General features: G+C 40.7%; 218 protein-coding genes, 4 tRNA genes, 1 other RNA gene, 1 pseudogene, 1 riboswitch and 1 other annotated feature (1 of these 226 cut by a window edge). Of the genes and pseudogenes, 146 read left to right on the top strand and 78 right to left on the bottom strand.

Annotated elements, in window-relative coordinates; translation table 11 throughout:
- From zipA to gltX, 5 genes are all read left to right on the top strand, one after another.
- Nucleotides 1–831, top strand: the 3' portion of a protein-coding gene (zipA, locus tag C9J46_RS04420) for a cell division protein ZipA (RefSeq protein ID WP_107287238.1). The gene continues 519 nt to the left of window position 1, outside the view; the window shows 831 of its 1,350 coding nt (coding positions 520–1,350); its start codon lies off the left edge, out of view; it ends in the stop codon at nucleotides 829–831.
- 144 nt (nucleotides 832–975) lie between these two features.
- Nucleotides 976–2,988 carry an NAD-dependent DNA ligase LigA gene (ligA, locus tag C9J46_RS04415; RefSeq protein ID WP_107290592.1) on the top strand — a complete coding sequence of 671 codons (2,013 nt, stop codon included), beginning with the start codon at nucleotides 976–978 and terminating at the stop codon, nucleotides 2,986–2,988.
- A 529-nt stretch (nucleotides 2,989–3,517) separates the two neighbouring features.
- Nucleotides 3,518–4,609, top strand: coding sequence for a porin (locus C9J46_RS04410; protein WP_107290591.1), 1,092 nt, complete (start codon nucleotides 3,518–3,520; stop codon nucleotides 4,607–4,609).
- 77 nt (nucleotides 4,610–4,686) lie between these two features.
- Nucleotides 4,687–5,316, top strand: a complete 630-nt coding sequence (locus tag C9J46_RS04405) for a DUF2057 domain-containing protein (protein WP_107245642.1) — start codon at nucleotides 4,687–4,689, stop codon at nucleotides 5,314–5,316.
- Between the two features lie 266 nt (nucleotides 5,317–5,582).
- Nucleotides 5,583–7,007, top strand: coding sequence for a glutamate--tRNA ligase (gltX, locus tag C9J46_RS04400; protein ID WP_107259314.1), 1,425 nt, complete (start codon nucleotides 5,583–5,585; stop codon nucleotides 7,005–7,007).
- A 60-nt stretch (nucleotides 7,008–7,067) separates the two neighbouring features.
- On the opposite strand, the gene C9J46_RS04395 is transcribed toward gltX, so the two are convergent.
- Nucleotides 7,068–7,604, bottom strand: a complete 537-nt coding sequence (locus tag C9J46_RS04395; RefSeq protein WP_107205470.1) for an LA_2272 family surface repeat-containing protein — start codon at nucleotides 7,602–7,604, stop codon at nucleotides 7,068–7,070.
- Between the two features lie 204 nt (nucleotides 7,605–7,808).
- Between C9J46_RS04395 and C9J46_RS04390 the strand changes: the two genes are divergently transcribed.
- Nucleotides 7,809–7,884: transfer RNA gene (locus C9J46_RS04390), tRNA-Ala, on the top strand.
- A gap of 104 nt (nucleotides 7,885–7,988) precedes the next feature.
- Here C9J46_RS04390 and C9J46_RS04385 read toward each other — a convergent pair.
- The 3 genes from C9J46_RS04385 to C9J46_RS04375 all read right to left on the bottom strand — a co-directional run bounded on the left by C9J46_RS04385 (nucleotide 7,989) and on the right by C9J46_RS04375 (nucleotide 10,144).
- Nucleotides 7,989–8,522: a hypothetical protein gene (locus C9J46_RS04385; protein WP_233217610.1), complete on the bottom strand. Its 534-nt coding sequence runs from the start codon at nucleotides 8,520–8,522 to the stop codon at nucleotides 7,989–7,991.
- Nucleotides 8,523–8,884: 362 nt separating this feature from the next.
- Nucleotides 8,885–8,961: transfer RNA gene (locus C9J46_RS04380), tRNA-Arg, on the bottom strand.
- Between the two features lie 46 nt (nucleotides 8,962–9,007).
- Nucleotides 9,008–10,144: a flagella assembly protein FlgT gene (locus C9J46_RS04375; RefSeq protein ID WP_107290590.1), complete on the bottom strand. Its 1,137-nt coding sequence runs from the start codon at nucleotides 10,142–10,144 to the stop codon at nucleotides 9,008–9,010.
- Nucleotides 10,145–10,288: 144 nt separating this feature from the next.
- Here C9J46_RS04375 and C9J46_RS04370 point away from each other — a divergent pair, with 144 nt between their 5' ends.
- Nucleotides 10,289–10,924: a FlgO family outer membrane protein gene (locus C9J46_RS04370; RefSeq protein ID WP_005370226.1), complete on the top strand. Its 636-nt coding sequence runs from the start codon at nucleotides 10,289–10,291 to the stop codon at nucleotides 10,922–10,924.
- 10 nt (nucleotides 10,925–10,934) lie between these two features.
- Nucleotides 10,935–11,396 (top strand): LPP20 family lipoprotein, encoded by a 462-nt coding sequence (locus C9J46_RS04365; RefSeq protein WP_107205473.1) that lies wholly within the window; start codon nucleotides 10,935–10,937, stop codon nucleotides 11,394–11,396.
- A 2-nt stretch (nucleotides 11,397–11,398) separates the two neighbouring features.
- Here C9J46_RS04365 and C9J46_RS04360 read toward each other — a convergent pair whose 3' ends face one another.
- The 3 genes from C9J46_RS04360 to flgA form a co-directional block, all read right to left on the bottom strand.
- A complete protein-coding gene (locus C9J46_RS04360) occupies nucleotides 11,399–11,827 on the bottom strand; it encodes a flagella synthesis protein FlgN (RefSeq protein WP_107205474.1) in 429 nt (142 codons plus the stop codon).
- A 35-nt stretch (nucleotides 11,828–11,862) separates the two neighbouring features.
- Entirely contained in the window at nucleotides 11,863–12,174 is a 312-nt protein-coding gene (gene flgM, locus C9J46_RS04355; RefSeq protein ID WP_105060722.1) for a flagellar biosynthesis anti-sigma factor FlgM, read from the bottom strand.
- A gap of 120 nt (nucleotides 12,175–12,294) precedes the next feature.
- A complete protein-coding gene (gene flgA, locus C9J46_RS04350; RefSeq protein ID WP_107205475.1) occupies nucleotides 12,295–13,002 on the bottom strand; it encodes a flagellar basal body P-ring formation chaperone FlgA in 708 nt (235 codons plus the stop codon).
- A 150-nt stretch (nucleotides 13,003–13,152) separates the two neighbouring features.
- Here flgA and C9J46_RS04345 point away from each other — a divergent pair, with 150 nt between their 5' ends.
- From C9J46_RS04345 to flgJ, 11 genes are all read left to right on the top strand, one after another.
- Nucleotides 13,153–14,088, top strand: a complete 936-nt coding sequence (locus C9J46_RS04345; RefSeq protein WP_107205476.1) for a chemotaxis protein CheV — start codon at nucleotides 13,153–13,155, stop codon at nucleotides 14,086–14,088.
- A 66-nt stretch (nucleotides 14,089–14,154) separates the two neighbouring features.
- Entirely contained in the window at nucleotides 14,155–14,982 is an 828-nt protein-coding gene (locus C9J46_RS04340; protein ID WP_045148043.1) for a protein-glutamate O-methyltransferase CheR, read from the top strand.
- Nucleotides 14,983–15,134: 152 nt separating this feature from the next.
- Nucleotides 15,135–15,530, top strand: coding sequence for a flagellar basal body rod protein FlgB (gene flgB / locus C9J46_RS04335; RefSeq protein ID WP_005370239.1), 396 nt, complete (start codon nucleotides 15,135–15,137; stop codon nucleotides 15,528–15,530).
- Between the two features lie 2 nt (nucleotides 15,531–15,532).
- Nucleotides 15,533–15,949 carry a flagellar basal body rod protein FlgC gene (gene flgC, locus C9J46_RS04330; protein ID WP_045082774.1) on the top strand — a complete coding sequence of 139 codons (417 nt, stop codon included), beginning with the start codon at nucleotides 15,533–15,535 and terminating at the stop codon, nucleotides 15,947–15,949.
- 17 nt (nucleotides 15,950–15,966) lie between these two features.
- Nucleotides 15,967–16,692 carry a flagellar hook assembly protein FlgD gene (gene flgD, locus C9J46_RS04325; protein WP_107205477.1) on the top strand — a complete coding sequence of 242 codons (726 nt, stop codon included), beginning with the start codon at nucleotides 15,967–15,969 and terminating at the stop codon, nucleotides 16,690–16,692.
- 6 nt (nucleotides 16,693–16,698) lie between these two features.
- Nucleotides 16,699–18,093, top strand: coding sequence for a flagellar hook protein FlgE (gene flgE / locus C9J46_RS04320; RefSeq protein WP_107205478.1), 1,395 nt, complete (start codon nucleotides 16,699–16,701; stop codon nucleotides 18,091–18,093).
- A 174-nt stretch (nucleotides 18,094–18,267) separates the two neighbouring features.
- Nucleotides 18,268–19,017, top strand: a complete 750-nt coding sequence (gene flgF / locus C9J46_RS04315) for a flagellar basal-body rod protein FlgF (RefSeq protein WP_107205479.1) — start codon at nucleotides 18,268–18,270, stop codon at nucleotides 19,015–19,017.
- Nucleotides 19,018–19,033: 16 nt separating this feature from the next.
- Nucleotides 19,034–19,822, top strand: a complete 789-nt coding sequence (gene flgG, locus C9J46_RS04310; RefSeq protein ID WP_107205480.1) for a flagellar basal-body rod protein FlgG — start codon at nucleotides 19,034–19,036, stop codon at nucleotides 19,820–19,822.
- Between the two features lie 55 nt (nucleotides 19,823–19,877).
- Nucleotides 19,878–20,648: a flagellar basal body L-ring protein FlgH gene (gene flgH, locus C9J46_RS04305; protein WP_199187034.1), complete on the top strand. Its 771-nt coding sequence runs from the start codon at nucleotides 19,878–19,880 to the stop codon at nucleotides 20,646–20,648.
- A gap of 45 nt (nucleotides 20,649–20,693) precedes the next feature.
- Nucleotides 20,694–21,785, top strand: a complete 1,092-nt coding sequence (locus C9J46_RS04300; RefSeq protein WP_006646763.1) for a flagellar basal body P-ring protein FlgI — start codon at nucleotides 20,694–20,696, stop codon at nucleotides 21,783–21,785.
- A gap of 42 nt (nucleotides 21,786–21,827) precedes the next feature.
- On the top strand, nucleotides 21,828–22,814 hold the full coding sequence (flgJ, locus tag C9J46_RS04295) for a flagellar assembly peptidoglycan hydrolase FlgJ (protein ID WP_107205482.1): 987 nt from the start codon (nucleotides 21,828–21,830) through the stop codon (nucleotides 22,812–22,814).
- A 95-nt stretch (nucleotides 22,815–22,909) separates the two neighbouring features.
- Here the strand turns inward: flgJ and C9J46_RS04290 are convergent, their stop codons facing one another.
- Nucleotides 22,910–23,098, bottom strand: a complete 189-nt coding sequence (locus tag C9J46_RS04290) for a flagellar hook protein (RefSeq protein WP_107205483.1) — start codon at nucleotides 23,096–23,098, stop codon at nucleotides 22,910–22,912.
- Nucleotides 23,099–23,332: 234 nt separating this feature from the next.
- Here C9J46_RS04290 and flgK point away from each other — a divergent pair, with 234 nt between their 5' ends.
- From flgK to C9J46_RS04105, 37 genes are all read left to right on the top strand, one after another.
- Nucleotides 23,333–25,666, top strand: coding sequence for a flagellar hook-associated protein FlgK (gene flgK / locus C9J46_RS04285; RefSeq protein WP_107205484.1), 2,334 nt, complete (start codon nucleotides 23,333–23,335; stop codon nucleotides 25,664–25,666).
- 12 nt (nucleotides 25,667–25,678) lie between these two features.
- Complete coding sequence (flgL, locus tag C9J46_RS04280) at nucleotides 25,679–26,914, top strand: flagellar hook-associated protein FlgL (RefSeq protein WP_107205485.1); 1,236 nt, start codon at nucleotides 25,679–25,681, stop codon at nucleotides 26,912–26,914.
- Between the two features lie 201 nt (nucleotides 26,915–27,115).
- Nucleotides 27,116–28,534 (top strand): flagellin, encoded by a 1,419-nt coding sequence (locus C9J46_RS04275; RefSeq protein ID WP_107205486.1) that lies wholly within the window; start codon nucleotides 27,116–27,118, stop codon nucleotides 28,532–28,534.
- Between the two features lie 70 nt (nucleotides 28,535–28,604).
- Nucleotides 28,605–29,030: a flagellar protein FlaG gene (locus C9J46_RS04270; protein WP_107205487.1), complete on the top strand. Its 426-nt coding sequence runs from the start codon at nucleotides 28,605–28,607 to the stop codon at nucleotides 29,028–29,030.
- Between the two features lie 11 nt (nucleotides 29,031–29,041).
- Nucleotides 29,042–30,427, top strand: a complete 1,386-nt coding sequence (gene fliD / locus C9J46_RS04265) for a flagellar filament capping protein FliD (protein WP_107205488.1) — start codon at nucleotides 29,042–29,044, stop codon at nucleotides 30,425–30,427.
- Nucleotides 30,428–30,439: 12 nt separating this feature from the next.
- On the top strand, nucleotides 30,440–30,739 hold the full coding sequence (locus C9J46_RS04260; protein ID WP_107205489.1) for a flagellar biosynthesis protein FliS: 300 nt from the start codon (nucleotides 30,440–30,442) through the stop codon (nucleotides 30,737–30,739).
- A 52-nt stretch (nucleotides 30,740–30,791) separates the two neighbouring features.
- Nucleotides 30,792–31,193, top strand: coding sequence for a flagellar export chaperone FliS (gene fliS, locus C9J46_RS04255; protein WP_107205490.1), 402 nt, complete (start codon nucleotides 30,792–30,794; stop codon nucleotides 31,191–31,193).
- 274 nt (nucleotides 31,194–31,467) lie between these two features.
- On the top strand, nucleotides 31,468–32,916 hold the full coding sequence (locus tag C9J46_RS04250) for a sigma-54 dependent transcriptional regulator (protein WP_107205491.1): 1,449 nt from the start codon (nucleotides 31,468–31,470) through the stop codon (nucleotides 32,914–32,916).
- A gap of 338 nt (nucleotides 32,917–33,254) precedes the next feature.
- Entirely contained in the window at nucleotides 33,255–34,295 is a 1,041-nt protein-coding gene (locus C9J46_RS04245; RefSeq protein ID WP_107205492.1) for a PAS domain-containing sensor histidine kinase, read from the top strand.
- 37 nt (nucleotides 34,296–34,332) lie between these two features.
- Nucleotides 34,333–35,712 carry a sigma-54 dependent transcriptional regulator gene (locus C9J46_RS04240; RefSeq protein ID WP_107205493.1) on the top strand — a complete coding sequence of 460 codons (1,380 nt, stop codon included), beginning with the start codon at nucleotides 34,333–34,335 and terminating at the stop codon, nucleotides 35,710–35,712.
- Between the two features lie 41 nt (nucleotides 35,713–35,753).
- Nucleotides 35,754–36,065, top strand: coding sequence for a flagellar hook-basal body complex protein FliE (fliE, locus tag C9J46_RS04235; protein WP_107205494.1), 312 nt, complete (start codon nucleotides 35,754–35,756; stop codon nucleotides 36,063–36,065).
- A gap of 61 nt (nucleotides 36,066–36,126) precedes the next feature.
- The gene (gene fliF, locus C9J46_RS04230; RefSeq protein ID WP_107290589.1) at nucleotides 36,127–37,875 is read left to right on the top strand and encodes a flagellar basal-body MS-ring/collar protein FliF; all 1,749 of its coding nucleotides are present in this window, start codon (nucleotides 36,127–36,129) and stop codon (nucleotides 37,873–37,875) included.
- The gene (gene fliG / locus C9J46_RS04225) at nucleotides 37,868–38,911 is read left to right on the top strand and encodes a flagellar motor switch protein FliG (RefSeq protein WP_107205920.1); all 1,044 of its coding nucleotides are present in this window, start codon (nucleotides 37,868–37,870) and stop codon (nucleotides 38,909–38,911) included. Before fliF ends, fliG begins: the two co-directional genes overlap by 8 nt.
- Before the next feature lie 35 nt (nucleotides 38,912–38,946).
- Nucleotides 38,947–39,750 (top strand): flagellar assembly protein FliH, encoded by an 804-nt coding sequence (fliH, locus tag C9J46_RS04220; protein ID WP_107290588.1) that lies wholly within the window; start codon nucleotides 38,947–38,949, stop codon nucleotides 39,748–39,750.
- The gene (gene fliI, locus C9J46_RS04215; RefSeq protein WP_005370306.1) at nucleotides 39,747–41,069 is read left to right on the top strand and encodes a flagellar protein export ATPase FliI; all 1,323 of its coding nucleotides are present in this window, start codon (nucleotides 39,747–39,749) and stop codon (nucleotides 41,067–41,069) included. The genes fliH and fliI overlap by 4 nt, the downstream gene beginning before the upstream one ends.
- Before the next feature lie 31 nt (nucleotides 41,070–41,100).
- On the top strand, nucleotides 41,101–41,541 hold the full coding sequence (fliJ, locus tag C9J46_RS04210; protein WP_045148062.1) for a flagellar export protein FliJ: 441 nt from the start codon (nucleotides 41,101–41,103) through the stop codon (nucleotides 41,539–41,541).
- Nucleotides 41,542–41,661: 120 nt separating this feature from the next.
- Nucleotides 41,662–43,113, top strand: a complete 1,452-nt coding sequence (locus C9J46_RS04205; protein ID WP_107245626.1) for a flagellar hook-length control protein FliK — start codon at nucleotides 41,662–41,664, stop codon at nucleotides 43,111–43,113.
- A 53-nt stretch (nucleotides 43,114–43,166) separates the two neighbouring features.
- Nucleotides 43,167–43,649 (top strand): flagellar basal body-associated protein FliL, encoded by a 483-nt coding sequence (gene fliL / locus C9J46_RS04200; RefSeq protein ID WP_107205498.1) that lies wholly within the window; start codon nucleotides 43,167–43,169, stop codon nucleotides 43,647–43,649.
- Between the two features lie 7 nt (nucleotides 43,650–43,656).
- Entirely contained in the window at nucleotides 43,657–44,706 is a 1,050-nt protein-coding gene (gene fliM, locus C9J46_RS04195; RefSeq protein ID WP_107205499.1) for a flagellar motor switch protein FliM, read from the top strand.
- Between the two features lie 16 nt (nucleotides 44,707–44,722).
- Nucleotides 44,723–45,112, top strand: a complete 390-nt coding sequence (fliN, locus tag C9J46_RS04190; protein WP_107205500.1) for a flagellar motor switch protein FliN — start codon at nucleotides 44,723–44,725, stop codon at nucleotides 45,110–45,112.
- An 8-nt stretch (nucleotides 45,113–45,120) separates the two neighbouring features.
- Nucleotides 45,121–45,570 carry a flagellar biosynthetic protein FliO gene (gene fliO / locus C9J46_RS04185; protein ID WP_107290587.1) on the top strand — a complete coding sequence of 150 codons (450 nt, stop codon included), beginning with the start codon at nucleotides 45,121–45,123 and terminating at the stop codon, nucleotides 45,568–45,570.
- Nucleotides 45,557–46,405, top strand: coding sequence for a flagellar type III secretion system pore protein FliP (gene fliP, locus C9J46_RS04180; protein WP_107205502.1), 849 nt, complete (start codon nucleotides 45,557–45,559; stop codon nucleotides 46,403–46,405). Before fliO ends, fliP begins: the two co-directional genes overlap by 14 nt.
- A gap of 33 nt (nucleotides 46,406–46,438) precedes the next feature.
- Nucleotides 46,439–46,708, top strand: a complete 270-nt coding sequence (fliQ, locus tag C9J46_RS04175; protein ID WP_005370314.1) for a flagellar biosynthesis protein FliQ — start codon at nucleotides 46,439–46,441, stop codon at nucleotides 46,706–46,708.
- Nucleotides 46,709–46,728: 20 nt separating this feature from the next.
- Nucleotides 46,729–47,511, top strand: a complete 783-nt coding sequence (gene fliR, locus C9J46_RS04170; protein ID WP_107205503.1) for a flagellar biosynthetic protein FliR — start codon at nucleotides 46,729–46,731, stop codon at nucleotides 47,509–47,511.
- A gap of 23 nt (nucleotides 47,512–47,534) precedes the next feature.
- Nucleotides 47,535–48,665, top strand: coding sequence for a flagellar biosynthesis protein FlhB (gene flhB / locus C9J46_RS04165; protein WP_045148070.1), 1,131 nt, complete (start codon nucleotides 47,535–47,537; stop codon nucleotides 48,663–48,665).
- Nucleotides 48,666–49,027: 362 nt separating this feature from the next.
- Nucleotides 49,028–51,124, top strand: coding sequence for a flagellar biosynthesis protein FlhA (flhA, locus tag C9J46_RS04160; RefSeq protein WP_107205504.1), 2,097 nt, complete (start codon nucleotides 49,028–49,030; stop codon nucleotides 51,122–51,124).
- A gap of 50 nt (nucleotides 51,125–51,174) precedes the next feature.
- Nucleotides 51,175–52,887 (top strand): flagellar biosynthesis protein FlhF, encoded by a 1,713-nt coding sequence (flhF, locus tag C9J46_RS04155; protein WP_107205505.1) that lies wholly within the window; start codon nucleotides 51,175–51,177, stop codon nucleotides 52,885–52,887.
- A complete protein-coding gene (locus C9J46_RS04150) occupies nucleotides 52,880–53,770 on the top strand; it encodes a MinD/ParA family protein (RefSeq protein ID WP_005370324.1) in 891 nt (296 codons plus the stop codon). The genes flhF and C9J46_RS04150 overlap by 8 nt, the downstream gene beginning before the upstream one ends.
- Complete coding sequence (locus C9J46_RS04145; protein ID WP_045082753.1) at nucleotides 53,763–54,485, top strand: RNA polymerase sigma factor FliA; 723 nt, start codon at nucleotides 53,763–53,765, stop codon at nucleotides 54,483–54,485. Before C9J46_RS04150 ends, C9J46_RS04145 begins: the two co-directional genes overlap by 8 nt.
- A gap of 64 nt (nucleotides 54,486–54,549) precedes the next feature.
- A complete protein-coding gene (gene cheY / locus C9J46_RS04140) occupies nucleotides 54,550–54,921 on the top strand; it encodes a chemotaxis response regulator CheY (protein ID WP_199187030.1) in 372 nt (123 codons plus the stop codon).
- Between the two features lie 48 nt (nucleotides 54,922–54,969).
- Nucleotides 54,970–55,689 carry a protein phosphatase CheZ gene (locus tag C9J46_RS04135; protein WP_107205507.1) on the top strand — a complete coding sequence of 240 codons (720 nt, stop codon included), beginning with the start codon at nucleotides 54,970–54,972 and terminating at the stop codon, nucleotides 55,687–55,689.
- Nucleotides 55,690–55,698: 9 nt separating this feature from the next.
- Nucleotides 55,699–57,927 (top strand): chemotaxis protein CheA, encoded by a 2,229-nt coding sequence (locus C9J46_RS04130; RefSeq protein ID WP_107290586.1) that lies wholly within the window; start codon nucleotides 55,699–55,701, stop codon nucleotides 57,925–57,927.
- Nucleotides 57,928–58,003: 76 nt separating this feature from the next.
- Nucleotides 58,004–59,170 (top strand): chemotaxis response regulator protein-glutamate methylesterase, encoded by a 1,167-nt coding sequence (locus tag C9J46_RS04125; RefSeq protein ID WP_107205509.1) that lies wholly within the window; start codon nucleotides 58,004–58,006, stop codon nucleotides 59,168–59,170.
- A gap of 10 nt (nucleotides 59,171–59,180) precedes the next feature.
- Nucleotides 59,181–59,960 (top strand): ParA family protein, encoded by a 780-nt coding sequence (locus C9J46_RS04120; protein WP_107205510.1) that lies wholly within the window; start codon nucleotides 59,181–59,183, stop codon nucleotides 59,958–59,960.
- Entirely contained in the window at nucleotides 59,950–60,900 is a 951-nt protein-coding gene (locus tag C9J46_RS04115) for a chemotaxis protein CheW (RefSeq protein ID WP_107290585.1), read from the top strand. The genes C9J46_RS04120 and C9J46_RS04115 overlap by 11 nt, the downstream gene beginning before the upstream one ends.
- 24 nt (nucleotides 60,901–60,924) lie before the next feature.
- Nucleotides 60,925–61,419 carry a chemotaxis protein CheW gene (locus C9J46_RS04110; RefSeq protein ID WP_005370336.1) on the top strand — a complete coding sequence of 165 codons (495 nt, stop codon included), beginning with the start codon at nucleotides 60,925–60,927 and terminating at the stop codon, nucleotides 61,417–61,419.
- Nucleotides 61,419–61,853, top strand: coding sequence for a DUF2802 domain-containing protein (locus C9J46_RS04105; RefSeq protein ID WP_107290584.1), 435 nt, complete (start codon nucleotides 61,419–61,421; stop codon nucleotides 61,851–61,853). Before C9J46_RS04110 ends, C9J46_RS04105 begins: the two co-directional genes overlap by 1 nt.
- A gap of 3 nt (nucleotides 61,854–61,856) precedes the next feature.
- On the opposite strand, the gene C9J46_RS04100 is transcribed toward C9J46_RS04105, so the two are convergent.
- The gene (locus C9J46_RS04100; RefSeq protein ID WP_107259347.1) at nucleotides 61,857–62,165 is read right to left on the bottom strand and encodes an EscU/YscU/HrcU family type III secretion system export apparatus switch protein; all 309 of its coding nucleotides are present in this window, start codon (nucleotides 62,163–62,165) and stop codon (nucleotides 61,857–61,859) included.
- Nucleotides 62,166–62,168: 3 nt separating this feature from the next.
- Nucleotides 62,169–63,029, bottom strand: a complete 861-nt coding sequence (locus tag C9J46_RS04095) for a hypothetical protein (RefSeq protein WP_107290583.1) — start codon at nucleotides 63,027–63,029, stop codon at nucleotides 62,169–62,171.
- Between the two features lie 115 nt (nucleotides 63,030–63,144).
- On the opposite strand from C9J46_RS04095, the gene ccmA reads away from it, so the two are divergent.
- The 10 genes from ccmA (at nucleotide 63,145) to C9J46_RS04045 (ending at nucleotide 71,246) form a co-directional block, all read left to right on the top strand.
- On the top strand, nucleotides 63,145–63,792 hold the full coding sequence (gene ccmA, locus C9J46_RS04090; RefSeq protein WP_107245620.1) for a cytochrome c biogenesis heme-transporting ATPase CcmA: 648 nt from the start codon (nucleotides 63,145–63,147) through the stop codon (nucleotides 63,790–63,792).
- 8 nt (nucleotides 63,793–63,800) lie between these two features.
- On the top strand, nucleotides 63,801–64,469 hold the full coding sequence (gene ccmB, locus C9J46_RS04085; RefSeq protein ID WP_107245708.1) for a heme exporter protein CcmB: 669 nt from the start codon (nucleotides 63,801–63,803) through the stop codon (nucleotides 64,467–64,469).
- A 153-nt stretch (nucleotides 64,470–64,622) separates the two neighbouring features.
- Complete coding sequence (locus tag C9J46_RS04080) at nucleotides 64,623–65,354, top strand: heme ABC transporter permease (RefSeq protein WP_107245619.1); 732 nt, start codon at nucleotides 64,623–64,625, stop codon at nucleotides 65,352–65,354.
- A 7-nt stretch (nucleotides 65,355–65,361) separates the two neighbouring features.
- Nucleotides 65,362–65,568, top strand: a complete 207-nt coding sequence (ccmD, locus tag C9J46_RS04075; RefSeq protein WP_045127283.1) for a heme exporter protein CcmD — start codon at nucleotides 65,362–65,364, stop codon at nucleotides 65,566–65,568.
- Nucleotides 65,565–66,050 (top strand): cytochrome c maturation protein CcmE, encoded by a 486-nt coding sequence (gene ccmE, locus C9J46_RS04070; RefSeq protein WP_107205517.1) that lies wholly within the window; start codon nucleotides 65,565–65,567, stop codon nucleotides 66,048–66,050. Before ccmD ends, ccmE begins: the two co-directional genes overlap by 4 nt.
- Complete coding sequence (locus C9J46_RS04065) at nucleotides 66,047–68,029, top strand: heme lyase CcmF/NrfE family subunit (protein ID WP_107245615.1); 1,983 nt, start codon at nucleotides 66,047–66,049, stop codon at nucleotides 68,027–68,029. The genes ccmE and C9J46_RS04065 overlap by 4 nt, the downstream gene beginning before the upstream one ends.
- Nucleotides 68,022–68,576: a DsbE family thiol:disulfide interchange protein gene (locus tag C9J46_RS04060; RefSeq protein WP_107205519.1), complete on the top strand. Its 555-nt coding sequence runs from the start codon at nucleotides 68,022–68,024 to the stop codon at nucleotides 68,574–68,576. The genes C9J46_RS04065 and C9J46_RS04060 overlap by 8 nt, the downstream gene beginning before the upstream one ends.
- The gene (locus C9J46_RS04055; protein WP_107205520.1) at nucleotides 68,576–69,091 is read left to right on the top strand and encodes a cytochrome c-type biogenesis protein; all 516 of its coding nucleotides are present in this window, start codon (nucleotides 68,576–68,578) and stop codon (nucleotides 69,089–69,091) included. The genes C9J46_RS04060 and C9J46_RS04055 overlap by 1 nt, the downstream gene beginning before the upstream one ends.
- On the top strand, nucleotides 69,088–70,377 hold the full coding sequence (gene ccmI / locus C9J46_RS04050; protein WP_107205521.1) for a c-type cytochrome biogenesis protein CcmI: 1,290 nt from the start codon (nucleotides 69,088–69,090) through the stop codon (nucleotides 70,375–70,377). The genes C9J46_RS04055 and ccmI overlap by 4 nt, the downstream gene beginning before the upstream one ends.
- 68 nt (nucleotides 70,378–70,445) lie before the next feature.
- Entirely contained in the window at nucleotides 70,446–71,246 is an 801-nt protein-coding gene (locus C9J46_RS04045; RefSeq protein WP_107290582.1) for a VacJ family lipoprotein, read from the top strand.
- Between the two features lie 95 nt (nucleotides 71,247–71,341).
- Here the strand turns inward: C9J46_RS04045 and C9J46_RS04040 are convergent, their stop codons facing one another.
- The 4 genes from C9J46_RS04040 to C9J46_RS04025 all read right to left on the bottom strand — a co-directional run bounded on the left by C9J46_RS04040 (nucleotide 71,342) and on the right by C9J46_RS04025 (nucleotide 75,811).
- On the bottom strand, nucleotides 71,342–72,685 hold the full coding sequence (locus C9J46_RS04040) for an outer membrane protein transport protein (RefSeq protein WP_199190628.1): 1,344 nt from the start codon (nucleotides 72,683–72,685) through the stop codon (nucleotides 71,342–71,344).
- A 353-nt stretch (nucleotides 72,686–73,038) separates the two neighbouring features.
- On the bottom strand, nucleotides 73,039–74,274 hold the full coding sequence (locus C9J46_RS04035; protein WP_107290580.1) for an outer membrane protein transport protein: 1,236 nt from the start codon (nucleotides 74,272–74,274) through the stop codon (nucleotides 73,039–73,041).
- Between the two features lie 264 nt (nucleotides 74,275–74,538).
- Nucleotides 74,539–75,255 carry a DUF3379 family protein gene (locus C9J46_RS04030; protein WP_107259364.1) on the bottom strand — a complete coding sequence of 239 codons (717 nt, stop codon included), beginning with the start codon at nucleotides 75,253–75,255 and terminating at the stop codon, nucleotides 74,539–74,541.
- Complete coding sequence (locus tag C9J46_RS04025) at nucleotides 75,248–75,811, bottom strand: sigma-70 family RNA polymerase sigma factor (protein ID WP_107205526.1); 564 nt, start codon at nucleotides 75,809–75,811, stop codon at nucleotides 75,248–75,250. The genes C9J46_RS04030 and C9J46_RS04025 overlap by 8 nt, the downstream gene beginning before the upstream one ends.
- Before the next feature lie 605 nt (nucleotides 75,812–76,416).
- Between C9J46_RS04025 and fadI the strand changes: the two genes are divergently transcribed.
- Complete coding sequence (gene fadI, locus C9J46_RS04015) at nucleotides 76,417–77,727, top strand: acetyl-CoA C-acyltransferase FadI (protein WP_107205528.1); 1,311 nt, start codon at nucleotides 76,417–76,419, stop codon at nucleotides 77,725–77,727.
- Entirely contained in the window at nucleotides 77,727–79,847 is a 2,121-nt protein-coding gene (gene fadJ, locus C9J46_RS04010) for a fatty acid oxidation complex subunit alpha FadJ (RefSeq protein ID WP_107205529.1), read from the top strand. Before fadI ends, fadJ begins: the two co-directional genes overlap by 1 nt.
- Nucleotides 79,848–80,039: 192 nt before the next feature.
- Here fadJ and C9J46_RS04005 read toward each other — a convergent pair whose 3' ends face one another.
- Nucleotides 80,040–82,805: an insulinase family protein gene (locus C9J46_RS04005; RefSeq protein WP_107290579.1), complete on the bottom strand. Its 2,766-nt coding sequence runs from the start codon at nucleotides 82,803–82,805 to the stop codon at nucleotides 80,040–80,042.
- A gap of 339 nt (nucleotides 82,806–83,144) precedes the next feature.
- On the opposite strand from C9J46_RS04005, the gene sixA reads away from it, so the two are divergent.
- Together sixA and C9J46_RS03995 are read left to right on the top strand one after the other, a co-directional pair.
- Nucleotides 83,145–83,615 (top strand): phosphohistidine phosphatase SixA, encoded by a 471-nt coding sequence (gene sixA / locus C9J46_RS04000; protein ID WP_107205531.1) that lies wholly within the window; start codon nucleotides 83,145–83,147, stop codon nucleotides 83,613–83,615.
- A gap of 37 nt (nucleotides 83,616–83,652) precedes the next feature.
- Entirely contained in the window at nucleotides 83,653–84,015 is a 363-nt protein-coding gene (locus C9J46_RS03995) for a hypothetical protein (RefSeq protein WP_233217609.1), read from the top strand.
- 57 nt (nucleotides 84,016–84,072) lie between these two features.
- Here C9J46_RS03995 and smrB read toward each other — a convergent pair whose 3' ends face one another.
- A complete protein-coding gene (smrB, locus tag C9J46_RS03990) occupies nucleotides 84,073–84,603 on the bottom strand; it encodes an endonuclease SmrB (RefSeq protein WP_107205533.1) in 531 nt (176 codons plus the stop codon).
- Nucleotides 84,604–84,656: 53 nt separating this feature from the next.
- Here smrB and prmB point away from each other — a divergent pair, with 53 nt between their 5' ends.
- Nucleotides 84,657–85,589: a 50S ribosomal protein L3 N(5)-glutamine methyltransferase gene (prmB, locus tag C9J46_RS03985; RefSeq protein ID WP_005370403.1), complete on the top strand. Its 933-nt coding sequence runs from the start codon at nucleotides 84,657–84,659 to the stop codon at nucleotides 85,587–85,589.
- Nucleotides 85,590–85,676: 87 nt separating this feature from the next.
- Here prmB and queC read toward each other — a convergent pair whose 3' ends face one another.
- Nucleotides 85,677–86,372, bottom strand: a complete 696-nt coding sequence (gene queC / locus C9J46_RS03980) for a 7-cyano-7-deazaguanine synthase QueC (protein ID WP_107205534.1) — start codon at nucleotides 86,370–86,372, stop codon at nucleotides 85,677–85,679.
- Nucleotides 86,373–86,661: 289 nt separating this feature from the next.
- Nucleotides 86,662–87,732: a PLP-dependent cysteine synthase family protein gene (locus C9J46_RS03975; protein ID WP_045148102.1), complete on the bottom strand. Its 1,071-nt coding sequence runs from the start codon at nucleotides 87,730–87,732 to the stop codon at nucleotides 86,662–86,664.
- 161 nt (nucleotides 87,733–87,893) lie between these two features.
- Here C9J46_RS03975 and C9J46_RS03970 point away from each other — a divergent pair, with 161 nt between their 5' ends.
- Nucleotides 87,894–88,355 carry an Lrp/AsnC family transcriptional regulator gene (locus tag C9J46_RS03970; RefSeq protein WP_107205535.1) on the top strand — a complete coding sequence of 154 codons (462 nt, stop codon included), beginning with the start codon at nucleotides 87,894–87,896 and terminating at the stop codon, nucleotides 88,353–88,355.
- 72 nt (nucleotides 88,356–88,427) lie between these two features.
- Here C9J46_RS03970 and tesB read toward each other — a convergent pair whose 3' ends face one another.
- Nucleotides 88,428–89,285, bottom strand: coding sequence for an acyl-CoA thioesterase II (gene tesB, locus C9J46_RS03965; RefSeq protein ID WP_107205536.1), 858 nt, complete (start codon nucleotides 89,283–89,285; stop codon nucleotides 88,428–88,430).
- 125 nt (nucleotides 89,286–89,410) lie between these two features.
- Here tesB and C9J46_RS03960 point away from each other — a divergent pair, with 125 nt between their 5' ends.
- Nucleotides 89,411–89,833 (top strand): YbaY family lipoprotein, encoded by a 423-nt coding sequence (locus tag C9J46_RS03960; protein ID WP_107205537.1) that lies wholly within the window; start codon nucleotides 89,411–89,413, stop codon nucleotides 89,831–89,833.
- 78 nt (nucleotides 89,834–89,911) lie between these two features.
- On the opposite strand, the gene C9J46_RS03955 is transcribed toward C9J46_RS03960, so the two are convergent.
- Nucleotides 89,912–90,223, bottom strand: coding sequence for an MGMT family protein (locus C9J46_RS03955; protein ID WP_107205538.1), 312 nt, complete (start codon nucleotides 90,221–90,223; stop codon nucleotides 89,912–89,914).
- A gap of 67 nt (nucleotides 90,224–90,290) precedes the next feature.
- On the opposite strand from C9J46_RS03955, the gene C9J46_RS03950 reads away from it, so the two are divergent.
- Together C9J46_RS03950 and ffs are read left to right on the top strand one after the other, a co-directional pair.
- Nucleotides 90,291–91,025, top strand: a complete 735-nt coding sequence (locus C9J46_RS03950; protein WP_107205539.1) for a hypothetical protein — start codon at nucleotides 90,291–90,293, stop codon at nucleotides 91,023–91,025.
- A 161-nt stretch (nucleotides 91,026–91,186) separates the two neighbouring features.
- An RNA gene (ffs, locus tag C9J46_RS03945) (signal recognition particle sRNA small type) lies at nucleotides 91,187–91,283 on the top strand.
- 342 nt (nucleotides 91,284–91,625) lie between these two features.
- Here the strand turns inward: ffs and C9J46_RS03940 are convergent.
- Complete coding sequence (locus C9J46_RS03940) at nucleotides 91,626–91,982, bottom strand: hypothetical protein (protein ID WP_107259372.1); 357 nt, start codon at nucleotides 91,980–91,982, stop codon at nucleotides 91,626–91,628.
- A 104-nt stretch (nucleotides 91,983–92,086) separates the two neighbouring features.
- On the bottom strand, nucleotides 92,087–93,469 hold the full coding sequence (locus C9J46_RS03935; protein ID WP_107290578.1) for a trypsin-like serine protease: 1,383 nt from the start codon (nucleotides 93,467–93,469) through the stop codon (nucleotides 92,087–92,089).
- A 192-nt stretch (nucleotides 93,470–93,661) separates the two neighbouring features.
- On the opposite strand from C9J46_RS03935, the gene C9J46_RS03930 reads away from it, so the two are divergent.
- From C9J46_RS03930 to C9J46_RS03920, 3 genes are all read left to right on the top strand, one after another.
- Nucleotides 93,662–94,978, top strand: a complete 1,317-nt coding sequence (locus tag C9J46_RS03930) for a sphingomyelin phosphodiesterase (RefSeq protein ID WP_107205542.1) — start codon at nucleotides 93,662–93,664, stop codon at nucleotides 94,976–94,978.
- 47 nt (nucleotides 94,979–95,025) lie between these two features.
- Nucleotides 95,026–95,940, top strand: coding sequence for a hypothetical protein (locus tag C9J46_RS03925; RefSeq protein ID WP_146144052.1), 915 nt, complete (start codon nucleotides 95,026–95,028; stop codon nucleotides 95,938–95,940).
- Nucleotides 95,941–96,302: 362 nt separating this feature from the next.
- Complete coding sequence (locus tag C9J46_RS03920) at nucleotides 96,303–96,791, top strand: hypothetical protein (RefSeq protein ID WP_005370451.1); 489 nt, start codon at nucleotides 96,303–96,305, stop codon at nucleotides 96,789–96,791.
- A gap of 82 nt (nucleotides 96,792–96,873) precedes the next feature.
- Here the strand turns inward: C9J46_RS03920 and C9J46_RS03915 are convergent, their stop codons facing one another.
- From C9J46_RS03915 to dinG, 6 genes are all read right to left on the bottom strand, one after another.
- Nucleotides 96,874–98,421, bottom strand: coding sequence for an EAL domain-containing protein (locus tag C9J46_RS03915; RefSeq protein WP_233217676.1), 1,548 nt, complete (start codon nucleotides 98,419–98,421; stop codon nucleotides 96,874–96,876).
- Nucleotides 98,422–98,589: 168 nt separating this feature from the next.
- Nucleotides 98,590–98,751, bottom strand: a complete 162-nt coding sequence (gene rsmS / locus C9J46_RS03910) for a pleiotropic regulatory protein RsmS (RefSeq protein WP_107205544.1) — start codon at nucleotides 98,749–98,751, stop codon at nucleotides 98,590–98,592.
- 15 nt (nucleotides 98,752–98,766) lie between these two features.
- Nucleotides 98,767–99,675, bottom strand: a complete 909-nt coding sequence (locus tag C9J46_RS03905) for a histone deacetylase (protein WP_107259376.1) — start codon at nucleotides 99,673–99,675, stop codon at nucleotides 98,767–98,769.
- 2 nt (nucleotides 99,676–99,677) lie between these two features.
- Nucleotides 99,678–100,229, bottom strand: coding sequence for a primosomal replication protein PriC (gene priC, locus C9J46_RS03900; RefSeq protein WP_107245602.1), 552 nt, complete (start codon nucleotides 100,227–100,229; stop codon nucleotides 99,678–99,680).
- 26 nt (nucleotides 100,230–100,255) lie between these two features.
- Nucleotides 100,256–101,029 carry a TSUP family transporter gene (locus C9J46_RS03895; protein WP_158259263.1) on the bottom strand — a complete coding sequence of 258 codons (774 nt, stop codon included), beginning with the start codon at nucleotides 101,027–101,029 and terminating at the stop codon, nucleotides 100,256–100,258.
- Nucleotides 101,030–101,050: 21 nt separating this feature from the next.
- Nucleotides 101,051–103,129 (bottom strand): ATP-dependent DNA helicase DinG, encoded by a 2,079-nt coding sequence (gene dinG, locus C9J46_RS03890; protein WP_107290577.1) that lies wholly within the window; start codon nucleotides 103,127–103,129, stop codon nucleotides 101,051–101,053.
- Nucleotides 103,130–103,828: 699 nt separating this feature from the next.
- On the opposite strand from dinG, the gene C9J46_RS03885 reads away from it, so the two are divergent.
- Nucleotides 103,829–104,815, top strand: coding sequence for a porin (locus C9J46_RS03885; protein ID WP_107290576.1), 987 nt, complete (start codon nucleotides 103,829–103,831; stop codon nucleotides 104,813–104,815).
- Nucleotides 104,816–104,941: 126 nt separating this feature from the next.
- Nucleotides 104,942–105,580, top strand: coding sequence for a DUF2057 domain-containing protein (locus C9J46_RS03880; protein WP_107205549.1), 639 nt, complete (start codon nucleotides 104,942–104,944; stop codon nucleotides 105,578–105,580).
- A 78-nt stretch (nucleotides 105,581–105,658) separates the two neighbouring features.
- Here C9J46_RS03880 and C9J46_RS03875 read toward each other — a convergent pair whose 3' ends face one another.
- On the bottom strand, nucleotides 105,659–106,006 hold the full coding sequence (locus C9J46_RS03875; RefSeq protein ID WP_107205550.1) for a conjugal transfer protein TraR: 348 nt from the start codon (nucleotides 106,004–106,006) through the stop codon (nucleotides 105,659–105,661).
- A gap of 571 nt (nucleotides 106,007–106,577) precedes the next feature.
- On the opposite strand from C9J46_RS03875, the gene C9J46_RS03870 reads away from it, so the two are divergent.
- The 5 genes from C9J46_RS03870 (at nucleotide 106,578) to recR (ending at nucleotide 111,157) form a co-directional block, all read left to right on the top strand.
- A complete protein-coding gene (locus tag C9J46_RS03870) occupies nucleotides 106,578–107,012 on the top strand; it encodes a YbaN family protein (protein WP_107205551.1) in 435 nt (144 codons plus the stop codon).
- A gap of 130 nt (nucleotides 107,013–107,142) precedes the next feature.
- Complete coding sequence (gene apt / locus C9J46_RS03865) at nucleotides 107,143–107,688, top strand: adenine phosphoribosyltransferase (protein WP_005370463.1); 546 nt, start codon at nucleotides 107,143–107,145, stop codon at nucleotides 107,686–107,688.
- 276 nt (nucleotides 107,689–107,964) lie between these two features.
- Nucleotides 107,965–110,187, top strand: a complete 2,223-nt coding sequence (gene dnaX / locus C9J46_RS03860) for a DNA polymerase III subunit gamma/tau (RefSeq protein WP_107205552.1) — start codon at nucleotides 107,965–107,967, stop codon at nucleotides 110,185–110,187.
- 37 nt (nucleotides 110,188–110,224) lie between these two features.
- Entirely contained in the window at nucleotides 110,225–110,554 is a 330-nt protein-coding gene (locus tag C9J46_RS03855) for a YbaB/EbfC family nucleoid-associated protein (protein ID WP_107205553.1), read from the top strand.
- A gap of 3 nt (nucleotides 110,555–110,557) precedes the next feature.
- A complete protein-coding gene (recR, locus tag C9J46_RS03850) occupies nucleotides 110,558–111,157 on the top strand; it encodes a recombination mediator RecR (RefSeq protein WP_107205554.1) in 600 nt (199 codons plus the stop codon).
- Nucleotides 111,158–111,229: 72 nt separating this feature from the next.
- Here the strand turns inward: recR and C9J46_RS03845 are convergent, their stop codons facing one another.
- Entirely contained in the window at nucleotides 111,230–111,775 is a 546-nt protein-coding gene (locus C9J46_RS03845; protein ID WP_107205555.1) for a regulatory protein ToxS, read from the bottom strand.
- Nucleotides 111,766–112,635 (bottom strand): transcriptional regulator, encoded by an 870-nt coding sequence (locus C9J46_RS03840; RefSeq protein WP_107205556.1) that lies wholly within the window; start codon nucleotides 112,633–112,635, stop codon nucleotides 111,766–111,768. The genes C9J46_RS03845 and C9J46_RS03840 overlap by 10 nt, the downstream gene beginning before the upstream one ends.
- Before the next feature lie 193 nt (nucleotides 112,636–112,828).
- On the opposite strand from C9J46_RS03840, the gene htpG reads away from it, so the two are divergent.
- The 4 genes from htpG to C9J46_RS03820 all read left to right on the top strand — a co-directional run bounded on the left by htpG (nucleotide 112,829) and on the right by C9J46_RS03820 (nucleotide 118,170).
- Nucleotides 112,829–114,730, top strand: a complete 1,902-nt coding sequence (gene htpG, locus C9J46_RS03835; protein WP_107205557.1) for a molecular chaperone HtpG — start codon at nucleotides 112,829–112,831, stop codon at nucleotides 114,728–114,730.
- 141 nt (nucleotides 114,731–114,871) lie between these two features.
- Nucleotides 114,872–115,516 carry an adenylate kinase gene (adk, locus tag C9J46_RS03830; protein ID WP_105060657.1) on the top strand — a complete coding sequence of 215 codons (645 nt, stop codon included), beginning with the start codon at nucleotides 114,872–114,874 and terminating at the stop codon, nucleotides 115,514–115,516.
- A gap of 224 nt (nucleotides 115,517–115,740) precedes the next feature.
- Entirely contained in the window at nucleotides 115,741–116,718 is a 978-nt protein-coding gene (hemH, locus tag C9J46_RS03825) for a ferrochelatase (RefSeq protein WP_107205558.1), read from the top strand.
- 147 nt (nucleotides 116,719–116,865) lie between these two features.
- The gene (locus C9J46_RS03820; protein ID WP_107290575.1) at nucleotides 116,866–118,170 is read left to right on the top strand and encodes an inosine/guanosine kinase; all 1,305 of its coding nucleotides are present in this window, start codon (nucleotides 116,866–116,868) and stop codon (nucleotides 118,168–118,170) included.
- 78 nt (nucleotides 118,171–118,248) lie between these two features.
- On the opposite strand, the gene asnB is transcribed toward C9J46_RS03820, so the two are convergent.
- The 5 genes from asnB to nagB form a co-directional block, all read right to left on the bottom strand.
- Nucleotides 118,249–119,919 (bottom strand): asparagine synthase B, encoded by a 1,671-nt coding sequence (asnB, locus tag C9J46_RS03815; protein ID WP_107205560.1) that lies wholly within the window; start codon nucleotides 119,917–119,919, stop codon nucleotides 118,249–118,251.
- Nucleotides 119,920–120,239: 320 nt separating this feature from the next.
- On the bottom strand, nucleotides 120,240–121,832 hold the full coding sequence (locus tag C9J46_RS03810) for a cation:proton antiporter family protein (RefSeq protein ID WP_107245596.1): 1,593 nt from the start codon (nucleotides 121,830–121,832) through the stop codon (nucleotides 120,240–120,242).
- A gap of 115 nt (nucleotides 121,833–121,947) precedes the next feature.
- Nucleotides 121,948–123,162, bottom strand: coding sequence for an ROK family protein (locus C9J46_RS03805; RefSeq protein ID WP_107205562.1), 1,215 nt, complete (start codon nucleotides 123,160–123,162; stop codon nucleotides 121,948–121,950).
- Between the two features lie 2 nt (nucleotides 123,163–123,164).
- Nucleotides 123,165–124,301 (bottom strand): N-acetylglucosamine-6-phosphate deacetylase, encoded by a 1,137-nt coding sequence (nagA, locus tag C9J46_RS03800; RefSeq protein ID WP_107290574.1) that lies wholly within the window; start codon nucleotides 124,299–124,301, stop codon nucleotides 123,165–123,167.
- Nucleotides 124,302–124,319: 18 nt separating this feature from the next.
- Nucleotides 124,320–125,120 (bottom strand): glucosamine-6-phosphate deaminase, encoded by an 801-nt coding sequence (gene nagB / locus C9J46_RS03795; protein WP_107205564.1) that lies wholly within the window; start codon nucleotides 125,118–125,120, stop codon nucleotides 124,320–124,322.
- Between the two features lie 257 nt (nucleotides 125,121–125,377).
- Between nagB and nagE the strand changes: the two genes are divergently transcribed.
- The 3 genes from nagE to glnS all read left to right on the top strand — a co-directional run bounded on the left by nagE (nucleotide 125,378) and on the right by glnS (nucleotide 131,652).
- Nucleotides 125,378–126,868, top strand: coding sequence for an N-acetylglucosamine-specific PTS transporter subunit IIBC (nagE, locus tag C9J46_RS03790; RefSeq protein WP_107205565.1), 1,491 nt, complete (start codon nucleotides 125,378–125,380; stop codon nucleotides 126,866–126,868).
- A gap of 171 nt (nucleotides 126,869–127,039) precedes the next feature.
- Nucleotides 127,040–129,703: a beta-N-acetylhexosaminidase gene (locus C9J46_RS03785; RefSeq protein ID WP_107259382.1), complete on the top strand. Its 2,664-nt coding sequence runs from the start codon at nucleotides 127,040–127,042 to the stop codon at nucleotides 129,701–129,703.
- A 284-nt stretch (nucleotides 129,704–129,987) separates the two neighbouring features.
- Complete coding sequence (gene glnS, locus C9J46_RS03780; RefSeq protein ID WP_107205567.1) at nucleotides 129,988–131,652, top strand: glutamine--tRNA ligase; 1,665 nt, start codon at nucleotides 129,988–129,990, stop codon at nucleotides 131,650–131,652.
- 93 nt (nucleotides 131,653–131,745) lie between these two features.
- Here the strand turns inward: glnS and C9J46_RS03775 are convergent, their stop codons facing one another.
- On the bottom strand, nucleotides 131,746–132,786 hold the full coding sequence (locus C9J46_RS03775) for a linear amide C-N hydrolase (RefSeq protein ID WP_107290573.1): 1,041 nt from the start codon (nucleotides 132,784–132,786) through the stop codon (nucleotides 131,746–131,748).
- 143 nt (nucleotides 132,787–132,929) lie between these two features.
- Nucleotides 132,930–133,376: a ferric iron uptake transcriptional regulator gene (gene fur, locus C9J46_RS03770; protein WP_107205569.1), complete on the bottom strand. Its 447-nt coding sequence runs from the start codon at nucleotides 133,374–133,376 to the stop codon at nucleotides 132,930–132,932.
- A gap of 192 nt (nucleotides 133,377–133,568) precedes the next feature.
- Here fur and C9J46_RS03765 point away from each other — a divergent pair, with 192 nt between their 5' ends.
- Nucleotides 133,569–134,054 (top strand): DUF4442 domain-containing protein, encoded by a 486-nt coding sequence (locus tag C9J46_RS03765; protein ID WP_107205570.1) that lies wholly within the window; start codon nucleotides 133,569–133,571, stop codon nucleotides 134,052–134,054.
- Between the two features lie 73 nt (nucleotides 134,055–134,127).
- Here the strand turns inward: C9J46_RS03765 and fldA are convergent, their stop codons facing one another.
- From fldA to C9J46_RS03750, 3 genes and pseudogenes are all read right to left on the bottom strand, one after another.
- Nucleotides 134,128–134,655, bottom strand: coding sequence for a flavodoxin FldA (fldA, locus tag C9J46_RS03760; RefSeq protein WP_107205571.1), 528 nt, complete (start codon nucleotides 134,653–134,655; stop codon nucleotides 134,128–134,130).
- A 193-nt stretch (nucleotides 134,656–134,848) separates the two neighbouring features.
- A pseudogene (locus C9J46_RS21620) lies at nucleotides 134,849–135,065 on the bottom strand (DUF2788 domain-containing protein).
- A 170-nt stretch (nucleotides 135,066–135,235) separates the two neighbouring features.
- A complete protein-coding gene (locus C9J46_RS03750) occupies nucleotides 135,236–136,000 on the bottom strand; it encodes an alpha/beta fold hydrolase (RefSeq protein WP_107290572.1) in 765 nt (254 codons plus the stop codon).
- Between the two features lie 104 nt (nucleotides 136,001–136,104).
- Between C9J46_RS03750 and seqA the strand changes: the two genes are divergently transcribed.
- Nucleotides 136,105–136,650, top strand: a complete 546-nt coding sequence (gene seqA, locus C9J46_RS03745) for a replication initiation negative regulator SeqA (RefSeq protein WP_005370523.1) — start codon at nucleotides 136,105–136,107, stop codon at nucleotides 136,648–136,650.
- A gap of 37 nt (nucleotides 136,651–136,687) precedes the next feature.
- Nucleotides 136,688–138,334: a phosphoglucomutase (alpha-D-glucose-1,6-bisphosphate-dependent) gene (gene pgm, locus C9J46_RS03740; protein WP_107290571.1), complete on the top strand. Its 1,647-nt coding sequence runs from the start codon at nucleotides 136,688–136,690 to the stop codon at nucleotides 138,332–138,334.
- 55 nt (nucleotides 138,335–138,389) lie between these two features.
- On the opposite strand, the gene C9J46_RS03735 is transcribed toward pgm, so the two are convergent.
- A complete protein-coding gene (locus C9J46_RS03735) occupies nucleotides 138,390–139,178 on the bottom strand; it encodes a DUF1853 family protein (protein ID WP_107259389.1) in 789 nt (262 codons plus the stop codon).
- A gap of 127 nt (nucleotides 139,179–139,305) precedes the next feature.
- Between C9J46_RS03735 and C9J46_RS03730 the strand changes: the two genes are divergently transcribed.
- The gene (locus C9J46_RS03730; RefSeq protein WP_107205575.1) at nucleotides 139,306–139,503 is read left to right on the top strand and encodes a DUF2517 family protein; all 198 of its coding nucleotides are present in this window, start codon (nucleotides 139,306–139,308) and stop codon (nucleotides 139,501–139,503) included.
- Between the two features lie 155 nt (nucleotides 139,504–139,658).
- On the top strand, nucleotides 139,659–140,417 hold the full coding sequence (locus tag C9J46_RS03725; RefSeq protein ID WP_107205576.1) for a Nif3-like dinuclear metal center hexameric protein: 759 nt from the start codon (nucleotides 139,659–139,661) through the stop codon (nucleotides 140,415–140,417).
- An 84-nt stretch (nucleotides 140,418–140,501) separates the two neighbouring features.
- Here the strand turns inward: C9J46_RS03725 and C9J46_RS03720 are convergent, their stop codons facing one another.
- Nucleotides 140,502–141,791, bottom strand: a complete 1,290-nt coding sequence (locus C9J46_RS03720) for a citrate synthase (RefSeq protein ID WP_107205577.1) — start codon at nucleotides 141,789–141,791, stop codon at nucleotides 140,502–140,504.
- 390 nt (nucleotides 141,792–142,181) lie between these two features.
- Between C9J46_RS03720 and sdhC the strand changes: the two genes are divergently transcribed.
- From sdhC to sucD, 8 genes are all read left to right on the top strand, one after another.
- The gene (gene sdhC, locus C9J46_RS03715; RefSeq protein ID WP_107205578.1) at nucleotides 142,182–142,583 is read left to right on the top strand and encodes a succinate dehydrogenase cytochrome b556 subunit; all 402 of its coding nucleotides are present in this window, start codon (nucleotides 142,182–142,184) and stop codon (nucleotides 142,581–142,583) included.
- A complete protein-coding gene (gene sdhD / locus C9J46_RS03710) occupies nucleotides 142,577–142,924 on the top strand; it encodes a succinate dehydrogenase, hydrophobic membrane anchor protein (RefSeq protein ID WP_045148138.1) in 348 nt (115 codons plus the stop codon). Before sdhC ends, sdhD begins: the two co-directional genes overlap by 7 nt.
- On the top strand, nucleotides 142,925–144,691 hold the full coding sequence (gene sdhA, locus C9J46_RS03705) for a succinate dehydrogenase flavoprotein subunit (RefSeq protein WP_107205579.1): 1,767 nt from the start codon (nucleotides 142,925–142,927) through the stop codon (nucleotides 144,689–144,691). It abuts the gene before it with no gap.
- Nucleotides 144,692–144,706: 15 nt separating this feature from the next.
- Nucleotides 144,707–145,420 carry a succinate dehydrogenase iron-sulfur subunit gene (locus C9J46_RS03700; RefSeq protein ID WP_005370542.1) on the top strand — a complete coding sequence of 238 codons (714 nt, stop codon included), beginning with the start codon at nucleotides 144,707–144,709 and terminating at the stop codon, nucleotides 145,418–145,420.
- Nucleotides 145,421–145,538: 118 nt separating this feature from the next.
- Entirely contained in the window at nucleotides 145,539–148,370 is a 2,832-nt protein-coding gene (gene sucA / locus C9J46_RS03695) for a 2-oxoglutarate dehydrogenase E1 component (protein ID WP_107205580.1), read from the top strand.
- 27 nt (nucleotides 148,371–148,397) lie between these two features.
- Complete coding sequence (odhB, locus tag C9J46_RS03690) at nucleotides 148,398–149,603, top strand: 2-oxoglutarate dehydrogenase complex dihydrolipoyllysine-residue succinyltransferase (RefSeq protein WP_107290570.1); 1,206 nt, start codon at nucleotides 148,398–148,400, stop codon at nucleotides 149,601–149,603.
- A gap of 147 nt (nucleotides 149,604–149,750) precedes the next feature.
- Nucleotides 149,751–150,917, top strand: a complete 1,167-nt coding sequence (gene sucC, locus C9J46_RS03685; RefSeq protein ID WP_005370549.1) for an ADP-forming succinate--CoA ligase subunit beta — start codon at nucleotides 149,751–149,753, stop codon at nucleotides 150,915–150,917.
- Entirely contained in the window at nucleotides 150,917–151,789 is an 873-nt protein-coding gene (sucD, locus tag C9J46_RS03680; protein WP_005370551.1) for a succinate--CoA ligase subunit alpha, read from the top strand. The genes sucC and sucD overlap by 1 nt, the downstream gene beginning before the upstream one ends.
- 71 nt (nucleotides 151,790–151,860) lie before the next feature.
- Here sucD and C9J46_RS03675 read toward each other — a convergent pair whose 3' ends face one another.
- From C9J46_RS03675 to znuC, 3 genes are all read right to left on the bottom strand, one after another.
- On the bottom strand, nucleotides 151,861–153,918 hold the full coding sequence (locus tag C9J46_RS03675) for a PhoX family phosphatase (RefSeq protein ID WP_107287070.1): 2,058 nt from the start codon (nucleotides 153,916–153,918) through the stop codon (nucleotides 151,861–151,863).
- 141 nt (nucleotides 153,919–154,059) lie between these two features.
- A complete protein-coding gene (gene znuB / locus C9J46_RS03670) occupies nucleotides 154,060–154,845 on the bottom strand; it encodes a zinc ABC transporter permease subunit ZnuB (protein ID WP_105060634.1) in 786 nt (261 codons plus the stop codon).
- Entirely contained in the window at nucleotides 154,842–155,606 is a 765-nt protein-coding gene (gene znuC / locus C9J46_RS03665; RefSeq protein ID WP_107205583.1) for a zinc ABC transporter ATP-binding protein ZnuC, read from the bottom strand. The genes znuB and znuC overlap by 4 nt, the downstream gene beginning before the upstream one ends.
- Before the next feature lie 168 nt (nucleotides 155,607–155,774).
- Between znuC and C9J46_RS03660 the strand changes: the two genes are divergently transcribed.
- From C9J46_RS03660 to C9J46_RS03640, 5 genes are all read left to right on the top strand, one after another.
- On the top strand, nucleotides 155,775–156,815 hold the full coding sequence (locus C9J46_RS03660; protein ID WP_107245582.1) for a zinc ABC transporter substrate-binding protein: 1,041 nt from the start codon (nucleotides 155,775–155,777) through the stop codon (nucleotides 156,813–156,815).
- Between the two features lie 3 nt (nucleotides 156,816–156,818).
- Nucleotides 156,819–158,180 carry a murein DD-endopeptidase MepM gene (gene mepM, locus C9J46_RS03655; protein ID WP_107290569.1) on the top strand — a complete coding sequence of 454 codons (1,362 nt, stop codon included), beginning with the start codon at nucleotides 156,819–156,821 and terminating at the stop codon, nucleotides 158,178–158,180.
- Nucleotides 158,181–158,470: 290 nt separating this feature from the next.
- Nucleotides 158,471–158,698 (top strand): FeoA family protein, encoded by a 228-nt coding sequence (locus tag C9J46_RS03650; protein WP_107290568.1) that lies wholly within the window; start codon nucleotides 158,471–158,473, stop codon nucleotides 158,696–158,698.
- Nucleotides 158,698–160,983, top strand: coding sequence for a Fe(2+) transporter permease subunit FeoB (feoB, locus tag C9J46_RS03645; RefSeq protein WP_107290567.1), 2,286 nt, complete (start codon nucleotides 158,698–158,700; stop codon nucleotides 160,981–160,983). Before C9J46_RS03650 ends, feoB begins: the two co-directional genes overlap by 1 nt.
- Nucleotides 160,980–161,222, top strand: a complete 243-nt coding sequence (locus tag C9J46_RS03640) for a FeoC-like transcriptional regulator (protein ID WP_107245581.1) — start codon at nucleotides 160,980–160,982, stop codon at nucleotides 161,220–161,222. Before feoB ends, C9J46_RS03640 begins: the two co-directional genes overlap by 4 nt.
- Nucleotides 161,223–161,270: 48 nt before the next feature.
- Here C9J46_RS03640 and C9J46_RS03635 read toward each other — a convergent pair whose 3' ends face one another.
- Nucleotides 161,271–161,705 carry an HIT domain-containing protein gene (locus C9J46_RS03635; RefSeq protein ID WP_107205588.1) on the bottom strand — a complete coding sequence of 145 codons (435 nt, stop codon included), beginning with the start codon at nucleotides 161,703–161,705 and terminating at the stop codon, nucleotides 161,271–161,273.
- A gap of 141 nt (nucleotides 161,706–161,846) precedes the next feature.
- Between C9J46_RS03635 and C9J46_RS03630 the strand changes: the two genes are divergently transcribed.
- Nucleotides 161,847–162,452 (top strand): DUF924 family protein, encoded by a 606-nt coding sequence (locus tag C9J46_RS03630; RefSeq protein ID WP_107205589.1) that lies wholly within the window; start codon nucleotides 161,847–161,849, stop codon nucleotides 162,450–162,452.
- A 135-nt stretch (nucleotides 162,453–162,587) separates the two neighbouring features.
- Here C9J46_RS03630 and argS read toward each other — a convergent pair whose 3' ends face one another.
- Nucleotides 162,588–164,318, bottom strand: coding sequence for an arginine--tRNA ligase (gene argS / locus C9J46_RS03625; RefSeq protein WP_105060625.1), 1,731 nt, complete (start codon nucleotides 164,316–164,318; stop codon nucleotides 162,588–162,590).
- Nucleotides 164,319–164,735: 417 nt separating this feature from the next.
- Here argS and C9J46_RS03620 point away from each other — a divergent pair, with 417 nt between their 5' ends.
- Complete coding sequence (locus C9J46_RS03620) at nucleotides 164,736–165,320, top strand: VOC family protein (RefSeq protein WP_107245579.1); 585 nt, start codon at nucleotides 164,736–164,738, stop codon at nucleotides 165,318–165,320.
- An 81-nt stretch (nucleotides 165,321–165,401) separates the two neighbouring features.
- Here C9J46_RS03620 and purU read toward each other — a convergent pair whose 3' ends face one another.
- A complete protein-coding gene (gene purU, locus C9J46_RS03615; protein ID WP_105060623.1) occupies nucleotides 165,402–166,235 on the bottom strand; it encodes a formyltetrahydrofolate deformylase in 834 nt (277 codons plus the stop codon).
- 227 nt (nucleotides 166,236–166,462) lie between these two features.
- Here purU and C9J46_RS03610 point away from each other — a divergent pair, with 227 nt between their 5' ends.
- From C9J46_RS03610 to rnd, 7 genes are all read left to right on the top strand, one after another.
- A complete protein-coding gene (locus C9J46_RS03610) occupies nucleotides 166,463–168,418 on the top strand; it encodes an ATP-dependent DNA helicase (RefSeq protein WP_006646899.1) in 1,956 nt (651 codons plus the stop codon).
- On the top strand, nucleotides 168,419–169,120 hold the full coding sequence (gene tsaB / locus C9J46_RS03605) for a tRNA (adenosine(37)-N6)-threonylcarbamoyltransferase complex dimerization subunit type 1 TsaB (RefSeq protein WP_107290566.1): 702 nt from the start codon (nucleotides 168,419–168,421) through the stop codon (nucleotides 169,118–169,120).
- Nucleotides 169,121–169,195: 75 nt separating this feature from the next.
- Complete coding sequence (locus C9J46_RS03600) at nucleotides 169,196–169,489, top strand: hypothetical protein (protein WP_107205593.1); 294 nt, start codon at nucleotides 169,196–169,198, stop codon at nucleotides 169,487–169,489.
- 117 nt (nucleotides 169,490–169,606) lie between these two features.
- Entirely contained in the window at nucleotides 169,607–170,173 is a 567-nt protein-coding gene (locus C9J46_RS03595) for a Slp family lipoprotein (protein ID WP_107259403.1), read from the top strand.
- 3 nt (nucleotides 170,174–170,176) lie between these two features.
- A complete protein-coding gene (locus C9J46_RS03590) occupies nucleotides 170,177–171,055 on the top strand; it encodes an alpha/beta fold hydrolase (RefSeq protein ID WP_107245572.1) in 879 nt (292 codons plus the stop codon).
- A gap of 174 nt (nucleotides 171,056–171,229) precedes the next feature.
- Entirely contained in the window at nucleotides 171,230–172,912 is a 1,683-nt protein-coding gene (fadD, locus tag C9J46_RS03585; protein WP_105060617.1) for a long-chain-fatty-acid--CoA ligase FadD, read from the top strand.
- 163 nt (nucleotides 172,913–173,075) lie between these two features.
- On the top strand, nucleotides 173,076–174,203 hold the full coding sequence (gene rnd, locus C9J46_RS03580; protein WP_107259405.1) for a ribonuclease D: 1,128 nt from the start codon (nucleotides 173,076–173,078) through the stop codon (nucleotides 174,201–174,203).
- Nucleotides 174,204–174,255: 52 nt separating this feature from the next.
- Here the strand turns inward: rnd and minE are convergent, their stop codons facing one another.
- From minE to minC, 3 genes are read right to left on the bottom strand one after another with little or no spacing between them, the layout of a single operon-like run.
- On the bottom strand, nucleotides 174,256–174,519 hold the full coding sequence (minE, locus tag C9J46_RS03575; RefSeq protein WP_005370595.1) for a cell division topological specificity factor MinE: 264 nt from the start codon (nucleotides 174,517–174,519) through the stop codon (nucleotides 174,256–174,258).
- Nucleotides 174,520–174,525: 6 nt separating this feature from the next.
- The gene (minD, locus tag C9J46_RS03570; protein ID WP_107205597.1) at nucleotides 174,526–175,338 is read right to left on the bottom strand and encodes a septum site-determining protein MinD; all 813 of its coding nucleotides are present in this window, start codon (nucleotides 175,336–175,338) and stop codon (nucleotides 174,526–174,528) included.
- Nucleotides 175,339–175,362: 24 nt separating this feature from the next.
- Nucleotides 175,363–176,067: a septum site-determining protein MinC gene (minC, locus tag C9J46_RS03565; protein WP_107205598.1), complete on the bottom strand. Its 705-nt coding sequence runs from the start codon at nucleotides 176,065–176,067 to the stop codon at nucleotides 175,363–175,365.
- A 221-nt stretch (nucleotides 176,068–176,288) separates the two neighbouring features.
- Between minC and C9J46_RS03560 the strand changes: the two genes are divergently transcribed.
- Together C9J46_RS03560 and C9J46_RS03555 are read left to right on the top strand one after the other, a co-directional pair.
- Complete coding sequence (locus C9J46_RS03560; RefSeq protein ID WP_005370601.1) at nucleotides 176,289–176,567, top strand: YcgL domain-containing protein; 279 nt, start codon at nucleotides 176,289–176,291, stop codon at nucleotides 176,565–176,567.
- A gap of 7 nt (nucleotides 176,568–176,574) precedes the next feature.
- A complete protein-coding gene (locus C9J46_RS03555) occupies nucleotides 176,575–177,543 on the top strand; it encodes a lytic transglycosylase domain-containing protein (protein ID WP_045082690.1) in 969 nt (322 codons plus the stop codon).
- A 234-nt stretch (nucleotides 177,544–177,777) separates the two neighbouring features.
- On the opposite strand, the gene C9J46_RS03550 is transcribed toward C9J46_RS03555, so the two are convergent.
- Nucleotides 177,778–178,173 carry an H-NS family nucleoid-associated regulatory protein gene (locus C9J46_RS03550; RefSeq protein ID WP_045183993.1) on the bottom strand — a complete coding sequence of 132 codons (396 nt, stop codon included), beginning with the start codon at nucleotides 178,171–178,173 and terminating at the stop codon, nucleotides 177,778–177,780.
- 361 nt (nucleotides 178,174–178,534) lie between these two features.
- Nucleotides 178,535–178,715, top strand: a riboswitch (Lysine riboswitch).
- An 86-nt stretch (nucleotides 178,716–178,801) separates the two neighbouring features.
- Here C9J46_RS03550 and C9J46_RS03545 point away from each other — a divergent pair.
- Together C9J46_RS03545 and C9J46_RS03540 are read left to right on the top strand one after the other, a co-directional pair.
- Nucleotides 178,802–180,400 carry a Na+/H+ antiporter NhaC family protein gene (locus tag C9J46_RS03545; RefSeq protein ID WP_107259407.1) on the top strand — a complete coding sequence of 533 codons (1,599 nt, stop codon included), beginning with the start codon at nucleotides 178,802–178,804 and terminating at the stop codon, nucleotides 180,398–180,400.
- A gap of 162 nt (nucleotides 180,401–180,562) precedes the next feature.
- Entirely contained in the window at nucleotides 180,563–181,141 is a 579-nt protein-coding gene (locus C9J46_RS03540; protein WP_005370610.1) for a thymidine kinase, read from the top strand.
- Between the two features lie 113 nt (nucleotides 181,142–181,254).
- On the opposite strand, the gene hisIE is transcribed toward C9J46_RS03540, so the two are convergent.
- The 10 genes from hisIE to C9J46_RS03490 all read right to left on the bottom strand — a co-directional run bounded on the left by hisIE (nucleotide 181,255) and on the right by C9J46_RS03490 (nucleotide 190,665).
- Nucleotides 181,255–181,878, bottom strand: a complete 624-nt coding sequence (hisIE, locus tag C9J46_RS03535) for a bifunctional phosphoribosyl-AMP cyclohydrolase/phosphoribosyl-ATP diphosphatase HisIE (protein ID WP_107205601.1) — start codon at nucleotides 181,876–181,878, stop codon at nucleotides 181,255–181,257.
- A complete protein-coding gene (gene hisF / locus C9J46_RS03530) occupies nucleotides 181,875–182,648 on the bottom strand; it encodes an imidazole glycerol phosphate synthase subunit HisF (RefSeq protein WP_005370612.1) in 774 nt (257 codons plus the stop codon). The genes hisIE and hisF overlap by 4 nt, the downstream gene beginning before the upstream one ends.
- Before the next feature lie 10 nt (nucleotides 182,649–182,658).
- The gene (gene hisA, locus C9J46_RS03525; protein ID WP_107290565.1) at nucleotides 182,659–183,393 is read right to left on the bottom strand and encodes a 1-(5-phosphoribosyl)-5-[(5-phosphoribosylamino)methylideneamino]imidazole-4-carboxamide isomerase; all 735 of its coding nucleotides are present in this window, start codon (nucleotides 183,391–183,393) and stop codon (nucleotides 182,659–182,661) included.
- 20 nt (nucleotides 183,394–183,413) lie between these two features.
- The gene (gene hisH / locus C9J46_RS03520) at nucleotides 183,414–184,061 is read right to left on the bottom strand and encodes an imidazole glycerol phosphate synthase subunit HisH (RefSeq protein ID WP_107245566.1); all 648 of its coding nucleotides are present in this window, start codon (nucleotides 184,059–184,061) and stop codon (nucleotides 183,414–183,416) included.
- Nucleotides 184,061–185,131, bottom strand: a complete 1,071-nt coding sequence (gene hisB / locus C9J46_RS03515) for a bifunctional histidinol-phosphatase/imidazoleglycerol-phosphate dehydratase HisB (protein ID WP_369917432.1) — start codon at nucleotides 185,129–185,131, stop codon at nucleotides 184,061–184,063. The genes hisH and hisB overlap by 1 nt, the downstream gene beginning before the upstream one ends.
- Nucleotides 185,132–185,142: 11 nt before the next feature.
- Entirely contained in the window at nucleotides 185,143–186,189 is a 1,047-nt protein-coding gene (hisC, locus tag C9J46_RS03510; protein WP_107259504.1) for a histidinol-phosphate transaminase, read from the bottom strand.
- A gap of 9 nt (nucleotides 186,190–186,198) precedes the next feature.
- Entirely contained in the window at nucleotides 186,199–187,500 is a 1,302-nt protein-coding gene (gene hisD, locus C9J46_RS03505) for a histidinol dehydrogenase (protein WP_107205603.1), read from the bottom strand.
- A gap of 3 nt (nucleotides 187,501–187,503) precedes the next feature.
- Complete coding sequence (gene hisG / locus C9J46_RS03500) at nucleotides 187,504–188,400, bottom strand: ATP phosphoribosyltransferase (RefSeq protein WP_107205604.1); 897 nt, start codon at nucleotides 188,398–188,400, stop codon at nucleotides 187,504–187,506.
- Nucleotides 188,401–188,441: 41 nt separating this feature from the next.
- Nucleotides 188,442–188,577 (bottom strand) — a sequence feature (His leader region).
- Between the two features lie 334 nt (nucleotides 188,578–188,911).
- Entirely contained in the window at nucleotides 188,912–189,436 is a 525-nt protein-coding gene (locus tag C9J46_RS03495) for a YchJ family metal-binding protein (protein WP_107205605.1), read from the bottom strand.
- 2 nt (nucleotides 189,437–189,438) lie between these two features.
- A complete protein-coding gene (locus C9J46_RS03490) occupies nucleotides 189,439–190,665 on the bottom strand; it encodes an EAL and HDOD domain-containing protein (RefSeq protein WP_107205606.1) in 1,227 nt (408 codons plus the stop codon).
- A 322-nt stretch (nucleotides 190,666–190,987) separates the two neighbouring features.
- Here C9J46_RS03490 and C9J46_RS03485 point away from each other — a divergent pair, with 322 nt between their 5' ends.
- Nucleotides 190,988–191,890 (top strand): sulfite exporter TauE/SafE family protein, encoded by a 903-nt coding sequence (locus C9J46_RS03485; protein ID WP_107259413.1) that lies wholly within the window; start codon nucleotides 190,988–190,990, stop codon nucleotides 191,888–191,890.
- A gap of 28 nt (nucleotides 191,891–191,918) precedes the next feature.
- Here the strand turns inward: C9J46_RS03485 and lpxH are convergent, their stop codons facing one another.
- Together lpxH and C9J46_RS03475 are read right to left on the bottom strand one after the other, a co-directional pair.
- A complete protein-coding gene (gene lpxH, locus C9J46_RS03480) occupies nucleotides 191,919–192,659 on the bottom strand; it encodes a UDP-2,3-diacylglucosamine diphosphatase (protein WP_107259415.1) in 741 nt (246 codons plus the stop codon).
- A gap of 45 nt (nucleotides 192,660–192,704) precedes the next feature.
- Nucleotides 192,705–193,199: a peptidylprolyl isomerase gene (locus tag C9J46_RS03475; protein ID WP_005370640.1), complete on the bottom strand. Its 495-nt coding sequence runs from the start codon at nucleotides 193,197–193,199 to the stop codon at nucleotides 192,705–192,707.
- A 202-nt stretch (nucleotides 193,200–193,401) separates the two neighbouring features.
- Between C9J46_RS03475 and cysS the strand changes: the two genes are divergently transcribed.
- A complete protein-coding gene (gene cysS / locus C9J46_RS03470; protein WP_105060600.1) occupies nucleotides 193,402–194,784 on the top strand; it encodes a cysteine--tRNA ligase in 1,383 nt (460 codons plus the stop codon).
- A 67-nt stretch (nucleotides 194,785–194,851) separates the two neighbouring features.
- Here cysS and C9J46_RS03465 read toward each other — a convergent pair whose 3' ends face one another.
- The 4 genes from C9J46_RS03465 to C9J46_RS03450 all read right to left on the bottom strand — a co-directional run bounded on the left by C9J46_RS03465 (nucleotide 194,852) and on the right by C9J46_RS03450 (nucleotide 199,907).
- On the bottom strand, nucleotides 194,852–195,739 hold the full coding sequence (locus C9J46_RS03465; protein WP_107259417.1) for a mechanosensitive ion channel family protein: 888 nt from the start codon (nucleotides 195,737–195,739) through the stop codon (nucleotides 194,852–194,854).
- Nucleotides 195,740–198,097 (bottom strand): AAA family ATPase, encoded by a 2,358-nt coding sequence (locus C9J46_RS03460; protein ID WP_107245556.1) that lies wholly within the window; start codon nucleotides 198,095–198,097, stop codon nucleotides 195,740–195,742. It abuts the gene before it with no gap.
- Between the two features lie 145 nt (nucleotides 198,098–198,242).
- The gene (locus tag C9J46_RS03455; RefSeq protein WP_005370644.1) at nucleotides 198,243–199,061 is read right to left on the bottom strand and encodes an ion transporter; all 819 of its coding nucleotides are present in this window, start codon (nucleotides 199,059–199,061) and stop codon (nucleotides 198,243–198,245) included.
- Between the two features lie 207 nt (nucleotides 199,062–199,268).
- Complete coding sequence (locus C9J46_RS03450; RefSeq protein ID WP_045127240.1) at nucleotides 199,269–199,907, bottom strand: YchE family NAAT transporter; 639 nt, start codon at nucleotides 199,905–199,907, stop codon at nucleotides 199,269–199,271.
- Between the two features lie 695 nt (nucleotides 199,908–200,602).
- Between C9J46_RS03450 and adhE the strand changes: the two genes are divergently transcribed.
- A complete protein-coding gene (gene adhE, locus C9J46_RS03445; RefSeq protein ID WP_107205612.1) occupies nucleotides 200,603–203,284 on the top strand; it encodes a bifunctional acetaldehyde-CoA/alcohol dehydrogenase in 2,682 nt (893 codons plus the stop codon).
- A 63-nt stretch (nucleotides 203,285–203,347) separates the two neighbouring features.
- Here adhE and C9J46_RS03440 read toward each other — a convergent pair whose 3' ends face one another.
- The 8 genes from C9J46_RS03440 to C9J46_RS03405 all read right to left on the bottom strand — a co-directional run bounded on the left by C9J46_RS03440 (nucleotide 203,348) and on the right by C9J46_RS03405 (nucleotide 211,053).
- Nucleotides 203,348–204,025: an SDR family NAD(P)-dependent oxidoreductase gene (locus C9J46_RS03440; protein WP_107290564.1), complete on the bottom strand. Its 678-nt coding sequence runs from the start codon at nucleotides 204,023–204,025 to the stop codon at nucleotides 203,348–203,350.
- A 180-nt stretch (nucleotides 204,026–204,205) separates the two neighbouring features.
- Nucleotides 204,206–204,712: a VC2046/SO_2500 family protein gene (locus tag C9J46_RS03435; protein WP_107205614.1), complete on the bottom strand. Its 507-nt coding sequence runs from the start codon at nucleotides 204,710–204,712 to the stop codon at nucleotides 204,206–204,208.
- A gap of 142 nt (nucleotides 204,713–204,854) precedes the next feature.
- The gene (locus tag C9J46_RS03430) at nucleotides 204,855–205,829 is read right to left on the bottom strand and encodes an alpha-L-glutamate ligase-like protein (RefSeq protein ID WP_105060595.1); all 975 of its coding nucleotides are present in this window, start codon (nucleotides 205,827–205,829) and stop codon (nucleotides 204,855–204,857) included.
- 3 nt (nucleotides 205,830–205,832) lie between these two features.
- Nucleotides 205,833–207,341: an inactive transglutaminase family protein gene (locus C9J46_RS03425; RefSeq protein WP_107205615.1), complete on the bottom strand. Its 1,509-nt coding sequence runs from the start codon at nucleotides 207,339–207,341 to the stop codon at nucleotides 205,833–205,835.
- Between the two features lie 14 nt (nucleotides 207,342–207,355).
- Entirely contained in the window at nucleotides 207,356–208,165 is an 810-nt protein-coding gene (locus C9J46_RS03420; protein WP_107205616.1) for an ATP-dependent zinc protease, read from the bottom strand.
- Nucleotides 208,166–208,251: 86 nt separating this feature from the next.
- On the bottom strand, nucleotides 208,252–209,226 hold the full coding sequence (gene cmoB / locus C9J46_RS03415; RefSeq protein ID WP_107205617.1) for a tRNA 5-methoxyuridine(34)/uridine 5-oxyacetic acid(34) synthase CmoB: 975 nt from the start codon (nucleotides 209,224–209,226) through the stop codon (nucleotides 208,252–208,254).
- Between the two features lie 15 nt (nucleotides 209,227–209,241).
- The gene (cmoA, locus tag C9J46_RS03410) at nucleotides 209,242–209,970 is read right to left on the bottom strand and encodes a carboxy-S-adenosyl-L-methionine synthase CmoA (RefSeq protein ID WP_005370656.1); all 729 of its coding nucleotides are present in this window, start codon (nucleotides 209,968–209,970) and stop codon (nucleotides 209,242–209,244) included.
- 171 nt (nucleotides 209,971–210,141) lie between these two features.
- A complete protein-coding gene (locus C9J46_RS03405; protein WP_107290563.1) occupies nucleotides 210,142–211,053 on the bottom strand; it encodes a DUF72 domain-containing protein in 912 nt (303 codons plus the stop codon).
- Nucleotides 211,054–211,373: 320 nt separating this feature from the next.
- Between C9J46_RS03405 and aspS the strand changes: the two genes are divergently transcribed.
- From aspS to nadA, 18 genes are all read left to right on the top strand, one after another.
- The gene (gene aspS / locus C9J46_RS03395; RefSeq protein WP_107245548.1) at nucleotides 211,374–213,164 is read left to right on the top strand and encodes an aspartate--tRNA ligase; all 1,791 of its coding nucleotides are present in this window, start codon (nucleotides 211,374–211,376) and stop codon (nucleotides 213,162–213,164) included.
- A 204-nt stretch (nucleotides 213,165–213,368) separates the two neighbouring features.
- A complete protein-coding gene (locus C9J46_RS03390; RefSeq protein WP_107245547.1) occupies nucleotides 213,369–214,115 on the top strand; it encodes a YebC/PmpR family DNA-binding transcriptional regulator in 747 nt (248 codons plus the stop codon).
- A 22-nt stretch (nucleotides 214,116–214,137) separates the two neighbouring features.
- On the top strand, nucleotides 214,138–214,659 hold the full coding sequence (gene ruvC / locus C9J46_RS03385; protein ID WP_005370662.1) for a crossover junction endodeoxyribonuclease RuvC: 522 nt from the start codon (nucleotides 214,138–214,140) through the stop codon (nucleotides 214,657–214,659).
- Nucleotides 214,660–214,779: 120 nt separating this feature from the next.
- Nucleotides 214,780–216,234 carry a methyl-accepting chemotaxis protein gene (locus C9J46_RS03380; protein ID WP_107259425.1) on the top strand — a complete coding sequence of 485 codons (1,455 nt, stop codon included), beginning with the start codon at nucleotides 214,780–214,782 and terminating at the stop codon, nucleotides 216,232–216,234.
- 77 nt (nucleotides 216,235–216,311) lie between these two features.
- Nucleotides 216,312–216,935, top strand: a complete 624-nt coding sequence (gene ruvA / locus C9J46_RS03375) for a Holliday junction branch migration protein RuvA (RefSeq protein WP_107259427.1) — start codon at nucleotides 216,312–216,314, stop codon at nucleotides 216,933–216,935.
- A gap of 29 nt (nucleotides 216,936–216,964) precedes the next feature.
- The gene (gene ruvB, locus C9J46_RS03370; protein WP_107205623.1) at nucleotides 216,965–217,984 is read left to right on the top strand and encodes a Holliday junction branch migration DNA helicase RuvB; all 1,020 of its coding nucleotides are present in this window, start codon (nucleotides 216,965–216,967) and stop codon (nucleotides 217,982–217,984) included.
- A gap of 943 nt (nucleotides 217,985–218,927) precedes the next feature.
- Nucleotides 218,928–220,514 (top strand): cytochrome ubiquinol oxidase subunit I, encoded by a 1,587-nt coding sequence (cydA, locus tag C9J46_RS03365; RefSeq protein WP_107205624.1) that lies wholly within the window; start codon nucleotides 218,928–218,930, stop codon nucleotides 220,512–220,514.
- Nucleotides 220,515–220,531: 17 nt separating this feature from the next.
- The gene (gene cydB / locus C9J46_RS03360; RefSeq protein ID WP_107245543.1) at nucleotides 220,532–221,668 is read left to right on the top strand and encodes a cytochrome d ubiquinol oxidase subunit II; all 1,137 of its coding nucleotides are present in this window, start codon (nucleotides 220,532–220,534) and stop codon (nucleotides 221,666–221,668) included.
- Nucleotides 221,669–221,682: 14 nt separating this feature from the next.
- Nucleotides 221,683–221,790, top strand: coding sequence for a cytochrome bd-I oxidase subunit CydX (cydX, locus tag C9J46_RS03355; protein ID WP_005370675.1), 108 nt, complete (start codon nucleotides 221,683–221,685; stop codon nucleotides 221,788–221,790).
- A gap of 1 nt (nucleotide 221,791) precedes the next feature.
- Nucleotides 221,792–222,085, top strand: a complete 294-nt coding sequence (gene ybgE, locus C9J46_RS03350; protein WP_107205626.1) for a cyd operon protein YbgE — start codon at nucleotides 221,792–221,794, stop codon at nucleotides 222,083–222,085.
- A 278-nt stretch (nucleotides 222,086–222,363) separates the two neighbouring features.
- On the top strand, nucleotides 222,364–222,768 hold the full coding sequence (ybgC, locus tag C9J46_RS03345; protein WP_107259429.1) for a tol-pal system-associated acyl-CoA thioesterase: 405 nt from the start codon (nucleotides 222,364–222,366) through the stop codon (nucleotides 222,766–222,768).
- Nucleotides 222,769–223,458, top strand: coding sequence for a protein TolQ (gene tolQ, locus C9J46_RS03340; protein WP_105060583.1), 690 nt, complete (start codon nucleotides 222,769–222,771; stop codon nucleotides 223,456–223,458).
- A gap of 3 nt (nucleotides 223,459–223,461) precedes the next feature.
- Complete coding sequence (gene tolR, locus C9J46_RS03335) at nucleotides 223,462–223,905, top strand: protein TolR (protein WP_105060582.1); 444 nt, start codon at nucleotides 223,462–223,464, stop codon at nucleotides 223,903–223,905.
- A 9-nt stretch (nucleotides 223,906–223,914) separates the two neighbouring features.
- On the top strand, nucleotides 223,915–225,003 hold the full coding sequence (tolA, locus tag C9J46_RS03330; protein ID WP_107259431.1) for a cell envelope integrity protein TolA: 1,089 nt from the start codon (nucleotides 223,915–223,917) through the stop codon (nucleotides 225,001–225,003).
- 35 nt (nucleotides 225,004–225,038) lie between these two features.
- The gene (gene tolB, locus C9J46_RS03325; protein ID WP_107205629.1) at nucleotides 225,039–226,367 is read left to right on the top strand and encodes a Tol-Pal system beta propeller repeat protein TolB; all 1,329 of its coding nucleotides are present in this window, start codon (nucleotides 225,039–225,041) and stop codon (nucleotides 226,365–226,367) included.
- Between the two features lie 58 nt (nucleotides 226,368–226,425).
- Nucleotides 226,426–226,968 (top strand): peptidoglycan-associated lipoprotein Pal, encoded by a 543-nt coding sequence (gene pal, locus C9J46_RS03320; RefSeq protein WP_107205630.1) that lies wholly within the window; start codon nucleotides 226,426–226,428, stop codon nucleotides 226,966–226,968.
- Nucleotides 226,969–226,989: 21 nt separating this feature from the next.
- On the top strand, nucleotides 226,990–227,712 hold the full coding sequence (gene ybgF, locus C9J46_RS03315) for a tol-pal system protein YbgF (protein WP_107205631.1): 723 nt from the start codon (nucleotides 226,990–226,992) through the stop codon (nucleotides 227,710–227,712).
- 163 nt (nucleotides 227,713–227,875) lie between these two features.
- Nucleotides 227,876–228,937 (top strand): quinolinate synthase NadA, encoded by a 1,062-nt coding sequence (gene nadA, locus C9J46_RS03310; protein WP_107205632.1) that lies wholly within the window; start codon nucleotides 227,876–227,878, stop codon nucleotides 228,935–228,937.
- A 99-nt stretch (nucleotides 228,938–229,036) separates the two neighbouring features.
- On the opposite strand, the gene C9J46_RS03305 is transcribed toward nadA, so the two are convergent.
- Nucleotides 229,037–229,609, bottom strand: coding sequence for a UPF0149 family protein (locus C9J46_RS03305; RefSeq protein WP_105060577.1), 573 nt, complete (start codon nucleotides 229,607–229,609; stop codon nucleotides 229,037–229,039).
- A 261-nt stretch (nucleotides 229,610–229,870) separates the two neighbouring features.
- On the opposite strand from C9J46_RS03305, the gene C9J46_RS03300 reads away from it, so the two are divergent.
- Together C9J46_RS03300 and C9J46_RS03295 are read left to right on the top strand one after the other, a co-directional pair.
- Nucleotides 229,871–229,958, top strand: a tRNA-Ser gene (locus C9J46_RS03300).
- A 29-nt stretch (nucleotides 229,959–229,987) separates the two neighbouring features.
- Nucleotides 229,988–230,078: transfer RNA gene (locus C9J46_RS03295), tRNA-Ser, on the top strand.
- Nucleotides 230,079–230,686: the final 608 nt, after the last annotated feature.

Here is a 230,686-nt window from a genome sequence, read left to right as displayed (position 1 = left end):
GCGGCAACTATTAACTCAGCGACTACAGCTCCTGTTGTAGAAACGCAAGCGCCAGTACAGCCTGAAATCATTCAGCAACCACAGCAGCCTACGTATACTCCAGTGCAAGAAACTGTTCAGCAACCTGTAGCGGCCGAGCCAGTGTTTCAGCAAGCACAACAGGTGGTCGTCGACATTCCTGTGGTTGAGCCTGAAATTATTGAACAACCGATTGAAAAATCTGCTGTTGAGCCTCAAGCACAATTTGTTCCTGCTGAAGAGCCTGCACAAGTTGAAGTAGCAACGCCAGTCGTTGAAGAAAACGTTGTGCAAGTTGCCGAGCCTTCGATTCAAGCCAAGCAAGAGCCAAGTGTATCTTTCATGCCAGAGCCAGAGCCAGAGCCAGAGCCAGAGCCAGAGCCAGAGCCAGAGCCATTACCACCAACTTATATATCGCTATGTGTTCATGCGCGCAATGGTAAGATTTTACGTGGGCCGTCACTGTTCGCATGTTTAGAGCGTCATGGTTTAATTTTTGGTGAGAATTCAGTGTTCCATCGTCATGCTGATTTAGCTGGCACGGAACCTGTTATTTTCTCAGTAACTAACTTGCTAAATCCAGGCTCTTTCCCTGAAACTAACTACCAACATTTTGAAACACCAGGTATCGGCTTTTTCTTAATGTTGCCTTGTTACGGTAAGGCAGCCAGTAACTTTAACTTAATGCTACAAACAGCACAGCAAATTGCTGATGAGTTAAATGCAGATGTTCTCGATCAAGATCGTGTAATGATCACGCCAAATCGTATTACGCAATATCGAGAAAAATCAGTGAAATATAATGATGCTTAATCTTTAAAAAGATGAAGTCATTAATGAGCAGGCTCCTTTAAGGGGCCTGTTTTTTTATTTAAATTTAGGCAATAGTCTTAATCGTTTTATTATCGATAGGGCGTTGTTTTGGCAGAAACTATCAAGATTTGTCAGGTAGAAAAAATGAGTATTGACCTTCAGCAACAATTATTAACGCTACGACAGCAACTCGATTACCACGGTCATCGTTATTACGTTGAAGATAACCCAGAAATTCCTGATGCTGAATATGACCGGATGATGCAGCAATTACTAAAGATCGAAGCTGAGCATCCAGAATGGATAACGGTTGATTCGCCAAGCCAACGTGTTGGTGGTGCTGCGTTAGAGGGGTTTACTCAAGTTAAACATGAGATCGCGATGCTTTCGTTAGACAATGCGTTTAATGATGATGATTTACGTGCATTTCAAAAACGTTTACAAGATCGTTTGCGTTCAGGAGCAACACTTAGTTACTGCTGTGAGCCTAAATTAGATGGTCTTGCTGTGAGCCTAATGTATGAAAAGGGGGTGTTAGTACAAGCAGCAACCCGAGGTGATGGCGCAACAGGTGAAAATATCACTCATAATGTGCGTACTATTCGCGCTATTCCCTTAAAGCTTCAAGGCGACGACTGGCCTGAGCGATTAGAAGTTCGCGGCGAAGTCTTTATGCCTAAAAAAGGCTTTGAAGCGTTAAATATCAAGGCGCTTAAAAAAGGTGATAAGGCATTTGCAAACCCTCGAAATGCAGCAGCTGGTAGCTTACGTCAGCTAGATCCTAAAATTACCGCGACGCGGCCGTTAAGTTTTTATGCCTATGCTGTCGGTGTTGTCGATGGACGTGAACTTGCCAATACGCAATATGAACGCCTGTGCCAGTTAAAAGCATGGGGGCTTCCAATGTGCCCAGAAATTCGCAAAGTTGACAGTATTGAAGAAGTTATTGCTTATCATCAGAGTATTGGTGAAAAGCGCCAATCACTAGGCTATGAAATTGATGGTGTGGTGATTAAAGTTGATGATGTTGATACACAACAACAGCTTGGCTTTGTTGCTCGAGCACCTCGTTGGGCAATTGCTTATAAATTCCCAGCCCAAGAAGAGATGACAATTCTAAACAATGTCGAGTTTCAGGTTGGGCGTACAGGTGCAATTACACCCGTTGCTAAGCTTGAACCTGTGTTTGTGGGCGGTGTAACAGTCAGTAATGCAACACTGCATAATGCTGATGAAGTGGCGCGTTTAGGCGTGATGATTGGCGATACCGTTATTATTCGTCGTGCTGGTGATGTCATTCCACAAATCGCTTCAGTGGTTGAGTCTCGTCGCCCAGAAAATGCGCAAGCGATTGTATTTCCAACAGAGTGCCCTGTTTGTCAGTCAAAGGTTGAACGTATTGAGGGCGAAGCCGTCGCACGTTGTACCGGTGGCCTCTTCTGTCAAGCCCAGCGTAAAGAAGCGTTAAAACACTTCGTATCACGTAAAGCATTAGACGTTGATGGTTGTGGCGAAAAAGTGATAGAGCAACTGGTTGATCGTGAAATGGTAACCACACCTGCTGATTTGTTTAAATTCAGTGCAGGAGAAGTCACGGTACTTGAGCGTATGGGACCTAAATCAGCTCAAAAACTGGTTGATGCGCTGAATGCTTCAAAACTGACAACATTACCTCGTTTTATTTATTCTCTAGGTATTCGTGAGGTAGGTGAAGCAACGGCTGCAAACCTAGCGAATTACTTTGAGACATTAGAAGCAATTAGCCAAGCAACGAAAGAGCAGTTAATTGAAGTGCCGGATGTGGGCGGTATTGTTGCTGCGCATATCTTTAATTTCTTTCGTGAAGAGCACAATATGGTCGTTGTGAACGAGTTAAAAGAAGTTGGGATACATTGGCCTGAAATTGAAAAAATTGATGAGGATGTCGAATTACCGCTTGATGGAAAAGTGGTTGTACTAACAGGATCTCTATCTCAATTAACTCGCTCTGATGCGAAAGCTGCATTACAAAAATTAGGTGCAAAAGTCACAGGCAGTGTTTCGAAGAAAACTGATTTATTAGTGGCAGGTGAAGCGGCTGGTTCTAAATTAACGAAAGCACAAGAGCTAGGTATTGAGATCTGGGACGAACAAAAACTCGTTGATCTGATGGCTTAATACCTTTTTATAAGGTTGATAAATTTTGTTACAAAAAAAGTCGCTCCATTTTGGGCGGCTTTTTTTTATGAATTAAATGAAACAGTGTATATAACTGTGTGATCAATACGTGTAATAGATGTTTCATTATCAACAACAAATCATTGTGTTAATAATTTGTTTTTTAAAAAAATCAGGTATGTCAATAAAAAGAAAAATACGATCAGGGTCACATATATATGCTGGTGGGTTTATAGGTTATTGTTTTAATTGTGATTTTACTTTTTGGTAAAAACATTTGAACTGGATCACTATAGGCTGGAAACTTTGCACTGAATCAAATTTTTAACACAAGAAAGTAAGTTCTTATTGATGTTTTGCGCTGCGAAAGTAGTCTTAATAGCGAAGTTACACAAAGTTCAATTTTGAACGAAAAAAATATGAATTGGTCGAAATGATTCGGCTAACATATGGGAAATTTACTTGTAGCCTTCGGCGGCCAACCTTTCAGGTTACAGGTAAACAGCTTATATCTTTTAGGAGTTATTCCATGGAAAACATGTTTAAACGTACACTACTTGGTGCTGCAATCGCAGCTGCTGCAATGACCTCAATTTCAGCTAGTGCTGAAGGTGCAGATGCAGTTGCTATTGAAAAGCTTAAAGAGTCATTTTCATATGAAGTTTACGGTGTTATTGCTATGCAAGCACTGACTCGTGATTATAACGAAGCAGGTAAAGCTCTTTGGGCAGAAGATAGTAATTGGAAATTAAATAATGAATCACGTATTGGTTTCCGTGGCAGCAAAGATTTTGCTAACGGCCCAAAATTCATTTGGCAGATTGAGTCTGGCTATGTTGGCGGTAGCGGTAACGCTGCTGGTGACAGTGGTAAATTAGGTGTACGTGATACATTTGTAGGCTTTGAAGGTGATAGCTGGGGTAAAATCCGTATTGGTCGTGTTCTTACTCCTATTTATGAAATCATCGACTGGCCAGGATCTAACCCAGGTCTAGGTGATGTTTATGACTGGGGTTATGGTATTGCAGGTGCTCCTTATCAAGACCGTCAATCTGACACTGTGCGTTGGGACTCGCCAACATGGGGTGGCTTTAGCGTTGATGTAGCATTTGGTCGTGGTGATGCTGTTGCTCAAGCTGATAGCAACTGGGGTGGTGCTGCTGCGCATTACGCAATTGGCCCTGTAACACTACAGGCTGCATATGAGCGTAATAACTCTTCAGAGTGGATTAATGATACTTACCTAGTTGGTGTACAAGGTAACTTTGAGAACGGTTTAGGCTTCTTTGCTCAGTACAAGATGATGGAAGCTAATTCACAAGTTGCTGGTACTGCGGATGAGAGTCAAAATGCTTACACTGCTGGTGTAATGTATAACATCGCTGATTACCAGTTTAAGGTAGGTTATGCGGCGAACGAAGATTTAGAGCGTGATGGTAAGAAAGTTGGTTACACTGACGACTCTGTAATTTCTGGTCAGGTAATGTACTTTATTGACCCATCAGCTGTTGTTTATACACGTGTTCGTCATGTAGAGCGTGCTGATGAAGCAGCTAAACGTGTTGATAATCAAAACCCAGAGTTCATGGAATACTCTGTAGGTGTAGAATACTACTTTTAATTAATACTTTATTAATTAAAACTTTAAAGAACGAGCGTAATGCTCGTTCTTTTCTTAAGCGTAAACAGGATACTTGTATGAAAAAAATAATTTGTAGTGTGTTGCCATTGGTATCGCTGTTCTCTAGTAACATTTATGCTGATGTGAAATTTGAATCATCAAAAGAAACAAATATTCTTGTTGTAAATGGAAAAGAGGAGGGATGGTCTTTTATAAAAGCTACAAATGAAGTGGTTTTACCTAATGGTGAAAATCAAATTTTATTTAACATCGGTACAGTTGTATTAGATGATGCTGCAAAAAAGAAATTTAATTCAACGCCATTATTAATTAAGTTTGATGCAAAAGATACTAAATTAGTTCTAGGGTATCCAAAAATTCGAACATTAGATCAAGCTGAAGCTTTTAATAAGTCGCCTGAAATAACACTAAAAAATAGTCTGGGTGATGAGGTTAAATTCGAATATATTCAATTAAATAGCTCAGGATTACAGAATTTTAGAGACTACGAAAGAGAAGTTGCTGATTATAACAAGTCTGGCGGTATTGCATCAATTGGGTATGTTGAAACAACGTTTAGTACTCCAACCATTCCAGCTTCTACTCCATCACCTGAAGCAAAAATGAAGTTTTTGAAAAATGCATTCATTGGCCTATCTGAAGAAGAAAAACAAGAATTTATGTCTTGGGGACTAAAAAATTTATAGTTTCGATTAAAAACGTAAACAATATATTTTATAAATTACTTCTATTGATAATAATTGATAGAGGTAATTTGTTTTTCAAAGTCTTATTAAAATAATCTCTGTATTGATAGTTTTATTAGAGTAATCTTTCTCAACACCTCTCCAAACTTCGAATTTCTCATTGTAGACAAAGCATTGTAGATTTACTCCACGGTGCTAAAATACTCGTTATTAGATAAGACACAGTAGCCCTTACTGTGTAGTCCTTCATTCATAAGGTAATTCCAATGACGGTTAAAACTCGTTTTGCACCAAGTCCAACTGGCTTTTTGCACGTAGGTGGTGCTCGTACTGCACTTTACTCATGGTTATACGCTAAACATATGGGCGGCGAGTTTGTACTTCGTATTGAAGATACGGATCTAGAGCGTTCAACTCAAGAAGCTATCGACGCGATTATGGAAGGGATGGAGTGGTTAGAGCTTAACTGGGATGAAGGCCCTTACTACCAAACTAAGCGTTTTGATCGTTATAACGAAGTGGTTGATCAACTTCTAGCAGAAGACAAAGCGTACAAGTGTTACTGTCCGAAAGAGCTTCTTGACGAAATCCGTGAAGAGCAAATGGCAGCTGGTATTAAACCTCGCTACGATGCAAACCACCCTAAAATTATTGCAGCTAATGCCGCAGCAACAGAAGATTCACCATTCTGTATTCGCTTCCGTAACCCTAAAGAAGGGACTGTCATTTTTGATGATAAAATCCGTGGTCACATCGAAATTGCGAACAGTGAGCTTGATGATCTTATCATTCGTCGTACAGATGGTAGCCCAACGTACAATTTCTGTGTGGTTATCGATGACTGGGATATGGGTATTACTCAAGTTGTTCGCGGTGAAGACCACATCAACAATACGCCTCGTCAAATTAATATCTATAAAGCGCTAGGTGCACCAGTACCTGAGTTTGCACACTGCGCAATGATTCTAGGTGATGATGGCGCAAAATTATCTAAGCGTCATGGCGCTGTAGGTGTAATGCAATACCGTGATGATGGTTACCTGCCACAATCATTACTGAACTACTTAGTACGCCTAGGTTGGTCTCATGGCGATCAAGAGATTTTCTCACGACAAGAGATGATTGATCTATTTAGCCTAGAATCAGTAAGTAAATCAGCATCTGCATTTAATACTGATAAGCTATTATGGCTAAATAACCATTACATCAAAACAGCTGAACCTGAGTATGTTGCGAAATACCTACAATGGCACTTAGATAAGAAAGAAATTTCTATTGAAAATGGCCCTGCTATTACAGATGTGATCACGCTAGTGGGTGAGCGTTGTAATACATTGATCGAACTTGCTGAACAATCTCGTTACTTCTACCAAGACTTTAACGAATTTGAAGCTGGCGCGGCGAAAAAGCATTTACGTCCTGTTGCAAAAGAAGCGTTAGCGCTTGCACTGGCTAAAGTTGAAGCACTTGAAGAGTGGACAACAGAAAATCTTCATGCCGTTATTGCACAAGTGTGTGAAGAACTTGAGCTAGGTATGGGTAAAGTGGGTATGCCTTTACGTGTAGCTGTTACAGGTCAAGGTCAGTCGCCTTCTGTTGATGCTGTGATGCAGCTTATTGGTAAAGAGCGTGTTGTCGCTCGTATCAAAATGGCGTTAGCATTTATTGCAGAGCGTGAAGCTAACGCATAAGCTTGTTAAATATAAAATAAAAAAACGGAGCATTAATGCTCCGTTTTTTATATTTGCTAATTAGAATCTTGCGTTCACAAGAGGGAAAACAGGAAGATCTTTGCTAACGAAAGTACCCGAACGGTCGAAGTTGATTAAACCTATTTGAATACCTTTATTAATATGATTTGTTGCGTTCATAAAGCCAAATTGGAGTCCATTTAAACTACCTGCATAATTAAAGAGTCCCAATTGCGCACCTGTGAAATTACTTGCTGTGTAGTTTACTAGGCCGACATCAGCCCCTTTTGCTGTTCCGCCATTAAAGTTTGCTAAACCTAATTCAAACCCTTTCATACTTGTACGGGTACGGTTTGCACCATAGAACAAACCAAGGTTAATTCCTGTAAAGTTATCAATATCAGAAAGACCAAGAACGGAAAAATTTAACCCTTTCACATTGTGGCTTCGACCATAAAGTGCACTTACTCGAACACCTGATACATCACCTGCAGGCAAGTTAATTGTTGGAACAGAAAGTTGTACTGGAGAATCAGCGTAAACGGATGGAGCACAAATTGCCGTTGCGAGTAAAAGAGAGGTCAGTTGAAGCTTCATGAAAATAATCCTTAAGGTTAGTCGTCACCATTAAAGATATTTAACCGCACTTTATTACTAGAGGTGTCAATGGTAAGTAAATGATATAGGCGTGATTATTTTATGTTTGTTAGGGTTATATTTTTGAGTTAATTCACAAATATGCTTATATCTTTGTAGTTATGTTGACACTGATGCAGTGAGATTTTATTGTATTCTTGTTTTGGGGCTATAGCTCAGCTGGGAGAGCGCTTCGCTGGCAGCGAAGAGGTCAGCGGTTCGATCCCGCTTAGCTCCACCAAATTCTAAACCTCGCCTTGTGCGAGGTTTTTTTTATGTCTAAATTTATCAATTTAAAACAAAGCCCCGCATAGTGGCGAGGCTCTTTATTGCTATAGCGAAATCTTAGAATCGCGCATTTACAATAGGGAATACAGGTAAGCTGTTACTGACGAAAGTACCAGACTTATCATAGTTAATCAGGCCGATCTGAATACCTTTATTAATATGATCGGTTGCGTTCACTAAGCCAAACTGTAGGCCATTTAGTGTTCCTGCGTAGTTAAATGTACCGAACTGCGCACCTGTAAAGTTGCCAGCAGTATAGTTTACGGCACCAAAATCAGCCCCTTTCGCATTACCGTCGTTCAAGTTTGCAAGACCAAATTCAAGCCCCGTCATCATCGAACGAGTACGGTTCACACCAAATGCTAGGCCAAAGTTTAGACCTTTGAATGTATCAATATCTGAAAGACCTAATAATGAGAAGTTTACACCTGTTACAGAAGCGGTATGCCCATATAAAGCATTTAAGCGAACCCCTGTAACGTTACCTGCTGGTAGGTTTACGCCGGGTACTGAAAGCTGAACTGGTGTGTTAGCCATAGCTGCTGCAGGGGCAAGAAGAGCGGCAGATACAATAAGAGATGCTAATTTCATTTTCATAATGTCCTATACAAACTCATAACATGAGAGTTATGAAGTGCTGGCAGTATAAACACTAAATAATAAAAAACAACGTTCAAATATTGTAACGTTATGTTTCAAGTAATGAGCTAAATAAATCCATTTTATTGATTTAAAACAGTAAAAATATTTTTGATAATAATAGTTGTAGCCGTTTATTAGCCACAAAAATAAGGCTAATAACACGTTATAAAGCAGATTGTTCAAAGAAGAGCAGATTAAATCATGCGACCCGAAGTGATAAAGACTGAATCTATATAGTATTGTTACGACACTACATTGTGTGGAAATAAAAAAGGCTTAGCAATAAAAAATCGCTAAGCCTTTGAAAAATATGGCGCTCCCTACTGGAGTCGAACCAGTGGCCTTCCCCTTAGGAGGGGGACGCTCTATCCATCTGAGCTAAGGAAGCATTTGAGTATTATACGGTATATTTTCAAAAATATAAGGGAATACTCTTAACGTCGCGTTTGCTTGGTTAGTAAATCACCAGGTTGGATGCTTGCTGCTAATTCTGGTTGATTAACAATAAGTTCCGCTGACTTTTCATAAACGCGATCAACGGTTAAGCTAATTTTTGTATCAACCATTCGATTCCGCGGTATACCTTTTTGATCAATAAATCCTGCGCTATGCCAAAGTTTTAATTTATCACCTTGTTTTACACCATGAATACGACCAACGTTCATTTGTGCGACATTATTATGGATGTTGATGATTTCTGGGAGGCTGGCTCGGCAAGAGAGCGCACTTTCAATATCTAGCATCATATTTTGGCTGATACGTTGAATGCTCTGTCCATAAGGTGAAACCCAAAAACGTGCTGATTTGGTATCCACATGGCTTGAGCGAGAAAACGGCCATAACCCAATTTCACGGTAGCTATTTTGGTAGATGATCTCGCCTGTTTTACCGTCCATTATTTCCAATGAAACAGCAAACTGGCGATTAACTTGATCTTTCTTAACTAATTTTTCATCAAGGGTGGCGGTCAAATCTGTTATTTCACCACCAATTAAATATTGCGCATCGTGATCTTCAGCCAGCATCGTCATTGCAGATACTTGGGTTGCACTGAAAGGGACGGTTGTTTTACCAGTAACAATAAAGCTTTGGGAACGTTTTTGAATTTGCTTTCCGAGCATTGAAGCGAAATCAGTGCCTATTTTATAAACGCTACCCATGGCTGCTTGTTGTGGCTCTGTAATTGAAAAACTGCCTAATAGAATGCCTTTTTTATATTGGGTCTTGTGGCAACTTTTTGCCGATGGGTAAATGTCGATACGGCTGGTGACATACATTTTGCCGCCTGCTTTCTTTTGTTCAAGAACCGTTACATTACGGATCTCATTACCACTAAAACGGTATTGTTGTTTAGACTCTGCGAAATAAGGTTTTAATGACGGAAGTGTCGCTATTTCACCGCCCGCATGCCTCATCGCTTGATATACCGCATCTTCTAGTGCATTAACACGTGCTGTTTCTTCACTTTCTAAAATGACAGCTTCACCTGTTACTTCAACCCATTGGGCTGAGCTATAACATGAAAAAAACAAACAAAGTGCACTTAAGCTGCGTAAAAAAAATTTATTCATAAAAGCCCATTTAGGTATGTTTTTTGCTTTTTAATAGTTCGATGAAAAAGTGAATGCAAAGAGTGTTCCCAATTGGGCGCTTGTATTAAAGAATTTAAATGTTCATACGATATAAAGAAAACAATATTTGAGGGCGGGGAAGTAATGAATAAGTGGATTGTAATTGTGTTGTCGTTAGCGATGACTGCTTGTGCCGCACCTCCGGTTTATAACGGTAAAGAGAAATACTCATCAGGCGCCTATTCTTTATCAGACACGCCAAGACATACCGTTGATTATTTTATTGAAGGATTAGCGAATCAATTGGTAACGTCAAATCAATATTTAACGGCAAGTACGCCATTAGCCGTCACCTCGTTTGTTGATTTACAAGATATGACGGAAACCAACTGGCTCGGTAATGTGGTGAGTGAAAACTTCATGTACCAAATGCAGCAGCGTGGTTTTACTGTGGTTGATTACAAGTCAACAGGGGTAATTAAAGTGACTCGTAGTGGCGATTTTAGTATTAGTCGCAACTGGAAAGAATTAGCGTCACAGCAACCTGTTGATTACGTGCTAACAGGTACAATGCTGCGTCAAAGTGGTGGGGTGCTCATCAATGCTCGAATTATCGGTATGCGCTCAAATGTCGTAATTGCAACAGCACAAGGTTTTCTTCCGGCAGAGCGTATTGGTCGAGATTTGGATTTTATGAATAAGATTCAGTTACGAAATGGGGTAATTATGCGTACAGATGTGCGTAACCGTCCTGATAATAATGTAATTTTAAAGCCGTAAGGAAGTAACAATGAAATATTATGTGGCTTTAGCTGCTGCGATGTTATTACTGTCAGGTTGTACTAATACAACATCAGGCAGTGCAACGGTTCCAGGTCCTGACTTAACCCAAAGTAAAGATGTGATCCAAGCGGTAGGGTATGCTTCAATTAGTGAGCAAAAAGGGCGAACCAAAGAAGAAAAAAGTATTCGTGCAATGCGCGCTTCTAAGTTAGATGCTTACCGCGAATTATCAGAGCAAATTTATGGATTACGCATTAGTGCAACCACATCGCTTGATGATCAGCAGTTAGGGTATGAAAGTACAGATGGTGCAGTAGATGGTGTTATTCGTGGGGCAAAAATTATTCGCAGTTATCCTGTCGGTGACAGTTATGTCACGGAAATGGAGTTAAATATTGGTTTGATGGAACGAATGAAGCAACACGGTGAAGTGTTTCATGTGCCGAATAAACAAGAAGTCATGTTTTAACTTTACGCTTTTAGGTTGGTACCTAATGAACGAACATTTTGTGCGACACCATCACAATTGTAGGTCATTTGGTGCCGACCACGACTTTGCTGGAATAAGTTATTTAGCTTATGAAAGCTGAGGTGAGCGCGCTGTAATACTTCGCCATTGATATCATTATATTGTTGGCATTCTTTAACTAGATCTTGAATCGTATTCACTTGTGTTTGGTAATCGTTGATCTGTGTTAACTGGTCGCGCTCTTCATGGGAAGACAATAAATAATCGTGCTGTTGGACTTTGTAGATCAGATCTAACTTCTCTTTGGCAATCTGTTCAATTTCTAATGCCTTGCGGCGAGTAATTGCCACTCTTTCTTGTTTGAGAAGATCGATTAAAGACAATAAGGTGGTTTGTTGAACTTCAAGCAGTTGACCAAGTGTCTGTTTCATTACGCTGATCTCAATTTTAGTATGCAAATGTTATCTTAAAGCCCATTAAGCTCGTCTTCGAACTTTAACATATTTGATGCAAGTTTATCGGCATCAATAGTATATGAGCCATTTGCAATTGCTTGTTTGATCTCTGCCACTTTTCCTGCATCAAAGCTTGGCTCTGTTGCTAATTGTTGATGAATTTGGCCCACAGCTTTACCTTGAGAGCTTAAAGATACTTCGTCATGCTGTTCTTTAGCAATGTTTGAGGTGGTAGTTTGCTCTTCCGTTGTGGTTGTTTTTTGTTGGCCAACACGTGTGGTATTTACAGGTTGTCCACCACGTAGGTGATCAATACTTGCCATAATGTTTTACCTTGATAATTAACTGTGATACCTAGCTATCGGCAAAGTGTGAACAGACTTTAGTAAATATTATGAAGATAAAATGATTTATTTATCGTCATGCGCAATCAACTTTTCTGACTAATACTTTACGGTTACTTCACCAACTGCGGTAATAATAGCATCAATCATGCGTCTTGATGTTTTATTCTGAACTCGGATCTCTTCACCGATAGCTCCATCTGACAGTGCCTTGCCTTCTGTTACTATATTTAGTCCGCCTGTTCCGGCACGGATAATGACAGTGTCGTTACGGCATACTAAACAAATATCACGGGCTTGGATCATTTCTCCTAATTTTACTGAGCGTTTAACTTTTGATCCTATGATTTCATTAGGGTCTTCAAAGCTATTGCCTCGTTGGAAGCGACTTTCAACCATTTGAACGGAAAGTTTATCTCGAGTAATAACCATGCCTCGACCAAGAGCGACGCTGGCGACAACTTTAGGCAGTGTTAATTGTACATTTACAGGGACATAAAGTTGCCAGTTTTCGGTAGGACATTTAACAAGCACAGTAACATTACCACTTAAGTTTTGTTTGCCGGGTAGGCTGGCTTCAAGTGGCGCTGAACAAGTAGAAAAACGAAGACGGTTATCAAGCTCTGCTGCTGTAACTTTTAATTTCCCTTTTTCTGGTAAGGTAACTTGCTGTTTTATTAAGTTTTCAGCGGATTTTTCCACGGAATCTAGCACGTTATAATCAGAAGCAAAGATATTTGTACTAAAGAAAAATAGCAAAAGGCCGATAAAAATTGGCAAGAGTTTTTGATCTCTGTGGCTTGTCACGGTAAATGCTCTTTGGTCATGGTTAGAATTACTATAACATTCGCAGTTATAGCTAGATATTCTAATATCTTGATTATTTATCAGATGTGATCGTGAGTGGATAAAGTGTGTTCGCGAGCGCGATTTATAACACGACAGGGAGTTTATCCAATGACAGGTATTTTAGATTCAGTTAACCAGCGGACACAATTAGTTGGGCAAAACCGATTAGAGCTGCTGACATTTCGTCTTAATCGACGTCAACGTTATGGCATTAACGTATTTAAAGTTAAAGAAGTTCTGCAGTGTCCCCAATTAACATCAATGCCGAATTTACATCCATTGATTAAAGGTGTTGCTCATATTCGAGGACAAACCATTTCTGTTATTGATATGAGTTTAGCGACCGGTGGACGCCCAATCACCGATTTAACGAATTGCTTTATTATCATTTCGGAATTTAATCGTTCTATTCAAGGTTTCCTTGTGTCTTCTGTTGAACGCATTATTAATATGAATTGGGAATCGATTCTTCCACCTCCTCAAGGGGCTGGTCGAAGTAACTATCTGACTGCTGTGACAGAAATAGACGGTGAACTGGTCGAAATTTTAGATGTTGAAAAAATTCTCGATGAGATCTCACCGGTTAATACCAACATTACAGGAACCGTGCTTGAAGAGTTGGTTGAAAATGGCCCTGCCGTGCGTCGGGTTCTTGTTGCTGATGATTCAACCGTTGCACGTAAGCAGGTACAACGAGCGATAGAAGCGATTGGTTGTGAATGCGTACTCGTAAAAGATGGTAAAGAAGCCATTATTAAATTGCGTGAAATGGCCGCTCAAGGCTCTATTTATGATCAACTAGCATTGATTATTTCAGATATTGAAATGCCTGAAATGGATGGGTACACATTAACTGCTGAGATACGAAATGATCCTAAATTAAAAGACTTACATGTTATTTTACATACATCATTAAGTGGTGTGTTTAACCAAGCCATGGTTGAACGTGTAGGAGCAAATGCTTTTATTCCTAAATTTAACCCAGACGAATTGGGTCGAGCTGTAAAAGGGGCAATGCCTGATAGTTCAATTGAATCGGCGTAACAGTTTGAAATTATTAAAAATTATTGAGCATTTAATGCCGAATGTACTGACAAAGAAGAGTTGTAAATGACAGCAGTAACTGTAAATGACCAAGAATATCGTGAATTTTGCCGATTTCTTGAGTCTCAATGTGGCATCGTATTAGGCGATAGCAAGCAATATTTAGTGCGCAGTCGTTTAAGCCCGTTAGTGAATCGTTTTTCTTTATCGTCGCTTTCAGACTTGTTGCAGAATGTATTATCAGGTCGTAATCGTGAATTACGTATTGCCGCCGTTGATGCGATGACAACCAATGAAACATTATGGTTTCGTGATGGTTATCCTTTTACCGTATTATCAGACAAAATTTTGCCTGAACTTGCAGCAAATAAAAAACCGATCAAAATTTGGTCTGCGGCGAGTTCATCAGGCCAAGAACCGTATTCTATGGCGATGACGGTTTTGGAAACCCAAGCTAAGCGTCCTGGTTTACTGCCATCTATTCAAATTACAGCCACTGACATCTCACAGACGATGCTAGAAACATGCCGAGCAGGTGTGTATGACAATCTTGCTTTAAGCCGAGGGTTATCGCCGGAGCGTCGCCGTATGTTTTTTGAAGACAATGGTGATGGCCGTATGCGGGTTAACAATAAAGTTAAACAAATGGTTAATTTTAGGCCGCAGAACCTTAAAGATAGCTATGCATTGCTGGGGAAGTTTGACATTATTTTCTGTCGAAATGTTTTGATATATTTTTCTCCAGAGATGAAATCGAAAGTTTTAAATCAATTAGCGGCCAGCTTAAATCCTGGTGGCTATTTGTTCTTAGGTGCATCTGAGTCACTAACAGGGTTAACAGAAAAATTTGAAATGATCCGTTGTAACCCTGGCATCATTTATAAACTCCGTTAATTGAAGAAGCGCTGCCGCTTGTTAATATTGCGTGTAGCGCTTTTTAGTTAATTATTCTCCTCTCTAGTTACCAACCATCTTCTTAATTTCTCAATTCTTAAAATTGGCACTGTCTTTGCTTCATTACTGCTAAGTAATTGTGGAGGCAAGATATGTCCATTTCGTTCGATAAAGCATTAGGGGTTCATCAGTATACTGTTGGCGTACGTGAAAAACGTGCCGAAACCCTAGCGAGTAATATCTCTAATGCCAACACTCCTGGCTATAAAGCAAAAGATTTAGACTTCAGTCGTGCGCTTAAAGCGGCAACATCTGGGGCAGATATTGGCCTAAGCCGAACAAATGGGCGGCACATTAATGCCTCTACACAAGTCAGTGGCGAGCAAAAATATCGTGTGCCAACACAGCCGGATACAGGGGATGGCAACACGGTGGATGCCCAACTAGAGCAAAACTTGTTTATGCAAAATAGTATTGAATATCAAGCATCGTTGGATTTTTTAGGTTCTAAATTTAAGAACCTGAGCAAGGCATTGAAAGGGGAATAATAATGAGTTTATTTAATGTTTTTAATGTAACGGGATCGGCAATGAGTGCTGAATCTGTACGTTTAAATACCACATCAAGTAACCTTGCTAACGCCAACAGTGTCAGTAGTTCAGCAGAAGAAACTTATAAAGCCCGTCATCCTATTTTTGCCGCCGCATTAAATTCTGCGTCTTATCATCAAAGCAGCAGCGTACCTGTGCAAGTTAAAGGTATTGTTGAAAGTGATAAGCCGCTATCAGCTGAATACAATCCAGAGCACCCGATGGCAAATGCTGAAGGTTTTATTTATAAGCCCAACGTTAATGTGATGGAAGAGATGGCGAATATGATTTCAGCATCTCGTTCATATCAAAATAATGTTCAGGTAGCCGATGCAAGTAAGCAGATGCTAATGAAAACCTTGCAGATGGGCAAATAAGGTAAGGAGTTGTCATTATGAGCACAGTTAATGGTGCAGGAACCAGCAATCTTTCTTACCTTGACCAGCTAAAAAGCATGCAAGATAAGAAAGTCGAACAAGAGCAAGAAGTCACAGGAAAAAATCAGCTAAAGCAAGATGATTTCTTGTCATTACTAACCAAGCAGTTAGCACAGCAAGATCCGTTTAAACCTGTGAGTAATGATCAAATGATCGCGCAAATGGCATCATTCGCTACCGTTGATGGCATTAACAAAATGAATGAGCAGTTTGGCTCATTAAATAGTGCGATGACGTCAAATCAAGCACTACAAGCTTCTTCTCTTGTTGGACAAGATGTACTTATTCCTAATTCAACCGCAATGCGCAGTAGCGAAGGCGAAATGTCTGGCATGACGCGTTTAACGCAAAGCATTGATAACGCAATGTTGCGCGTTGAAAATGAACAAGGTGAATTGGTTAAAACCATGAGTCTTGGTGCTAAATCAGCCGGTGAACATCCCTTTACATGGGATGGTAAAGATGATGATGGCAATATTATGCCGCAAGGTATGTATAAGTTTTCTGTGTCAGGCAATGTAAAAGGCGAAAGCCAGAATTTTGAAGTGCTTACACACGCAAACGTGAATAGTGTTTTATTAGGGAATAACGACGGTCAGGTGATGTTAAACCTTGCTGGTTTCGATAAGCCAGTTCAGTTGGCTGATGTTCTACAAATTGGCAAAGCAACACAAAAAGGATAATCGAATATGAGTATGAACATTGCGTTGAGCGGTCTAGGTGCAGCTCAAAAAGATCTAAATACCACCAGTAATAACATAGCCAATGCCAACACCTTTGGTTTTAAAGAATCACGTGCTGAATTTGGTGATGTCTATTCTAATTCGATTTTCTCTAATGGTAAAACGACAACGGGTGGGGGCGTACAAACCTCAACGGTTGCACAACAGTTCCATGAAGGTTCTAGTATTTATACCAATAACCCATTAGATTTACGTGTATCTGGTTCGGGTTTTTTTGCTGTGGCAGATAATAAGAATGAACCTTCGAATAATAATCTTACTCGCAATGGTGCATTTCATCTAAATAACGAAAATGAGTTAGTGAACTCTGAAGGTAAGTTTCTACTGGGTTACCCTGTCAATAAAGATTCAAATACCGTGGCTTCTTATGAAGCAAAATCGATGAAAATTGATGATGTATTTGGTCAGCCAACAAAATCAGGCACAATCAAAGTGTCTTTAAATTTACCTAATAAAGAAACAACGCCTAAAAATAGTCCATTTGACTTTAAAGATCCTGATTCTTTCAATAAATCAACGTCATCAACGATTTATGATTCATTAGGTAAACCGTATAAAATGACGACTTATTATGTCGCTAAATATGATCCTAATGCCGTTCCAACCAATGCTAATACATGGGAAGTGCATCAAACTGTTACCAATAACAGTGGTCAAGAGCGGTTATTAAAGCCAGATCCAGCAAGCATCCCTGCAGCTTATCAAGTTATTGATAATACAAACCCTGCAGCCCCTGTAGTGACAGGCTATCGGATGCGATTTGATCAAAATGGTCAGCCATATCCTGGAGACCCTGGTAATCCACCTGCAGTTCCGGCAACCCCACCAATGCCATTAAATATCCAAATGGAGACATTCGCTTCTGCTGGTATTGATGTCGGTGGTGCTGATCCTACGCAATCGTTAACCATGAACTATGATGATCCGACGCAATATGCTTCAGCGTTTGAAGTGCGCAAATTTCAAGATGTAGACGGCGCGACAACAGGCTATTTATCAAAAGTTGATATTGATCCTGAAGGCAATATTTTAGCGTCTTATTCAAATGGTAAAGATATCGTTGTAGGACGTGTTGCCTTAGCCCGTGTTTCTAATGAACAAGGGTTAGCACAGTTAGGTGGCACGCTTTGGAATACCACCCAAGAATCAGGTCAGGCGATTTGGGGCGATGCATCACAAGGTTCATTTGGCTCTGTTAAAAGCGGAACGCTTGAACAATCAAATATTGATATGACCCAAGAGCTGGTGGATTTGATCACTGCGCAACGTAACTTCCAAGCCAGCTCTCGTGCACTAGATGTGAATAACCAACTACAACAGAATATTCTACAAATTCGTTAAGCTTTATCCTTTCCAGTCCTATTGCCGTTTTACCTTTTCGTTGAAGCGGCAATTTTTTTCCCTCCCGCATTATCTTCTTGCTCTTTTTCTCTCAATGTACTGTTATTAAACAATAAATATAATTGGCGTAGTTTTTGCTTTATTGATGCTGTTAGATAATAGGAGTGTCAAAAAATGGATCGTGCTCTGTATCTTGCCATGAGTGGCGCAAAACAAGATATGTATGGTATGCAAGTTCATGCCAATAACTTGGCAAATGTCAGTACAACAGGTTTTCGTGCCGACTTACAACAGGCGCGTAGTATGCAAGCCTATGGTGAAGGTCTACCTAGCCGAGTGTTTTCAATGACTGAGCGTCCAGGTAATGATTTTGCACAAGGTTCAGTGATCAATACCGGACGTGATTTAGACGTTGCTATTGAAGGTGATGGTTGGCTTGCTGTAATGGATGTAAAAGGCCAAGAAGCTTACACCCGTGCTGGACATTTAAAAATTGATCAAACAGGCATGCTACAAAACAGTAACGGTCAATTGGTATTAGGCCAAAACGACAGTCCTATTTTTATCCCACTTCCGATCAGTAAAATTGAAATTGGTAAAGACGGTACAGTGTCGGTTTTACCACAAGGTGCGCCGCCTGATGCAATCGCAGTCGTTGATCGCATCAAATTGGTTAAACCTGATAATCAAGCGTTATTTAAAGATACTGATGGTTTATTTAAGTCCATCGGCGAGCGTATTCCGCTTGATGCAGATGCCAGTGTAACACTGGCGAAAGGTATGCTTGAAGGCAGTAACGTGAACGCGGTTTCTGAAATGACCAGCATGATAGATCTTCAGCGCCACTTTGAAATGCAAGTAAAACTGATGAAAACCGCAGAAGAAATGGATAAAGCCTCTTCTTCTCTTATGCGTATTGGCTAATTAAAAGGACAGAACAATGCATCCAGCACTATGGGTAAGTAAAACCGGTCTTGACGCGCAGCAGACAAATATCTCGACTATTTCTAACAACTTGGCTAACGCATCAACCGTTGGTTTTAAAAAAGGTCGCGCGGTTTTTGAAGATCTCTTTTATCAAAATATTAATCAACCGGGCGGTCAGTCAACTCAAGATACCACATTACCAACAGGTTTAATGTTGGGGGCGGGTTCAAAAGTGGTTGCGACACAAAAAGTCTTTACTCAAGGTAATACTCAAACCACCAATAACGCCATGGACATGATGATCGAAGGTGATGGCTTTTTCCAAGTGCTATTACCTGATGGCAACATAGGTTATACCCGTAATGGTCAGTTCACGATTAACTCTGAAGGTCAATTGGTTACCAGTGGTAGTGGCTATCCTGTCCAGCCTGAGATTGTGGTACCTGAAGATGCGGTAGGCATCACCGTCGGTACTGATGGTGAAGTTTCTGCCCGTATTCGTGGAGAGCAAGAAAACCAAGCCTTGGGGCAAATTACGACTGTCGACTTTATTAACCCAGGTGGTATGGAGCCTATCGGTCAGAACTTATTCTTACCAACCGGCGCGAGTGGTGATCCTCAAGAAGGAACGCCAGGCTTAGAAGGATATGGTTCTATTCGCCAATCTATGCTTGAAACGTCCAACGTAAACGTGACGGAAGAGCTTGTGAATATGATTGAAGCACAACGTGTTTATGAGATGAACTCGAAGGTGATTTCAACTGTTGATCAGATGTTGAGTTACGTTAACCAGCAGTTGTAATGATTGGTGGTAATGAATGAATTGCGCTCAGGTAAATAAAATGAATCGTCAGTGGATGAAAAAATCATTACTTCTATTAAGTTTGGCATTAACCGGCTGTGTATCTACACCACCTGATGTTGCTGGCAGTGATATTGAAAAAGCCACCACCAATGTTGATGCGGTAGAAGGTAAAGAGAAAGAGTCGAAAGGGCTGATTGATCGGATCCGTAAACGCGAAGATCCAGAAGCGGGCGATCCCGCTTGGAATCCTGTTCGTCCACAAGATAAACCTGAGCATTACGCAACCGCAACAGGCTCTTTATTTAATCAATCACAAGTGCAAGATCTGTATGACGACACTAAGCCCCGTGGTATTGGTGATATCGTCACAATTTTACTCGAAGAAAAAACCGCAGCGAAAAAGAGTGCAAGTTCAGATTTAGATAAATCTACCGATTTAAATATGAAGCCAATAGAGCTAGGGGGGAAACCCGTCACCATTCGTGATTACAGCTTGTCTTATGGTATGTCGAACAACAACACATTTGCAGGCTCTACTTCTGCCGATCAAAGTAACAGTATTAAAGGTTCTATTTCAGTTGAAGTGGTTGAGGTTTTAAATAACGGTAACTTGGTTGTACGTGGTGAAAAATGGCTAATGCTTAACACTGGCGAAGAATATATTCGGGTTAGCGGACATATTAGACCTGACGATATTAGCCAAGATAACACCATTGCATCAACACGTATTTCTAATGCGCGGATCCAATACTCAGGTACCGGTGATCGCCAAGATATTCAAGAGCAAAATTGGTTATCACGTTTCTTTAACGTTGCTTTCTAATCAGCCAATTTTGTCAAAACATAGCGTTAGGGACAGGAGAATCCATTGAATTTTCGCGCAATTATTATTACTGGATTAATTTTATTATCTGGCACTGTGGATGCGGCACGTATTAAAGATGTCGCTTCTGTTGCAGGCGTTCGTAGTAACCAACTCGTCGGTTATGGTTTAGTCGTTGGTTTGCCTGGTACTGGCGAGACAACGCCTTTCACCGATCAAAGCTTTAATGCCATGTTGCAAAATTTCGGCATTCAATTGCCGGTAGGTACAAAGCCAAAGATCAAAAACGTTGCCGCTGTTGCCGTTAATGCCACTTTGCCTCCTTTTACCAAACAAGGTCAAAGCATTGATGTTACCGTCTCTTCAATTGGTTCCGCCAAGAGTTTACGAGGTGGTACGTTATTGCAAACTTTCTTAAAAGGTTTAGATGGCAAGGTTTATGCAATAGCTCAAGGTACATTGGTGGTTGGTGGCTTTAGTGCAGAAGGGGCAGATGGCTCTAAAGTGATCGGTAATACGCCAACGGTAGGTCGAATCTCTAACGGTGCAATGGTTGAACAAGAAGTCCCGAACCCATTTGGACGCGGTGATTACTTAACCTTTAACCTGCATGATTCAGATTTTACCACGGCGCAGCGTATGGCGGATTCTATTAATCAGTTTTTAGGGCCTCAAATGGCATCAGCTGTCGATGCAACATCAATAAAAGTGCGAGCACCACGCGATGTTAGCCAGCGAGTTGCGTTCCTATCAACAGTTGAAAACTTAGAGTTTGATCCGGCAGAAGGCTCCGCGAAAATTATCGTAAACTCACGTACTGGTACCATTGTTATTGGCCAGCATGTGAAGTTAAAACCTGCGGCAATCACCCATGGTGGTATGACAGTTTCCATTAAAGAAAATCCACAGGTGAGTCAACCCAATGCCTTTGCTGGTGGTGAAACAACCGTGGTGGAGAACAGTAATATCAACGTACAGCAATCTGATGCACGCATGTTTAAGTTTGAGCCCGGTGTGTCGTTAGATGAGCTTGTTCGAGCGGTGAATCAAGTGGGCGCCGCACCATCAGATCTAATGGCAATTTTACAAGCGCTGAAACAAGCGGGTGCCATTGAAGGGCAGTTAATCATCATTTAACCCTGATGATTTAACTAAAAAGTAATCAACAAGGATTATAATATGAAGCAAATTGATCCCGGTTTTGTCCATGATATTAGTAACCTAGACCGTCTACGTGCGGGTATTGGTGAAGATTCAAAGGGATCATTGCGTCAGGCGGCTAATCAGTTTGAGTCTATCTTTACTCAGATGCTATTTAAGTCAATGCGCGAAGCGAACGAAGCGTTTGAATCTGATTTAATGAGTAGCAATAACAGTAAGTTTTATCAGCAAATGCATGATGAGCAGATGTCATCTCAGCTAAGCACCACTGGAAGTTTGGGCTTGGCTGATATGATTGTTAAGCAATTGGGTGGCGAAGATAACGAACAAAAGCCGCATACTCCAACGACAGATTTATTCCCGAAAAAAGACAATACGGATCCATTGCAGATTCGCCCAATCGATAATAAATCCCAGCCATTAACACTACCGCAACGAGAAGATCAAAACAGTGTTGCGGCACAACAGGTATTAGAAAAATATAAGCAGCGATTACAAACCGCTGATGTTCAGCCGCCATTACGACAACCAGAACCTGATCGTTTTGAAACGCCACAAGCATTTGTTGATCATATGGCACCGTATGCAACGAAAGCGGCACGTGCGTTGGGCACCGATCCTGCAATGTTGATAGCGCAAGCGGCGTTAGAAACCGGTTGGGGTAAAAAAGTGATCAAAAATGCGGCAGGAACGAGTAACAACTTATTTAATATTAAAGCCGATCCACGTTGGAGTGGGCAAAAGGTTGCCACGCGTACATTGGAATATCATAACGGTGTTGCTGTACAAGAAAATGCGGCGTTTCGCTCTTATGGCTCTTATCAAGATAGCTTTCAAGATTTTGTGAAGTTCTTACAACAGAACCCACGTTATTCAACTGCGTTAAAACATAGTGGTGAGCCGAATCAATTTATTCGAGAAATACATAAAGCAGGGTATGCCACCGATCCTAATTACAGTAATAAAGTATTAGCAGTAATGAAAAAGGTAAAAACATTAATGTAAAAAGAAGGGATATATAAAAAAGCGGATTAAAATAAAACATTTATATTCTATCAAATAATATTTGATGGAAGTTTTTTAGCATCTGAAATATAGGGTTATACAACAATGTCAATAATGTTCGATACCATTTTAATTAGATCGTTACTTTCAAATAAAGCATTTTCTACTTCTTTTTCAGGTACTTGCTTTTCTTCTGTTTTTTTGTCGTCAAAATGATCATTAACGAGTGGCACAACAACTTCTTTTAATGCGTAACCAATTAATCCTGATACTAATAAGTTCATAATCATTATCCTTTATGTTTTATTTTAATTTGGGTTGAGCTTTTAAATTATAAACAAATAGCGATTTATTACCATCTTTAAATACTCAAAAATAATCGTTTAATTAAAAAAACTTTTATTATTTTTAATTGGTTCGATTTTTGCAAAGAAGCTATCGTAATGCACGCCTTATATGAAGAAGCGTCATTAAGATTGATATAAAACATCACGTTGTTAATGAGTTAGGGAATTAATATGGCGTCGGATTTAATGCAGCTTGGTATCAGTGGTTTGCGTACATCGCAAAAGCAACTTGATGTAACCAGCCATAATATTAGTAACGTGCATACCGCAGGTTATAGCCGTCAGGTGGTCGATCAAAAAGCGGCCGATGCACAATGGAGCGGCGGTAACTATTACGGCAGTGGTGCGTACATTGATAGCGTTAATCGTGCTTATGATCAGTTTGCTGCCCGTGAATTAACCCTCTCTACCACCCAGCTTGAAGCTTCAAATGTTCGTCAACAGCACATGATGATGCTGGATGATTTCACCTCAAAAAGTGCTGTTAACACAGTTAATAGCATGAATAATTTTTATAACTCGGTACGTTCATTGTCAGATCACCCTAACGATCTTGGCTCTCGTCAAACCGTGTTAGAGCATGCCGAACAAGCGGCAAGAAGTTTTAATAATTCTTATGAAACGTTAACCAATATTCGTCGAGATGTGAATGAGCAACTGGATGTAACACTTGAGCGTGTGAATGCATTAGGGCAAGAACTTGCCGCTATTAATACCAGTTTACAAGGCATGCCTGATGGCGATAAAAACCATGACTTGCTGGATAAACAACGAGGCTTAATTAATGAATTAGCCAAATATACCAAAGTGACAGTATTGGCGGATAAAGGCAGCCTTGCCGATAAAGTCATTATTGGTAGCGGTGATACCTTGGTTTCTGGCGTTGAATCATCACAATTAAAAATGGTTAATGGTGATCCTGATTTGGAAGACAAACAGATGGCATTAATTAACGGGAATCAAGCCAAAGCCATTAAAAGTGATCACATTGGCGGAGGATTAGGTGCCATGTTGTCGATCCGTGATGATGTAATAGATAAAAGCCTCGATGAAATGGGGCGAATGGCGATTGGCTTTTCAAAGCAAATAAACGATTTGCAGCAATCGGGTACCGATCTCTCAGGTGCGGTTGGAGGTGCTATTTTTTATGATGTTAACAACCCTAACTTAATGAAAGAGCGAGTATTAAAGCCATTAGGTAGCCAAACTGACATTGATGTCAAAATTGATGATGTAAATGCGTTAAAAACGGGAGAATACCAGCTTACAACTGAATTTGATGGTACTGATTATAGTTTTCGCTTAATCGATCCCGCTGGCAATGAGATGAAACAGTCAAACGGCAATCCACTTATATCTCCAACGGCGACAATGCCTTTATCAGTCAGTGTCGATGGTTTAACGTTAACCATGAATACTGTGATGGGCAATCCCCCTGCGGCAGGACAAAGTGAGACCGTCATCATTCAGCCGATGCGTCGTGGTGCGGCAAACATTAGCGTGGAGATGTCAGATCCTCGTGGCCTAGCAGGGAATAAAATATCCAGTATTGAAGCTAACCCAAATAACGTTGGAACAGCAGAGCTCAATAAAGCCGGCGGGTTAGTGCCTGACCAATTAGCGGGCACCTACAGAGTCGACATTATTAACAGCGCTGATTTAACAGCGACCAATAATGCAAGTAACACTGGTACAGCGACGCTGACGGCTATTCAAGCTGCTGGTGCCACAGTGGCACAAGGCACGTATACCCTTAGCTTAAATGGTGCGGGCGATAAACTTAGCATGGTAGATGCTGCAAATAATCCGATTAATTTAGTGGATGCTACGGGTACTGTTGTTAACGAGCTAGACTATCCACTGACAACAACGGGCAATGTATTAACCATGGTTGCTAGCAATGGTGATCAAATCAGCGTAGCAAGTTTAACTTCAGGTGCAGCGATTGGTGATACGTTTACGTTAGCCATCACCGCTTCTGACAAGTTAACAGTAACGAATACTCAAACGAACACCCTAATGGATTTAAAAGATGATGCGGGTAATACCGTCCAATCACTGGCTTATCCATTAACTAACGTGAGTAAAGAAATTACCTTTGCAGGCCAAACAGCCCCGACATTGTCACTGACGGATAATGGTCAAGTTGGAGATAACTTCACGGTGACTTTAGGCCGGACTAATGCGGTAGGTGGCAACAGTAACTTCTTAGCAATGCAGCAAATTCAGCATGGCAAAACCATGAATGAGGGCAAATCGAGTGTGATTGATTTGTTTGAAGGGTTAGCAACAGACATTGGTATGTTAAAGAATAATGCGGATAAAACTGCAGAAGTCAATCAATTGGATTTTGATGCCGCGTCCGAGCGAGTATCGAACTTATCGGGTGTTAATCTTGATGAAGAAGCCGCTAATCTTATGAAGTTCCAGCAATCTTACATGGCATCATCTCGGATCATGTCAGTGGCTAAAGAAACCTTTGATACCTTAATGCGTACCGTGTAGTAGGAGTAAATCATGATTAACCGAGTTTCTACTGCTAGCCAGTATCAAAGTTTAACCTCGAATTTAATGCGTAAGCAGGGTGAACTAAATACCAGTAATGAACATTTAGCGACGGGTCGACGCGTATTAACCGCCGGTGATGATCCTGTTTCATCAGTAATGATTCAGAATTATCGTCAAGAGCAGACACTCATCACGCAATATCAAGATGCGATAACATTAGCGACCAACCGCATGAATGTGACGGAATCAACGTTAACGGGTGTAGAGAACAATCTTGATGTGACGAAACAAAAAGTCATTCACATGATCAATGGTGCTATGGCTGCAGAAGATCGCAGTGCCTTTAAAGATGAATTGCAGAGCCTTTATGATGAGTTATTGGGGCTGGCAAATACACAAGATGAATCGGGTAACTATATTTTTGCAGGTACACAATCAGCCACCAAACCGTTTATGCAAAATGGACAAACGCCACCAACCATTGTTTATCAAGGGGATGATCAAGCACGTCATAGCCAAATAGATAAAAACTTAGAGGTGAAGACCAGCTTAACGGGTAATGATGTCTTCATGGCGATACCCAACCCTTACGGTGATTACCGGCCTGACTTTTCTGGTTTACAATCAGACTCGCAGCTACATGTTTTAACGGCAACAAATAGCAATCCTAATGACAGCAACAATTACAGTGTTAAGTTTGTCGATAATGCTGGTGTAATGGAATATCAACTTTATCAAGGGGACCCAACAACGGGGGTACTATTAGATCAAAATACTTATGATCCTACAGTGGGGGTAAACTTTGATCTCGCAGCTGCTGGTGGTGCGGGGACGTTAGACTTTCAATTTGATGGTGAAATCAAAATGGGTGATAGTGTCGCGTTAACCCCGAGTAAAACCTTTAACGTTTTAGATTCTCTTAAAGATGCGATTAACAACGCAGAGCAGCCAACGTCATCAGCAGAAGGTAATGCCAATTTACAACGTGTTATTGATGATTTAAATGGCGCATTCATTCACATGAACCAGCAGCGCTCGCAGGTTGGTAGTGTGTTACAAACCCTTGATAGACAGGGCGAACAACACAAAGATTTTGAATTAACCTTGAATAAAGCACAAAGCGGCTTAGAAGATCTTGATTACAGCAAAGCGATCATTGATATGAATGAACAATCGATGGCACTGCAAGCATCACAGGCTGCGTTTAATAAGACAAAAGAACTCACATTATTTAATTATTTATAGCTATCTGTCATAGAATTAAGCGGCAATAAGTTGCCGCTTTTTTTTGTCTAACTTACTGTAAAAAAATAAAGTTAACCCTTGATAAGAAAAAAATAAAAAAAAACATTAAAGCATTTTCTCGCCGTGCCGTTAAAGAAATCACAACAGGAAATACTTAGTTAGCCCGGGAATCGCTGGGTATCAAATCAAGGAGCTACAATTATGGCTGTTACAGTTAATACTAACGTCTCTGCAATGACCGCCCAGCGTTACCTAAACGGTGCAAGCAACGGCGTTGCTAATAGCATGGAAAAACTTTCTTCTGGTCTTCGCATTAACTCTGCAAAAGATGATGCTGCAGGTCTTCAAATCTCAAACCGTTTAACCAGCCAAACAAACGGTCTAAACGTAGCAATGCGTAATGCCAACGACGGTATCTCAATGGCGCAAACCGCTGAAGGCGCGATGTCAGAAACAACAAACATGCTTCAACGTATGCGTGATTTGTCTCTTCAAGCAGCGAATGGCTCAAACTCAGCTGAAGACCGTGAAGCACTTCAAAAAGAAGTAAGTGCCTTACAAACAGAAATGACCCGTATTGCAGATACTACAACGTTTGGTGGTCAACAGTTATTAGATGGTACTTTCGGTACGAAATCCTTCCAAGTTGGCTCAAATGCGAATGAGACTATTGATGTTTCATTATCAAGTGTTGCTTCTGGCGATATTGGTCAACACCAGAAATCAGGTGCTGGTACTGTATTTGGCGCAGCAGCAGCAGCAGGCACAGCATACGGTTTAGCAACAGGCGCAAGTGATATAGTTTTATCAGGTCCAAATGGTGTTTCAGCTACTACTGATATTTCAACAATGGATGCTAAAGCAGCAGCTGATGCCTTGAGTGCATTGGGTACTGGTGTTGAAGCTAAGGCTACGGCTCGTGTTGAGTTGGATAATTTGACTGCTTCCGATACTGGTACACTGGAGATTGGTACAACAAGTTATGACTTAAGCTCTTATAATGGTGATATGTCTGAGCTTGCAAGTGATATCGGTAAAGATGGTTATAATGCTACTTATGATAAGTCTACAGGTAAATTGCAGATCGAAGCTGAAGATGTTGCAGGTATTAAAGCTGTAGGTCCTGCAGGCGGTACATTAACTATGGCGGCAGTTGATCCTTCAACGGGAGTTGCTGGTACAGCTGCTACTGTTAATGTTGGTGGTGCTGTAGTTAATTCTGAATTAACTTTTAGTTCTAGTGATAAGTTTACGGTAACTGGTACTGCTACAGCCATTACTACTGCAGCTGGTAACTCATCTTTAAGTACTGTTAAAGATATCGATATTACAAGTCAGAGTGGTGCTCAAGGCGCACTAGACGTTATTGACGCAGCTATTGCTGGGATTGACTCACAACGAGCAGATTTGGGTGCGGTACAAAACCGTTTTAACCACACGTTAAATAACCTTGCGAACATCAATGAAAACGTAAATGCATCAAACAGCCGTATTAAAGATGTCGATTTCGCAGCTGAAACCACTAACATGACGAAGAACCAAATTCTGCAACAAGCAAGTACTTCAATTCTTGCGCAAGCTAAGCAGATCCCACAAGCGGCACTTAGCCTACTGGGTTAATCATTCAAATGAAGCCCTGTATATTCAATACAGGGCTTTTTACTTACAGCGATATCGCTAAGGACTGGCTATGGCGATCAATCCGATAACTATCTTTTCATCGTCTTTAACCTCTAATCAGGATATGGAAGGCGATAAGAAAGTTCGTCACACTTCCCCTCAAGGTGTAGAGCAACAAACTGTTAGCTCTGAATCTTCCCTATCATCGATAAAGGCTGTTAATCCTATTGATTCCAGTGACATTGACGATCCCCTTAATTCATCTTTGCTAGAGCAAAAGTCGGAACAAGAGAGAATTAAGCAGATTGAAATGGCATTACAATCTGCCAATCGTTCGTTACGTTTCCATCAAGATGATGAGTCAGGTAAACCAATTGCCACCATAGTTGATAACAAAACGGGTGAAGTTATTCGCCAAGTTCCGGCACAAGAATTGCTAGATTTAAACAAAAATTTGGCCAAGTACGGTTTAGGCTCGTTAAGTCATAAAGTGTAAAAGGAAAACTCATGGGGTTAAGTGCAGGTGGTTTAGCTTCTGGCTTAGATGTGGCGGGCATGACGCAACAATTGGTTGCCGCCGAGCGTACGCCAAAAGAGCAACGCATTAAAGAGCAGCAACAAAAACTGGAAGTACAGTTAAGTGGCTACGGGCAAATTAAATCGGCGGTATCTGGTTTAGAAGATATGGTGAAAAAATTTGCTGAAGATAAAGTATTTGCAGGTCAATCAGCTAAATCATCTGAGAAAGATTTTGTCTCTGTTGAAGCATCAGATAAAGCAAAAAATGGTAGTTATACCGTTGAAGTGTTAGAAATTGCCAAATCTCATAAAGTGGTCACTAACAGTGCTTTTGATGCCGATCCTAAAGCACAACTGGGATCGGGCGATTTGGAAATTACCGTTGATGGTAAAACCATGTCTGTCACCATTGATCAAGATAAAAGCAGCTTAAAAGATGTACTGAATGCAATTAACAATTCTGCAGATAACCCTGGTGTAACGGCAACAGTTATTAATGATGCCAATGGTTCGAAAATTGTTTTTTCAAGCACTGATACCGGTGTTGCCAATGAAATTTCTATTGATGCTTCAGGGATGACGGGCGAGCTAGCCAAATTAAGCTTTGATCCTGCCAATCCAACAGCCAATGCCGATATGGTTGAGATGCAAAACGGTGTTGATGCCAAAATAAAAATTGATAACTTCACCGAGATCACTAGTAGTAGTAATAAAATCGAAGATGCCATTGAAGGTGTGACGCTTGATATTAAAAAACTCACAAATACTGACGATGTTAAGTTCGCAACGATTGATATCACCAACGACACTTCAACGGCAAAGTCTTCAATTGAAGACTTTGTTGAAAAGTACAATGAGTTTATCGATACCGCTGATAGTTTAAGTAAATACGATACAGAGTCTAAATCTAGTGGGCCATTAAACGGTGATAGTTTAACCCGTTCAATTATCAGTCAAATGCGAAATATGATGAATGCGGGTATCGAAGTTGATGGTAGAACTTATAGCTTAAGTGACTTTGGTATTACCACTGACCGTTATGGAAAAATCGAGATTGATGATGAAAAGTTAGATGAGTCTTTAAAAGATAATTTTAATGCATTTAATTCTTTCTTCCATACCGATGAAAAAGGCTTTCTTGATAAGGCTGAAGCTATTTTTAAAGGTTACACCAGTTCAACGGACGGCTCTCTAACCAATAAAGAGAAAAGTTTAAAAGAGCAGCAAGACAGATTAAACGATGATATGGATGATTTAAATGAGCGAATGAAAGCTTATGAAGAACGAACCTATCAACAGTTTACCGCGATGGATGCAGCTATTGGAAAAATGAATAATCAGCTGAATACCATGATGAGCCTAATGACATTTTAAAGTGAATGAAAAATGGAAAAATTAACTCAACTCGAACAGCAGATTGAACAGCTTTTGCAGCAGCAAGATTATCCTGATGATTTTCCTCAACAATTGGAAAATTTGGTTGCTCTGCGTCATCAAGAAGTAGAAAACATCTTAGGGCAACCTGATTTAACGCGTGTCGTGTTTGATGATGTGGTTGCACGAACGAAAGCATTAAAAAGCTTAATTCAAAAACACAAAGACATTATTGGCGAGCGATTAGTGCGTTCTAAAAAGAGCAAACAATCGTTATCACTGTATAGCAATATTCAACAAAACGGTTTATAGCCTTCTTGGTTTTGTTGATTTTGATTTCACTTATTAAATAAGGGATTACATCATGCGTGGTTCTCTTCAGGCATATAAAAAAGTTTCAGTAAACGCACAATTAGCCAGTGCTTCTCCTCACCGTATTATTCAAATGCTGTATGCAGGGGCGATTGAGCGTTTAATTCAAGGAAAAGCGGCAATGGAGCAAGGCAATGTTGCGGTTAAATGCGAGCGTTTAAGCAAAGCATTAGATATTGTACTAAGTCTGCGTGATTGCTTATCAATGGAAGACGGTGGTGATATTTCCAAGAACCTTGATGCCCTATATGAGTTTATGGCTGCAGAGATCAGCCGAGCAAATGCCGAAAACCAAACTAAGCCCATTGATGATGTGATTGGTATGCTACGTGAGATCAAATCAGCGTGGGATCAAATCCCAACTGAGTATCATCATTTAAGTGAAGCGAGTTAATTAATAAAGTTAAGTGTTAAAATGCATATAGGCAGGATAACACTATAAAAAATGGTAATAACTCTTCAAATATAGGATGAATAGCTGTAAATGCGCAATATTCGTCCTATTGTTTTATCTATCCTTGTATTGGTATCACACCTTTCCGTTATCAAATATTGCCTTCTCCTATGGTTTAATTACAATAGATACCAATAATATTGGCAGTGGTTCGCATTTCTATTAAATAGGCCAATAATTACATCATTTTATGAAGGCAGGCTATATCCATTCTATGCAAGGTTTAGCAAAGACACTCGTTATTGAGGACGATCAACAGCAACGTCATGATCTCAGTGTAATTCTGGGGTTTGTTGGTGAGCAGTGTGAAATTATCTCGTCACAGAGTATTGATGCATCATTATGGCAGCAGTCATGGGGCGCATGTTTACTGGGCAATATTGAAGTAAATAAACATTTATCTCATATCGTAGATGCATTAAAAATTCATGCCCATATTCCTGTTGTATCGCTTGGAAATCACCGTGCTCATCTTTCTGGTTTAGCGAATTATGTTGGCGATCTAGAGTTACCTTTGCATTATAACCAACTCGTTGATGCTTTCCGTCATTGCCAAGAATACATGGGTAAACGTGCTTACCAAGTTCCTCAGCTAGGGCGTAAAAATACCTTATTCCGTAGCATGGTTGGTAGTAGCTCTACAATTAGTCAGATCCGTCACCTTATGGAGCAAGTGGCTGCTTGTGATGCCAGTGTGCTGATTTTAGGTGAATCTGGTACAGGCAAAGAAGTCGTGGCACGTAACGTTCATTATCACTCTGCGCGTGGTAAAGGTCCGTTTGTTCCTGTTAACTGTGGTGCTATTCCGCCAGATTTACTGGAAAGTGAATTGTTTGGTCATGAAAAAGGGGCATTTACTGGTGCGATTTCTGCACGTAAAGGCCGTTTTGAATTAGCTGAAGGTGGTACGTTATTTCTTGATGAAATCGGTGATATGCCGATGTCGATGCAAGTTAAGCTCCTACGCGTTTTGCAAGAACGAAGCTTTGAACGTGTTGGTGGTAGTCAAACCATTAAAACCAACGTACGTATTGTTGCAGCAACACACCGCGATTTAGACAAAATGATCCATGAGAATTTATTCCGTGAAGATTTGTACTATCGCCTTAATGTTTTTCCTATTGATATGCCCGCATTGCGTGAACGTATTGAGGATTTGCCTTTATTACTTCAAGAGTTGCTTACTCGAATGGAAGCTGAAGGTGCGAAACGCATTCACTTCACACCGCGTGCGATTAATTCATTAATGGAGCATAACTGGCCGGGTAACGTACGTGAACTTGCAAACCTTGTTGAGCGTTTATGTATTCTGTACCCCGGTGAAATGGTCGATACTAATCATTTGCCGATTAAGTATCGCTACGGCCAACTTCCTGACTTTACGCCAGAAAGTTCTCAACCAAGTGTTGAGGAATTAGAGCAAGAAGCATTAGCAAGTATGTTTTCATCATATGAAGATGAGCAAACAGGTGTAAATAGCGAGCTTCCTCCTGAAGGGCTAAATTTAAAAGAAATGTTAGCTGATCTTGAAGTTGATATGATCAAGCAAGCGTTAGATGCTCAGTCAGGTGTTGTTGCAAGGGCGGCTGATATGCTTGGTATGCGACGCACTACGTTAGTAGAAAAAATGCGTAAATATGGTCTGAATAAAGAAGGCTTATAGAGCGTCATGAATTTATACAAAGCCGATGCCATTAATTTGACATCGGCTTTTTTATTCCTCATAGCAATCGAAATAGCAGGTTGTTAATACATCACTTTCAACAGAGCGGGCTAACAATCACTTTCTTTTAATTTATTTTTAGCAATAACCTCTCAAAAAACTGCTGCCAATCTGTATTTTTTTAGCCAATTCCATAAAACTCTAATATATTGTCATTTTTTTGACATTGTTTTTTTGTCATGACTATTTTGTAATTGCATGATTTAAAAGAATAATACATGGCATGTAAATTGCTTTTTTATGAATTAGATTGGATTTTTTGTTATTAGGTTTCATGCATGGATGATAAAGCGGTTGTGATTGGGGCATTAGAACAACAAGTTGAACGTTATCAACAAGTGCTGGAAGTGATGCCTGTTGGTGTCATTTTACTCGATCCTAAAGGCATTATTTGTGAAACCAATAATGAAGCATTACGTTTGCTCGGCGAGCCCCTTGAAGGTGAACGTTGGGTAGATATTATCCAGCGCTGTTTTCAGCCTCAGGAAGATGATGGACACGAAATTTCACTGCGCTCTGGCGCTAAGGTAAAATTAGCTATTTCAGCCTCTTCGGCTGGACAGTTAATTGTCATTACAGACATGACAGAAACGCGCCGATTACAATCACGATTAAGTGAAATGCAGCGACTGTCGTCCTTAGGAAAAATGGTGGCATCCTTGGCGCATCAAGTCAGAACACCATTATCGAGTGCGATGTTATACGCCGCTAATTTATCTGCCCCTAACTTGCCAGTAACAACCCGTGAACGCTTCCAAAGTAAACTTGTCGATCGTCTTCAAGATCTTGAAAAACAAGTTAATGATATGCTGCTGTTCGCCAAAGGTGGTGATAATAAAGTGGTTAATTGTTTTTCATTAGAAAGTTTACTTAATAGTATGGAAAACATGGTTGAAGCCTTGGTGATGAGCCAAAATGTTGATTTTAGTATTGACTGTGATGATGAATCACTGGCTATTTTAGGCAATGAAAATGCACTGGCGAGCGCTATCAGTAACCTAATTACAAACGCTATCCAAATGTCAGGTAAAGGCTGTACTGTTGCTGTGTCTTGTTATGCCGTAGGTGACGAAATTTTGTTATCAGTCACTGATAATGGCCCCGGTATTGCGACAGAGCTCCAAAGCAAGGTCTTAGAGCCTTTCTTTACCACTCGAAAACAAGGTACAGGGTTGGGATTAGCCGTTGTTCAAATGGTGGCACTCGCGCATCGTGGCAAGTTGTCTTTAATATCAGAGTTAGGTAAAGGGGCATGCTTTACTTTAACCCTTCCCATTGCCTCACAGCAGAATATGCAATCACAGTTAGCCGCATCGTGAGCATTAAAGTGCCAGAGCTTACTCATGGAGAGAAGAGATGAATCAAACGAGAGTCTTAGTAGTCGAAGATGATGAAGGATTACGTGAAGCATTGGTTGATACGTTAGCGTTAGCTGGCTATCAATGGATTGAAGCGGAAAGCGCAGAGCATGCTTTAGTGATCATGAAGTCGGAAGCGGTTGATATCGTTGTCTCTGATGTACAAATGGCAGGGATGGATGGATTAGCATTACTTCGCAGTATTAAATTAAATTGGCCTAAAATCCCAGTACTATTAATGACGGCTTACGCCAATATTGAAGATGCAGTCGCGGCAATGCGTGAAGGTGCGATTGATTATATGGCAAAACCCTTTGCCCCTGAAGTGCTGTTAAACATGGTCGGGCGTTATGCGCCGATAAAAAAACAAAGCAGTAAAACCGTTGTTGCTGATCCGAAAAGTATCAAGTTATTAGCACTTGCTGATAAGGTCGCAAAAACGGAGGCGAATGTGATGGTGCTAGGGCCGAGTGGCTCAGGAAAGGAAGTACTGTCTCGTTATATCCATGATAACTCCGAGCGTAAAGATGGGCCCTTTATTGCCATTAACTGCGCTGCCATTCCTGAAAATATGCTTGAAGCGACCTTATTTGGCTATGAAAAAGGTGCATTTACGGGGGCGATTCAAGCCTGTCCGGGTAAATTTGAGCAAGCGCAAGGTGGTACCTTATTGCTTGATGAAATCAGTGAAATGGATTTAGGCTTACAGGCAAAATTATTGCGTGTATTGCAAGAACGTGAAGTTGAACGTCTAGGTGGCCGCAAAAGCATTAAGTTAGATGTACGTATTCTTGCGACCAGTAACCGTGAACTTAAAACTTATGTGGCAGAAGGGCATTTTCGTGAAGATTTGTACTACCGACTTAATGTCTTCCCAATTGCTTGGCCTGCTTTAGCTGAACGTCAGGGCGATATTCTGCCTTTAGCAGCATTATTTGCAGAGCGACACAGTATCAAACAAGGAAATGTGGTACCAAGTATAAGCCAAGCTGCACAAGATAAATTAGTGCAATACCCGTGGCCTGGGAATGTGCGAGAATTAGATAACGTTATTCAACGCGCGTTAATTCTTTGCGATAACAACCACATTCAACAGCAAGATATTTTATTAGAACATTTTGATTGGCTAGATACGGAAATGCCTCAAAGTGTGCCAGAGCCTGAACCTTGCGTTGTGGCTGCTCGTCCTAAACCGGCGGCAACGGGAGAAGGGCTGGGTAGTGAGTTACGTGAACAAGAGTTTAGTATTATTTTAGATACTTTAATCGCCTGTGAAGGCAGCCGTAAAGATGTGGCAGAGCAGTTAGGGATCAGTCCTCGAACTTTGCGCTATAAATTGGCGAAAATGCGTGATGCAGGTATTGAAATTCCTGCGTAGTGAGCGGTTAAAATAAATACATTTATAGAGAGAATCACGGAATGAAAGTAAACGGATTACAAGCAGAAATGCAAGCAATGAGACTGGATGCTCAAAATACCACTTCCCCTGCAACAGCCCAACAAGTGAGCTCTGATTTTGGCAATCTTTTGAGTGATGCATTGCAATCTGTGAATCAGATACAAGGGCAATCCAGTGAGTTAGCAACGCGTTTTGATCAAGGTGATCGTAGCGTTTCATTAGCAGATGTCATGATTGCAAGAAATAAGTCTAGTGTGGCGTTTGAAGCAACCGTACAAGTTCGCAATAAAATGGTACAAGCGTACAAAGAATTAATGAATATGCCGGTATAAGCCTGACTTTTTAAAGTATGGAAAGTAACACCGTTATTCTTGCAGTTTATGGGTAAAAGTCGTGGCAGAAGAAAACATTAATCAACCTTTGGCGGTATCGGGCAATGGCGCCGCTCCTGTATTACATGATGATATGGGCGCAGATCAAGGTGCTGATATTTCAGAGAAGAAAGCCTCTTCGACTGATAGTATTTTGGGTAACTTGGATTTATTACGTCAAGTTATTCTAGTGCTATCGGTGGCAATTTGTGTCGCGCTAATCGTGTTGGTAACAATGTGGATCAAAGAGCCTGAGATGCGCCCATTAGGCACTTATGATACCGAAGAATTAATTCCAATCCTCGATCACTTTGATCAAAAGAAAATTGAATATCAATTAGATGGCAATACGATCCGCGTTCCTGCTGATGAATACAGTGCGATCAAGTTAGATTTAACCCGTACTGGACTAAATGCCCAAACGGCAGAAGGCGATGATATTTTATTGCAAGACATGGGATTTGGTGTATCACAACGAATGGAAAGTGAGCGTTTAAAGCTCAGTCGTGAACGTCAATTAGCCCGTGCCATCGAACAAATTAGCCAAGTACGTAAAGTGCAGGTTTTATTGGCGACACCAAAACAAAGTGTGTTTGTTCGTCATAATCAAGAAGCGACGGCAACAGTCTTTTTAACCTTATCTTCTGGTGGTTCATTAGGCCAACAAGAAGTAGATTCCATTGTTGATATGGTGGCAACAGCGGTACCTGGGCTTCGTCCAACACGAGTGACAGTAACCGATCAACATGGTCGTTTATTGAGCTCTGGTACTGAAGATCCTAGTACAACAGCGAAACGTAAAGAATACGAATTAGAGCGAAAACAGGAACAAGCATTACGCGAAAAAATTGATGCTATCTTAATGCCTGTTTTAGGGCTGGGTAATTATACTTCGCAAGTTGATGTTGCAATGGATTTCTCGGCATTAGAAGAAACGCGTAAGCGCTATGATCCATCAACGGCGGCAACGCGCAGTGAATTTACGCTGGAAGATATTAATGGTGGTAACCAAGTTGCAGGTATTCCTGGCGCATTAAGTAATCAGCCGCCGGTTGAATCGGCTATTCCTCAGAATGTGAAAGACATGCAGTCGGGTACAAACGGCAGTGATGGTTCGGTACATAGAGAATCTACCCGTAACTATGAATTAGATACCACGATTAGTCATAAGCGTGCACAAACGGGGGTGATTGACCGTCAAACGGTATCTGTTGCGGTGGATTATAAGACCATCACAGATCCTAAAACGGGGGATGTGACTCGCGTACCTGTTTCAGAAGCAGAAATTGCTAAAATTCGCCGCCTGCTAATGGGGGGGATTGGTTTTTCAGAAGCGCGAGGGGATTTACTTGAAGTGCTTTCCGTTCCTTTTGCGTTACCAGAATCTCAATTAGCTGCCGATCTCCCTATCTGGGAAAATCCGAACTTTAGTAGCTGGGTACGTTGGATTGCAGCGGCGCTCGTTATTATTGTGGTGATTATGGTATTAGTACGTCCAGCAATGCGTAAGCTGTTGTATCCAAACCAAGCACCAGATGGTACGCCATTAGACGAAAATGGTATGCCAGTTATGGCAAACTCAGCGGATGCTGTTGGGCTTATTGGCGCAGAATTGGATGGCGGTGAAGGGTTTGAATTGAGCTCTAGTAGCTTAGATTTACCAAATTTACATAAAGATGAAGATTTACTGAAAGCCGTTCGAGCATTGGTGGATAATGAACCTGATCTCGCAGCACAAGTGGTTAAAAGTTGGGTGAATGAAGATGGCTAATGATGTTGCTATAAGTGAAAATAAATTTGATCCAAATACGCTAAGTGGGACAGAAAAAGCCGCCATTTTACTGCTTAGCCTTAGTGAGCAAGACGCTGCCAGTATTATTCGTCACCTTGAACCTAAGCAGGTGCAACGTGTGGGTGGTGCGATGGCGAGTATGACAGATCTTAGCCAAGAGAAAGTCTCCGGTGTACACCGATTGTTTCTCGAAGATATTCAAAAATACACTAGCATTGGCATGGGTAGCGAAGATTTCGTACGTAACACATTAGTTGCTGCGCTAGGTGAAGATAAAGCGAATAACCTTGTTGATCAAATCCTGATGGGCAGTGGCTCTCGTGGCTTGGATTCGCTGAAATGGATGGATCCTCGTCAAGTAGCGAGCATTATTCTTAATGAGCACCCGCAGATCCAAACTATTGTTTTATCATACTTAGAGCCGGAACAATCTGCGGAAATCTTAGCGCAATTTCCTGAGCGTGTACGTTTAGATCTGATGATGCGTATTGCGAACTTAGAAGAAGTACAACCAGCGGCACTGCATGAATTGAACGATATCATGGAGAAACAGTTTGCAGGTCAAGCTGGTGCGCAAGCGGCTAAAATTGGCGGCTTGAAAGCTGCGGCTGAGATCATGAACTACCTCGATAATAATGTTGAAGGCTTGTTGATGGATCAGATCCGTGAAACGGATGAAGATACGGCGACCCAGATCCAAGACTTAATGTTTGTATTTGATAACCTAACAGAAGTCGATGATCGCGGTATTCAGACCTTGCTCCGTGATATACCGCAGGATCTCTTACAAAAAGCACTAAAAGGTGCGGATGATATGCTGCGTGATAAATTCTTCGCCAATATGTCCAAGCGTGCTTCTGAGATGCTACGTGAAGAATTAGAAGCGATGGGGCCGATTCGTGTTGCTGATGTAGAAGCGGCGCAAAAAGAAATTCTAACCATTGCTCGTCGTCTTTCTGATGCAGGTGAAATTATGCTGGGCGGCGGCGGTGGCGGTGCAGATGAGTACCTATAAAATTATCCCTATTGTTGAATTAGCAGGTGGTCGTCATGAGTGATGAACGTCGTCGCGGCTTTTATCGAGTTTCAGACCATCAAGCACAAGAATTAGAACGTTGGGCATACCCTGATTATTCAGAACAGCGTCAAGAACAAAGTGACAACGCTTTTAATTACCATCCTCGTCCTGTTATTGAAGAATTCGAGCCTGAAGAAGAAGCGGGGCCTCCGCCATTAACGGCTGCTGATTTAGAAGCGATGCAGCAATCGGCGTATGACGAAGGAATAGAGCAAGGACGACAAGCTGGACACAGTGAAGGGTTTAAAACCGGTCACGCTGAAGGGCTTGAATCTGGTCTTGTTGAAGGCAAAGAGCAAGGGTTACAACAGGGGTTAGAGCAAGCCCAACAACAAATAACAGAACAAGTGAATCATTTGGCGTCAGTGGCTGAAAAGTTATTAGCGCCAATTGCACAAGTTGATCGTGACGTTGAAGAGCAGGTGATGCAACTTGCTTTAGGTTTAGCGAAAGAGTTGATCCGAGTGGAAGTGAAAACGAACCCACAAGTGATTTTAAATACGATTCGTGAAGTGGTGGCGACGTTACCGGTTGCCAATCGTGATATTACGATGAATCTGCATCCTGAAGATGTAACCTTAGTAAAACAAAATTTTAGTGATGATGACTTGTTAGAGCGAAAATGGAAACTTATTGCTGAGCCAAGTTTAAATCGTGGTGATCTGCAATTAAATAGCCATGATACTTCGGTTGATTATTTTATCGAAGATCGTATTCGTCACTCTTTAAGTAGCTTTGAAGCGGTTAATAGTAGTATTCGAGATCAATCTAAATGACAGCCTCACTAGCCGAACGGTTAAGTCAGTATAAAACGGAAGGGACGGGGTGTAAGCCTGTTGCTTCTGGACGTTTAGTGCGAGTTGTTGGTTTAACACTTGAAGCAATAGGTTGCCGTGCTCCTGTTGGTAGCTTATGTAAAGTAGAAACATTAAATGGTGAACTTGAAGCTGAAGTTGTTGGCTTTTCAGGTGAAACCTTGTTTCTCATGCCGAGTGAACAGCTGCTTGGGGTGATGCCAGGCGCTAAAGTCACGCCAATTCTGCACAATAGTGGTCTACCCGTTGGTCCTGAATTATTAGGTCGGGTTATTGATGGGGTGGGTAATCCGCTCGATGGCTTAGGACCTATTTTTACCGAGCATCGAGCTTCATTTAATGCCACTCCTATCAATCCTCTCGCCCGTAAACCAATCAAAGAGCCGCTCGATGTGGGTATTAAAGCGATCAATGGCTGTTTGACGGTAGGCAAAGGCCAGCGTATTGGTCTGTTTGCAGGCTCGGGTGTTGGTAAGTCTGTGACTTTAGGCATGATGACTCGTGGCACCAGTGCCCAGATTGTTGTGGTTGGCCTTATTGGTGAGCGTGGTCGTGAAGTTAAAGAGTTTATTGAAGAAAGCTTAGGGCCTGAAGGCCGTGCGCGATCTGTGGTGGTGGCAGCACCTGCCGATGCATCACCATTAATGCGCTTAAAAGGTTGTCAAACCTCATTGACGATTGCTGAGTATTTCCGCGATCAGGGCTTTGATGTATTACTGCTGATGGATTCTCTGACCCGTTTTGCACAAGCACAACGTGAAATCGCATTGTCTGTTGGTGAGCCGCCAGCAACCAAAGGTTATCCACCTTCGGTATTTGCAAAGTTACCTGCGTTGGTGGAACGTGCGGGTAATGGTAATGAAAATCAAGGTTCTATAACGGCTTTCTTTACCGTTCTTAGTGAAGGTGATGACTTGCAAGATCCTATTGCAGATGCCTCTCGTGCGATTTTAGATGGTCACATTGTGTTATCTCGTGAGATGGCAGACGCTGGACATTATCCTGCGATCGATGTCGAACGTTCGGTGAGTCGTGTTATGCCTGCGATTGTGAGCGAAGAGCATATGTTGATGTCAAAAGCGGTACGTCAAATTCTTTCTATATGCCGTAAAAATCAAGATTTAGTCTCCATTGGTGCTTATAAACCCGGAACGGATAATACGATTGATCAAGCTTTTAGTTTTAAACCGAAATTAGACGCTTATCTGCAACAAGAAATGAAAGAGTCAGTGCCCTATGAGATGTGCGTCAATATGTTGCGCTCAACATTAGGTGGTTAATTGCAGGTGATCATGGATAAGGAAATTAAGTATGTCTAACGCGCTAGGATTAATCATCGAGCAAGCGAAAGAGCAAGAGCATCAAGCCAGTTTAGCGTTAAACCAAGCCCGTATTGAGCAACAAAATTACTTACAGCAATTAGCGCAGATTGAAAAATATCGATTGGATTATCTCAATCAGTTATCTGTTAGGGGCCAACAAGGTTTAACCGCAAGTCAATATAGTCATTTACAGAAATTCTTAACGCAACTGGATCAAACATTAGAAAAGCAAAAGCAAGCGGGAGGGTACTTTGAAGAACAAATTCAAAAGTGCTCCCAGCACTGGCAAGAAATGCAACAAAAAAGACGTTCGGTTGAATGGCTGGTGGAAAAACGCGAACGTGAGCATAAACAGTGGCTTGATAAGCAAGAGCAAAAAATGATGGATGAATTTGTTACATTGCAATTTGCGCGAAGGTTACAACAATAACCTTATTGATGAGTAACTGGTTTAGTTTTTGCATTACTCCAGCTTATCTCTTTTTGTCGTCGGAAGATCAAATGGTTACGTTTTGTTTTCTCCACGCCCAGTACTAGGTTTGAATTGGCTATGAATCTATTAAATCCCTTATCAACACCGCACGTAAAAGCCACACCTGCGGGATCTTCAAATACTAAAACGGTAGAAACAAATGAAGGTGACAAAGATGCTTCGTTTGATTCTCAGTTACAAGCAGCATCAACAGAGAAAACATCGGTAAGCGATTTAAAAATAGAACAAAAAACACAAAAATCGACAGATGTTGAAGCTGGTGAAGAAGCGAACAATAATGCTGTTATTGTCTCTGATGATTTAGTTATCGATACTGAATCTAACGCTGAGGTAGTCTCTGATGAGGTTGTTTCAGATGAGATGGTATCTGTTGTTGATAGTGGCGTTGTATCTATTGATGATAGTGAGGATATCACCAGTGTTGATAATGTTGATGATGGCGAAAGTATTGCTGATGTCGAAAAAATGATGTTTGAAGGTGCGGATTTCCTTCAACGTTTGAACCAATCAAATCAGCAGCTTAGTCAACAATCTTCAGGTGGGGGCAAAGCTTTGCCGCCACAGTCAGAGCAAATGCCATCATCAGATGCGTCTTTAGATGTGAAACCAGAGCTCTCTAGTGACAAATTTGTATTAGATAGCTCTGAAATCACTTCAATCAAGCAAAATGAGCTAACTGAAAAAGAGAAAGTACTACAAGCGGATGTCAAACCGAGTGAGTTAAAACTGGGCTGGCACGCTGCAACCGCTGCAGTGAAAGCGGAAAAAAGTGATGAAGCGACACTGCTTTCTCAACCCACAATCGATCCTGAATTAAAATCAACACTATCTGGTGTAAAAGCTGAACATGGTATCGTGAATGCGTTTCTTTCTGGTGAAAAAAATTCTGAACTGATCGCAACCAATGGAATGATGGAAGCGGTTAGAAAAACATTGGTTGATGGTCAGGAACAAGAGCAAGACACTATCTCTTCACAACCATTATCGGCACTAATGAGTAACCAGCAAACCAATGCGATGAAAATGGACTTACAACATGCAAATACACAGGTTCAGTCGCCATTACTGCTGACAAAAGAGCAGGCGGGAGAGCAAGTTTCTGAGCGGATTAATATGATGATGGCTAAGAATTTAAAGCAAATTGATATCCGATTAGATCCGCCAGAGCTTGGCAAAATTCAAATCAAATTAGCCTTGAATCAAGATCAAGCTTCAGTGCAATTTACCGTTAATAATAGCCAAACACGGGATATGGTTGAACAAGCAATGCCAAGGCTACGTGAGATGATGCAGCAACAAGGCTTGCAGTTAGCGCAAGGCTCTGTGCAGCAAGACAGTTCAAATCAATTTGCGCAGCAGTTCTCACAGCAGCATTCAGGGGAGCAATCATCAGGTACTGCCCATGATGAATCTTTTGCAGGCACTAATGAGACTAATTCAGATAAACATCTTGATGCGATTGAGATGTTTGTAACAAACAATAAAGATCGGGTTGATTACTATGCGTAATTAACAATTGCTAATAATTTAATTAATGAAAATAAAGACAAAAAGGAATAAAAATGGCGATGGGCAAGAAAAAGCTGATGTTAATAAGTGCAGTAGCCGTCATTGTAATATTGGCGGCAGGCATTGGCTTTTGGTTGCTAAATGGCGATGACGCTAAAGAGTCGCCACAAGTGGCTGCAACGGTTCAAGAAAGTACAACGTCACCAGCATCTGTAATGTCTGCTTACTATGTTGTATTACCTCAGCCTTTTACTTTCAATGTTACGGGTGATACACGAGATAGAGTGGTTCAAATTAAAGTGCAATTAATGGTACGTGGCGATAAAAATGAAGCCTTGGCGAAACAGCACATACCGTTAATTGAAAGTACTCTTCTTCAAGCATTCGGGGTCGCAACCGTTGAGCAATTACGTAGCCCTAATGGCCGTGATCAGTTACGCCAACAAGCGCTTGAAGCTGTGAAAGCGGCAATGGTTAAAGTGGCTGGAACACCTGCAGTTGAGCGGGTTCTTTTTACTGGTTTTGTAATGCAGTAGGTTTACAGTGAGTGATTTATTAACCCAAGATGAAATTGATGCGCTACTTCATGGTGTCGATGAGCCAGAAGATGAACTTCATGATCACGAGGTCGCGAGTGATGTTGCTACCTTTGATTTTTCATCACAAGACCGCATTGTTCGTGGTCGAATGCCGACACTTGAGCTTATCAATGAGCGTTTTGCGCGTCATATGCGTATCAGCCTGTTTAATATGCTGCGTAAAACGGCGGAAGTGTCTATTAATGGCGTACAGATGATTAAATTTGGTGAGTACCAAAATACACTGTATGTACCAACAAGCTTAAATATGGTGCGCTTTCGTCCATTAAAAGGTACCGCGCTTATTACGATGGAAGCGCGTCTCGTCTTTATTCTGGTTGAAAACTTTTTTGGTGGCGATGGTCGCTTTCACGCCAAAATTGAAGGTCGTGAATTTACTCCTACCGAACGCCGTATTGTTCAAATGCTACTCAAACTTGTGTTTGAAGATTACCGCGAAGCATGGTCTCCGGTGATGGGGGTTGAGTTTGAATATTTAGACTCAGAAGTGAACCCGACCATGGCAAATATTGTGAGCCCAACAGAAGTGATAGTGGTGAGCTCATTTCATATTGAAGTTGATGGTGGCGGCGGTGATTTTCATGTCGTCATGCCATATTCGATGGTTGAGCCAATCCGTGAATTACTCGATGCGGGTGTACAAAGTGACAAGATGGACACCGACGTGCGTTGGAGTAAAGCATTGCGTGATGAAATCATGGATGTACCCGTTAATCTTCGCGCCAAATTACTGGATGTGGATTTATCGTTACGTGATTTGATGGAGCTACAAGTTGGCGATGTGATCCCTATTGATATGCCTGAGCAAGCGACCATTTTTGTGGAAGATTTACCGACTTATCACGCCAAAATGGGTCGCTCTGGTGACAATGTAGCATTGAAAATTAGTGAGAAACTACAACGTCCCGATATGGTTAAAACGGATTTGGCGTTTCTCGACCGTGATGAGCTAGGCACGGCATTACTTAATATTAATCGCGATAGTAACGAATAAGAAAAGGACGATGACAATGTCAAATAATAATGACCAACAAATGGCAGATGATTGGGCTGCAGCATTAGCAGAGCAAATTGATGATGTGCAACCAGCACCACTAGAAGAGCTGACTGATGAAACGGTACCGATCACCGATGATGAACGTCGTAAGCTTGATACTATTATGGATATTCCGGTTACCATTTCGATGGAAGTCGGACGTACGCAAATCAGTATTCGTAACCTACTGCAATTAAACCAAGGTTCAGTGGTTGAGCTTGATCGTATTGCGGGTGAATCATTAGATGTGATGGTCAATGGGACCCTTATTGCACATGGTGAAGTGGTTGTGGTCAATGACAAATTTGGTATTCGTTTGACTGATGTGATCAGCCAAACTGAGCGTATTAAAAAGTTACGTTAAGGCTGGCCATGAAAAGGATTATAGGCCAGATAGTTACAGTATTATCGCTATTATTTTTCACACTGTCCTGTTTCGCACAAACAGCGGTTGAGAAAACGATTGAAAAAGCGCCGCCACCATTAAGACAAGCACCTGACTTAAATATCGCAACCACTCTGGCTTCTTTACTGCTTGTGATTGCGATTATTGTTTTCTTAGCTTGGTTATTAAAACGTATGCGGGTGGCTGGGATCAGTGGTAATGATTCGGGTTTAAAAGTAATTACACAGCTGGCAGTCGGGCAACGAGAAAGAGTCGTGCTATTGCAAGTCGGTGAAGAGCAAATGTTGGTGGGTATTACTCAACATAATATTTCTTTGCTGAGTAAATTGGATAAGCCTTTAAACATGGACGAATCGCCAAGCAGAGATTCCGCTTCTCAGCTTAGCAAGCTAATGAAAAATAATGTTAAAAAATAAATTCACCCTTATCACTTGGATGGCTTTTCTTGCTATCTCTGTGTTGTTATCGTCAATCAATATAGCGCATGCGGTTGAAGCGAACGTGGCTAATAGTACGACGGCGACAGCAATGAGTGCAGAAACAACCTCAGGTCACATGCAAGCAGCCCGTAATGGTGGGGGAATACCGGCATTATCGGTGACAGTAAACCCTGATGGTAGTGAAGATTATTCTGTCACCCTGCAAATTTTAGCGTTAATGACCGCGTTGGGCTTTTTGCCTGCGATGGTTATTTTAATGACCTCTTTCACCCGTATCGTGGTAGTAATGTCGATCCTGCGTCAAGCGATGGGTTTACAGCAAACACCTTCTAACCAAGTGATTATCGGCATAGCGCTGTTCTTAACGTTTTTTGTGATGTCTCCGGTGATTGATAAGATCAATGCAGATGCCGTTCAGCCTTATATTAATGAGCAAATCACGGCGAAAGAAGCGTTGGCAAAAGCGGAAGATCCGATGCGCCAATTTATGCTTAAACAAACCCGGGTAAAAGATTTAGAAACGTTTGTGAATATGTCTGGCTCAACGGCTGATGATCCGCAGACGGTGCCGTTAACGGTATTGATCCCTGCGTTTATTACTTCAGAGCTAAAAACGGCGTTTCAAATCGGCTTTATGCTGTTTTTACCATTTTTGATTATTGATTTGGTCGTTGCATCGATCTTAATGGCGATGGGTATGATGATGCTTTCACCTATGATTGTATCGTTACCGTTTAAATTAATGTTGTTTGTTTTAGTTGATGGTTGGAACCTGATCTTATCCACACTGGCAGGTAGTTTTGGCACCTAATGTGAATAAACATCGGATAAAAAGGATGCTTTTATGACGCCAGAAGCTTTTGTTGAGATATTTCAAGAAGCGCTATACATGGTACTTATCATGGTGTGCGCGATTGTCATTCCAGGGCTGTTAATTGGTTTAGTTGTTGCGGTATTTCAAGCGGCAACCTCAATCAATGAGCAAACATTGAGTTTCTTACCCCGTTTAGTGGTGACGTTACTCGCGTTGATGTTTTTTGGTCACATGATGACGCAAATGCTGATGGATTATTTCTATCGCATTATTGATCAAATCCCACAGTTGCTTTATTAGCAAACGAGCAGCCGTCGATTATGCATTACACCGCAAATCTTTTACTTGATTGGATAGCGAATTATTTTTGGCCTTTTACACGTATCTCATCAATGATGATGGCGATGACGTTTTTTGGGGCGCGCTTTGTTTCACCTAAGATTCGCTTATATTTAGCCTTAGCGATCACATTTGCGGTCTTGCCTGTTTTACCTAAAGTCCCACAAGATATTGAGTTACTTTCTTTAGCTGGATTTATTGTTACTACTCAGCAATTAATCATTGGTGTAGCAATGGGATTAGTGACACAGTTTATTACTCAAATATTTGTCTTACTTGGGCAAATATTAGGTATGCAATCGAGTTTAGGTTTTGCTTCAATGGTTGATCCTGCGAATGGTCAGAATACGCCCGTATTGGGACAGTTTTATATGTTTTTGGCCATTTTATTATTCTTAGCAACAGATGGGCATTTAGAGATGTTAAATGCTGTTGTTGTGAGCTTTAAAACCTTGCCGATAGGTGAGGCTATGCTACAGCAAAAAGATTACTATCAGCTTGCAGGTTGGTTTGGGCATATGTTTAAAGCGGGCGTGAATATGGCGTTAGCGGGGGTGATTGCTTTGCTAACGGTGAATTTGTCGTTTGGCGTAATGACTCGAGCAGCACCACAGCTAAATATTTTCTCGTTAGGTTTCTCATTTGCGTTATTACTCGGTCTGGCAATTAGCTGGTTTATTGTACTCGGTATCGTGCCGCAATATGAAGCGATATGGCAAGTTGGCTTAGATCAAGTGTGTAGTTTGATCCGAATTGATTGTTAAGTTAAGACTGGGAGTAAATCAGTATGTCTGATTCAGATGGTCAAGAACGTACCGAAGACGCCACGCCCAGACGGCTTGAGCAGGCGCGAGAGAAAGGTCAAGTTCCGCGCTCAAGAGAATTAGCGTCTGTTGCGGTATTAGTGTCTGGTGCTGTTGGGTTAATGTGGTTTGGAGAAGGGTTAAGTAAAGCACTGAGTCATATCATGACAGCAATGTTTAGCTTAACGCGCGACGATATATTCGATCTTGATCGTTTATTCGTTATTATTTTAGATGCGATTGTTTATATTCTCGCGCCTTTATTTTTAGTACTCATTTTTTTGTTTGTTGCCGCTTTTATTGGAGCTGCTGGTGTCGGTGGTGTTCGCTTTTCCACTCAAGCTGCAATGCCTAAGTTATCAAAAATGAATCCGCTCAGTGGAATAAAGCGGATGTTTGGTATGCAAAGTTGGGTTGAGTTAATTAAGTCTATTTTAAAAGTTGGGCTGGTGGGGAGTATTGCTTGCTACTTGATATTTTCGAGTTTAGAAGACTTTTTCCAACTCAGTAATGAGGTTTTTCCTGCCAATTACTTTCATGCTATCGATATATTACTAAACTTTGTTCTTTTAATTTGTTGCTCACTGCTTATTGTTGTTGCCATTGATGTGCCATTTCAAATTTGGAATTTTAATCAGCAATTAAAAATGACCAAACAAGAAATTAAAGATGAATACAAAGATTCGGAAGGTAAGCCTGAAGTAAAAGGGCGTATTAGAATGCTGCAACGTGAAATGGCTCAGCGACGTATGATGGCAGATGTGCCGCAAGCTGACGTGGTAATTACTAACCCTGAGCACTTCTCTGTCGCACTTCGCTACGATCCTAAGTTGGACTCTGCGCCCGTTGTTATTGCGAAAGGAGGCGATCATTTAGCGCTTAAGATCAGGGAGATAGCCAATAAACATAATATTGATATTGTACCTGCCGCGCCATTAGCTCGTGCTATTTATTATACGACTGAATTAGAACAGCAAATTCCAGATGGTTTATTTGTTGCCGTTGCTCAAATATTAGCTTATGTGTTTCAGTTAAAAGAATACCGCAAAGGTAAAGGCAAAAAACCAACACTATCTAAAGCTGCAATGGATATACCTGAAGAATTACGCCATTAATGTTTAGGTACATGATTATTGAAATGATAATTAAGTATATTGTGGCTAAAAATTTATTGTTTACATATTAATCATTAATTCTTTTTTGGAATAAAATCTATTAGGGGCGTTATTTAATTAAATGTTTATATTAGACAGGAAGTCACAAATATAGCGTTTATCTTTAGCTTTCTGTTATTAATTTGATAGTCTTTTCGCACTGTCAAAAAAATGACTAATATGTAAGGCATGATAATTGCTTTACCTTATTTTATGCATTCATGGTTCATCGTCTTTATTAAATAACGGACTATTTAATTATCTTCTTTTGTTTATAAAACGAACATTGATACCAATAATAAAAGAATAGATCACTAGACAGAATGAAGCTTTCAATTCCCTTTGCAGATAGATTGCCGTTAGCCAGTATCAAGTCTATGCCATCAATAGGTGCGCCTATAATGGTATTGGCAATGTTAGCAATGATCATTTTACCAATGCCGCCGTTGCTATTGGATATGACGTTTACCTTTAATATCGCGCTTTCACTGGTGGTGTTATTGGTGACGGTATATACCCGTCGTCCGCTTGATTTTGCTGCTTTTCCTACCGTACTACTTATTGCCACGCTATTACGTTTAGCACTAAACGTTGCATCGACTCGTGTTGTTTTATTGCACGGTCATGAAGGGCCTGATGCGGCAGGACAAGTTATTGATGCATTTGGCTCGGTTGTTATTGGTGGCAACTATGCGGTGGGTTTAGTGGTCTTCCTTATTTTGATGATCATTAACTTTATGGTAGTAACCAAAGGTGCAGGTCGTATTTCAGAAGTTAGTGCTCGCTTCACCCTTGATGCCTTACCGGGTAAGCAAATGGCTATTGATGCTGATTTAAACGCAGGGCTTATTGATCAAGAGCAAGCGCGTACTCGTCGTTTTGAAGTGACAAAAGAAGCCGACTTCTATGGTTCTATGGATGGTGCGTCTAAGTTTGTTAAAGGTGATGCCATTGCCGGTATCTTGATCCTCTTTATCAATATCATTGGTGGTTTAATCATTGGTATGGGTCAGCATGGTCTGACATTTGGTGAAGCCCTCGAAATTTACAGTTTATTGACCATTGGTGATGGTCTTGTTGCTCAAATCCCATCGCTACTGTTATCCATCGGTGCGGCAATGATGGTAACTCGTCAAAATACTGACGAGGACATGGGGCAGCAAATGTATTTTCAGATGTTTAACAATCCTCAAGCGCTGATCATCACCGGTATGATTCTATTTGTTATGGGTATTGTTCCTGGTATGCCTCATATTCCTTTCTTATTGCTTGCCGCCATTATTGGTGGTGTCGCTTATTGGCGAATAAAGAAAGAGAAAGCAGAAGCACTTGTTGAAAAGCAAGCGCCGCCGACAGAGTTAGCACCGACCCAACCGCTAAAAGAACTATCGTGGGATGATGTACAGCCTGTTGATACTATTGGTTTAGAAGTGGGTTACCGTTTAATTTCAATGGTCGATAAAGATCAAGGTGGTGAGTTGCTAGAGCGCGTGAAAGGTGTTCGTAAAAAGTTATCACAAGACTTTGGTTTTCTTATCCCACCGGTTCATATTCGCGATAACTTAGAGCTGCCACCGAATAGTTACCGCATTAGTTTGATGGGCGTCGCCTGTGGCGAAGCAAATATTCACCCCAAAATGGATCTGGCGATTAACCCTGGCCAAGTTTTCGGTTCTATTGATGGTGAAATGACAACTGATCCTGCGTTTGGTCTTGAAGCGGTCTGGGTACAAGACTCACAACGTGAACATGCGCAAGCATTAGGTTATACCGTGGTTGATTCAGCAACAGTACTGGCGACTCATTTAAGCCAATTACTGACAAATCATGCATCGCAGTTACTGGGTCATGAAGAGGTACAAAACCTATTAGAAATGTTAGGTCAAACGACACCTAAATTGGTTGATGGTTTTGTTCCTGATCAATTACCTCTAGGGGTTGTGGTGAAAGTGATGCAGAACTTATTAAATGAAGCTATTCCACTGCGTGATATTCGAACCATTGTCCAAACTTTGTCGGAGTATTCCAGTAAGAGTCAAGATCCTGACATATTAACCGCCGCTGTTCGTATCGGTCTGAAACGATTAATTTGTCAAGAAATCAATGGAATAGAAGTTGAGTTGCCAGTGATTACCCTAGTCCCTGAATTGGAACAAATATTGCATCAAACTATGCAATCTGCTGGTGGTGAATCTTCAGGTATTGAGCCTGGATTAGCGGAACGTTTACAACGTTCATTAACAGAAGCGACTCAGCAGCAAGAATTGAAAGGTGAGCCTGCGGTATTATTGACCTCAGGTGTGTTGCGTTCAACATTAGCTAAATTTGTTAAAAATACGATCCCAAGTTTACGGGTATTGTCATATCAGGAAGTGCCTGATGAAAAACAAATTCGAATTGTGAATGCGGTAGGTAATTAATGTTAGTGGTTGTAGATGCGCCTAAGCCCTTTCTGATATAGGACGATATTTTGAAAATTAAACGATTTTTTGCCAAGGATATGAGAACGGCACTTAGCGAAGTCAAAGAAGAGCTTGGGCCTGATGCCGTCATTATGTCGAATAAGAAAGTTTCTGGTGGTGTTGAGATTGTGGCAGCGGTGGATGTCGATACAACGCCTCCAGCAGCTCCAAATACTCAGCCTCGCTCTCGTGACGAAGTTACTCAAGGGTTAAATCAAGCAAGACGTAAACTTGCTGATGACAAGGTGCAGTTGAACCAATCCACGGCGCAGAAATTTGCTAGCGTATTACAAAACTATGCCTCAACCCAAGAGCAAAATGAGCAACCTAACGAGGTTGATTCACTTAGTGCATTACTTGATCGCCAATCTAAATTGCGCGAGCAAGGGGATAGTCACAGCTTATATTCAGAAGCGAATGCATTTCGACATGACCACAAGCCAGCATACAGTCCGCAAAATGAACGCGCATCGCAACAAAAGGCTAGTGGTTACTCTCGTTATTCTGACCAACATTATGCAGATACTCCTTCATCACGTGATAACCGTTCATCATCAACATCACCACTATTTCAGCGTCGTCAGCCTGAAACCAATAAGCATGATTTAGATATCGGCGATTACCGTCGTCCATCATCAAAGCAATATGAACGTGATTTATCTGTTGGTCGCGGGTTATTTGATAGCCCTCAGCATGATCATGGTATGAATGGACGTGAACAGTCACCGCAAAAGCCACGATTAGATCCTTCTCGTTACGAGTCCAAAGCACAACCGAGTAAAGATGAACTGGATCAAGTGCGATCTGAAATGATCTCGATACGTCGCTTATTAGAACATCAGCTATCTGGCTTAATGTGGCAAGAAGTTGAACGCCGCGAACCAATGCGCGCCATGATGATCAAACGTCTTGAAAAAATGGGATTATCAGAGCAATTAGCCGATCAATTAGCGTGTTATATCCCTGAAGATATTCAACCCAATGAAGCATGGCCGGCTTTACTTGATTTGTTATCGGATCAAATTATTACTACCGACGATTGTATTTTAGATACGGGCGGTGTGGTGGCTTTATTAGGCCCAACAGGTGTAGGTAAAACCACGACAATTGCCAAGTTAGCTGCTCGCGCGGCAATGGAGTTTGGTCCAGATCAAATTGCTCTAGTGACGACAGATACATATCGTATTGGTGCTCATGAGCAATTAGCGACTTATGGTCGAATTATGGGCTGTCCGGTAAGAGTTGCTAAAGATGCTGAAGAACTTGCCGATATCTTACATCAGTTGCGACATCGCCGATTGGTATTGCTTGATACCGCAGGGATGGGGCAGCGTGATATTCGGTTATCTGAACAGCTAGACACTTTAATGAAAAACAGCGGAGCGCATATTCGAAGCTACTTAGTGATGCCAGCGACATCACAGCGTCGAGTTCTGCAGGAAACGATTGAACATTTTCGTCGTATTCCACTTTCTGGTTGCGTATTAACAAAGCTTGATGAGTCATTAAGTTTAGGAGAGATCATCTGCGTGGCGATTCAAAATGCATTACCTATCGCTTATTTAGCGGATGGCCAGCGTGTACCAGAAGATATCAAAATAGCATCGGGGAACTACCTAGTGTCACGTGCTAATGAATTATTGGAGATAGAGATAAGCCAGCAATCACATTTCTGGTCTAGTGATAGTTCAGATAATAAGGCGGCAGATTATTATGATTGAGAGCAGAATGTACGATCAAGCAAGCGGTTTACGTCGAATGACTCAGTTAACCTCAACCAAAGTGATTACTGTAACCGGTGGTAAAGGTGGTGTCGGTAAAACCAATGTTACGCTAAATATGGCGATGTCGATGGCACGTCAAGGTAAGCGGGTCATGGTATTGGATGCTGATCTAGGCCTTGCGAACGTTGATGTGATGCTAGGACTTCGTGCAGGGCGTAACTTATCTCACGTTTTAGCGGGTATCTGTGAGCTGGAAGATATCATTATTGAAGGCCCATACGGGTTAAAAATTATTCCTGCTGCCTCGGGTACTCAAAATATGGCAGAGTTAACACCAGCGCAGCATGCTGGGTTAATTCGTGCTTTTGGTAATTTACAAGACGATCTTGATTTTCTACTGGTAGATACCGCTGCAGGTATTTCAGACATGGTGCTTAGTTTTGCTCGCGCTGCGCAAGATGTGCTGGTTGTTGTCTGTGATGAACCAACATCAATTACAGATGCTTATGCATTGATTAAAATCTTAAGTCGTGAATATGATGTTCAACGCTTTAAAATTGTTGCCAATATGGTGCGTAGTTATCGTGAAGGACGCGATCTGTTTACCAAATTGACGCGTGTTACGGAACGATTCTTAGATGCTAATTTAGAGCTCGTGGCATGTATTCCGCTTGATGATAATGTCCGCCAAGCCGTTAAACGTCAGAAGATAGTGGTCGAAGCTTTCCCTCGTAGCCCTGCTGCATTGGCGTTGAATTCATTATCAACCAAAGCAATGACTTGGCCTATTCCGCATAATCCAGGTGGACATCTTGAGTTTTTTGTTGAGCGTTTATTGATCAAACGTTCTCAGGCCATGGAGGTGCCATACAGTGAATAAAGCGATGGCTTATGGTCAATATCAGCAGAGTCCACAAGCATTTATCGAACGATACTCATCGTTAGTTAAACGCATTGCTCATCACTTAATGGTTCGTTTACCGCCGAGTGTCTTAGTGGAAGATTTAATTCAAGCAGGCATGATAGGTTTACTTGAAGCGCAACAAAATTATGATCCTACGAAAGGGGCAAGCTTTGAAACGTTTGCTGGAATTCGTATTCGTGGGGCAATGCTTGATGATATTCGTCGTGGTGATTGGGTCCCCCGTTCAGTATATAAAAATAGCCGAAAGATAAGTGAAGCAATATCTCACCTTGAAAATGAATTAGGACGCGATCCTAATGACCAAGAAATTGCGCAATATCTCGATATGCCGTTAGAACAGTACCATCAAGCACTAAATGATGTTAATTGTGGACGCTTAGTCGGTATTAGTGATCTTGGAGTGGCAGAAGATACCGTCGCTAATGAAGAAAGTATCGGTGAAAACACACCCTTTCAAGGTGTTGTTGATGATAACTTTCGTGCGTCATTGGCTGAAGCGATAAAAACCCTCCCAGAACGAGAGGCGTTAGTGTTATCACTTTATTACGACGAAGAGCTTAATTTAAAAGAAATTGGTGCGGTAATCGGTGTTAGTGAATCACGAATTTGTCAGATACACAGCCAAGCAATGCAGCGATTACGTGCAAAATTAACAGCATGGACTGCTTAATAATTATTTATTTTTAGAACTAGAAGAACACTGGCTCTCAGTGGAGGCAAACTTGAATAAAAACATGAAAATTCTCATTGTTGATGACTTCTCAACAATGCGCCGTATTGTTAAAAACCTGCTTCGTGATTTGGGTTTTAACAACACCTTAGAAGCAGATGATGGATTAACCGCTTTACCAATGCTTAAAAAGGGTGATTTCGACTTCGTTGTAACGGATTGGAATATGCCAGGAATGCAAGGTATTGATTTACTTCGTCATATTCGTTCTGATGAACAATTGAAGCACTTGCCAGTATTGATGATCACTGCTGAAGCAAAGCGTGAGCAGATCATTGAAGCGGCACAAGCAGGTGTTAATGGTTATATCGTTAAACCATTTACCGCAGCAACGTTGAAAGAAAAATTGGATAAAATTTTCGAACGTTTGCAGTAACGATTACTAACAATAACCATCAGTAGTGCATAAGGACGATAAAGAAGCATGATTTCACTTGAACAGGCAAAACAGCTTGTCAGCTTGCTAGAAAATGGACAACAAGCTGAAGCCAATTCGCTTGTACAAACATTAGTTGCCGATAGCCATGAACCAATGTTTGCAGAGGTGGGGAAAATTACTCGCCAGTTGCATGATTCTTTAATTAATTTTCGCCTTGACCCTCGGGTTAATGATTTAGCGAAAACTGATATTCCTGATGCTCGTGAACGATTGCTTTATGTTATCGATAAAACGGAGCAAGCCGCAAATAAAACGATGGACGCAGTTGAAAGCACGCTACCTATTGCGGATAAACTGCATAACACGTTATTGCAAGTGCATCCTCAGTGGCAGCGTTTAATGGCAGGTAAGATTGGTCTTACTGAATTTAAAACATTGTGTCACGATATTGATTTATTGCTTGTTCAAATTGAAGGTGATAGCAGCACACTGCGTACCCACCTTACCGATATCCTTATGGCTCAGGACTACCAAGATCTCACTGGACAAATCATTCGACGTGTCATTGAGTTAGTTCATGAAGTTGAAGATAGGTTAGTTGAAATTCTTAAAGCTTTTGGCATGGAACAAGACGCGAATACTGTGATTGATGATAAAAAAGACGCCTTAAAGCCTGAAGGGCCAATCATCAATCCAGAGCAACGTAATGATGTTGTTGAATCACAAGATGATGTTGATGATTTACTTTCGAGTCTTGGATTTTAGGGGAAATTTATGAGCTTTGATTTAGACGAAGATATCCTGCAGGACTTTTTAATAGAAGCAGGCGAAATTCTTGAATTGCTTTCTGAACAATTGGTAGAGCTTGAACGAAGCCCCGATGATTCTGAGTTATTGAATGCTATTTTCCGTGGTTTTCATACGGTAAAAGGTGGCGCAGGATTTCTTTCTTTAACCGAACTGGTTGATGCTTGTCACGGTGCAGAAAACGTTTTTGACTTGCTGCGAACAGGCAAGCGTAGCGTAACATCTGAGTTGATGGATGTGATTTTAGAAGCGCTTGACTGTATTAATGTGATGTTTGAACAAGTGAAAGAACATCAGCCTCTTGATCGTGCTGATCAACGTTTATTAGATGCCTTACATTATTACAGCCAGCCTGCAACAGCAGATGAACTCGCTCCTATTTCTAAGCCTGTTGAAGCGCCATCGGTTGATGTTATTGCAGAGGTAGCACCAGAACCCGCGAGTACGTCAAGTAGTGAGAATGTTACCACTGGTGACAGTGTTGATGACATGACTCAAGATGAGTTTGATCGTTTACTTGATGAACTTCATGGTACTGGACAAAGCCCATCCAAGCCAACGGCACCAGAGCCAACTGCGCAAAATAATGTAGAAGCACAATTAAATTTTGATAGCGGTGATATTACTGATGATGAATTCGAACGTTTGTTAGACGAACTGCACGGTTCTGGCAAAGGGCCGGGAAATAGTGATACGCCTGCGGCAAGTGTTACAACACCATCATCGTCAGTAACCCTATCATCTACCGTGCCAGAAGATACTGGTGCCGGTGATAGTGATGACTTGATGACAGATGATGAATTTGAACGTCTGCTTGATGAATTACATGGTGCAGGTAAAAGCCCATCTTTAGAAGAACAAGCGTCTGCTGCACAATCTACAGCGAATGATTTAACCGAAGTTGAAGCTGCTGTTAGTTCGACTCAATCAACAGCAATGGTCACTCCACCTGCTTCTGCGGCACATCAACCGCCAGTAGAGCGCTCAGCGAAACCCGTTGCGGTCAAAGAGAAGTCAAAACCACAAGCGGATGCGACAGTGCGTGTTGATACTTCAACCCTTGATACCATTATGAATATGGTTGGTGAGTTGGTTTTAGTACGAAATCGTTTAGTTAGTCTTGGTTTAAACACCAATGATGAAGAAATGTCGAAAGCGGTCTCAAATCTTGATGTTGTAACGGCAGATCTTCAAGGCGCTGTGATGAAAACTCGCATGCAACCAATCAAGAAAGTATTTGGTCGTTTTCCTCGTGTTGTACGTGATTTAGCGCGTAGCTTAAAGAAAGAAATCGTACTGGAAATGCGCGGTGAGGAAACAGATTTAGATAAAAACTTAGTGGAAGCTCTTGCTGATCCTCTGGTTCACTTAGTACGAAATTCTGTAGATCATGGTATTGAAATGCCGGATGTTCGTGAGCAGGTAGGTAAGCCTCGTACGGGAACTGTCTTATTATCAGCATCACAAGAAGGCGATCATATTCTACTTACCATCGAAGATGATGGTGGCGGTATGGATGCAGAAAAGCTCCGCAGCATTGCTGTTGAACGCGGTGTGATGGATGCAGATGCCGCTTCTCGTATCACTGACAATGAAGCGTATAATCTCATTTTTGCCCCTGGCTTCTCGACCAAAAAAGAAATCTCTGATATTTCTGGTCGTGGTGTAGGAATGGATGTTGTAAAAACAGGGATTAATCAGCTTAATGGTTCAATTCATATTGATTCAGTGCTAGGTAAAGGCACTCGAATTGACATTAAAGTACCGTTAACGTTGGCTATTTTACCGACATTAATGGTAGGTGTTGGTGAGCAACCATTTGCATTGCCATTAGCGAGTGTGAATGAAATATTCCACCTTGATTTGAATAAAACCAATACTGTTGATGGTCAGTTAACAATTATTGTTCGTGATAAAGCGATACCCCTGTTTTATCTACAAGATTGGTTGTCAAATATGACTGGCGGTACGAATAAAGATCGTGGCCATGGTCATGTCGTTATTGTTCAAATTGGCCATCAGCGAATTGGTTTTGTGGTTGATACCTTAATTGGTCAAGAAGAAGTCGTGATAAAACCACTAGATAGCTTACTTCAAGGTACGCCAGGTATGGCTGGTGCAACCATTACCAGTGATGGTCATATTGCATTAATTCTTGATGTGCCAAGCTTATTAAAACACTACGCTGGTCATTAATTAGCACGACAAATAATAATAAAAGAGGGGGGCGATGACCCCCTTTGTTTAAGCGTTTCAACGGGATGAAAGTAACATGGCAGTTAAAGTATTAGTAGTTGATGACTCAAGTTTTTTCCGTCGAAGAGTAAGTGAAATAATTAATGCTGATAGTCGGTTGGAAGTTGTTGGCAATGCCGTTAATGGCAAAGAAGCGGTAGAGTTAACCCAAAAACTGCAACCTGACGTGATCACAATGGACATCGAAATGCCCGTAATGGATGGTATTACAGCCGTTCGCGAGATCATGAAAGTGTCACCAACTCCGATCTTAATGTTTTCTTCGTTAACTCATGATGGTGCCAAGGCGACGCTTGATGCCCTTGATGCTGGTGCATTAGATTTCTTGCCAAAGAAATTTGAAGATATTGCGCGTAATCGTGATGAAGCCGTTGAACTGCTTCAAAAACGTGTTGCAGAGCTTGCACGTAAACGTATTTTTATGCGCCGAAGTGCGACGACGCGTTCAACATCTCTTCCTTCTTCGCCATTAACAAGCACTCATACATCGACGACGAAACCAACGCTAACGTCACGCTTGCAGGCTGAACCTTCATCTGTTTCATCTTCAAGAGCTGCGCGTGCATCTGTTGTCAAACCCGCATTACGTTTTAAAGCGTCAGGAAAAAAATACCAGATTGTTGCAATTGGCACATCGACTGGTGGCCCTGTCGCATTACAAAAAATATTGACTCAGCTACCTGCTAATTTTCCCTATCCGATAGTGCTTATTCAGCACATGCCTGCGACATTTACCGCCGCTTTTGCTGCACGATTAGATCAGCTGTGCAAAATTGGAGTGAAAGAAGCGGAAAATGGGGATATGTTGAAAGCGGGTATGGCGTATCTTGCTCCAGGCGGTAAACAAATGATGCTTGATGGTCGACCTGGCGCATCAAGGTTACGTATTATTGATAGCGGTGAGCGCATGAATTATAAACCATGTGTTGATGTAACATTTGGTTCTGCGGCTAAAGTCTATCAAGACAAAGTCCTATCAATGGTATTAACCGGTATGGGCGCTGATGGTCGAGATGGCGCAAGAATGCTAAAAAATAGTGGTTCAACTATTTGGGCGCAGGATGAAGACAGTTGTGTGGTATACGGTATGCCTCAAGCCGTTGCTAAAGCGGGTATATCAAGCCACGACTTACCTTTAGATCGTATTGCTGAATGTATGTTAATAGAACTAGGTTTACAGTGAGGATCAAGGGGTGATTGTTTGGAGTATTGCTAATCAAAAAGGTGGGGTGGGGAAAACCACAACCACAATTACATTAGCCGGATTGCTGAGTGAGCAAAATAAACGTGTTTTATTAGTTGATACCGACCCACACGCATCGTTAACAACGTATTTAAACTTTGATTCAGAGCAAGTACCCGCGAGTTTATTTGATTTGTTTCAATTACCCGTAGTGAATAAAGTCAGTGTAAAACCACTTATTCTTAAAACAGCATTTAATAATATTGATATTATTCCTGCCCATATGTCACTGGCAACACTTGATCGTGTAATGGGAAATCGCAGTGGTATGGGGTTAGTGTTAAAAAAAGCGCTGCATAGTTTAGTTGATGACTATGATTACGTACTGATAGATTGCCCACCGATTTTGGGGGTGATGATGGTCAATGCATTGGCGGCGAGCGATCGCATTCTTATACCAGTACAAACCGAGTTTTTAGCCATGAAAGGCTTGGAAAGAATGATGAGGACGTTACAAATTATGCAGCGTTCTAAGCCGTCTGGTTTTAATGTCACGATTGTTCCAACTATGTACGATAAACGAACACGCGCATCACTCCAAACGTTGCAAGAACTCAAGGCTCGTTTCCCTGAACAAGTTTGGGCGTCTGCGGTACCTATTGATACAAAGTTCCGTGATGCCAGTATTAAACATATGCCACCATCATTATATGCCCGAAACTGTCGTGGTGTGTTTGCTTACAAAACGTTATTAAAATATGTAGAACGGTTAGACAATCATGCAAAGTAAGCCACTTTCAAGTGATCAAGCCCTAGATGATTATTTTTTTGATTTATTAGAAGAATCAAATGAAGTTGCTGTACCTGCGGAGATTAAAGATCCCATTTTAGATGTCGATAAACCAAGTATTGAAAATGTTGAAGTCGCGTCTACGTTACTTCAACCTAAGTTAAATGTATTAAAGCCACAGCCTTATGTTGCTGTTGATTATGCAGAGCCGTCAAATCGACAAGATATAGCACGACTATTGAGTCAAGTTGATGAAAATTATGTTGATGATATTCAAGAAAATGTTATACAAACTGCAAATCCACAACAAATTTTTTCAGAAACAGAATACGTCATACCAGAGCAACTAACTTCTATTAAAGAAACTGAACCTAGGTGTGCGAGTACTGAAAATATAGCGGAAGATACCGTTGAAACTGAGGTTATCAAAACCGCTGAAATTGCTGAAGATGCAGGGTTAATTCCGCCAGAGCAGTGGACACATCATGGGATGGAACAAGCGTTTCAAGCGCTATTTTTTGAAGTTAATGGTGTGACATTTGCTGTTGCGCTCACGCAATTGGGGGGGATTCATCAACTTGGCGAGCTTAACCGTTTACTTGGGCGCCCCAATTGGTATTTGGGCCTACAGTCAACACGCGATCAAAAATTAGATGTGGTTGATACCGCAAGGTGGGTGATGCCAGAGAAGCTAATTGGTGATGAGTATCGTGATAATTATCGATATATTGTGATGCTTGGCGATAGCCAATGGGGGCTAGCTAGCGATAAACTGCATGGCACCAAAATGCTGAATGGCAATGATATTCGCTGGCGAGAGAAGGCAGGAAAACGCCCTTGGCTTGCGGGTATGGTAAAAGATAAAATGTGTGCACTTATCCATGTTGATGCGTTGATCGCAATGCTAAATAATGGATTGGATGTAAATAGTATTGAGTAATACAGGACCTTAAGAGGGAATAGCATGTCACAGGTAAATATCGCTGAGATCCAAAAAGACGGAGCGAATGATCAGGTTCTGCAATGGGTGACATTTCAGCTAGAAGATGAAACTTACGGTATAAATGTTATGCAAGTCCGTGAGGTTTTGCGCTATTCAGAAATCGCGCCAGTACCAGGTGCGCCTGATTATGTGCTTGGTATTATTAATCTTCGCGGCAATGTCGTTACTGTTATCGATACTCGCTCTCGTTTTGGCTTAGCTCCCGGTGAGATTTCTGACAATACACGTATTGTTATCATTGAAGCAGAAAAACAAGTGATTGGTATTCTTGTCGATAGTGTTGCTGAAGTGGTTTATCTGCGTAGTTCTGAAATTGATAGCACGCCAAGTGTGGGTACCGAAGAGAGTGCGAAGTTTATTCAAGGTGTAAGTAACCGCGAAGGACAATTACTTATCTTAGTTGATCTTAATAAGCTGCTATCTGATGAAGAGTGGGATGAGATGGCGTACTTGTAATGAATACTGTTCTGCTCCAGTGGATACCTACTGTTATTAGTGTATTGGCGGTTTTAATCTTTACTGTGTTATTGCTTCGCGAGCGTAAAGCGCGACGGAGTTTAGAAACAAAATTTGCCGCTATTGAAACTGTATTGAAAAATGCCCGTTTACAAAATGAACGCTTGAATAAAGAGTTCAATGAGTTGCGTGCAGGAACAATGGGTATGAGCCACAAACTGGCGGATATGTCACATCAGTTAGAAGTGGTTGAAGATCGTCAAACAGAGATCATGATGAACGATCCTGAAGGACGTTTATATAGTCGCGCCAGTAAAATGGTCGAGTTGGGCGCAGATGTACATGAATTGATGAATGAGTGTGATTTACCTAAAGCTGAAGCTGAACTTCTGCTTCGCTTACAGCAGACGATGCAAAAACACCGTCGACGTTAATCGTTATACTGATATATCAATATCTTCAAGCCCCTCCCATCCCGGAGGGGTTTTTCCGTTTAAGTACCATGAAAAGGCAATCAGTTCGGCAATAATCAAGTATAACTCTTGTGGGATTTCATCACCGACATCAAAGCTATTTAGATATTGTGCCAGAACGGGATCTTGATGTATTAAGCCACCTTGCAGTTTCACTTGTTCAATAATATGTTCAGCTAATTGCTGGTGGCCTTTGGCTGTAATATAAGGAGACTTGTCACCATCATATTTAAGTGCAACTGCATGCGAGGTTGTTTTATTATCTGTAGTCATCACTTAGACCTTAATCAATAAGCCATTAGAAGAGGCTAGAGGGTCATTAGACTCTTTATCTTGAGCTTGCAGAAATTTAGGGGATTCACAGTTAATACCTAACTGTGCCATACGAGAAAAAAGTAGCGGCGAGACCTGCTCTATTTTATGTAGTAACAATGGATTAACGGTTTCAAATACCGTTGTTAATGTGCTGTTTTTCCATTGGGCTGTAACATTAAGTATATCAATTGCACCAATAGGTAATGCCAATTTGACCGTCCAACAGGAATTGATACTCTTGTCGGCGTTTGAGTTTGAATCCTCATTTTCATTTTTTATTTTAATATCAATAGATTGGTTGTTATTCATCGGCCATTGCAGATAAATGCTACTGGTATCTTGTGTACGTTGTGTTTCTGGTCCTCGTTGCTCAGCGGCAAGCCTTAATAGAGCGGGAATATCTTGCTGTTGCTCAGGGCTTAACGTTTTTAACCATTGGTTTAACTGGCTTTGTGGTTGAGATAGTTGCTGTAATAACTGAGCTAAAGGTTTTCGTTCTCCACCTTGTTGTAACCAAGCGATTAAGCTGGTTTGATTTTGTGGTGCAAAGAGCTGCTGGAAAATAGTATTTAGGTTGTTAGAGGGCGATGTGGCTAATTTAGCTGTACCAGAGTTTAACGGGTTAGATAAAAGTGTAACTAAACGTTGCAAGCTGTTTATGGATAACAATAATTGCGGTAATTGAGAAATGAGGTTTTGCTCTTTTTCTCCTGAGCGAGTAAATAATGGCGCCTGGCTCTTTCGATTATCCGATAAAGGTTTTTCAATTTGAGCAGTGTTTGCTGCGCTAGGGGGGTGAGATGGCGTTAAATTGATGCGCATATATTTCACATTTACTTACGTTAGTTAACGATGAATATGTCCGTAGTTTAGCTAAATTATTAGCCATTGTGGTATCATGCGGACTGATTTGTGACACCTAGGATACATCATTTATATGTTGTCAGTAGCAGACTTAAGCTGCGTTCGTGATGAACGTTTATTGTTTGACGAACTCAGTTTCACTATATCAAGTGGCGAGTTAGTGCAAATTGAAGGCCATAATGGTGCGGGTAAAACCACACTGTTACGTATTATTGCTGGGTTAGGCCGCGCGGATAGTGGGCACGTTCTTTGGAATCAAGAAGATATTCAGGTTGCACGAGAAGATTACCATCAAGAGCTGTTGTTTCTTGGTCATCAAACTGGCGTAAAGCGTGAACTTACCGCCTTTGAGAACTTGGCTTTTTTTCAAGCCATGCATAAATGCAATCAAGGCTCAGATCTCAAGGGTTCACCACAAGTTATGGGTGAGGACGCATTATGGCAAGCATTGGCGCATGTTGGGTTAGCGGGGCGTGAAGATGTACCAGCAGGGCAACTATCTGCAGGTCAGCAACGCCGTGTTGCATTAGCGCGTCTATGGTTAAGTAATCATAAATTATGGGTGCTTGATGAGCCATTAACTGCGATTGATAAGCAAGGTGTCAAGGTGCTTGAAAACTTGTTTTTATCTCATGTTGAACGTGGTGGCATGGTGTTATTAACCACGCACCAAGATATGTTTACGGATAGTAATCATTTACGAAAAATTAAGTTAGGGTAGTGAGCACGGTGTTTAATTCTATTATTCAAATTATTCGTCGTGAATTGTTAATTGCTTTTCGTCGACGTGCAGATGTGATGAACCCATTGTGGTTCTTTATTATTGTGATCACCTTATTTCCATTAAGTATTGGTCCTGAGCCTAAATTGCTTGCACGTATTGCTCCTGGGATCATTTGGGTGGCGGCATTGTTAGCAGCGTTATTATCAATGGAACGCCTCTTTCGTGATGATTATGCCGATGGCTCGCTGGAGCAAATGTTATTAATGCCGACACCATTAGCGGTATCTGCCTTTGCTAAAATGCTTGCGCATTGGTTGTTGACAGGTCTACCGCTGATATTAATTAGTCCCTTATTAGCGATTTTATTATCCTTAAATTGGGATACATGGGTAGCCGTTGTACTCACATTGCTAGTAGGTACGCCAACATTAAGCTTTTTAGGGGCAATTGGTGTCGCTTTAACGGTTGGATTACGAAAAGGTGGCGTTTTATTGAGCTTGCTCATATTACCGTTATATATACCTGTGCTTATATTCGCAACCTCTGCAATAGAAGCTGCAGGCCTAGGGATGGCATATAACGGGCAATTAGCATTAATGGCGGCAATGTTGGTGGCCTCTTTAACGTTAGCACCGTTTGCGGTTGCGGCATCGCTAAGGATCAGTGTGAATTAAATCAAGAATGGGAGCGATGATGTCTTCCATTTTGTTTATTTATCCAACCGGTAGAGATTTATAAGGTTAAGGGATGACACAAAATCCTATTATTTTGTGACTGAACTTGGTTTTAATGACGTATTTATAACTATATAACGAGTAGAGAGCATTATGTGGAAGTGGTTACATCCCTACGCTAAAGCCGAGAATACCTATCGCTTGTGCGGTAAGTTACTGCCTTGGTTTTCCATGATTAGCTTAATTGCCATTGTTGTCAGTTCTATTTGGGGCTTAATGTTTGCGCCAGCGGATTATCAACAGGGTGACAGCTTTAGAATTATTTACTTGCATGTTCCCGCTGCAATCTGGTCGATGGGTGCTTATGTATCAATGGCTATTGCCGCATTCATTGGTTTAGTGTGGCAGATTCGATTATCGGATATGGCCGCTGCTGCGATGGCGCCGGTTGGTGCAGTGTTTACCTTTATTGCATTGATCACTGGTGCTATTTGGGGTAAGCCAATGTGGGGCACATGGTGGGTGTGGGATGCGCGTTTAACATCTGAACTCATTCTTCTATTTTTATATCTTGGTGTTATTGCATTGTATAATGCTTTTGATGATCAAAAGACAGCAGCCAAAGCGGCGGGTATTTTAGCGATTGTTGGTGTGATCAATATTCCTATTATTCACTTCTCTGTCGAGTGGTGGAATACCCTTCACCAAGGTGCAACCATTACTAAATTTGCCAAGCCTTCTATGTCAACAGATATGTTATGGCCGTTGCTGATTGGTATTGTGGGTTTTGCTTTTTTCTTCGGTGCGGTGACTATGATCCGTCTACGTAATGAAATTCTTATCCGCGAAAGTCACCGCCCTTGGGTGCGTGAGCTAGTGAAGTGAGGTTGGTATGCATTTTGATTCTATGAGCGACTTTTTTGCCATGGGTGGTTATGCTGCTTATGTATGGAGTGCGTTTGGCATCTCATTTTTGGCGATGCTATGGATCCTCTTTTCTAGTATGGCCACCCATCGTCGCGTATTAGGTGACATTAAAAATAAAATCGCACGTGAACAACGCATTAAAGATGCGAAAAAGATGGAGAATACGCTATGACCCCAAGACGTAAGAAGCGTCTCGCCTTAGTGTTAGCGCTCGTTTTAGGCCTTGGTGCTACCATTGGTTTAGTGCTTTATGCGTTAAATCAAAATATGGATCTATTCTACACACCAACAGAACTGGTTAATGGTAAGCCTGATGGCACCAAACCAGAAGTTGGTCAACGTTTACGTATTGGTGGCATGGTGGTGAAAGGCTCTGTGAAGCGTGATCCTCAATCTTTAGAAGTGAGTTTTAAAGTTGCTGATGTCGGCCCTTCAGTAACTGTCACTTATGATGGTATTTTGCCTGATCTCTTCCGTGAAGGGCAGGGTATTGTCGCGCAAGGTGTACTCGTTGGCCCAACAACAATAAAAGCACACGAAGTACTGGCTAAGCATGATGAAAATTACATGCCGCCTGAAGTCGCTGATGCGATGAAGAAAAATCACTCAAAACTTCAATATACTGAAGAACAACTACAAGGTAGTGCTCAATGATCCCTGAAATAGGCCATTTTGCCCTTATTACTGCCCTCGCCTTATCGGTACTGGCCAGTATTTATCCGCTATATGGTGCTGCAGTCGGTAACCAAGCAATGATGCGTATGGCACGACCATTGGCATACGGTATTTTTGCTTTTATATCGTTATCTTTTGTTATTTTATGTTGGTCATTCTATAACAATGATTTTACTGTTGCGTATGTAGCCAGTAACTCGACAAGTTTATTACCGTGGTATTACCGTATTACAGCGGTATGGGGCGCGCACGAAGGTTCATTGCTGCTTTGGGTACTTATCCAAGCCGGTTGGGCTGCTGCTGTGGCGCGTTTTAGCCGTGATATGCCACTTGAATCTGTTTCTCGTGTCTTATCGGTAATGGGGATGATTGCAGTGGGTTTCTTACTGTTTATTATCATTACTTCTAACCCATTTTTACGTACGCTACCGGTATTCCCTGTCGAAGGTCGTGATCTAAACCCATTATTGCAAGATCCGGGTCTAATTATTCACCCGCCAATGCTTTACATGGGCTACGTTGGCTTCTCTGTTGCGTTCTCTTTTGCCATTGCATCCTTGATGACTGGTCGTTTAGATACCGCTTGGGCACGTTGGTCTCGTCCATGGACAATCGCGGCATGGTCATTCCTAACGGTAGGTATCGCACTAGGGTCATGGTGGGCTTACTACGAACTTGGCTGGGGTGGCTGGTGGTTCTGGGATCCAGTAGAAAACGCATCATTTATGCCATGGCTTGCAGGTACGGCGTTAATGCACTCGCTATCAGTAACAGAAAAGCGTGGCACATTTAAAGCATGGACTGTACTGCTTGCGATCTCTGCCTTCTCATTAAGTTTATTAGGTACGTTCTTAGTGCGTTCTGGCGTATTGGTTTCTGTGCATGCATTTGCGTCAGATCCGGCTCGCGGTATGTTCATTCTTGGTTTCCTTGTGGTTGTTATCGGTGGTTCTTTACTGCTGTATGCATTACGTGGTGGTCAAATTCGTTCTCGTGGTAACTACAGCTTGTTCTCACGTGAAAACCTGTTACTAGCAAACAACATTTTACTTGTTGCAGGCTTAGTAGTTGTACTTATTGGTACATTATTACCATTGGTACATAAGCAAATTGGTTTAGGTTCTGTTTCTATCGGTGTACCTTTCTTCAACATGCTATTTACATGGTTGATGATCCCGTTTGCTTTTATTATGGGTGTTGGTCCTCTTGTTCGTTGGAAACGCGATAATTTCAAACATGTTCGCAAGCCAATGATTATCTCAGCACTGATCACGATTCCATTTTCATACCTTGTTATTTACTTTACGGCAAGTGTGGTTGAACCGCTTGCGGTGTTAGGGATGATGATGGCGGTGTGGATCATTGTGATGCATGGTTTTGAGTTATTCGAGCGTGCGACACACCGTCATACTTTTGTTGATGGCTTAGGTAAATTAGGTCGTAGCCATTGGGCGATGGTGTTAGGCCATATTGGTTTAGCGATATCTATCATTGGTATCACGCTAGTTTCTAACTACGATATCGAACGTGATTTACGTTTAGCGCCGGGTCAATCTGTTAATGTGAAAGGCTATGATTTCCACTTTGCTGGATTACGTGATGCAGATGGTCCTAACTATGATGGATATATAGCTGATTTCAATATTAGCCGTCGTGGTATTAATGTAACAACACTACATGCTGAAAAACGTTTTTACAGTGTGGCTGGCTCTATGATGACAGAAGCGGCAATTGATAGCGGGATTACTCGTGACTTATATGTTGCTATGGGTGAGAAGCTTGGTGATGGTGCATGGGCTGTTCGTATTTACTACAAACCATTCGTGAACTGGATGTGGGCGGGTGCATTTTTAATGGCGTTAGGTGGTGCATTGGCGATCAGCGATAAACGTTACCGATTCCGCACTCCTGCAAAACTGAGTAATAAATCGTCAGAGGAAAAATTAACCCATGAATAAGAAGTTCCTCTTTATTCCGTTAGTCTTGTTTATTGCACTGGTTATTATGTTTATGGTGCAGTTAACCCGCAATGCTGATGGTGATGATCCAACAAAATTAGAATCGGTATTGGTAGGTAAACCTGTACCGACCTTTAAATTAGAAGATCTATTCCAACCAGGAAAAGAGTATCAACAAACGATTTTCAAAGGTGAACCATTATTGCTTAACGTGTGGGCGACATGGTGTCCGACATGTTATGCAGAACACCAATACTTAAATACGTTAGCGAAACAAGGCGTTAAGATCATTGGTCTGAACTACAAAGATCAACGTGAGAAAGCGATTGGTTGGTTAACTGAATTGGGTAATCCTTATTTGCATACACTTTATGATGGTAACGGTATGTTAGGTATGGATTTAGGTGTGTATGGCGCACCTGAAACATTCATTATTGATGCTAACGGCATTATTCGTTATCGCCATGTGGGTGACGTTAATCCTGAAAATTGGAAAAAAACGCTTGAGCCGTTGTACAACAAGCTAAAAGCGGAGGCAAAAGGTTAATGAAACGTTTATTTGCCCTTGTTATAGCTGCAACGATTGCGCTAACCGCGGCGTTACCAGCATTTGCATCGATTGATGTCTATGACTTTAAAAATGCGGAACAAGAAAAGCAGTTTCAAGAGCTAACGGCAACATTACGTTGCCCTAAGTGTCAGAACAATAATATTGCTGATTCAAATGCAACCTTAGCGCAAGATATGCGACAGAAAACATTTGAGCTTCTTCAAGAAGGCAAAACCAGTCAGCAAATTATTGATTACATGATTGCGCGTTACGGTAACTTTGTTACGTACAATCCACCGATGACAGCTTCGACTGCAATTTTATGGGTTGGTCCTATTCTGTTTATCGTTATTGGCTTTACTGTTCTGGTTTATCGTACGCGTAAAAACGGTGAAAAAGTTGAGCAGGCTCAATTAGATGAGGAAGAAGCTAAACGATTAAAAGCACTGCTTGCAGAGATGGAACAGCAAGATGCTAAAAGTGTTGATACTCAATCAAAGGTAAACAAATGACGCTGTTTTGGATTATAACTGCTGTCTTAGTGCTTATTGCAATAGCATTTTTTGCTGTACCTATGTTGTATGGTAAAGAATACGATGATGTAGCAAGCCGAGATGAATTAAACAAAGCATTCTTTAAAGATCGTATTCATGAACTGGAGCACGAATCAGAAGAAGGCTTGGTTGAGAATCGCCAAGAATTAGTTTCTGAGCTTCAACAGTCATTGTTAGATGATATACCTGAAAGTAAAGAGAAGAAATCTACTCATGTTAGTGCTGGGATGTTGCTACCTGGCATTATCTTAATTGTTGGTGTGAGCTATGGCATGTACGCCTCTGTGGGCGGTATTCAGAAAGTAGAAGCGTGGCATGATGCGGTAAACCGTCTGCCTCAACTTTCTCAACGCTTACTGGGTGATAATGCCGCTAATGAGCCGCTGTCTGATCAAGATATGTCTGATTTGACTTTAGCATTACGTACTAAATTGCACGATGACGGTGATGATCCTATGGGATGGTTATTGTTAGGTCGTATCGCAATGGCAAACCGTGATGGTGAAACCGCTGAAATGGCAATGAAAAAAGCTTATGACTTAAACCCTGTTGATGAGGATATTCAGTTAGGTTATGCACAGTCATTAATGCTAAGTGGTAAGCCGGGCGCAAGTGACATGGCACGTAACTTATTACGCAATGTCATTAAGAAAGATCATACTAACGTGCAAGCATTATCGCTACTCGCTTTCGATGCGTTTGAGCAAAACAAGTTTGAACAAGCGATCGCTTATTGGACGATGATGAAAAAGCTTATCGGACCGGATGATTCGCGTGCACCGATGCTTGATCGAAGTATTGAACGCGCACAAGCACGTTTAAATGCTGATGACAAAGCGAAAGCATTAGTCAATGGTTCTGCTGCAGCTGCGGCAGAAACTGCGCCAAAAGTCAGTGCTGAACAAGCAAAACAGCAGATAGTGGCGACAATTTCATTAGCGCCAAACGTCGTGATGCCAAAGCAGGGCGATATTATTGTCTCTGTTCATAGCGCTGATGGCGCACCAATGCCAATTGCAGCTGTAAAGCTACCACTGACAACGTCTTTCCCATTAACCATTACGTTAACGGATAAAGACAGCATGATGCCGCAGCGCAAGCTATCGTCATTATCTGAAATGATTGTCCGTGCTCGTATTGATAGTGATGGTAACGTCATGACGAAACAAGGTGATTGGTATGGTGAAAGCCAGAAAGTGATGCTTGGTGGTGATACAAAAGTATTAATTAATAAACAATATTAATTCAATACTGGAACAAATAGAGCAGGCTGGATATTATTGTCCAGCCTGCTTTCTATTGGATATATGTTTTGAATAGAATTTTCTTACTAATAATTTGGCTTTCTCTGGGGCTAGTCGGTTGTGCGCAAACACCAGATGAACCGTCAAAACAAATTACCTCTAACAATATTACTGATCATATTGATGCTGACAGTGATAGTAATGGCGTTTATGACCCGTTTGAGGGGTTTAACCGTGCTATGTGGGATTTTAATTTTAACTATTTAGACCCGTACGTAGCCCGTCCAGTTTCAATGGCATATGTTAATTACACGCCAACCCCTGTTCGTAAAGGCATCATGAATTTTTTATCAAATTTAGATGAGCCTGCAAGTATGGTTAATAGCCTACTGTCGTTAAATGGCAAAGCTGCGGTCACCCATTTTAACCGTTTTTGGATTAATACAATTTTTGGATTGGGTGGTTTAATCGATATCGCATCTGCGGCTGACATAAATAAACCTGCGGATCGACGATTTGGTGACACGTTAGGTTATTATGGTGTACCAAATGGTCCTTATTTGATGTTACCAGTTTATGGCCCAGTGACGTTCCGAGGTTTTGGTGATGCGGCTGATGAACTCTACCCAATGTTCAGCTTATTAAATATTTGGGAAGGGCTAGGTAAATGGCTTTTTCAGGGGATGGAAGATCGTGCTGCATTAGCACAACAAGAAGCGATGCTAGAAAAATCACCCGATCCATATGTATTTACTCGTGATGCATATATTCAATATAAAGACTTTATCGCCAGTGACGGTAAAGTTGACCAAGAGCAACAAGCAGATAGTTTTGATGATAGTTATCTTGATGAAATTGATGATCAGTAATATTACTTAACTAAAAAAGACCTCCAATAAGGAGGTCTTTTTATATGTGGTATAGTTTGTAGCGAGCTTGTTTTTCTAAATAAATTTTATTTTACTTAGAAACGGTAGCTTGCTTGTACACCCGCTAACCATACATCACCAGATGTTGTACCAGCGAAAGAGAGTTTAGTTGGTTGTTGAAGTAGGCCGCTAGCTAGGCCATTAATACTCTTATCTGTTTCGTTTAGGTGCGCTTTCTTCGCATAAACGTAGGTCAGGCCTGCATCTAATGTTAAATTCTTAGACCACTGGTAACCCGCACCAAGACTTAACCAAGTACGATCAGTTTCAGGGATCGTTTGAGTTCGGTGGGCTTCATCAACTGCAGCCATGTCATAGGCAATACCAGAGCGAAGTGCTAACTTTTCTGTTGCTTGGTAAGTGGTACCAATAGCAAAACGGTAGTTGTCTTTCCAGTTTTCTTCTTTAATTAGATCGTTACTGTGTGAACCAAGAGCCGGAATATTCGCTTCTAATTTTTCAAAGCTGCTCCAATCTGTCCAGTTGATGCTGGTATGAATAGCCCATTGATCGGTTAACTGGTGGAAGGTTGCAATCTCTGCAGATGCTGGAAGCTCAAGCGGTAATGAACCGGGTAAAGTTTGGTTGTTGTATGCAAGGCCGCTAGCGTGACCGCTAAGGTTTAGGTCAACAGCTGAGCGATAGCTTACGCCAATACGGTTTGCTGGGTTAATTTGCCATGCAGCACCTGCTTGCCAACCCCATGCATTATCTTCTCCTTCCATATATTTAAGATTTTTACCCGCTAAGCCTTGATCATAAATATATTTCTGTTGTGGTGACAACATTCCAGAAACAGTGGCTGGTAGTACGCTTGGCAGTGCTGCGCCGAAGTGGCCTTTTGCCATAATATAACGCACACCGGCACCAACACTAAATTGGTCATTAATTTTGTAACCAAGATTAGGGTTGATTTCAACGGTGTGTACTTCCGCTTGATTACCGAAAAGAGAGGCAGTGAACTGGGTGCCAAGTTCGGTACGCATACCAAAGTTTGTACCAAATGCTAGGCCTAATGTTGCTTTATCGTTCAATTGACGAGAAATATAAAAATTGGGAATAACGGCACTATTAGCGATATCACGAGATTCAGTTTGATCTATGGTTTGATCATTAAGTTGTAGATTCCCTTTAACATCAATGTTTGGGTCAACGTAAATTGCACCTACTGATATTTGCGTACCTTCAAGGTATGTCAGCATTGCAGGGTTACGGAATTGGGCGCTGGCATTGTCAGCCATTGCTGCTTCACCAGCAAATGCGCGGCCTAAACCTGTTGCTGAATATTCAGCCAATTGGAATCCTGCTGCTAGGGCGTTAGAGCTCATGCCTAATGCTAATGCAGCCGTTAAAGATAATGTAATTTTATTTTTATTCATCATTTTAATATTAATCGCTAATTGTTCGCTGAAACTAAGTCGCGAATAATACCCTTAACAATTAATAACGTGACGATTTATCGCTATAAATTCCACTTATTGAAGTAATATTCCTTTAATTTGTTTATTTTGGTTTTATATCCGTTACTTTTTGTTCGTGCTGTTCTGATCTGATCTGTTTTCAGCGTACACATGTACCAGTTGTTGTATTGTTCTGATTGTTATTTATACAAATTTTGAACGTGTCGAGTGAATTAATGAAAGGAAAGTGAGGTGGAAGTGGTAGTGAAAAGATTAAAAAAGGAGCCAAATGGCTCCTTTTAATCATTTTAGCGTTCAAGTGTACGCTGAAATTAGAATGAACGGCTGTATTGTAGACCGTACAACCATGCATTTGCACGAGTAGTTGCGTCAACCGACATACCGAGCGGATTGGTTTCATCTGCTTTAACATCTTTACCAATAAGGTAAGTTAAGCCAAAGTCGATGGTAGACTTGCTGTCTAGGTGGTAGCTAAAGCCGCCAGATAACCAGTTACGATCTGAATCAGGTACAGAAATAGACGTTTTTGAATCCTGTGCGCTAGTGTCATGCATGTAACCGGCACGAAGTGTCCACTGATCGTTTAGGTAGTAAGTACCACCGATAGAGTAGTGCCATCCATCTTGCCATTGGTAATCATTTAATTTAACGCCACCAGTTGTTTCTAGAACGTCAAACTCGCTCCAGCGGATCCATTGAATGCTGTAGTGAACCGCAAATTTATCATTTAGCTTATTGAAACCAGAAAATTCTGCCATATCTGGTAATGGCATTTTTAGCTTCTGATCGCTAAGGTCGTTGCCCGCATAGTGCATATCACCTTTAGCTTCTAATGTTGGGCTATAGCGGTAAGATAAGCCAAAACGGTTGTTTTGATCGAGTTCGTAGATAGTACCTAGGTTAAAGCCAAGTGCTACACCATCGGCATCAACATCAAGTAAATCAATTTTTGGTGTATTGATCGTACCATTAGGTGTTGGAATTTTTCCTGCAGGTATATAGCGATTTAGTTTACCACTGCCGTAAATTACGTCTAAACCACCACCAATGCTTAGTTGCTGGTTAATGCGGTAAGCAGCACTTAAACCTAAGTTCACACTTTTTACATCAGTTAAACCACCAAATACATTTGCAGCGTAGTTATCACTAAACTCAGTTTTAGTACCGAAGTTTGAGTAAAGTGATGCACCTACAGCGAATTTATCGTTGATAGGCTGAATGTAGTAGATGTTTGGCGCATAACTAGTACCACCAATTTGATCATCAGGGATCTGATAACCATTGTATGTTGCATCTTTTACTTTAACGTCAGTATCAATGGCGATAATACCAAGAGACAGTGCAGGTGCATCAAATAATGTCATTGATGCAGCGTTTTTTGCCATTGTTGATGCGTTGTCAGCAATAACACCGTCACCTGAAAATGCACGGCCAAGACCGGTTGCAGATTGTGCATTCAGCTGAAAGCCCGCTGCCATAGATTGTGATGAAGCTAAGGCGATAGCAGCAGTAATCACTGAGCGTGTAAAAATTTGCTTCTTATTCATGCTTAGAATAATTCCTAATTATATATATTATTGTTTTTTATTAGCCTATGTTGGCTAATTTTCGATGATTGTAGGGGGTGTACTGACTTAATCAAATCTGACCAGTGTTATGTCTAAGTAAAAATACTTTTTAACGAAACTTATAGTGATTTTGGTATCAAATGTCGATGTTTTAGGTTGTTTTAACGACAAATATCAGATGTGAAAAACGGCAACATAGCGTGTGTTGCCGTTATTAAGAAGGACTAAAAATCAGTAGGAAAATTAGATTTCCCAGCTAAGGTCGTTTTTGATTTTACTCGCAACTGGCATTAAGTTTTGACCCTTATCGCCAACAATAATCAAACTTGCTTCTCTGATCGGTACGACTAAACTTTCATTGTTATTGTCTGTTGAGTTAGAAATAGCATGGCTTGGGGTTGGAACAACAAATACCGTGACTTTACCTTGAGGTGTATCCATCACCATATGTAATGAGCGTTTGCCATCAAAGCCACAATAGTTCACATAATAAATGTGCCCTGGTAAATCTTTCATTTCCGAACCAAAAGGTTGCAGCTTTGCATTCACTTGTTGCAACGTTGCTTTTTCATCGATGTTATCGACAAATTTTGCTTCATAAGAAACATGTTCAAGTGCGACATTGGCAAGGCTATTGATTGGTAACTGTTGGCTTGGTAGCAAATTCATTTGCCCAACAAAGAGACCAATAGCAAAAGCAACAGAGGCGGCGAGGCCATAAGACCAATAGCGATTAATGCCTTTCTTGTTGGTTTCTTCTCCAGCTTGTTGAAATAAAATTTTATCCGCCAGATCATCGGGTACATCGACTTTAAGCGCTTGCTCTAATTGGATATCAAGCTGTTGTAATTCATCGGAAAACTTTTTATTTGCGATCGATTGATGTTTACATGCCGTTACAGTGGGATCATTATCATGTGGATCAGCTAATAATCTCCGTCTAAATTCTAGTTCATCCATTCTGATTCCCCCTTTTTGACTCTTTATTTTCAAGTTGCTCTTTTAATTGGTTACGGGCTCGAAATAAGCGAGTCATCACAGTGTTTCGGTTAAGTTCAAGGATCTCTGCAATTTCATCACCATTAAAACCAGCCATGACCTGTAAAATGAGTGGTTCTCTATACTCCGGTGCCAAATTCATGATTAAACGTTGAAGCATATGTTGCTCAGTATTCATTTCAACACTGGGTGTGGAATCAGCAATTGCATGGTCATCAATATCAACCAAATCAAATCGTTTTCTTTCAAACCGACGTGCGTTTTCACGCCTAAGTATGGTGATTAACCATGCCTTAGCAGCTTTATCATCCTGTAGGCTATCAAGGGAACGCCATGCGCGTAAGCATGTTTCTTGTACCAAGTCTTCAGCAATATGCTGGTCGTGGCACAACCAATATGCGTAACGGTAGAGATCCCGATGCCAAGCCCTAACAAGGGCCTCGTATTTTCTTTGTTTGTCCATATCTAAAGAGACCGAGGGATCGTGTTTTTTCTTACCAAAAAAATTTTTGAACATGGCAATATCCGTCGTTGTCCTTACGAAAAATCTTATGAATAAAGAAAGCTATAAGGTGTTTACCTTTCTTTTTTATAATTAAGCTGATAATTCACACTAAAATTGATCTGGTTCAAAATTTGATTCCAGCAGCGCGTTATAGTGACTGCGTCATCTGATAGCGAGATGGTGGGTTGCAAAACCGGCTATTGTAATGCTATCTGTTGAGCAAGATGACAACTTCCTTTTGAAGGCTGACTTTACTTTCTCCTATCAGGTTTTCCTGATTTGCAATTAGCTTTATGTTGATTGACTTATTCATTACGCAGATTGCTTTCCGCGTGAATTATGACCATACCTTATAAGGTATGGTTTTTTTTTGCCTTTTTATCTTTGTTGACCTCTATTTTTACATCTTTTCTAATTCTCTCTCTAATTATCTGCATTTTTCCGCTTAATATCGTTTTAAAACTGAGAGGATAGATCACAATCTTTGACACTTCTTCCGTTAAATTTAAACACTTGATTGAATTTGGTAACATTTGGCTTACAATTGTGAGGTCTGACCTCTATTGCACGGTGTGCCAAACGGCTTACTGTAAGCCAAATTATCAAAAGGAGTTGCGATGACACGTCTCCAAAATCTTACTACTCGTCAAGGGGAACGTATTGCCGTTGTTAGCGGTTTACGTACTCCATTTGCTCGTCAATCTACCGCTTTCGATGGTGTTCCTGCTTTGGATCTCGGAAAGCTGGTTGTCAATGATATGCTACAAACGCTTGATTTTGATCCGATGCTTATTGATCAAGTGGTGTTTGGGCAAGTGGTACAAATGCCAGAAGCGCCAAATATCGCGCGTGAGATTGTATTGGGTACTGGTATGAACATTCATACTGATGCTTACAGTGTTACCCGTGCCTGTGCCACTAGTTTTCAAGCCGCTGCGAATGTTGCCGAAAGTATTATTTCAGGCACGATCGATATTGGTATCGCAGGTGGTGCTGATTCATCATCGGTATTACCCATTGGCGTAAGTAAAAAAATGGCTGCTACATTACTTGCACTTAGCAAGGCGAAAACCATGTCAAAACGGCTTAAGTTATTAAGTTCTCTTAACATGAAAGATTTAATGCCTGTGCCGCCTGCCGTTGCTGAATATTCAACAGGATTGAGCATGGGACAAACCGCAGAGCAGATGGCAAAAACACATGGTATTAGTCGTGAAGAGCAAGATGCATTGGCTCACCGTTCACACACATTAGCGGCACAAGCATGGCGAGATGGATTGATCCGTGATGAAGTGATGACGGCATTCCCACAACCTTATCGCCAGTGGATAGATAAAGATAACAACATTCGTGAAGAATCGACTCTTGAATCTTATGCCAAATTACGGCCAGCCTTTGATCGTAAATATGGCTCAGTCACAGCAGCAAATGCGACCCCATTAACGGATGGCGCAGCCGCAATACTGATGATGCGAGAAGGGCGAGCTAAGGAATTAGGACTAACACCATTAGGGTATATTCGTTCCTACGCGTTTTCCGCAATAGGGGTTGAAAGCGATATGCTGATGGGACCTTCTTACGCGACACCTGTTGCACTGGAACGTGCAGGTTTAAATTTATCTGACCTTACCTTGATTGACATGCATGAGGCTTTTGCTGCCCAAACATTAGCAAATTTAAAAATGTTTGCTTCTACTAAGTTTGCGCGTGAAAAGTTAGGCCGTATTGATGCGATTGGTGAAGTTGATATGGATAAATTCAATGTGTTAGGTGGCTCATTGGCTTACGGGCATCCATTTGCAGCAACAGGCGCACGTATGATCACCCAAACTTTGCGTGAGTTAAAACGTCGTGGTGGTGGCTTTGCATTGAATACGGCATGTGCAGCTGGTGGTTTAGGTGCGGCAATGATTTTGGAGGCTGAATAATGACGCAATCTGCATTTAGTTTATCGTACAAAGATAATGGTGTTGCTTGGCTAAAAATAGATGTGCCAAACGAGAAAATGAACACCTTACAAGCTGAATTTTCAGAGCAAATAACATCAGTGCTCGCAGAGCTTAAAGCACGTTCTGATATTAAAGGGCTTGTTGTCTATTCAGGTAAGCCTGATAACTTTGTCGCTGGCGCTGATATTCGCATGTTGTCAGCCTGTGAAACAGCACAAGAGGCACAAGCCTTAGCTGTAAAAGGACAGGTTTTATTTTCACAGTTAGAGCAACTGCCTTTTCATGTGGTTGCAGCGATTCACGGCCCATGTTTAGGGGGCGGCTTAGAGCTTGCTCTTGCTTGCCATAGCCGAGTTTGTAGTGATGGTGATAAAACCCGATTAGGTTTACCTGAAGTACAGTTGGGATTACTCCCGGGCTCTGGCGGTACTCAGCGTTTACCTCGTTTGATTGGCGTAGCTAATGCGCTTGACATGATTTTATCGGGTAAGCAATTACGCGCGAAAAAAGCGGTGAAATTGGGGGTGATTGATCAAGTTGTCCCTGAAAGTATTTTATTAAATGTTGCCGAGCAAATGGCTTTATCGCCAAAACCTAGCCGCAAATCATCCATGCAAAATTGGGCATTGGGCGGAAATCCATTAGGTCGCTCAGTAGTGTTTGATCAAGCGGCGAAAAAAGCACATGAGAAAACACGTGGGAATTATCCTGCTGTTGATGCCATTTTAGAAGTTGTGAAATATGGTTTACAGCATGGGATGGAAAAAGGGTTAGAACAAGAGGCTAAAGTATTTGGTGAATTGGTGATGTCACCGGAATCCGCCGCGCTTCGTAGTATCTTTTTTGCCACAACAGCAATGAAAAAAGAAACGGGTTCAGAGGCTGAGCCATTAACTGTCGAACGAGTCGCTGTATTGGGTGGCGGTTTAATGGGCGGCGGTATTAGTCATGTTACAGCAACGAAAGCAGGTTATCCGGTACGGATCAAAGATATTAGTAATGATGGTATCCAAAATGCGCTAGCGTACAATTTCAAGCTACTTGAGAAAAAACGTAAGCGTAAAATTATCTCGAAAGCCACATTACAAAAACAAATGCTAACGATAACAGGTGGGACTGATTTTACTGGCTTTAATCAGGCCGATGTCGTGATTGAAGCGGTATTTGAAGATTTAGCGCTCAAACATCAAATGGTAAAAGATGTTGAAGAGCATGCAAAACCAACCACAATTTTTGCCACGAATACATCCTCATTGCCGATCAATCAAATAGCACAAGCGGCAGAGCATCCTGAGAATGTTGTTGGTCTTCACTATTTTAGTCCTGTAGAAAAAATGCCATTGGTTGAGGTCATTCCACATCAAGGCACGGAAACAGGGAGTGCAACGTCAGAAGAGACGATTGCAACGGTTGTAGCCTTGGCGAAAAAACAAGGTAAAACCCCGATAGTGGTCGGTGATAAAGCAGGCTTCTATGTTAATCGTATACTAGCGCCTTATATGAATGAAGCGGCACGCGTACTTCTTAGTGGTGAGCCGATTGAACATATAGATACAGCTTTACTTAACTTTGGTTTCCCTGTTGGGCCAATCACATTATTGGATGAAGTTGGTGTTGATATCGGCGCGAAGATAAGTCCTATTCTGTTAGCTGAACTCGGTGAACGATTTGAAGCACCAGATGTGTTTGATTTATTGCTGAAGGATAATCGCAAGGGACGTAAAAGCGGTAAAGGTTTTTATCGTTATAATACCAAGAAAAAAGAAGTCGATAAGTCGGTTTATAAGCTTCTTGAGTTGGAACCAAAGATTAAAGAATCTGAAACTGAAATCGCGGTTCGTTGTAGTTTAATGATGCTGAATGAAGCAGCAAGGTGTTTAGATGAAGGTGTGATCCGTTCGGCAAGAGATGGCGATATTGGCGCTATTTTCGGTATCGGCTTCCCACCGTTCCTAGGCGGGCCATTCCGTTATATGGATCATATTGGGATAACGCGTGTTGTTGATATGCTAAACGAGTACACAGATAAGTATGGTGATCGTTTTAAACCGTGCGAGCGATTACTTGATATGGCCAAAGAAGAGAAAACGTTCTATTAGCCAATAGATTAATGAAAAAAACCGATGAGCTTAGGCCATCGGTTTTTTTTGCTATTCAATAAAGCCTTAATTCTCTTAATAAATGTTATACACAACGAATGACAATAGACAAAAAGCCATATTTAACACTTATTTGTAAATATGGCTCGTTATGTAGACGGTCGTCTTAATTGTTAGACGAGTCATGCCAGCTTAATAAGCATTATCTTGAAATTCTGTCACTGATTCAATTGGTTGACCTATCTCTAAAGGTGCGTAATCACTATGCGCTTTGCCTTTGTAATACATGACTAATCTATTCGCTGTTCTTGGTTTAATGGTATCAACAACAAATTTGATCATATCTACACGATCTAATTGTTTAAGCGCATCAACAACACGCTGACGTTGTTGGAACGTTTCATCTTTATTGCCGATACTTACCCAAAACCGTTGAGCACGAGATCGTAAATTAGTATCTGGCTCTGAAATTTGAGCAATTAAACCTTGCTTACTGTCTTGCCATTGCGCTTCATTCAATTCGAGCAATACGAGTGCAAAAGCATTGGTAAAATCATCAATTGCCTCTGATAAGTAACTTGGATCGGCAACAGGTGATTGAATATATAAGATCAACCCTGGATGACGATTAAGCGGTAGATTGGCCGTTCCTACCATATAACCCAGTTGTTGTTTCGTGCGTAACTCATGGAAGAACGTGGTCGACATTAAATGATTAGCTAACGTATAAATCGCAATTTGCTCAGGTGTGGTTTCCTGAGATTGGTAATACATTAAGATTGCTGAATCTTCATGATTACAATCTAACTCATACGTTAATGTACCCGCATTGTCTAAATGTACCAGCGGACGTTGTGATTCACCATAAAGTTGGTCAGTCACTCGGAATGCATCTTTTAATATTTCAGCTAATGCTAACGCATCTTTTTTAAGCCAATTGCCATATACAAAAGTATCAATATGAAGCTCTGCGAACATTTCATCAACAAAGCTTGGTAGCTCATCTAACTCGATTGATTCTAACGCTTCAATCATGACAGGGTAGGGTGGATTATTGGGTTGTAGTAATCCTGTTAGCTGATTAAACAATTGTGAAATCGGTTTATCTTCAGCTGCGTTACGCCAATTACGTAGCATTTGTGCTTTGATATTGGTGAAACGATCGTGATCAAATTTTCGCCCAGCAAAGCGCTCAAGTATCAGCGTCATAAGCAAAGGTTGTTTTTCACTAAAGCCTGATAACTGAAGCGTCACTCCCCCTTGGTGAGCATAAAGATTATACGACATACCTGCAATCTCAGCGGGATAAGCGGTCTCATTTATCGCTTCTAATAGCATTTCAACACATAGGCGAGTTTTTACGATATTACGTGGTGAACTCACCGCATGCGGGCTATCAATGGCAACATAAACTATACCTTTAGGTACGCGGAAATCATGTTCTTGTTTATGCCATAAACGAAACCCAGGTAAATCTTGAATTAACTGAGGAGGTAATTCTGAGCCAGGTTCAAGTGGTAAAGGCTCAAAATTATCACAAAGATATATATTGCGCTCGGGTAGTGTTAACTCAGGATCCAGTTCAATATCTTGCCATAACGCTTTTTGTTCCGCGGTAAATGGTGTTACTGAGTAAGGCGTGTCATACCATTGTGCTGTGCGATCATAATGGCCACCTTGAGCAACCAAGGTTAATCGCATATTGGTCGGCTCAAGGTAATCTAAGATCTGCTCGATTAAGGTATGATCGTATTGCTCCATCATATAATCACCGTAGATGATATCTTCCGGTTTATAATGCAACAGGTTTAAAACCAAATAACTGACAGTATCTAATGGACGGCTTTTTTCTTGATAGCGGAAAGCCATTTCAAGTACAGCTTTCTTCTCTTGTTGTCGCCATTGAGCTAAGCCATGTAGCTTAATGAGTTTAAGGCACTGAAAAACGCTAGTGACTATCTCGTCAATGTGATCTTGACCTTTCGGCGTTAAATTCAAACCTACGGTAAATTCTCTGAAATTACTGCCGCTAACGCCGCCACCGGCGGTTAAGGTATTAATAAAACCCCGTTTTTTGAGAACTGACATCAAACTACCTTGACCTTCATTGCCTAGTAAATGGGCAATATAAGATAAGGGTTTCGCGGTATAAAACTCATCTACACACGGCAAAGAAAATGACAGCGTTAACTTTCGTAGTTCTTTAATTGGTTCAATTTGAATAAATTGTTGTTGTTGTTTTTCGGTCACAAACGGCGTAGTAAGCGGTGTTTTTACAACATCTGTTTTTGGAATATGGCTAAAAAAGTCATTCGTGAATTGTTCTAATTCATCTAATGGTTGGGGGCCTAATAAGACGAGACCCATCGCATCCGCTGAATAATGTTGATGGTAAAAAGCTATTAAATCATCCCGTACAGATTTGCCATCACGATCGTCTAGTGTCGTAAGATCACCGACTGAAAACTTAGCAAAAGGGTGCTCTGGGTTAATGGTTTCTTTTTGTACTTGATAAAGGCGGCGGACATCATCTTTTATTTTTAATTTATATTCAGAATCAACAGCTTGTCTTTCTTTATCAACGGCTTCTTCATTAAATAATGGTGCAGTGAAAAACTGCCCAAAACGATCTAATCCTTCTTTAAAAGCATGGGGGCTGACTTCAAAGAAAAACGTCGTGTTTTCTGTTCCAGTCCATGCATTGTTACTGCCGCCACTGCGATTGATAAAGGTTTGAAATTCCCCAACACGTGGATATTTTTCAGTACCTAAAAACAGCATATGTTCGAGAAAGTGCGCCATACCTTGACGATCAAGAGGATCGTCAAAATGACCAATTTCGACGGATAAGGCAGCAGCGGAGCGAGGCGCTTCAGCATCATGAACCAGCAATACGCGTAGTTCATTCGCTAAAGTAAGATAGCGATACTGCTTGTGATCATTTGGGCTTATATGCACAGGAAGAGCCTATTTTTAAAGGAGAATTGGATCAATTATGACCTCCAATACACAGACTGGCAAACTGATAGTTAACTTTATTTACGTAGTTATGAGCGTGATATGAAAACCCAACGTCAAGGCTTAATCCTATTTTAATAAATGATTTGTTCAGGTTGGCTAACCTTGTCACGGATTCGTTATCAAATTTGCGTAAGGAGTATGCGATATGAAAGGGAGTTGCTAGCATGATAGAGAGATACGTTGAAAAAAATGCATTAGCATGTCAATTAGTAATAAAATAAGCCTCATTATCACAACTCATTGAACGACCTGTTTAACGAAGAGAAACGGAAACTTATGCGAATTTATATTATGCGTCACGGTGAAGCTGAAAATTTTGCGGCGAGTGATGCAGAGCGCCCGTTGACAGAGCGCGGTTCACGCCAATCAAAACAGATGGCGGAAATGCTAGCCCAGCAATTAAATCAACCATTAGACACTGTACTGGTGAGTACGTATTTACGCGCGCAACAAACATGGCAATGTATGGAAAGTGTATTACCGGGGGTTGCAAATGTTCAAGTGAGTGATGAGATCACCCCTTATGGTGATGCTGTAACGGTAGTCGATTATTTAAAAGCAATGATTGGGGTTGAAAAGCCACAATCGGTTCTATTAGTTTCACATCTACCTCTGGTGGGATATTTAACCTCAGAGTTGGTGGCAGGCATACAGCCCCCTATGTTTAGTACTTCGGCCATTGCTGCGATTGATTACGACCCTGACATGGATAATGCAGAATTGGTTTGGCAAAACGTACCACAATAATATGGCTTTGATGACGGACAATAGGTAAGTGCTGGTTATGGTAAGAGTATCGTTAATTTCTTTTCTCACTTCGATATTGCTAATGGGCTGCGCTTCTACCGCTGAGCCTGTTCGTATTTCAGCAAATGGTATGATCAAGTGGTCAGATGGACGAAAAGAAGGCATGCATGTATCGAGTACGGGAAGCACATTAACCTTTGCTAATTATTCCAATGCGATCGGTGAAGGGCCTATTCGTATTTTTGCGCGTATTGATAGTGCACGAAATGATGACTGTGAATACTTTTACGATGAAACCGTGATTAAACGACGTTTAAAAATATGCGCCACTGGAGAAGTGACGCTATTTAATCACGGTAAAGTAGTGAAGGTTGGACATATAGTAAAACCAAGCTATTAAAATAGGACAACCGAGTAAGTGATATTGCGATGCGCGTTTTGCTTACTCGATGTTCTTTTATCTTTCAGGTATTTCGATAAGCACGAGTAGTGCGCCATTCCCACCAAATTCAAGGGGAGCTTGGTGAAAAGCGAGTACATCTGGATGTTGTGCCAACCACATCGGCGCTTTTTGTTTCAAAATATGCTTTCCAATACCGTGCATTACACAGGCACAAGACACATTCTCTTTTATACAGGCTGCAATCATAGCGGCGAGTTCTCGCTTGGCTTCTTGTTGCGTCATGCCGTGCATATCTAAATAAATGTCAGGTACGTAAACACCCCGACGTAACTTTTTTACTTCATACTTAGAAACGCCGTCGCGTGCATATTGCACAGGGCCATTTTCATTAAGATGAGGCTCAAATTCATCTGAGAAATAAAATTCATGGTTTTGACTTTCTTTACCCATGACTTTTGCTTTATCAGCTTTTGTAGTCTGTTTGCGTGGCGTGATTATGGTATCATGCGAAAACTTTTTTACGCCTTTTATCGCATCTTTGAAGAGAGCCATCTCTTCATCAAGGTTTGGATCTTTTTTACTCATAATGAAATTCCAACAACTATATAGCGGTAATGTCGCGTTTTTCGGAGGCTATTTTGGATAAGATTTTTGTCGACGAAGCTGTCAACGAACTTCATACATTGCAAGACATGTTACGTTGGACGGTAAGTCGTTTCAATGCCGCAGGTCTATTTTATGGTCACGGTACCGATAATGCGTGGGATGAAGCGGTTCAGCTTGTTCTTCCTACATTGTATTTACCGTTAGATGTTCCACCTGAAGTTCGAGATTCTCGTTTAACTCGTAGTGAGCGTCAGAGTATTGTTGAGCGCGTTATTCGCCGTATCGACGATCGTACACCCGTATCATACCTAACAAATATTGCTTATTTCTGTGGTATGGAATTCTTCGTTGATGAGCGTGTTCTTATTCCACGTTCTCCGATTGGCGAATTGATTGAAAACCGTTTTGAGCCACTTTTAAACCAAGAGCCTACACGTATTATGGACTTATGTACGGGTAGTGGTTGTATTGGTATTGCGTGTGCACACATGTTCCCAGAAGCGGAAGTGGATATCGTTGATATTTCACCTGAAGCACTGGCTGTTGCTGAGCAGAATATCGCTGATCACGGCTTAGAGCAACAAGTGATCCCACTTCGTTCTGATTTGCTTCGTGATGTACCAAAAGATAAGTACGACTTTATCGTGTCTAATCCACCGTATGTGGATCAAGAAGATATGGATAGTCTACCAGATGAATTCCGTCACGAGCCTGAACTCGGTCTTGCGGCAGGGTTTGATGGTTTAGATTTAGTGCGTCGTATTTTAGCCAATGCACCCGATTACCTAAAAGATGATGGCTTCTTGATCTGTGAAGTGGGTAACTCCATGATCCACATGGAAGATCAATATCCGCATATTCCATTCACCTGGTTAGAGTTTGAAAATGGTGGTCATGGTGTGTTTTTGTTAACACGTGATCAGCTTGTTGATTGTGCAGATGATTTTGCGGCTTTTCGCGACTAATTAAAGCGCAGTTAAACACGATTAAGAAAAACGGCATGATGGTTACTTTCTCTGTACCATCATGCCGTTTTTGTCACTCAGTGGTTATTATGCTTGCTGCGCTTGCTTTGCTTTCAGAGCATTCATCACAGTGGTTTTATGATCTAAGTAATCAGTAAGTCCTGCACGACGTAAATCACAAGATGGGCAATCACCACAACCGTCACCAATAATACCGTTATAGCAAGTCAGTGTTTTTTCACGAACATAGTCTAGTTTTTGGTATTGATCTGCTAGCGCCCATGTTTCTGCTTTATTTAGCCACATTAATGGTGTTGCAATCGTTAATGGGCGATCCATCCCGAGTACTAATGATTGGTTTAATGATTTAACAAATTCATCACGGCAATCAGGGTAGCCAGAAAAGTCAGTTTCACATACACCGGTGATAACGGTTTCAGCACCAATTTGGTAGGCGTAAATACCAGCCAAGGTTAAAAATAGAATATTACGACCAGGAACAAAGGAGTTCGGTAATCCGTTTTCTTGTAGTTCATGAGAGACAGCAATATTGTCACGTGTTAGTGAACTAATGGCTAATTCATTTAATAGGCCGACATCCATTACTTTATGTGCTGTTACGCCAAGATCTTTGGCAATAGCTTCTGCCACTTCAATCTCTAATTTATGGCGTTGACCATAATCAAATGTAATACAGTGCACTTCATCGTAATGCGCCAGAGCTTGAATAAGGCACGTAGTCGAATCTTGACCGCCACTGAAAACAACAACTGCTTTTGACATATAGGTGTTCCTTTTTTGAAAAATTACCGAGAAACAGTCGGTAGATAGACATTCTTTAGAACGTCTATCTATGCTAACTCAGCTGTTGTCCGCTGCAAAGTTTTAGATGTAATAGACGAAAAAAAGCCGCACATAAAGTACGGCAAAATAACGTATCGCGTTTAAAGATTATCCAAGTTAAGGCAGTACTTGGTTTATCAACGTTCAACGTACACAGACACAAAGTTTAATAGAGGGGGGAGGCGCTGTGGCTAACCTCCCCAAGGGGTTGTTCATTGAAGCGTGATACTTACCATTGACCGAATTTTTCCAATTGTTCTAACTGTTCGGTATATGCTGATAAATCGCCAATATTTTCGCTGATCCATTCAGGGTTGTAGTAGGTGTCGAGGTAACGCTCGCCACTATCACACAATAGCGTAACGATAGAGCCTGTTTCGCCTCGTTGTTTCATTTCAGCCGCGATTTGCAATACACCAAATAGGTTTGTACCTGTTGACGCACCGGCTTTACGACCAATAATTTTTTCTAACCAGTGAACAGTGGCAACACTTGCCGCATCTGGGATCTTACGCATTTCATTAATCACATCAGGAATAAAGCTTGGCTCAACTCGAGGACGACCAATACCTTCAATACGGCTGCCTGTGTTGCCAGTAATCGTATTATCACGCTGCATAAAGTAGTCGTGGAATACTGAGTTCTCTGGGTCAACCACACACAGTTGTGTTGGTTGCATTTGGTAACGAATATAACGACCAATTGTTGCTGATGTCCCACCAGTACCAGGGCTCATTACAATCCAACTTGGGATAGGGAAGCGCTCTAACTTCATTTGATCAAAAATACTGTTAGCGATGTTGTTATTACCACGCCAGTCGGTGGCACGTTCAGCATAGGTAAATTGATCCATGTAATGACCATTTAACTCTTTTGCTAAACGGCGAGATTCGTCATAAATTGCAGCAGGAGAGTCAACAAAATGAGCGCTACCACCATAAAATTTAATTTGTTCTATTTTTTTACACGCTGTCTTACGTGGCACGACAGCAATAAATGGTAACCCAAGTAAACGTGCAAAATATGCTTCAGAAACGGCGGTACTACCTGATGATGATTCAATGATCGGTGTACCTTCTTTAATCCAACCGTTACATAAAGCATATAGGAATAACGAACGAGCAAGACGGTGCTTTAAGCTTCCTGTTGGATGCGTGCTTTCATCTTTAAGATAAATATCAATACCGTCTAGGCTAGGTAACTCTAATTTAATTAAGTGGGTGTCTGCTGAGCGTTGATAATCAGCATCAATTTTACGAATAGCGTTATTAACCCATTGATTGTTTAGTTGTTGTGTCATAGCGTGACTCCACTGTATTGATTTTATTATTGTTGTTGTATTTATGTTGACTGCTTAACAATTATATTACCAAGTTACAGAGAAAAGTCTTTGCTTTGTTTTGCAAAAAAACGATAAAATTTAGAAAATATTTCTACTTAATTGCTTATTGGTGGTATGGGATGTCAAGTTTAGATGCTGTAGATAGAACATTACTGCGTTTGTTGCAACAAGACGCAACGCTAGCGTTATCTGAATTAGCAGAAGCTGTTAATTTAACGACCACGCCATGCTGGAAAAGGCTAAAGCGTTTAGAAGAAGATGGCATATTACGTCAACGTGTTGCGCTATTAGATGCGGCAAAACTAGGATTATCTTTTATAGCATTTGTACAGATTAAAACCAGTAATCATTCTAAAGAGTGGTATAACGGTTTTGTTCATACGGTTGAAGAGTTCCCAGAAGTCATGGAATTTTACCGTATGGCGGGGGATTATGATTACATGATGAAAGTACAAGTAGCAGATATGCAGGCTTTTGATCTGTTTTATAAGAAATTGGTGAACAGTATTGAGGGACTAACGAATGTAACATCGACATTTGCAATGGAACCCCTTAAGTACACCACGGCATTACCTGTATAGGTTATATAATCAAGGCAGCCACTATTTATTACTAGTGGCTGCCTTGATTGCGTTAACCTTCAGCCGATAAGTTTATCGTTGACGGATCAAGCCTTCTTGTACTGCCGATGCAACAAGTTCGCCTTTTTGGTTATAAATCTCACCACGAACAATACCGCGAGAGCCACTTGCTGATGGGCTATCAATAGCATAAAGCAGCCATTCATCCATCTTAAATGGACGATGAAACCACATTGAATGGTCAATGGTTGCTACTTGCATATTCGGGCTAAATAACGTCACACCATGTGGATGCATTGATGTGACAAGAAATCCCCAATCAGATGCATACGCCAATAGGTAGTGATGGATATTAAGATCTTCAGGCATTGTGCCATTGGCTTTAATCCATAAATATTGTTTAGGCTCAGCAATGGTTGGCTTTAATGGATTAATAATAGTTACTGGACGCACTTCAACTGGGCGTTTCTTACCAAAGTTTTCCACTATTTTAGGTGGTAGATATTGCGCAATGGCATCAACAAGTTGAGTTTCAGATGCTAAACCTTCAGGCCCTACTACATTGGGCATTGTTGATTGGTGGTTAAACCCTTCTTCATTGGCTTGGTATGAAGCCGTTAAGAAAAAAATAGGCTCACCATTCTGAATTGCTTTTACACGACGAGTACTAAAGCTTTTACCATCACGTAGTTTTTCTACATCATATATAATTGGCTTTTCAGAATTACCAGGGCGTAAAAAGTAGCTATGAAAGGAGTGTAAGTAGCGTTCTTTTTCAACCGTTTGCTTAGCTGCGGATAAGGACTGCCCAATCACTTGTCCACCATATACTTGCGGTAGGCCAAGGTTTTCACTTTGACCTCTGAAAAGATCAAGCTCAAGTTGTTCTAATTGTAGAAGATTGAGAAGTTCATTCAGTTCTTTACTCATCTAAGCACCATTAATTATGTTACTATCAGTACGATTTAGGGAAATCAAGTTCAAATAGAGATTGGATTGGTTTTATTATATTTGAGCTTTATAGCAATATAGATTAGGGATTAATAGAGAAGAATATGAAAAATTCTTTTGCATGGTTTGGGGTTTTGATTGCGGCATTAGTGATCACGGCTTGTACTAACCTCATGCCGACCGATAATGATGTTGGAACATTAAGTGGAACAGTAAGTTATCGTGAGCGTGTAGTGTTACCGAATAATGCACGCATTATAGTGTCATTGGTTGAACAGTCTACTCAAGCTGATCATAGTGCGAGTAAAGTTATCAGCCAACATTCATTTTTAGCTGAAGGTGAACAGCCACCTGTTTCTTTCACGTTGAATTATGTGAAAAGTAAATTAAAGCCAGATACCTCATATCGTGTTATTGCTAAGATTGAAATCAATGATGAAGTATTGTTCAGTAATCAATCAACAGTAGATTTAAGCATTGAACCGTTAAAAACCACACACCTAGATATTCCATTGGTGAAAGTGTAATCCAATCGTTTTATACAATATTAGTAATGCCCGATTTATTCTATTTATTATGATTGAATAAGATAGTCGGGCATTTTGCTATTCAGGGTACCCATCCCAACGGTATGTTTTAAGGCTTACTCGTCCTTGTTCCGTCACAATAATCCCTTCATTACGCAATGCTGCTATTTGGCGAGCTCTACCGTTATCACATATTGAGATCTTTCCTTGGCTATTAATAACACGGTGCCAAGGCAACGCTGAACCTTGGGGAAGGTTCGAGAGTAAGCGGCCTACTTGACGTGCATAGCCAGGAAATCCTGAAAATTTTGCAATATCGCCATAAGTCGATATTTTACCAATAGGTATTTGATGCACTTGGCTGTAGATTTGCTGAGAAAAATCGTCCATATTTATAATTAGAGATAAAAAAAACCATCTTTTCTTAAACAACAGGATAACGCAAGGAGGTGTTGCCATGTTGTATAAAACATTACTAATCATTGTCACTTTATTATTGACCGTATTAGGGGTTAATGCCTTGGCGCATAGTCAGGGAGAGTTACCTATTCTTGCCCTTGCGATCCCAGCATTATGGCTGCTACCTCAGGGCGGTGTTGCGGCATGGCTATTATTGTTTGGACTAGGTGTATTTGGTTATGTATTGCCAGAACAACCTGTCGCGTTGTCTGTCAGCTTATTTATGATGTTACCGATTTTGATGATTTGCACATCGCCTAAGGGATGTTGGCAGTTAGGTTCATTGATGATCTCCATTGTATTAGCCATGAATGCAGGTTTAATGGCATTACAAGCGGAGGGTAAACTGCCGGGCTCTATTGGTGCGACTATTATTCAAATTATTGGTATTGCCATTATTTGGTTTGCTGCTAGAAGTTGGCGGCCTGTTGAAGGCAATACATGGTGGCCGCTTTTACTTGTGGTTCCCTTATGGGTTGGTGGCATGGAGCATGCTGCATTATTGGCTTTAAGTGTTACCGGTATTATTGCGGCACTTCAGTCTTTAAATAAATTACATCTTGATGAATGGATCCCTAAATTGGCTTGTGTATTACCTGCTGTTGGTTTTGCCACGCTAGTCATCATGCCGCAATTTGATGTTGCTAATCCGATATTAGTGTCTTGGCTACTGGTACTGGGTGGTGGGCTACTTGGTGAATCTTTATTAGACGATCCTGAGGAAGAAGAGTAAGTTAAATGAAGCAAGGCGATGGTTTTATTTTCAATATCTTAGTGTTTGGATAAATAACACACACTTGAACGATTGTTGCTATATAACAACTTGCAATATCGATGCGCTTAATAGATAATCTTCTCCGTTCTCGCAAGAGACAAAGAATCTATGGAGGCCCCCATTGGTCCTCCCGCAACACTAACTTGTGAACTCGGCCAGGCCCGGAAGGGAGCAACCGCAGCAGGCGATGTGTGTGCCGGGATGTGGCTGGTGGGGGCTTCCACCCATCTGCTATTCCTGTTGTTTGCACCATACCTCTGCATAATTCTACTTTCTCACTGCATAACTTGCACCATACCTCTGCATAACCTATTTTTGTTGTAGTTTAGCTACAAAAAAGAGCGTTGTTATGTACAGGCGAAATCTAAGACATTCCCGCGTTAAAAACATCTTCAAATTTGTTAGCTCTAAGATGAATAAGGTCTTAACTGTAGAATCAAGATTAGAGTTTGATACCTGTTTCCATCTTGAATGCTCGCCAGATATTTCTTTTATAGAGGCGTAGCCAGAAGGTTTATACTATCTTTACGTTTAAAAATGATGAATGAATATCAATATTTATGCTTTATACGGCTCGATGTAGTACTGCAATAGAATTTCGTTATCTGTTTCTCCTCGTTTCTTGAACATAATACAGTAAGAGTCGTCTTCAGGTATTGTAAAATTATTCAGGTTCGTCTTGATTGAAGAAATTTTTTCTAAAAAGTAAATATCGTCATTTTTATGCCAATGAATATTAAAATCAATATCTTCTAAGCTGTTGAATTCAAAATGCAGAACGTCATTAGTATGCGCTTTAAAGCACTCTTCTATAATATCACTTCTGTTTTCTTTAAAGTTAAAGGTCTTTTTTATCGTATCTTTTGAAAATGAAGCAGCAGAAAAGAGAAATAAATAAATATAAACCAATTTCATAAATATCCTTAAAAAATAGAAGTTATTTAAAGGCTAGCCTACTCATGAATATTATAAAGGTGGCTTTGAGCAATATTTATACATTGAGAGACTCATAATACCTATTAGTTATTATCGTACATATTCGCTAATTGCTCTAAAAAAACAATATTACTGAATAGTTCTTGAAGCTCAGATAAGGCAGCTAATGTTTCTTCTAACGTTGGTTCTTTGTAGACAGTATCTTTGTATGTAGAACAGTTAATTAACTGGCTATACTCTATATCCGCTTTTTTCATGTAGATCCAAGAATTGTTATCGCTACGATCTTTTGGGATGGTTTTTGTTATATTGTTAATATTGGGAGAAATGAGTTTAAATAGTTCTAGTTCACCACTTTCAGAGTTGTCGTAAAGGAAAATATCTCCCATAACTAAGTCTTGTTTATTATGTTCAAAAAATGGGCCTCTGAATTGCCAATTTGAATTGTCATTATGGGAGTCAGGCAGATTACGATAGCTATCATTCGTTATTTTAGATAGTTCATAATAGTTATAACAACCATCTTGTTTTTTCACCTGGTAATAATCTCCAACTTCTCCTGCATTATTGTCTTTTTTTATGGTCAGAAATGTTCTACTTAAAAGTTTTACATCGCTATAAACACTCTTAATCCAATCAATCTTCTTTGATAGACTGGATCCCAAGGCAAGATTATCTTTGCCTTTAGTCGTAATGGCTACCATAACATTTAAGCCTTTATGTTTATACCACCAAGCGGAACCACTATCACCTGCGGTTGGCAGGGCCCATTTGTTACTATTGTTGTTTACTAGCCATATCAGAAAGGCATGTTGAGATATGATATGCGTTACAATATTTTCACCATATAAACGACGTTGTTGTCCATATGCAGGTTTGTAATCGTTTGATATGTCATTCCCAATCCCCCATAAACCGTAACCGACAAAGCTCACTTTAGCATTCTTCTTCAGAAAATTATCGTTAAGTATTGGAGAGGGTACAGGAAAACCAAATTGATCTAATAAAATGTCAACAGTCGGTAGTTTCAATATTGCCATATCATAATAGATGTGATCATTTTTGTGTGATAATGGTTTTCTAATTAGTGGTTTAGGTACAAAAATTTTACCTTTCCCCTTTGCAATTGTTCTTTTATTCCAAGATGTAAATGTTGCATTAATATCTGATTGTTGTTTGTTTTTATTATATTTCATACAATGTGCAGCAGTGAAAATATATGAAAATCCATTATTGTCTTGTCCTAATAACGTTGCAGTACATCGACCTTTTTTAGAACTTATACTTCCTACAGTTAAATATTCAGGGTGTAAACTCATTTCTCTAAGTATTTCATTGTCTACTTTGATACTTTCTGGGATATTATGAATATTTCCACCAATTTCTTGAAACTTGCTTTCAGAGAGAATAATTGAATGAGATGTTGAAATAGTAAGAAGCATTGATAAGACAATTAAAAATTTCATTGTTTCTAACCTTTTTAGGATATCTTAAATAAGACCGTGTTATTCGATTTATAATTTCAAAAAATAAATTTATTTTTTTATTTAATAAAATTAGATGTTTATAACACTTGTTTTTTTAATATGATTAATTGTCATTTTTTTAAATGAACTATAATTAAACAACATTCCGTCTTCATCTACGAGATGTTAACAATGAACATTAAATCCTATTTATTTACCTTACTTGCAATGTTTTCAAGCTATTGCTATTCAGATACCTATATATATATTACTAATAACTCCTCTGAAACTCTTAGCATAAATGTCAGTCACAGTGGTAAAGGAGATACATTAAGAGAAGGAAGTGAATGGACTCAGGATGCACAAACATTGATGCCATGGGAAACGAAAAAAGTATTAAGCTTTAATCGAAACTGGGGCGTTAAGAATAAAAAGAAATATTATTTTACAACATCAGTCACTTCCGAAAGTGGTAAACAAGTAAATTTACAGCAATATATGCGAGGCAGTTGGTGGGGATCTTCTCTCAAATACAAACTAAGTGCTGCTGATGTAAATACTTCTTACAAATCTGGTTATTCAATTTATAGATTTACATCTCATGATTATAGTGACTTATCGGCTGAATTAGCTTTTCGTGCTAAGAGAACATCGGGTTATGACGATATTTATTACACTATAACGCCAGTTAAACACTCTGAACCTCTAATTACTGATGACTCTTCCCTCAAGTTGATGACTTATAATATATGGGCTCTACCATTTATTGCTTCTCATATTTCAGATAGATTAGACGCCTTACCAGAATTTTTATCAGATTATGATGTTATTGCTTTCCAAGAAGTTTTTTCTGGAGAAAGATATTCTTTCTTGCAAGAGTTATCATCAGAGTATCCTTATCAAACCGAAGTATTAGATGCTCCAGGATTTAATGCGATGGATGGAGGAGTGATTATTGTTAGCCGATATCCAATTGTTGCAACAGATTACCATATATTCTCGCGTTGTAGCGGAACAGATTGCTTAGCAGATAAAGGTGCTGTTTATGCTGAAGTAGTTAAAGGTAGTAAGTCATATCATGTATTTGCGACTCATGCAGCTTCAACTGATTCTATTGATGCTAGAGTTGATCGTATTTATCAATTCTCTGAAATTAATAGTTTTGCTAGAAAGCAAAATATTCCAAATAATGAAGTCGTTATCTATAGTGGTGATTTTAATGTAAATAAAAATAAATTCTTTACACAAGATTACCAGTGGATGCATATGCTATTGAGAGCAAATGAGCCTACTTATACCGGATATACATCTGCAACCTATGATCCGACAATAAATAGCTATGCGAGCTCAAGTTCTGAATATTTAGACTACGTAGTCGTAAGTACTGAATATGGTCAGGTTGAATCAAATACAAATAGGGTTGATATTCCACGTTCTACGTCCTCTGGTTTGTGGTATCACTGGGATTTATCAGATCACTTTCCTGTTGTGGCGACAATTGCACAATGAGATGGCTCGCGCTTGTTTTCGTAATTTTTCTTATCAGCGTCGTTTATATGACGCTGATCACTCCTGCAAAAGTTATAGAGCCAAAAACGGTTAAAGCAGACAGGCTTATAAAAAGCCACGTAAACGAATTGATAGAACCTGAAATAGCCTTAAATGAGCACAATAATTTTGAATTGAAGAAGGTTGAAGAGAGCACTGATGAAAAGATTATGCGCATACATGTACTCAGCGACGAATTGCAATCACTAAAGGGAAATGCGTTATTAAATAAAATGACCAATTTTTGGGTTGAATGCAAGTCGACTCATACATGCGATGGGCAATTAATAGAATTAGAAAAACAATTACCTTACTCGTTATTTAAGCTGTTGAGTGACTTTGAATCACTTAGAGATGAGTGGTTGTTAGCTTCTCTAAGTATTCCGATGGAAATTCCCTTTAACGAAAAAGTCAATCAAGTTAGACAACAATACGAGACTGTCTGGGGGGAATATACTGATCTTTTATTTGAGGAAGAGTTTAAATATTATCGTTTTAGATCCGAAAGCAGGATATTGCAACAAGTCCCGCCTTCTGAATATATAGAACAATTAAACCGGATATTTGAACAACAGGCAGCGACAAACCTTGATATGTTTTTTCAATCAAAAAGTGCCACATTTGATTATGCTCTAAGGAATATACCTAATACATACAGTGAGGAAGAGCGAGCATTGCTCGTAAGAGAGCTTTCTTTGCTTTATTTAAATGAACAAGAAACAACCGATTTTTACAGAAGGGATCTGCAAATAAAAAATCAAAGGAAAGAAGTTGAAACATACCAGAAACAGCTTTTTGAGTTAAAAAAGAGTTTGGAAAGTATGCGTAATAATGAATATAGAACGTTATCTGATAATGAGTGGCAGAGGGTATATCAGGATCGGATCGGGGAATTTAAAAAGAGATTTTTTGACTATCAATGATATATAACTTATGTGCTATATAAATTGTGCAACACACACCGACAGAGCATTTTTGAAAGTAATGTTGATAAGATCACGATTTGTATTGGTAATTTATATTTCATGGTAATTATTCATAGCAAATAACAAATAGCATGAGATAATAGTGCGAACTTTTTGTGGTGAGACAACTAGTTAACAAAATGTGGTTAAAAAGTGTGCAATTAATGCTTTATTTTTGTCAGTGAAAACGGCAGAATGGCCTCACATTTGAACTCGGTCACTCTATTTGAATTGAATTTTCATAAAACACATTGTTGTTTACCGAGTTGGTGATAATGTCTCGCCGCATTCCGAATTCCTAAAGTAAAAAGGTTACAAATATGTCTGATGTACCAGAGTCTGTTGCAAATATTGCTGCTGTCGCTCAGCCAGTTGCTGAGTCTTCAGGTTCAGTGTGGGGTTATGTAGCAGGTGGCGTGGTTTTATTAATCATTGCCGGTATTTATGGTTATAAGAAAATTAACCAACCTGCATTTGTGATTAAGCAGGTACGTAAGAAAAACCTGAAAGAAATGAAAAAGCAGGGCATTGAAAACTCTGAGTTTATGGTAGATATGGATAAGCTACTAGAATCAATGCTTGCATACACGACTGAAAATAAAATGAAAGGTGCAGACGTTGTGACGTTGTTGAAGCCTTTGAATGATAAAGATCGTGTAAAAACGCCAAAAGATATGTACAACTCTATGATTTATATTGCTAATGAAATTAAAGATGTGTCATTGGCTAAAGAGTTTAAAAATAAGTCTAAGCAAGTGAAATCAAGCTCAGCATTAATGGCTGGCTTGTTAAAGCGTGCTGGTATCTAATTGATACTTAATATATATACGAAGGGCTGATTATTATCAGCCCTTTTTTTATTGTGACGCAGTACGATAAATTTTTAACGGGTCAAATATCAATAGAAGGGCTATGATAGTTCAATGTAACGCAACGCTTTGTGCATTTATCCATTGTTTTTAGAATCAGTTCATTATGCTCTATTTTAAACGCGATAAAACCACAACGGCTAGTTGGAGCACTAAAGTAAAAGCCTTGTGTATAGTCAATCAGCAACGATTTTAGGGTATTTAACTGCGTCTCTGTCTCTACACCCTCTGCGACTAACTTACATTCTAACTCTTTTCCGAGTGAAGCGATGTTATTCAAAATTGAGCTTGTGACTGCATCTGTATCAGCAGAATTTACAAACAGTTTATCAATTTTAATAATATCAAAATTGAGCTCTTTTAAGCTTGATAGGCTGGAAAAACCCGTTCCAAAATCATCAAGAGCCCAACGAACACCTAAGCTACGAAAACGCTGCATGATGTTATCTAATTTGATAAATGCATTGGTTGTGTTTTCTCTTTCTGTCATTTCAAAGACTAGGCCTTGTTGTAATGACGGGTTCTGCTTAATTAACAATATGACATCATCAACAAATTTGGGATCGTTGAGCATAGATAGAGTAACGTTTATCGAAACGTAAAAATCTTTATTTGAATGAGCTATTAAAGGCTTATCAATTGAAAGCTGTTTTAATAATTGTAACGTTATTGGTTTTATTTGCCCATTCGATTCTACTTTTGTAATAAATTGGTTTGGGGTGATCAATTTGGCATGACGATATAGCCAGCGACAGAGTAATTCGGCTCCAATGATCTGGTGAGTTTTATTACACACAATAGGTTGATAATAAGGAATAAACTCATTATTTTTTATTGCTCTGTCTATATCCTTTTTAAATGAGAAGTTATTAGTTTGAATGTAATTAATAATAAGGATAATGAACATGCACAAAATAAAAATAAAAGCAGACAATGCAGCTATACTCAATAACACCTGAGAAGGTTTAGCACCAACAATCACTTTAAAAGGAAATTGAGTTGAATGGTATGACTTATGGAATAAATAGTTTCTCTTATGATTAATTAATATATTCCCGCTATTGGTAACGACATAACCTCGTAAATACTCATCCGCATTAGTTAACCAGTCATCCATATAAGGTGCGTTTATAAATAACTGATAAAAGCCCTTTTTACCTTTAACGACAAGATGTAATTCATCGATCTGATCAAGTGAGCTACGTTTGCGATAAAGTAGTGGTAATTTATCCTTTTTTAATCGTTCAATCAGGCTAGGTGAAATTGGAGTATGCAAAGAGGCATTACGATCTGAATAGATGTAATGATTGTTTTGAAAGTAGGCAACACTTCGTAGAGAGCGAGAAGAAAGAACCAATGTCACCAAATCATGCATACTTTTAGCGTCTGGTTGGTTCTCTGGTAGATCTAAAACGCTAGAAATACGTTTATTTAACGTTTTATTTAATGCGCTCGCAATATCTTTACTTAAATTACTACACCGAATATTTAAGTATGTAAAGGTAATAGGCGTAGCAATTAAAAGAGCTAACAAAGCTAGTTGAAACATTTTTTTTACTGTAAATGACATAATGAAGTTTGTTTCATACTGTTAAATAACGCCAATTAAAAGTATACCTCTATAGTATATTATTGCCATTTTAAATATTTGGTTGAGTCGATAAAAGATACTAATGGTGAAAAGTTGTATCTTTTATCTTTTGGTAAGAATTGAGCTAATTTTTTAAAAATATGGCGTCTATGCTTTATTTTCAAAGTCTTTGCGAACAATTTCTAAAGCGGAAAGTACGATCTCTGGGGCAATGTCATTACTCTCTAATAAATAAATTAAATCTACCGCGAGCTTTATTTCTTCCGGTGCATTTTCTAATGTATTTGTTGTTATTTGGTTATCAGGCATAATTTCTCTTTATCGCTATTTGTTGTGTACGAATAATGCTGCATAAATAAGTTGTAAGTGTAGCTCGACTAAATCTTGATGATTTGTTCTATATCCACCACCGATGACTGCGGCAACAGGAATATTCTGCGCTTTAGATTGGGTTAAAATATAATGATCTCGTAGGTATAGACCTTGTTTAGAAACATCAAAATATCCCAGTTCATCATGCTGGTGGATATCAACGCCGGCATCGTATATGACCAAATCGGGTTGGTGCTGAGCAAGCAGAAGAGGGAGAACACCTTGCAATGCCGTGAGGTAATCATCTGTTGAAGTGTTTCTTTCTAAAGCAAGATCAACATCTGAATCAGGCTTACGAGCTGGGAAATTTTTATCACAATGAACAGAAAAAGTAATGATGTTGGGATCATTAGTAAGTAGTGTTGCTGTGCCGTCACCATGATGTACATCACAATCAATAATCATGACTTTGTCGATATGAGAATAAGATAAAGCATGCTTAGCTGCGATGGCTAAGTCATTAAATAGACAAAAACCACTACCAAAATCATGATGGGCGTGATGATAACCACCACTTAAATGAATGGCTATACCGTGCTCAAGTGCTAAATCAACCGTTAATTGAGTGCCACCTGTTGAGAGTAGGGTTCGAGTGATTAATTCATTACTCCAAGGGAACCCGATACGGCGCATTTTTGCTGCTGGCAATCTATTAAAGAGTAAGTCATCAACATATTCACTATTATGAATGGCCTTAATTTTGGCAATATCAGCCCTATTAGGTTGGTGAATACTTACCTTGTTACTTAATTCTGAGTGAAAAATAGCCTCAAACAGCAGTCGGTATTTATTAATAGGGTAACGATGCTTTTCTGGCAAGGTTAGAGCCGAGTATTGAGAATGGTAAATCAGAGGAAGCATTGTTAGCCTTTTCTCTCTCTGTTACTGATGTCAGTTTCAATTTTTATCAAAGCAGCTTGGCAGCGACTTATCCTACCTTCAAGGGCTAGAATTTCTTTTTGAAGCTGTTGCTGCTCAAATTGTGAAGCACAACGACTAATTAATAACTCTTTATCACGAAGCATGGCTTTTAAACGGCGTTCCCAATCTTTATGTTGATTAAGATCTTGATATATTTCATTAATTGGTCTGCGCCAGACAGCTTGATTTTTCGGCTCTTTTTTACGAATGTTTTGTGTGGCTAGTTCACGCTGGATAGCTTGAATTTGGCTCACAATTTTTTCACAGAGATGCTGTGTTCTTGCGGGTAATAAACGTCCGGCTTGTTGCTCTTTTTGTAATAACTGGAGCTCATTATGGACTTCATTGACGCAAGGGGTAAGCAACTTACTACGTGTTTTAAATAGCGTTTCGTCAAACAGAGGCTTAAAGGATTCGCCACGTTTACGGTCAACGTCAGCTGTTTGTTGTTTTAATTGTTCAATCAGTGAAATAAGACGAGATAAGTCAATCATAGAGAAACCTTGTATTACAAGCTAAGTTAGAACCAAGCTTGCCAAGCTAATTTAATTGCTAAAATTAAAACAACAGTGACAAAAACAGGTCGAATAAACTTTGCGCCAAAGCGTATTGCAGAATGAGCACCAATGTAAGCACCTAGCATTAAACATATCCCCATTGTTAAACCTAGTGCAAAATTGACTTGCCCTAAGACAATGAAAGTAACTAATGAAGTAATGTTACTGGTGAAATTCATCGCTTTTGCAAGGCCGCAAGCACGGAGCATGTCTAACCGATATAAAATCATGCTAGAAACTGTCCAAAAAGCGCCTGTGCCAGGGCCTGCAATGCCATCATAAAAGCCGATACTTGTTCCTTGAAGCCATTGCTTAAGTTTTAGCATAGGGGTGACTGATGGTAATACGTATTGCTCTTCTTTTGGCTGGGGATGCCAAATAGTATAGATAGCCACGGCAAAGATAAGCAGAGGTAAGCCTTTTTCTAGCCACTCACTACTAACTAGATTAACAATTAAGGTACCTGTTATTGCGCCAATAAATGTAGCGATAAAGGAAGCAAGCCAAAAACGTGGTGAGAATAGGTTTTTTTTATAATAAGTCCAAGCCGCTGTTGCAGAGGCAAAGCTTGCAGCAAGTTTATTGGTACCTAAAGCAATATGTGGCGGTAACCCTAGTGATAGCAAGGCAGGGACGGTGAGCATTCCGCCACCGCCTGCAACCGCATCAATAAAGCCAGCGGCAAGGGCAATAATACCGAGTATCAGTAAGGTACTCGGTTCTATCATTTCAATCATTAATTATTCTTTTTTATTCATTTAGTTATATTCAATAACCCGTTTAAAAGGAGGCAGAGAGTCTAATAATGATTTTCCATATCGACGGGTAATAATTCGACGGTCAAGAATCACTACTCTACCAGAGTCCTGCTCTTTTCGCAGTAAGCGACCGACGGATTGAATAAGCTTTTTACTGGCTTCTGGTACTGATATTTGTAAGAAGGGATTTCCGCCTCTGCTTTCAATATATTCAGCGTGGGCTTCTTCTACTGGTGATGTGGGTACAGCAAATGGAATCTTGGTAATAATTAAATTCGTTAGTAAATCACCAGGTAAATCAAGACCTTCAGAAAAACTTCCGGTACCAAATAAGATGCTAGCTTTACCGCTTTTACAGTTTTCTTTATGTTTTTTTAGGGTTTCATTACGTGACTCTTCGCCTTGTACCAATAATTCCCATTTATTCTTTTTCGCTAGTGGGCGTAATGCATCGGCGACTTTATTCATTTGCCAATAGGAAGAGAACAACACCAAACTTGCAGTTTCACCTTCAAGGTATTCAGGTAATATTTCAATTAATAAGTCAGTAAATGCTTCGGCTTGTGGTTCCATTTTTAAAGAGGGGATCACTAATCGCGCATTATTTTGATAATCAAATGGAGATGCCAGTGCTAAAAAGCGTGTTCCATCCGTTTCTGAAACACCAGCTTGACGGCAGAAAAAGTTAAATTGGTTTAAAGCACGCAAGGTTGCTGAAACTAAAATAGATCCTGCTGCGCGACTCCAAAGTAACTGATCTAAACGATAGCCGACTTCAAGTGGTGACACTTCAATAATGTAGTCATTTTCCCGTTCAGGACTTTTTTCTATCCAACGAGCTAACGGAGCCCCTTTTTTATTGTTTGGTTGCGCCATCAGTGTCCAGACTTTTTCAAGGTTTTCCACGCGCTGAAGATAAAAACCGACTTCAGTAAGTGCTTGCTCACCTAATCGAGGAATAATTTCGTTTTCTTTCGTACGCTCGGAGATTAAATCTTGGATCTTCCCCAATGATTGCATGACTTTTTTACTGGCTTCTTTACAGCCTTTCGCTTCTTCTTCTAACCATTGTGGTAATTCACCATGTTCAAAACGATACACGCCATCTTTATTAAAAATAGCGGGATCAATATTATTGGCAATTTGACTTAATGTTGGAATTAAGTGCTGGATGTTATCTTGTATTGCATTTTGAAAGCGATTGGCTTTTTGATAGTCAGCGAGCTCTGCGTATTTACTAACATTTTGATTGAGTTTTTCTAGCCAACTTGCTGCACCTTTCAAACTCGCAGCGGCAGATGAGAAGTCACGTGCGACTTGTGGCAGATGGTGGGCCTCATCAATCACATAAATAGTTTGCTCAGGCTCAGGCAAGATAACCCCACCACCTAGTTCAATATCAGCCATTAACAAAGCATGGTTAGCCACAATAACATCCGCTTTATCTAAGTGCTCACGTGCTTTAGCAAAAGGGCATGTACGATGTTTAGGCATACCAGCATGACAGCTATGTTTATCTGCCATAATTTGCATCCAAACACGATCAGGAATTGTTGTTGGCCAACTGTCTCTGTCGCCATCCCATTTCTTTTGCTCGGTTGCCTTTAGCATTCGTTTTAGCAGATCGAGATCAGATTTTTTAGGTTTTTCTTCCCACATGGCGAGTTGAGGATCACCATCAGGTGAACAGCATGCTTCTAACTTATGGTTACAGCAATAGCGTTGACGCCCTTTGGCGAGAATAAAACTGAATTCCTTTGGGAAAATTTGATTAAACAACGGGAGATCTTTGTTGATTAGCTGTTCTTGCAGCGCAACGGTTGCTGTCGAGATCAATAGCTTTTTATTATTGAATAACGCGAAAGGGATCCCACCGAGTAAATAGGCTAAAGATTTACCGATCCCTGTACCAGCCTCAGCCACTAACATTCGATTTTTTTTGTGGTATTCCCCAGCCAGCGTTTTTGCTATTTCTGACACCAAATAGTTTTGTGCGCGACGCGGAATAAAGTTATCTAGCTGTTTTCCTAAATTCTCATAGCACTGCTTGATATCGGTTTTTACTTGGCTGTGTAACATGGCTGAAATTTCATAATGGCAGGGGACGGCATTGTAGCATGAAGTATCGGTGTTCAAAGTGAATAACGTGGAGTGAGGTGAAATTCAGAGCGTTGAACGGTGCATAATAAGTGATGTGTTTGTTTTAGTACTGACATTTAAGAAACAAAGATAACAATCTCATCAAGTATTAAAGGTGGAATGACAGGAAAGGTGTTTATAAGGAATTGATTTGAGTGATAGGAGCGATATACGGAGACAAAATAATAGTTGTATTGTGCTTTGGATCACGATTGCGAATAGAAAACTGTAATATTAAATACCATAAATGACGACTGGAAACGATCGTCCATTCAAAATGTTTTTTAAAGTTTAAATAGCTAAAATACCTATTTTTATGTTTTGTTTTTAGTTTTTTATTCTGTTTATTTACACTTTTTAATGGTTTAAATAAAAGGAAAAGCGCCATTTGATAGTGTTTGTTATTTGTATTTCTTTGCTGTAACTGATTGAAAATTATGATCGTTTTATATTTTTTTATATTTATTTTATGAAATTTGACAAAAATATTGAACTTCTGTCAGGATGCGAGCCACGAACACCAACTCCTTGTTATTTTAGTTTTTTATTTTTAGAACTGTTGCATAACAAGGAGAAAATAAACAGGAGTGCCGGGAATGGTTCTCCATAAATAAGATAAAGAAAGGCAGTGGACTTATCATGAAAAAAACGCTTTTAGCTCTTGCTGTACTAACAGCTGGTTCTGCAAATGCTGGCATCAACCTATATGACGCAAACGGTGTTAAAGTTGACCTATCTGGTGCTGTTGAAGTTCAAGTTTATGACGGTTATGCAAAAAACGAAGATACAACAATCCGTCTGGATGACGGTGATTTATCTCTAAATGCATCTGTTGCAGTTAGCGATAATCTAAATGTTGTTTCTGGTACTGCGTTTAAATACGAAAGTAAAGAAGTAAAAAATGATGAACTATGGGCTGGTTTCTCAGGTGATTTCGGTACGCTAACATTTGGTCGTCAATTACTTGTTTCAGATGATTCAGGTATTGGTAAAGACTACGAAATGGGTCTAGAGCAAGTAAGCTTTGCTCAAACTGAAGGCGACCGTGCAATTAAGTACGTTTACGACAACGGTACTTTCTACGCTGCTGCTTCTCATAACTTAGGTTCTGATAACAAAACAGAGATCACTGATGGTCGTTTAGGTTTCCGTACTGCTGGTCTTGACGTGCGTGTATACGGTTACGATGCTGAGCGTGTTGGCTACAAAGGTCTAGAAAATTTTGGTTTAGTTGACGGTAAGCCAATTGTTAAGCCTGGTAAAGCTGGCGATGATGTTCGTGGTTACAACCTAGAAGCGGAATACGCATTCGGTGCTGTAAACCTAGCTGCTTCTTTCGGTCAAATTAAATACAAACACTCTGATACTAAGAAAGTTCAGAAAGACTTAGATCTATACGAAGTTAACGGTTCTTACACATTAGACAAAACAACGTTCGCTCTAGGTTATGTTCACGCTAAAGACCGTCACAAAGATGTTTCTCATGACAACGTATACGCTAACGTAACGCAACAACTACACAGCAATGTTAAAGCATACGCTGAAGTTGGTTACGCTGATAACGACAAGATCTTCAACGAAGTTGAAGAGTTCGGTTACGTTGCTGGTCTAGAAGTTAAATTCTAATTATAGAGTTTACTACCAATAAGCCGCCATTTTGGCGGCTTTTTTATTACATTTTTTCTATAGCTGTTGATATAAATTGCTATAGAAAGAGTTTGATGATCCAACGCTGTATATAAGGGATGTAAAATGAAAAAAATCTTATTGCTAGTCGCATTATTTTCTGGTGCTGTTAATGCGGCAACCTTATCGGTAGGTAATAATCTTGAGTTGTTGGTTGTAGATGGTAAGGAAGTAAAATCAGGCCGCTTCTCTCATGCTGAAAGTATTGAATTATCTGAAGGCAAGCACCAAGTAGTGGTACGTTTTGATGGTGAAGTGAAGCGTGGCTCAAAAACAACAATTTATACAACGCGTCCATATCTATTTGATATTAATATGACTTCGCAAGATGCGGAAATCACCTTGCCACGTTTAACCACAGAATCACAAGCAAAAGCATATTTTGACCGCGATCCAAAATGGATATTAGAGACAGAAGGTGGTGAGAAATTATCGTTAGATGCGGTTGAACTTATTGGTGAAGGTTTTGGAGCGTATAGTGACATGCCGGCACTTGTGGCTGAATATAATAAAAACAACGGTATCATTATTGAAAACGGTAACCCTGTTGATTTACAAAAAACAGTGGTAGAAGTTGATGATAAAACAGGAAAAGTTCAGATCACGGGTGATGCGTTAACGCAATTAAAGTTATGGTATAGCAAGGCATCTAAAGACGATAAAAAAGCGTTTAAAATTTGGATGGCAGAGCACGATTTTAATTAAGACTTACGCTACATTGTAAAAAGCAAAAGGCAGCGACTATCGCTGCCTTTTTCTATATATGTCATTTATTAATGAAGATCAGTCGTGGTGATAACGGCTATGCTCACGACATGCTTTACAGCGAGGTTGTGCTGGATCTTGCTCTAAATCACGGTATTCAATTTCTTCTTCACAATCAGTACATAAACCATACATACCTAGTTTAAATGAACAGACTGCGGCATCTACTTTTTCAAGACGAATTGCAGTATCAAAAAGAGCAGGAATGAATGATGCTTTCGCCATCGCAATCAGGTCGTTAAGTTCTGCATCATTAATCTTTGCAGGATCAGTAACTAGGCTATTGAGCTGTATTTTATTTTTTAATTCTTCCGCTAGGGTTAAAAATTCTGTATTTAGCGGGCTCTGAAATTGTTGATAATTCATGTCTACCATTGCCGTAATGATTGATTCAATAGAGAAAATTAAACATCACTGTCATTAATTATGGGGATTGATATGAAACAAGAGAGTTGCGAGAAATTTTAAATATTAACGAATCCTCCCAAGTTCATTTTTAGTTTAGGTGATATTCATTTTTGAGTTGTGATTTGAATCAAGTCTTAGTGTAAATTTATATCAATAACCCTATTTTCTTTCGGTTTTTGATAAAAAAATTATCAGATAGAATTTTTTTTTAACAAATATAAAGAAAAAAAAACAAGTTCAGTATCTTCGTCACAGCACTGTCAATTATCTTATATAAAGAAGTAGAGATGGATCATGAATTTGAAGACCCGTTTAGCGTGAAGTATTTCTGTGGTCTGTTGTTATTAATTGCTCTACCGACTTTGCCTGCGAACCTCACTTCTCTTGGGATTATATTAAACTAGGTTAGTCATATGATTAATTTGTTTTGTTACTTATTATTTGATTTATAAGTTTTAATCATCGCTATACTAACCTTATATCTTGCTTCAATATGGAGGTAGCAATGGACACAAGGAATAGCATGATAATGCGACAGAATGCCAATTTAAAAACAAGAGTTGTCTCATCTTTATATGTGGTTACAGGAGCCACCTGTGTTGTCTTAGGGGTGATAGGGATTTTTTTACCACTGTTGCCAACAACCCCATTTTTACTGCTAGCCAGTGCGTGTTTTATGCGAGGTTCACCACGTTTAAATCATTGGCTACGTCATCATCCTACCTTTGGACCGATTTTAGATAATTGGTACCAGCATCGTGCTGTCTCTTCTACCGTAAAACGTCGTGGTAACATCATGATAGTGTGCAGTTTTGCACTGTCTATTTTTCTTGTGCCGTTATGGTGGCATAAATTGATGTTGTTGGTGATGGCGATGACATTGCTCTTTTTCTTTAATAGGTTGACAGTAATTGATAAAACTATGGCTGCAGAGCTAGTTGCTGACAAGCAGGAAAACCAATAAACTGCAGCAATAATTCATGACAGATAATTTTGATATTTATCTGCCGGAGTTGATGATATTGCCTGCGATTGAGTAGGCATTTTATTTCTCGCTTGATACTTATCAGCATTGTGAAAGCACGGAAACGATTATGAACCAAGAAACACTTAACTTGATTAAAAATAGTATTCAATCAATTCAAGATTACCCAAAACCGGGGATCTTATTCCGTGATGTGACGAGTTTGATGGAGCAGCCTGAAGCTTACCGTGCAACGATTGCTATTTTAGCTGAAAAGTATAAAGATCAAGGTATTACCAAAATTATCGGTACTGAAGCGCGCGGATTTCTGTTTGGTGCGCCATTAGCATTAGAACTTGGCGTTGGTTTTGTGCCTGTTCGTAAGCCAGGTAAATTACCGCGTGAAGTGATTGCTGAAAGTTACGAGTTAGAATACGGCAAAGACACATTAGAAATTCACAAAGATGCAATTAAACCTGGTGATCGCGTATTGCTTGTAGACGATTTATTGGCAACAGGTGGCACCATTGAAGCGACAACGAATTTAGTGCGTCGTTTAGGTGGTATTGTAGATGATGCTGCATTTGTTATTAACTTGCCAGATATCGGCGGTGAAGCACGCCTGCAAGGCTTAGGCTTAAATGTATATGCTATTTGTGACTTCCCCGGCCACTAAGTATAAATAGAATATTGAACAGTAAGTAAGCCAGATGTTTACTTACTGTTTATTTGCTTAATGATTGCTCTCTCAATTATCTCTTCTCTCGCTCCAAAATACGCAATATGCTAGCATTAGCGCAGGTTTCACCATCAATACACCATGTCTTAGTATTTCTCTTATTTTCTACGAACTATTTGTTTTATGGGTATCTAAAATAAGGTTTAGAGAATAATAGAAATAGAAGCGAGTGTATTCATAAGACGCTGTCTAGATAGAGTAAGGTAGTTATTAATGAGTTATCAGGTTCTGGCCCGTAAATGGCGTCCATCTCAGTTTTCTGATGTGGTTGGTCAGTCACATGTGTTGACAGCCTTAGGCAATGCGTTAACGCAAAATCGCCTTCATCATGCTTACTTGTTCAGTGGCACTCGTGGTGTGGGTAAAACAACCATCGCGCGCATTTTCGCCAAAGGACTAAACTGTGAAGAAGGGATCACTGCAACCCCCTGTGGTAAATGTACAACGTGTCGTGAAATTGACGAAGGACGTTTTGTTGATCTATTAGAGATAGATGCCGCGTCTCGTACCAAAGTAGAAGATACTCGTGAATTGCTCGATAATGTTCAGTATAAGCCTGCTCGTGGACGCTTTAAAGTGTACTTGATTGATGAAGTACATATGTTATCTCGCCACAGTTTTAATGCTTTACTCAAAACGTTAGAAGAGCCACCGGAGTACGTTAAATTTATTTTAGCGACAACGGATCCTCAAAAGTTGCCGGTTACGATTTTATCTCGTTGTTTGCAGTTTCATTTAAAGCACCTTGATCATCAACAAATTCAAACGCAATTAGAAACAGTACTCACAGAAGAAAAAGTAGAGTATGAAGCTAAAGCATTGAGTTTATTAGCGCGCGCTGCAGAAGGCAGTATGCGTGATGCGTTAAGTTTAACGGATCAAGCGATTGCTTTGGGAAACGGCCAAGTTGGCATTGATAATGTCGCGACAATGCTTGGCACATTAGACACAGATCAAGCGTTATTTTTACTTGAAGCTGTTGCGCAAGCAAATGCAAATATTGCGATGAACAGTTTACAAGAACTGGCGAATATTGGCGTTGAATGGGACAGCTTACTGCGTGAATTAGCCTGTCAATTGCACCGTGTAGCCATGTATCAAGCTTTACCTGCGAGTTTAGATGAAGCCTTGCCTGACGCTGAGCGTATCAGTTTGTTAAGCCAATTGATGACGCCACAAGATGTGCAGCTATGCTATCAAATTGCGGTGCAAGGTCGACAAGATTTAGGCTATGCCCCTGATGGTCGAACTGGACTTGAAATGGTGCTATTGCGTATGTTGGCATTTAGACCTGTTGTTTCATCAGGGATCCAGCCACAAGCGATCAATGTTCCTAGCACTCAGCCAGTCGCGGCAGTACCAGCGGCGAATCCAAACCCTACTGGGCAACAAGGTGTTTCACGCGTACAAGCGTTAAAAGCGCAGATGCAAGCCACGCATACGGAGCCTGTATCTCCAGTCGCACCGCATCAAATACAACAATCTAATGTTGCTATTAATCCAGAGATGAATATGGCGCCAATGCCACCTCATTCTGTGATGCCAGAACCTCAAGTGGGACCAGCTCAGTCAAGCGCTCAATCACAACCTGCTGCGCCACAACGTTCTCAGGAGCCAGTATCACAGGCATCGCAACCGATGAGTGCGCCTGAAATGCCAGCGGCACCTGCTGAAACATCACGTTCAGGCTCGCCAGCTAGTGGGTTATTGGCGGCACGTAATAGGTTACGCAGCCAGAAACAGCGTGGTCATGATGATGCACAGGTTTCATCGGTAAAAAAGACGCCAACGACGTCAGCTAAAAAAGTCGCTACTTCCGTATTAGATCGTGTTGCGAATAAGCAAAAAGCGATACCTACGAGTGTTTCACGTGCGATGCCGACGTCGAATCTCCCAGCACAACAGCTACAAGAGAAAGAAGATCAAGAATACCGCTGGAAACCGACAGCAAAACCGGATGCTGAAGAGGCTAAAAAAGTCGATGTTGCTCCACGTGTTTTAAAGAAAGCACTAGAGCACGAAAAAACACCTGAAATGACAAAAATACTTGTCAATGAAGCAGCAAATCAGGATAGTTGGGCAAACTTAGTGACGCAGTTGGATGTGGGTAAATTAATCCAACAGCTAGCCTTGAACTCTTCTTTTGAGCAGCAAGGTGATCAAATCACATTGCATTTACGCGCAGCGCAACAGCATTTAAATGGTGAGCGTGCGAAAGAACAATTATGTAGTGCATTAAGTTCCGTATTAGGACACTCAGTCATGTTGAATATCGTACTGGGTGAAGAAGGAAAAACACCGTTAGAATTACGTGAAGAGCTGTATCAACAAAAGCTGTTACAAGCAAAACAGAGCTTAGATAACGATCAAAATGTGATGTTTATTTGTCAGCGTTTTGCCGCTCAACTGGATGAAGACAGTGTTCGACCAATTTAAAGGTTTTTAACCAGACCAAGATAGAGAGAGAAAAGATATGTTTGGTAAAGGTGGCATGGGTAACATGATGAAGCAGGCGCAACAGATGCAAGAGCGTATGCAGAAGATGCAAGAAGAAGTAGCAAACATGGAAGTAACTGGTGAATCAGGTGCTGGCCTTGTTAAAGTTACTATCACTGGTAGCCACAGTGTTCGTCGTGTTGAAATTGATGAAAGTCTAATGGAAGACGACAAAGACATGCTAGAAGATCTTATCGCAGCAGCATTTAACGATGCTTCTCGTCGTATCGAAGAAGCACAAAAAGAAAAAATGGCTTCAGTTACTGGCGGTATGAACCTACCTGCTGGCTTTAAACTGCCATTCTAATTAATGCGTACCAGTCACTTACTGGAGCATTTAATGGAAGCTTTACGCTGTCTACCGGGGGTTGGTCCTAAGTCAGCACAGCGTATGGCTTTTAGTTTGCTACAGCGTAATCGCCAAGGTGGTTTACAACTTGCAGATGCACTGAGTCAGGCTATGACTGAAATTGGACATTGCCGTGATTGTCGAACATTTACTGAAGATGATGTTTGTGCCATTTGTGAAAATCCTCGCCGCCAAGAAAACGGATTAATTTGTGTTGTTGAAAGTCCTGCGGATATTGTCGCAGTAGAAGCAACAGGACAATTTTCTGGCCGTTATTTTGTATTGATGGGGCACTTGTCACCACTTGATGGTATTGGACCTTCTGATATTGGTCTTGATCGTCTTGAAAATCGATTACAGCATGAAAATATCAGTGAAGTAATTCTTGCAACTAACCCTACGGTTGAAGGGGAGGCCACAGCGCATTACATTGCTGAGTTATGTCATGAATATGATGTACCGGCGAGCCGTATTGCTCATGGTGTTCCTGTCGGTGGTGAGTTAGAGCTTGTTGATGGTACAACGCTATCGCACTCATTAGCAGGGCGTCAGCGTTTATAGTCTGGCGAGAATAAATAAAAACCGCGCTCATATAGCGCGGTTTTTTTATGTGTTATTTAAAGCCTGTATTTTTTACAGCGAGTAAAGAATATTAGAGCCGTAGGTCAAACTGGTTAATAACAGTGAATTTTTGTTTATCACATCAATCCGACGGCTTTCTTGCGCATTCATTCTGAAAATATCTTTTACAACATTAAGTTGCTTATCATCAAAATCAATATTTGTACCAGATGTTACGTCTTTAAACTCTGTGGGCTCAGTAAGCAGATAGCCACCACTGACATCCCATTGACCGGATTCAGAAATATGAATCGTTACGGGCGTTGCTTTCTCACTATACAGCTCTAACGTCGTAATACGTGAATAGGTATGGTTAGGCAAATACACCATATTACTGCTTTGTTTTACTTTACGTAGTGTGCCTAAATTATCGAGTTGTGTTGGCTCAATGCGACTAAATGTCGTACTTTGCCATTCTCGCGACATTAGTAGCTGCTCTTGTTTGTAATCTGTTGAAAAATAAACCCAACTACAAACAGTGATAGAAATAGCAAGGATCCCAAAAGGCCAATACTTACGAATAATATGCGAGAAGGTAATAGGAGAATTTACTGGCATAATTTCACATTATCCTCATGGCTAGTCAGTAAACGTAAGGTGATGTTTTCCATTGGTACACTGCTGCTATGTAAGTAATTCAAATACAGTTGATTATTTTGTCCACCAGTGACGATGACTTCGGTTGGTTTACCTTCATCCTGATGATTTTTCAAATAATCACTGACGCAACTACTGATCATATTGTTCCAATCTTTCATCACTGGATTACTAATTGGCGTATAAATTTTTACGCCCTCAACTTGAAGAAGTGGACGAAAAGCAGCCGATTTTGGGGGCATACTTAAATTAACAACAACCGGTAATATTAAAGCGATCGCCAGTGCTATCCAACCAAGCCATGTTATCTTCGGTTTGGTTTCTATCGAGGGTGGTATCGATGATTCAGCCTCTGTTATTTGTTCAACGATCTCGCTATCTGTAACATCAACACTTGGTGTATCAAGAGGGGAAATATGTTCTGGATGCGGTAAAGTTTCTTGGGCTGCAACATTAGAATCCATGCCTTCTTCATCGACATAGGGATCGACAGTGGCAATGATTTGGTAACCACGTTTGGGCACAGTTTTTACAAATGCAGGCGACTTAGTTGAGTCTTTTAGTGCTTTACGCAACGTTGAAATAGCTTGTGTTAAACTTGAGTCATCGACTTCAAAGCCTTGTTCGCGCCAAACATAATCGTGAATACGCTGGCGAGTAATAATGAGGCTTGGATCTTCGATTAGAAGACTCAAGGCGCGGCTTTCATTACTGCCTAAACGAATTAACTCATTATTTTCTAGTTTATCAATTAAACTGTTATCGTTTGGATCAAAAATGAATCGTTGTCCGATTAAAAACTTTTTTGCGTGTGTGGGCATTTTTTAACCTTAGCAATGATCTTCTAATTATTCATTGTTCTATAAGTTTGCTGAATGGTTTCTTAATCTAAAAATATAAAACGGAATCTGAAAAAATATAAAAAATAAAAATCGTGTTATTTTAGGTTGAAATTATACCGTTTGACCATATTTATCTTAAAAATAACACCTAACAATTTCCAATGGAGTAGAGATGAGCGAGCAAGTAGTTGATAAAAATAAGGAAACTCGTGGTTTTCAGTCGGAAGTAAAACAATTACTTCACCTAATGATCCATTCACTTTACTCGAATAAAGAGATTTTCTTACGTGAATTGATCTCAAATGCGTCTGATGCGGCAGATAAGCTACGTTTTAAAGCCTTATCACAGTCTGATTTGTATGGTGACGATTCTAACCTATGCGTTAAGTTATCAATCAATGAGCAAGCGGGTACATTAACTATTAGTGATAATGGTATTGGTATGACTCGTGAGCAGGCGATTGAGCATTTAGGCACAATTGCTAAATCAGGTACGAAAGAATTCTTCTCTCAGCTAAAAGAAGATGAAAGTAAAGATTCGCAATTAATTGGTCAGTTTGGTGTGGGTTTTTACTCAGCATTCATTGTGGCAGATTCGGTAACGGTTAATACACGTGCAGCTGATGTTGCGGCTGATGAAGCGGTAAGTTGGCAGTCTGCTGGTGAAGGTGATTACAGTATTGAAACTATCACTAAAGCGAATCGTGGTACTGATATTATCTTGCATCTACGTGAAGATGATAAAGAGTTTTTAAATGAGTATCGCTTACGTGAAATCGTGGGTAAGTATTCAGACCATATTGGTATTCCTGTTCTTATTCAAACCGAAGAAAAAGACGAAGAAGGTAAAGTAACAGGAACAAAGTGGGATCAGATCAATAAGGCCCAAGCATTGTGGACACGTAATAAGTCCGACATCAGTGAGGAAGAATATAAAGAATTCTACAATCACGTTGCGCATGATTACGCAGAGCCTTTGGTATGGTCACATAACCGCGTTGAAGGTAAGCAAGATTACACTAGTCTGCTTTACATCCCGTCGACGGCACCTTGGGATCTGAATAACCGTGATGGTCAGCATGGCTTAAAACTGTATGTACAACGTGTATTTATTATGGATGATGCACAGCAGTTTATGCCTACATACCTTCGCTTCGTGCGCGGCTTAATTGATTCAAACGATCTGCCACTGAACGTATCGCGCGAAATTCTACAAGATAACAAGGTAACTCAAGCGCTACGTAAAGCGTGTACCAAGCGTGTGTTGCAAATGCTTGAGCGTATGGCGAAAAATGATGCTGAGAAGTATCAGACGTTCTGGAAAGCGTTTGGTCAGGTATTAAAAGAAGGGTTAGCTGAAGATTTTGCGAATCGTGACAAAATTGCCAACTTGCTACGCTTTAGCTCAACAGAAAATGACTCACAAGAGCAAACAGTATCGCTTGCAGATTACGTGAGCCGCATGAAAGAAAACCAAGATAAGATTTATTATCTAACCGCAGATAATTTTAATGCAGCGAAGCATAGCCCACACCTAGAGCAATTCCGTGCTAAAGGGTTGGAAGTGATTTTGATGTACGATCGTATTGATGAGTACCTAATGGGCCACTTGCCAGAATTTGAAGGCAAGCAGTTCCAAGCGATTACTAAATCTGATCTTGATCTTTCAAGCTTTGACGATGAAGCAGTGAAAGAGAAGCAAAAAGAGACGGAAAAAGAGTTTGCTTCAGTGACTGAGCGAACAAAAGGTTACTTAGGCACACGTGTAAAAGATGTACGTGCAACGTTCAAACTTCATGACACACCAGCAGTTGTTGTGACAGATGAAAACGAAATGGGTACCCAAATGGCGAAACTGCTAGCAGCAGCGGGTCATGATGCGCCAGAGGTTCAATACATTTTTGAATTAAACCCTGAGCATGCATTGGTTAAGAAAATGGCAGATGAAGCAGATGAAGAAGTGTTTGGTCGTTGGGTTGAATTCTTGCTCGGTGAAGCGATGTTAGCTGAACGCGGTACGATGGAAGATCCTTCTCAGTTCCTTGCTGCAATTAACAAGTTGCTGATTAAATAACCAAATAACTTGCTTGTATCAAATACTATTCTGATAAAGCATGTAAACCAAGCCCAGTCATTGTACTGGGCTTGCGAGTCTCGCTTATTCAGTGTATTTTCACTTTTTTGCAAAAATTCCACTCTATTAAAGGGGATCACAATGCGCATCATTCTTCTGGGCGCTCCAGGTGCAGGTAAAGGTACTCAAGCTCAATTCATCATGGAAAAGTTTGGTATTCCTCAAATTTCAACTGGTGACATGCTACGTGCAGCTATCAAAGCGGGTACTGAACTAGGCAAGCAAGCGAAATCAGTGATCGATGCAGGTCAATTGGTATCTGACGATATCATCCTTGGTCTTGTAAAAGAGCGTATTGCGGCAGATGATTGCGCAAAAGGCTTCCTACTAGATGGTTTCCCACGCACAATTCCTCAAGCTGATGGTCTAAAAGAAAACGGTGTTAACGTTGATTACGTTATCGAGTTTGATGTGGCTGACGATGTGATCGTTGAGCGTATGGCGGGTCGTCGTGCTCACCTTCCTTCTGGTCGTACTTACCACGCTGTTTACAACCCACCAAAGGTTGAAGGTAAAGATGACGTAACAGGTGAAGATCTTGTTATCCGTGAAGACGACAAAGAAGAAACAGTTCGTGCACGTCTAAATGTTTACCACACACAAACTGCACCTCTTATCGAGTACTATGGTAAAGAAGCGGCAGCGGGTAACACGAAATACCTTAAGTTTGATGGTACACTTCCTGTTGCTGAAGTGAGCGCTGAGCTAGAAAAAGCATTAGCTTAATATTGATATAGGCTGTTTTAGATAGCTTGTAACAATGAAAAAAACGGGCTTACCTATTGGTATAGTCCGTTTTTTTATGGTTTAAATAGGGGTTAATAAAGGCGGGATACGTCTTTTTCTGATCAAAGTGATCTAAAAGCGATCAGCCTTCGTTTAGCTTCGGTTGCATGATTAATATTTTTTGATCAGAAAGCTTGGTTTAGGACAGATAAGAGCGAAAACCGATGAATAAAGACAATAAAAAATACGGTGTATTGTTAGTTAACTTAGGTACGCCTGATGCACCGACGGCGGCTGGGGTGAAACAATTTCTATCTCAATTTTTACACGATCACCGTGTCGTCGATATGACTCGCTGGTTATGGTGCCCCATTTTACACGGCGTAATTTTGCCGATTCGCTCACCGAAAGTTGCTAAATTATATCAATCTGTTTGGATGGAAGATGGCTCACCATTGATGGTGTATTCAAAACGCCAACAAAAAGCATTAACAGAGATACTTCAAGTCCCAGTTGAACTGGGTATGACTTATGGTAACCCGAGTACTCAGGCTGGTTTGGAGCGTCTAAAGCAGCAAGGTTGTGATAAGGTTTTAGTTTTACCGTTATATCCTCAGTATTCAGGTACTACCACCGCTGCTGTATTTGATCGTATTGCGAAAGACTTAAAGTCCATATCGTATATCCCAGAGTTGCGCTTTATTAATCATTATTACGATCACCCTGATTATATTTCAGCGTTAGCCGAGACGGCTAAAACGGTGTGGGCAGAAAAAGGCGAGCCTGATTACTTATTATGTTCATATCACGGTATTCCTAAACGTTATGCTGATAATGGCGATCCGTATCCCGATCATTGTAATGGTACAACGGAGCTATTAGCGAAGATGCTTGAGATGCCGCGTGAAAAAATGAGCATGAGCTATCAGTCTATTTTTGGACGTGAAGAATGGTTAAAACCGTATACGGAAGGCACGATAAAATCATTGGCAGAGAAAGGTGTAAAACGCCTTGATGTTATGTGTCCTGCGTTCTCTGTTGATTGTTTAGAAACCCTTGAAGAAATTGCAGAGCAGTGCAAAGAAGTGTTCATTGAAGCGGGTGGGGTAGAATTTAATTTGATCCCTTGCCTTAATGATAGCCAGGCACATATTACAATGATGGAAAACTTGGTGAAACAACATGTTCAAGGTTGGGAATAGTCAGTTTTTATTCTGTAACTTACATTGACGATAACGTTTACGCTCTCATTTGTGTTGATATATCTCAAAACCAATGAGAGCTTTTGCTTTTATGTTCTATATTCTGTGATAGAATTCGCAAAATTTACAACTTGATAGCGCATAGACATGAAATTTCCAGGCCAACGAAAATCTAAGCATTACTTTCCGGTACATGCTCGCGATCCACTTTTAAGTCAAACGAAACAAGAGAAGCGTCTAGCACGTACTCATGTTGTCGGTATTGACCAAACATTGGTAGATATTGAAGCTTATGTGGATGATGAATTCCTGGAACGCTATGAGTTAAGTAAAGGCCATTCTTTGGTTATTACTGATGAAAAAGCAGAAGCGCTATATCAAGAGCTAAAAGAGAACAACCTTGTTACTCACGAGTTTGCTGGTGGCACGATTGGTAATACGCTACACAACTATTCTGTGTTAGCGGATGATAAATCTGTTCTTCTAGGCGTGATGAGTAAAGACATTGAGATCGGTAGTTACGCGTACCGTTACCTTTGTAATACATCAAGCCGCATGGATATGAACTACCTTCAACCTGTTGACGGTCCTATTGGTCGTTGTTTTGCTCTTATTTCAAAAGACGGTGAACGTACCTTCGCTATCAACGAAGGTAAGATGAACCAACTTGAACCTGATAGCATTCCTGAACATGTGTTTGAAAATGCGTCTGCACTTGTGTTAACGGCGTATTTAGTGCGTTGTAAGCCTGGCGATCCTATGCCTGCTGCAACAATGCGCGCCATTGAATATGCGAAAAAATACGATGTACCCGTGGTATTAACATTAGGTACAAAGTTCGTTATTCAAGATGATCCACAATGGTGGCGCGACTTCCTTCGTGATAATGTAACAGTTGTTGCAATGAATGAAGATGAAGGTGAAGCGTTAACTGGTGAGTCTGATCCGCTTGTAGCAGCTGATAAAGCATTAGAATGGGTTGATCTTGTTCTTTGTACTGCAGGCCCTGTAGGTTTATATACCGCAGGTTACACTGATGATAACGCTAAGCGTGAAACAAGTTTACCGTTACTTCCCGGTGATATTGCTGAGTTTAACCGCTATGAATTTAGCCGACCAATGCTTAAAACGGCGTGTGAGAATCCAATTAAGGCGTATTCACATATTGCTCCTTATATGGGCGGTCCTGAGCGTATTAAGAATACTAACGGCGCTGGTGATGGTGCACTTTCAGCATTACTGCATGATATGTCTGCAAACCGCTACCATAAAGAAAACGTGCCGAACTCGAGTAAGCACCAACATTCTTTCCTAACTTATTCATCGTTCTCACAGGTTTGTTTATATTCAAACCGTGTAAGCTACGAAGTCTTGGCTCAGTATTCTCCACGTTTATCTCGTGGTCTGCCAGAGCGTGAAGATAGTTTGGAAGAAGCATACTGGGAACGTTAAGTTTCATATAGATATAAAAAAACCGCCAACACATTTTCGTGCTTGGCGGTTTTTTATTAGCTGCAGTTTAGAGCAAACTTATTTTTTATAAGCTTCGTTATGTACAGCTGCTACTGCACGACCTGATGGGTCTGCTGCGTTCTTAAAGCTCTCATCCCATTCAATCGCTTTTGCACTTGAACAAGCAATCGATGGACCACCCGGTACACATTTTGCCGCACTTTCTAGCGGGAACAACTCTTCAAAGATCTCACGGTATGCGTAACCTTCTTTGGTTGTTGGTGTGTTGTAAGGGAAGCGGTAAGCCGCTGTTTCAAGCTGTTGATCCGTTACTTTTTCTTCAGCTACTTCTTTTAGCGTATCAATCCAGCTGTAACCTACACCATCAGAGAACTGCTCTTTTTGACGCCATGCGATAGATTCTGGTAGGTAGTGCTCAAAACACTCACGTAAGATGTGTTTTTCCATCTTACCGTTACCACACATTTTATCTTCAGGGTTCAGACGCATTGCCACATCGATAAATTCTTTATCTAGGAATGGTACTCGGCCTTCAACACCCCATGCCGCTAACGATTTGTTTGCTCGTGCACAGTCAAACATGTTCAGAGCAAGCAATTTACGTACAGTTTCTTCATGGAACTCTTTCGCGTTCGGTGCTTTATGGAAGTATAAGTAGCCACCAAAGATTTCATCTGCACCTTCACCAGAAAGTACCATCTTGATACCCATTGCCTTGATTTTACGACCCATTAGGAACATTGGGGTAGAAGCACGAATGGTTGTCACATCGTAAGTTTCAATGTGATAAATCACATCACGGATAGCATCTAGACCTTCTTGAATCGTGTAAGTCATTTCATGGTGAACGGTACCAATTTTATCTGCAACTTCACGCGCTGCTTTTAAATCAGGGGCACCTTCAAGACCCACGGCAAAAGAGTGAAGTTGTGGCCACCATGCTTCAGATTGGTCATTATCCTCAATACGCATTGCAGCAAAGCGTTTTGCCACAGCTGATGTAATTGATGAATCTAAACCACCTGATAGTAGTACACCGTAAGGTACATCTGTCATTAACTGACGCTTAATAGCGGCTTCTAATGCTTCAGTTAATTCTTCTTTGCTGGTTGAGTTACCTTGTACGGCTGCGTATTCATTCCAATCACGGGTGTAATACCGTTGTGGCTCGGCATCAGCACTACCGTAGTAACAACCAGGAGGGAATTCACTCACTGTTTTACACACAGGTACCAGCGCTTTCATTTCTGATGCAACATAGTAGTTACCGTTTTCGTCAAAGCCTTGGTACAACGGAATAATACCAATGTGATCACGACCTACAAGGTAAGTATCTTTTTCTTCATCGTACAGTACAAAGGCGAAAATACCGTTAAGCTCTTCAAGTAACTCTTCGCCCATATCTTGGTATAGCGCAAGAATAACTTCACAATCTGAATCTGTTTGGAAATCGTATTTACCTTCATAGCGAGCACGGATTTCTTTGTGGTTGTAGATTTCACCGTTAACCGCAAGAATTAATTTTTTATCTGGGCTATATAGCGGTTGTGCACCACTGTTTAAGCCAACAATCGCTAGACGCTCATGCGCAAGAATGGCATGTTCTGATGCATAAATACCTGACCAGTCTGGGCCGCGGTGACGAAGCTTTTTCGACATTTCTAATGCGATAGGACGCAATGCTGCTGCGTCGCTTTTAATGTCTAGGATCCCAAATACAGAACACATAGTAATACCACTCCAACGTTATCTTTTTATATCCATAAATCTTAGAAACACAGATGTAACCGAAAGGTTTATATAATGAAAATAAAACTTTTTATTTATGTGCGTTTCTCTTTGATTGTTAAAATTGCGTATTCTGAAGTAAATTGCAATAAAAAATCTTCAATCCATTAAAATAAAACGCCTTAGGTGAATATCATTCATTAAAATCGCCTTTAACTGAATTAAATCTAATTTGTTTGGCTTTTTGTTTAAAAAAAATAAACAGTAGTTGTTACCACTGTTTATTTTTTGCTGCGAAATAAGGGGGCGTACTTATAGGATTATGATTTGATTGCTGTTATGTCTGGCTTTAAGTGATCACATACATTACGAGCAAAACCACTGCCAGCCTCATTGAAGATGTTGAAGACGGCATCAATACCTTGTTCATACAGTAACTCTTCATCATCATTGTACTGAGCAATTGCTGCTATTTTACCTTGGAAATGACGAGCTTTAATTTGCTCCAAGGCATAAACATTCGCCTGACTATGAGGCATTGCTAATAAAATAAGAGTTATACGTTCTTTGCTGATCACCCGCGCCCAAAAATCAGGATCAGTCGCATCGCCTTGAATAACATTACGTCCTTCTTTGCGTTGCTTCTCTGCGGATTCCTCTCGGGTTTCAACGCCTATGATTTGCTTGCCGTAACGTGCTTGTAACTCATCATATGCCCCCGTGCCTATTCGACCCATACCAAGAATTAACACTTTTGATTGTCCAAGATCGATCAGTTTGTCATCGGCGTTGAGTTTTTCTGGTTCAAATTCTTTTAGCCATTTTGATGCTTCTGTATAAAGTTTATGGCTCACGCTGTTGAGAGGGGCTGCGAGCAAAAATGAAAAAGAAACGGCAATAGCGATAGCCACTAAAAAAGTACCCGGTAATAGTCCTAGCTTATAAGCCACACCACCGACAATTAAACCAAACTCGCTGTAATTAAATAGTGTTAACGTCGCGAGCATTGAGGTACGGACACGGTAACGACACAAATGGAATATGCCGTAGTACAACATGCCTTTAAGCGGTAATAAGAGTAGTAAAACAAATGCCATCAGTAACCCATTAAGCGTCGGGGTTTCTGACAGGCCAATATTTAAGAAAAAGCAAACAAGTAACAGCTCTTTAAAGTTAAAGAGTGATTTTGCCATTTCAGAAGACTTACTGTGTCCTGCCATTAGCATCCCGATCAATAGTGCACCCAAATCAGGCTTCATACCAACCAGTTTAAATAATCCTGCACCGAGAACTAGCGCAAGAGTAATGGCATAGAGTACCAGTACTTCACCGTGACCTGCTTTGTCTAAGATCTTGTATAGGATAGGGCGAATTAACGGTAGGGCGAAAAGTCCAAGCGCATACACTTCTGGCATTTTTCCACTTGAGATAGTCAAGAATATAACGGCGAAGATATCTTGCATGACCAGAATACCGATAGAGACGGTACCGTACTTTGCATTTAACTCGCCTTTTTCTTGTAACAGCTTAATGGCAAATACTGTACTGGAAAAAGACAGCGCAAACCCGATAAGAATTAATTGGCTTAACGCCATGTCGCTGAACATGGTTAAACCAAGCTGTTTTAATACCAATAAACAGAGGGTAAATAAGGTTGTTGATAAGAGATTATGTAAGGTAGCACCACCCCAAACTTCTTTTTTAAGTAAGGACTTCACATCCAGCTTTAAACCAATGGTAAAAAGAAGCAGTGTTACCCCTAAGTTAGCTAAGGTTTCTAAAGTAGGTGTAGAAGTAAAGCCAAAACTGTTAAGACTAAAGCCTGCAACAAGAAAACCCACAAGAGGGGGGAGTTTGCAACGTAGAGCAATAAAACCAATGATAAAAGCGGTAAGTATGTAGATAAATTCCATATCTTGTACAACATCCTTGCAAGATAACAATCTGGAGAAATAGTGTGAAGCTGATGAGATTAGGGGCGTATTAAATCAATACGCCCCTTTGCTCTGAATTTATATGGTGCTGTGATTAGTCTTCTAATAGAAGCTGTAATAATACACCGTTTAACATGGCGCGTTTGATCATTGAAAATGCACCTATGGTCGGCTGGTTATAAAGCTCAGATGCAACAACCGGTAAGTCATGATGAAATCTTGAGAGTGATTGTGTTTCAACACAACGTCGAATCGCTGGAAAAACAATCTCTTGGGCATGAGTAATGTTACCCGCAAGAATGATTTTTTGAGGGTTGAACAAATTGATGGTCATCGCAAGAGCTTTGCCCAATTGATTTCCAACTTTTATCAACGCTTGGGTTGCTAACTCATCACCATCATTTGCCGCATTACAAATCGCAAGCATTGTTATATCTTCAAGCGCTTGTAATGAACTTGGATAGCCTTGGTCGAGCAAATGTTGAACATTTTTAACTATTGCGGGATCGGCTGCGACTGTTTCTAAACAACCAAAATTACCGCATTGGCATTTATCGCCTAAAGGATCGATTTGAATATGGCCGATCTCGCCCACGTTACGGTTAAAGCCCAAGAATACTTGACCATTAACAATAATACCGGCACCTGTACCGTTGTGAACACTGACTAGAATTGAGTCTTTACAATCGCGGCTTGCACCGAAGTAATGTTCAGCTAGCGCTAGGCCTCGAATATCATTACCGACAAAACAAATAACACCGAATTGTTTTTTAATAATGTCAGCTAATGGAAAGTCATCAATTTCAATATGTGGCATATATTCCACAATACCATGCTCAGGGTTCACTAAGCCGGGGAGCGTAATACCAAATGCAACCAATTCTTTCATTACATTTTGGTTATTACTGATGAAATTTTGGATATGCTCAAGTAAACCATCAATTAAGGCTTGTTGGCTGGTATAAGAAAATGGGTGAGCGGTACCTGTTATATGGTTACCACTTAAATCATAAAGGGTTATTTCAATGTAATTTCGACCAATACGCACCGCAATAGAATGAAATGCTGCTGATTCAGTTGTCAGCGATATTGCCCGTCTACCGCCGGTTGATGCTTGTTGCGCGACCTCTTTGATTAGGCCGCGCTCAAGTAGTTGGCGGGTTATTTTAGTAACACTGGCAGGAGCAAGCTGACTAACATCAGCCACCTGAATACGTGAAATAGGGCCCTGCAAGTCAATCAAGCGATAAACAGCTGCACTGTTTAGCTGTTTTACGAGATCAACATTACCAATTTGTCCGCCTGTCATAATTAGCTCTGTTTGTATTCACCATTAACAATTGTCGCCTGAACATGATAATCGCGATCAAACACAGTAAGATTTGCTACCATGCCTTTTCTTATAGCCCCAAGTTTCTTGTCTACACCAATAGCGCGAGCAGGATAAAGTGTGGCCATACGAATCGCTTCGTCCAAGGCGATACCTACATGTTCAACACTATTTTGAATTGCTTCAATCATTGTCAGTGCTGAACCACCAAGTGTGCCTTCTTCAGTTACACACATGCCGTTTCGGTAATATACCTTTGTCCCAGTAAAAAGAAAGCTATCGATGTTTGCACCTGCTGGAGCTGTGGCATCGGTCACTAAAACTAAACGCGTATTCTTCATTTTATGAGCCATGCGGATATTGGCATAGTCAACATGGAAACCGTCAGCAATAACGCCTGTATAGATTTCACTGCTATCGTAAATAGCGCCAACTAGACCTGGCGAACGACCTTCTACTGGACTCATCGCATTGAATAAATGCGTAGTAAAACTAATACCGAGATCGAAGCCTTGTTTTGCTTCTTCGTATGTCGCATTACTGTGTCCTGCCGATACGACAATACCTGAATCAATCAGTTTCTGAATATGCTCAGGTGAATTCAGTTCAGGTGCGAGAGTGACTTTAGTAATAACATCAGCATTATCACACAAGAACGCAATCATATCGTCACTCGCTGGACGAATGAAATCCGGGCGGTGAACCCCTTTCTTTACAACATTAATATAAGGGCCTTCTAGGTGTAGGCCTAATGCTTGATTGTGGTATTTTGCTTGATAGTCACGAATAGCTGAAACTGCACGTTTCATGTCTTCGTCGGGGGAGGTGATAAGCGTAGGGAGAAAGCTAGTACAACCTGATTTTAGGTTGGCTTGGTGCATAATATCAATGGCTTCGGCGGTGGTTTCATTGTTGAACATCACCCCTCCACAACCATTTAATTGTAAGTCAATAAAGCCAGGAGAGAGGTTTGCACCATGAAGATCGATAGTGTCGATGCCATCGAGTAAATGATTAATCGGGCAGATTGCATGAATGTTCACGCCGTCAATAATGACGGCGTGGTTATTCAGCACTTCGCTACCGGTAAAAATATTACAGTTGGTAAGCGCGTACATGAATATTCCTTAATAGGATTAAAGGTGGTTAATATTTTCCGCTTCTAGTTCTTGGAAGTACTTAACGGTCTTCACTTTTAGCTCTTGAGTTGATGGCTCATCACAAACAATCATTGATTTAGGATGTAGCTGCAGTGCAGATACTGTCCATAGGTGATTGACACTGCCTTCAACCGCAGCTTGTAGCGCCTGGGCTTTGTTGTGGCCAGTGATAAGGATCATGACTTCTTCAGAATCTAGTAATGTACCTACACCGATAGTTAGTGAGTATTTAGGTACTTGGTTGATGTCGCCATCAAAGAAACGAGAGTTAGCAATACGCGTTTCGTGCGTTAGTGTTTTGATTCGTGTACGAGATGCTAATGATGATGCTGGCTCATTGAAAGCAATGTGGCCGTCGTTGCCTACACCGCCCATGAATAGGTTGATTTTACCGTAAGATTTGATCTTATCTTCGTAACGTTGGCATTCAGCAACGTGATCTTCTGCGTTACCGTCAAGAAGGTTAATGTTCTCTTCTTGGATGTCAACGTGGTTGAAGAAGTTGTTGTACATGAAGTTACGGTATGATTCTGGGTGATCTGCAGGCATGCCTACGTACTCATCCATGTTGAAAGTAACAACATGTTTAAAGCTTACTTCACCAGCTTGGTATAGCTCGATAAGACGTTTGTAAGTTGCAAGTGGTGTACCACCAGTTGGTAGACCCAATACAAATGGACGCTCAGCTGATGGTTCGAATTTATTGATACGATCTGCGATGTAGCGAGCTGACCATAAACCAACATCTTTAGCGTTATTTAGCGGGATTAGTCTCACGTTGATACCTCGTTGAAGAAAGTTAAAACAGGAAAAATCTTAGCGACATAGCGCCTTTGTTTCGAATGATAAAATAAGTTTTATGATCGAGCTAGCAAAATCACTCAGTTCTAACCTCCGTCGGTGATTGAGATCACAAATGATGAGCTTTTAATTTGCGGGGCGAAATTAATTTCTTAAACTGCGAATAACTTAATACGGATAGCTTATAAACAGTTATTTAATTACATCTAAGAAAACCATAGGGGGAACTAAGGGTGAATATTCTTGGATATTTTCAAAAAGTAGGTAAGGCATTAATGGTGCCAGTTGCAGTACTTCCTGCAGCGGCAATCTTAATGGGTATCGGTTACTGGATTGATCCGAACGGCTGGGGTGCAAACTCTGCATTAGCTGCTTTCTTGATCAAGGCTGGTGCGGCAATTATTGATAACATGTCTGTACTGTTTGCAGTGGGTGTTGCATACGGCATGTCTAAAGATAAGGATGGTGCAGCAGCACTTTCTGGTTTTGTAGGTTTCCTTGTGGTAACAACGCTTCTTGCACCGGGTGCAGTCGCGCAAATCCAAGGTATTGACCCAAGCGCAGTTCCAGCTGCATTTGGTAAAATCAATAACCAATTCGTAGGTATCTTAGTCGGTATCGTATCAGCTGAGTTGTACAACCGTTTCTCAAACGTAGAACTACACAAAGCACTAGCGTTCTTTAGTGGTAAGCGTTTAGTACCAATTCTAACATCTGTTGCTGGTATCGTTATTGCAGGTATCTTGATGGTTGTTTGGCCATCAATTTACGGCGGTCTAGTACATTTTGGTGAAAGCATCCAAGGTATGGGTTCTGTAGGTGCGGGTCTATACGCATTCTTCAACCGTCTATTGATTCCTGTAGGTCTTCACCACGCACTAAACTCAGTATTCTGGTTTGACGTAGCAGGTATTAACGATATTCCTAACTTCCTTGGCGGCGCGAAATCAATCGCTGAAGGTACAGCAACTCCAGGTGTCACTGGTATGTACCAAGCTGGTTTCTTCCCTATCATGATGTTTGGTCTACCTGGTGCGGCACTTGCGATGTACCACACTGCGAAAGCGAAGAATAAAGAGCGCGTAGCATCTCTACTACTAGCTGCTGGTTTTGCATCATTCTTCACCGGTGTTACTGAGCCGCTAGAATTTGCATTCATGTTCCTAGCACCAGTACTGTACGTAATTCACGCAGCACTAGCGGGTCTATCTGTATACATCGCAGCATCTATGCAGTGGATTGCAGGTTTCGGTTTCTCTGCAGGTCTAGTTGATATGTTCTTGTCATCACGCAACCCACTAGCTGTTCAGTGGTATATGCTGATTGTTCAAGGTATTGCATTCTTCTTCATCTACTACTTTGTATTCCGCTTCGCGATTGTTAAGTTCAACCTTAAAACGCCTGGCCGTGAAGACGACGAAGAAGAGACTTCATCAGTTGCAGGTTCTGCAGAAACTAGCGAGCTAGCGAAGCAGTACTTAAAAGCACTGGGTGGTCACGGTAACCTAGAGAACATTGATGCTTGTATTACACGTCTACGCCTAACGCTAAAAGACAGCAGTCTTGCTAACGAGAAAACGTTAAAAGCACTAGGTGCGATGGGTGTAGTTAAACTAGGTTCAAATAACCTTCAGGTTATCCTTGGCCCTCTAGCTGAAATTGTTGCTGGCGAAATGAAGAAAATCCCAGCGTCAGAAGATCTATCTTCTGTAAAACTTCCATAATTACCTGAATTCTTCAGTAATTAAGTAATACCGCAAGACCTTTAATAAAACCGGCCTTATTATTTTCAAACATGGAATGATAGGGCCGGCATTTTGAGTACCCAACGTTTGGGCTCGTATTGATTTTCTCTTCACTTTTTTAGAAGAGATATCGGGAGAAAGGAATATATCATGACTATTAAACTTACGGCGTTAGCATCTTTTATTGCATTAGCGGTGACGGGTTGTGCAAGTAAAGGAAACAATGATCAAACTGTAGTAAATAACCTAGCGTCAAACCTAGATCTTAACTACGAAGTCGCTATTCAGCACGGTGCAGAAGAAGGCTTGCCATGTAAAACACTGGGTGCGGAATGGGCATCATGTGATTTGATTAATTTAACGCTGGAAAATAAAGGTCCAGCGGTGACGAATAAAGATTGGAAAATTTACTTCAGCAGTATTCGTCAAATCCTAGAAGTGCAGAATGATCAATTCAAAGTTACTCATGTAACAGGTGATCTACACACACTAGAGCCAACAGATAAGTTCGATGGTTTTGCTGAAGGTGAAAAGGTTGTTATCCCTTACATCGGTGAATATTGGACTTTATTTGAAAATGATTACATGCCTCGTGCATATGTAACAGCAGGTAATGCAGAACCAAAAACAATTGTTAGCACAGATACAGCTAACCCTGCAGATTACTTAACGCCATTAAAAGGCGATCAATTTAAGCGTGTTAAAGCGGATAATAACGTATTAGCGACACCAGAAACACGTTTTGAGAAAAACAGCGATGTAAACTTAGTGGCTTCTGAAGAAGTAGCTGGCACTATTTTACCTACACCGCTAAGTACTAAATTAACTGGCGATACTGTTTCTCTAGCTAACGGTATTAAGATCGACAACCTAACGCTACCTGCTGACATGATGGCTGCAGTAGAGGCTCGTTTAGCACAGCTTGGTGTGAACGCGCAGGGTGAATACCCAGTAAAAGTAACAATTTTACCGGGTTCGTTTAAGAAGGATCAGCAAATTGTTGGTGCTTATAAGCTAGACGTAACTAAGAAGGGCGCCACCGTTACTGGTTTTGATAACCAAGGTGCGTTCTACGGTATGCAGTCTCTGATCTCACTGATGTCTACCGGTGCAGATAACAGCATTCCAACATTAAATGTATTGGACGCACCACGTTTTGATTATCGTGGTGTAATGGTTGATGTGGGTCGTAACTTCCACTCTAAAGAAGCGATCCTACGTACGCTAGATCAAATGGCAGCGTACAAGATGAACAAATTCCACTTCCACCTATCTGATGATGAAGGTTGGCGTATCGAAATTCCGGGTCTTCCAGAATTGACAGAAATCGGTGGTAAGCGTTGTCATGATTTATCAGAAACAAGCTGTCTTCTTCCTCAACTAGGCTCAGGCCCAACATCTGAGAACGATGGTTCAGGTTTCTACAGCAAGCAAGATTACTTAGATATTCTAAAATATGCGAAAGCACGTGGTATCGAAGTGATCCCTGAAATTGATATGCCAGCTCACGCGCGTGCAGCGGTGGTAGCAATGGAAGCGCGTTACAAGCGTCTAGCTGCTGAAGGCAAGATGGATGAAGCGAATGAATATCGCTTGATGGATCCACAAGATACGTCAAACGTAACGACAGTACAGTTCTACGATAAGCGTAGTTTTATTAACCCATGTATGGATTCGTCAGCAAAGTTTGTTGATAAAGTCATTACTGAAATTCAAGCAATGCATAAAGACGCGGGCATGCCGCTAAATACATGGCATTTCGGTGGTGATGAAGCGAAGAACATCAAGTTAAATGCAGGCTTCCAAGATATTAACGCTGCAGAGCAAACAGCTTGGACGGGTTCAATTGATCAATCTAAGCAAGATAAGCCATACCAAAAATCACCAATGTGTCAGAAATTGATCGCAGAAGGTGTGGTAAGTGATTACGATCGTCTACCAAGCTACTTTGCTGAGCGTGTAAGTGCTGTGGTTAATAGCAAGGGTATTGAGAATTTCCAAGCATGGCAAGATGGCTTGAAGTACTCGAAAGATGCGAAAGCATTTGACACAGATAACGTACGTGTGAACTTCTGGGATGTTCTATACTGGGGCGGTGGTGCATCTGCATACGAGTGGGCTAACAAAGGCTATGATGTTGTAGTATCAAACCCAGATTACGTATACATGGATATGCCATATGAAGTAGATCCATCAGAGCGCGGTTACTACTGGGCAACACGTGCAACAGATACACGTAAGATGTTTGGTTTTGCACCTGCAAACTTACCTCAGAACGCAGAAACATCACTCGATCGTGATGGCAATGGCTTTGCAAGTAAAGGTACGGTTGAATCGAAAGGCTTCCACGGTCTGTCTGCTCAGCTTTGGAGTGAAACTGTAGGTAACGATGATCAATACGAGTACATGGTATTCCCTCGCGTACTAGCAGCAGCTGAGCGTGCATGGCACAAAGGTGAGTGGGAAAATGAGTACCAAGCAGGTGTTGAATACTCACAAGACTCAAACCTTGTGGACAAGAAAGCCCTTCACAACGAGTGGGAGCGTTTTGCTAACGTTCTTGGTCAACGTGAACTAGCTAAACTTGATGCGGCAGGTATTCAGTACCGTGTACCAGTACCTGGTGCAAAAATTGAAAATGGTAAACTTGCAATGAACGTAAGTATGCCTGGCTTAGCACTACAATACTCAACGGACGAAGGCAAAACGTGGAACACTTACAATGCGAAAGCACAACCAAGTGTATCGGGTAAAGTTGAAATCCGTGCAGTAAGCGCAGACGGTAAACGTTTCAGCCGTGTAACATCATTATAAGTTACGATGTAAACACGCTTTAACTGTTAAAATATCAGCCGGTGAAGGGAAACCTTCATCGGCTTTTTTTATTAAGTTAGGTAAAAATCATGGCTATCAAATTAATGGTCATGTTTTTAATGCGCCTAATTAGGGCATTAATGTATAGTGGTAGGATACAAACTCCGTTATTACGGGGCTTTTTTATCCATATCGACAAACAATGCATACTATTTGTTGAGTCATGAGCCATATTTATGGATCATATACAGTTCTCAATCCTGTAAGCACACGAGGTGTAATTGATGAGTGAATCTGAAGCTCGTCCAACTAACTTTATCCGCCAAATTATTGATGCGGATTTAGCAAGTGGCAAACATACAAGCGTACATACCCGATTCCCGCCGGAGCCGAATGGTTACCTGCATATCGGCCATGCTAAATCTATTTGTTTGAACTTCGGTATTGCTCAGGACTATCAGGGTCAATGTAATCTTCGTTTTGATGATACTAACCCTGAGAAAGAAGACATCGAATACGTTGAGTCTATTAAGAACGATGTTAACTGGTTGGGCTTTGAGTGGAGCGGTGATATTTGTTATTCATCAAACTACTTCGATAAGCTATACGGGTTCGCAATTGAATTAATTAATAAAGGCTTAGCGTACGTTGATGAGCTAAGTCCAGAGCAGATGCGTGAGTACCGTGGCACATTAACTGAGCCAGGTAAGCATAGCCCATACCGCGATCGTAGCGTTGAAGAAAACTTAGCTCTATTCGACAAAATGAAGAACGGTGAGGTTGAAGAAGGCAAAATGTGTCTTCGTGCGAAGATCGACATGGCATCACCATTTATGGTTATGCGCGATCCAGTGATCTACCGTGTACGTTTTGCGACTCACCATCAAACGGGTGATAAGTGGTGCATTTACCCAATGTACGACTTCACACACTGTATTTCTGATGCGCTAGAGGGCATTACGCACTCTATTTGTACCCTTGAGTTCATGGACAACCGTCGTCTATACGATTGGGTTCTTGAAAACATCACTATCGATTGTACACCGCATCAGTATGAGTTTAGCCGTCTAAACCTTGAATACACTGTGATGTCGAAGCGTAAGCTGAACCAACTTGTGACTGATAAATTGGTTAATGGTTGGGATGATCCACGTATGCCAACTATTTCTGGCCTGCGTCGTCGTGGTTTCACACCGGCATCTATGCGTGAGTTCTGTAAGCGTATCGGTGTGACTAAGCAAGACAACACTATCGAGATCAGCTCACTAGAATCTTGTATTCGTGACGATCTAAACGAAAACGCACCACGTGCAATGGCGGTTCTTGATCCTGTTAAAGTTGTGATTGAAAACTTTGATGGTGAGACAGAAATGCTTACTGTCGCTAATCATCCGAATCAACCTGAAATGGGTTCGCGTGAAGTGCCATTTAGCCGCGAGCTATACATTGAGCGTGAAGATTTCCGCGAAGAAGCGAATAAGAAATACAAGCGTTTAGTATTAGGTAAAGAAGTTCGCTTACGTGGCGCCTATGTGATTCAAGCGGATCGCATCGAAAAGGATGCGGAAGGTAATATCACCACAATTTTCTGTTCTTACGATAAAGATACATTAGGTAAGAACCCAGCAGATGGTCGTAAAGTAAAAGGTGTTATTCACTGGGTATCAGCAGAAGCGGGTATTCCAGCAGAAATTCGTTTATACGATCGCCTATTTACAGTACCAAACCCTGGTGCGGCAGATGATTTTGTATCAGTGATCAACCCTGACTCTCTAACAGTAGTTAATGGTTTCGTTGAACCATCATTGGTTGCTGCTGAAGCTGAAAAAGCTTACCAATTTGAGCGTATGGGTTACTTCTGTGCAGATAACAAAGACTCAAGCCCTGAGCATTTAGTCTTCAACCGCACAGTCGGCCTTCGTGATACTTGGGCGAAAATTGGCGACTAATTCAGTCTCTGATTTCAGCTAATAAAAACCGCATCGCTCTTGTGATGCGGTTTTTTATTAATAGCTATCTAAATCGATGATATAACATGGTTATTAATGTCCAGAGTTAATGACTTGCTCCGTAATATTCCCCGCAAGCTCAGCATTGCTTAATTTGAAGAAAATCATTTTGCCTGATTTTTGAATATCTTGGGTGTTGTATTTAAATTGACTAAATATATCTCCCCATTGATAGCGAACGAAAGTCTCACCTGATTGTAAATGCCTATTTACCGAATACTCTGTTGCGTAACCTGTCATTTTACCGTTAATAGGGCGGTTTGGCGCATCATGAGGAATACGAAACATCGTTGACTCGAGCTTTAAAATGCCATTGATGATGCTCGTTGGTTCTTTTAAGTGCTCTGAAAAATAGGTGGCATGAACGAAACGATCTTCAGGATTAGTATTACCGCCAGTGCCTAAATTTGTTTGACTCCATTGTTGAGCTTGTTCGCCCCATCCACGTGCAGAACGTTTAATATTCGCAAGGTGTTGGGCATAATCAGGCTGATTTGTCATGACGGTATATTGTTTTCCATGCCAAATTTGAGGTTTGCCCTCACGCCATTCAATAATAGCGCTATCGCCCGTTGGATCTTGGAAAGATAAATGCAGAGCAATGCGAACAGGAATTCCTTCAATAAATTCTTCGTTAGGGGCAAGTGCGGTGGCTGCTTTTACAACATCATTCACTGTTTTATGTTGCGACAACATATGGCGAAGGTAGGTAATTGCGCCATCGGTTTGTTTATTATTCCCTTTGCCGAGATCCATTCCACCATCATAAAGAATATTACCACTGAGCCCTTGTGAGTTAATACCATCCATTAGAATGCCGTAAGCAGTGATCCCCGTGACAGCAAATTTGGATGTAACAAGGTTCTTATTACTCAGGTGCGTTGTGTATTCTGAACCTTGAGGAAAGCTTGCTAAGTAAGGGTTTGTGGATTCAGACCAATCCATAGTACGAGAAACAAAGACACCATGATCTTCTGTTTGCCAAAGGATACGAGTACAAGCATTTGCGTTAGATATTAGGCTTGAAAGAGATAGGGTGGTGATTAATGCGAGTACTAATGGTTTTACTTTCATCTATAACATCCATATAAAATAGTTGGCATAGATATATAGTAAAAAACACCATTTTGTAATGTGGTTATTTGTAACAATGTTTGAAAGGTGAACTAAGTATCAAATAAAAAAGCCAGTGGAAATACACTGGCTCTTTTAAAGTATTACTTTGGGTCGTGAAGAGTTTCATCTTCGGCGCAATTGCCTTTCATGCAATGACCATATAGATATAGGCTATGATTTGTTAAGCGAACATTGAAGCTTTCTGCAATTTGTTTTTGACGATCTTCGATGATGTCATCTGAAAACTCGATAACTTTACCACAATCTAAACAAACTAGATGATCATGGTGGTGTTGAGTTGATAGTTCGAAAACAGATTTACCACCTTCAAAATGATGTCGTGTGACAATGCCTGCATCATCAAACTGGTTGAGTACGCGATAGACTGTAGCTAGGCCAATTTCTTCGCCAATATCGATAAGTTTTTTGTACAAGTCTTCAGCACTGATGTGTTGGCAATCAGGTTCTTGCAGTACTTCCAAAATTTTAAGGCGTGGAAGAGTAACTTTTAAGCCTGCTTGTTTTAGCGCATGATTATTATCTGACATCAAAATTTCCTATTGGCTATCCGCAAAGGTGTTGCAGTAGTCTTTTTCATTTCTAACTATTATAAGTGACGCAACGATAACAATAAACCTTAAAAGCAGAGGAAACTAGGAGATATGTATAATTTCTAGTGTTTGAATGTATGTAAAATTTATGTAAATATAAACTCATCGTACCAGATGGGGGCTTTCATATTGTTTAACGTTTATAAGCCAAGTGTTGTGAAATGTGCGCTGAATCTATGGCCACCCTTTTGGGGGGCGGGTATTAAGATTATGACGATCAGTGATGATTTTCGATATGTTCGTATAAAATTGAAGCTGCGCTGGTGGAATAAGAATGCAAACCGTACACAGTATGGTGGAAGTATTTTTTCACTTACAGATCCTGTTTATTCTTTGATGTTAATGGGCATACTTGGACGTGAGTATTTTGTCTGGGATAAACAAGCAAATATCAACTTTATTCAACCGGGCGATAGTGATTTAACCGCTGATTTTGTGATTTCTGAACAGTGTATTGAAGAGATAAAGCAAGTAACAAAATCTGGTGATAAGTATTTTCCCTCTTTTACGGTCAATGTATTAAATAGTCGAGGGGAGTTAGTTTCTCAAGTTGAGCGAACCTTATATGTAAGGAAAAAACCAGAATATCGAACGGAATCGAATGCGATATCTTGAGTGAAAATATCGCTAAAAAGATGTATAAAAAAACGCGCTTGATAAGCGCGTTTTTTTGATGATCTCAATGCGATTAATCAGCAAGTTCTGCTAAGCACATTTCATCATAAATTTGCTCAACCCATTGCTTAACACGCTGTGCTGTAAGCTCTGGTTGGCGATCTTCATCAATACATAAACCTACGAAGTGGTTGTCATCAACAAGTGCTTTTGAAGCTTCAAACTCAAAGCCTTCTGTTGAGAAGTTACCCACAACAGTTGCACCGCGACCTTCAACGATGTCACGCACAGTACCCATCGCATCACAGAAATATTCTGCGTAATCTTCTTGGTCACCACAACCGAAGATAGCCACAAGTTTAGTTGAAAAATCAACTTGCTCAAGCTCTGGGAAAAAGTCATCCCAATCACACTGTGGTTCACCGTAGTACCAAGTAGGAATACCAAGTAGCAATAGATCAAAGTTGTCGATATCTTCTTTGCTGCTTTTTGCGATATCTTTTACTTCAACTAGCTTGTCACCAAGTTGCTTTTGAATCATTTTAGCGACAGCTTCGGTATTACCTGTGTCGCTACCAAAGAAGAGTCCAACGCTTGCCATAGTAGAGATTACCCGTATATAAATAGTTAACTGCTGCATCGCAGTTTACAGAAATCAGTAGAAACGGTGCAATGATAATTACTGTTTACTGACGTTTTGTATATTTTTTCGTCTAAACGGTAGCATTACCCGCAAGAACTAAGTGTTTAGGTGTTGATATAATCATCATAAGTTACACAATTAACGCTAATAATTAAATCCCAGTACCTTCCCATCTTAGCTGAATAATGCCTTTGGTTATAAATCCAGCACAGCCAGAAATTAGACTAGCCGAACAACTTTTTGTCTAAAAGGAGGGACATTACCTTGTTTTAAGACATCTTTTATTGCCATACCGAGAAAGAAAAAATAGTGGTAAAAACAAGATCCAGCCCAATAGATTTAATTAAGTCTATGTATCCATAAAGCATAACAAATCCTTTTGATATATACCCAAGTAACCTCAAAATACTTGGTATTTAAAGTCATTCAGGTATATCCATTTGATGAGACTATAGCATAGTTAAAAAAGTATTTAACATTGTGGTTATGCAATATCTCGTTGTTAATGAGCATGCTAACAACGAGATAAGCATGTTATTTATTTATCAAGGAAGTTTGTGATGATACGGGTCACCGTTTCAGGTTTTTCGGCATGGAGCCAATGTCCAGTATTTGCCACCATATGTGCTTTGGCGTGAGGGAATTGGCGCATAATTTCATCCCGATATTCTGGCATGATATAGTCAGATTCTTGGCCTTTAATAAATAATGTCTTGCCTTTGAATGGCTCTACAGCAGGCTGCCAGCCCATAATGGTGCTGTAGTTGGCAATAATCCCATCAACATTAAATCGCCATTGGTAATGTTCACCCTGTTTGGCGAGAGATTTAAGTAAAAATTGTCTAACACTGGCGTCTTCAACATATTGAGCAAGAAACTGTTCGGCCTCACTACGCTTGGTAATGGTATGTTTATTCACTTCTTGTAAACCATTAAACACATTTTGATGCCGATGTGTTTGATAGCTAACCGGAGCCATATCCAATACAACCAAATGTTCTAAGTGATTTGGTGCTAATGCAGCCAATGCCATGGCTACTTTTCCACCCATTGAATGACCAATTACCGAAAATTGATCAATATCTAAGTGGTTGATCACATTCAGCACATCTTGTGCCATATCCTGATAGGTAAAATGATCACTGTGTGGGGACAATCCATGGTTACGAAGATCAACGCTAATTACTTTATAGTTATTTTTCAAATATCTGGCTAAAAGCCCTAGATTAGCAGCACTGCCGAATAAGCCATGGATCAAAATGATCGTTTTTCCATCGCCTTCAACTTGATAATGAAGATTCACTGACTATTTTCTCTAATTAGTTGTGGTATTTACCGTAGAGTATAACCTCGGATCAAGCTATAATCGTAGCCAGATTTTTTAACGGAACGATAATGAATAATACGATGAAGACTATTGAAGTAGACGAAGAACTATATCGTTATATTGCTAGCCAAACTCAACATATTGGTGAAAGTGCTTCTGATATTTTGCGTCGCTTGCTTATGGTGCCTGAAGAGCAACTACAACAGCAGCCTGCTGTGGTAATGCCTGTTCGTCCGAAAGGGATCGTTGTTAGTAAAGATGCTGGCAATGTACCAACGATGGATCGTGTTAAAGAAATGCGAACAGTATTGATCTCTGATGAATTTGCCGCACAAGAAAAAGCAATTGGTCGTTTTATGATGATCTTGTCTTCTTTGTATAGCATTGATGCAGAAGGCTTTGCTGAAGCTGCTGCAATTAAAGGTCGTACCCGCGTTTACTTTGCTCATGATGAAGAAACGTTACTAGCAAGTGGTAAAACGACGAAACCTAAGTCGATTCCATCAACACCATTCTGGGTGATTACAAATACAAATACTGAGCGTAAGCGTCAAATGATTGACCAGCTGATGACTAAGATGGGATTTGGTTCAGACATTATTGATAAGGTATGTGGCGAAATCTAATTGTCAGATATTGAGGTCAAATAACAAGGATAAAACTATGGCTATTCATCCTCGTGCTGGGCAACGAGCTCAGCAAGAAGATATGCATAACATTCCAGCACTTATCGCTAATTATTTTCTTATAGAGCCAAGTGCTCAAGATGTATCGCAGCAAGTAGAGTTTGGTACTTCAGGTCATCGAGGAACAGCAGATAAAGGCACATTTAATCAGCATCATATTTGGGCCATTGCACAAGCCATTGCTGAAGTGCGTGCTGAAAATGGAGTGATGGGGCCACTTTTTTTAGGAAAAGATACCCATGCATTATCAGAGCCTGCTTTTACTTCAACATTAGAAGTACTTGTTGCTAATAATGTTCAAGTTGTTATTCAACAAGGTAAGGGATATACCCCGACACCTGGCATTTCTCACTCTATCCTTTGTTACAACAAAGCACATGATGATAAAGCTGATGGTATTGTTATCACGCCATCGCATAATCCACCTCAAGATGGCGGTATTAAATATAATCCTGTCCATGGTGGACCCGCTGAAAGTGAATTAACAACAGCGATTGAACGCCGTGCTAATGAAATCATTGCAAACGGTTTGGTAGATGTTAAGCGTGTATCTATTGTCGACGCTTTAGCTTCACAACTTGTTGTTGAGCAAGATTTAGTTGCACCGTATGTCGCAGATCTTGTAAATGTTATAAATATGGACGTGATTCAAAAATCAGAGCTGAAGTTGGGTGTAGATCCTCTTGGTGGTTCTGGTATTGAATACTGGCGTCAAATTGCCGCATATTATGCGCTAGATCTAACACTTGTTAATGAATCTATTGACCCATCATTTCGTTTTATGTCATTAGATAAAGATGGCGTAGTGCGTATGGACTGTTCATCACCATATGCAATGGCTGGGTTACTGGCGTACAAAGATAATTACGATCTAGCGTTTGGTAACGACCCTGATTACGACCGTCATGGCATCGTAACACCTGCAGGTTTAATGAATCCTAACCATTATCTTGCCGTATGTATTGATTACTTATTCCGTCATCGTAACGATTGGGCTAAGCAAGTTGCAGTGGGTAAAACACTAGTATCTAGTGCGTTGATTGATCGTGTTGTTGCAGCATTAGGCCGCGAACTTGTTGAAGTTCCAGTCGGTTTTAAATGGTTTGTTGATGGCTTATTTAGCGGTAAGTTAGGTTTTGGCGGTGAAGAAAGTGCGGGTGCATCTTTCTTACGTAAAGACGGCACGCCTTGGTCAACAGATAAAGACGGTATTTTACTGTGTTTGTTAGCTGCAGAGATCACTGCTGTAACAGGTAAAACACCGCAAGAATATTACGAAGAGTTAGCAGATAAGTTTGGACGTTCAGAATATTCTCGTTTGCAAGCTGTCGCGAATAAAGAGCAGAAAGCGGTATTAAGTAAGCTTTCTCCCGAAATGGTTTCAGCTGAAACACTAGCTGGTGAACCAATCACCGCACGTCTAACTCATGCGCCAGGTAATGGTGCTGCGATTGGTGGTTTAAAAGTGACGACTGAAAATGGTTGGTTTGCTGCTCGTCCATCGGGTACAGAAGATATTTACAAAATCTATTGTGAAAGCTTTAAGGGCAAAGAACATCTAGCGCTTATTGAGCAAGAAGCACAGGAAATTGTCAGTAAAGTCTTTGCCGACGCAGGTTTATAACCTGTTATATGGATAAAGAAAACGCCCACAATGGGCGTTTTTTTATATATGAAGCTTATGTTCTCAATTCACTATTATGCTTTGGCCAGTGATTCGGAACGATAAACCATACTCTATCTTTTTTATCAACAGCCTGTGTTGGTACGGTAATTTGATTTGGGTCGAGATATTTATCAAGTTCAGCGAAAGCTGGTGGCGCGATCCACTGTTTTTTCGTCAATACTTTCAAAACTAGATGTGCAGCATCAGACTGATAACACCATAATCCTGTGTTAGCCTTTGGGTTGATAATAATAGTTGAGCCTTGCTGAGGTTCAGGCCAAGCGTGAAATAATCGCCCCTGCATGATGAGTCGACGTTTGGTTGGCTGTTCATCAAAGGTAGTTTTAAATGCATCATGCTCACTCAGTCTGAGTTGATGTTCAATCATTCGATTGGTTTTCTTATCGAGATTGTCTTTAGCATTTGGTCCTGGCCAGCTATTGTTATAGGCGAGATAAAATTTGATGGCGACTTCCCAATGTTCAATTTCATCAGTCCGTAAGTTTTTAACCAGAAAATCAATAGAGCCAACAGTCTGTTTATGCCAATGAAGTTGGACTTCTTCTTCCATCAATTCGTAATGAGGGTGAGAAATAATTAATTGCTGCCATAGCCATTGATAGTAAAACCCTAAGCGGCGATTTCCAGTATAGGGCGCTATGCAGGGAAGTTGTGCGTCGCGATTAAATACCTCAAACCAAGTGTCGTCACAGACATAGTCGTATGATGAGATTAAATTTGGCATATTGAGTGCAGCGAGATAATCCTTCGTTAATTGTTTATCTATTTCTTTTTGTAACATTCTTACATAACTCGCTTGTATATAGGCGTATGACACAATATTGACGAAAAGTTACACGAAAATCTGTAGTAATATTTCATAAACTCGATTAAAGTGGTGACAGATTTAGTCATAAAGAGATTCTGTTATGTACACTCAGTATTCAAAGTTCAATATTACTTTTCGTCGCGTTTTTGTTGTACTAGCAGGACTGCTTTCATTACCTGTTTTACTTTTATTACCTGTCAATAAACGTACGCGTATGGGTAGTTTCTTACATCGCTACTGGGTGCAAACTAGCGCTCAGCCTGTATGGCTTAAAAAAATTGAGCAAGGCTTAAAATAATTTCCATGTAATATTAAAAGCTGCCATTGGCAGCTTTTTTTATACCATTTATTTACTGTTAATACAGAGAAAACTCTTAATATAAAGATAGCTTTAGTAAACTAATATCGTAGTATTAAAAAAGATTTTAGTTATAAGATTAAGGACAACATTAGATGAATAATTTTGCTTTAGAAACCGTACTTAATGAGTTTCTTTCTCCTCACTTGATCAAAGATTATTGTCCTAATGGGTTACAAGTTGAAGGCAAACCCGACGTTAAAAAAATTATTACTGGCGTAACGGCTTGTCAGGCACTGATTGATAGAGCTATTGAAGAGAAAGCCGATGCAATTGTTGTCCACCATGGCTTTTTTTGGAAAGGTGAGCCTGCTGAAATTCGTGGTATGAAATATCGACGTATTAAAGCGTTGATTGAAAATGGGATTAATTTATATGCTTATCATTTGCCATTAGATGTACATACGCAAGTTGGCAATAATGTACAGTTAGCCCAACGTTTAGATTTAGACATCACTGGTGGTTTAGAGTTAGGCAATCCTCGTTCAGTTGCTATTTATGGTGAGTTAGATCAAGCGATCTGTGGTGAGGATTTTGCGGCAAGAATTGCGATGGCACTTCAACGTGAACCATTACATATCGCACCGAGTTCATCTCATTTAATAAAAAAAGTGGGGTGGTGTACTGGTGGCGGGCAAGATTATATTGAATTAGCCGTTCAGCAAGGCTGTGACGCCTTTATTTCGGGTGAAGTATCTGAAAGAACCACGCATATTGCACGCGAATTAGGTATTCATTATTTTGCTGCGGGTCATCACGCCACAGAGCGTTATGGTGTAAAAGCATTAGGTGAATGGTTAGCACAAGAATATAACTTTGATGTGGCGTTTATCGACATCGATAACCCAGTATAGGCTAGCTAGTCTTTTGATAGATGAAATAAAAAAGGTTGAGTATTTAAACTCAACCTTTTTATTTATCGTCACTTTCAAGAAAATTTATTCGCGCTCATGAAGAGGCTTAAATTCTCTAAATGATTCACCAGTATAAAGCTGACGAGGTCGACCAATACGATTTGTTGGATCACTGTGCATTTCGTTCCAGTGAGCAATCCAACCAATGGTACGAGACATCGCAAAGATCACCGTAAACATTGATACTGGAATACCAATCGCTTTTAAAATAATACCAGAGTAGAAATCTACGTTAGGGTATAATTTCTTACTGACAAAGTACTCATCAGAAAGCGCAATACGCTCAAGTTCCATTGCAACATCTAGTAATGGATCTTCAATCTTCAGCTCTTCAAGCACTTCATGACAAGCTTCACGCATCACGGTTGCACGAGGGTCGTAGTTTTTGTAAACACGGTGACCAAAGCCCATTAGGCGGAATGGGTCATCTTTATCTTTTGCACGCTCAATGAACTCAGGAATGTTTTCTACAGTTCCGATTTCTTCAAGCATCTTAAGACAAGCTTCATTAGCACCACCATGCGCAGGCCCCCAAAGAGATGCAATACCTGCCGCAATACAAGCAAATGGGTTAGCACCAGAAGAGCCCGCAAGACGAACCGTTGACGTTGAAGCATTCTGCTCGTGATCTGCGTGTAGGGTAAAGATCTTATCCATAGCACGCGCAACGACAGGGCTTACTTCATATTCTTCACAAGGTGTTGCAAACATCATGTGAAGGAAATTTTCCGCGTAATCAAGATCATTACGAGGATAAATAAATGGTTGTCCGATGGTGTACTTATGACACATTGCCGCTAATGTCGGCATCTTAGATAACAATCTAAATGCTGCAATCTCACGGTGTGTATCGTTGTTAATATCAAGAGAGTCATGATAAAACGCAGATAAAGCACCAACAACACCACACATTATAGCCATTGGGTGTGCATCACGACGGAAGCCATGGAAAAAGCTCGCGATTTGTTCATGCACCATGGTATGGCGTGTAACTGTTGTTCTAAACTGCTCGTATTCAGCTCGGGTAGGGACCTCACCGTATAACAAGACAAAACAAACTTCTAAATAGTCTGCGTTATTGGCTAATTGATCAATCGGGAAACCTCTGTGAAGCAAGATTCCTTCTTCGCCATCAATGTATGTAATTTGAGATTCACACGAGGCTGTTGCTAGAAAACCTGGGTCAAATGTAAAAAAGCCGTTTGCACCAAGTTTACGCACATCAATTACATCTTGGCCCTCAGAGCCCCCGATAATCGGCAGTTCGATAGGTGCTTTCCCTTCAACATGAAGAGTAGCTTTCTTATCTGCCATAACAATCTCCTTTGCTATTTTTATAATCCTAATCCGATGCGGATGTGCATTTGTTGTACCGTCAGGCGCAACTTTTGTCAATTATTGTGCTTCTTTGTGTGCGCTTGTTAATAACTTTAAATCAAAAAGTATTAATTTATGAGAATCGTGTTTGACATCATGTAACTGGAATTGTTTTTGAATGTTACGGGGCGTATAGTGAGGCAAGGTCTCTGGTTATACTACCCGCCAGGATTTTACAAACATGTGTCATTTATTTTTAAGAGTTAGGTAATGACGTTTACAACGTCTGCTCAACATAATAATAACCTAATATTGAATTTTTGTTGCACTTGTTTGTTGGCTTGTACGTATATCTCAGAGAATTTAATAAAAAAATAAATTGCTTCAATGGAGCTGAGTGGGCAAACCGTGAAAGTAAAAAAGCCAAGACCTGTCAATCTCGACCTACAAACGATTCGCTTTCCGCTTACTGCGATAGCGTCAATCCTACACCGCGTTTCAGGTGTGATTACATTCGTATCCCTTGCCATCTTGCTGTGGCTGCTAAACCTATCTTTATCTTCTCCTGAAGGTTTTACATCCGCTGTTAGTGTTACTGATAGCTTTTTTGTGAAATTTATCCTGTGGGGAGTATTGACCGCATTGTTTTATCACATTGTTTTAGGTGTCCGTCATTTGTTGATGGATTTAGGTTATTTCGAAGAAATGGACACAGGCATTGCAAGTACCAAAGTTAGTTTTGCAATTGTCGCTGTACTAGCAGTATTTGCAGGAGGCTTAGTATGGTAAATAACGTATCTTCCGTCGGCCGTAATGGTATACACGATTTTATTCTGATCCGCGCTACAGCGATCATTTTGACCCTTTACACCGTATATATGGTTGGTTTCTTTGCGTTTGGCCCTGAGCTAACGTTTGAAACTTGGAGTGCATTCTTCAATCAAATCAGTACCAAAGTTTTTACTATGTTGGCTTTGGTTTCCATTCTTGTACATGCTTGGATTGGTTTGTGGCAAGTGTTAACAGACTACATTAAACCTGCCGTTTTAAGAGTGGGATTGCAGTTTGTTGTTGTAGCAATTCTTTTTGTTTACCTATTTGCGGGTTTCTTTATTGTGTGGGGTGTGTAAGTGAGCATTGCAGTTCGTGAGTTTGATGCCGTTGTTATCGGTGCTGGTGGTGCGGGTATGCGTGCCGCATTACAAATTTCAGAGCAAGGACTAAAATGTGCCTTGCTATCAAAAGTGTTCCCTACGCGCTCTCATACTGTATCTGCGCAGGGCGGTATTACTGTTGCGCTGGGTAATTCACACCCAGATAATTGGCAATGGCATATGTATGACACAGTAAAAGGCTCTGATTACATTGGTGATCAGAATGCTATTGAATACATGTGTCAAAATGGCCCTAAGTCAGTTATTGAATTAGAAAAAATGGGGCTACCGTTTTCGCGTTTTGACAACGGTACTATCTATCAACGCCCATTTGGTGGTCAGTCTAAAGAGTTTGGTGGTGAGCAAGCTGCGCGTACAGCCGCTGCTGCTGACCGTACTGGTCACGCGTTACTTCATACGCTTTATCAGCAAAATATTAAGCATCAAACGACGATTTTTTCTGAGTGGTATGCGTTAGATTTAGTAAAAAACCAAGATGGTGCAATTTTAGGTTGTACTGCTTTGTGTATGGAAACTGGCGAGATTTGTTACTTCAAATCTAAAGCTACTATCCTTGCAACAGGTGGCGCTGGTCGTATTTACGCTTCGACAACAAATGCGCACATTAACACTGGTGACGGTGTTGGTATGGCGCTTCGTGCTGGCGTGCCAATGCAAGATATGGAAATGTGGCAATTCCATCCAACGGGTATTGCTGGCGCGGGTGTACTGGTAACGGAAGGTTGTCGTGGTGAAGGTGGTTATCTTTTAAATAAAGATGGTGAACGCTTCATGGAGCGTTATGCACCTAATGCTAAAGATTTGGCTGGTCGTGATGTGGTTGCACGTTCAATGATGGTTGAGATCCGTGAAGGTCGTGGTTGCGATGGCCCATGGGGACCTCACATTAAATTGAAACTTGATCATTTAGGTAAAGATGTTCTTGAATCGCGTCTACCGGGTATTTGTGAATTATCGCGTACCTTTGCCCATATTGATCCTGTTAAAGAGCCGATTCCAGTTATTCCTACTTGTCATTACATGATGGGTGGGGTACCGACTCAGGTATCAGGCCAAGCCCTTAAACAAACAGCATCTGGTGTTGATCAAGAAGTACAAGGTCTTTTCGCTTGTGGTGAGATCGCATCTGTATCTGTGCATGGTGCTAACCGTTTAGGTGGTAACTCATTACTTGATCTGGTCGTCTTCGGTCGTGCAACGGGTTTACATCTAGGTGAAACGTTGGCTGCACAAACAGAAGCTCGTCCTGCTACAGATTCTGATATAGAAGCCTCTTTAGCTCGTGTTAACCGTTGGAACACTACGCAAAAAGGTGAAGATCCTGTTCAAATTCGTAAAGATCTTCAAAGTTGTATGCAAAACAACTTCTCGGTTTTCCGTGAAGGTGATGCGATGGCAACGGGTCTTACAGAGCTAAAAGAAATTCGTGAACGTTTAAAGCATGCGCGTTTAGATGACACTTCTTCTGAGTTTAATACACAACGTATTGAATGCTTAGAGCTTGAAAACTTAATGGAAACAGCAATGGCAACGGCAGTAGCGGCTAACTACCGTACTGAAAGTCGTGGTGCTCATGCTCGTTTCGACTTCCCTGAACGTGATGATGCTAATTGGTTATGCCACTCTATTTACAACCCTGAGACAGAAGCTATGTCTAAGCGTGATGTAAACATGTCGCCAGTTCATCGTGAAGCTTTCCCGCCGAAAGCACGTACTTACTAAGGGAGGATAGATAAGATGAAACTCAACTTCTCAATATATCGCTATAACCCTGATGTGGATAATGCACCACACATGAAAGGGTATACCTTAGAAGTGCCAGAAGGCTCAGATATGATGGTGCTTGATGCACTTATTCTGTTAAAAGAGCAAGATTCTACGCTGTCTTTCCGTCGTTCATGTCGTGAGGGTGTGTGTGGTTCTGATGGCATTAATATGAACGGTAAAAATGGTTTAGCGTGTATTACACCATTATCAGCTTTAATGGATAAGAGCACGATTGTTATCCGCCCTTTACCGGGATTACCAGTTGTTCGTGATCTGATTATCGACATGGAACAGTTCTACACCAATTATGCAAAAGTAAAACCTTTCTTAATTGATGATGGAGCAGTTCCACCGGCTCGTGAAAACCTCCAAGCGCCTGAAGATCGCGCGCAGTTAGATGGTTTGTACGAATGTATTATGTGTGCATGTTGCTCGACATCATGCCCATCATTTTGGTGGAATCCTGATAAATTTATTGGACCTGCAGGCTTATTGGCAGCATATCGATGGTTAATTGATAGCCGTGATACAGCAACAGATGAACGATTATCAAATCTTGATGATGCATTTAGTGTTTTTCGTTGCCATGGCATAATGAACTGTGTAAATGTTTGTCCTAAAGGACTAAATCCAACAAAAGCGATTGGTCACATTAAATCAATGCTGCTTAAACGAGCAGTATAAAAAAAATAATATCGATATGCCGGTGACGTTAATTCAATGAATGAGTAATTGATCCGGCCTTAATGCTCTGATTAAACAATCGGTGTAAACGGCGATAACTAGTGGTTAAGGGAAAATAATGCAGAACGGCGTTATGAAGGCATGGCTTGAGTCTTCACATTTAGCTGGCGCCAATGCGACTTACGTAGAAGATCTCTACGAGTTGTATCTTAGCGACCCAGAATTAGTTGACGAGCAATGGCGTGATATTTTTGTTGAATTACCGGTAGTCAATGAGACTGCTGTAGAACAACCTCACTCACGTGTTCGTGATTATTTCCGACGTTTAGCGAAAGAAACCAACTTTTTAAGTGCTACCGTCAGTGATCCAGATGTAGATGCGAAACAAGTAAAGGTATTGCAGCTGATTAATGCATACCGCTTCCGTGGGCATCAAAATGCAAAACTTGATCCATTAGGATTATGGCAGCGTGATTTAGTTCCAGATCTTGATCCGGCATTCCATAATCTTACTGATGAAGATTTTAATGAAACATTTAACGTAGGCTCGTTTGCTGTTGGTCAAGAGACCATGAAGCTTTCTGAAATTTATGCTGCGTTAAAGAAAACATACTGTGGCTCTATTGGTGCAGAATACATGCACATTACAGATACTGAGGAAAAGCGTTGGATCCAACAACGTCTTGAATCGGTAATGGGGCACGGTTCCTTCTCACAAGAAGAGCAACTTTCATTTCTTGATGAATTGACCGCAGCTGAAGGTCTTGAGCGTTATTTAGGCGCGAAATTCCCTGGAGCTAAGCGATTCTCATTAGAAGGTGGTGATGCACTTATTCCAATGATGAAAGAGCTGATCCGTCACGCTGGTTCTCAAGGTGTACGCGAAGTTGTTATTGGCATGGCCCACCGTGGTCGCCTAAACATGTTAGTTAATGTATTAGGTAAAAAGCCACAAGACTTATTTGATGAGTTTGCAGGTAAGCATGGCGAAAGCTGGGGTACGGGTGATGTAAAATATCACCAAGGCTTTTCTGCAGATTTTGCTACACCAGGTGGCGATGTTCACCTTGCTCTTGCCTTTAACCCATCTCACCTTGAAATTGTAAACCCAGTTGTTGTGGGTTCTGTCCGCGCTCGTCAAGATCGCTTAGGTGATGATACGGGTTCTAAAGTATTACCTATTACACTCCATGGTGATTCAGCGATTGCTGGACAGGGTGTTGTTGCTGAGACGTTCAATATGTCTCAAGCACGTGGTTATGGTGTTGGCGGTACTATTCGTATTGTCGTCAATAACCAAGTTGGTTTTACGACCTCTAATCCAAATGATACCCGCTCGACAGAATACTGTACTGATATCGCTAAGATGGTGCAGTCACCTATTTTCCACGTTAATGCTGATGATCCTGAAGCGGTTGCTTTTGTAACTCGACTTGCGTTTGATTTCCGTAATGAATTTAAGCGTGATGTTGTTATTGATTTGGTTTGTTACCGTCGTCATGGTCACAATGAAGCGGATGAGCCGAATGCAACTCAGCCTCTTATGTACCAAAAGATCAAAAAGCATCCTACGCCTCGTAAGATTTATGCCGATTACTTAACCGACACTGGCGTGTTTGGTTTAGATACGGCAACAAGCTTAGTCAATGAATATCGTGATGCGTTAGATCGTGGCGAGTGTGTGGTAAAAGAATGGCGTCCAATGCATCTTCATACAGTTGATTGGTCACCATACTTAGGCCATGACTGGACAGTTGATTGGAATAACAAAGTGCCTGTTGAGCGTTTAAAAGAGTTAGGTGCTCGCCTTTGCCAATATCCAGATAGTCATGTTTTACAGAGCCGTGTTCAAAAGCTATATAACGATCGCGTCGCTATGATTGCGGGTGAAAAAGCGTTTGATTGGGGTATGGCTGAAACATTGGCTTATGCCACATTAGTTGACGAAGGTAATCGTATTCGTATTACAGGCCAAGATTCTGGTCGTGGTACCTTCTTCCATCGTCATGCTGTACTGCATAACCAAGAAGATGCTAGTACTTATGTGCCGTTAGCTAATCTTCACAATGGACAAGGTCCGTTTGAAGTGATCGACTCAGTGTTATCTGAAGAAGCGGTATTAGCCTTTGAATATGGTTACGCAACGGCTGAGCCTAGTGGTTTGACGGTATGGGAAGCGCAATTTGGTGATTTTGCTAATGGTGCTCAAGTTGTGATTGACCAATTCATCAGTTCTGGTGAGCAAAAATGGGGGCGTATGTGTGGTTTAACCATGCTGCTACCACATGGTTATGAAGGTCAAGGCCCAGAGCACTCATCGGCACGTTTAGAGCGTTACTTACAATTGTGTGCAGAGCAAAATATGCAAGTTGTTGTTCCATCAACACCTGCACAGGTTTACCACATGATCCGTCGTCAAGTGGTTCGTCCAATGCGTCGACCATTAATTGTAATGTCGCCAAAATCATTGCTGCGCCATCCGTTATGTACATCTACGTTAGACGATTTAGCTAACGGTACTTTCTTACCTGCGATTGCTGAAGTTGATGATTTAGCACCAAATAAAGTGAAACGTGTGGTTTTCTGTTCAGGTAAAGTTTATTACGATTTACTGGAGCAACGCCGCAAGAATGAACAAGAGGATGTGGCGATTGTTCGTATCGAGCAACTGTACCCATTCCCGAAAGAAGACGTTGAAGCTGCAATTGCTGAATATAAGCACGTAACTGATTTTGTTTGGTGTCAAGAAGAGCCGCAAAACCAAGGCGCGTGGTATTCAAGTCAACATAACTTCTATTCTGCGTTACCAGCAGGTGCGCGTTTAAGTTATGCCGGACGTCCAGCATCAGCCTCACCGGCGGTAGGTTACATGTCGGTGCATTTGAAACAACAAAAAGCACTTATAGAAGACGCTTTAACAATTGCTCCTCAAGAGCAAAATAATAATTAGAACTGGAACAAAAAGGACAAAACCGATATGACAATCGAAATTCTGGTTCCCGACCTCCCGGAATCTGTGGCTGACGCAACCGTTGCCACTTGGCACAAACAACCTGGCGATGCCGTATCTCGTGATGAGGTATTGGTTGATATTGAAACAGATAAAGTAGTACTTGAAGTTCCAGCTCCTGAAGATGGCGTGTTAGAAGCTATTTTTGAAGGTGAAGGTACGACTGTTCTTACTAAACAGTTGATTGGTAAAATCAAAGTTGGCGCAGTTGCTGGTGAACCAACAAAAGATGTACCAACAGAAGCTGAAGCGTCACCGAATAAGCGTAACACCGCCTCTTTAACAGAAGAAACAAGTGAAGCATTAAGCCCAGCCGTTCGTCGTTTGTTAAGTGAGCATGGTATTGATGCAGGTGCTGTTAAAGGCTCTGGTGTTGGTGGTCGCATTACTCGAGAAGATGTAGAAGCATACTTAAAGAATCAATCAGCATCAGCTGTGACAAAAGCACCTGTTGTTGATACGCCACTAGCGCACCGCAGCGAAAAACGTGTGCCTATGACACGTTTACGTAAGCGTGTAGCTGAGCGCCTGCTTGAAGCTAAAAATAGTACGGCGATGTTAACAACGTTTAACGAAGTGAACATGAAACCAATCATGGATCTTCGTAAGCAATACAAAGATATCTTCGAAGAGCGTCATGGTATTCGTCTTGGCTTTATGTCTTTCTATGTAAAAGCTGTGGTTGAAGCACTAAAGCGTTACCCAGAAGTAAATGCATCTATTGATGGTGATGATATTGTTTATCACAACTTCTTTGATGTAAGCATTGCAGTATCAACACCTCGTGGTCTGGTAACGCCTGTTCTACGTGATTGCGATAAGCTAAGCCTTGCTGAAATTGAGAAGGGTATTCGTGAACTTGCAATTAAAGGTCGTGACGGCAAGTTAACCGTTGAAGATTTAACAGGTGGTAACTTTACGATCACTAATGGTGGTGTGTTTGGCTCATTGATGTCGACGCCGATCATTAATCCACCACAAGCTGCGATTTTAGGTATGCATAAAATCCAAGATCGCCCTATGGCGGTGGATGGACAAGTTGAAATCTTGCCTATGATGTACCTTGCGTTATCTTACGATCACCGTTTAGTTGATGGTCGTGAATCAGTGGGTTACTTAGTAACGATTAAAGAGTTACTTGAAGATCCAACACGTCTACTACTAGACGTATAATTTGGTAAATAGGCTGGATAAATGCTCATTATTCAGCCTATTAATGACAGTTAGTCAAATTGCCAAATCTAATCACGAAGAGGTTCCCAAGAGTACCTCGTATGGATATAACAAGTCCCAAAGGGATAAGAAAACGGATAGAACATCATGAATTTGCACGAATATCAGGCAAAACAGCTATTCGCTGAATATGGTTTACCTGTACCAGAAGGTTACGCTTGCGATACGCCACAACAGGCGGCAGAAGCGGCAGGTAAAATTGGTGGTAGTAAGTGGGTAGTTAAATGTCAGGTTCACGCTGGTGGTCGCGGTAAAGCGGGCGGTGTGGAATTACATGAAACCAAAGATGGTATTAAACAGTTTGCTCAAAACTGGCTAGGTAAAAATCTAGTAACTTACCAAACAGATGCTAATGGTCAGCCAGTAACCAAAATATTAGTTGAAGAAGCATCTAATATTGCCAATGAGTTGTACTTAGGTGCAGTGGTTGATCGTGGCTCTCGCCGTATCGTTTTCATGGCATCAACTGAAGGTGGTGTGGAAATTGAAAAAGTAGCAGAAGAGACACCTGAACTTATTCATAAAGCAGCAATTGATCCATTGGTTGGGCCTCAGCCATACCAAGGACGTGAGCTTGCATTCAAACTGGGTCTTAAAGGCGATCAGATTAAACAATTTACTAAGATCTTTATGGGCTTAGCAAATATGTTCGCTGAATATGATCTTGCACTGCTTGAAATTAACCCACTAGTTATCACGGGTGATAATAACCTATTGTGCCTAGACGGTAAGATTAATATCGATTCTAACGCAATGTATCGCCAGCCTAAACTCCGTGAAATGCATGATCCATCGCAAGAAGATGAGCGTGAAGCACATGCTGCACAGTGGGAATTAAATTACGTTGCACTCGACGGAAACATTGGCTGTATGGTTAATGGTGCAGGCCTTGCAATGGGTACGATGGATATCGTTAACCTGCACGGTGGACAGCCGGCTAACTTCCTTGATGTAGGTGGCGGTGCAACCAAAGAGCGTGTTACTGAAGCATTTAAAATTATCCTCTCTGATAGCAACGTAAAAGCCGTATTGGTTAATATCTTCGGTGGTATTGTACGTTGTGATTTGATTGCTGATGGCATCATCGGCGCTATTGCAGAAGTTGGCGTTAAAGTACCAGTTGTTGTTCGCCTTGAAGGTAACAACGCAGAAGTAGGTGCAGCGAAACTTGCAGATAGTGGTCTTAATATTATTGCTGCGACTTCGTTAACAGAAGCGGCGGAAAAAGTTGTTGCTGCAGCGGAGGGTAAATAATGTCAGTTTTAATTAATAAAGATACCAAAGTAATTTGTCAGGGCTTTACTGGCGGACAAGGTACATTCCACTCAGAGCAAGCGATTGAGTACGGAACACAAATGGTGGGTGGTGTTTCTCCAGGTAAAGGCGGAACAACACACCTAGGTCTACCTGTATTTAATACGGTACGTGAAGCAGTTGAAGTGACTGGTGCAACAGCGACAGTTATCTATGTACCCGCACCGTTTTGTAAAGACGCAATCTTAGAAGCAATTGATGCTGGCATCGAGCTTATCGTAACGATTACAGAAGGCATTCCAACACTGGATATGCTAGATGTTAAAGTTCGCCTTGATGAAGCTGGCGTTCGTATGATTGGTCCTAACTGTCCGGGTGTTATTACACCAGATGAGTGTAAGATTGGTATCATGCCGGGTCATATCCATAAGGCTGGTAAAGTAGGTATCGTATCGCGTTCAGGTACATTGACTTACGAAGCGGTTAAGCAAACAACAGATGAAGGCTTTGGTCAATCTACATGTGTAGGTATCGGTGGTGATCCAATCCCAGGTTCAAATTTCATTGATATCCTTGAAATGTTTGAAAAAGATCCAGCGACAGAAGCGATTGTAATGATTGGTGAAATCGGTGGTACTGCTGAAGAAGAAGCAGCAGCTTACATTAAAGAGAACGTGACAAAACCTGTTGTTTCTTACATTGCGGGTGTTACCGCACCTCCTGGTAAGCGTATGGGTCACGCAGGTGCTATTATTTCTGGCGGTAAAGGTACGGCTGAAGATAAATTTGCTGCACTTGAAGAAGCTGGCGTTAAGACAGTAAAAAGTTTAGCAGATATCGGTAAAGCGTTACGTGAAGTAACTAACTGGTAATCTCTACCTACCCATTGAAAATGAAAGCCCTGCATTTGCAGGGCTTTTTTATTGATTAGTAATACAGAGCGTTAAACACCAATCTCACCACCATCTTCACGGCGAATAACGACCGTTGATGAACGTGGTCGAACTTCTGTACCGCTAGGTGCTGCTTCGGCGGCATTATCACTATATGGCCAATTGCCCGGATGTTGAATATTAACAAACAGAGATTTGTAGTCAGGGCTAATGGTGAAACCTGTGACCTCACAACCATTTGGACCAACAAAGAAGCGTTTTAGCTCTGCCTGATTTGAGCTAGCAATAACTGTTTGACTATCATCTTCATTCAGTAACTGAGATGGCACTACCGCAAGCATTTGATCATTGGTGTACTCTTCAACTTCATCAGCACCATTATCGGTTTGAATCCACATAATACCTCGTTGATCAAACGCTAATCCATCAGGGCTAGCAAACTGATTTAGATCTGTTAAACCTGAGCGGTTTGTCTCTTCATCACCATTACTTGGTGAGCCAAAAACGAAAATATCCCAGTTAAACTCTGTTGGATTTTCACCTTCATCCCAGCGAATGATATGACCAAATTTATTATTTAGGCGAGGGTTGGCAGGGTTAGTGCTGTCTTTACGTTTAGTGTTATTGGTTAGGGTGAGGTAAACAGAACCCGTAAATGGATCCACTGCTGCCCATTCAGGACGATCCATTGGTGTTGCTCCAACTAAATCAGCGGCACCTGCAGTATTAATGATGATCTCAGCCAATGAGTTAAAGTGTGAAGCCAGTGTATCACCTGAAGTTGTGAGGCTATCAAGGGTTAACGGCAGCCAAGTTCCGGTACTGTCTTCATTAAATCGAGCAACATATAGTGTGCCTTCATCCATATACTTATCACCGGTTAATAAGCGGTTTGAAGGTGAAGCATCAGCGGGATCCCATAATGCTGCTGACTCAAATTTGTATAGGTACTCAAAGCGTGAGTCATGGCCTGAATAAAACACAACAGGCTTACCTTCTTCTAGTTTGCCAAAGGTACAGCCTTCGTGGCGGAAACGCCCTAACGCGGTACGTTTTTTAGCTCGAGAGTTTTTTGTATATGGATCAATTTCAACAATGTAGCCATGACCATTGGCTTCATTTCGGTAATCGTCAAGTGATGAAGTACCTGTTGGTGCTAAATTAAAGCGAGCAAATTCATCAAGACGTTCTTCATTATGGCCAGCTAACGTTTCCCACTTATAGCGACCTTGTAAATACTTACCTGTGCCCGAAATACCAATACGATCTTGCTCTTTGGTGCGTGTGCCAGTGTTAGTAAAATAGCCCGGCCAGTTTTCTTCACAGGTGAGATAAGTTCCCCACGGTGTATAACCGTTACCACAGTTGTTAAGCGTTCCACGTGCTTGACTACCGTCAGGTGAAAAGCGAGTGACGGTTAACTCTGAATGTGCGAGAGGGCCGGATAAATCCATTACAGTTGCACCGGTGTAGCGACGGTTAAGTGGGTCGCTGTCGATTAACTTCCATTGGTTATTTTCAAGTTGGATACGAACAACAGAAATACCATGAGCGTTTATCTCTTTGCGGATTTCGTCTATATCAGTACGTACTTCTTTTGCTCTTTCGGCATCTTTGTCCCAGTTTGAGTGCAGTGCTTGCTGATCAATGTACTCGTGGTTAATACAAAGTAATCCATCAGTAGATTGTTCGTTTAATGGAAAAAAGTGCATACCGTCATGGTGCATACCTAATGCATTTAACTGATCAGTACTGTTATTTGTACCATCATTTTTCCATGCATTTGCAGTCGCATTTAATGGTGTACCCCAAGGGACTAATACTTGTGCGGTGTAGCCTGAAGGAATAGAAACGGCATCAGTTAACGAACCAGGGATAGAATCGAAATTTAAAACAGCTTGAGAACGATCTGCTACCTTAGCCGTTGCTTCAGTTGAACCTGAAGAGTTACAACCAGCAAGACCTAATGCACCAAGAGCTGACATTGCACTCATACCTAAGCCACCCTTGAGGATGCTTCGGCGTTGCAAGTTAGCTTGAAGTACATCTTCAAATGCTTTGTTATTACTGGTGTTATAGCGGGTAGGATCGAACGTTTCCTTACTCATTGCTTTGCTTTCCTGTGTTTATTATTTATTTAATAAGTTGAACAGGAAAGATAGTAAGAATGGGTAGTGACAGAATTTATCTATTATTGTGAAATTTATATTTAAATAATATTGTCAGCTACCCAAGTAATGAAGATAAGGTTAACGCGCAGTGCGTTTTAGTTGGCTAAGCATAAACATTGCAGCGGCAGATACAACAACAGAAGGGCCTGCTGGCGTGTCGTAATGCCATGACATTGCAAGACCAAGAACCACAGCTATCGCGCCAATAATTGACGCAAATACTGCCATTGATTCTGGACTGTGTGAAAAACGTCGAGCGGTCGCGGCAGGAATGATAAGTAATGATGTAATGATCAATGCCCCAACAAATTTCATCGCAACAGCGATTACCATACCCACCATTAACATCAGTAATAGGCGCATTAAATCGACATTCACGCCTTCTACTTGAGCCATTTCTTCACTAATAGTCATCGAAAGTAGTGGTCGCCATAGATAAATCAATAAAGCTAAAACGACAGCACCACCGCAATATATCCATAATAGATCGTTAGTGGTTACAGCCAATAAATCACCAAATAGATATGACATTAAATCGATACGAACATTGTCGAGGAAGCTCACTGCAACCAGACCTAGCGATAAAGCGCTATGGGCTAAGATACCCAGTAAAGTATCTGTGGCTACATAACGTTGTTTTTGTAGCGTAACCAGTACAACTGCAAGCACTAAACAACAGATAACTAACGCCAGATTTAAGTTGATATTAAAAAGAAAACCTAGCGCAATACCGAGTAGAGAGGCATGAGATAATGTATCGCCGAAATAAGCCATTTTTCGCCAAACAACAAATGAGCCCAGTGGACCGGCGAGTATTGCAATACCAATACCAGCGATCAAGGCCGGCAGAAGAAACTCAATCATGCTTTTGATTCCTCATGGTTATTACAGCATTTATGAGTTTTATTTGAATCGTCATGCTGGTGGTTATGTTTATGTTCATAGACAGCAAGCTGCTCTGTCGATGTTTGACCGAATAATGCAATGTATTTAGGGTGGCTCGTCACAGTCAGTGGACTACCAGAGCAACAGATGTGATGTTGCAAACAAATCACATTATCAGTTTTCGCCATGACAAGGTGTAAGTCGTGAGAAACCATCAAGATGGCACAGTTAAGTAAATCACGTAACTGTTGGATCAGGCGATAAAGCTCTAATTGGCCATTTACATCAACCCCCTGTACTGGCTCATCAAGTACCAGTAGATCCGGTTTTTGCAATAAGGCACGTGCAAGTAAGACACGTTGCATTTCACCACCAGAGAGCCCATGCATATCGCTATTAAGTAGGTGACGACCATTAACCATGTTTAAAGCTTCGATACGTTGTTCTTGATTATAACGCCCAGCAAGACGCATAAAACGATCGACAGAAAGAGGCAGGGTATTATTTAGGCGTAGCTTTTGAGGCACATAGCCAATACGAATTCCTTTTTTACGAACCACTTTTCCTTTTGTGGCTTTACTCAGTCCTGTTATGACTTTTACTAAGGTTGATTTACCTGCACCATTAGGACCGATTAAGGTGGTAATTTCACCGCGTTCAAGCTTAAGCGTAATATTATCCAAAACATCACGTTCACCAAATGAGACAGTGACTGATTGTAGTTCGATTAGGGTTGACATAAAGGAAGTTGTCTTAATAGGCTTTAGAAATAAAAGGTAATGTTATAATATAACATTACTGATGTGTTATATTGTAACATTATCATGTTCGTTAGGGAATATATTGCTCATCATATAAATAATTAGCAGTATAAAAGTGCAACACTTATTTTTTAGGATAATAAAATAATGCAACGTATATCATCATTGTTTTGTGCAGCAGCTCTGGCTTTATCAGGTTCAGCAATGGCAGATGACTTTAAAGTTGTTACAACCATTAAACCATTAAACCTGATTGTTAGTGAGTTAGTTCAAGGTGCAGCAACGTCAGATGCAATCTTACCACCAGGAGCTTCTCCACATGATTATGCATTACGTCCATCAGATGTAAAAAAATTGAATGATGCAGATCTGGTAATTTGGGTTGGGCCTCAACTAGAAACTTTTTTAACAAAACTTATGGCTACAAACCCAAATAGCTTCGCTTTGACAAAACAAGCTGGTATCGATTTTCTAAATTATGGTGCTAAACCGAGTGATGACCATGGCGATCATGCCAGTCACGACGATCACGATGACCATGGCGATCATGCTGGCCACGACGCTCACGATGGCCATGGCGATCATGCCGGCCACGATGATCACAATGACCATGGCGATCATGAAGGTCACGATGCTCATGATGACCATGGTGATCATGCAGGTCATCACCACTCTGGGCTTAATCCGCATTTCTGGATGGGACCAAAACAGACAATTGAAGCCGCAAATGTGATCACGGAAGCATTGATTAAACATGATCCATTGCATAAAACTGTTTATCTCGATAATCTTTCAACGTTTACCACTGAAGTTAATCAAGCTGTAAGTGAACTTAATGCGGAATTAAAACCTGTTTCAAATAATGGCTATTTTGTTTTTCATGATGGCTATGGGTATTTCGAACATCAGTTTGGTCTGAATAACTTAGGGCACTTTACTGTTGAGCCTGATCGTAAGCCTGGTGCTAAAACTCTAATCGCAATTCGTGAATCATTAAAAGATAAGCAAGCTTATTGTGTATTCAGTGAGCCGCAGTTTTCACCAGCAGTTGTTGATAGTGTAACTAAAGGCACAGGGGTAAACATAGGAACCCTTGATCCAATGGCGACAAATGTCGAAGTGGGCAAGGGAGGATACGTCCGTTTTATTAAGGAACTCGGACAGAGCTTTACCAAGTGTTTAAAATAGAAAATGAAATTATATCAAGCGGCAGCAACTTCTATTAAAGAGCTGCCGCGTCAGCACAAAATTGCGTTAGTTTCCACCTCTGTGCTTATGATGGCTGCCATAATGTGGCAGCCATCAAAACCACAAGTAACTTTTCCATCATCAAGCGTAAATAAGCGTATTGATGTCACATTGCCATCTAAATTAGATTTATTATCTGAACAAGATAGTGAGCCATTAGGTGTGTCTCTTGATCAAAATGATCCTGAATTCCAAGCACCAAAAGATGAAATAGAGCAACAACTTGATGATGCTAAAGTTGAAGTTGAGCATAAACATCGAGTGGCATCGGGTGAAACGTTAGGGATTATCTTTTCACAGTATGGTTTGCCTATTTCAGATATGTACCGCTTAATTGATGCAAATAAGTCAGTACAGAATTTGCGTGTTGGACAAACACTTGAGTGGGAAGTCAATGATGATGGGAAATTAACAGAACTTAAAATTATCCGCAGTAAAAAAGAGACGGATGCCTTTACACTATCGAAAAAAGGTTATGTATATAAAAAGATAGTTAAAAAAGGTGAGATGAAACCCGTTACTATCATCGGACGTGTAAATGGCAGTTTTTATAATTCAGCTCGATCAGCAGGCCTAACACCGACTCAGATCCAAACATTAGTAAAAGCCTTACAATGGAAATTTAACCTTGGACGCGAAGCGCATAAAGGGGATCGTTTTGCTGTAGGTATTGATCGAGAATTTATTGATGGTAAGGCGGTGGGTAAAGGTGAGGTTAATGCTTTTTACTACAAATCAGCGAATGGTAAGGATTCAACCTTTATTATTAGAGGTGATGATGATCAGTTCTATGATAGTAGTGGACACAGTTTAAACCGAGCATTTAGACGTATTCCCACATCGAAACGTTATCGTATCAGCTCATCTTTTAATCCAAATCGTCTCCACCCTGTCACTGGACGCCGATCACCACATAATGGTACCGATTTTGCGGTTCCGATTGGTACATCTGTTTTGGCTGCTGGTGATGGCGTCGTTGTAAAATCACGTTACCACCCATTAGCAGGTAACTATATTGTCGTTAAGCATGGCCGAGAATATATGACACGTTATTTACACCTAAGTAAACGTGAGGTGAAGGTGGGCGATAAAGTGAAAATGGGACAACGTATTGCTAAAAGTGGTAATACTGGGCGCTCAACAGGCCCACACTTACATTTTGAGTTGATAAAAAATGGTCGTCCTGTTGACGCAATGAAAGTATCTTTGCCACAAGCCGATCCACTCTATGGTAAAGAACGCAAAAATTTAATGAAACAAGTTAGCTTTTATAAGGATAAGTTTAACGATGTAATATCGAGCTAAGTTGTTTAATCGTAAAAAAGCGCACATATTGTGCGCTTTTTTTATGGTTTTTATCACTGAATTTAACTAATCAAAGACGTTTTTTAAATTAACCCAACACTTATGATTTATATCTATAGGGAATTAAGTATTTGTATTTCTGTTCCTTTTTGGTGATTCCATGTCGTTTTTAAGCAATGTAATGGCAAAAAAACAAATGTTTTTTTGATTTATGACAAGACATGAAATGTATCAATATGTAAAATTCAAATCAGAAATGCTAATAATTCTTATTAAGGTAACGATTTACTATGAAGTTGTCAGAGATGTCATGCGGAAACTGTGGGGCCGTCATTAATATGTCTGCGTTACCCTCAGCGACGCGAAAAAAGTTGATGGTTATGGGGTTACTACCTCGTACAGAAATTACCGTTGTTCGTGTGGCGCCGTTAGGTGATCCGCTTCAAGTTCGTGTACGTGGTGTTGATATTGCTTTACGTAAGCAAATTGCAGAAAACATCGAGGTTGAGGCACTGTAATGCAATATAATATTCTTACTGTTGGTAACCCGAACAGTGGTAAAACAACGTTGTTTAATGGCTTAACTGGCGCTAAGCAGCAAGTCGGTAACTGGGCTGGTGTAACGGTTGAGAAAAAAACAGGTCGCTACCAACACAATGGTGATGATTTTTCGCTGACAGATCTACCTGGTATTTATAACCTTGATAGTGCAAACGATGCGAATAGCCTTGATGAAGCAATCGCGTCACGTGCAATTTTAACAACGCCTGCTGACGTGATAATCAACGTTGTTGATGCATCGAGCTTAGAGCGTAGTTTATACATGACGCTACAGCTGCGTGAGCTAGGCCGCCCGATGGTGGTTGTGCTCAACAAGATGGATGTTTTGAAGCGCCAGCGTCAGGTATTGGATATTAAAGCGTTAGAAAAAGCATTAGGGTGTCCTGTATTAGCGTTATCTGCTAATAATATGGAGCGTATTGCTGAATTTAAAACCAAGTTACACAAGATGTTAACACAAGGTGTTGTCGTTAACGAGTTTGAGCTTGATTATGGTCAAGATTTCGAGCGAGCAGTGAGTCAATTAGCACCGTTATTCAAACATAACGATAAGCTAAATGCTCGTGCACAAGGTATCCGTGTATTAGAAAACGATACTTTAGTGATCAACACGCTATCTGATGAAGATAAAACAACAGCATGTGGTTTACGTGCAGATTTATTAAGTACGGTTGATCCTGATATTCAAGTCGCTGATGTGCGTTACACCTTCTTGCATCAGCTGTGTCAAAAAGTCCGTCGTCAAGAAGGCCGTTTAAGTAACAGCCTAACGGATAAAATAGATCGTGTATTACTGAACCGCTTTTTTGGTATCCCATTTTTCTTCTTAGTAATGTACGTGATGTTTATGTTTGCGATAAACATTGGTAGTGCATTTATCGATTTCTTTGATATTAGCTTTGGCGCACTATTAGTCGATGGTGGTCATCATCTTTTAGATGATCACTTGCCAGTATGGTTAGTAACAATTATTGCGAACGGCATCGGTGGTGGTATTCAAACGGTTGCAACCTTTATTCCAGTGATTGCGTGTTTGTACCTGTTCCTTGCGGTATTAGAAAGCTCGGGCTATATGGCACGCGCCGCATTTGTTCTTGATAAAGTGATGCAAAAAGTAGGTTTACCGGGTAAAGCATTTGTTCCTCTAGTGCTTGGCTTTGGTTGTAATGTACCTGCGATCATGGCAACTCGTACTCTTGAACAAGAACGTGAGCGTAAACTCGCAGCCGCAATGGCACCCTTTATGTCATGTGGCGCGCGTTTACCGGTATATGCACTGTTTGCAGCAGCTTTTTTCCCTGAAAATGGTCAGAACGTGGTATTTGCACTGTACCTATTAGGTATTGTGGCAGCTGTGATGACGGGGCTTATTTTACGTTCAACGCTTTACCCTGGCTCTAGTGATAGCTTTATCATGGAAATGCCAAACTACGAATTACCAACTATTCGCAATGTGGTGATAAAAACATGGCAAAAGCTAAAGCGCTTTGTATTTGGTGCGGGTAAAACCATCGTTGTCGTTGTGGCAGTATTAAGCTTCTTTAACTCATTAGGTACTGATGGTTCATTCGGTAACGAAGATACGTCTAAATCTGTGTTATCTAAAGCATCACAGGTGGTGACGCCGGTGCTTGAGCCTATTGGTGTGAAAGCCGATAACTGGCCTGCAACCGTCGGTATCATTACGGGTATTTTCGCAAAAGAAGCCGTTGTGGGTACGCTAAACAGCTTATACGCACCAGCAACAGATGATAGCAATGAAGAATACAACCTTGTTGCTAGCTTAAAAGAAGCAGTTGAATCAGTTGGTGATAACCTAGCAGCATTAAGCTTTAGTGATCCACTGGGTATCGAAGTGGGTGATTTAGAAAACAAACAAGCCGTTGCTGAAGAGCAGGGTGTTAACGAATCTGTATACGGTAACATTCAAGCGCACTTCGTAAGTGGTGCAGCTGCAATGGCGTACTTGATTTTCATTCTGTTGTACACACCATGTGCGGCTGCAATGGGTGCTTACGTACGTGAGTTTGGTCAGAAGTTTGCTCTGTTTATTGCAGGTTGGACGATGTTAATGGCTTACTCGTTTGCCACTTGGTTCTACCAAATTGCTCACTTTGTTGATCATCCTGTAACGAGTGCATTCTGGATTAGCTTCTTCGTATTGATTAATGGCGGTATCTTCTTGTTATTGAAACGAGAAGGGAAAAAACAAACTAACCTTGAAGGCTTGTTAGTAGAATGATCCTACAGCAGCTAAAACAATATATTGAACAGCATGGACGTGTCAGTCGCAAGCAACTCTCTGATCACTTCGGAATGTCGGAAGACGGGGTTGAAGCAATGCTTGATGTATGGATACGTAAAGGTTCGATTGGAAAAGAATTGGTTGGCTGTGAAAGTTCAGACTGCTGCCAACCTGCGAAAGAGATTTGGTATCGTTGTTTATCCGTTAACGAATTATCGATAACGGTAATGCGATAGAAGGTAGTAAAAGCAAAAGGCAGCTTAATTAAGCTGCCTTTTTTAATGCTAATGAGAGATAGCCGTAAAGCCTTTAACCTGACTTAACTCTTCGCGAAGCTCATCAGCCAGTGCTGCTTGTAGCGCTTCACTGCGTTGAGTACCATCTGTATTTCCCCAAATTGGTCCAGGCCATGCTATGTCATGACTAAAGCGTGCAATGTGGTGTAAATGAAGTTGTGGTACAAGGTTACCTAATGCACCAACGTTAATCTTTTCTGCTTGATAGTCGTTTTCTAATAATGTGGCTACGGCACTTGATTCACGCATTAGTTGGTATTGGTCTTGTTCAGGTAGGTGGTGGATCTCACGTAACTCGTCAATTCGAGGGACTAAGATAATCCATGGCCCCAGCGCTTCTTTAGACAATAAAACACGAGAAAGCGGAAAATCACCGAGTACAGTGGTATCAGATTGTAGGCGAGGATGAAGAGTGAAACGCATGTAATTATTCCTTCACAGTACATTATGGCTCACAAGCCAGAGCATTATTTATCATAGTATGCCTAATTTAAAACGATTGGTATTATCCTTAACGTATTCTCTAACATTTGGTTAAGAGTTCTAATTATTGTGAGGCAACTTATGGCAAGCGAATATCAGTTTATACTCGATTATTGGTTTGGCGAGTTAGAGGGTGAAGTAACCAAAGAAAATAAACATGCGCTTTGGTTTCTAGGTGGTGAAGAAATTGATGCTTACATTAAAACCCATTTTCAATCTTGGGTGAGTAAGGCTGGCAAAGGGGAGTTAAATCACTGGTGTGAAACGGCCCAAGGTCGCTTGGCCCTGATAATTTTACTCGATCAATTTAGCCGCAACATCTACCGTGGATTAAGTGCGGCATTTCGTTATGACTCATTAGCCTTAGCATTGTGTAAACGTGGTTTAGCATTGAATCAAGATGTAGATTTATCGCCAATTGAACGCGTATTTTTCTATTTACCTTTAGAACATGCAGAAGATTTGGAAGATCAAGAAGAGAGTGTGTTTCGCTTTCAACACTTAAGAGAATCAACTTCCTTGAATAATCGTGAACTATTTGATGGCTTTTATAATTATGCGAGAAGCCATTATGATGTGATTAAGCAATTTGGACGTTTTCCATATCGTAATGCGGTGCTGGGGCGACTTTCTACGCAAGGTGAATTGATGTGGTTGAACCAAGGTGGTCAGCGATTTGGTCAATAAAGGGATCTAACTATTGAATCTTTGGTTATGTTTTTATTTACAGAGCCTAATTTATAAACATATTTCAGAGTGCGATAAACAGAAAATAAAAAGCCTTCCAAATGGAAGGCTTTTTAATATTAAGGGGGATGTAGATTACATACGCTCTAGTGTTTCGATACCAAGTAGGTCTAGACCTTGCTTGATAGTTTTTGATGTTAGCAATGCAAGCTTCAAGCGGCTTTGCTTAACATCTTCTTCAGCATTAAGAATTGGACATGCTTCGTAGAAGCTAGAGAACATACCTGCAAGTTCGAATAGGTAAGTACACATTAAGTGTGGTTGACCTTCACGTGCTACAGATTGTACCGCTTCTTCAAATTGAAGAAGTTTAGATAGCAGTACTTGCTCTTTTTCGTCAGTGATAACGATTGGGTGAGTAAGATCTGCAAGCTCAACATTCGCGCGCTTAAAGATAGATGCTACACGTGTGTATGCGTACTGCATGTATGGTGCAGTGTTACCTTCGAATGCTAGCATGTTGTCCCAGTCGAAGATGTAATCTGTCGTACGATGCTTAGAAAGATCAGAGTACTTAACCGCAGCCATTGCAACAGTTTGTGCAATGTTTGCTTTTTCTTCAGCACTTAGTTCTGGGTTCTTTTCTTCAATTAGCTTGTTAGCACGCTCAACAGCCTCATCCAGAAGATCAGCAAGACGAACAGTACCGCCAGCACGAGTCTTAAATGGACGACCATCTTTACCTAGCATCATACCAAATGCGTGGTGCTCAAGAGATACACTCTCTGGCACATAACCCGCTTTACGTACGATTTCCCAAGCCATCATTAGGTGTTGGTGCTGACGTGAGTCGATGAAGTAAAGTACGCGATCAGCATGAAGTTGCTCGTAACGGTATTTAGCACAAGCGATATCAGTGGTTGTGTATAGGTAACCGCCATCACGCTTCTGGATGATCACACCCATAGGCTCGCCGTCTTTGTTTTTGTATTCGTCTAGGTAAACAACAATTGCGCCATCACTTTCTACAGCTAGACCTTTTTCTTTAAGATCTGCAACAACGCCAGGTAGCATGTCGTTGTACATAGATTCGCCCATTACGTTGTCATCAGTCAGTGACACGCTTAGACGATCGTAGTTGCGTTGATTTTGCTTAAGTGTAATAGCAACAAGTTGCTTCCATTTCTCAAGGCAGTACTCATCACCGCTTTGTAGACGAACAACAAAGTTACGTGCTGTTTTACCGAATTCTTCGTCTTCATCATAAAGTACTTTAGATTCACGGTAGAAACCTTCAAGATCGCTGATGTCCATAGAAACATCAGTACCTTCTTGCTCTTTACGCTGCATGTTAGCGATAAGCATACCGAATTGTGTACCCCAGTCACCAAGGTGGTTAGCTCGGATAACATTGTGGCCTAAAAATTCAAGAGTACGTACAACTGCATCACCGATGATAGTTGAACGTAAGTGACCTACGTGCATTTCTTTTGCAACGTTTGGTGCAGAGTAGTCAACAACAATGTTTTGTGCTGTTTCAGTATTAACGGCTAGACGCTCATCTTTTAGTGCTTCTTCACCACGCTCAGCTAACCATGCTTTGTTTAAGAAAATGTTAATAAAGCCTGGGCCGGCAATTTCAACTTTCTCAGCAATACCATCTAGTTCTAAGCAGTCGATAACTTTTTGTGCGAATTCGCGTGGATTAGTACCTAGCTTCTTTGCTACGCCCATAACACCGTTCGCTTGGTAATCACCAAACTGCGCTTTAGCTGATTGGCGAACTGCGGCAGGGCTGCCTGCAGGTGCGCCAGCGGCTTCTAAAGCCTGAGATACTTTATCATTAATAAGTGCTTGAATGTTCACACGCTGATCCTTAAATCATTTGTAACGCCAATTACTAATAAGAGGCAAAAATGTCTACGTATTACAAGATCACCGTCAAAAATAATCACGAAATAAAACAAAATGATAACATAAATAAATCAAGTGTTTAACGTGAGTATTTTTGACGGGGTCGCGAATATCTAAATATGCACCGAAGTCTTGAATACGCAGTAGGTATTGTCCTAATAATACCCACAGATGGAGGTACTTTGGCAACCGGAAAAACCTATTGTTTACGTTTTTTTTTAACTTTTTTTGTTATGAGTAAATAATGTGTAACACGCTATTGTATTGAAAAGAGAGTGCGTTAAATTCATGTTTCATTAAATCACGAAAAATGGATAATTATTCACTTCGTCTCATTATAGTAATAGCTGTCAATAATAGGATAAATTTATGCACAAGCTTGAACAATATAATCTTCATCCAACGCAGATGCTTGCGCAGTTACCGGAGTTTATGAAAGCGATTAATGCATTGATTGATGATTTAGGGATTTCACTGGCTGATTACCAAGCCGATCACATTGCATTACGTGTCAATGATCAAGATGTGGCGCAACAGTTACATCAAGCCTGGCTGAGTTATGGCCAAGAATGGTCTAACAATATGATCAATGGTCGTCCCATTGTGATCATTGGGTTTGAACAGTCATTAGCCGTAGATGGATGGACAATCGAAGCGTTAGAGTTGCCTTATCCGAGTGATAAAGTTTATCTGAAGCAAGGGTGGGAACATATTGAGTTTGTGGTGCCATCTAGTGCACAAACGATTGAAGAATTAAAAGCAGATTTACTAGAACAATTACCACAATTAGATTGGGATGGGTTAGATGCGAAGGGGATCAAAGTAAAAGCCAGTTTACCATCCGGTGAAGATGAGCGTTTAGCTAATCCTACTTTTGCGTTTAAACGTGATGGGGTATGTATTAAATTACACGGACACTCGTTAAAAGCAGTATTAGAAAGTGAACAAGCCTAGTTGCTGTAAATACGAATAATAAAAAGCGTAGTAATCCCCAAAGATTACTACGCTCGCTTGGTCAATATTGTCTTTTTCTGATTATAAAATAACCGTCCGGTTACCATAGACAAAAATACGATCGTCTACCGCAAGGCCTAATGCTTTACTGAGCACAGATTTTTCTACATCACGACCAGACTTTGCCATTTCAACTGCACTGAAACTATGATCAACAGGGATGACGTTTTGGGTTATGATTGGCCCTTCATCAAGATCGTTAGTTACAAAGTGTGCGGTTGCACCAATGATTTTTACACCACGTTCAAATGCTTGTTGGTAAGGCTTAGCGCCAATAAATGCAGGTAAGAAACTGTGATGAATATTAATGATTTTATTAGGGAATTGTGCAACAAAATTAGGCGTTAAAATACGCATATATTTCGCCAGTACCACGTAATTTGGTTGATACTGTTGTACCGCTTCTAATAGTTTTTGTTCGTGCTCTTCACGGCTTAATCCTTCATGGCAAACATGATGGAATGGAATATCAAACTTTTCCGTTAGCCCTTGTAGGGTGTCGTAATTACCAACAACCGCAGCAATATCGATATCTAATGAACCATCGAAGGCTTTAACAAGAATATCACCTAGGCAGTGCGCTTCTTTTGTCACCATGATGACGATTTTTTTGCGATCAGAACTGATTAAACGGCGTTTGCTGCCTTTGGGTAAAGCATGATCAATATCTGCGAGGAAGGTTGTATCATTAAAATAGCCTTCAAGCTCAGTACGCATGAAAAATTGATTATGGGTGTTATCAACATATTCCTTATTGTTGATAATATTTAGTTGGTGCTTATGACAAATGTTGGTAATTTTGGCGATTAGTCCCATTTCATCTGGGCATTCCGTGAGGAGTGTTTTCTTTTCCATGTCGTTTCCTGACTGCGATTCACGCATATAATACATTGCGTGTTACAAAGATCTTAATTAACTATTACCTAGATTTAACCTTATGGTCAAAGTATTTATTTGTTAGGTGATGTTATTAATAAGAAAGTGATGTCGTTAATTTTTGTAATCGATGGATAGAAGACTAGTCGAGTAGTTGGATAATTGGCATAATGAATACTGTATATATAACCAATAGTGCGAAGTAAATGATAACGAAGTTTTTTGCCTCTGGTGGCGCATTAGATAAAGCCATCCCTGGTTTTCAGGCTCGCCAACCTCAAATTGATATGGCGAATGCTGTGGCAGATGCGATCAAGAGTGAATCTCAGCTGGTGGTTGAAGCGGGAACGGGGACAGGTAAAACCTTTGCTTATGTGATCCCCGCTTTGCTTAGTGGTAAGAAAACTATTATCAGTACAGGCTCTAAAAACCTTCAAGAGCAATTATTTCACCGTGATTTGCCATTAATGGCTGATGCGATTGGCTTTACGGGGCGTGTCGCGTTATTAAAAGGGCGAGCAAATTATCTGTGTGTAGATCGTTTAAATCGCCAAGTGATAGAAAGCCATGATGTGGAATCTGATCCTACGTTATTAACACAGTTGGTTAAAATTCGACAATGGTCTTCATCATCGAAAAGCGGCGATTTTGGTGAATGTGAAGATGTTGCAGAAGATAGCCCAGTCATTCCATTGATTACTTCGACCAATGATAACTGTTTAGGCCGTGAATGCCCCTCGTATGATGATTGTTTTGTCGTTAAAGCACGTCGCAAAGCAATGGAAGCCGATGTAGTTGTTGTTAATCACCATTTATTCTTAGCCGATTTAGCCATTAAAGAAACAGGCTTTGGTGAATTAATTCCTGAAGCTGAAGTATTTATCTTTGATGAAGCCCACCAAATGCCTGATATTGCCAGTCAGTACTTTGGCCAGAGCCTAACCAGTCGCCAATTAATTGAACTCGCGAAAGATATTGATATTGGTTATCGCACAGAAGCGCGTGATATGCGCCAACTGCAAAAAACGGCAGATAGGTTACAGCAAGCTGCGTTTGAAATGCGGATAATTTTAGGTGATCCCGGGTTTAGGGGAAATTGGCGAGAAGCATCACAAACCCCTGCTGTTCAACGGGAATTGACTCGACTGTCAGATGCATTAGATCTTACCTACGATGTACTTAAGCTGGCGTTAGGTCGAAGCCAGTTACTAGATACTGCCTTTGAACGTGCAGCAACGCTAAAAGCCAAACTAAAACGAGTATCAGATACTGCAATTACAGGCTATTCCTATTGGTATGAATGTACACCTCGCCAGTTTAGTTTAAATATCACGCCGCTCTCTGTTGCGGATAAATTTAAAGAGCAAATGGCTGAGCAAAAAGGGGCATGGATCTTCACTTCAGCAACCTTAGCCGTTGATGAGAATTTCACCCACTTTAGTCATCGCTTAGGGTTAGAGCCAAAGCAACAATTCTCGCTTGAAAGTCCGTTTGATTACAACGAGCAGGCGTTATTATGTGTACCTCGCCATTTACCTGAGCCTAATAGTTATGGTCTCGCTAATAAATTGGTTGAGATGTTAGCGCCTGTGATTGAAGCGAATAATGGTCGTTGTTTTTTCTTGTGTACTTCTCATCAAATGGTACGCGATCTTGCAGAAGGGTTTCGTGAGAAGCTGAGTTTACCCGTGTTAGCGCAAGGTGAAACAACGAAACAAAAGCTACTTAATGAGTATTTGGCTCATGGTAATGCATTATTAGTGGCAACGGGGGCGTTCTGGGAAGGGATTGATGTTAGAGGGCAAGCCCTTAGCTGTGTTATCATTGATAAATTACCGTTTACAGCACCAGATGATCCATTATTAAAAGCACGTATTGAAGATTGTCGTATGCGTGGTGGTGATCCTTTTGCCGATGTCCAAGTACCTGATGCGGTGATCACTTTAAAGCAGGGTGTTGGGCGTTTGATCCGTGATACTAAAGACAAAGGCGCATTGATCATTTGTGATAACCGATTAGTAACAAGGCATTATGGCGCTGTATTTTTACGAAGTTTACCACCGATCCCTCGTACACGTAGTGTTGAAGGGGTTAGTGACTTTTTGTCTACTATTAATAACAATAACGTTATTGAAGATGACAACCAACATTCAGAGGCTTGAATGAGCACCAAAATTTTGGCAGTTGATACTGCAACTGAAAATTGTTCTGTTGCCCTATTAATGGGTGACGAAGTTATCTCTCGTTGTGAATATGCGCCACGTGAGCACACAACAAAAATTTTGCCTATGGTAGATACAGTTCTGGCTGAAGCCGGTATCAAGCTAAACCAACTCGATGCATTGGCTTACGGCCAAGGCCCTGGTAGCTTTACTGGTGTTCGTATCGGCATTGGTATTGCGCAAGGTTTAGCGTTTGGTGCCGATTTACCTATGGTGGGCGTGTCAACATTAGCTGCAATGGCGCAAGGTACTTTCCGTGTCCATCAAGCTGACAATGTATTATCTGCTATTGATGCTCGTATGGGCGAAATCTATTGGGGTCAGTATCAGCGTAAAACAGATGGTGACTGGCAAATTATCGGTGCAGAGCAGGTGATTGTACCTGAGGCTCTAGTTGAATCTGTTCAGACCGAATCAGGAATTTGGTTAACAGCGGGTACAGCGTGGGAAGTGTATGCTGATACTCTAGCTAAGTTACCTTTTGAAATGCAGCAGGGCTCGGTGTTATATCCTGATTCACAAGACATGGTTCACCTAGCGAAGTTTGCTTTTGCTCGTGGTGAAAGTGTTAGCGCAGAAGTAGCTAGTCCTGTGTATTTACGTGATACCGTGACATGGAAAAAATTACCAGGTCGCGAATAATTAAATAAAGAGTAGTGGCAGGTGCTGCTACTTTTTCTTTATCCTAATTTTTTAAATGGATGATGAGAGGAGATTATGGTTACTATCAATCATGGTGTTATATCATTACCATCAAAACCATTTAGTTCAACCTCACAGACCTCTAGTACGAAAGCGAGCACTTCAAGTGATACGGTTTCATCAACGTCTGTTTTATCATCGTTATCGACAACACAACACGCAGAGTGGGCGAGTCAAGAATATCGTCAATTACAGTATGATCGCCCTGATGGTAAACATCAGAAAGCATTATCTATGTATATGGATGTCATGCTGCATGATAGAAAAGAACAACTTTCCGATCTTATCGGTATCAATATGGTTGTTTAAACCAACGAATACTTTCCTTATTATTCTCATCGTTATCACGTTAATTTAACGTGTCCGTAGACTATGCCTAAATAATTACTTTTGCTGTAATATTGAACAGTTATGTTGAGGTTTTATATGTTTCGCACGCTATTTCTTGGGCTGATATTAATCTTTATGGTAGGCTGCGCCAGTGTTCCAGCCAGCTTGCAGACCAAAACGAAAAATCCTATCACGGATTTACGCGTTATCACAGAGCATCCTACTGTAATGCAACATCAGGAAGTAAGGTTAGGTGGCATTATTGCTTCAATTAAAAATGAAGCAAAGCAAACACGCGTTGAAATAGTCGCATTGCCGTTAACCTCTGACGGTAGACCAATATTGAACAGTAAACCCCAAGGTAGATTTATTGCGAATGTACCTGGTTTTCTTGATCCTATCGAGTATGCCAAAGGACGTTTACTGACAGTTGTCGGGCAATATACTGAAATGCAAAAAGGTAAAGTTGGAGAGTACGATTATACTTTTCCTGTGGTAAATGCTTCAGGTGAGCAAATTTGGCAAGTACAGCAGCAAATTCAAATGGAAACACCAATGCGATTTAATCGTTGTATTGGCATTAACTGTGGATTTTGGGGCGATGATTACTTTATGTCACCGTTTGGCATTCAAGGGCGCGTGGTTGATAGAGTGATAATGTAAGTCATGGAAGTAACAACATTTAAGCTGGCTGAATTAGAATTAGCGGGACTGACCAATTTCTCATTATCGTCGCCGTTAGAGAATAACAAACCCGTATTGTTATTTATTCATGGTTGGCAAGATAATGCTGCGACGTTTTCATCACTTTGGTCACGACTAGAGGACGATTTTAATCTTGTTGCCATTGATTTGCCTGGACATGGTTTATCACAATCTCGAAGTGGGGATAACTATTATCACTTTTTCGATTATATTGATGATTTACACCAAGTCATTACACAGCTCCCCACCACTCGCGTGTGTCTTGTTGGCCACTCATTAGGGGCGATTATTGCCAGTTGTTATAGCGCAGCTTATCCTCAATCAATAGATAAGTTGGTATTAATTGAAGGCTTGTCGCCATTAGTGGAAGAGGCCGAACAAACGGTTGAGCGGTTAAAGCGTGGGATTAAAAGTCGACAGCAATACCGTAAAAGTAGTGAACGTCGTAAAGCAAGAGCAATGAGCTCTTTTACTGAAGCTTTACAATTACGTGCCAACGTTAATGATTTACCCATGGCATGTTTAGAGCCTGTTGTGAAGCGAGCAACGGTTAAGCGTAATGGGCTGTGGTACTGGCGACATGACCATCGCCTGCGTTGTGAATCACTCTACCGGATGACACAACAACAAGCACAAGCAATTATGTCGTCAATAGAAGCACCCATTTATTCGATTGTCGGAAGTCATGGATTTCCTCAACTGCGTGATGATCCGCAGGATAAATACAAGCTTCAACAGTTTTCACAGGTAGTGATTGACGGGGGGCATCATTGCCATTTAGAACAGCCAGATACAGTATCGAATTGTATTAGGGCTTTTATTTCCCTCGAGAGAGATTAATCTTCGCTTTTCAATGAGTAGCTTCAAAGTTTCTACTCAGTTAATTTGGCAAGATGTTAATTATAAGTTAAGTATACTGTACTTGAATGTAAACGCCTGTTTGATTTATACGTACAGTATTTACCTGTATTCCTGTATAGGTATTAAAGCAGTCTAATAATAAGGAGAATGCGAGTGGATAAGGTTTGGCTTAGCCGCTATCCGAATGATGTACCGGCAGAAATTAATCCGGATGCATATTCATCATTAGTTGATATGTTTGAACAATCAGTACGTAAATATGCTGATCAAACTGCTTTCATTAACATGGGACAAGTTATGACCTTCCGTAAATTGGAAGAGCGTAGCCGTGCCTTTGCAGCTTACCTTCAAAATGAATTGAAGCTACAAAAAGGTGACCGTGTTGCTGTAATGATGCCAAACTTACTGCAATATCCTATCGCGCTATTCGGTATTTTACGTGCAGGTTGTGTTGTGGTTAACGTCAACCCGTTATACACCCCACGTGAGTTAGAGCACCAATTAAATGACTCTGGTGCAAAAGCCATTGTTATCGTGTCTAACTTTGCTCATACCCTTGAAGCTGTTGTTAAAAATACAGGTGTTAAAAATGTAATTTTAACCAGCCTTGGCGACCAATTGTCTCGTCCAAAAGGTACTTTGGTTAACTTTGTTGTTAAGTACATTAAGAAAATGGTGCCTAAGTACCATTTGCCGCATGCGACTTCAATGCGTATCGCACTGCGTAAAGGCCGTCGTATGCAGTATGTTAAGCCATTTATTACTGGCGATGACATGGCATTTCTTCAATATACAGGTGGTACAACAGGCGTCGCTAAGGGTGCAATATTAACGCATCATAATATGGTGTCTAATGTCATGCAGGCGAAAGGTGCATATGGTCCTGTGCTAACAGAGGGGCGTGAGCTCATTGTTACCGCTTTACCGCTTTATCATGTATTTGCATTGACAGTAAACTGCTTATTATTAATGGAAATGGGCGGTCAGAACTTACTGATCACGAATCCACGTGATATTCCCACTTTTGTCAAAGAGCTTCAACGTTATCAATTTACAGCAATTACAGGTGTGAACACCTTATTTAATGCGCTGATCAACAATGAAGATTTCCAAGAGCTCGATTTTAGTAATCTACGTCTTTCTGTTGGCGGCGGTATGGCGGTGCAACGTGCTGTTGCTGAAAAGTGGCAGAAAATCACCGGTAATTACTTATTAGAAGGGTACGGTTTAACCGAGTGTTCACCACTGGTTGCAGCATACCCTTATGATTTGACGCAATATAACGGTTCAATTGGCCTGCCTGTCCCTTCAACTGAAGTGCGTATGGTTGATGATGAAGGTAATATTGTGGGTATCGACGAAGTCGGTGAATTACAAGTTCGTGGTCCTCAAGTCATGAAAGGTTACTGGCAGCGTCCTGAAGCCACTAAAGAAGTATTAACAGAAGATGGTTGGCTATCGACGGGTGATATCGTTAAATTTGATGATGAAGGCTTTTTGCATATTGTCGATCGTAAGAAAGATATGATCTTAGTGTCAGGTTTTAACGTTTATCCTAATGAAATCGAAGATGTTGTAGCGCTACATGACAAAGTGCTTGAAGTCGCAGCGATCGGCCAGGCTCATGAAGTGTCTGGAGAAGTGGTTAAGATATGTGTGGTGAAACGCGATCAGAGCCTCACAAAAGATGAATTGATAGCGCATTGTCGTCAACATTTAACAGGTTATAAGATACCTAAAATTGTTGAATTTATGGATGACTTGCCAAAAACCAATGTAGGTAAGATTCTACGTCGCGTATTGCGTGAAGAGTCTGATAAAAAAGCACAACAATAAGTGTTTGCGATAATAAATATGTAAAAAAGCCCATCAGTTTTTGCTGAAAAGTGTTATTACATACTATTGCGCGATATTATAGATGCCGACATTACGTCGGCATTTTTCTTAATATAATTTACAAAAAGGTTAATGATTTAGCCCCGCACCGAAAAGGTATCATGTGAACTTCGAGATAATTACAACAACCGAGCAATTACAACAGCGTTGTGACTCAGCCAGAACGCACACTGCCGTTATGCTTGATACGGAATTTGTCCGTACTCGTACGCTATACCCGCGTTTAGGTTTGATTCAATTATTCGATGGTGAGCAGTTATCGTTAATTGATCCATTAGAAGTGGAAGACATGGAGCCATTGTGGGCATTGTTACGTGATCAATCGGTGATGAAAGTGCTTCACGCCTGTGGTGAAGATCTAGAAGTATTTCAGCATCATGCCGGTTGTTTACCAACACCAATGTTTGATACTCAGTTAATGGCAGCTTTCCTTGGACAAGGTATTTCAACGGGCTTTGGTGCATTAGTGAAAGAATACGTTGGTGTTGAGCTTGATAAAGGCGAAGCGCGTACCAATTGGCTTGCACGTCCATTAACGGCAAAACAACTCGATTATGCCGCTGCCGATGTTTATTACTTAAAACCGTTGTTTGAAAGTTTATTAGCTAAGGTTGAAGAACGGGGCTATATGGAAGCATTACAGCAAGAATGCCTATCTGTAATACACCGCCGTATTAAGCCCGTTGATCCAGAAAAAGCGTATCTTGATATTAAAAACGCATGGCAGTTAAACCCACAGCAACTTGCTGTTTTGCAAAAAGTTGCAGCTTGGCGAGTACGTGAAGCGCAGAAACGGGATATCGCATTAAACTTCATTGTCAAAGAATTACATTTATGGAAATTAGCGCGTTTTAATATTAAATCACGAGCTGAGCTTGAGAAAGCAGATTTTGAGCCAATGGAGATCCAACGTCACGGTAACCGTTTATTGAAAATGGTGCATGATTGCGATCGTATTGCAGCGCAAGATTATCCCGCGAAAATAGAGCGTTTGGTTGATTTCCCACATTATAAGCAGATGGTAAAATCCATCAAAGACGTAGTAACAGATGTTGAAAAAGAGACCGGTTTAGCGCCTGAGTTCTTAGCTTCTAAAAAGCAGATCCACCAAGTATTATCTTGGGCATGGAAGTATCAGCGTCAAGATGAAAAACGTCCTGAAATGTTGAAAAACTGGCGTCGTGATTTATTTGAGCAACGTGTATTAAAGTTATTAGACGAAAAAGCCTAATTGATTACTACGTCCTAAAAGAAAAAACCCGCCATCTGCGGGTTTTTCTGTATTAACGTTCTTCGTCAGGTAACGTCACGTTAAGTTCGAGTACGGATAAATCTTCCTCTTTATGATCAAGGTTCACAGACACTTGATTTGGGTCGATTTGAACGTACTTACTGATCACATCTAAAATATCTTGTTTTAGCTGGGGTAGGTAGGCTGGAGCCGGTTGTCCAGCACTACGACGTTCAGCGACAATAATCTGTAACCTTTCCTTTGCTACATTCGCTGTTTTCGTCTTTTTCGGGCGGAAAAACTCGAGCAGTGCCATATAAAGTTAGCCTCCAAATAAGCGTTTTAGGAAGCCTTTCTTCTCTTCCTCTAAGAATTTAAATGGGCGTTCCTCACCCAATAAGCGTGCTACTGTATCTTCATAAGCAATGCCAGCATCAGATTCTTTATCGAAAATAACGGGCTCACCCTTGTTAGATGCGTTTAGCACAGCTTGGCTTTCAGGAATAACACCTAAAAGAGGGATGTGTAAAATTTCTTCAACATCTTGAACGCTTAGCATTTCACCTTGCGTTACACGTGTCGGGTTATAGCGTGTTAGTAGTAAGTGTTGTTTAACTGCGTCTTTACCATCTTCTGCTCGGCGAGACTTAGAATCTAGAATACCTAAAATACGATCAGAGTCGCGAACAGAAGAGACTTCAGGATTCGTTGTTACAATCGCTTCATCAGCAAAGTAAAGTGCCATTAAAGCACCAGTTTCAATACCTGCTGGAGAATCACAGATAATGAAATCAAAATTCATTTTATCCAAGTCATTTAAAACACGCTCAACGCCTTCACGAGAGAGTGCGTCTTTATCACGAGTCTGAGATGCAGGTAAAACAAAAAGGTTATCAACACGCTTATCTTTAATTAATGCTTGGTTCAGATTTGCTTCGCCGTTGATAACGTTTACAAAGTCATAAACGACACGTCGCTCACAACCCATAATGAGATCAAGGTTACGTAGACCAATATCAAAATCGATAACCGCCGTTTTTTTACCGCATAATGCTAGACCAGATGCAATGGCTGCGCTTGAGGTTGTTTTACCAACGCCGCCTTTACCTGAAGTAACAACGATAATTCGTGCCATTTACTAAATTCCTTATTAAAACTTTTATAAAGCAAGGTGCTCGATGCTAAGCGTATTATCAGTAATTGAAATTACAACACCCTTGCCCCAGAACTCATCCTGAATGTTATCACTTAGCCAGTAGTTTCCTGCAACTGAAATTAGTTCAGATTGCAAGTTCTGACAGAAAATTGTCGCTTCTAGGTCTCCGTTGGCTCCAGCTAATGCTCGACCACGTAACGTACCGTAAATATGAATGCAACCATCAGCAATAATTTCAGCGCCCGCACTCACATGGTTGAGAATGACAAGGTCACGATTTTTAGCATAAATCTGTTGACCAGAACGAACAGGAGTGCGAATGATAAGTGCAGACTCTCGGCCTTGAACTGGCTGAGAAGATGGCTCAGCTTCAGTAGATTCTACTGTTGTTTTTTCTTTCACCGTGCGTGCGGCATTCATAATAGCAAATCCAGCAGATTTTGCTTGATTTTGTAACGCTTGTTCTTTACAACCGCTGATACCTACAGGGATCATGCCCGCGTCGACAATTGCTCGTTTTAATTGCTCAAAATTAATATCTTTGCCTGCATTAGAGATATCGATAACAACGGGAGCTGATGCAAAGAAATTAGGTGCGAGTTCAATTTTTTCTTTTAGGTGATCGGTCGCTTTTTTGATATCACCATCAATTAAATGAAGCGCAGAGAGCGTAAATGAGCTCCCTTTAAGTTCAGTCGTCTTGGTCATGGTATTTATTATGGTTAATGTTTAAATTAACCATTCTTGTTGATTATCACAAAGGTACTAGCATGGTATATTCCCGAGCAGTTAGGGGCAAGTTATCCTTGCTTTGACATGGGAAATTCAGACAAAAGTCTCATCCTGTAGGGGGAAAAATAAACCAACGGGGAATGATACGTTAAAATAGCTGTCTGAAAGAATAAGCTTTAACAAATAGGTGAATTGAAATGTTGTGTGCAATCTATAAAAGCTTAAAAAAAGATAACACATATTTATATGTAAATAAGAAAGATGATTTCTCCGATGTGCCTGAAGTATTAATGAATACATTTGGTAAACCGCAATTTGTTATGGTGATAAAGTTAGAAGGGAGAAAGTTAGCCTTGGCCGATGTTGAAAAAGTAAAAGAAGCATTAAAGACCGTTGGTTTCTATCTTCAAGTTCCACCGCCAGTAACAAATTTATTGGATCAATATAAAGCCGAGAAAGCCGGCAGAGCTAATTAAGGTTATTATGCATAAGCGTTTTATATCGGCCGTTGTGGCCTTAGGACTAGGGATTTCCTCAACAGCTTTTGCTGCTGATGAAGGGTTTAACGCATATATAAATAAATTAAAAGCAGAAGCGCGTAGTAATGGTATTTCTGAGCCTATTCTCGATTCAGCTTTTAAAGGCATTACATTTACTCATCGTGCAGTAAAGGCAGATAAAAACCAACCTGAGAAAAAGTTAACATTAGATCAATATATTCCACGCGCTGTACCTGACTGGAAAGTAAAACAAGCACGTCGTTTATATCAAGAGAATAAAACAACATTAGATCGGATAGGTAAAGAATACGGCGTACAGCCACGTTTTATTGTTGCGTTGTGGGGAGTTGAAAGTAACTTTGGTAAATTACAAGGTAATTACCATGTTGTTGAAGCATTAACCACGTTGGCTTATGAAGGTCGTCGTGAAGCTTTATTTCGTAAACAAGTGATGGCGGCATTACAAATCCTTCAAGAAGGACATATTACGATTGATGAGATGAAAGGATCATGGGCAGGGGCGATGGGTCAATGCCAATTTATGCCAACATCTTATTTAACCTTTGCGGTTGATGGTAATAATGATGGTAAAGCTGATATTTGGAATACTAAAGCGGATGTTTTTGCATCTGCAGCGAATTACCTAAAAAAATCAGGTTGGAATGATAAATATACTTGGGGACGTCAAGTTAAGATCCCATCATCATTATCGGCCGATTTAAAAGGTACGGGTGTAGAAAAAACCAAAACACTAGCACAATGGCAAACACTCGGTGTTCGTACTATGAGTGGTGGGAATTTACCCAAAGAAGACATTGATGCATGGTTAATTCAACCTGATGACGAACATGGGCGTGCTTACCTTGTTTATGGTAATTACCAAACATTAATGAAATGGAATCGTTCTCATTATTTTGCTTTAGCTGTCAGCCATCTTGCTGATCGTATCTAATAGCTATAACCAATAATAAAAGGTTATCTGTATTGAAAGTCAGGCACTACTGCCTGGCTTTTTATTTTGATATGTGTTTTCTATATTTAAAAGCGAATAAATATTTGCCTAGACATATCTTTAAGCAATTCGAAAACAGCGTTGTTTAGATTGATGTCTATAATTCTTGGTTCATGACAGTATAAAAAAAGCCCAACTAAGTTGAGCTTTCTAAATATATGGTAGGAAATGAAATTAGATTTCAAATTCTTCTAAAGATTTACCATTTTCAAGTGCTTGCTTAAGCGCGCTTGGTGTACGGCCTTGGCCTGTCCACGTTTTTTCTTCACCGTTTTCATCGATGAATTTATATTTAGCTGGACGTGCAGCACGTTTTGCTTTTGGTGCTTTTGAAAGGCTTGCTAACAATTCTTCAGGGTCGATACCATCAGCTAATAGCATTTCACGGTATTGAGCTAGTTTTTCATTACGCTCATTTTCTTTTGCTTGTTCTTCTTCTTCAGCTTCAGCACGTTCTTGAACAACGGTAGTTAATTTCTCTAAAGCTTCTTCTAGTTGCTCTAAAGTATATTCACGAGAAAGTGCACGAAGACTACGAAGGTTTAAAAGTGCTTTCATTGCATCAGACATTTTTATATTTCCTGTTATTTTTAACTAACTGTAAATAATAATAGCAGTGTCGAATCATTTATTACAATAGTAATGCTTTTATTCATTATGTCAAAACACTTTAAACATTCTTTATTGTTAATTGTTAATAAATCCGATATTCGTATTTTTATAAAAATACGAATATCGGATTTATGCTTAATAGATGTTTAAATGGTTACAAAATGAAACATATCTGCTCGTAGGTTCATAATATTTAATGGGTGAAGCTATACTTAGATAAGATTATATTTATAAAGCAATGTTATTTGTTCTGTTGTTAAATGTTTCATGTGATGTTGTTGCAAATAATGAAACATTACGTAGAATAATCGCAACCTTGATGTAAGGTAGAGGCGCGTTATCTAATAGTAATTAACAAGAGGGTGAAACCAATGACGGTTAATGAAAGGAGCTAATGCCGAAGTAAGAGTGACGTCAAATCCTTTTTCTGGGGTTGTATTGAATAAGTGCAACACTGCCATAGTATATAATCATATTCACTATGGAGCGCTACTGTGAAAAGAGAAGAGCCAAGACGTTCTTCAAATATGGTTAACCGCCATGTTATCCAGTAGATCTCCAACCTAATTCGGTTGTCTTTGAGATCATGAATTTAGTAGATTACTCCCATTCATTAGTATCCATTATTCCTCCTATTGTTGCGTTAGGGTTAGCGATACTTTCTCGGCGTGTGTTAGTTTCTCTTGGTGCGGGTATCGTATTAGGAGCACTTTACTTAAATGACTTTTCATTTAACCATTCAGCTTCTTATTTAGGAGGCACTATACAAAACTTATTCATATCTGATGGTGGTATTAATACCTGGAATATGAGTATTGTTTTATTCCTCATTATATTAGGCATGACGACAGCATTGTTAACATTGTCTGGTGGTACTCGTGCATTCGCTGCATGGGCACAAACAAAAATTAAAACAAAAAGGGGCGCGAAACTGCTTGCTGCTTTTTTAGGTGTGTTTATTTTTGTTGATGATTACTTTAATAGTTTAGCGGTGGGTTCTATCGCTCGTCCCGTAACGGATCGCTATTATGTATCTCGTTCTAAATTGGCTTATATATTGGATTCAACAGCCGCTCCAATGTGCGTTCTAATGCCGGCATCGAGTTGGGGTGCGTATATAATTACGTTAATTGGCGGTATTTTAGTTACGCATGGAGTAACAGAATATACACCTTTAAGTGCCTTTTTAACGCTAGCGCCAATGAACTTCTATGCTATTTTTGCTTTAGCTATGGTTTTTGTTGTGTCTTGGTTCCAATGGGATATTGGACCAATGAAAAAACATGAGATGGCAGCAATGCATGGCCGTGGTTTTGATGAAGGCGGTGATGTTGATGAACAAGCAAAAGATTTAACTGACGAATTAGAAATTGTTGAAAGTACGAAAGGTAAAGTTGGCGATTTAATTTGGCCGATTGTTATTTTAATATTTGCCACGTTCTTTTTTATGATTTTTACAGGCTATCAAGCATTAGCAGCAGATGGTAAATCTTTTGCTCTGCTAGGTGCGTTTGAAAATACTGATGTCGGTAAGTCACTTTGTCTTGGTGGTTTATTTGGCTTAGTTGCTGCGATTATTCCAGTCATTCGCCAGCGTATTGCATTTAATGAAGTTATTCGCACATTATGGATTGGTGCTAAATCCATGTTTGGTGCGATTTTAATTTTATTATTCGCGTGGAGTATTGGTAGCGTTATTGGTGATATGAAAACGGGTCAATATTTATCAACCCTTGTACAAGGGAATATTAACCCTATGTTATTACCGATGATCTTATTTTTATTATCAGGCGTGATGGCATTTTCTACAGGTACGTCGTGGGGCACGTTTGGCATTATGTTACCTATAGCTGGTGATTTAGCTGGGGCAACCGATATTACCTTGATGTTACCAATGCTAGCGGGAGTATTAGCAGGCTCTGTATTTGGTGATCACTGTTCACCGATTTCAGATACTACAATATTGTCTTCAACGGGGGCACGTTGCCATCATATTGATCATGTCGCAACGCAACTTCCTTACGCAGTTTCTGTCGCCTTTGTTTCTACTATTGGCTTCCTTGTGCTAGGTATGACTGACTCATTACCCGTAGCCTTCATCGCGGCTATAATTACTTTTATTATGGTTTGTGTGTTGTTTGCTTGGTTATCACGGCGTACTTATGTCCCAACAGTAAAAAGCTGATTTTATCTCTGTTCTTTTAAGCCCATACACTTTTCATGAAAAAGAGTATGGGCTTTTTTGTAACTAATGTGTACTTGTTAAGTCTATCACTTTTCATTGTGAGTGAATTTCTGTAGCATCGGCGCAGTTTTTTTAAACCAATCGTATTACTAGGGAATCCTCATGGCCCAAATGTATTTCTATTACTCTGCAATGAATGCAGGGAAATCGACCACATTATTGCAATCCTCGTTTAATTATCGCGAAAGAGGAATGACCCCCGTTATTTTTACTGCTGCGATTGATGATCGCTTTGGTGTGGGTAAAGTCAGCTCTCGTATTGGTTTAGAAGAAGAGGCTGAGTTATTTAATGCAGAAGATGATTTATTCGAACGATTAAAAGCGTTATCAGATAAAGGTAAAATTGATTGCGTATTAATTGATGAATGCCAGTTCTTATCTAAAGCGCAGGTGTATCAATTAACGGAAGTGGTCGATAAACTCGATATTCCGGTTTTATGTTACGGCTTACGTACAGACTTCTTAGGTGAACTTTTTGAAGGGAGTCGTTACTTATTATCGTGGGCGGATAAGTTAGTTGAATTAAAAACAATTTGTCACTGTGGTCGCAAAGCAAACATGGTGATCCGTCAAGATGAAACCGGTCGTGCTATTGCTGATGGTGAACAAGTTGAAATTGGTGGCAACGCACGTTACGTATCAGTATGTCGATTACATTATAAAGAGGCATTAGGTCGTTAATTATTTAATGATAATAGGGATAGTCCTCTTTATCTTATCCAGTAATACGTAATTATTGCGAAACAAAAAGCCAGCTTATTTGGCTGGCTTTTTCATCGTAACTGACGATTGAATTATTTCTTATTATGACGCTCTTGCAGTTTATTCGTCACATCTGACAGTGATAAACCTTGATCTTGAAGTAGTACAAGCAGGTGATAGATCAAATCCGCTGATTCACATACTAATTCCGCTTTGTCACCCGACGTTGCCGCAAGCGCGACTTCAACACCTTCTTCGCCCACTTTTTGCGATATACGCTTGGTGCCACGGGCGTAGAGGCTAGCTGTGTAGGAAGACTCAGGATCTGCACCTTTACGACTCGCCAAGAGCTGCTCAAGTTGATGAAGGAAAACCAGTGACGGTGGCTGAGCATCACTTTCATCAGAATCAAAACAGGTGGTCGTGTTTAAGTGGCACGTTGGACCAATTGGATCGACGTGTACTAATAAGGTGTCTTGGTCACAATCAAGCTGAATACTTTTAAGTTGCAGTACATTGCCTGATGTTTCACCTTTCGTCCACAGGCGCTCTTTGGTGCGAGACCAGAAAGTGACTTGTTTAGTATCAAGTGTCTTTTGAAGCGCATCTTCGTTCATGTAGCCAAGCATTAGCACTTGACCACTGGCATTATCTTGAACAATAGCAGGGATCAGTCCGGCTACTTTTTCCCAATTGATTTTGGTTAATAAACTCATAGTCGGATCTCCACATTTTGCGTTTTCAGAAATTGCTTTAACTCACCAATGTTGATGATTTGTTTATGGAAAACAGAGGCAGCTAAGGCGCCGTCTACATTCGCAAGCTTAAAGGCATCGCTAAAGTGCTGCATTTCACCCGCACCACCAGAAGCAATTAAAGGCACGTCACATACACTGCGTACCATGTTGAGTTGCTCTAAGTCGTAACCATTACGTACGCCATCTTGGTTCATCATGTTCAGTACGATTTCACCCGCGCCACGACGTTGAACTTCTTCAACCCAATCACGTGTTTGCCATTGGGTAGCTTTGGTACGCTTTTCATCACCAGTAAATTGGTATACCTGATATTGACCTGTTTCAGCGTCAAAATAGGAATCAATACCGACAACGATACATTGCACACCGAACTTATCCGCCAATGTGGTGATTAATGTTGGATCTGCCAGCGCTGGTGAATTGATAGAGACTTTATCTGCACCAAATTGAAGAATACGGCTCGCATCGTCAGCAGATTTAATCCCACCTGCGACACAGAATGGAATATCAATCACTTCTGCAACGCGAGATACCCAGCTTTTATCAACAACACGACCGTCACTTGATGCGGTAATATCGTAGAAAACCAATTCATCTGCGCCTTCTTCAGCGTAACGTTTTGCCAGTGGTACAATGTCGCCAATGATTTCGTGGTTACGAAATTGGACACCTTTTACAACTTGACCATCACGTACGTCTAAACAAGGAATAATACGTTTAGCTAACATTGCGGTCTCCTTAATTGTTCCAGCATGTAAAGGCTTGATCGGCAGTAAACTTACCATCAAGTAGGGCGCGACCGACAATAACGCCAGCCACACCTGAGCCTTTTAATGCTGCAATATCATCAAGCGAGCCAATGCCACCAGATGATTGAAATTGTACTTGCGGGTACTGGCGACAAAGATCGACATACAGTTCGACATTTGAACCAGCCAATGTGCCATCGCGAGAAATGTCAGTACACAGCACGTGCTTTAAACCCACTTTTAAGAAATTTTCTAATAGCGCCTCAATAGTAACGCCTGAATCTTCTTGCCAACCAGAGACAGCGACAATGCGGTTACCGTTGTCATCAATGTTGATATCCAGAGCCAATACGATGTGTTCAGCACCGTATTTTTCCATCCAACCTTTTACCATTTCTGGTTGTTTAACGGCGGTAGAACCAATTACCACACGTTTAGCACCAGCGTTTAACAGATCTGCGACGTCTTGCTCGGTGCGTACGCCACCACCAATTTGTACATTGGCTGGTGTGCTTTTGAGTAGTTTTTCAATTAAAGATAACTGACGCGCTTGCGTATCTTTTGCGCCCGTTAAATCAACCAAATGTAGCCAGTTAGCGCCAGCTTGGTGGTAAAGATTAAATTGCTCTGCGGGATCGACTTTGTATTCTGTCACTTGACCATAGTCGCCTTGGAATAGACGAACGACTTGGCCTTCAATCAGATCTAATGCTGGAATAATCATAACAAGTCCTTTTGTTATCGTTATAGTTCGAGGAAGTTTTGAATGAGTTTCGCGCCAGCTTTACTTGAACGCTCTGGGTGAAATTGCACCCCGTAGTAATTGCCATTTTGCACTGCTGCGGTAAAGCTTTGACCATATTGCGCGCTGGCGATGGTTTTGCCACCTTGCTGCGCGGTATGATCAAATACAGGCATGGCGTAACTATGAACGAAATAAAAATAGCTTCCCGCAGGAATACCTTTAAATAGTGGGTGATTATCTTCCGGTGTAATGGTGTTCCAGCCCATATGTGGCAGCGGTAACCCCTCTGCTTGGATTTTCTCTACAGAAGCATTACACAAATCTAAGCAGGGAATAATTTCACTGCCATTTTGCCCGTGCTCTTGCGACGCTTTACCCAGTAATTGCATACCTAAACAGATACCTAATAATGGCTTAGTCACTTGCTTGACTAAGCCAACTAAATCACGCTGTTGTAGGTTCTGCATTGCTTCACTGGCGGTACCGACACCCGGAAGAAAAAGTTTATCGGCAGCAAGTACAACTGCTGGATCTTTGCTGACTTCTACTTGATAGCCAAGACGTTCAATAGCAAAGCGAACAGAAGAGACATTGGCACAGCCGGTATCAATAATGACGACGCGCTGCTGAGTATTGGTTGTTGTCATTACAACACTCCTTTACTGCTTGGTAGCTCGTTACCTTCTACTTTAATCGCTTGGCGTAATGTGCGCCCGAAAGCTTTAAATAGGCTTTCAACAATGTGGTGGTCGTTATTACCTGATGATGATAAGTGCAGAGTACAAGCGAGCGTATCAGTTAAAGATCGGAAGAAGTGCGGCACCATTTCCGTTGATAAATCACCGACTTGATCACGACTAAATTGTGCTTCAAATTTTAAATACGGACGACCAGAGAGATCTAACGCGCATTGTGCTAAACACTCATCCATCGGTAGGCTAAAGCCAAAGCGGCCAATTCCACGTTTATCACCTAAGGCTTTTTTCAACGCTTCGCCTAACGCAAGTGCAGCATCTTCAACACTGTGGTGATCATCGATGTGTAAATCACCATCAACGGTTAAGGTCATTTGAAAACCGCCGTGCGTGGCGATTTGATCTAACATGTGATCAAAAAAGCCAAGGCCAGTTGAAATCGTATTACCGCCCGTTTGATCTAAATTCACTTTAACGCGAATGTCAGTTTCTTTGGTGGTTCGTACTACTTCAGCAATGCGAGGTTGGGTGGTTAAATCCGTTAATATCTGCATCCAATTCATGGTTTCAGGGTTGTACTGTATACCACGAATTGCCATATTTTCAGCAAGCTGTAGATCGGTAATCCGATCACCAATGACTGCAGAGGTTTCAAAGTCGACGCGACCTTGTTGAAGGTACTCTTTGACCAGTCCAAGTTTAGGCTTACGGCAGCTACAACCTTCGTTATCAAAGTGAGGACAGATCAGCACATCGCTAAATACTACACCTTGTGATTCGAAGATTTCCATCATCATGTTATGTGGCGCATCAAAATCTGCCTGTGGGTAGCTATCTGTACCTAAACCATCTTGGTTTGTCACCATCACTAGTTTGTAGCCTGCGTTTTGCAAAGCAAGTAGGGCAGGAATCACATTCGGTTCAAATTTAAGTTTGTCTAAACGGTCTACTTGAAAGTCTACTGGCGGCTCAACAATTAAGGTGCCGTCACGGTCAATAAATAAAATCTTTTCCTTGCTCACAATCAATGTCCTTATTGTTGTTCTAATTGGCTACGAATAAAGGCGAGAGTTTTCTCACACTCATCGCGGTTACCTACACTGATTCGAATACAGTTTTCAATCGGAGAGCGGCGTAAAATAATGCCGTTATCCCATAATGCTTTAAAGAGTTGATCTGCATTAGGGAATTCAACCAGTAGGTAATTACCGTAGCCATCAAATACGGTTACGCCATCTAACATGCTTAAACCCGCTTGTAAGTAAGCGCGGTTAGCACTGATATCAAGCACTTGGAATTTTGTTCGTGCTCGACCTGCTTCCGATAGGGCTTGGACTGCAATTTCAGTGACAGGTACAGGTACGGGGTAGGGGGCAATCACTTTAAGCAAAACATCGATAATATCGCTGTTAGCAATGGTAAAGCCACAGCGCAAACCCGCTAGTGCAAACGCTTTTGATAACGTACGAAGAATGACTAAATTAGGGTAGCTTGACAGTAAATCGCTGGCGCTTTCTTCTAAGCAGAAATCGATATAGGCTTCATCAACAACGACTAGGGCTGAGTTTACTGTCATATCGAGCAGGGCTTCAATGTCTTTACGTGCTAACAAGTTACCTGTCGGGTTATTCGGGCTACAAACGAAAACTATTTTTACGCCATCAAGGTTTTGTGAAATGGCCTCTAAATCTAATTGCCACTTGCTTGTGAGCGGAATAACTTTCGCATTTACATCGTAAGTTTCAGCACTGATGGCATACATGCCATACGTCGGTGGACAATATAAAATACTGTCTTGGTTTGGCTCACAAAAAGCGCGGATCAGAAGTTCGATACCTTCATCGGCACCACGTGAGGTTAACACTTGCTCGGGTTTTACATTGGCATAGTCTGCGTAGGCATTGATTAATGCTGGTGGCTGACATTCGCTGTAACGGTTTAATCGAGCAAGACTAATGCTGTACTCGTTATCAAACGGCGATTCGTTGGCGTTTAACCAAATATCTCCGTTGCCGCCTAATCGACGGGCTGATTGGTAAGGGGTTAATTCACGTACTGTTTTACGTGCTAGTCTTGCCATCGTCATGATTTATCCCTCACGCTTAGCCGTTAATTTTTCAACACGGATTGTTACTGCACGTTTGTGGGCATCAAGACCTTCAGCATCGGCAATCGTGGTTACTGTTTTTGCTAACCCCAGTAGGCCATCCGCAGACAGCTCTTGTACTGTCATACGCTTAGAAAAGTCAGCCAAGCCTAAACTTGAATAAGTCCGTGTATAACCATAGGTTGGTAATACGTGGTTAGTACCAGATGCATAATCACCAACAGATTCAGGTGACCAGTTACCTAAGAAAATAGAGCCAGCATTGTCAAGTAATGGCACTAAATCACGTGGCGTACGGGTTTGAACAATTAAGTGCTCAGGCCCATAGTTGTTAGAAATCGCAATACACTGCGGTAATGTTTCAGCGACAATTAATAGGCTTGAGCCTAATGCTTCTTTAGCAATATCTGCACGTGATAATTGAGCTAGTTGACGTTGAATAGCATCTGCTGTTTTATCAGCAATCACTGGATCAGGCGTAACCAAAATGACTTGAGAATCAGGGCCATGCTCTGCTTGGCTAAGTAAGTCAGCAGCGATAAAGTCAGGATCTGCGCTGCTATCAGCAATCACTAATACTTCAGAAGGGCCTGCTGGCATATCAATAGCAGCACCACGGAAATCATTACTTACTTGACGTTTAGCTTCTGTTACAAAGGCATTGCCTGGGCCAAAAATCTTATCGACTTTAGTGACGGTTTCGCTGCCGTAGGCCATTGCCGCAACGGCTTGTGAACCACCGACGTTGTAAACATCATCGATGCCACATAATTTGGCAACGTATAAGATTTCATCTGCAATAGGCGGTGGAGAGCACAGCACCACTTTTTGGCAACCTGCTATTTTAGCGGGCACGCCGAGCATTAATACGGTTGATGGTAGTGGTGCACTGCCTCCTGGAATATACAAACCGACTGAATTAACAGGGCGTGTCATTTGCTCACAGATGATACCTGGCTGTGTTTCTACACGAAGTGTCGGTTGCTTCTGTGCTTTATGGAAGGTACTGATATTGTTAAAAGCTTGCTGTAGCGCTTCTTTCATCTCTGTACTTAATCGAGCACATGCATCGTCGATTTCTGTGTCACTGACTTTGATGGATGCTGGACGAATACCATCAAATTTTTCTGTCAGTTCCAGTAAAGCTTCATCACCACGTTCACGGACATCGCTAATAATGCCAGAAACAATAGCGCTAATATTAGCGCCATTATTTACGGCTGGTCGAGCAAGAAGATTTTCTCGCTGACTTTCACTTAAGGATTGCCATACAACTGTCTTCATCGATTACTCCATCATTTTCTCGATTGGCAATACTAGAATAGAGCTTGCGCCTAATTCTTTTAGTTGTTCCATTGTTTCCCAGAATAGGTTTTCAGAACTCACTAAATGGATAGCAACACGAGATTTGTCTTCAGCAAGAGGAAGTACCGTTGGATCTTCAGCGCCAGGTAGTAGCAGTTTAATTTGCTCTAGACGATCAGTTGGCGCATGTAGCATGATGTATTTTGATTCTTTTGCTTGGATCACACCTTGCATACGGGTCAGTAAGCGTTCAATTAATGCTTGTTTTTCTGCATCGAGTGTCTGCGTTGATTGGATCAGTACCGCTTTTGAACGCAGGATCACTTCTGCTTCTTTAAGACCATTCGCTTCAAGTGTCGCACCAGTCGAAACTAAATCACAGATGGCGTCAGCAAGCCCAGCTCGTGGAGCAACTTCAACAGAGCCGTTTAGCATACAAGTGCTAAATTTAACGCCCAGTTCATCCATATAGCGTTTAACTAATTGCGGATAAGTCGTTGCAATACGTTTGCCGTTTAAATCTTGAGGACCGTTGTACTTAGCATCTTTATCAATTGCGATAGAAAGGCGGCAACCACCAAAATCTAGGCGGCGTAGTTTTATATAATCTGATGGTTCACCGCGAGCAGCACGTTCAAGGCCAACTTCTTCAAGTTCATTTTCACCAATCACACCTAAATCAACTACACCATCCATGATCAGACCAGGAATGTCGTCATCACGAACAAGTAGCAAGTCTATAGGCATGTTTTCAGCGTGAACAACAAGACGTTCGCCTACCATGTTAAATTTCACACCACAGCGTTTAAGCAGTGTTTGACACTCTTTACTTAGACGGCCTTTTTTCTGAATCGCAATGCGTAATCGTTGTGTTTGCATAGTCATTTCCCTGTCCTAATTCACTTAATTCAAAATCTGGTATTAAAAAACCCTCGGAAGCTTGTATCTTCCGAGGGTCTGAATTTGATTATTCCTTGTGACCACTGGAAGAGTATGTTGTCTTCCAGGGTGAGGCGTATCCTCCCGAAAGACTAGTCAGGATGGTGATGAATATGATTGTTAGTCATTTGGATACGCATAATAAATCTCGTTAATAAATAATAGTGTTACTTTCTTGTTACCCACACTAACTAAGAGTGTTAGATAATGCAACATTATTTTTAACCTTTTATCTTATTTATTTTTCTTTTCGAAAATAGTTTCGGCGTTGTCGCAATTGTAAGAATAAGTTTCCTAACTTATTGAGTTTTAGGTGGTTAAATTAATTATGTCGAAAGAAGTAAGAGCAAGGTAAGTTATTGGTTCAGTACATAGTTTTGTGTGAATAGCATACTTAAATAAGAAAACCGACGCTAAGATCGGTTTCAGTGAGAAGAATGTTAACGCTGTATTAACCACAACATTTTTTATATTTCTTACCGCTTCCGCATAAGCAAGGGTCGTTACGACCGACAGTTTTCTCACTTTTAACGGGAGCTGGTGGAGCTGTTTGCTCTACTGGTGGTGGTTCTGGGTATTCACCATCAATGTAAAACCAACATAACTTATTATCTTTTTCTTGCTGTAAAAAACGTGAACGTTCTTGCAGGATATATTCATTGCCTGCTTCTTTGTACATGGCTTTAAATTCAACAAAACCTTCGCCACTTTCAGCGATTTCACTGTTTAGAACATCTAACCCTAACCATGTTAAGTGTACTGATTCTGCAATGGCATTGCGGTGCTGTTCTGCTTCACAACTAGAGTGATAAGTTTGAACGACAAAATCAACTAACCCAAGCACATGAGCACTGTAACGTGCACGCATCAGTTGTTCTGGGTGTTTTGCTTTTGAATGATCAAGATGGATAGGTTTACAGCACTCAATAAGGGGCTTATTACTTCCACAAGGACACATTGATGTGTGTTTAGACATGTTTATTTAGCCGAGGATTGCTCATATTCAGTAGACCATTTTACTGATTCTAAATAGTAGTCTGCAATGCTTGATTCATTGATTTTCAATGCCGCACTGTATTTTTTAACTAATGGCCAATTTGCCTGATCGTAAGCATCTGTTAAGTTTAGTATTGCGCCTAAAGGACCGGCACGTTTAGTTAACGCTAACTTAACTTGCTCGCTTAAAGGGAGGAGCTCTATCAACTCTTCTAATGGTTGATCAAGCAAAGAGTCTAATAAGGAAAATAACCCAGTAAGAAAGGCTTGGTTACCATTATCTTTGGGTACTCGGGTCCGATATAACTGCTCACAAAAATGTGCACGTTGGAGTGATAAGTTATAAAGAGATTGAGGTTTATTTTCAACCGCATGCGAGGTTGCGACAAATGTGACAAAACGTCGTAGTTGATCTTCACCAAGAAAAATTAACGCTTGTTTAAAAGAGGTCACTGGCTTTGAGCGCGTTGATGTTAGCGCATTGACGTGACGAAGTAATTTGTACGATAAGGTTAAATCAGTAGCAATAATTTCTTCAATTTTGTCAAAATCAACATCAGTAACACAAATTTCTTTAAACAAACGTAATGTTGTTAAAGATGAGGGTTTTAATGACTTTCGTTGGATCATTTCTGGCTTGCTGAAAAAGAAGCCTTGGAAAAGATCAAAGCCCGCATCATAAGCTTGTTGGTATTCTTCTTGGGTTTCTACTTTTTCGGCTAAGAAACGTAGTTTTGTTTTTTCTTTATAGAATTGAATAAATCGTGCGGCTTTTTCAATACTGATAAGACGAATATCGAATTTAATAATATGGATATAGGGAAAAAAGCGAGTCCATTGTTTATTAGGGATAAAATCATCAAGTGCGAGTGTGTAGCCTTTTTGATGAAGTTTCTTTATAGCTTCAAAAAGCTCGTCAGTTGGTTCACAGTTTTCAAGAATTTCGATGATGAAACTTTGTTTTGGGAAAAGAAGAGGTGTACCTGATATTATTGAACTATAAGGGAAATTAACAAATGCGCGTTTGCCTGATGTTAATTGCGCTTCTCCAGCAGAACTGAAAAAGTTATCGTTAAGCAGACGGTTTGTAGCTTGCTCATCACCAATATTTGGAAAGCAGTTATCTGGGCCATCCCTAAATAAAAGTTCGTAGCCAATAGTTTGCTTATTTCTGTTTAAAATGGGTTGTCGAGCAATATATGAGAACATTGAAATCTACAGAAAAGTCCAAAAAAATAAAATCGTTTTAGTATTGTTGTTATTAGTTAGATCATATCAAATTTATATATTTCACAAAGTGATGTTTTTAACACTATTTAAATAAAATATTGAAGCGACAAGCACATCACGTTTACAGATGGTTAAAATAATCAAACCTTATAAATATATTAGCACATAAAACCATTATAAATAATGAAAATGGTGTAAGATCTGTTTTGAGTTCATAATATTAGTGTTTAAACATTCACTCTTGTCGTGAATTGTTTGATCTACCTTTTAAATTTTCTATCAAATCGTATTTGTACTAGTTATGTCTATATTTGCCTTGATACAAGCGGGATTGCTTGTTGGTGGTAGTGTTTTTATTGTGATGCTTATTAGAGCTTGGCGAAGAAACCGAAAGCAGGAAGCAAATACACGTATTATTCCCGTCGCCTTGATTGGTGGTTTTGCAAACTTCTGTGACACTCTTGGTGTTGGAAGTTTCGCTATTATGACAGCAGGTTATAAACAATTTAAGCTTATTGATGATCAAGTTCTTCCCGGAACATTGAATTGCCAAGCGGTGTTAGCCACGGTCGTACAAGCACTTATTTTTCTTACTGCGGTAAATGTGGATGCAGTTACCTTATTAAGTCTTGTTGTTTCAGCGTGTTTAGGGGCAACCGTCGGTTCGCGTTTAGTTTCTAATTGGGATCGCCAACTTATACGTATTGTGATGAGTGGTGCTTTGTTGGTGGTGGCGGGCTTAATGCTTGCGGGTCAGTTAAAGCTATTCCCTCTTGGCGGAACCAGTTTAGGCTTAACAGGATGGAAGTTGGCAGTCGGTATTGCTGGTAACTTCTTATTTGGCGCATTAATGACGGTAGGTATTGGTTTATACGCACCATGTATGACGATGATCTACATGCTAGGTATGAATCCGCTTGCTGCGTTCCCTGTGATGATGTGCTCATGTGGATTTTTAGGCTTCTTTTCTGCTGGTGGTTTCTTACGTCGAGACAAAATTAATAGTCGAGCGTCAGTGGCGGTTGCAATAACAGGGCCTATCGGTGTGGTGATTGCAGCCTATTTAGTGAAATCGCTAGATATGAAGGTATTGGCTTGGCTTGTTTGTGGGGTTGTCTTCTATACCTCTTTGACGATGTATCGTTCTTGGGCAGCTGATCGAAAACAGCTCAAGCAAGTCAATGTTGAAGAAAAGATCGCATAAAAAGAAAGGTACGCAGTGCGTACCTTTTTTATTGCTGCTGATTAGTATCAAAATTACGGGTTTCTAGCTGATAACCATCAGGCGTAACGACTAATACCGAACCATGTTCATACCAATCACCGAGGACAATACGTGAGGCTGGCTTATTATCAATAGTGAGTGAATGAATATCTGGTCGATGGGTGTGACCATGGATCATTTGATCAACATGGAAAGCTTGCATCAATCGCACCACTTCACTTTGTGTGACGTCCATGATGGATTGGCTCTTCATCTGATTATTTTTACTACTATTACTTCTAAACTTCTCACCAATTTTAATACGACGAGAAAGAGGAATGCGGAAGAATAACCATTGAATAAACTTGTTATGCACTTTTTTACGGTAACGTTGATACGCTTCGTCTTCTATGCATAAAGTGTCACCATGGAGGATTAAGGTTGGTTTTCCGTACAGCTCAACAATGCAATGTTCAGGAAGTAACTGAACCCCCGTTTGTTGGCTAAAACGTTTACCAATTAAAAAGTCGCGATTACCATGGATAAAATAGCAAGGAATCCCCGAGTCAGTGAGGGCTTTAAAGGCCTGTTTGATTTGTTGTAAAAAAGGCGAGTCTTCATCATCACCAATCCACATTTCAAACAAATCCCCGAGCACGTATAAGGCGTCAATATCTTTTGTGTCTTCTGCCATAAATCGCAAAAAACATGCTGTCATATCGGGACGCTCAGCACTTAAGTGCAGATCTGAAATAAATAGTGTTGTCATAATAGAAAAAGGGCGGCTAATGCCACCCTTAATATCAATGAAGACTTATTCTTCGATAGTTACGCTTTCGATAACAACATCTTCAACGGGTACATCAGAGTGGTAACCGTGACGGCCTGTTTTCACAGCCTTAATCTTGTTAACTACATCCATACCTTCAACCACTGCAGCAAATACACAGTAGCCCCAACCGCTCATGTTTTCACCAGTAAAATCAAGGAAGTTGTTGTCTTTTACGTTAATGAAGAACTGAGAGCTAGCAGAGTGAGGAGCGTTAGTACGCGCCATTGCAAGTGTGCCTGTCTTGTTGCTTAGGCCATTGTTTGCTTCGTTTTGAATTGGAGCGCGAGTTTCTTTCTCTTCCATACCAGGAAGCATGCCGCCACCTTGAACCATGAAACCATCAATAACACGGTGGAAAATAGTACCGTTGTAGAAACCATCACGGCAGTATTGAAGGAAGTTTGCACACGTTTGAGGTGCTTTGTCTTCGAATAGGTTAATTTTGATGTCACCAAAATTTGTGTGAAGGGTAATCATGATCTTTTCCTTTAATGGAGTATTTTTCTTTAAGTCTTGAATATTAACTTACCATAGCCTGCTCAGACAAACATTACCCGATTAATCGGTGGCTAATGGTTAAAATAGCATTCATTAAAGGATTTTCCTTGCCAACAAAAGGCATAAAAGGTGTAATTACCCTTCGAATTTGTAATCCTACTACTATGAGTAATGAAGAGACATGTTAAAGATCTATAACTCGCTCACACGACAGAAAGAGGCATTCACCCCAATCCAGCCTGGCAAAGTAGGCATGTACGTCTGTGGAGTAACGATCTACGATTTGTGTCACATCGGACACGGTCGTACGTTTGTATCTTTTGACGTGGTTTCTCGTTACCTGCGCTATTCTGGTTATGATTTAACATTTGTTCGTAATATCACTGATATCGACGATAAAATCATTAAGCGTGCCGCTGAAAATGGCGAAAGTTGTGATTCATTAACTGAGCGTTTGATCGGTGAAATGCATGCGGATTTTGATGCGTTAGGTATGAAACGTCCAGACGTTGAACCACGTGCGACACAGTTTATCGCAGAAATTATCGCGCTTTGTGAGCGATTAATTGAACGTGGTTTTGCTTATGTTGCTTCTAATGGCGATGTCATGTTTGAAGTGAGCAAGTATGAAGATTACGGTCGTTTATCTAAGCAAGATCTTGACCAACTTCAAGCAGGTGCGCGTGTTGATATTGATATGGCAAAACGTAGCCCGCTAGATTTCGTTTTATGGAAAATGTCTAAACCAGGTGAACCTACGTGGGAATCGCCATGGGGCCCAGGTCGTCCAGGTTGGCACATTGAATGTTCAGCAATGAACTCTGCAATCTTAGGCGATCACTTTGATATTCACGGTGGTGGTTCAGATCTTCAGTTCCCACACCATGAAAACGAAATCGCGCAATCTTGCTGTGCACATGATACCCAGTATGTAAATACTTGGATGCACAGTGGCATGGTAATGGTTGACCGCGAGAAGATGTCTAAGTCATTAGGTAACTTCTTCACGATTCGTGATGTATTAAACCACTACGATCCTGAAACGGTACGTTACTTCCTAATGTCTGGTCACTACCGTAGCCAGCTAAACTACAGCGAAGATAACTTGAAACAAGCGCGTTCTGCACTTGAGCGTCTATACACGTCGCTTCGTGGTTTAGACACATCAGTTGAAGCGGCTGGCGGTGAAGAGTTCGTTACTCGCTTTAAAGAAGCGATGGATGATGACTTTAATACACCTGAAGCTTATTCAGTACTGTTTGATATGGCGCGTGAAATTAACCGTTTGAAAACAGATGATGTTGCTACGGCTTCTGCATTAGGTGCACGTATGCGTGAGCTTGCTGATGTACTTGGTCTTCTATCTCAAGAGCCTGAAGCTTTCCTACAAGGTGGTGCTGGTGAAGATGATAATGTGGCTGAAATTGAAGCATTGATTCAACAACGTCTCGATGCGCGTGCAGCAAAAGATTGGGCTGCAGCAGATGACGCTCGTGATAAGTTATTAGCAATGGGCATTATTTTAGAAGATGGTGCACAAGGCACAACATGGCGTCGTAAGTAATTACATCCCCATAAGAAAAAACCGAGCTAAGTGCTCGGTTTTTTTATATCAGTAATATAAATACGAATTAAGCATCGGTACTTTTGAGTGCGATTGCTGGTGGCCTAATGCCGTTACGTGCAAATTCTTCCATTACACGCAGTGTAATATCAGTTTCAAATAACTTTTCATATTTGGTATCAACCACATAAGCTTTACAAGTCAACATGATAGCTAGGTAGTTATCGGTGATCGTTTGCTTTACTAAAACCGTTACAGGTTTTGGTAGGTGAATATAACGGCTTGATGACGCAGCTTCTTGGATTAAATCTCGGGCTAAGCGGATATCTTGATCCATACTAATATAGAAGGGGATCACCACTTGCATATCCAGCGCACCATAGTTACCACTGACGGTGACTTCACTTAAGAATTTGTTGTTTGGTATGGTGATAATATCGTCATTTAAGGTGCGCATACGTACAGAGCGCAAACCGATAGTAATAATGTCACCATAATTGCCTTCAAATGTTACACGATCGCCAACTTGGAAAGGTCTATCAATCATCACGGTTAAGCCTGCAATGAACGAGGCTGCCAAGTCTTTAAGGGCAAAACCAACAGATACCGCAATAGTGCCGCCAATCAAAGCTAAGATACGATCATCAACACGGAAACTCATCATAAAGACGGCAATACCCGTCGACATATAAATGAAGAATTGGAAGAAAGATTGCAGCTTTTGCAGCAACATTCGACGTTGAGCAAATTGGCTACTGATACCATCAACAATCGATTGAATAAATCGCAGTAATATCCAAGCGGCACAAACCGTTAATGCAGAAAAGAGCACGCCACTCCAACGAATAAGGTTAGCAAATTGCTGGAAGTCCTCAATGTTTGGCATGTCATCAGCAAAAACAGCTGGTGAAAAACTTAGAAGTACTAGGCTAAGTAGACAGAATAAACGCTTCATTTATTTCACCAATAAGTGCTGACGGTGGAGAACATTAGTGATATGACGGAACCAGTGATCGGAGATTTTCGCTTTATCATCTGACCATTCAATAAAACCACGACTTTGGAAGTAACGTAACGTACCAATAACTTCATCAAGGCTGAGCTGAGTACATTCAGAGAGCTCTTGCGGGGATGCGACCTCTAACTGCACAATAGAACGTAGCACTGCTAACATCGGCTTTGGCATTTGTTCTAAATCTTCAGATTGTGGTGCTTTAAATAAACGTACCAGTACTTTATCTGTGTCTTTATCTCGCTGCAGAGAGAAACGGAAGAAACGTACAGCAACCGTAGGGTTACCATCAGAGTAATCCCACAAAATACGATAAAAGCCTCGTTGAGCTCTTTCTTCTTCTGTTATGTCATCTTCATCCCACTGGCGAGGCAGCACTAGGCCTTCAAAACTAATGGCAAATTCTCCTTCGGAAGAGGTGCGGGTTTTTAATAAGTCGCCAATTTGCTGTTCGCTCCAGCGTGGCATAAAGGTGACTAAATCAAACAGTAAACGCTCACCACGAGCACGATCAACAAAACGCCAACATGATTTTTCAACCGCAATAATCGCACGATGACTTTTCCGTGTTTTACGCAATAAATTAGTGATACTCATTAGATCTTTTAGTCCACCGACTTTAGGTGTCACCAATCGTTGAGCGTTATCGATGGCAATTAAATAGGTTGTTTCACTATTGCGTAAGTATTCAAGAATATCATCTTCAGAGCTGTCACTAGCAAGCCCAAGAGCGGTAGAGAACTGTTGTAGCAATTCTGCGTAGCCATCATAAGGACAGTTAATGTATATCGGTGTTGCATTTTTAACTTTGTGTAACAAGCGTCGAAGAAGTGTCGTTGTCCCAATGCCACGCTCACCAGAAACAACACAAACTGCGGGTTTATCAGTTAATAAGTAGCCTGAAAGCTGTTTAATTTCTTCTAACGCATAGTCTTCAATGATTGGGCTATCCTCACTACCTGGCTTTACATATTCATAAGTAGCGGCACCTTTGATACGAACCATATTGAGTTGTTCGCGAGAGGTTTCTGTTTGTTTAGCAACTTCAATACGGAATAGATAGGCGAGTGCATGACGAAAGAAAATGTACTTTGATAAGTTAGCAACCAGTGTATGTTGAAAGCGACGTAAGGTAAGCCATGCTGCACCTAGTGCTGTTGCTGGAATTGAAAGTAATAATTTATCTTTATGATTGAGCGCCCATTTAATAGAAAGGGGCAGATGTGTCGCGCCTTCTAAACGCTTAAAGACGATATGTCGCCAACGACGAAGCGTAATTAAGGTTAATAAGATAAAACCAAAGAAGATAATTGACCAAATCCACGCATAGATGGTGCCTTGCCCCAGTGTGCGCGCTGAAATTTGTAGAATTACGCCTGCGGCAATAAATCCCCATACGTATTGGCGAATAGTTGAAAGACGTAATGCGACAACTTCAGCATCGCTATTATTGATGCTATTACGACGCGCAAACTCAAGTATAAATCGCACTGCAATTGAGCCACCAAGGATCCACCATGTGAAGATTTCCAAGTAGATCAAGTGGTGCAAGCTTGGTAATTGAGAAACAATACGGAGTGAAAGCGTGATTGCAATTAACCAACCAATTGGACGGTGCGCTCGACTAATATACCAAATCGCACGAAACAAAAGATTGGGATGCGGGTTATGTTCGAGTTGTGTTTCTCTAAAATGTTCGATCAAACGTGCGCTATTACGCTGCCACCAAGAAAGTAAAAATAAAATAGCGAAAACTTTTAAGGCAACCACAAGAATGGGGACTGGCGAAATCAGCATATCTTTTAGCAAATCATGGAAACTGCGTAATTGATATAAGACCATGTACTGTAAGTTAAGTGCTGTGATTGATAGCTCTAACTTAAATTGTTGAACGCCAAAAGGTCCAAATCCTGTCACCTTATCTTGGATAGCTGATGAACTTAAATTGAGAAGGCGCTCTTTATCTTGGCTAATACTCAGTAGTGAATTGTAAACCGACGACAGTTTTTCCCATGCTTGTTCTTTATCATCACTTTTCTGGTATTTATTCAGTGCTGTTGCCAGTAACTTTTGATGCTTCTTCTGTTGTGAGAGGGTCTTAGACAGTAAGGAATTAACTTCTTTAACATCGTTATGAGTGAACAAATGCTGATCAGGTAGCTGATTAATGGCAGTATTTATGCTCGTTGCTGCTTGGGTTAATTCAGGCTGCTCTGATTCAAAAAGGGTTAGCGTAGCAGATGCTGAAGTACTGAATATCAGAATGAAACTACAGAGTAATGAGTATATCGTTAATCGCATTAATTTTTCATATTTCCTGAATGATGAAGACAAAGGTAGACCAAATAAGACGAGAATAATTGTTATCTTGTAAAAGTAAGAATTAGATCACGTCTTAAAGATCAAGTGGTTAATCATTAAAATTAATGGTTTTCTTTAATGATAATTAGATATTTTCAGGGAGTTGTGTTCCACACTTTTTGCAGTAATCAGCATCCACTTCATGACCACTGGTTGCACAATTAGGGCATCGTCTTAGGTTTCGGTGTGTTTTCATTTCTTGATTGAGTTCTGCGGTCAAAATACCGGTCGGAACGGCAAGAATTGAGTAACCGAGTAACATGGTCAATGAAGCTAACGCCTTACCCATTACGGTTTGCGGCACAATATCGCCATAACCAACAGTTGTAATAGTCACGACTGCCCAGTAAATACTTTTAGGGATACTGGTAAAGCCATTTTCAGGGCCTTCAATCAAGAACATTAATGAACCAAATACGGTAACTAGAATTAATACAGAACTAAAGAAAACAAAAATTTTACGTTGGGCATGGCGAAGTGATCGTAAAAGAATATTGGAGTCTTGTAAGAATCTAGCCAGTTTTAGAACACGGAAAATACGTAAAACACGGATTAAACGTACGATCAGTAAATAGTTTGAACCTGGCACAAAGAAAGAAATGTAAGCAGGCACAATGGCAATTAAATCAATGATGCCATAAAAACTTCGCGCGTAAGCGAGAGGGCGCGGCGAACAATACAAGCGCAGAATATACTCTATGGTAAATAAGATCGTGAATAGCCACTCAGCACCTAACAGCGCTGTAGAGAATTTTGATTCAATACTGGCAACAGATGAAATGATTAGGATCAGTTCAGAGCTAACAATAGCGATTATTAAGCCAATATCGAATAGCTGTCCAGCGCGTGTAGAGGTACCAAAAATAATTTGGTAAAGACGTTGTCTTAGAGTCAGTTTAATCATAATTAAGTGTTAGTTAGCCGTAAGCTTACGCAGAAGTAGGTTATTATTTTGTATGGCATATCAATCAGCAGACTAGTATACCAAAAATAGTATTAGGTAAGTGCGTAAATGATGAGCGTAGATAATTGATAATAAAAAGTCCCGAAAAAATCGAGACTTTATATTTAATTATTATCTTTTATTAGCGAGGTGTTTATGTTGTGACGCTTAAACTAGGCCTGGTAGCATTACTTTTAATCCATTAATAATAAATTCGATACCAAGTGCGGCAAGGATCAAACCCATGATACGAGTAATAACGTTAATTCCTGTTTGACCTAGGAAGCGAACAATTAATGGTGCAGAGCGAAACAGTAACCAACAGCCAAAAGCAAATACAACGATGGTAATGGCAATGCCAATCGTTGATGTCATTGTTGGATACTTGGAACCATAAACAATGGTTGAACTGATAGCACCTGGTCCTGCCATTAAAGGCATTGCAAGTGGCACCACACCGACTTGTTCACGTATGGCTGACTCTGATTTCTCTTCTTTATTTTGTTTCACCTCGCCAATCTTACCGCTCATCATTGAAAAAGCGATACTCAGCAACAGTAAGCCGCCGGCGACTCGGAATGAATCAATAGAGATACTAAAGAGATCCAGTAAGTGTTGGCCAGCAACAAGAGCCACTACCAGTATGATAACAACAGCTGTATTGGTTGTTAACGCAGTTTTATTACGCTCTTCAGGTGTCATTGAACCAGTTAATGACACGAAAACAGGCATAATACCAACAGGGTTTACCGTTGCAAAAAGCCCGACAAAAAAGTGTAAAAATATTCCTATTTCAATGGCTTGCATGATTTTCTCAGTTAGATTTCACTAGGTGTAAGTCATGAGAATAGTATTAATCAATACAGTTGATCTCAGAGTAAAAAAGCCTCGTATATAAGGCGTAGTTATTAACTTAACAATTAGGTTATGCACGCTAATTTTTTGACAGGTAAAACCAATGTTAATTAATCACTCGATGATATTTTAATCTTAAATTATTAGCCTAACCACAAAAAAAAGCCTGCTTTTAAAATTCTAGTGAAAGATTTCTCCATTATTTTTAAATAAACTTTTATTGTTGAAAACATGAACTACTATGGTGAAACGAAATGCTTATTAATAGTAATGACTCAACATTGACCAATTGGTATATGAAAAGGTGATAATTGTCACAAGTAGACAAATGTAGGGCTAGTAAATGTATTTTTATTACGTAATATTTCTCCTTGTGAAATAAGTGGTTATTGTCGCTAAGATGTGAAATATTAGTAAAAAGATTGATTCTATAGAGTATGTGTTTGTTTTTTACTCATTTTTATGGTTTTTAGGTATAAATTAATCATCAGAGCTAACACTGATCTAAATCAAATCTTTTTAGAATGTGAATAAATATAATCAATTTTGAAAGTAATTTACTAAGTGTGTGGTTTTCTTAGTTCGAGAATTAAGAATGAAGCCGTATCCTTACTAAAAAGTTTTCAATCTTAAGGTAGGAGTCTACTATGCCTGTTACAAATATCACTGAACTAGATGCAATGGTTGCTCGCGTTAAAGCGGCACAAAAAGAATTTGCAACTTTCTCTCAAGAGCAAGTGGATAAAATTTTCCGCGCTGCTTCTCTTGCTGCAAACAACGCACGTATTCCTCTCGCTCAGCAAGCTGTTGCTGAATCTGGCATGGGTATCATCGAAGACAAGGTTATTAAAAACCACTTCGCTTCTGAATTTATCTACAACAAATACAAAGACGAAAAGACATGCGGTATCTTGGAAGAGAACGATGAGTTCGGCACCATGACTATTGCTGAGCCTGTAGGTATTATTTGTGGTATTGTTCCAACGACTAACCCGACATCTACAGCTATCTTCAAATCGTTAATCTCTCTTAAAACACGTAACGCAATTATTTTCTCGCCACACCCGCGTGCTAAAAACTCAACTAACGCTGCTGCTAAATTAGTATTAGATGCCGCTGTTGCCGCAGGTGCACCTAAAGATATTATTGGCTGGATTGATCAACCATCAGTTGAACTATCTAACGCACTAATGAAGCACGATGATATCAACCTTATCCTTGCGACTGGTGGTCCAGGCATGGTTAAAGCAGCTTACTCTTCAGGTAAACCTGCTATCGGTGTTGGTGCGGGTAACGTGCCTGTTGTTATCGATGAAACAGCTGATATTAAGCGTGCTGTTGCATCAGTACTTATGTCAAAAACGTTTGATAACGGTGTTGTTTGTGCCTCAGAGCAAGCTGTAATCGTTATGGACGAAGTCTATGATGAAGTGAAAGAGCGTTTTGCTTCTCACAATGGCTACGTTTTATCAAAAGATGAGGCAGAGAAAGTACGTAAAGTTCTGCTTATCAACGGTAACCTTAATGCAGATATCGTAGGTCAGCCAGCAACGAAGATCGCAGAAATGGCGGGTGTTACTGTTCCTGCTAATACTAAGATCCTTATTGGTGAAGGTGAGCAAGTTTCTTTCGACGATGAGTTCGCACACGAGAAACTATCTCCTACATTAGGTATGTTCCGCGCGTCTTCATTTGAAAATGCAGTAGATCAAGCAGTAACAATGGTAGAGATTGGTGGTATCGGTCATACATCTGGCTTATACACGAATCAAGACACTAACGCTGACCGTATTAAGTACTTCGGCGACAAAATGAAAACAGCACGTATTCTTGTGAATATCCCAACAACTCATGGTGGTATCGGTGATCTTTACAACTTTAACGTTGCGCCTTCGTTAACTCTAGGTTGTGGTTCATGGGGTGGTAACTCTATCTCTGAGAACGTAGGTCCTAAGCACCTTATCAACAAGAAGACAGTAGCGAAGCGAGCTGAAAATATGTTGTGGCATAAACTACCTAAATCAATTTACTTCCGTCGTGGTAGCCTTCCAATTGCACTTAGCGATTTAGAAGGTAAGAAGCGTGCGTTCTTAGTAACAGACCGTTTCCTATTTAATAACGGTTACGCAGATGAAATCGTATCTTTGCTTAAAGCACAAGGTATCGAAGTTCAAACATTCTTTGATGTAGAAGCGGATCCAACACTGTCTGTTGTTGAGAAAGGCGCTGAAGCAATGAAGAGCTTCCAACCTGATGTGATTATTGCACTCGGTGGTGGTTCGCCAATGGATGCTGCGAAGATCATGTGGGTAATGTATGAGCACCCAGAAACGCACTTCGAAGAACTAGCAATGCGCTTCATGGACATCCGTAAACGTATTTACAAGTTCCCTAAAATGGGTAAGAAAGCTGAACTAGTATGTATCACTACTACATCTGGTACAGGTTCTGAAGTAACACCATTTGCGGTTGTAACTGACGATAAAACAGGTGCTAAGTACCCACTAGCTGACTACGAACTAACGCCTAACATGGCAATCGTTGATGCTAACCTTGTAATGAACATGCCTAAGTCTCTAACAGCGTTTGGTGGTTACGATGCCGTCACTCACGCACTAGAAGCTTACGTATCAGTTCTTGCTAACGAATACTCTGATGGTCAAGCACTTCAAGCACTAAGAATGCTAAAAGAATACTTACCATCAAGCTATGCAAATGGTGCTAATGACCCAATCGCACGTGAGAAAGTACACAATGCGGCAACTATCGCGGGTATCGCATTTGCGAACGCATTCCTAGGTGTATGTCACTCAATGGCGCACAAACTAGGTGCCGAGTTCCACGTACCACACGGTCTTGCTAACGCATTGTTGATTTCTAACGTTGTTCGTTACAACGCGAATGATAATCCAACAAAGCAAACAGCATTCTCACAGTACGCAAGCCCACAAGCGCGTCGTCGTTATGCTGAAGTTGCTGATCACTTAGGTCTATCACATGCGGGTGACCGTACTGCACAGAAAATTGAGCGTCTACTAACTTGGTTAGACGAATTGAAAGTGAATCTTCAGATTCCAATGTCAATCCAAGAAGCAGGCGTTTCAGAAGCTGATTTCCTTGCGAAAGTTGATGAGTTAGCGGTAGAAGCGTTTGATGACCAGTGTACTGGTGCAAACCCTCGTTATCCTCTAATCTCTGAGCTTAAAGATGTACTAATGGCATCTTACTACGGTAAGCCTTTCATTGAAGGTGAAGCGTTTGAAGGCACAACAGTGATTAAAAAATCAGAGCCAGTGAAAACCACTAAAGGTAAAAAAGCAAAAGCTTAATACCTAGCGTTGATTGAAAAAAAGCCCGCTAACTTAGCGGGCTTTTTTATATCTTATAGATGGTTATATCAAACACTCTGCTTCAAGTATCCTGCCATTGAAGGAATCATTAGTAATAATGTATTCCGTGCAACTGACTATTTCTACTTGTAATCGTGTATGGAGCATTGTCTGATTATCTGAAGTAATTGGAATAATGGCACCCACTCGGATATTCAAAGAAGATAATTCTTTAGACCAGCCAAAAGTTAAGCCTTGTATTACTGATTTACTAGTATCGGAAAGGTGAGCGTGATGGTGAGATGGTTGTAAGGCTAAATTAATAATAACAGCAGGTTGTTTGTTGTCTTGCATCATTGTTGCTGCTATTTGTCCAACGCTAAAAAAAGTGGTTGCGTTGTTACACATTACATCATTGAATTTATTAATTGCATTGGGCTCAAGAATACTTGGTGTATTCGTACATTTTGGCCATGTATTGAGTAAGACATTAAATGTACCTAGTTGGCGCTGAATATTGGTAAAGACTTGTTTAATTGAATGCGGTTGGGTGTTTTTTAAATGAAAGATGTTGATATGACGAGAGAATTGAGAACAAGCATCCTGTGTTGCCTCTAAATTTTGGATGTCATTATCAACGAGCGCAAGTTTTGCCCCTAATGATGCAAAATGAAGAGCTATGGCTTTACCGATGAGAGTACCTGCAGCAGTGATGACTATTACAGATTGATCAATAAGCATAGTAGTATCATCCCAAAATTATCATGTTAATATGGCATTAACTGATCAGACCAAAAGTAGTTAAGAACCATATTAGTTAGCGCTTTCACAATAGAATAATTGGATGTGACAATGTTTGATTGCGCTCACAAAGATACCTATTGGGTATCATTGCTGGGTTGGCAGATAGTTATATGAATATTAAGCGGCGTGATAAAGCTCAGAAGTTCGCTTTGCATGAATAAGCGAAGCATATAAGTTTTTTGGTGATGCCGAGATAGGACGAGGCTCTTCTGGTGGAAGCTTGCGACGTTCGTGTACTGAAAGGTTGTGAAAGATATCTTCAGGTAATCCTTTAGTGTTCTCTGCTGGGAACGTTAACGCTGTGGGTTGCAGGCCGTGTAGTAAACGGGTACTCGCAATACCTGATTCATGGAAAGCTTTTGCCTGATCCGCAGAGCGTTGGTAACAATGTTTTGATGTGGTCAGCGGTTGAGGAAAAGGTAGCTCAAAATAAGCACGTAGTTGTTGCTCTGTTTGAATCTGCTCAGGCTCGTTATCTTGCGGTGTGTTTTCCATTAATTCAGAAGATAGCAATGCAAGCATTAATGAGAAATCAGCACGACGACCAGATTCAACCGCTTGGTTGAGTCCTGTACCGAGCTGGATCTCATTGATCAGCATATTATCTAAAGAAATGTGTTGCATGGAAAAGTAAGCCTTAATCATAGTGATAGTCTTTATATCGACATCAATGCCAAGAGCTTTAATTTTTTATATTATTAATAAAAATAAAAAAGCCCTGTCGTGATAACACGACATGGCTTTCAAAAGGTATTAACCGAGAAGATTAAAACTTAGGTTTGACACCGAACTGGTGAGCAGCATAAGCGACACGCTCTTCAGGTGTTGGCGTATGTGCAGAAGTACCGATATTTTCAATATGGCGAAGGCGAGGGAGTAAACCACAACCATTTGCAATTTGAATGGCCAATCCTGGTCGAGCATTGAGCTCTAGCACCATAGGGCCTTTCACTTTGTCTAACACCATATCTGTACCCATGTAGCCTAAGCCTGTCATTTCCCAAGCACTCGCAGCAAGCGTTAGTAGCTTGTTCCAATTAGGTACTTGAAGCTCGCTGAGTAAACGATCAGTATCTGGGTGGTGTTCAATTGGCTGATTAAATTGAACTGCTCGTACCGCTTTACCTGACGCGATATCAATCCCGACACCGACAGCACCTTGGTGCAAGTTTGCTTTGCCATCGGACGCAGAGGTCGAACAACGCATCATCGCCATCACAGGATAGCCTTTAAATACGATGACACGAACATCAGGTACACCTTCAAAACTAAAGCCATCAAAAACATTATCAAATTGGATCAAGTTTTCGACCATGGCGACATCATTTTTACCACCCAACGAGAATAGTCCCGCGAGGGTATTGGTAATATGACGTTCAACATCTTGTTTATTGATTTCTGCACCAGACGGTTTTACATAAATACCGTCTTTGTGCTTAACAATAACTAAAATGCCTTTACCGCCCGAGCCTTGTGCGGGCTTAATCACAAATCCAGGCCAATCTTTTACCATATCGTGGATTTTTTTTACTGAGCCTTGGCTATCGATAACACCGATCAAATCAGGAACGGTTGCACCGGCTTGTTGGGCGATAAATTTTGTTTTTAATTTATCATCAACAAGAGGATAAAGGCTGCGATCATTATAGCGACCAATGTAGCTATGATTACGCTTGTTCATCCCCATGATGCCACGTTCTTTCAGCTTGTTTGGTGAAGTAAAACGTGCAAGTAAATTCATCGATTAATCCTCAGTTAGCGGCTTAAAACGACGAAGTTCACTTAAACGATAACCTGTGTAGTTACCTAGCATTAGGATGGCAGCTAGAATGATGAACTGCACACCAATGAAGTTAAATGTTAGGTGACGGATCATAGGGTTCGTCATTGCAAGGTACACAAGGATCGCAGTGAGTAGTGAACCACCACCTTGTACGAAGACTTCTTTCGCCCCTTCTTCTTCCCATAGAATCGACATACGTTCGATAGTCCATGACAAGATGATCATTGGGAAGAAGGTAATTGTTAGACCTTCAATAAGACCAATCTTAAAGGCAACAACCGTGAATATTGAAATGATCAATATTACGGTAATAATTACCGCGGATATTCGTGAGACTAAGAGCAAGTTCAATTTCGATAAATAACTTCGAATAATTAAACCTGTACCAACAATCAATAAGAAACCAACAATACCCGTTAATAATTGTGTTTGGACAAACGCAACCGCGATTAACACTGGCATGAAAGTACCAGAGGTTTTCAAGCCAATAATCACGCGAAGGAATACCACAATCAGGGCACCAATAGGAACAAGCATAATGGTTTTAAACATTGCTTGTTCTTCGAGTGGTAATGAGTGGATTGAGAAGTTTAATAAGTCTTCGGCTTTAATCTTCTCTTGCGTAGCACGCTGTGGTGTGATGTCTTGAGCAATGATAGAAAAACTAATATTAGAATTTCGACCACCAACAACATCTAGCATCGCACTGCCTTGTTGGTTCCAAATCATTACATCCGAAGGTTTGCCTTCTTCGCCAGTAGTCAGATTAAAGAGCTTCCAACTATTGTTATCCCACACTTCAACCATCGGCATCACTGTTTGGCGACGACGACCATCTTCAAGTTTTAAACCGCTAACAATACGCGAATGGATACCTTCAAGTGAAAGTAAATTCGTAATGGCTTCTTGCGGACTCATAGAATCAAGTAACACAGATGCGTTTTGGTTTTGTTTATCTTGTAATTGGCGAATAAGCTCACGGGCAAACGTGGTGTTGTTCGCAGATAAATTACGCGCCTGTGTTAACAGTGCTGTTGCTGCTGTTTGTTGTGGGTTACTTAAACTAACCGCTGCAGGTTCACCTTTAGGTGGGATCTCTTTGTACTGCGCTTGATCATCAACAAGAAGCTGAGTTTTGTAGTAAAGCACTTGCTTACCCATTGCGGTACGCGTAGCCCAGTCAGCTTGGTGACCTTCTTTCGTATCATGAATAAGTACAGAGTAGCCAGGAGGAGACGACGTACTTTCATCAATTAAGGTAAAGCCTTCCTGTGTTTCAGGCGTGGCCATTTTAACTTGTACAGGATCACCAACAGCATCGAATTGAACACGTGCTTCAACTTCCCACACTGCACGCTCTTCGCCTGGTGTCCACGGCACACCGTAGACATCGTGGCGATACATGCTCAACCCTAAACCTGCAATAATAAGCAGTGAAATAAGGATATAAAAAGGTACTCTAGACGTCATGACATCCTCATCATTTATTTATTAGCACTAACTGGCTCTGGTTTTGGCTCAGTTTTTCCTTGAACAAATTCTTTACCCACATCAACGAGTGCAATGTCTTTAAAGAACTCACGACCTAATAAAACAGGGAAATCCATCTTAGTTCGATCTGCAAGCGTGAATTGCGCTTTTTCATGTAAATTGCCAAGCGTGATCCAAGCTTCAATTACAGGGCGACGTACCGCATCTTCTGAAGTTGATTGACGGATACGAACCCAACGCAGAATAGGTGCTTCGATAGTTTCAGGCGTTGCTTTATCGTTTTGTGCTTTTTCTTCTGGTGTATCTTCTGCTGAATCATGACTCAGGTTAAAACGTACCCATTCTTTTCCATCTCGTTCAAAAGTTTGTACATCAACAGCATTTAAAGAAGAGGTGGTTGCACCTGTATCGACACGTGCTTTAAAGAATGATTTAACCGAATCAAGCCAAACCCACTCTTCCTGACCAAGGATAGCTTTACCATTGGCTTGGGTTGGATTATCTTCAATTTTAGGCTCAACAGGCACTCGAACAATTTGTTTTTCAACAATAACTTTAGGCTTTTCTAGGCTTTTTTGCTTAATAAACTTTAGATCTTTAGATATAGACGCTAATTTACTTTCGAGTTCGGTAATATATTGCTGTTGTGAATCCATTCGGGTAGAAACAGTATCGAATTGAGAATTAATATTCTGTTCTACGTTGCTGATCGCTGCCAAGGTTTCTTGATGATCTTGAGGCTGCGTGGTTGAACACCCTGTCAGTATTGCAATTGTTATTAATGGTACGCTGAAGCGAAGCATCATATCTCCTATGTGCGTCTATTTTCTAATGTCGACCGTAGTTTACCTTACAAAAAGGGATGCGAACAGCATCCCAGTGTCAGTTACTAGTCAGGATTGCGGGCTATTAAAACCGCACGTTTTGGTGCTGGGTATCCTTCGATAGTTTTTGACGGATTTTTTGAATCTAAGTATTCCGGAAGGGAATTATTTGTCATCCAATCTGTCGTTCTTTGCTCATCTGTTGTTGTTATATTCTCATCAACAATACGGACATCAACAAAGCCACATTTTTCCATCCACACTTTTAATGCTTTTGCTGATGGGAAGAAATAAACATTGTGCATTTGGGCGTAGCGGTGAGTTGGAACCAATACCGCATTTTCATCACCATCAATCACCAATGTTTCTAGAATGACTTCACCGCCTTTACGCAGTTGATTCTTTAACTGAATAATGTGATCGAGCGGTGAACGACGGTGGTACAGGACTCCCATACTAAATACCGTATCAAATGCTTTTAATTCGGGCAGATCTTCAATACCTAATGGTAATAAGAATGCGCGATCATCGTTGCCCATTAATCGCTTAATGGCTTCAAATTGAATTAAAAATAAGCTTGATGGGTCGATACCGACGGTAAGCTTTGCACCTTCACCCAGCATGCGCCACATATGATAGCCATTACCACAGCCTACATCTAATACGCTACGGCCTTTTAGTGGTGTAATGTGAGGCAGTACACGATCCCATTTCCAATCTGAGCGCCATTCGGTATCGATATGAATATCATGCATGGTGAATGGGCCTTTACGCCAAGGGTGAAGCAAACGTAATAGACTTTCTAAACGTTTTTTCTCACCATCGGCAATCGGAACTTCATTACGAACACTGACTTCATTTTTTAAATCAATAATATCGGGTTTATCGGTTGGGAACTTTTGCAATGCGCGAACCCAACGAGCCATATCACCGTGCTCTCTATTTTCCCAATCACTTAATTGTTTAGGTAGAGTATTTAGCCATGGACGTAATGTTTCATGCTGGGCAAGAAGCTGATAAAAATCAGAAAAACTAAACATATGGAACAAAAAACCTTATTTAATCGCAAACATTGAGCCGAAATTGAAGCACTGGAACCATACTTCAGAACTAGAAAAGCCGATTTTCTTGAAACGTGTTTTGTGGGTTTCAATACTGTCAGGGCGCATCACATTTTCTATTGCGCTCCGTTTTTGGCTGATCTCTAGCTCGCTATAACCATTCGCTCGTTTAAAATCGTGGTGTAAATCAATCAACAACTCATTGGCACGTTCGTCATCGAAAATATATTTCTCCGACAAAATTAAAATACCGCCAGGGCGTAAGCCAGCATAGATTTTTTCTAATAATGCTTGGCGATCTTCAGGTACAAGGAATTGGAGAGTGAAATTTAACACCACGACTGAAGCGTCATGAATATCAACATCACGGATATCAGCTTCAAGTACTTGCACTGGTGTGTCAGAGCGATATGCGTCCACTAATAATCGGCATCGTTCAACCATAGCAGCAGAATTATCAATTGCTAATATTTCGCAACCTTCTTGCTGAATATGGCGACGCATAGAAAGAGTGGCTGCCCCTAAAGAGCAACCAAGATCAAAAACTTTAGAATGAGGCTTGGCAAAGCGCTCAGCTAACATGCCAATTGCTGAGATGATATTACTGTAACCCGGCACAGAGCGTTGGATCATATCAGGGAAGACTTCAGCAACACGCTCATCGAACGTAAAATCACCGAGTTTTTCAATTGGCGCAGCAAAAATATTGTCGTGGCCTGCCATTTCTCACGAACCTCATAATATATAAAGAACAGGGATCCATTGTACGTATTGAGCATCAAACCTTGCTGATACTCAGGCGATCCATCACCTTTGAAAGGTCGCGTATTGTAGAGAAAATAGCAGCATTTGTCTTTAATGATTTCTGATTTGTTCTTTGATTGATTATTTGCGTTATAGCAAAGAGATTTGTGGCGTACTTATTTCAGCTGCACTGGGTATAGCAAGTTCGGGGAGTGGCGAAAGAGTGTTGTTTTCGCTGATAAGGTGATCGCGTAACACATTATAAAGCCGACGGGCTGATTCAGGCGCAGCGTTATTGTCTGGGGTATGAATAAAGAGATAGGGCGTTTTACCTTCTTTGATCCATAAAGGCAGTCGTTGTAGCCAGTTTTTAAAAAAAGGATCGTTACACGCATCATCAGGATGACCAATAAAGCGGATCACAGGGTTATCAGCGGTTGCGATTGCATGAACAGGCACGCGAGGTTTCTTCTTTTGTGCATCAATTACCGCCTCTGTATTCGCTATGGCTGAAAATACGGGACGGCTATCCATAATAATGCGGTTACTGCCTTTTTCTAACAGCATCCGATTGAGTGCTTTTTCCTCTTCGCCTTTGGCAAAGAACGCAGGATGGCGAACTTCGACACCTGTAGTAAAGTGGCGTGGAAACTGATCTAAAAAGGCATCGAGCAAGGGTAAATCGTGAGGACTAAACCTCGCAGGCAACTGAATCATCCATACGCCCGTTTTTTCTTCTACCGGCGACATGGTATTTAAAAAGTCAACAAGGCTCTGATTACTATGACGTAATTGCTGCTGTTGGGTGATGGTTTGTGGGATTTTAAAGGTAAATTTAAATCCACTGTCAGGTGTCGCACCGTTCCAATTTTTTACCGTCGTCATGCTCGGAATAGCGTAAAAGGTGGTATTTCCCTCGACAGTATGAAATACCTCAGCATAGCGAGCTAAACGGTCACCATTTTTACAGCCTTTACCGTATATGCTTTGCTGCCAATGATTGTGTGACCATTGAGATAACCCAAGATATAACGGTAAAGATAAATCAGAAGGTGAAGACATAATAAGACTTGGGTTTATTAAGTAGAGAGTGATGATTTATCTTACGTGATTTTGTTTGTAAAAGTCTAAATCGCCGTAGATATTTGGTCATAATAAGACTTTAAAGTCGTCATAACGAATTGGTGATGAATTACCGTCGGATCACTTCGCTTATTGAGGCTGTTTGGGTATAATGCCTCGTTATTTTTGCCTCTTGGCCTTCTTGCTATCCAATTTAGACGATAAATTAGACAGCAAGCGGTCGGGATTGAATTCGCCTGACGTTTAGCGTTATCGACACTAAACGCAGGAATGTAAAGTATATAGATTGGGAATTTCTTATGCGCACCCATTATTGTGGACACCTGAACAAGTCCCTTGCAGGACAAACAGTCGATTTATGCGGCTGGGTAAACCGTCGTCGTGATTTAGGCGGCCTTATCTTTATTGATATGCGTGATCGCGAAGGTGTGGTTCAGGTTGTTATTGATCCTGATATGACTGAGATCTTCACACTAGCAAACCAATTACGTAACGAGTTTTGTATTCGTCTAACGGGTGAAGTGCGTGAGCGTCCTGAAAGCCAATGTAATAAAGACATGGCAACAGGTGAAGTTGAGGTTTATGCAACTGGCCTTGAAATCATTAACCGTTCTGACGCGTTACCGCTTGATTTCAACCAAAAGAACTCTGAAGAGCAGCGTCTAAAGTACCGTTACTTAGATCTTCGTCGCCCAGAAATGAGCGATCGTATTAAGCTACGTGCAAAAGCATCAAGCTTCGTTCGTCGTTTCTTAGATGACAATGCATTCCTTGATATTGAAACACCAGTACTAACAAAAGCAACGCCAGAAGGCGCGCGTGACTACCTAGTACCAAGCCGTGTTCACAAAGGTAATTTCTACGCATTACCACAATCACCACAGCTATTTAAACAGCTGCTAATGATGTCTGGTTTTGACCGTTACTACCAAATCGTTAAGTGTTTCCGTGATGAAGACTTACGTGCTGATCGTCAGCCTGAATTTACTCAGATCGATATCGAAACGTCTTTCATGACAGCTGAAGAAGTGCGTGCTGTAACTGAAAAGATGATCACTGAAATGTGGAAAGAGCTACTAAACGTAGATCTAGGCACATTCCCAATCATGTCTTTCGAAGAAGCCGCGCGTCGTTTCGGTTCTGATAAGCCAGATCTACGTAACCCACTTGAGTTAGTTGATGTTGCAGACATCGTTAAAGATGTTGATTTCAAAGTATTCTCAGGCCCTGCTAACGATGAAAAAGGTCGTGTAGCGGTTATCCGTGTACCAGGTGGTGCTGAGCTAAGCCGTAAGCAAATCGACGAATACACTAAGTTCGTGGGTATCTATGGCGCGAAAGGCCTAGCATGGATGAAAGTTAACGATCGCGCTGCAGGTTTTGAAGGTGTTCAATCTCCTGTTGCTAAGTTCCTTAACGAAGAAGTGGTTGCTAATCTTCTTGAGCGCACTCAAGCAGAATCTGGCGACATCATTCTATTCGGTGCAGACAGCAAACGTGTTGTAACAGAAGCGATGGGCGCACTTCGTCTGAAACTAGGTGAAGATCTAGGTCTAACAGACAAGTCAGCATGGAAACCACTTTGGGTTGTTGATTTCCCAATGTTCGAAGAGAACGAAGATGGTTCACTATCTGCAATGCACCACCCATTCACATCACCATTAAACCTAACACCAGAAGAGCTAGCGGCTAACCCTGCAGCAGCGCTATCAAATGCGTACGATATGGTAATCAATGGTTATGAAGTGGGCGGTGGTTCAGTACGTATCCATAACTCTGCTATGCAATCAACAGTATTTGATATCTTAGGTATCTCTGCTGATGAGCAACGTTTGAAGTTTGGTTTCCTACTTGACGCTCTGAAATTCGGTACGCCACCACACGCAGGTCTTGCGTTTGGTCTTGACCGTCTTGTAATGCTTCTTTGTGGTACAGATAATATCCGTGATGTTATCGCGTTCCCTAAAACAACGGCAGCAGCATGTCTATTAACTGACGCGCCAAGCCTAGCAAACCCAGCAGCACTAGAAGAATTATCTATTGCCGTTAAAATTGCTAAGAAAGACGAAGAAGCAAAAGACGCAGAGTGATCTGATTAATTTGCTGTAATAAAAGCCGATGACTTATTTGCCACTTTTTAGTGAACGCCTATAAGATATCGGCTTTTTTGTCTTTTGTTGATTCCTTTCTGCTGTCCATCTTATTTGGTAAAAGTGTTTTGTTCGCTTTAACCTCTTATTTGGTTTATGTTTTCATGCAAGCAAAAAAATTAACATTGCCGGATTGGAGATAACATGGCTGGACACAGTAAATTTGCCAATATAAAACATCGTAAAGCAGCTCAAGATGCTAAACGCGGTAAAATTTTTACTAAGTTAATTCGTGAGATTACTGTAGCCGCTAAAGAAGGTGGCAGTGAGCCTGAGAATAATCCTCGATTACGTGCTGCCATTGATAAAGCACTATCAAATAACATGACTCGAGATACTATCAACCGTGCAGTAACACGTGGTGCTGGTGGTGAAGGTGACGAAGGCGTAGAAACTGTCATTTATGAAGGTTACGGTCCTGCGGGTACGGCGGTAATGGTTGAGTGTTTAACGGATAACCGTAATCGAACAGTATCTGGCGTACGTCATGCTTTCTCTAAAGCGGGGGGGAATCTTGGCACGGATGGCAGCGTAGGTTACCTTTTTGATAAAAAAGGCGTGATTTCTTATGCGGCGGGGTTAGATGAAGATGCTGTTATGGAAGTCGCGTTAGAGTCTGGCGCTGACGATATTGAAACTAATGACGATGGTTCAATCGATGTTTACACGACACCTGCCGATTTCGGTAGCGTGAAAGATGCATTAGATGCCGCAGGTTTTACAGCAGAAAATGCAGAAGTAACCTTAGTGCCATCAACGAAGGCTGAGTTAGATGCAACAACAGCACCTAAACTATTACGCTTAATTGATGCATTAGAAGATTTGGATGACATTCAAGAAGTCTACCATAACGGTGACATGTCAGATGAAGTAGCAGCTACGCTTGAATAATTGCTACTAATAGTAGTGAAAAATGTCGATAATTTTAGGTATAGACCCCGGCTCTCGTATTACGGGGTACGGGGTAATTCGTCAGGTTGGACGTAATTTAGAGTATTTAGGAAGCGGCTGTATTCGCACCTCAGAGCCTGGTATTCCTGGACGATTAAAGCAAATCTATGCAGGCGTGTCTGAAGTGATCACGCAATTTCAGCCTGATTTTTTTGCCATTGAAGAAGTGTTCATGGGCAAAAATGCCAGCTCTGCGATTAAATTAGGTCAGGCGCGAGGCAGTGCAATTGTTGCAGCGGTAAATGCAGATTTGCCGGTCAGTGAATATGCCGCGCGATTGATCAAACAGGCGGTAGTCGGAAACGGTGGGGCAGATAAAGCGCAAGTACAACATATGGTTTGTTCCGTATTAAAGCTAGCAGGTAAGCCTCAAGCTGATGCTGCTGATGCTTTAGCTGTTGCGATTTGTCACGCGCATACCTATAAAACCTTAGTGGCAATGGCAGGGAAAGCGACGGGAGCACGAAAGGGGCGTTATCGTTAATAAGCTTACTATTATTAAAGATGAGACACTTAAGGCATATATTTATTAAGATATTTGTTATAGAAATGTTAACAATCTATAGTGGTCAGAGGTCTAACGATAATAAGCAAGGAAGTGATCATGAACCCTGCCACTTTATGGCGCAGTATATTTATGCCGCGCCAACCTCAATGGACAACAGCACAACAACGCCAAGCCGATATCCTTTCCTTATTTACTTTTATCGCTTTTCTCGTTGGTATCTATAGTTTGATTAAATGGTCAAACCATGGTCATGATAATCTTGTTTTTACTTCTGTCATATTGATTGTATTAGAACTCCTTGCTATTTCGAGCCTGCGTTGGCTTCAGCAGCCTTTAATATCTTTAAATTTAGGTTTTATTGGTATGGCAATCCACGCGCTGAATATTATTTATCAAAGTGGTGGTGTGGTTGATTCAACGCAGACTTATTGGGTGCCTTTGTTAGTTGTCTCTTTCTTCCTCTCGGCAACGCGCGCGATGGCTATTCTTTGGAGTAGCTTGATCATTTGTGTTTCGGCTTACATGACATACCAACATATGCAGGGTGTTTCATTTCCACAGCTTTCTTTATCTCATACAGCACAGCAAATTGAGGTTTGGTCTGGAACCGTATTGCCATTGATTGTCATTGGTATTGCATTAGCTTTTACGGCGAAACAACGTGATATAGCAATTAATCGTGCCGAAAAAGCTAAGCTAAAAAGTGAATCAGAAGCCAGTAAAGCAACGGAAGGTGAGTTACGTCTATCTGATGTATTACTTCAAGCGAATAATAATTCTGAACAATTAAAGCAAGTATCTTATAGCTTAGCGAATCAATCGTCTCAGCTAGATAGCCAAGTCAATGAACTGAATATTAATAGTGAATCACAAGCCAGCGCTGCTGAACAAATGAGCCATCAAGTACACCAAATGGTCCTTGGAGTTGAGAGCTCAAGTCAGTTTGTTGAGGAATTACGTGAAAAAAGCGACGTGGTTTATGAGCTGGCGCAAAAAAGTTCGGCGCACTTAGAAGATTCAACGCAAGCGATCAGCCAAATTATTAATAGCCATGATGAGATTATGAAAGTGGCGGACTTAATCACCTCTGTTGCTGAACAAACCAATTTGCTTGCGCTAAATGCTTCGATAGAAGCGGCTCGTGCTGGAGATCAGGGAAGGGGATTTGCAGTTGTAGCAGATCAAGTACGGGAGCTTTCGGCGAAAAGTAGTCAATCTGCCGTTGAGATCCGCCATCTATTGGATCGTAGTGAGCAGGAAGTACGGCACGGTCAAGGTGTGATTAACGCCAGTACTGAACGGATGAATAATATCATTCAGCAAGTCACAACGATTTCGCAAGATGTACAAGGGTTATCGGGTTTGATGACTGCTCAATCAACCGCATTAAAAGAGCTGGATGAAGCGAGCAGTGAAGTTGCTAATAGTGTGGTAAATACACAAAGTGTGGCTGCAATAGTTGCACAACATGGTACAGAATTAAATCAGCAAGTGGTTGCTGTTCGTCATTTAACACAACAACTTGATCAAGTTGTTTCTCACTCTTCGTAAAATCGATAAAGAACTGGATGTCTATCCAGTTCTTTACTATTCTAGTGCCAGTTTAAATTCACTATAGAGATGATGTTTTGATTGGTCGACTACGCGGAATTGTAATTGAAAAGCAGCCACCTGAAGTATTATTTGAAGTTGGTGGGATTGGTTATGAAGTGCAGATGCCAATGAGCTGTTTTTATGAGTTACCACAGATCGGCCAAGAAGCCATTATCTTTACTCACTTTGTGGTACGAGAAGATGCGCAACTACTGTATGGCTTTAATAATAAAAATGAACGTGAGTTATTCCGTGAAGTAATTAAAGCGAACGGTGTTGGGCCTAAATTAGGCTTAGCAATTTTATCAGCTATGACTGCAAGTCAATTTGTTCGTAGCGTTGAATTAGAAGATGTGACTACGCTAGTTAAAATCCCCGGAGTCGGCAAGAAAACAGCAGAACGTTTAGTTGTTGAAATGAAAGATCGCTTAAAAGGGTGGGGTGAAGGTGACTTATTTACGCCAGCACTTGATACAGCGGCATCCAATGCTCCGATCCAAGATCCATCAAATCAAGCTCGCGCTGAAGATGAAGCGGTGAGTGCATTGGTTGCACTGGGTTATAAACCACAAATTGCCGCGAAAGTGGTTTCTCAAGTCACACAACCAGAGATGAGTAGTGAAGCGATTATTCGTGATGCACTCCGCTCAATGGTATAACCCTGTAAGTTGGGTATAGGCATTAAAATATGATTGAAGCTGATCGACTGGTTTCTGGTAATTTCGAAACAACCCGTGAAGACGATATAATTGATCGCGCAATACGACCTAAATTACTTGATGATTATCAAGGACAGGATCATGTTCGTGATCAAATGGAAATATTTATTAAAGCGGCAAAGATGCGTGATGAAGCCTTAGATCATTTATTGATCTTTGGTCCTCCAGGATTGGGTAAAACAACGCTTGCAAATATAGTGGCGAATGAAATGGGGGTAAGTATTCGTACAACCTCAGGCCCTGTACTTGAAAAAGCCGGTGATTTGGCTGCGCTACTTACAAACCTTGAAGAAAACGATGTGTTGTTTATTGATGAAATACATCGTCTAAGTCCTCAGGTTGAAGAAGTACTTTATCCTGCAATGGAAGATTACCAATTAGATATTATGATAGGTGAAGGCCCAGCCGCACGCTCAATTAAAATTGATTTGCCACCCTTTACTTTAATAGGTGCAACGACACGAGCGGGCTCATTAACTTCACCTCTACGTGATCGTTTTGGTATTACACAACGCCTTGAGTATTACAAAGTAGAAGATCTCAAAGACATTGTAGGCCGAAGTGCTAAATGTTTAGGACTATCAATGGAAGAAGGCGGCGCGATGGAAATGGCCATGCGTGCTCGTGGCACGCCACGTATCGCTAATCGTTTGTTACGGCGTGTGCGAGATTACGCTGAAGTAAAAGGTAACGGACATATTTGTCCTGATATCGCTAATAAAGCATTAGACATGCTCGATGTTGATAGCAGCGGTTTTGATTATATGGACCGTAAACTTCTATTAGCTATTATTGAAAAGTTTATGGGTGGCCCTGTCGGTTTAGATAACTTAGCAGCAGCTATTGGTGAAGAGAAAGATACAATTGAAGATGTACTTGAACCGTATTTGATTCAGCAAGGTTATTTACAACGGACACCAAGAGGCCGAATTGCGACACATCGTGCATATCTCCATTTTGGTTTAGATCTTCCTAAAAATACGAAGTAAAATAAAAAAATCAGAAAAATTAAGCGTGGCGATTAAAGTCACGCTTTGTTGTTTAATAATTTTATTATATTGTGAATTTATTGTTATTTTGATTTGATGTTTATTTATCACGTTAGTTATTTAAAAATCAATTTTACTATTTACTCATGATTCAAGTAATATTTATCTGTTTTTTATTATCAAAAATATGATTATGGTTTTCATTTTTATTAGGTGAAAGCTAATGAGAAATATAAAACAAGACAATATCACAAAAGCAGAACGTTTTATTTTTATTGTATCGATGGTTTAATTTTATACATTAACGGGCTGATATTTAGTAAAAAATAAAAAACGTTATGTTTAACTTAGATATCTATACATTCGTAAGTTTAGATATTTGAGCGGTGTTTACGATACCTTACAAGACAACGAATGACAGTCTAGAAGGTGGTTTGATGATCTTTCTAGATTATTCATAAATTTTATTAAGTTATAACAAAAGTAAAGCAAAAAATGATTCACTTCATTTAACTATCATGATTAAATAAGAATAGGAAAAGGAATATTATTTCAGAATACGATCAAATATAATTCATTGTTTACTCCTTCCAAATTCATTCTTCCTATCAAAATCTTCTGTAAATTGATCTAAATCAAAAATATCTGCGTACAGGCTATCAAGCTCATTTTTTCTTGATATTTGTCAAAGCAAAACGCGTAATAAACTCTTTGAAGATTGCATTTAATATCTGTAATATTACCGACGACTAAATTAGCTATAGAATTACGTATATTTAAATTTATTTAAACAATATTGCAACACAATATGGATGCTTGTAACTATAAGCAAGTGATCAGGAAGGTCGGCAAAATTGCAATAAGTTCTCTATACAAAGCTAAACCCAATAATCGGTACATATTAGTACTGTCACCAGTCAGCTGGTGAATAAAGGAGTTATCAATGTTAACTGATGTCGTCGAACTATCGCGGTTACAGTTCGCTCTAACAGCGATGTATCACTTTTTGTTCGTTCCATTGACTCTAGGTATGGCTTTTTTACTAGCCATTATGGAGTCAGTTTATGTAATGACCGGAAAGCAAATCTACAAGGACATGACTAAGTTCTGGGGTAAGCTTTTCGCGATTAACTTTGCTCTTGGTGTGGCTACCGGCCTATCTATGGAGTTCCAGTTTGGTACAAACTGGGCATACTACTCTCACTACGTTGGTGATATCTTCGGTGCGCCATTGGCAATCGAAGCACTAATGGCATTCTTCTTAGAATCAACGCTAGTCGGCATGTTCTTCTTTGGTTGGGATCGCCTATCTAAGCGCCAGCACCTTGCTGTCACTTGGCTAGTCGCTCTTGGTTCAAACTTCTCCGCACTATGGATTCTTATTGCTAACGGTTGGATGCAAAACCCAGTCGGCGCTGATTTCAACTTTGAAACAATGCGTATGGAAATGGTGAGCTTTGCAGACGTAGTGCTTAACCCAGTAGCACAGGTGAAGTTTGTTCACACTGTAGCATCTGGCTACGTATGTGGTGCAATGTTCATTCTAGGTGTTAGTGCATACTACATGCTGAAAGGTCGTGATATTGCGTTTGCGCGTCGTTCATTTGCAATCGCAGCAGCGTTCGGTATGGCATCTATCGTTTCTGTAATGATCCTTGGTGATGAGTCAGGTTACGAGCTAGGCGACGTTCAGAAAACTAAATTAGCAGCAATTGAAGCGGAATGGCACACAGAGCCAGCACCTGCGGCATTTACTGTGTTTGGTTTCCCTAATCAAGAAACCATGGAAACCGATTATGCAATTAAGATCCCGTACCTAATGGGTATCATTGCAACACGTTCTTTTGATACACAAGTAACGGGTATCCGTGATCTTAAGAAAGAGCACGAAGTACGTATTCGTAACGGTATGGTTGCATACGGCCTTCTAGAGAAATTACGCGCGGGTGATAAGACACCTGAAAATATTGCAGCTTTCGACGAAGTGAAGAAAGACTTAGGTTACGGTTTACTACTTAAGCCTTACACCGACAAAGTTGTTGATGCGACACCTGAACAAATTCAAAAAGCAGTAGATGACTCAATCCCTCAAGTATGGCCGCTATTCTTTAGCTTCCGTATCATGGTGGGTGCTGGTTTCTTAATGTTCGCCATTATTGGTGCTGCATTTATCCAGTCTTGTCGTCATAAGATCACTGGTAACAAGCTTGTTCTTAAAGCTGCACTATTTGGTATTCCACTACCTTGGATTGCGATTGAAGCAGGTTGGTTCGTTGCAGAATACGGCCGTCAACCATGGGCAGTAGGTGAAATATTACCTGTTCATATGGCAGCATCTAACCTTGAACCGTCACAACTATGGTTCTCGTTAGCGGCAATTCTAGCGCTATACACAGCATTCTTAGTTGCTGAAGTTTACCTAATGGTTAAATTCGCTCGTCTTGGTCCAAGTAGCTTGAAAACAGGTCGCTACCATTTCGAACAAAATGACACAAAACAAGATGTGGTTTCACGTCAGGTTGAAGCGTAAGCAGGGAGAAACAAATAATGTTTGATTATGAAAGCTTGCGACTAATTTGGTGGTTACTAATTGGTGTGCTATGCATCGGTTTTGCAATCACGGATGGTTTCGATATGGGGGTAGGTATCCTATCTCATATCATTGGTAAAACGGATAACGAACGCCGTGTAATGATCAACTCAATTGCACCTCACTGGGATGGTAACCAAGTATGGTTGATCACCGCTGGTGGTGCATTGTTTGCAGCATGGCCGCTAGTTTACGCAACAGTATTCTCTGGTTTTTACGTTGCAATGATTCTGACGTTAGCTGCACTTTGGCTTCGTCCTCTTGGTTTCGATTACCGTTCAAAGCTGACAGATCCAAAATGGCGTAGCCTTTGGGATAAAGCTATCTTCGTTGGTAGTTTTGTACCACCAGTGATCTTCGGTGTGGCATTCGGTAACTTAATGCAGGGTGTACCATTTGAACTGAATGAGTTCATGATCCCAACCTACAAGGGTTCATTCTTCGGTCTGCTAAATCCATTCGCACTATTGTGTGGTGTGGTGAGCTTACTGATGATCGTGACTCAAGGTGCAACATTCCTACAAATGAAAACAACAGATGCTATTCATGAGCGTTCTCGTAAGGTTGCTGCAGGCTCTGCAATCCTAATGGCTGTTGTGTTCGTTATTGCTGGTTTTGTTGCTCACGGTGTTAATGGCTACGTGATTACATCTGAAATCATTAAAAATGCACCTTCAGATCCAACAACGAAAGATGTAGTACGCAAAGTGGGTGCACTATTTATAAACTACGAAAACTACCCAGCACTATGGATTGCACCAATCCTTGCGGTAGCGATGCCGTTACTGACAGCGCTGTGTTCACGTGCTAACCGTGCAGGTTTTGCTTTCTTATTCTCAAGCCTAACTATGGTAGGTGTGGTATTAACGTTTGGTTTTGCAACATTCCCATTCATTATGCCTTCAAGCCTAGATCCACACATCAGCTTGACTATTTGGGATGCAACATCCTCTGAGTTAACATTGAAGATCATGACTGTAGTTGCCTTTATTATGGTTCCAGTGATCTTGGCTTACACCTCATGGTGTTACTACAAAATGTTTGGTCGTCTAGATACTAAATATATCGAAGACAACAAAACTTCACTGTACTAAGGAGTAGACGAACAATGTGGTATTTTGCTTGGATTTTAGGTGTTCTACTGGCTTGTTCTTTTGGTATCGTCAATGCGTTATGGCTTGAAACGACCGAAAACATGGATAACGACAGTGAGTAATATGGATCGTGCGATAAAAGCAATACATGCACCATTGATGATGTTGCCACTAAAATTATTAGCGATTGCAATGGCAGTGACTGTTGCAGGGTTAGTGATGTGGGAACCACACCAGTTTGCTGATGCAATTGGTGGCTTTGGTCCTGTAATTGCGCCGTTGATGATTTGGGCAACATGCAGTGCCATGGTTTTTGGTATGAGTTTTGTGCCTCATCGTTGGTATTGGCAGTTATTTTTCTCGCCAATCATCGCACTTCCGATATTAATTTATGTTCTTAAATTGTACTTTTTTTAATAGAAGGCGATTTGTAGAATAATCAAACGGCTTACTACTGTGGTAGTAAGCCGTTTTTTTATAAATATTAGGTAGGAATTGCATTCATTTCGCTTGTTACGCATGGTATGTGAACAGAAATGTGATTTGATTGTCAGAATGGATACGTAAGCGTTAATTTTATATAAAATAACGACTTGAAAGCATCACTCAGTAACAACGTTATATTAAGTTGATGTATAGTAGCAGCAATGTATTTTTGCATATATGAATGATAGCCACGACTCAATGGTAATAAAATGACACAACTTAATGTTTTTAAGTGGCCAGTAACCATTTACTATGAAGATACCGATGTTGGTGGGGTGGTATACCACGCTAACTATTTGAAGTTTTTTGAGCGAGCACGAACAGAATACTTGAGAAAAATTGGGCTAAATCAGCAACAGTTATTTTCGTTAAATATGAGTTTTGTTGTGCGCAGCCTAACGATTGATTTTCTTCGTGGTGCAAAACTTGATGATCAGTTAATGGTCCATACAGTGGTGCAAAATATACGACGAGCTTCAATCGAATTTAGCCAAGAATTAGTAAACAATAACAACGAAGTGCTGTGTAAGGTATTGGTGAAAATTGCTTGTGTCGATCCGACACAGATGAAGCCTATTGCACTTCCTGAACAATTAAAGCTGGAGATAAATTAAGTGAACTCAGAGTTGACGGTTTTAGACATTATTCTAAATTCAGGTGCGCTTGAAATTATGGTTATGCTTATTTTATTAGGCATGTCGATTGCATCATGGACAATGATCATCAAGCGTTCTCAAGTATTGTCAGAGGCTAGCCGTAAAGCCGCACAGTTTGAAGATCGTTTTTGGTCAGGTATTGATTTATCTCAGTTGTATAAAGAAGTACAAGCACGTAAAGATGACCTAACGGGATCTGAGCAAATTTTCTATTCAGGTTTCAAAGAGTTTGCACGTTTACACCGCAGCAACGATAAAGTGCCAGAAGCGGTGATGGAAGGTACAAGTCGAGCTATGCGCGTATCACTGTCAAAAGAAGTTGATGAATTGGAAACCAATCTACCGTTTTTAGCGACGGTGGGTTCAATTAGTCCGTATATCGGCTTATTTGGTACGGTACTGGGTATCATGACTGCATTTATTGCTCTTGGTGCGATGAAACAGCCAACATTAGCAACCGTTGCACCTGGTATCGCAGGAGCATTGATTGCAACAGCGATGGGCTTATTTGCTGCGATTCCTGCTGTAATGTTCTACAACCGTTTAACCAATAAAGTATCAAAGCTAGAACATACGTACGCAACGTTTATGGAAGAATTTTCAAGTATTTTACACCGTCAAGCATTTGCCGCTAATCAGGAGAAGTAAGCAATGGCTTATCAACCGAAAAAGCGCAAAATGACAGCGGAAATTAACGTTGTTCCCTATATCGACGTTATGTTGGTATTGCTTATTATCTTTATGGTAACAGCGCCGTTCGTTAGCCAAGGTGTGGATGTGGATCTGCCACAAACCACCACGGCAGAAACGGTTGCAGAGATGAATAAAGATAGCGATATTCCGCCAATTATTGTGGAAGTCGATAAAGATGGCCACCTTGGTGTCAGTATCGACAATGCTGACATGCAACGGGGCTTATCGTTGCAAGAAGTGCTTGCACGTGTAAAAGCGCAAATGGCAGCGCAGCCTAAAACGTTAGTGATGGTAGGTGGTGATGGTCGTACACCTTATGCACATATTATCGAAACATTGGACGCCTTAAACCAAGCCGGTGTCGGCTCTGTTGGCTTAATGACTGAGCCTCTTGAGCAATAAGGTTAAAGAATGAAAAATAACAATTACACAGGTTCCACCGTTATATCGTTATTTATTCATGCGCTGTTGATTGGATTATTGTTCTGGGGCGCTGATTTTACGATGAAAAAATCAGATGTGGGCGGCAATACCATTCAAGCTGTGGTTGTCGATCCTGCAATGATTCATCAACAAGCGACGCAAATTCGAGAGCAACGGGAAGCGGCTAAACGTGCTGAACAAGAGCGTAAAAAAAGGCTGGAAGAGCAGACGGAAGCGCTTGAAAAGCAGAGAAAAGATGAAGCTGAACGTGTTAGACAGTTAAAAGCCGACAAGCTAAAAGCTGAGAAAGAAGCACGAGAAGCAGAGAAACAACGCAAGTTAGTCGCAGAGCAACAAAAGCAAGCGGCTGAAGAAAAACGTAAAGCTGATGAAGCGGCAAAAGTAGCGAAAGCACAAGCAGCAAAAGCAGAAGCTGAGCGTAAAGCGAAACAAGAGGCAGCAGAAAAAGCGGAGCAAGTTCGTCAACAAAAACTTGAAGAACAACGTAAAGCGGAAGAAGCAAGTCGACAAGCTGAACTTGAGCGTCAAAAGCAAGTAGCAGCAAAGAAAAAAGCACAAGAAGAAGCAGCTCAAGCGGAAGCGAAACGTAAAGAAGCTGAAGCAAAACGTATTGAGGCTGAGCGTAAGGCAGCAGAAGCTAAGAAAAAAGCCGAAGCAGAAGCGAAACGCAAAGCAGCTGAAGCGAAGAAACTCCAGCAGCAAAAAGAAGCAGCATTGAATGATATGTTTGCAGGTCTTGAAGCGGAAAGTGAGCAGCGCGGTGGTGCGAAAGGGCAACATATTGCTGATGAAGTGGCACGTTATGGCGCAATATATAAACAAATGATTCAACAAAATTTATTGGTTGATCAAAGTTTTAAAGGCCAAGAATGTAATTTGACTATGCGTTTGTCTGCTGATGGTTTAGTACTGGATGTCACTCAATCTGGTGGTGATGGTGCATTATGTCGCGCGGCAAAATCTGCGGTAGTCAAAGTTAGCCAATTCCCAATGCCTGATGATCCAGAAATTGCGAAAAAATTAAGAGATATCAAACTTACAGTCACGCCACAGTAAATGATTTGTGGTGCAATATAAAATAGGAGCGATGGATGAAACGTTGGATAATGGGCTTATGTTTAGCTCTATTAAGCGTTAGCCAATTTGCACATGCTGAACTTGAATTAGTGATCACTGATGGTGTGGATTCTGCACGCCCAATTGGTGTTGTTCCTTTCAAATGGGAAGGTGAAGGTAAACTACCCACTGATATTTCTGCAGTAATTGCATCAGATTTACAACGAAGTGGTAAGTTCAGCCCAGTGCCGACAAATAAATTGCCACAGTTACCTCATAATGAAAGCCAAATTGATTACTCTGCATGGAGTAAGATGGGCGTTGATGCGGTTGTAACAGGTACAATTGTTAAGAATCAAGATGGCAATTACACCGTTAATTATCAGTTAGTCGACATTGTTAAAGGTAAACTAGCAGCAGGTACTGAAGGGGCTGCAAAAGGCGATTATTTACTATTGAATAATCAAGCGTCAGTAAAGCCTAACCGCATGCGTCAATATGCTCACCGTATTTCTGATTTAATTTACCAGAAGCTAACGGGTGAACGTGGTGCATTCTTAACGCGTATTGCATACGTTGATAATAATCGTTCATCGAAGTTTCCATATCAATTACGTGTGGCTGATTACGATGGTTACAACGAACGTGTGGTATTGAAGTCCAAACAACCGCTAATGTCTCCAGCATGGTCGCCAGATGGTAGCAAACTGGCGTATGTAAGCTTTGAAAGCGGTAAAGCACAGATCTTCGTGTTAGATATCTACACAGGTAAGCGTGAAGTAGTGGCGGATTACCCTCGCCATAATGGTTCACCACAGTTTTCACCTGATGGTACTAAATTAGCGATGGTACTTTCTAAAACAGGTAGCTTGCAGATCTACATTAAAGATCTGAAAACCAATCAATTACGCCAAATTACTCACGGCCGTGCTAATAATACGGAAGCGGTATGGGCACCCGATGGTCAATCTCTTTACTTCACCTCTGATCGTGGCGGTCGTCCACAGGTTTACCATTTAGATTTAGCAACCGGTGATACGCAACGTGTAACTTGGCAAGGTTCTCAGAACATGGGACCACAAATTACACCTGATGGGCGTTATCTTGTCGTCGTAAACCGTTCAGATAGTGGTTACAACATTGCTAAACAAGATCTTAAAACAGGTGCAATGCAAATTTTAACAAAAGCACGCCTTGCCGAGTCACCAAGTATTGCTCCTAATGGAAGTATGATTATTTATAGCTCAGCGCAAAATAATGGTACTTACGAACTTTCTTTGGTATCCATCGATGGTCGTTTCCAAGCACGCTTACCATCAACAAGTAAACGTGTACGAGCACCATCTTGGGGCCCATTTTTATAATTTGAGTTAATTCTCATTTGCCTTTTGAGGCACGATTGAGTTTAAAAAGGAAATCTAGATGCAACTGAACAAAGTTTTGAAAAGTTTAGCCATTGCGCTACCAATGATGACATTGGCAGCATGTAGTTCAACAGATAGTGCAGACAGCTCTGCTGCGAACCAAAACGGTACTAATGGCGGCAGCACTTCGCCTGATCAAACAATTGTGACTCCGGTTGATCCATCAGGAAGCATGAGTGAAGAACAATTGCTTGAGCAACAATTGCAGCAGTTACGTCAAGAACAAACCGTTTTCTTTAAGTTTGATAACGCAGAGATTCAACCTGAGTACCAAGCAATTTTAGAAGCACATGCTGCGTACTTACGTGACCACCCAAGTATTAAAGTCATCGTTGAAGGTCATGCTGATGAGCGTGGTACGCCAGAATACAACATTGCGTTAGGTGAGCGTCGTGCCAATGCAGTAGCACAGTACCTGCAAGCATTAGGTGTACCTGCATCTCAACTTTCTATTGTGAGCTACGGTGAAGAAAAACCATTAGTATTAGGTCACACTGATGCTGATTATGCGAAAAACCGTCGCGCGGTTTTAGTTTACTAATCTAATGTAGGTAAACCCAATATGAGCAGTAACAAAGTAATGCGAAAACTTGCATTAGTGTTGCTGATGAGCGCGGCGACCCAAGTGGTCGCCGCGCCTGTATCGGCAGCGAATTTAGATAGCTTAGAGCGTATGCTTGAAGCGCAAGGTCAGGTGCAGTTACAAATGCAGCGCCGCTTAGAGCAGATGTCATCAGATATTGATGAGCTTCGTGGCAACGTTGAACGTAATAGTTATGAAATTAAAAAAGTGGTAGATCGTCAACGTGACATCTATCGAGAAGTTGATAACTTGAGCCGCCAACCAGCGAAAGCCGAGCCTACGGACGCTAAAAAAGAAGCGGCATCAAGTGAAGCTTTTTCAAGTAATACCGATGAAAATACGGCCTATGAAAAAGCGGTTAATCTGATCTTAAAAGAGAAAGATTATAAAGGCGCAACCAAAGCGTTCCAAAGCTTCTTAACGACTTACCCTAATTCGGTTTATAAGCCGAATGCTAGTTATTGGTTGGGGCAATTATTCTTTGCTCAGAATCAGCTAGCAGATGCTACAACGAATTTTAAAGTGGTTGCAGATACCAAAGACTCAAGTAAGCGCGCTGATGCGTTGCTGAAACTTGGTGTGATTGCAGAACGTGGTAATGATATTGCGACGGCAAAAACATATTATCAAGAAGTGATCAAAGCATACCCGAATTCAACGTCTGCTAATCAAGCTAAAACAGCGCTTACGAAGTTAAAATAAACGCAGTTACGGTTTGATTTTAAAAGCCCACAAAGAAATGGTTATTTCTGTTGTGGGCTTTTTTGTTACTACGAAGTCGAAGCAGTGTTGGTTAAAGGTGAAATTTGGAAAATCCAGCGTATAATGTTCGGACACTAAAGGAATGCTAATGAGCAAGTGAAAAATGAGTATTACATTTGATCCATCAGAGATGGTATATCCGTTTCCACCAAAACCTGCCCGACTAACTGATACTGAAAAACAACAATATATTCAGCAAATCAAACAATTGCTAAAGGATAAAGATGCAGTATTAGTGGCGCATTATTATACCGATCCTGAAATACAGGCATTGGCTGAAGAAACTGGCGGTTTTGTTGGTGATTCACTAGAAATGGCTCGTTTTGGTAATCAACATCCAGCCACCACCTTAATTATTTGTGGTGTACGCTTTATGGGTGAATCTGCCAAGATTCTTACACCAGAAAAGCATGTATTGATGCCAACCTTAGAGGCTGAATGTTCGCTTGATTTAGGTTGTCCTATTGATGCATTTAGCGAGTTTTGCGATGCTCACCCTGATCATACTGTTGTTGTCTATGCCAATACCTCTGCTGCAGTAAAAGCACGTGCTGATTGGGTTGTAACATCAAGTATTGCACTGGAGATTGTTGAGCATTTAGATAGCGAAGACAAGAAAATCATTTGGGGACCGGATCGTCACTTAGGTTCTTATATTCAGAAGAAAACAGGTGCAGAGATGCTGTTGTGGCAGGGTGAATGTATTGTTCACGACGAGTTTTCTGCTAAAGCCCTACGCGACATGAAGCACCTATATCCTGACGCTGCTATTCTTGTTCACCCTGAATCACCCGCGAGTGTAGTCGCATTAGCTGATGCTGTAGGTTCAACAAGCCAGCTTATTAAAGCCGCGAAAGAGCTACCGAATCAGAAGCTTATTGTAGCAACTGATAAAGGCATTTTCTTTAAGATGCAGCAAATGGTGCCAGAGAAAGAATTAGTAGAGGCTCCAACAGCGGGGGCTGGGGCAACATGTCGTAGCTGCGCACATTGTCCGTGGATGGCAATGAATGGTTTGAAAGCGATTTACACCGCATTAAATGATGGTGGTGAGCAGCATGAAATTTTTGTTGATGAATCGCTACGTGAAAAATCACTGATCCCGTTAAACCGAATGCTAGATTTTGCGGCTGAATTGCAGTTAAAAGTAAAAGGTAATGCTTAAGCTTTTTGTTGAATCAGCGGCAATGAATAACAAACGAGCATAAAAAAGAAGGCGAACAGAGATGTTCGCCTTCTTTGTTTTAGGGAAATGTGTGGATTATTAGTCTTGAACTAACATTGCGCCACGTTGTGTTAAGCCACAGAGCATTACAGGAATGGCATTAAAGATCTCTTCAAATTGCGCTAAGGCATCAGCATCTTGTTCTTTTAATGCTTCAAGTGCTGTTTCAGGATCAAACAGTAGGCTGAAAGAAAGCAATACGCCACCCAGTAGGGCATTATCTTCACTTTCAGGTGGCATAATGGTTTCCCAATCATCACGCGCAAGTTGCCAACCCTGAAGCATACCTTCACAGAAGTTACTGGTTGCTTCGGTGACAATTTGGCTATCGTCTAGTGCACAGCCTTCAGGCCATTGCCATGTGTTGTCATAGAGAGTTGTACGTGCTTCATTTAAAATATCAATGATTGCATTGGCATAGTTTTCTAATTCTTCATGGGTACTAAAAGGAGAGGTTTCTTCTCCACCCCATAAAAAAGCTAGCCATTCTGTTGGGGCAATAATATTAGGTGCTGCAGCCATTGCAGTGACAAAGCCACGTGTTTGCGCTTCGTTGAGCAGTAGTTCGGCAAGCTGTTGATCTTGCAAAATGACGCTAAGTTTTGAAGACATATAAAAGAGTCTCTATTTAATCATTGTTAGGATATTCCTTGACCTATTAAACGATCAACGAAAGAGTAATCAAGTATTAGTTACTTATTGTAACAGCCTCGTTAGGTCAAAATAGAGACACGATGAGATATTTTCGTATAAGTATCAGATTTGTTTTAAAAGTAGACACTTAATGCGATGCTTTCAGTTTTATCTTGACCTAATACCTTTAGCACAATATAGTAGCCGTCCGTTAAGAAGCAGTGCCTATTAACGCAATGTGGTGAGGTGTCCGAGTGGCTGAAGGAGCACGCCTGGAAAGTGTGTATACGGCAACGTATCGAGGGTTCGAATCCCTCCCTCACCGCCATCTCTTATTTTTTAAGAGATAACAATTTAGGAGAGATGGCTGAGTGGTTGAAAGCACCGGTCTTGAAAACCGGCATACGTTTATAGCGTATCTAGGGTTCAAATCCCTATCTCTCCGCCATATTAAAGAAAGCCGCTAGCGAAAGTTAGCGGCTTTTTTACGTTTGAAAAATGACTGCTACCTATTGTGATACAGAGATTGGTATTTGAAGCGTTCAAATCCTCTAATACCCAGAGCTGCTCCGTCATATTAAAGAAGCCGCGAGTGAAAGTTAGCGGCTTTTTTACGTTTGAAAAATGACTGCTACCTATTGTGATACAGAGATTGGTATTTGAAGCGTTCAAATCCTCTAATACCCAGAGCTGCTCCGTCATATTAAAGAAAGCCGCTAGTGAAAGTTAGCGGCTTTTTTACGTTTAAAAAATGACTGCTACCTATTGTGATACAGTGATTGGTATTTGAAGCGTTCAAATCCTCTAATACCCAGAACTGCTTCGTCATATTTCAGAAAGCCGCTAGCGAAAGTTAGCGGCTTTTTTGTATTTTTATTATATATACCTAATATATAAGTATTTTCTATTATGATCTAGACGTTACTTTATTCGTATATCTTTATTACTGTAAGAGTCATTATTAACTTTTAGTTATAGGCTGTATGTCTATTAATCACTATTTCAATTTAATATATGTTATCTATTAAGTTTAAAATAAATAATATAGTTTAACTT

It is taken from the genome of Photobacterium sp. GB-36 (genome assembly GCF_003026135.1).
Classification (GTDB): domain Bacteria; phylum Pseudomonadota; class Gammaproteobacteria; order Enterobacterales; family Vibrionaceae; genus Photobacterium.
Note: the sequence above shows the minus strand (reverse complement) of the source record. Positions and strands in the feature narration are given on the sequence as shown.

What these genes read in the sequence shown, in the direction of transcription:
- ligA (WP_107290592.1), top strand. Translation starts at nt 976, where the DNA reads ATGAGTATTGACCTTCAGCAACAATTATTAACGCTACGACAGCAACTC.
- C9J46_RS04410 (WP_107290591.1), top strand. Translation starts at nt 3,518, where the DNA reads ATGGAAAACATGTTTAAACGTACACTACTTGGTGCTGCAATCGCAGCT.
- C9J46_RS04405 (WP_107245642.1), top strand. Translation starts at nt 4,687, where the DNA reads ATGAAAAAAATAATTTGTAGTGTGTTGCCATTGGTATCGCTGTTCTCT.
- gltX (WP_107259314.1), top strand. Translation starts at nt 5,583, where the DNA reads ATGACGGTTAAAACTCGTTTTGCACCAAGTCCAACTGGCTTTTTGCAC.
- C9J46_RS04395 (WP_107205470.1), bottom strand. Translation starts at nt 7,604, where the DNA reads ATGAAGCTTCAACTGACCTCTCTTTTACTCGCAACGGCAATTTGTGCT.
- C9J46_RS04385 (WP_233217610.1), bottom strand. Translation starts at nt 8,522, where the DNA reads ATGAAATTAGCATCTCTTATTGTATCTGCCGCTCTTCTTGCCCCTGCA.
- C9J46_RS04375 (WP_107290590.1), bottom strand. Translation starts at nt 10,144, where the DNA reads ATGAATAAATTTTTTTTACGCAGCTTAAGTGCACTTTGTTTGTTTTTT.
- C9J46_RS04370 (WP_005370226.1), top strand. Translation starts at nt 10,289, where the DNA reads ATGAATAAGTGGATTGTAATTGTGTTGTCGTTAGCGATGACTGCTTGT.
- C9J46_RS04365 (WP_107205473.1), top strand. Translation starts at nt 10,935, where the DNA reads ATGAAATATTATGTGGCTTTAGCTGCTGCGATGTTATTACTGTCAGGT.
- C9J46_RS04360 (WP_107205474.1), bottom strand. Translation starts at nt 11,827, where the DNA reads ATGAAACAGACACTTGGTCAACTGCTTGAAGTTCAACAAACCACCTTA.
- flgM (WP_105060722.1), bottom strand. Translation starts at nt 12,174, where the DNA reads ATGGCAAGTATTGATCACCTACGTGGTGGACAACCTGTAAATACCACA.
- C9J46_RS04345 (WP_107205476.1), top strand. Translation starts at nt 13,153, where the DNA reads ATGACAGGTATTTTAGATTCAGTTAACCAGCGGACACAATTAGTTGGG.
- C9J46_RS04340 (WP_045148043.1), top strand. Translation starts at nt 14,155, where the DNA reads ATGACAGCAGTAACTGTAAATGACCAAGAATATCGTGAATTTTGCCGA.
- flgB (WP_005370239.1), top strand. Translation starts at nt 15,135, where the DNA reads ATGTCCATTTCGTTCGATAAAGCATTAGGGGTTCATCAGTATACTGTT.
- flgC (WP_045082774.1), top strand. Translation starts at nt 15,533, where the DNA reads ATGAGTTTATTTAATGTTTTTAATGTAACGGGATCGGCAATGAGTGCT.
- flgD (WP_107205477.1), top strand. Translation starts at nt 15,967, where the DNA reads ATGAGCACAGTTAATGGTGCAGGAACCAGCAATCTTTCTTACCTTGAC.
- flgE (WP_107205478.1), top strand. Translation starts at nt 16,699, where the DNA reads ATGAGTATGAACATTGCGTTGAGCGGTCTAGGTGCAGCTCAAAAAGAT.
- flgF (WP_107205479.1), top strand. Translation starts at nt 18,268, where the DNA reads ATGGATCGTGCTCTGTATCTTGCCATGAGTGGCGCAAAACAAGATATG.
- flgG (WP_107205480.1), top strand. Translation starts at nt 19,034, where the DNA reads ATGCATCCAGCACTATGGGTAAGTAAAACCGGTCTTGACGCGCAGCAG.
- flgH (WP_199187034.1), top strand. Translation starts at nt 19,878, where the DNA reads ATGAAAAAATCATTACTTCTATTAAGTTTGGCATTAACCGGCTGTGTA.
- flgJ (WP_107205482.1), top strand. Translation starts at nt 21,828, where the DNA reads ATGAAGCAAATTGATCCCGGTTTTGTCCATGATATTAGTAACCTAGAC.
- C9J46_RS04290 (WP_107205483.1), bottom strand. Translation starts at nt 23,098, where the DNA reads ATGAACTTATTAGTATCAGGATTAATTGGTTACGCATTAAAAGAAGTT.
- flgK (WP_107205484.1), top strand. Translation starts at nt 23,333, where the DNA reads ATGGCGTCGGATTTAATGCAGCTTGGTATCAGTGGTTTGCGTACATCG.
- flgL (WP_107205485.1), top strand. Translation starts at nt 25,679, where the DNA reads ATGATTAACCGAGTTTCTACTGCTAGCCAGTATCAAAGTTTAACCTCG.
- C9J46_RS04275 (WP_107205486.1), top strand. Translation starts at nt 27,116, where the DNA reads ATGGCTGTTACAGTTAATACTAACGTCTCTGCAATGACCGCCCAGCGT.
- C9J46_RS04270 (WP_107205487.1), top strand. Translation starts at nt 28,605, where the DNA reads ATGGCGATCAATCCGATAACTATCTTTTCATCGTCTTTAACCTCTAAT.
- fliD (WP_107205488.1), top strand. Translation starts at nt 29,042, where the DNA reads ATGGGGTTAAGTGCAGGTGGTTTAGCTTCTGGCTTAGATGTGGCGGGC.
- C9J46_RS04260 (WP_107205489.1), top strand. Translation starts at nt 30,440, where the DNA reads ATGGAAAAATTAACTCAACTCGAACAGCAGATTGAACAGCTTTTGCAG.
- fliS (WP_107205490.1), top strand. Translation starts at nt 30,792, where the DNA reads ATGCGTGGTTCTCTTCAGGCATATAAAAAAGTTTCAGTAAACGCACAA.
- C9J46_RS04250 (WP_107205491.1), top strand. Translation starts at nt 31,468, where the DNA reads ATGCAAGGTTTAGCAAAGACACTCGTTATTGAGGACGATCAACAGCAA.
- C9J46_RS04245 (WP_107205492.1), top strand. Translation starts at nt 33,255, where the DNA reads ATGGATGATAAAGCGGTTGTGATTGGGGCATTAGAACAACAAGTTGAA.
- C9J46_RS04240 (WP_107205493.1), top strand. Translation starts at nt 34,333, where the DNA reads ATGAATCAAACGAGAGTCTTAGTAGTCGAAGATGATGAAGGATTACGT.
- fliE (WP_107205494.1), top strand. Translation starts at nt 35,754, where the DNA reads ATGAAAGTAAACGGATTACAAGCAGAAATGCAAGCAATGAGACTGGAT.
- fliG (WP_107205920.1), top strand. Translation starts at nt 37,868, where the DNA reads ATGGCTAATGATGTTGCTATAAGTGAAAATAAATTTGATCCAAATACG.
- fliH (WP_107290588.1), top strand. Translation starts at nt 38,947, where the DNA reads ATGAGTGATGAACGTCGTCGCGGCTTTTATCGAGTTTCAGACCATCAA.
- fliI (WP_005370306.1), top strand. Translation starts at nt 39,747, where the DNA reads ATGACAGCCTCACTAGCCGAACGGTTAAGTCAGTATAAAACGGAAGGG.
- fliJ (WP_045148062.1), top strand. Translation starts at nt 41,101, where the DNA reads ATGTCTAACGCGCTAGGATTAATCATCGAGCAAGCGAAAGAGCAAGAG.
- C9J46_RS04205 (WP_107245626.1), top strand. Translation starts at nt 41,662, where the DNA reads ATGAATCTATTAAATCCCTTATCAACACCGCACGTAAAAGCCACACCT.
- fliL (WP_107205498.1), top strand. Translation starts at nt 43,167, where the DNA reads ATGGCGATGGGCAAGAAAAAGCTGATGTTAATAAGTGCAGTAGCCGTC.
- fliN (WP_107205500.1), top strand. Translation starts at nt 44,723, where the DNA reads ATGTCAAATAATAATGACCAACAAATGGCAGATGATTGGGCTGCAGCA.
- fliO (WP_107290587.1), top strand. Translation starts at nt 45,121, where the DNA reads ATGAAAAGGATTATAGGCCAGATAGTTACAGTATTATCGCTATTATTT.
- fliP (WP_107205502.1), top strand. Translation starts at nt 45,557, where the DNA reads ATGTTAAAAAATAAATTCACCCTTATCACTTGGATGGCTTTTCTTGCT.
- fliQ (WP_005370314.1), top strand. Translation starts at nt 46,439, where the DNA reads ATGACGCCAGAAGCTTTTGTTGAGATATTTCAAGAAGCGCTATACATG.
- fliR (WP_107205503.1), top strand. Translation starts at nt 46,729, where the DNA reads ATGCATTACACCGCAAATCTTTTACTTGATTGGATAGCGAATTATTTT.
- flhB (WP_045148070.1), top strand. Translation starts at nt 47,535, where the DNA reads ATGTCTGATTCAGATGGTCAAGAACGTACCGAAGACGCCACGCCCAGA.
- flhA (WP_107205504.1), top strand. Translation starts at nt 49,028, where the DNA reads ATGAAGCTTTCAATTCCCTTTGCAGATAGATTGCCGTTAGCCAGTATC.
- C9J46_RS04150 (WP_005370324.1), top strand. Translation starts at nt 52,880, where the DNA reads ATGATTGAGAGCAGAATGTACGATCAAGCAAGCGGTTTACGTCGAATG.
- cheY (WP_199187030.1), top strand. Translation starts at nt 54,550, where the DNA reads ATGAAAATTCTCATTGTTGATGACTTCTCAACAATGCGCCGTATTGTT.
- C9J46_RS04135 (WP_107205507.1), top strand. Translation starts at nt 54,970, where the DNA reads ATGATTTCACTTGAACAGGCAAAACAGCTTGTCAGCTTGCTAGAAAAT.
- C9J46_RS04130 (WP_107290586.1), top strand. Translation starts at nt 55,699, where the DNA reads ATGAGCTTTGATTTAGACGAAGATATCCTGCAGGACTTTTTAATAGAA.
- C9J46_RS04125 (WP_107205509.1), top strand. Translation starts at nt 58,004, where the DNA reads ATGGCAGTTAAAGTATTAGTAGTTGATGACTCAAGTTTTTTCCGTCGA.
- C9J46_RS04115 (WP_107290585.1), top strand. Translation starts at nt 59,950, where the DNA reads ATGCAAAGTAAGCCACTTTCAAGTGATCAAGCCCTAGATGATTATTTT.
- C9J46_RS04110 (WP_005370336.1), top strand. Translation starts at nt 60,925, where the DNA reads ATGTCACAGGTAAATATCGCTGAGATCCAAAAAGACGGAGCGAATGAT.
- C9J46_RS04105 (WP_107290584.1), top strand. Translation starts at nt 61,419, where the DNA reads ATGAATACTGTTCTGCTCCAGTGGATACCTACTGTTATTAGTGTATTG.
- C9J46_RS04100 (WP_107259347.1), bottom strand. Translation starts at nt 62,165, where the DNA reads ATGACTACAGATAATAAAACAACCTCGCATGCAGTTGCACTTAAATAT.
- C9J46_RS04095 (WP_107290583.1), bottom strand. Translation starts at nt 63,029, where the DNA reads ATGCGCATCAATTTAACGCCATCTCACCCCCCTAGCGCAGCAAACACT.
- ccmA (WP_107245620.1), top strand. Translation starts at nt 63,145, where the DNA reads ATGTTGTCAGTAGCAGACTTAAGCTGCGTTCGTGATGAACGTTTATTG.
- C9J46_RS04080 (WP_107245619.1), top strand. Translation starts at nt 64,623, where the DNA reads ATGTGGAAGTGGTTACATCCCTACGCTAAAGCCGAGAATACCTATCGC.
- ccmD (WP_045127283.1), top strand. Translation starts at nt 65,362, where the DNA reads ATGCATTTTGATTCTATGAGCGACTTTTTTGCCATGGGTGGTTATGCT.
- ccmE (WP_107205517.1), top strand. Translation starts at nt 65,565, where the DNA reads ATGACCCCAAGACGTAAGAAGCGTCTCGCCTTAGTGTTAGCGCTCGTT.
- C9J46_RS04065 (WP_107245615.1), top strand. Translation starts at nt 66,047, where the DNA reads ATGATCCCTGAAATAGGCCATTTTGCCCTTATTACTGCCCTCGCCTTA.
- C9J46_RS04060 (WP_107205519.1), top strand. Translation starts at nt 68,022, where the DNA reads ATGAATAAGAAGTTCCTCTTTATTCCGTTAGTCTTGTTTATTGCACTG.
- C9J46_RS04055 (WP_107205520.1), top strand. Translation starts at nt 68,576, where the DNA reads ATGAAACGTTTATTTGCCCTTGTTATAGCTGCAACGATTGCGCTAACC.
- ccmI (WP_107205521.1), top strand. Translation starts at nt 69,088, where the DNA reads ATGACGCTGTTTTGGATTATAACTGCTGTCTTAGTGCTTATTGCAATA.
- C9J46_RS04040 (WP_199190628.1), bottom strand. Translation starts at nt 72,685, where the DNA reads ATGAATAAAAATAAAATTACATTATCTTTAACGGCTGCATTAGCATTA.
- C9J46_RS04035 (WP_107290580.1), bottom strand. Translation starts at nt 74,274, where the DNA reads ATGAATAAGAAGCAAATTTTTACACGCTCAGTGATTACTGCTGCTATC.
- C9J46_RS04030 (WP_107259364.1), bottom strand. Translation starts at nt 75,255, where the DNA reads ATGGATGAACTAGAATTTAGACGGAGATTATTAGCTGATCCACATGAT.
- C9J46_RS04025 (WP_107205526.1), bottom strand. Translation starts at nt 75,811, where the DNA reads ATGTTCAAAAATTTTTTTGGTAAGAAAAAACACGATCCCTCGGTCTCT.
- fadI (WP_107205528.1), top strand. Translation starts at nt 76,417, where the DNA reads ATGACACGTCTCCAAAATCTTACTACTCGTCAAGGGGAACGTATTGCC.
- fadJ (WP_107205529.1), top strand. Translation starts at nt 77,727, where the DNA reads ATGACGCAATCTGCATTTAGTTTATCGTACAAAGATAATGGTGTTGCT.
- sixA (WP_107205531.1), top strand. Translation starts at nt 83,145, where the DNA reads ATGCGAATTTATATTATGCGTCACGGTGAAGCTGAAAATTTTGCGGCG.
- C9J46_RS03995 (WP_233217609.1), top strand. Translation starts at nt 83,653, where the DNA reads ATGGTAAGAGTATCGTTAATTTCTTTTCTCACTTCGATATTGCTAATG.
- smrB (WP_107205533.1), bottom strand. Translation starts at nt 84,603, where the DNA reads ATGAGTAAAAAAGATCCAAACCTTGATGAAGAGATGGCTCTCTTCAAA.
- queC (WP_107205534.1), bottom strand. Translation starts at nt 86,372, where the DNA reads ATGTCAAAAGCAGTTGTTGTTTTCAGTGGCGGTCAAGATTCGACTACG.
- C9J46_RS03975 (WP_045148102.1), bottom strand. Translation starts at nt 87,732, where the DNA reads ATGACACAACAACTAAACAATCAATGGGTTAATAACGCTATTCGTAAA.
- C9J46_RS03970 (WP_107205535.1), top strand. Translation starts at nt 87,894, where the DNA reads ATGTCAAGTTTAGATGCTGTAGATAGAACATTACTGCGTTTGTTGCAA.
- tesB (WP_107205536.1), bottom strand. Translation starts at nt 89,285, where the DNA reads ATGAGTAAAGAACTGAATGAACTTCTCAATCTTCTACAATTAGAACAA.
- C9J46_RS03960 (WP_107205537.1), top strand. Translation starts at nt 89,411, where the DNA reads ATGAAAAATTCTTTTGCATGGTTTGGGGTTTTGATTGCGGCATTAGTG.
- C9J46_RS03955 (WP_107205538.1), bottom strand. Translation starts at nt 90,223, where the DNA reads ATGGACGATTTTTCTCAGCAAATCTACAGCCAAGTGCATCAAATACCT.
- C9J46_RS03950 (WP_107205539.1), top strand. Translation starts at nt 90,291, where the DNA reads ATGTTGTATAAAACATTACTAATCATTGTCACTTTATTATTGACCGTA.
- C9J46_RS03940 (WP_107259372.1), bottom strand. Translation starts at nt 91,982, where the DNA reads ATGAAATTGGTTTATATTTATTTATTTCTCTTTTCTGCTGCTTCATTT.
- C9J46_RS03935 (WP_107290578.1), bottom strand. Translation starts at nt 93,469, where the DNA reads ATGAAATTTTTAATTGTCTTATCAATGCTTCTTACTATTTCAACATCT.
- C9J46_RS03930 (WP_107205542.1), top strand. Translation starts at nt 93,662, where the DNA reads ATGAACATTAAATCCTATTTATTTACCTTACTTGCAATGTTTTCAAGC.
- C9J46_RS03925 (WP_146144052.1), top strand. Translation starts at nt 95,026, where the DNA reads ATGACGCTGATCACTCCTGCAAAAGTTATAGAGCCAAAAACGGTTAAA.
- C9J46_RS03920 (WP_005370451.1), top strand. Translation starts at nt 96,303, where the DNA reads ATGTCTGATGTACCAGAGTCTGTTGCAAATATTGCTGCTGTCGCTCAG.
- C9J46_RS03915 (WP_233217676.1), bottom strand. Translation starts at nt 98,421, where the DNA reads ATGTCATTTACAGTAAAAAAAATGTTTCAACTAGCTTTGTTAGCTCTT.
- rsmS (WP_107205544.1), bottom strand. Translation starts at nt 98,751, where the DNA reads ATGCCTGATAACCAAATAACAACAAATACATTAGAAAATGCACCGGAA.
- C9J46_RS03905 (WP_107259376.1), bottom strand. Translation starts at nt 99,675, where the DNA reads ATGCTTCCTCTGATTTACCATTCTCAATACTCGGCTCTAACCTTGCCA.
- priC (WP_107245602.1), bottom strand. Translation starts at nt 100,229, where the DNA reads ATGATTGACTTATCTCGTCTTATTTCACTGATTGAACAATTAAAACAA.
- C9J46_RS03895 (WP_158259263.1), bottom strand. Translation starts at nt 101,029, where the DNA reads ATGATTGAAATGATAGAACCGAGTACCTTACTGATACTCGGTATTATT.
- dinG (WP_107290577.1), bottom strand. Translation starts at nt 103,129, where the DNA reads ATGTTACACAGCCAAGTAAAAACCGATATCAAGCAGTGCTATGAGAAT.
- C9J46_RS03885 (WP_107290576.1), top strand. Translation starts at nt 103,829, where the DNA reads ATGAAAAAAACGCTTTTAGCTCTTGCTGTACTAACAGCTGGTTCTGCA.
- C9J46_RS03880 (WP_107205549.1), top strand. Translation starts at nt 104,942, where the DNA reads ATGAAAAAAATCTTATTGCTAGTCGCATTATTTTCTGGTGCTGTTAAT.
- C9J46_RS03875 (WP_107205550.1), bottom strand. Translation starts at nt 106,006, where the DNA reads ATGAATTATCAACAATTTCAGAGCCCGCTAAATACAGAATTTTTAACC.
- C9J46_RS03870 (WP_107205551.1), top strand. Translation starts at nt 106,578, where the DNA reads ATGCGACAGAATGCCAATTTAAAAACAAGAGTTGTCTCATCTTTATAT.
- apt (WP_005370463.1), top strand. Translation starts at nt 107,143, where the DNA reads ATGAACCAAGAAACACTTAACTTGATTAAAAATAGTATTCAATCAATT.
- dnaX (WP_107205552.1), top strand. Translation starts at nt 107,965, where the DNA reads ATGAGTTATCAGGTTCTGGCCCGTAAATGGCGTCCATCTCAGTTTTCT.
- C9J46_RS03855 (WP_107205553.1), top strand. Translation starts at nt 110,225, where the DNA reads ATGTTTGGTAAAGGTGGCATGGGTAACATGATGAAGCAGGCGCAACAG.
- recR (WP_107205554.1), top strand. Translation starts at nt 110,558, where the DNA reads ATGCGTACCAGTCACTTACTGGAGCATTTAATGGAAGCTTTACGCTGT.
- C9J46_RS03845 (WP_107205555.1), bottom strand. Translation starts at nt 111,775, where the DNA reads ATGCCAGTAAATTCTCCTATTACCTTCTCGCATATTATTCGTAAGTAT.
- C9J46_RS03840 (WP_107205556.1), bottom strand. Translation starts at nt 112,635, where the DNA reads ATGCCCACACACGCAAAAAAGTTTTTAATCGGACAACGATTCATTTTT.
- htpG (WP_107205557.1), top strand. Translation starts at nt 112,829, where the DNA reads ATGAGCGAGCAAGTAGTTGATAAAAATAAGGAAACTCGTGGTTTTCAG.
- adk (WP_105060657.1), top strand. Translation starts at nt 114,872, where the DNA reads ATGCGCATCATTCTTCTGGGCGCTCCAGGTGCAGGTAAAGGTACTCAA.
- hemH (WP_107205558.1), top strand. Translation starts at nt 115,741, where the DNA reads ATGAATAAAGACAATAAAAAATACGGTGTATTGTTAGTTAACTTAGGT.
- C9J46_RS03820 (WP_107290575.1), top strand. Translation starts at nt 116,866, where the DNA reads ATGAAATTTCCAGGCCAACGAAAATCTAAGCATTACTTTCCGGTACAT.
- asnB (WP_107205560.1), bottom strand. Translation starts at nt 119,919, where the DNA reads ATGTGTTCTGTATTTGGGATCCTAGACATTAAAAGCGACGCAGCAGCA.
- C9J46_RS03810 (WP_107245596.1), bottom strand. Translation starts at nt 121,832, where the DNA reads ATGGAATTTATCTACATACTTACCGCTTTTATCATTGGTTTTATTGCT.
- C9J46_RS03805 (WP_107205562.1), bottom strand. Translation starts at nt 123,162, where the DNA reads ATGACAGGCGGACAAATTGGTAATGTTGATCTCGTAAAACAGCTAAAC.
- nagA (WP_107290574.1), bottom strand. Translation starts at nt 124,301, where the DNA reads ATGTACGCGCTTACCAACTGTAATATTTTTACCGGTAGCGAAGTGCTG.
- C9J46_RS03785 (WP_107259382.1), top strand. Translation starts at nt 127,040, where the DNA reads ATGACTATTAAACTTACGGCGTTAGCATCTTTTATTGCATTAGCGGTG.
- glnS (WP_107205567.1), top strand. Translation starts at nt 129,988, where the DNA reads ATGAGTGAATCTGAAGCTCGTCCAACTAACTTTATCCGCCAAATTATT.
- C9J46_RS03775 (WP_107290573.1), bottom strand. Translation starts at nt 132,786, where the DNA reads ATGAAAGTAAAACCATTAGTACTCGCATTAATCACCACCCTATCTCTT.
- fur (WP_107205569.1), bottom strand. Translation starts at nt 133,376, where the DNA reads ATGTCAGATAATAATCATGCGCTAAAACAAGCAGGCTTAAAAGTTACT.
- fldA (WP_107205571.1), bottom strand. Translation starts at nt 134,655, where the DNA reads ATGGCAAGCGTTGGACTCTTCTTTGGTAGCGACACAGGTAATACCGAA.
- seqA (WP_005370523.1), top strand. Translation starts at nt 136,105, where the DNA reads ATGAAGACTATTGAAGTAGACGAAGAACTATATCGTTATATTGCTAGC.
- pgm (WP_107290571.1), top strand. Translation starts at nt 136,688, where the DNA reads ATGGCTATTCATCCTCGTGCTGGGCAACGAGCTCAGCAAGAAGATATG.
- C9J46_RS03735 (WP_107259389.1), bottom strand. Translation starts at nt 139,178, where the DNA reads ATGTTACAAAAAGAAATAGATAAACAATTAACGAAGGATTATCTCGCT.
- C9J46_RS03730 (WP_107205575.1), top strand. Translation starts at nt 139,306, where the DNA reads ATGTACACTCAGTATTCAAAGTTCAATATTACTTTTCGTCGCGTTTTT.
- C9J46_RS03725 (WP_107205576.1), top strand. Translation starts at nt 139,659, where the DNA reads ATGAATAATTTTGCTTTAGAAACCGTACTTAATGAGTTTCTTTCTCCT.
- C9J46_RS03720 (WP_107205577.1), bottom strand. Translation starts at nt 141,791, where the DNA reads ATGGCAGATAAGAAAGCTACTCTTCATGTTGAAGGGAAAGCACCTATC.
- sdhC (WP_107205578.1), top strand. Translation starts at nt 142,182, where the DNA reads ATGGAGCTGAGTGGGCAAACCGTGAAAGTAAAAAAGCCAAGACCTGTC.
- sdhD (WP_045148138.1), top strand. Translation starts at nt 142,577, where the DNA reads ATGGTAAATAACGTATCTTCCGTCGGCCGTAATGGTATACACGATTTT.
- C9J46_RS03700 (WP_005370542.1), top strand. Translation starts at nt 144,707, where the DNA reads ATGAAACTCAACTTCTCAATATATCGCTATAACCCTGATGTGGATAAT.
- sucA (WP_107205580.1), top strand. Translation starts at nt 145,539, where the DNA reads ATGCAGAACGGCGTTATGAAGGCATGGCTTGAGTCTTCACATTTAGCT.
- odhB (WP_107290570.1), top strand. Translation starts at nt 148,398, where the DNA reads ATGACAATCGAAATTCTGGTTCCCGACCTCCCGGAATCTGTGGCTGAC.
- sucC (WP_005370549.1), top strand. Translation starts at nt 149,751, where the DNA reads ATGAATTTGCACGAATATCAGGCAAAACAGCTATTCGCTGAATATGGT.
- sucD (WP_005370551.1), top strand. Translation starts at nt 150,917, where the DNA reads ATGTCAGTTTTAATTAATAAAGATACCAAAGTAATTTGTCAGGGCTTT.
- C9J46_RS03675 (WP_107287070.1), bottom strand. Translation starts at nt 153,918, where the DNA reads ATGAGTAAGGAAACGTTCGATCCTACCCGCTATAACACCAGTAATAAC.
- znuB (WP_105060634.1), bottom strand. Translation starts at nt 154,845, where the DNA reads ATGATTGAGTTTCTTCTGCCGGCCTTGATCGCTGGTATTGGTATTGCA.
- znuC (WP_107205583.1), bottom strand. Translation starts at nt 155,606, where the DNA reads ATGTCAACCCTAATCGAACTACAATCAGTCACTGTCTCATTTGGTGAA.
- C9J46_RS03660 (WP_107245582.1), top strand. Translation starts at nt 155,775, where the DNA reads ATGCAACGTATATCATCATTGTTTTGTGCAGCAGCTCTGGCTTTATCA.
- mepM (WP_107290569.1), top strand. Translation starts at nt 156,819, where the DNA reads ATGAAATTATATCAAGCGGCAGCAACTTCTATTAAAGAGCTGCCGCGT.
- C9J46_RS03650 (WP_107290568.1), top strand. Translation starts at nt 158,471, where the DNA reads ATGAAGTTGTCAGAGATGTCATGCGGAAACTGTGGGGCCGTCATTAAT.
- feoB (WP_107290567.1), top strand. Translation starts at nt 158,698, where the DNA reads ATGCAATATAATATTCTTACTGTTGGTAACCCGAACAGTGGTAAAACA.
- C9J46_RS03640 (WP_107245581.1), top strand. Translation starts at nt 160,980, where the DNA reads ATGATCCTACAGCAGCTAAAACAATATATTGAACAGCATGGACGTGTC.
- C9J46_RS03635 (WP_107205588.1), bottom strand. Translation starts at nt 161,705, where the DNA reads ATGCGTTTCACTCTTCATCCTCGCCTACAATCTGATACCACTGTACTC.
- C9J46_RS03630 (WP_107205589.1), top strand. Translation starts at nt 161,847, where the DNA reads ATGGCAAGCGAATATCAGTTTATACTCGATTATTGGTTTGGCGAGTTA.
- C9J46_RS03620 (WP_107245579.1), top strand. Translation starts at nt 164,736, where the DNA reads ATGCACAAGCTTGAACAATATAATCTTCATCCAACGCAGATGCTTGCG.
- purU (WP_105060623.1), bottom strand. Translation starts at nt 166,235, where the DNA reads ATGGAAAAGAAAACACTCCTCACGGAATGCCCAGATGAAATGGGACTA.
- C9J46_RS03610 (WP_006646899.1), top strand. Translation starts at nt 166,463, where the DNA reads ATGATAACGAAGTTTTTTGCCTCTGGTGGCGCATTAGATAAAGCCATC.
- tsaB (WP_107290566.1), top strand. Translation starts at nt 168,419, where the DNA reads ATGAGCACCAAAATTTTGGCAGTTGATACTGCAACTGAAAATTGTTCT.
- C9J46_RS03600 (WP_107205593.1), top strand. Translation starts at nt 169,196, where the DNA reads ATGGTTACTATCAATCATGGTGTTATATCATTACCATCAAAACCATTT.
- C9J46_RS03595 (WP_107259403.1), top strand. Translation starts at nt 169,607, where the DNA reads ATGTTTCGCACGCTATTTCTTGGGCTGATATTAATCTTTATGGTAGGC.
- C9J46_RS03590 (WP_107245572.1), top strand. Translation starts at nt 170,177, where the DNA reads ATGGAAGTAACAACATTTAAGCTGGCTGAATTAGAATTAGCGGGACTG.
- minE (WP_005370595.1), bottom strand. Translation starts at nt 174,519, where the DNA reads ATGGCACTGCTCGAGTTTTTCCGCCCGAAAAAGACGAAAACAGCGAAT.
- minD (WP_107205597.1), bottom strand. Translation starts at nt 175,338, where the DNA reads ATGGCACGAATTATCGTTGTTACTTCAGGTAAAGGCGGCGTTGGTAAA.
- minC (WP_107205598.1), bottom strand. Translation starts at nt 176,067, where the DNA reads ATGACCAAGACGACTGAACTTAAAGGGAGCTCATTTACGCTCTCTGCG.
- C9J46_RS03560 (WP_005370601.1), top strand. Translation starts at nt 176,289, where the DNA reads ATGTTGTGTGCAATCTATAAAAGCTTAAAAAAAGATAACACATATTTA.
- C9J46_RS03555 (WP_045082690.1), top strand. Translation starts at nt 176,575, where the DNA reads ATGCATAAGCGTTTTATATCGGCCGTTGTGGCCTTAGGACTAGGGATT.
- C9J46_RS03550 (WP_045183993.1), bottom strand. Translation starts at nt 178,173, where the DNA reads ATGTCTGATGCAATGAAAGCACTTTTAAACCTTCGTAGTCTTCGTGCA.
- C9J46_RS03545 (WP_107259407.1), top strand. Translation starts at nt 178,802, where the DNA reads ATGAATTTAGTAGATTACTCCCATTCATTAGTATCCATTATTCCTCCT.
- C9J46_RS03540 (WP_005370610.1), top strand. Translation starts at nt 180,563, where the DNA reads ATGGCCCAAATGTATTTCTATTACTCTGCAATGAATGCAGGGAAATCG.
- hisIE (WP_107205601.1), bottom strand. Translation starts at nt 181,878, where the DNA reads ATGAGTTTATTAACCAAAATCAATTGGGAAAAAGTAGCCGGACTGATC.
- hisF (WP_005370612.1), bottom strand. Translation starts at nt 182,648, where the DNA reads ATGTTAGCTAAACGTATTATTCCTTGTTTAGACGTACGTGATGGTCAA.
- hisA (WP_107290565.1), bottom strand. Translation starts at nt 183,393, where the DNA reads ATGATTATTCCAGCATTAGATCTGATTGAAGGCCAAGTCGTTCGTCTA.
- hisH (WP_107245566.1), bottom strand. Translation starts at nt 184,061, where the DNA reads ATGACAACAACCAATACTCAGCAGCGCGTCGTCATTATTGATACCGGC.
- hisC (WP_107259504.1), bottom strand. Translation starts at nt 186,189, where the DNA reads ATGGCAAGACTAGCACGTAAAACAGTACGTGAATTAACCCCTTACCAA.
- hisD (WP_107205603.1), bottom strand. Translation starts at nt 187,500, where the DNA reads ATGAAGACAGTTGTATGGCAATCCTTAAGTGAAAGTCAGCGAGAAAAT.
- hisG (WP_107205604.1), bottom strand. Translation starts at nt 188,400, where the DNA reads ATGCAAACACAACGATTACGCATTGCGATTCAGAAAAAAGGCCGTCTA.
- C9J46_RS03495 (WP_107205605.1), bottom strand. Translation starts at nt 189,436, where the DNA reads ATGTCTAAACACACATCAATGTGTCCTTGTGGAAGTAATAAGCCCCTT.
- C9J46_RS03490 (WP_107205606.1), bottom strand. Translation starts at nt 190,665, where the DNA reads ATGTTCTCATATATTGCTCGACAACCCATTTTAAACAGAAATAAGCAA.
- C9J46_RS03485 (WP_107259413.1), top strand. Translation starts at nt 190,988, where the DNA reads ATGTCTATATTTGCCTTGATACAAGCGGGATTGCTTGTTGGTGGTAGT.
- lpxH (WP_107259415.1), bottom strand. Translation starts at nt 192,659, where the DNA reads ATGACAACACTATTTATTTCAGATCTGCACTTAAGTGCTGAGCGTCCC.
- C9J46_RS03475 (WP_005370640.1), bottom strand. Translation starts at nt 193,199, where the DNA reads ATGATTACCCTTCACACAAATTTTGGTGACATCAAAATTAACCTATTC.
- cysS (WP_105060600.1), top strand. Translation starts at nt 193,402, where the DNA reads ATGTTAAAGATCTATAACTCGCTCACACGACAGAAAGAGGCATTCACC.
- C9J46_RS03465 (WP_107259417.1), bottom strand. Translation starts at nt 195,739, where the DNA reads ATGAAGCGTTTATTCTGTCTACTTAGCCTAGTACTTCTAAGTTTTTCA.
- C9J46_RS03460 (WP_107245556.1), bottom strand. Translation starts at nt 198,097, where the DNA reads ATGCGATTAACGATATACTCATTACTCTGTAGTTTCATTCTGATATTC.
- C9J46_RS03455 (WP_005370644.1), bottom strand. Translation starts at nt 199,061, where the DNA reads ATGATTAAACTGACTCTAAGACAACGTCTTTACCAAATTATTTTTGGT.
- C9J46_RS03450 (WP_045127240.1), bottom strand. Translation starts at nt 199,907, where the DNA reads ATGCAAGCCATTGAAATAGGAATATTTTTACACTTTTTTGTCGGGCTT.
- adhE (WP_107205612.1), top strand. Translation starts at nt 200,603, where the DNA reads ATGCCTGTTACAAATATCACTGAACTAGATGCAATGGTTGCTCGCGTT.
- C9J46_RS03440 (WP_107290564.1), bottom strand. Translation starts at nt 204,025, where the DNA reads ATGCTTATTGATCAATCTGTAATAGTCATCACTGCTGCAGGTACTCTC.
- C9J46_RS03435 (WP_107205614.1), bottom strand. Translation starts at nt 204,712, where the DNA reads ATGCAACACATTTCTTTAGATAATATGCTGATCAATGAGATCCAGCTC.
- C9J46_RS03430 (WP_105060595.1), bottom strand. Translation starts at nt 205,829, where the DNA reads ATGAATTTACTTGCACGTTTTACTTCACCAAACAAGCTGAAAGAACGT.
- C9J46_RS03425 (WP_107205615.1), bottom strand. Translation starts at nt 207,341, where the DNA reads ATGACGTCTAGAGTACCTTTTTATATCCTTATTTCACTGCTTATTATT.
- C9J46_RS03420 (WP_107205616.1), bottom strand. Translation starts at nt 208,165, where the DNA reads ATGCTTCGCTTCAGCGTACCATTAATAACAATTGCAATACTGACAGGG.
- cmoB (WP_107205617.1), bottom strand. Translation starts at nt 209,226, where the DNA reads ATGTTTAGTTTTTCTGATTTTTATCAGCTTCTTGCCCAGCATGAAACA.
- cmoA (WP_005370656.1), bottom strand. Translation starts at nt 209,970, where the DNA reads ATGGCAGGCCACGACAATATTTTTGCTGCGCCAATTGAAAAACTCGGT.
- C9J46_RS03405 (WP_107290563.1), bottom strand. Translation starts at nt 211,053, where the DNA reads ATGTCTTCACCTTCTGATTTATCTTTACCGTTATATCTTGGGTTATCT.
- aspS (WP_107245548.1), top strand. Translation starts at nt 211,374, where the DNA reads ATGCGCACCCATTATTGTGGACACCTGAACAAGTCCCTTGCAGGACAA.
- C9J46_RS03390 (WP_107245547.1), top strand. Translation starts at nt 213,369, where the DNA reads ATGGCTGGACACAGTAAATTTGCCAATATAAAACATCGTAAAGCAGCT.
- ruvC (WP_005370662.1), top strand. Translation starts at nt 214,138, where the DNA reads ATGTCGATAATTTTAGGTATAGACCCCGGCTCTCGTATTACGGGGTAC.
- C9J46_RS03380 (WP_107259425.1), top strand. Translation starts at nt 214,780, where the DNA reads ATGAACCCTGCCACTTTATGGCGCAGTATATTTATGCCGCGCCAACCT.
- ruvB (WP_107205623.1), top strand. Translation starts at nt 216,965, where the DNA reads ATGATTGAAGCTGATCGACTGGTTTCTGGTAATTTCGAAACAACCCGT.
- cydA (WP_107205624.1), top strand. Translation starts at nt 218,928, where the DNA reads ATGTTAACTGATGTCGTCGAACTATCGCGGTTACAGTTCGCTCTAACA.
- cydB (WP_107245543.1), top strand. Translation starts at nt 220,532, where the DNA reads ATGTTTGATTATGAAAGCTTGCGACTAATTTGGTGGTTACTAATTGGT.
- cydX (WP_005370675.1), top strand. Translation starts at nt 221,683, where the DNA reads ATGTGGTATTTTGCTTGGATTTTAGGTGTTCTACTGGCTTGTTCTTTT.
- ybgE (WP_107205626.1), top strand. Translation starts at nt 221,792, where the DNA reads ATGGATCGTGCGATAAAAGCAATACATGCACCATTGATGATGTTGCCA.
- ybgC (WP_107259429.1), top strand. Translation starts at nt 222,364, where the DNA reads ATGACACAACTTAATGTTTTTAAGTGGCCAGTAACCATTTACTATGAA.
- tolR (WP_105060582.1), top strand. Translation starts at nt 223,462, where the DNA reads ATGGCTTATCAACCGAAAAAGCGCAAAATGACAGCGGAAATTAACGTT.
- tolA (WP_107259431.1), top strand. Translation starts at nt 223,915, where the DNA reads ATGAAAAATAACAATTACACAGGTTCCACCGTTATATCGTTATTTATT.
- tolB (WP_107205629.1), top strand. Translation starts at nt 225,039, where the DNA reads ATGAAACGTTGGATAATGGGCTTATGTTTAGCTCTATTAAGCGTTAGC.
- pal (WP_107205630.1), top strand. Translation starts at nt 226,426, where the DNA reads ATGCAACTGAACAAAGTTTTGAAAAGTTTAGCCATTGCGCTACCAATG.
- ybgF (WP_107205631.1), top strand. Translation starts at nt 226,990, where the DNA reads ATGAGCAGTAACAAAGTAATGCGAAAACTTGCATTAGTGTTGCTGATG.
- nadA (WP_107205632.1), top strand. Translation starts at nt 227,876, where the DNA reads ATGAGTATTACATTTGATCCATCAGAGATGGTATATCCGTTTCCACCA.
- C9J46_RS03305 (WP_105060577.1), bottom strand. Translation starts at nt 229,609, where the DNA reads ATGTCTTCAAAACTTAGCGTCATTTTGCAAGATCAACAGCTTGCCGAA.